General features: G+C 72.2%; 199 protein-coding genes, 1 other RNA gene, 10 pseudogenes and 1 riboswitch (1 of these 211 only partly in view). Of the genes and pseudogenes, 115 read left to right on the forward strand and 95 right to left on the reverse strand.

Annotated elements, in window-relative coordinates; translation table 11 throughout:
• Positions 1-110: 110 nt before the first annotated feature.
• Together HYQ63_RS12210 and HYQ63_RS12215 are read left to right on the forward strand one after the other, a co-directional pair.
• Positions 111-1,526 (forward strand): sensor histidine kinase, encoded by a 1,416-nt coding sequence (locus HYQ63_RS12210; protein ID WP_179940001.1) that lies wholly within the window; start codon positions 111-113, stop codon positions 1,524-1,526.
• Positions 1,510-2,238, forward strand: a complete 729-nt coding sequence (locus HYQ63_RS12215; RefSeq protein ID WP_306664821.1) for a response regulator transcription factor — start codon at positions 1,510-1,512, stop codon at positions 2,236-2,238. Before HYQ63_RS12210 ends, HYQ63_RS12215 begins: the two co-directional genes overlap by 17 nt.
• Positions 2,239-2,280: 42 nt before the next feature.
• On the opposite strand, the pseudogene HYQ63_RS12220 reads toward HYQ63_RS12215, so the two are convergent.
• Positions 2,281-2,898 (reverse strand): annotated as a pseudogene (locus HYQ63_RS12220) (phosphatase PAP2 family protein); the annotation flags it as partial.
• A 226-nt stretch (positions 2,899-3,124) separates the two neighbouring features.
• On the opposite strand from HYQ63_RS12220, the gene HYQ63_RS12225 reads away from it, so the two are divergent.
• A complete protein-coding gene (locus HYQ63_RS12225; protein ID WP_179933838.1) occupies positions 3,125-5,035 on the forward strand; it encodes an ABC transporter ATP-binding protein in 1,911 nt (636 codons plus the stop codon).
• 40 nt (positions 5,036-5,075) lie between these two features.
• Here the strand turns inward: HYQ63_RS12225 and HYQ63_RS12230 are convergent, their stop codons facing one another.
• Positions 5,076-5,564, reverse strand: coding sequence for an inorganic diphosphatase (locus HYQ63_RS12230; protein ID WP_123106726.1), 489 nt, complete (start codon positions 5,562-5,564; stop codon positions 5,076-5,078).
• A gap of 187 nt (positions 5,565-5,751) precedes the next feature.
• Here HYQ63_RS12230 and HYQ63_RS12235 point away from each other — a divergent pair, with 187 nt between their 5' ends.
• Together HYQ63_RS12235 and HYQ63_RS12240 are read left to right on the forward strand one after the other, a co-directional pair.
• Positions 5,752-6,786: a medium chain dehydrogenase/reductase family protein gene (locus HYQ63_RS12235; RefSeq protein ID WP_179933839.1), complete on the forward strand. Its 1,035-nt coding sequence runs from the start codon at positions 5,752-5,754 to the stop codon at positions 6,784-6,786.
• Positions 6,787-6,895: 109 nt separating this feature from the next.
• Positions 6,896-7,522 (forward strand): GntR family transcriptional regulator, encoded by a 627-nt coding sequence (locus HYQ63_RS12240; RefSeq protein WP_179940005.1) that lies wholly within the window; start codon positions 6,896-6,898, stop codon positions 7,520-7,522.
• 15 nt (positions 7,523-7,537) lie between these two features.
• Here HYQ63_RS12240 and HYQ63_RS12245 read toward each other — a convergent pair whose 3' ends face one another.
• From HYQ63_RS12245 to HYQ63_RS12255, 3 genes are all read right to left on the reverse strand, one after another.
• Positions 7,538-7,900, reverse strand: a complete 363-nt coding sequence (locus HYQ63_RS12245; protein WP_179933840.1) for a cupin domain-containing protein — start codon at positions 7,898-7,900, stop codon at positions 7,538-7,540.
• Positions 7,897-8,703: a carbon-nitrogen hydrolase family protein gene (locus HYQ63_RS12250; protein WP_179933841.1), complete on the reverse strand. Its 807-nt coding sequence runs from the start codon at positions 8,701-8,703 to the stop codon at positions 7,897-7,899. Before HYQ63_RS12250 ends, HYQ63_RS12245 begins: the two co-directional genes overlap by 4 nt.
• A gap of 90 nt (positions 8,704-8,793) precedes the next feature.
• Complete coding sequence (locus tag HYQ63_RS12255; RefSeq protein WP_179933842.1) at positions 8,794-10,149, reverse strand: MFS transporter; 1,356 nt, start codon at positions 10,147-10,149, stop codon at positions 8,794-8,796.
• Positions 10,150-10,309: 160 nt separating this feature from the next.
• On the opposite strand from HYQ63_RS12255, the gene HYQ63_RS12260 reads away from it, so the two are divergent.
• Positions 10,310-11,032 (forward strand): DUF2848 domain-containing protein, encoded by a 723-nt coding sequence (locus tag HYQ63_RS12260; protein WP_179933843.1) that lies wholly within the window; start codon positions 10,310-10,312, stop codon positions 11,030-11,032.
• A 44-nt stretch (positions 11,033-11,076) separates the two neighbouring features.
• Here the strand turns inward: HYQ63_RS12260 and HYQ63_RS12265 are convergent.
• Both HYQ63_RS12265 and HYQ63_RS12270 read right to left on the reverse strand, forming a co-directional pair.
• A protein-coding gene (locus tag HYQ63_RS12265) for an IS5 family transposase (protein ID WP_373689008.1) occupies positions 11,077-11,951 on the reverse strand; the annotation gives its coding sequence in 2 pieces (ribosomal slippage) (positions 11,077-11,558 and positions 11,558-11,951; 876 coding nt in all).
• 147 nt (positions 11,952-12,098) lie between these two features.
• The gene (locus tag HYQ63_RS12270) at positions 12,099-12,539 is read right to left on the reverse strand and encodes an SPW repeat protein (protein ID WP_179933844.1); all 441 of its coding nucleotides are present in this window, start codon (positions 12,537-12,539) and stop codon (positions 12,099-12,101) included.
• 251 nt (positions 12,540-12,790) lie between these two features.
• Here HYQ63_RS12270 and HYQ63_RS44600 point away from each other — a divergent pair, with 251 nt between their 5' ends.
• Both HYQ63_RS44600 and HYQ63_RS12275 read left to right on the forward strand, forming a co-directional pair.
• Entirely contained in the window at positions 12,791-12,922 is a 132-nt protein-coding gene (locus tag HYQ63_RS44600) for a hypothetical protein (protein ID WP_257231808.1), read from the forward strand.
• A 131-nt stretch (positions 12,923-13,053) separates the two neighbouring features.
• A complete protein-coding gene (locus HYQ63_RS12275) occupies positions 13,054-13,677 on the forward strand; it encodes a winged helix-turn-helix domain-containing protein (RefSeq protein ID WP_179933845.1) in 624 nt (207 codons plus the stop codon).
• 66 nt (positions 13,678-13,743) lie between these two features.
• On the opposite strand, the gene HYQ63_RS12280 is transcribed toward HYQ63_RS12275, so the two are convergent.
• Positions 13,744-15,939 carry an MMPL family transporter gene (locus HYQ63_RS12280; protein ID WP_179933846.1) on the reverse strand — a complete coding sequence of 732 codons (2,196 nt, stop codon included), beginning with the start codon at positions 15,937-15,939 and terminating at the stop codon, positions 13,744-13,746.
• Positions 15,940-16,197: 258 nt separating this feature from the next.
• Between HYQ63_RS12280 and HYQ63_RS12285 the strand changes: the two genes are divergently transcribed.
• The 4 genes from HYQ63_RS12285 (at position 16,198) to HYQ63_RS12300 (ending at position 23,549) form a co-directional block, all read left to right on the forward strand.
• Positions 16,198-17,472, forward strand: coding sequence for a histidine kinase (locus tag HYQ63_RS12285; RefSeq protein ID WP_179933847.1), 1,275 nt, complete (start codon positions 16,198-16,200; stop codon positions 17,470-17,472).
• A gap of 99 nt (positions 17,473-17,571) precedes the next feature.
• Complete coding sequence (locus HYQ63_RS12290) at positions 17,572-18,240, forward strand: response regulator transcription factor (RefSeq protein WP_179933848.1); 669 nt, start codon at positions 17,572-17,574, stop codon at positions 18,238-18,240.
• 102 nt (positions 18,241-18,342) lie between these two features.
• Complete coding sequence (locus tag HYQ63_RS12295) at positions 18,343-21,489, forward strand: alpha-N-acetylglucosaminidase (RefSeq protein ID WP_179933849.1); 3,147 nt, start codon at positions 18,343-18,345, stop codon at positions 21,487-21,489.
• Positions 21,490-21,584: 95 nt separating this feature from the next.
• Positions 21,585-23,549 carry a hypothetical protein gene (locus HYQ63_RS12300; protein ID WP_373689064.1) on the forward strand — a complete coding sequence of 655 codons (1,965 nt, stop codon included), beginning with the start codon at positions 21,585-21,587 and terminating at the stop codon, positions 23,547-23,549.
• Here HYQ63_RS12300 and pulA read toward each other — a convergent pair.
• Genes pulA through HYQ63_RS12325 form a run of 5 tightly spaced genes read right to left on the reverse strand, consistent with a single transcriptional unit; the run spans position 23,546 to position 30,736 of the window.
• Positions 23,546-26,209, reverse strand: coding sequence for a pullulanase-type alpha-1,6-glucosidase (pulA, locus tag HYQ63_RS12305; RefSeq protein ID WP_373689065.1), 2,664 nt, complete (start codon positions 26,207-26,209; stop codon positions 23,546-23,548). The genes HYQ63_RS12300 and pulA overlap by 4 nt on opposite strands.
• Positions 26,206-27,612, reverse strand: coding sequence for an alpha-amylase family protein (locus tag HYQ63_RS12310; RefSeq protein ID WP_179933851.1), 1,407 nt, complete (start codon positions 27,610-27,612; stop codon positions 26,206-26,208). Before HYQ63_RS12310 ends, pulA begins: the two co-directional genes overlap by 4 nt.
• A gap of 42 nt (positions 27,613-27,654) precedes the next feature.
• Entirely contained in the window at positions 27,655-28,485 is an 831-nt protein-coding gene (locus HYQ63_RS12315; RefSeq protein ID WP_179933852.1) for a sugar ABC transporter permease, read from the reverse strand.
• Positions 28,486-28,487: 2 nt separating this feature from the next.
• Positions 28,488-29,447, reverse strand: a complete 960-nt coding sequence (locus tag HYQ63_RS12320; protein WP_179933853.1) for a carbohydrate ABC transporter permease — start codon at positions 29,445-29,447, stop codon at positions 28,488-28,490.
• Positions 29,448-29,458: 11 nt separating this feature from the next.
• The gene (locus tag HYQ63_RS12325; RefSeq protein ID WP_179933854.1) at positions 29,459-30,736 is read right to left on the reverse strand and encodes an extracellular solute-binding protein; all 1,278 of its coding nucleotides are present in this window, start codon (positions 30,734-30,736) and stop codon (positions 29,459-29,461) included.
• A gap of 269 nt (positions 30,737-31,005) precedes the next feature.
• Here HYQ63_RS12325 and HYQ63_RS12330 point away from each other — a divergent pair, with 269 nt between their 5' ends.
• The 6 genes from HYQ63_RS12330 to HYQ63_RS12355 all read left to right on the forward strand — a co-directional run bounded on the left by HYQ63_RS12330 (position 31,006) and on the right by HYQ63_RS12355 (position 37,434).
• Positions 31,006-32,667, forward strand: coding sequence for a glycoside hydrolase family 13 protein (locus HYQ63_RS12330; protein WP_179933855.1), 1,662 nt, complete (start codon positions 31,006-31,008; stop codon positions 32,665-32,667).
• Between the two features lie 25 nt (positions 32,668-32,692).
• Positions 32,693-33,718, forward strand: a complete 1,026-nt coding sequence (locus HYQ63_RS12335) for a LacI family DNA-binding transcriptional regulator (RefSeq protein WP_179933856.1) — start codon at positions 32,693-32,695, stop codon at positions 33,716-33,718.
• A gap of 50 nt (positions 33,719-33,768) precedes the next feature.
• A complete protein-coding gene (locus HYQ63_RS12340; protein ID WP_179933857.1) occupies positions 33,769-34,572 on the forward strand; it encodes a phosphatase PAP2 family protein in 804 nt (267 codons plus the stop codon).
• A 165-nt stretch (positions 34,573-34,737) separates the two neighbouring features.
• A complete protein-coding gene (locus HYQ63_RS12345; RefSeq protein ID WP_179940009.1) occupies positions 34,738-35,538 on the forward strand; it encodes an HAD family hydrolase in 801 nt (266 codons plus the stop codon).
• A 76-nt stretch (positions 35,539-35,614) separates the two neighbouring features.
• On the forward strand, positions 35,615-36,778 hold the full coding sequence (locus HYQ63_RS12350) for a pyridoxal-phosphate dependent enzyme (protein WP_179933858.1): 1,164 nt from the start codon (positions 35,615-35,617) through the stop codon (positions 36,776-36,778).
• Positions 36,775-37,434 (forward strand): transcriptional regulator, encoded by a 660-nt coding sequence (locus HYQ63_RS12355; RefSeq protein WP_179933859.1) that lies wholly within the window; start codon positions 36,775-36,777, stop codon positions 37,432-37,434. Before HYQ63_RS12350 ends, HYQ63_RS12355 begins: the two co-directional genes overlap by 4 nt.
• An 11-nt stretch (positions 37,435-37,445) precedes the next feature.
• On the opposite strand, the gene HYQ63_RS12360 is transcribed toward HYQ63_RS12355, so the two are convergent.
• From HYQ63_RS12360 to HYQ63_RS12370, 3 genes are all read right to left on the reverse strand, one after another.
• The gene (locus HYQ63_RS12360; protein WP_179933860.1) at positions 37,446-39,011 is read right to left on the reverse strand and encodes a hypothetical protein; all 1,566 of its coding nucleotides are present in this window, start codon (positions 39,009-39,011) and stop codon (positions 37,446-37,448) included.
• Positions 39,008-41,170 (reverse strand): hypothetical protein, encoded by a 2,163-nt coding sequence (locus tag HYQ63_RS12365; RefSeq protein ID WP_179933861.1) that lies wholly within the window; start codon positions 41,168-41,170, stop codon positions 39,008-39,010. Before HYQ63_RS12365 ends, HYQ63_RS12360 begins: the two co-directional genes overlap by 4 nt.
• A gap of 64 nt (positions 41,171-41,234) precedes the next feature.
• The gene (locus HYQ63_RS12370; RefSeq protein ID WP_179933862.1) at positions 41,235-41,915 is read right to left on the reverse strand and encodes a response regulator; all 681 of its coding nucleotides are present in this window, start codon (positions 41,913-41,915) and stop codon (positions 41,235-41,237) included.
• Positions 41,916-42,101: 186 nt separating this feature from the next.
• Here HYQ63_RS12370 and HYQ63_RS12375 point away from each other — a divergent pair, with 186 nt between their 5' ends.
• The 5 genes from HYQ63_RS12375 to HYQ63_RS12395 all read left to right on the forward strand — a co-directional run bounded on the left by HYQ63_RS12375 (position 42,102) and on the right by HYQ63_RS12395 (position 49,243).
• Complete coding sequence (locus tag HYQ63_RS12375; RefSeq protein WP_179940011.1) at positions 42,102-43,079, forward strand: tripartite tricarboxylate transporter substrate binding protein; 978 nt, start codon at positions 42,102-42,104, stop codon at positions 43,077-43,079.
• Positions 43,076-43,624 carry a tripartite tricarboxylate transporter TctB family protein gene (locus HYQ63_RS12380; RefSeq protein ID WP_179933863.1) on the forward strand — a complete coding sequence of 183 codons (549 nt, stop codon included), beginning with the start codon at positions 43,076-43,078 and terminating at the stop codon, positions 43,622-43,624. Before HYQ63_RS12375 ends, HYQ63_RS12380 begins: the two co-directional genes overlap by 4 nt.
• 3 nt (positions 43,625-43,627) lie before the next feature.
• Complete coding sequence (locus HYQ63_RS12385) at positions 43,628-45,121, forward strand: tripartite tricarboxylate transporter permease (RefSeq protein WP_179933864.1); 1,494 nt, start codon at positions 43,628-43,630, stop codon at positions 45,119-45,121.
• Positions 45,122-45,191: 70 nt separating this feature from the next.
• Positions 45,192-45,821 carry a maleylpyruvate isomerase family mycothiol-dependent enzyme gene (locus HYQ63_RS12390; RefSeq protein WP_179933865.1) on the forward strand — a complete coding sequence of 210 codons (630 nt, stop codon included), beginning with the start codon at positions 45,192-45,194 and terminating at the stop codon, positions 45,819-45,821.
• 200 nt (positions 45,822-46,021) lie between these two features.
• Positions 46,022-49,243, forward strand: a complete 3,222-nt coding sequence (locus HYQ63_RS12395) for a bifunctional [glutamine synthetase] adenylyltransferase/[glutamine synthetase]-adenylyl-L-tyrosine phosphorylase (RefSeq protein WP_179933866.1) — start codon at positions 46,022-46,024, stop codon at positions 49,241-49,243.
• A gap of 85 nt (positions 49,244-49,328) precedes the next feature.
• Here the strand turns inward: HYQ63_RS12395 and HYQ63_RS12400 are convergent, their stop codons facing one another.
• From HYQ63_RS12400 to HYQ63_RS12410, 3 genes are all read right to left on the reverse strand, one after another.
• Positions 49,329-49,700: a universal stress protein gene (locus HYQ63_RS12400; RefSeq protein ID WP_179933867.1), complete on the reverse strand. Its 372-nt coding sequence runs from the start codon at positions 49,698-49,700 to the stop codon at positions 49,329-49,331.
• A gap of 33 nt (positions 49,701-49,733) precedes the next feature.
• Entirely contained in the window at positions 49,734-51,152 is a 1,419-nt protein-coding gene (locus HYQ63_RS12405) for a sugar porter family MFS transporter (RefSeq protein ID WP_179933868.1), read from the reverse strand.
• 81 nt (positions 51,153-51,233) lie between these two features.
• On the reverse strand, positions 51,234-52,184 hold the full coding sequence (locus tag HYQ63_RS12410; RefSeq protein ID WP_179933869.1) for a sugar phosphate isomerase/epimerase: 951 nt from the start codon (positions 52,182-52,184) through the stop codon (positions 51,234-51,236).
• A gap of 408 nt (positions 52,185-52,592) precedes the next feature.
• Here HYQ63_RS12410 and HYQ63_RS12415 point away from each other — a divergent pair, with 408 nt between their 5' ends.
• On the forward strand, positions 52,593-53,576 hold the full coding sequence (locus tag HYQ63_RS12415; RefSeq protein ID WP_179933870.1) for a LacI family DNA-binding transcriptional regulator: 984 nt from the start codon (positions 52,593-52,595) through the stop codon (positions 53,574-53,576).
• A gap of 46 nt (positions 53,577-53,622) precedes the next feature.
• Here the strand turns inward: HYQ63_RS12415 and glnA are convergent, their stop codons facing one another.
• Positions 53,623-54,984: a type I glutamate--ammonia ligase gene (gene glnA / locus HYQ63_RS12420; protein ID WP_179933871.1), complete on the reverse strand. Its 1,362-nt coding sequence runs from the start codon at positions 54,982-54,984 to the stop codon at positions 53,623-53,625.
• 426 nt (positions 54,985-55,410) lie between these two features.
• Between glnA and HYQ63_RS12425 the strand changes: the two genes are divergently transcribed.
• The 4 genes from HYQ63_RS12425 (at position 55,411) to HYQ63_RS12440 (ending at position 60,519) form a co-directional block, all read left to right on the forward strand.
• Positions 55,411-57,012 (forward strand): multicopper oxidase family protein, encoded by a 1,602-nt coding sequence (locus HYQ63_RS12425; RefSeq protein WP_179933872.1) that lies wholly within the window; start codon positions 55,411-55,413, stop codon positions 57,010-57,012.
• Positions 57,013-57,090: 78 nt separating this feature from the next.
• Complete coding sequence (locus HYQ63_RS12430) at positions 57,091-58,860, forward strand: NAD+ synthase (RefSeq protein WP_179940013.1); 1,770 nt, start codon at positions 57,091-57,093, stop codon at positions 58,858-58,860.
• A gap of 98 nt (positions 58,861-58,958) precedes the next feature.
• A complete protein-coding gene (locus tag HYQ63_RS12435) occupies positions 58,959-59,381 on the forward strand; it encodes a YciI family protein (RefSeq protein ID WP_179933873.1) in 423 nt (140 codons plus the stop codon).
• The gene (locus HYQ63_RS12440) at positions 59,374-60,519 is read left to right on the forward strand and encodes an RNA polymerase sigma factor (RefSeq protein WP_179933874.1); all 1,146 of its coding nucleotides are present in this window, start codon (positions 59,374-59,376) and stop codon (positions 60,517-60,519) included. The genes HYQ63_RS12435 and HYQ63_RS12440 overlap by 8 nt, the downstream gene beginning before the upstream one ends.
• A 5-nt stretch (positions 60,520-60,524) precedes the next feature.
• Here HYQ63_RS12440 and HYQ63_RS12445 read toward each other — a convergent pair whose 3' ends face one another.
• Both HYQ63_RS12445 and HYQ63_RS12450 read right to left on the reverse strand, forming a co-directional pair.
• Complete coding sequence (locus HYQ63_RS12445; RefSeq protein WP_179933875.1) at positions 60,525-61,307, reverse strand: alpha/beta fold hydrolase; 783 nt, start codon at positions 61,305-61,307, stop codon at positions 60,525-60,527.
• A gap of 10 nt (positions 61,308-61,317) precedes the next feature.
• Complete coding sequence (locus tag HYQ63_RS12450; RefSeq protein ID WP_179933876.1) at positions 61,318-61,947, reverse strand: TetR/AcrR family transcriptional regulator; 630 nt, start codon at positions 61,945-61,947, stop codon at positions 61,318-61,320.
• A gap of 81 nt (positions 61,948-62,028) precedes the next feature.
• On the opposite strand from HYQ63_RS12450, the gene HYQ63_RS12455 reads away from it, so the two are divergent.
• Positions 62,029-62,955 carry an NADP-dependent oxidoreductase gene (locus tag HYQ63_RS12455; RefSeq protein WP_179933877.1) on the forward strand — a complete coding sequence of 309 codons (927 nt, stop codon included), beginning with the start codon at positions 62,029-62,031 and terminating at the stop codon, positions 62,953-62,955.
• Positions 62,956-63,019: 64 nt separating this feature from the next.
• Here the strand turns inward: HYQ63_RS12455 and HYQ63_RS12460 are convergent, their stop codons facing one another.
• The 4 genes from HYQ63_RS12460 to HYQ63_RS12475 all read right to left on the reverse strand — a co-directional run bounded on the left by HYQ63_RS12460 (position 63,020) and on the right by HYQ63_RS12475 (position 67,838).
• Positions 63,020-64,225 carry an MFS transporter gene (locus HYQ63_RS12460; RefSeq protein WP_179933878.1) on the reverse strand — a complete coding sequence of 402 codons (1,206 nt, stop codon included), beginning with the start codon at positions 64,223-64,225 and terminating at the stop codon, positions 63,020-63,022.
• Between the two features lie 141 nt (positions 64,226-64,366).
• Positions 64,367-65,392, reverse strand: a complete 1,026-nt coding sequence (locus tag HYQ63_RS12465; RefSeq protein ID WP_179933879.1) for an endonuclease/exonuclease/phosphatase family protein — start codon at positions 65,390-65,392, stop codon at positions 64,367-64,369.
• 215 nt (positions 65,393-65,607) lie between these two features.
• Entirely contained in the window at positions 65,608-66,246 is a 639-nt protein-coding gene (locus HYQ63_RS12470; RefSeq protein WP_179933880.1) for a TetR/AcrR family transcriptional regulator, read from the reverse strand.
• Positions 66,243-67,838: an MFS transporter gene (locus HYQ63_RS12475; RefSeq protein ID WP_179933881.1), complete on the reverse strand. Its 1,596-nt coding sequence runs from the start codon at positions 67,836-67,838 to the stop codon at positions 66,243-66,245. Before HYQ63_RS12475 ends, HYQ63_RS12470 begins: the two co-directional genes overlap by 4 nt.
• 266 nt (positions 67,839-68,104) lie before the next feature.
• On the opposite strand from HYQ63_RS12475, the gene panB reads away from it, so the two are divergent.
• The 3 genes from panB (at position 68,105) to HYQ63_RS12490 (ending at position 71,068) form a co-directional block, all read left to right on the forward strand.
• Positions 68,105-68,983: a 3-methyl-2-oxobutanoate hydroxymethyltransferase gene (gene panB, locus HYQ63_RS12480; protein ID WP_179933882.1), complete on the forward strand. Its 879-nt coding sequence runs from the start codon at positions 68,105-68,107 to the stop codon at positions 68,981-68,983.
• A gap of 122 nt (positions 68,984-69,105) precedes the next feature.
• Positions 69,106-70,128, forward strand: coding sequence for an ATP-binding cassette domain-containing protein (locus HYQ63_RS12485; RefSeq protein ID WP_179933883.1), 1,023 nt, complete (start codon positions 69,106-69,108; stop codon positions 70,126-70,128).
• Positions 70,129-70,243: 115 nt separating this feature from the next.
• Positions 70,244-71,068 carry an ABC transporter permease gene (locus tag HYQ63_RS12490; protein ID WP_179933884.1) on the forward strand — a complete coding sequence of 275 codons (825 nt, stop codon included), beginning with the start codon at positions 70,244-70,246 and terminating at the stop codon, positions 71,066-71,068.
• Between the two features lie 9 nt (positions 71,069-71,077).
• On the opposite strand, the gene HYQ63_RS12495 is transcribed toward HYQ63_RS12490, so the two are convergent.
• Positions 71,078-74,437, reverse strand: coding sequence for a BTAD domain-containing putative transcriptional regulator (locus tag HYQ63_RS12495; RefSeq protein WP_179933885.1), 3,360 nt, complete (start codon positions 74,435-74,437; stop codon positions 71,078-71,080).
• Between the two features lie 179 nt (positions 74,438-74,616).
• On the opposite strand from HYQ63_RS12495, the gene HYQ63_RS12500 reads away from it, so the two are divergent.
• Complete coding sequence (locus HYQ63_RS12500; RefSeq protein ID WP_179933886.1) at positions 74,617-75,414, forward strand: site-2 protease family protein; 798 nt, start codon at positions 74,617-74,619, stop codon at positions 75,412-75,414.
• Here the strand turns inward: HYQ63_RS12500 and HYQ63_RS12505 are convergent.
• The 6 genes from HYQ63_RS12505 to HYQ63_RS12530 all read right to left on the reverse strand — a co-directional run bounded on the left by HYQ63_RS12505 (position 75,404) and on the right by HYQ63_RS12530 (position 80,782).
• Positions 75,404-75,604, reverse strand: a complete 201-nt coding sequence (locus tag HYQ63_RS12505) for a hypothetical protein (RefSeq protein ID WP_179933887.1) — start codon at positions 75,602-75,604, stop codon at positions 75,404-75,406. The genes HYQ63_RS12500 and HYQ63_RS12505 overlap by 11 nt on opposite strands.
• Before the next feature lie 123 nt (positions 75,605-75,727).
• On the reverse strand, positions 75,728-76,465 hold the full coding sequence (gene npdG, locus HYQ63_RS12510; protein ID WP_179933888.1) for an NADPH-dependent F420 reductase: 738 nt from the start codon (positions 76,463-76,465) through the stop codon (positions 75,728-75,730).
• Between the two features lie 24 nt (positions 76,466-76,489).
• Entirely contained in the window at positions 76,490-77,359 is an 870-nt protein-coding gene (locus HYQ63_RS12515) for a carbohydrate ABC transporter permease (RefSeq protein WP_179933889.1), read from the reverse strand.
• A complete protein-coding gene (locus tag HYQ63_RS12520) occupies positions 77,356-78,324 on the reverse strand; it encodes a carbohydrate ABC transporter permease (RefSeq protein WP_373689068.1) in 969 nt (322 codons plus the stop codon). The genes HYQ63_RS12515 and HYQ63_RS12520 overlap by 4 nt, the downstream gene beginning before the upstream one ends.
• Complete coding sequence (locus HYQ63_RS12525) at positions 78,321-79,676, reverse strand: ABC transporter substrate-binding protein (RefSeq protein WP_257231809.1); 1,356 nt, start codon at positions 79,674-79,676, stop codon at positions 78,321-78,323. The genes HYQ63_RS12520 and HYQ63_RS12525 overlap by 4 nt, the downstream gene beginning before the upstream one ends.
• Positions 79,673-80,782 (reverse strand): exo-alpha-sialidase, encoded by a 1,110-nt coding sequence (locus HYQ63_RS12530; protein ID WP_179933890.1) that lies wholly within the window; start codon positions 80,780-80,782, stop codon positions 79,673-79,675. Before HYQ63_RS12530 ends, HYQ63_RS12525 begins: the two co-directional genes overlap by 4 nt.
• Positions 80,783-81,006: 224 nt before the next feature.
• On the opposite strand from HYQ63_RS12530, the gene HYQ63_RS12535 reads away from it, so the two are divergent.
• From HYQ63_RS12535 to HYQ63_RS12545, 3 genes are all read left to right on the forward strand, one after another.
• Positions 81,007-81,615 carry a hypothetical protein gene (locus HYQ63_RS12535; protein WP_179933891.1) on the forward strand — a complete coding sequence of 203 codons (609 nt, stop codon included), beginning with the start codon at positions 81,007-81,009 and terminating at the stop codon, positions 81,613-81,615.
• 144 nt (positions 81,616-81,759) lie between these two features.
• The gene (locus HYQ63_RS12540; RefSeq protein WP_179933892.1) at positions 81,760-83,067 is read left to right on the forward strand and encodes an MFS transporter; all 1,308 of its coding nucleotides are present in this window, start codon (positions 81,760-81,762) and stop codon (positions 83,065-83,067) included.
• A 10-nt stretch (positions 83,068-83,077) separates the two neighbouring features.
• Entirely contained in the window at positions 83,078-83,602 is a 525-nt protein-coding gene (locus HYQ63_RS12545) for a GNAT family N-acetyltransferase (RefSeq protein WP_179933893.1), read from the forward strand.
• 28 nt (positions 83,603-83,630) lie between these two features.
• On the opposite strand, the gene HYQ63_RS12550 is transcribed toward HYQ63_RS12545, so the two are convergent.
• Positions 83,631-83,873, reverse strand: a complete 243-nt coding sequence (locus HYQ63_RS12550) for a hypothetical protein (protein WP_179933894.1) — start codon at positions 83,871-83,873, stop codon at positions 83,631-83,633.
• Positions 83,874-83,954: 81 nt separating this feature from the next.
• On the opposite strand from HYQ63_RS12550, the gene map reads away from it, so the two are divergent.
• On the forward strand, positions 83,955-84,812 hold the full coding sequence (gene map, locus HYQ63_RS12555; protein WP_179933895.1) for a type I methionyl aminopeptidase: 858 nt from the start codon (positions 83,955-83,957) through the stop codon (positions 84,810-84,812).
• A 72-nt stretch (positions 84,813-84,884) separates the two neighbouring features.
• Positions 84,885-85,544, forward strand: coding sequence for a heme oxygenase (biliverdin-producing) (locus HYQ63_RS12560; RefSeq protein ID WP_179933896.1), 660 nt, complete (start codon positions 84,885-84,887; stop codon positions 85,542-85,544).
• A 56-nt stretch (positions 85,545-85,600) separates the two neighbouring features.
• On the opposite strand, the gene HYQ63_RS45590 is transcribed toward HYQ63_RS12560, so the two are convergent.
• From HYQ63_RS45590 to HYQ63_RS44605, 3 genes and pseudogenes are all read right to left on the reverse strand, one after another.
• Entirely contained in the window at positions 85,601-86,314 is a 714-nt protein-coding gene (locus HYQ63_RS45590; protein WP_306664879.1) for an HtaA domain-containing protein, read from the reverse strand.
• 245 nt (positions 86,315-86,559) lie between these two features.
• A pseudogene (locus HYQ63_RS45595) lies at positions 86,560-87,123 on the reverse strand (HtaA domain-containing protein); the annotation flags it as partial.
• 72 nt (positions 87,124-87,195) lie between these two features.
• Entirely contained in the window at positions 87,196-87,630 is a 435-nt protein-coding gene (locus HYQ63_RS44605) for an HtaA domain-containing protein (RefSeq protein ID WP_257232597.1), read from the reverse strand.
• Here HYQ63_RS44605 and HYQ63_RS12570 point away from each other — a divergent pair.
• From HYQ63_RS12570 to HYQ63_RS12590, 5 genes are all read left to right on the forward strand, one after another.
• Positions 87,547-88,257, forward strand: coding sequence for a heme ABC transporter ATP-binding protein (locus tag HYQ63_RS12570; RefSeq protein ID WP_257232598.1), 711 nt, complete (start codon positions 87,547-87,549; stop codon positions 88,255-88,257). The genes HYQ63_RS44605 and HYQ63_RS12570 overlap by 84 nt on opposite strands.
• A 177-nt stretch (positions 88,258-88,434) precedes the next feature.
• Positions 88,435-89,568, forward strand: coding sequence for an iron uptake system protein EfeO (gene efeO, locus HYQ63_RS12575; RefSeq protein ID WP_179933898.1), 1,134 nt, complete (start codon positions 88,435-88,437; stop codon positions 89,566-89,568).
• Between the two features lie 10 nt (positions 89,569-89,578).
• The gene (gene efeB, locus HYQ63_RS12580) at positions 89,579-90,838 is read left to right on the forward strand and encodes an iron uptake transporter deferrochelatase/peroxidase subunit (protein ID WP_179933899.1); all 1,260 of its coding nucleotides are present in this window, start codon (positions 89,579-89,581) and stop codon (positions 90,836-90,838) included.
• 31 nt (positions 90,839-90,869) lie between these two features.
• Entirely contained in the window at positions 90,870-91,841 is a 972-nt protein-coding gene (gene efeU / locus HYQ63_RS12585; RefSeq protein ID WP_179933900.1) for an iron uptake transporter permease EfeU, read from the forward strand.
• Positions 91,792-92,700, forward strand: a complete 909-nt coding sequence (locus HYQ63_RS12590) for a hypothetical protein (protein ID WP_179940021.1) — start codon at positions 91,792-91,794, stop codon at positions 92,698-92,700. The genes efeU and HYQ63_RS12590 overlap by 50 nt, the downstream gene beginning before the upstream one ends.
• 96 nt (positions 92,701-92,796) lie before the next feature.
• On the opposite strand, the gene HYQ63_RS12595 is transcribed toward HYQ63_RS12590, so the two are convergent.
• Complete coding sequence (locus HYQ63_RS12595; protein ID WP_179933901.1) at positions 92,797-93,537, reverse strand: bifunctional DNA primase/polymerase; 741 nt, start codon at positions 93,535-93,537, stop codon at positions 92,797-92,799.
• A 169-nt stretch (positions 93,538-93,706) separates the two neighbouring features.
• On the opposite strand from HYQ63_RS12595, the gene HYQ63_RS12600 reads away from it, so the two are divergent.
• A complete protein-coding gene (locus HYQ63_RS12600) occupies positions 93,707-94,612 on the forward strand; it encodes a glycerophosphodiester phosphodiesterase (protein ID WP_179933902.1) in 906 nt (301 codons plus the stop codon).
• 6 nt (positions 94,613-94,618) lie between these two features.
• On the opposite strand, the gene HYQ63_RS12605 is transcribed toward HYQ63_RS12600, so the two are convergent.
• Positions 94,619-95,245 carry a TetR/AcrR family transcriptional regulator gene (locus tag HYQ63_RS12605; protein WP_179933903.1) on the reverse strand — a complete coding sequence of 209 codons (627 nt, stop codon included), beginning with the start codon at positions 95,243-95,245 and terminating at the stop codon, positions 94,619-94,621.
• A gap of 238 nt (positions 95,246-95,483) precedes the next feature.
• Between HYQ63_RS12605 and HYQ63_RS12610 the strand changes: the two genes are divergently transcribed.
• Complete coding sequence (locus HYQ63_RS12610) at positions 95,484-96,512, forward strand: small ribosomal subunit Rsm22 family protein (RefSeq protein WP_179933904.1); 1,029 nt, start codon at positions 95,484-95,486, stop codon at positions 96,510-96,512.
• A gap of 1 nt (position 96,513) precedes the next feature.
• On the opposite strand, the gene HYQ63_RS12615 is transcribed toward HYQ63_RS12610, so the two are convergent.
• Positions 96,514-97,599 carry a serine hydrolase domain-containing protein gene (locus HYQ63_RS12615; RefSeq protein ID WP_373689069.1) on the reverse strand — a complete coding sequence of 362 codons (1,086 nt, stop codon included), beginning with the start codon at positions 97,597-97,599 and terminating at the stop codon, positions 96,514-96,516.
• On the reverse strand, positions 97,560-98,894 hold the full coding sequence (locus HYQ63_RS12620) for a multidrug effflux MFS transporter (protein ID WP_179933905.1): 1,335 nt from the start codon (positions 98,892-98,894) through the stop codon (positions 97,560-97,562). The genes HYQ63_RS12615 and HYQ63_RS12620 overlap by 40 nt, the downstream gene beginning before the upstream one ends.
• Before the next feature lie 84 nt (positions 98,895-98,978).
• On the opposite strand from HYQ63_RS12620, the gene HYQ63_RS12625 reads away from it, so the two are divergent.
• A complete protein-coding gene (locus tag HYQ63_RS12625; RefSeq protein ID WP_179933906.1) occupies positions 98,979-99,977 on the forward strand; it encodes a Gfo/Idh/MocA family protein in 999 nt (332 codons plus the stop codon).
• A gap of 44 nt (positions 99,978-100,021) precedes the next feature.
• On the opposite strand, the gene HYQ63_RS12630 is transcribed toward HYQ63_RS12625, so the two are convergent.
• The gene (locus HYQ63_RS12630; RefSeq protein WP_179933907.1) at positions 100,022-101,644 is read right to left on the reverse strand and encodes an alkaline phosphatase; all 1,623 of its coding nucleotides are present in this window, start codon (positions 101,642-101,644) and stop codon (positions 100,022-100,024) included.
• Between the two features lie 173 nt (positions 101,645-101,817).
• Between HYQ63_RS12630 and HYQ63_RS12635 the strand changes: the two genes are divergently transcribed.
• The 3 genes from HYQ63_RS12635 (at position 101,818) to HYQ63_RS12645 (ending at position 104,421) form a co-directional block, all read left to right on the forward strand.
• On the forward strand, positions 101,818-102,594 hold the full coding sequence (locus HYQ63_RS12635; RefSeq protein WP_179933908.1) for an SDR family oxidoreductase: 777 nt from the start codon (positions 101,818-101,820) through the stop codon (positions 102,592-102,594).
• Between the two features lie 193 nt (positions 102,595-102,787).
• Positions 102,788-103,444 (forward strand): hypothetical protein, encoded by a 657-nt coding sequence (locus tag HYQ63_RS12640; RefSeq protein ID WP_179933909.1) that lies wholly within the window; start codon positions 102,788-102,790, stop codon positions 103,442-103,444.
• A gap of 101 nt (positions 103,445-103,545) precedes the next feature.
• Positions 103,546-104,421, forward strand: a complete 876-nt coding sequence (locus HYQ63_RS12645) for a glycosyltransferase family 2 protein (RefSeq protein WP_179933910.1) — start codon at positions 103,546-103,548, stop codon at positions 104,419-104,421.
• Positions 104,422-104,438: 17 nt separating this feature from the next.
• On the opposite strand, the gene bla is transcribed toward HYQ63_RS12645, so the two are convergent.
• Positions 104,439-105,359: a class A beta-lactamase gene (bla, locus tag HYQ63_RS12650; RefSeq protein ID WP_179933911.1), complete on the reverse strand. Its 921-nt coding sequence runs from the start codon at positions 105,357-105,359 to the stop codon at positions 104,439-104,441.
• A gap of 163 nt (positions 105,360-105,522) precedes the next feature.
• Between bla and HYQ63_RS12655 the strand changes: the two genes are divergently transcribed.
• Together HYQ63_RS12655 and HYQ63_RS12660 are read left to right on the forward strand one after the other, a co-directional pair.
• The gene (locus HYQ63_RS12655) at positions 105,523-106,428 is read left to right on the forward strand and encodes a LysR family transcriptional regulator (protein WP_257231810.1); all 906 of its coding nucleotides are present in this window, start codon (positions 105,523-105,525) and stop codon (positions 106,426-106,428) included.
• Positions 106,425-107,342, forward strand: a complete 918-nt coding sequence (locus HYQ63_RS12660; protein WP_179933913.1) for a serine hydrolase — start codon at positions 106,425-106,427, stop codon at positions 107,340-107,342. Before HYQ63_RS12655 ends, HYQ63_RS12660 begins: the two co-directional genes overlap by 4 nt.
• Here HYQ63_RS12660 and HYQ63_RS12665 read toward each other — a convergent pair.
• Positions 107,339-109,021 carry an ATP-binding cassette domain-containing protein gene (locus HYQ63_RS12665; protein ID WP_179933914.1) on the reverse strand — a complete coding sequence of 561 codons (1,683 nt, stop codon included), beginning with the start codon at positions 109,019-109,021 and terminating at the stop codon, positions 107,339-107,341. The two genes, HYQ63_RS12660 and HYQ63_RS12665, sit on opposite strands and share 4 nt — an antisense overlap.
• Before the next feature lie 345 nt (positions 109,022-109,366).
• Positions 109,367-110,326 (reverse strand): YafY family protein, encoded by a 960-nt coding sequence (locus HYQ63_RS12670; RefSeq protein WP_179933915.1) that lies wholly within the window; start codon positions 110,324-110,326, stop codon positions 109,367-109,369.
• A 61-nt stretch (positions 110,327-110,387) separates the two neighbouring features.
• Here HYQ63_RS12670 and HYQ63_RS12675 point away from each other — a divergent pair, with 61 nt between their 5' ends.
• The gene (locus tag HYQ63_RS12675) at positions 110,388-110,969 is read left to right on the forward strand and encodes a DinB family protein (protein ID WP_179933916.1); all 582 of its coding nucleotides are present in this window, start codon (positions 110,388-110,390) and stop codon (positions 110,967-110,969) included.
• A gap of 1 nt (position 110,970) precedes the next feature.
• Complete coding sequence (locus HYQ63_RS12680; protein WP_179933917.1) at positions 110,971-111,408, forward strand: VOC family protein; 438 nt, start codon at positions 110,971-110,973, stop codon at positions 111,406-111,408.
• 65 nt (positions 111,409-111,473) lie between these two features.
• Here HYQ63_RS12680 and HYQ63_RS12685 read toward each other — a convergent pair.
• A pseudogene (locus HYQ63_RS12685) lies at positions 111,474-111,952 on the reverse strand (peptidoglycan-binding protein); the annotation flags it as partial.
• A gap of 124 nt (positions 111,953-112,076) precedes the next feature.
• Positions 112,077-112,982 (reverse strand): LysR family transcriptional regulator, encoded by a 906-nt coding sequence (locus HYQ63_RS12690; RefSeq protein ID WP_179933918.1) that lies wholly within the window; start codon positions 112,980-112,982, stop codon positions 112,077-112,079.
• Positions 112,983-113,055: 73 nt separating this feature from the next.
• Between HYQ63_RS12690 and HYQ63_RS12695 the strand changes: the two genes are divergently transcribed.
• Positions 113,056-114,384, forward strand: coding sequence for an MFS transporter (locus tag HYQ63_RS12695; RefSeq protein ID WP_257231811.1), 1,329 nt, complete (start codon positions 113,056-113,058; stop codon positions 114,382-114,384).
• Positions 114,371-115,750 (forward strand): ankyrin repeat domain-containing protein, encoded by a 1,380-nt coding sequence (locus HYQ63_RS12700; RefSeq protein ID WP_179933919.1) that lies wholly within the window; start codon positions 114,371-114,373, stop codon positions 115,748-115,750. The genes HYQ63_RS12695 and HYQ63_RS12700 overlap by 14 nt, the downstream gene beginning before the upstream one ends.
• A 131-nt stretch (positions 115,751-115,881) precedes the next feature.
• On the opposite strand, the gene HYQ63_RS12705 is transcribed toward HYQ63_RS12700, so the two are convergent.
• Positions 115,882-116,700, reverse strand: a complete 819-nt coding sequence (locus tag HYQ63_RS12705; protein ID WP_257231812.1) for a site-specific integrase — start codon at positions 116,698-116,700, stop codon at positions 115,882-115,884.
• A gap of 469 nt (positions 116,701-117,169) precedes the next feature.
• Complete coding sequence (locus tag HYQ63_RS12710) at positions 117,170-117,448, reverse strand: helix-turn-helix domain-containing protein (RefSeq protein ID WP_179933920.1); 279 nt, start codon at positions 117,446-117,448, stop codon at positions 117,170-117,172.
• A gap of 574 nt (positions 117,449-118,022) precedes the next feature.
• Between HYQ63_RS12710 and HYQ63_RS44610 the strand changes: the two are divergent.
• Positions 118,023-118,118: pseudogene (locus HYQ63_RS44610) on the forward strand (transcriptional regulator); the annotation flags it as partial.
• 53 nt (positions 118,119-118,171) lie between these two features.
• On the opposite strand, the pseudogene HYQ63_RS45985 reads toward HYQ63_RS44610, so the two are convergent.
• Positions 118,172-118,432: pseudogene (locus tag HYQ63_RS45985) on the reverse strand (hypothetical protein); the annotation flags it as partial.
• Between the two features lie 239 nt (positions 118,433-118,671).
• Between HYQ63_RS45985 and HYQ63_RS12715 the strand changes: the two are divergent.
• From HYQ63_RS12715 to HYQ63_RS12740, 6 genes are all read left to right on the forward strand, one after another.
• Positions 118,672-119,673 carry a helix-turn-helix domain-containing protein gene (locus HYQ63_RS12715; RefSeq protein ID WP_179933921.1) on the forward strand — a complete coding sequence of 334 codons (1,002 nt, stop codon included), beginning with the start codon at positions 118,672-118,674 and terminating at the stop codon, positions 119,671-119,673.
• 73 nt (positions 119,674-119,746) lie between these two features.
• Positions 119,747-120,118, forward strand: coding sequence for a hypothetical protein (locus tag HYQ63_RS12720; protein WP_179933922.1), 372 nt, complete (start codon positions 119,747-119,749; stop codon positions 120,116-120,118).
• A 461-nt stretch (positions 120,119-120,579) separates the two neighbouring features.
• Positions 120,580-120,789, forward strand: coding sequence for a hypothetical protein (locus tag HYQ63_RS45990; RefSeq protein ID WP_218929561.1), 210 nt, complete (start codon positions 120,580-120,582; stop codon positions 120,787-120,789).
• Positions 120,790-123,208: 2,419 nt separating this feature from the next.
• Complete coding sequence (locus HYQ63_RS12730; RefSeq protein ID WP_179933923.1) at positions 123,209-124,000, forward strand: IPT/TIG domain-containing protein; 792 nt, start codon at positions 123,209-123,211, stop codon at positions 123,998-124,000.
• A gap of 154 nt (positions 124,001-124,154) precedes the next feature.
• Entirely contained in the window at positions 124,155-125,417 is a 1,263-nt protein-coding gene (locus tag HYQ63_RS12735) for an IPT/TIG domain-containing protein (protein WP_179933924.1), read from the forward strand.
• A 428-nt stretch (positions 125,418-125,845) separates the two neighbouring features.
• Positions 125,846-126,688 (forward strand): right-handed parallel beta-helix repeat-containing protein, encoded by an 843-nt coding sequence (locus HYQ63_RS12740; protein ID WP_257231813.1) that lies wholly within the window; start codon positions 125,846-125,848, stop codon positions 126,686-126,688.
• A 12-nt stretch (positions 126,689-126,700) separates the two neighbouring features.
• On the opposite strand, the pseudogene HYQ63_RS12745 reads toward HYQ63_RS12740, so the two are convergent.
• Positions 126,701-127,551 (reverse strand): annotated as a pseudogene (locus tag HYQ63_RS12745) (IS701 family transposase); the annotation flags it as partial.
• 281 nt (positions 127,552-127,832) lie between these two features.
• On the opposite strand from HYQ63_RS12745, the pseudogene HYQ63_RS12750 reads away from it, so the two are divergent.
• A pseudogene (locus tag HYQ63_RS12750) lies at positions 127,833-128,024 on the forward strand (phosphotyrosine protein phosphatase); the annotation flags it as partial.
• Positions 128,025-128,995: 971 nt separating this feature from the next.
• Here HYQ63_RS12750 and HYQ63_RS12755 read toward each other — a convergent pair.
• The 3 genes from HYQ63_RS12755 to HYQ63_RS12765 all read right to left on the reverse strand — a co-directional run bounded on the left by HYQ63_RS12755 (position 128,996) and on the right by HYQ63_RS12765 (position 130,849).
• Positions 128,996-129,205: a hypothetical protein gene (locus HYQ63_RS12755; RefSeq protein WP_179933926.1), complete on the reverse strand. Its 210-nt coding sequence runs from the start codon at positions 129,203-129,205 to the stop codon at positions 128,996-128,998.
• A 1,191-nt stretch (positions 129,206-130,396) separates the two neighbouring features.
• Entirely contained in the window at positions 130,397-130,609 is a 213-nt protein-coding gene (locus HYQ63_RS12760; RefSeq protein WP_179933927.1) for a hypothetical protein, read from the reverse strand.
• Positions 130,610-130,702: 93 nt separating this feature from the next.
• A complete protein-coding gene (locus HYQ63_RS12765) occupies positions 130,703-130,849 on the reverse strand; it encodes a hypothetical protein (RefSeq protein ID WP_179933928.1) in 147 nt (48 codons plus the stop codon).
• A gap of 78 nt (positions 130,850-130,927) precedes the next feature.
• On the opposite strand from HYQ63_RS12765, the gene HYQ63_RS12770 reads away from it, so the two are divergent.
• From HYQ63_RS12770 to HYQ63_RS12780, 3 genes are all read left to right on the forward strand, one after another.
• Entirely contained in the window at positions 130,928-132,469 is a 1,542-nt protein-coding gene (locus HYQ63_RS12770) for an Ig-like domain-containing protein (RefSeq protein ID WP_179933929.1), read from the forward strand.
• 97 nt (positions 132,470-132,566) lie between these two features.
• Complete coding sequence (locus HYQ63_RS12775; RefSeq protein WP_257231814.1) at positions 132,567-132,872, forward strand: DUF1360 domain-containing protein; 306 nt, start codon at positions 132,567-132,569, stop codon at positions 132,870-132,872.
• 39 nt (positions 132,873-132,911) lie between these two features.
• The gene (locus HYQ63_RS12780; protein WP_179933930.1) at positions 132,912-133,070 is read left to right on the forward strand and encodes a hypothetical protein; all 159 of its coding nucleotides are present in this window, start codon (positions 132,912-132,914) and stop codon (positions 133,068-133,070) included.
• Between the two features lie 644 nt (positions 133,071-133,714).
• Here the strand turns inward: HYQ63_RS12780 and HYQ63_RS12790 are convergent.
• On the reverse strand, positions 133,715-134,668 hold the full coding sequence (locus HYQ63_RS12790; protein WP_179933931.1) for an IS481 family transposase: 954 nt from the start codon (positions 134,666-134,668) through the stop codon (positions 133,715-133,717).
• Between the two features lie 1,050 nt (positions 134,669-135,718).
• On the opposite strand from HYQ63_RS12790, the pseudogene HYQ63_RS45995 reads away from it, so the two are divergent.
• Positions 135,719-136,057, forward strand: a pseudogene (locus HYQ63_RS45995) (hexameric tyrosine-coordinated heme protein); the annotation flags it as partial.
• 80 nt (positions 136,058-136,137) lie between these two features.
• Here HYQ63_RS45995 and rnpB read toward each other — a convergent pair.
• Both rnpB and HYQ63_RS12805 read right to left on the reverse strand, forming a co-directional pair.
• Positions 136,138-136,542: RNase P RNA component class A (gene rnpB / locus HYQ63_RS12800), an RNA gene on the reverse strand.
• A 40-nt stretch (positions 136,543-136,582) separates the two neighbouring features.
• Positions 136,583-137,158 carry a Uma2 family endonuclease gene (locus HYQ63_RS12805; RefSeq protein ID WP_179940029.1) on the reverse strand — a complete coding sequence of 192 codons (576 nt, stop codon included), beginning with the start codon at positions 137,156-137,158 and terminating at the stop codon, positions 136,583-136,585.
• A 213-nt stretch (positions 137,159-137,371) separates the two neighbouring features.
• Here HYQ63_RS12805 and HYQ63_RS12810 point away from each other — a divergent pair, with 213 nt between their 5' ends.
• From HYQ63_RS12810 to eda, 3 genes are all read left to right on the forward strand, one after another.
• Positions 137,372-139,045, forward strand: a complete 1,674-nt coding sequence (locus HYQ63_RS12810) for a glycoside hydrolase family 13 protein (RefSeq protein ID WP_179933933.1) — start codon at positions 137,372-137,374, stop codon at positions 139,043-139,045.
• 76 nt (positions 139,046-139,121) lie between these two features.
• The gene (gene yaaA / locus HYQ63_RS12815; RefSeq protein ID WP_179933934.1) at positions 139,122-139,919 is read left to right on the forward strand and encodes a peroxide stress protein YaaA; all 798 of its coding nucleotides are present in this window, start codon (positions 139,122-139,124) and stop codon (positions 139,917-139,919) included.
• Between the two features lie 227 nt (positions 139,920-140,146).
• Entirely contained in the window at positions 140,147-140,779 is a 633-nt protein-coding gene (gene eda, locus HYQ63_RS12820) for a bifunctional 4-hydroxy-2-oxoglutarate aldolase/2-dehydro-3-deoxy-phosphogluconate aldolase (RefSeq protein WP_179933935.1), read from the forward strand.
• A 16-nt stretch (positions 140,780-140,795) separates the two neighbouring features.
• Here the strand turns inward: eda and HYQ63_RS12825 are convergent, their stop codons facing one another.
• The 4 genes from HYQ63_RS12825 to HYQ63_RS12840 all read right to left on the reverse strand — a co-directional run bounded on the left by HYQ63_RS12825 (position 140,796) and on the right by HYQ63_RS12840 (position 144,779).
• On the reverse strand, positions 140,796-141,986 hold the full coding sequence (locus HYQ63_RS12825; RefSeq protein WP_179933936.1) for a bifunctional RNase H/acid phosphatase: 1,191 nt from the start codon (positions 141,984-141,986) through the stop codon (positions 140,796-140,798).
• Between the two features lie 5 nt (positions 141,987-141,991).
• Positions 141,992-142,735 (reverse strand): zinc ribbon domain-containing protein, encoded by a 744-nt coding sequence (locus HYQ63_RS12830; RefSeq protein ID WP_179940030.1) that lies wholly within the window; start codon positions 142,733-142,735, stop codon positions 141,992-141,994.
• Positions 142,736-142,779: 44 nt separating this feature from the next.
• On the reverse strand, positions 142,780-143,655 hold the full coding sequence (locus HYQ63_RS12835; protein WP_179933937.1) for a Nif3-like dinuclear metal center hexameric protein: 876 nt from the start codon (positions 143,653-143,655) through the stop codon (positions 142,780-142,782).
• Between the two features lie 89 nt (positions 143,656-143,744).
• Entirely contained in the window at positions 143,745-144,779 is a 1,035-nt protein-coding gene (locus tag HYQ63_RS12840) for an ABC transporter substrate-binding protein (protein ID WP_179933938.1), read from the reverse strand.
• Between the two features lie 236 nt (positions 144,780-145,015).
• On the opposite strand from HYQ63_RS12840, the gene HYQ63_RS46000 reads away from it, so the two are divergent.
• Positions 145,016-147,064, forward strand: a complete 2,049-nt coding sequence (locus tag HYQ63_RS46000) for a hypothetical protein (protein ID WP_373689070.1) — start codon at positions 145,016-145,018, stop codon at positions 147,062-147,064.
• A 102-nt stretch (positions 147,065-147,166) separates the two neighbouring features.
• Complete coding sequence (locus HYQ63_RS12850; protein ID WP_179933939.1) at positions 147,167-147,337, forward strand: hypothetical protein; 171 nt, start codon at positions 147,167-147,169, stop codon at positions 147,335-147,337.
• Positions 147,338-147,457: 120 nt separating this feature from the next.
• On the opposite strand, the gene HYQ63_RS12855 is transcribed toward HYQ63_RS12850, so the two are convergent.
• From HYQ63_RS12855 to HYQ63_RS12870, 4 genes are all read right to left on the reverse strand, one after another.
• A complete protein-coding gene (locus HYQ63_RS12855) occupies positions 147,458-148,408 on the reverse strand; it encodes a 3-oxoacyl-ACP reductase (RefSeq protein WP_179933940.1) in 951 nt (316 codons plus the stop codon).
• Positions 148,393-149,478, reverse strand: a complete 1,086-nt coding sequence (locus HYQ63_RS12860; protein ID WP_179933941.1) for a Zn-dependent alcohol dehydrogenase — start codon at positions 149,476-149,478, stop codon at positions 148,393-148,395. Before HYQ63_RS12860 ends, HYQ63_RS12855 begins: the two co-directional genes overlap by 16 nt.
• Positions 149,479-149,565: 87 nt before the next feature.
• The gene (locus HYQ63_RS12865) at positions 149,566-150,420 is read right to left on the reverse strand and encodes a MaoC/PaaZ C-terminal domain-containing protein (protein WP_179933942.1); all 855 of its coding nucleotides are present in this window, start codon (positions 150,418-150,420) and stop codon (positions 149,566-149,568) included.
• 225 nt (positions 150,421-150,645) lie between these two features.
• Positions 150,646-151,158 carry a CGNR zinc finger domain-containing protein gene (locus HYQ63_RS12870; protein ID WP_179933943.1) on the reverse strand — a complete coding sequence of 171 codons (513 nt, stop codon included), beginning with the start codon at positions 151,156-151,158 and terminating at the stop codon, positions 150,646-150,648.
• Between the two features lie 108 nt (positions 151,159-151,266).
• On the opposite strand from HYQ63_RS12870, the gene HYQ63_RS12875 reads away from it, so the two are divergent.
• Complete coding sequence (locus HYQ63_RS12875) at positions 151,267-152,142, forward strand: alpha/beta fold hydrolase (RefSeq protein WP_179933944.1); 876 nt, start codon at positions 151,267-151,269, stop codon at positions 152,140-152,142.
• A 16-nt stretch (positions 152,143-152,158) separates the two neighbouring features.
• Here HYQ63_RS12875 and HYQ63_RS12880 read toward each other — a convergent pair whose 3' ends face one another.
• Together HYQ63_RS12880 and HYQ63_RS12885 are read right to left on the reverse strand one after the other, a co-directional pair.
• A complete protein-coding gene (locus tag HYQ63_RS12880; RefSeq protein ID WP_179933945.1) occupies positions 152,159-153,622 on the reverse strand; it encodes an MFS transporter in 1,464 nt (487 codons plus the stop codon).
• Between the two features lie 91 nt (positions 153,623-153,713).
• Positions 153,714-155,879, reverse strand: a complete 2,166-nt coding sequence (locus HYQ63_RS12885; protein WP_179933946.1) for an acyl-CoA dehydrogenase — start codon at positions 155,877-155,879, stop codon at positions 153,714-153,716.
• Positions 155,880-156,359: 480 nt separating this feature from the next.
• On the opposite strand from HYQ63_RS12885, the gene HYQ63_RS12890 reads away from it, so the two are divergent.
• From HYQ63_RS12890 to HYQ63_RS12910, 5 genes are all read left to right on the forward strand, one after another.
• A complete protein-coding gene (locus HYQ63_RS12890) occupies positions 156,360-156,956 on the forward strand; it encodes a class I SAM-dependent methyltransferase (protein WP_257232599.1) in 597 nt (198 codons plus the stop codon).
• A 59-nt stretch (positions 156,957-157,015) separates the two neighbouring features.
• Positions 157,016-157,945, forward strand: a complete 930-nt coding sequence (locus tag HYQ63_RS12895) for an N-acetylmuramoyl-L-alanine amidase (protein WP_179933947.1) — start codon at positions 157,016-157,018, stop codon at positions 157,943-157,945.
• Between the two features lie 162 nt (positions 157,946-158,107).
• Positions 158,108-158,962 carry a DUF5336 domain-containing protein gene (locus HYQ63_RS12900; protein WP_179933948.1) on the forward strand — a complete coding sequence of 285 codons (855 nt, stop codon included), beginning with the start codon at positions 158,108-158,110 and terminating at the stop codon, positions 158,960-158,962.
• Positions 158,963-159,098: 136 nt separating this feature from the next.
• Entirely contained in the window at positions 159,099-160,109 is a 1,011-nt protein-coding gene (locus tag HYQ63_RS12905; RefSeq protein WP_179933949.1) for an LLM class F420-dependent oxidoreductase, read from the forward strand.
• Between the two features lie 37 nt (positions 160,110-160,146).
• Entirely contained in the window at positions 160,147-160,440 is a 294-nt protein-coding gene (locus HYQ63_RS12910; protein WP_063735096.1) for a hypothetical protein, read from the forward strand.
• Positions 160,441-160,496: 56 nt separating this feature from the next.
• On the opposite strand, the gene HYQ63_RS12915 is transcribed toward HYQ63_RS12910, so the two are convergent.
• Genes HYQ63_RS12915 through HYQ63_RS12925 form a run of 3 tightly spaced genes read right to left on the reverse strand, consistent with a single transcriptional unit; the run spans position 160,497 to position 163,756 of the window.
• Positions 160,497-161,597 (reverse strand): prenyltransferase, encoded by a 1,101-nt coding sequence (locus HYQ63_RS12915; protein WP_179933950.1) that lies wholly within the window; start codon positions 161,595-161,597, stop codon positions 160,497-160,499.
• Positions 161,594-162,328 carry a class I SAM-dependent methyltransferase gene (locus tag HYQ63_RS12920; RefSeq protein ID WP_179933951.1) on the reverse strand — a complete coding sequence of 245 codons (735 nt, stop codon included), beginning with the start codon at positions 162,326-162,328 and terminating at the stop codon, positions 161,594-161,596. Before HYQ63_RS12920 ends, HYQ63_RS12915 begins: the two co-directional genes overlap by 4 nt.
• Positions 162,329-162,385: 57 nt before the next feature.
• Positions 162,386-163,756: a glycosyltransferase family 4 protein gene (locus HYQ63_RS12925; RefSeq protein ID WP_179933952.1), complete on the reverse strand. Its 1,371-nt coding sequence runs from the start codon at positions 163,754-163,756 to the stop codon at positions 162,386-162,388.
• A gap of 417 nt (positions 163,757-164,173) precedes the next feature.
• On the opposite strand from HYQ63_RS12925, the gene HYQ63_RS12930 reads away from it, so the two are divergent.
• Together HYQ63_RS12930 and HYQ63_RS12935 are read left to right on the forward strand one after the other, a co-directional pair.
• Positions 164,174-164,788 (forward strand): TetR family transcriptional regulator, encoded by a 615-nt coding sequence (locus HYQ63_RS12930; RefSeq protein ID WP_179933953.1) that lies wholly within the window; start codon positions 164,174-164,176, stop codon positions 164,786-164,788.
• Positions 164,789-165,065: 277 nt separating this feature from the next.
• Entirely contained in the window at positions 165,066-165,692 is a 627-nt protein-coding gene (locus HYQ63_RS12935) for a response regulator transcription factor (protein ID WP_179933954.1), read from the forward strand.
• A gap of 212 nt (positions 165,693-165,904) precedes the next feature.
• On the opposite strand, the gene HYQ63_RS12940 is transcribed toward HYQ63_RS12935, so the two are convergent.
• Entirely contained in the window at positions 165,905-166,138 is a 234-nt protein-coding gene (locus HYQ63_RS12940) for a ferredoxin (RefSeq protein WP_179933955.1), read from the reverse strand.
• Complete coding sequence (locus HYQ63_RS12945; protein ID WP_179933956.1) at positions 166,138-167,604, reverse strand: aldehyde dehydrogenase; 1,467 nt, start codon at positions 167,602-167,604, stop codon at positions 166,138-166,140. Before HYQ63_RS12945 ends, HYQ63_RS12940 begins: the two co-directional genes overlap by 1 nt.
• A 103-nt stretch (positions 167,605-167,707) precedes the next feature.
• On the opposite strand from HYQ63_RS12945, the gene HYQ63_RS12950 reads away from it, so the two are divergent.
• Entirely contained in the window at positions 167,708-168,796 is a 1,089-nt protein-coding gene (locus tag HYQ63_RS12950) for an MBL fold metallo-hydrolase (protein WP_373689071.1), read from the forward strand.
• Positions 168,797-168,803: 7 nt separating this feature from the next.
• On the opposite strand, the pseudogene aac(3) reads toward HYQ63_RS12950, so the two are convergent.
• Positions 168,804-169,651, reverse strand: a pseudogene (aac(3), locus tag HYQ63_RS12955) (aminoglycoside 3-N-acetyltransferase).
• Positions 169,652-169,785: 134 nt separating this feature from the next.
• Here aac(3) and HYQ63_RS12960 point away from each other — a divergent pair.
• Positions 169,786-170,181, forward strand: a complete 396-nt coding sequence (locus HYQ63_RS12960) for a nitroreductase/quinone reductase family protein (RefSeq protein WP_179933958.1) — start codon at positions 169,786-169,788, stop codon at positions 170,179-170,181.
• A gap of 33 nt (positions 170,182-170,214) precedes the next feature.
• On the opposite strand, the gene HYQ63_RS12965 is transcribed toward HYQ63_RS12960, so the two are convergent.
• Both HYQ63_RS12965 and HYQ63_RS12970 read right to left on the reverse strand, forming a co-directional pair.
• Positions 170,215-171,324 carry a hypothetical protein gene (locus HYQ63_RS12965; protein WP_179933959.1) on the reverse strand — a complete coding sequence of 370 codons (1,110 nt, stop codon included), beginning with the start codon at positions 171,322-171,324 and terminating at the stop codon, positions 170,215-170,217.
• A 2-nt stretch (positions 171,325-171,326) separates the two neighbouring features.
• Positions 171,327-172,388 carry a hypothetical protein gene (locus tag HYQ63_RS12970; RefSeq protein WP_179933960.1) on the reverse strand — a complete coding sequence of 354 codons (1,062 nt, stop codon included), beginning with the start codon at positions 172,386-172,388 and terminating at the stop codon, positions 171,327-171,329.
• 130 nt (positions 172,389-172,518) lie between these two features.
• A riboswitch (cobalamin riboswitch) is annotated at positions 172,519-172,597 on the forward strand.
• A 165-nt stretch (positions 172,598-172,762) separates the two neighbouring features.
• Here HYQ63_RS12970 and HYQ63_RS12975 point away from each other — a divergent pair.
• The 5 genes from HYQ63_RS12975 to HYQ63_RS12995 all read left to right on the forward strand — a co-directional run bounded on the left by HYQ63_RS12975 (position 172,763) and on the right by HYQ63_RS12995 (position 178,293).
• Positions 172,763-174,004 (forward strand): prenyltransferase/squalene oxidase repeat-containing protein, encoded by a 1,242-nt coding sequence (locus tag HYQ63_RS12975; protein WP_179933961.1) that lies wholly within the window; start codon positions 172,763-172,765, stop codon positions 174,002-174,004.
• Complete coding sequence (locus HYQ63_RS12980) at positions 174,004-174,648, forward strand: SCO2322 family protein (protein WP_179933962.1); 645 nt, start codon at positions 174,004-174,006, stop codon at positions 174,646-174,648. The genes HYQ63_RS12975 and HYQ63_RS12980 overlap by 1 nt, the downstream gene beginning before the upstream one ends.
• 122 nt (positions 174,649-174,770) lie before the next feature.
• A complete protein-coding gene (locus HYQ63_RS12985; protein ID WP_179940034.1) occupies positions 174,771-175,847 on the forward strand; it encodes an energy-coupling factor transporter transmembrane component T in 1,077 nt (358 codons plus the stop codon).
• Complete coding sequence (locus tag HYQ63_RS12990; RefSeq protein WP_179933963.1) at positions 175,844-177,466, forward strand: ABC transporter ATP-binding protein; 1,623 nt, start codon at positions 175,844-175,846, stop codon at positions 177,464-177,466. Before HYQ63_RS12985 ends, HYQ63_RS12990 begins: the two co-directional genes overlap by 4 nt.
• A complete protein-coding gene (locus tag HYQ63_RS12995; RefSeq protein WP_179933964.1) occupies positions 177,463-178,293 on the forward strand; it encodes an ECF transporter S component in 831 nt (276 codons plus the stop codon). Before HYQ63_RS12990 ends, HYQ63_RS12995 begins: the two co-directional genes overlap by 4 nt.
• 61 nt (positions 178,294-178,354) lie before the next feature.
• Here the strand turns inward: HYQ63_RS12995 and HYQ63_RS13000 are convergent, their stop codons facing one another.
• Both HYQ63_RS13000 and HYQ63_RS13005 read right to left on the reverse strand, forming a co-directional pair.
• Positions 178,355-178,897, reverse strand: a complete 543-nt coding sequence (locus tag HYQ63_RS13000) for a hypothetical protein (RefSeq protein WP_179933965.1) — start codon at positions 178,895-178,897, stop codon at positions 178,355-178,357.
• 139 nt (positions 178,898-179,036) lie between these two features.
• The gene (locus tag HYQ63_RS13005; protein WP_179933966.1) at positions 179,037-179,774 is read right to left on the reverse strand and encodes a helix-turn-helix domain-containing protein; all 738 of its coding nucleotides are present in this window, start codon (positions 179,772-179,774) and stop codon (positions 179,037-179,039) included.
• Positions 179,775-179,996: 222 nt separating this feature from the next.
• On the opposite strand from HYQ63_RS13005, the gene HYQ63_RS13010 reads away from it, so the two are divergent.
• The 3 genes from HYQ63_RS13010 to HYQ63_RS13020 are packed head-to-tail and all read left to right on the forward strand — an operon-like array spanning position 179,997 to position 182,447.
• Positions 179,997-180,665 carry a DUF4097 family beta strand repeat-containing protein gene (locus HYQ63_RS13010; RefSeq protein WP_179933967.1) on the forward strand — a complete coding sequence of 223 codons (669 nt, stop codon included), beginning with the start codon at positions 179,997-179,999 and terminating at the stop codon, positions 180,663-180,665.
• A 12-nt stretch (positions 180,666-180,677) separates the two neighbouring features.
• A complete protein-coding gene (locus HYQ63_RS13015) occupies positions 180,678-181,634 on the forward strand; it encodes an ATP-binding cassette domain-containing protein (RefSeq protein ID WP_179933968.1) in 957 nt (318 codons plus the stop codon).
• 60 nt (positions 181,635-181,694) lie between these two features.
• Entirely contained in the window at positions 181,695-182,447 is a 753-nt protein-coding gene (locus tag HYQ63_RS13020; RefSeq protein WP_179933969.1) for an ABC transporter permease, read from the forward strand.
• A 65-nt stretch (positions 182,448-182,512) separates the two neighbouring features.
• Here HYQ63_RS13020 and HYQ63_RS13025 read toward each other — a convergent pair whose 3' ends face one another.
• Entirely contained in the window at positions 182,513-183,682 is a 1,170-nt protein-coding gene (locus HYQ63_RS13025; RefSeq protein ID WP_179933970.1) for a steroid 3-ketoacyl-CoA thiolase, read from the reverse strand.
• Between the two features lie 236 nt (positions 183,683-183,918).
• Between HYQ63_RS13025 and HYQ63_RS13030 the strand changes: the two genes are divergently transcribed.
• The gene (locus HYQ63_RS13030; protein WP_179933971.1) at positions 183,919-185,151 is read left to right on the forward strand and encodes a cytochrome P450; all 1,233 of its coding nucleotides are present in this window, start codon (positions 183,919-183,921) and stop codon (positions 185,149-185,151) included.
• Between the two features lie 9 nt (positions 185,152-185,160).
• Here the strand turns inward: HYQ63_RS13030 and HYQ63_RS13035 are convergent, their stop codons facing one another.
• From HYQ63_RS13035 to HYQ63_RS13045, 3 genes are all read right to left on the reverse strand, one after another.
• Positions 185,161-185,841, reverse strand: a complete 681-nt coding sequence (locus tag HYQ63_RS13035) for a superoxide dismutase family protein (protein ID WP_257231816.1) — start codon at positions 185,839-185,841, stop codon at positions 185,161-185,163.
• Between the two features lie 86 nt (positions 185,842-185,927).
• Positions 185,928-187,991: a bifunctional glycosyltransferase 87/phosphatase PAP2 family protein gene (locus HYQ63_RS13040; RefSeq protein ID WP_179940038.1), complete on the reverse strand. Its 2,064-nt coding sequence runs from the start codon at positions 187,989-187,991 to the stop codon at positions 185,928-185,930.
• 304 nt (positions 187,992-188,295) lie between these two features.
• Complete coding sequence (locus HYQ63_RS13045) at positions 188,296-189,192, reverse strand: AraC family transcriptional regulator (RefSeq protein ID WP_179933972.1); 897 nt, start codon at positions 189,190-189,192, stop codon at positions 188,296-188,298.
• A 67-nt stretch (positions 189,193-189,259) separates the two neighbouring features.
• Between HYQ63_RS13045 and HYQ63_RS13050 the strand changes: the two genes are divergently transcribed.
• The 4 genes from HYQ63_RS13050 to HYQ63_RS13065 all read left to right on the forward strand — a co-directional run bounded on the left by HYQ63_RS13050 (position 189,260) and on the right by HYQ63_RS13065 (position 192,620).
• Positions 189,260-189,670, forward strand: coding sequence for a DUF2000 domain-containing protein (locus HYQ63_RS13050; RefSeq protein ID WP_179933973.1), 411 nt, complete (start codon positions 189,260-189,262; stop codon positions 189,668-189,670).
• Between the two features lie 352 nt (positions 189,671-190,022).
• Positions 190,023-190,736 carry a polyprenyl diphosphate synthase gene (gene uppS, locus HYQ63_RS13055; protein ID WP_257231817.1) on the forward strand — a complete coding sequence of 238 codons (714 nt, stop codon included), beginning with the start codon at positions 190,023-190,025 and terminating at the stop codon, positions 190,734-190,736.
• A gap of 98 nt (positions 190,737-190,834) precedes the next feature.
• Positions 190,835-192,244, forward strand: a complete 1,410-nt coding sequence (locus HYQ63_RS13060) for an oxygenase MpaB family protein (RefSeq protein WP_257232601.1) — start codon at positions 190,835-190,837, stop codon at positions 192,242-192,244.
• A 49-nt stretch (positions 192,245-192,293) separates the two neighbouring features.
• Positions 192,294-192,620: an antibiotic biosynthesis monooxygenase gene (locus HYQ63_RS13065; RefSeq protein ID WP_179933976.1), complete on the forward strand. Its 327-nt coding sequence runs from the start codon at positions 192,294-192,296 to the stop codon at positions 192,618-192,620.
• A gap of 32 nt (positions 192,621-192,652) precedes the next feature.
• Here the strand turns inward: HYQ63_RS13065 and HYQ63_RS13070 are convergent, their stop codons facing one another.
• Positions 192,653-193,549 (reverse strand): arginase family protein, encoded by an 897-nt coding sequence (locus tag HYQ63_RS13070; protein ID WP_179933977.1) that lies wholly within the window; start codon positions 193,547-193,549, stop codon positions 192,653-192,655.
• Positions 193,550-193,679: 130 nt separating this feature from the next.
• Here HYQ63_RS13070 and HYQ63_RS13075 point away from each other — a divergent pair, with 130 nt between their 5' ends.
• From HYQ63_RS13075 to HYQ63_RS13095, 5 genes are all read left to right on the forward strand, one after another.
• On the forward strand, positions 193,680-194,414 hold the full coding sequence (locus HYQ63_RS13075) for a response regulator transcription factor (protein ID WP_179933978.1): 735 nt from the start codon (positions 193,680-193,682) through the stop codon (positions 194,412-194,414).
• Positions 194,411-195,142, forward strand: coding sequence for a sensor histidine kinase KdpD (locus HYQ63_RS13080; protein WP_179933979.1), 732 nt, complete (start codon positions 194,411-194,413; stop codon positions 195,140-195,142). The genes HYQ63_RS13075 and HYQ63_RS13080 overlap by 4 nt, the downstream gene beginning before the upstream one ends.
• A gap of 101 nt (positions 195,143-195,243) precedes the next feature.
• Entirely contained in the window at positions 195,244-196,488 is a 1,245-nt protein-coding gene (locus HYQ63_RS13085) for a cytochrome P450 (RefSeq protein WP_179933980.1), read from the forward strand.
• A 23-nt stretch (positions 196,489-196,511) separates the two neighbouring features.
• Entirely contained in the window at positions 196,512-196,712 is a 201-nt protein-coding gene (locus HYQ63_RS13090; protein ID WP_179933981.1) for a ferredoxin, read from the forward strand.
• Positions 196,709-197,899 carry an NAD(P)/FAD-dependent oxidoreductase gene (locus tag HYQ63_RS13095; protein WP_179933982.1) on the forward strand — a complete coding sequence of 397 codons (1,191 nt, stop codon included), beginning with the start codon at positions 196,709-196,711 and terminating at the stop codon, positions 197,897-197,899. Before HYQ63_RS13090 ends, HYQ63_RS13095 begins: the two co-directional genes overlap by 4 nt.
• A 34-nt stretch (positions 197,900-197,933) precedes the next feature.
• Here HYQ63_RS13095 and HYQ63_RS13100 read toward each other — a convergent pair whose 3' ends face one another.
• The 3 genes from HYQ63_RS13100 to HYQ63_RS13110 form a co-directional block, all read right to left on the reverse strand.
• Entirely contained in the window at positions 197,934-198,272 is a 339-nt protein-coding gene (locus tag HYQ63_RS13100; RefSeq protein WP_009718330.1) for a P-II family nitrogen regulator, read from the reverse strand.
• Positions 198,269-199,576, reverse strand: coding sequence for an ammonium transporter (locus HYQ63_RS13105; RefSeq protein ID WP_179933983.1), 1,308 nt, complete (start codon positions 199,574-199,576; stop codon positions 198,269-198,271). Before HYQ63_RS13105 ends, HYQ63_RS13100 begins: the two co-directional genes overlap by 4 nt.
• A gap of 185 nt (positions 199,577-199,761) precedes the next feature.
• Entirely contained in the window at positions 199,762-201,210 is a 1,449-nt protein-coding gene (locus tag HYQ63_RS13110; protein WP_179933984.1) for a PepSY domain-containing protein, read from the reverse strand.
• Between the two features lie 168 nt (positions 201,211-201,378).
• On the opposite strand from HYQ63_RS13110, the gene HYQ63_RS13115 reads away from it, so the two are divergent.
• From HYQ63_RS13115 to HYQ63_RS13125, 3 genes are all read left to right on the forward strand, one after another.
• The gene (locus tag HYQ63_RS13115; protein ID WP_179933985.1) at positions 201,379-202,050 is read left to right on the forward strand and encodes a hypothetical protein; all 672 of its coding nucleotides are present in this window, start codon (positions 201,379-201,381) and stop codon (positions 202,048-202,050) included.
• A 59-nt stretch (positions 202,051-202,109) separates the two neighbouring features.
• Positions 202,110-202,718, forward strand: a complete 609-nt coding sequence (locus HYQ63_RS13120) for a sigma-70 family RNA polymerase sigma factor (protein WP_179933986.1) — start codon at positions 202,110-202,112, stop codon at positions 202,716-202,718.
• Between the two features lie 118 nt (positions 202,719-202,836).
• The gene (locus HYQ63_RS13125) at positions 202,837-203,556 is read left to right on the forward strand and encodes a DUF1775 domain-containing protein (RefSeq protein ID WP_179933987.1); all 720 of its coding nucleotides are present in this window, start codon (positions 202,837-202,839) and stop codon (positions 203,554-203,556) included.
• 4 nt (positions 203,557-203,560) lie between these two features.
• Here HYQ63_RS13125 and HYQ63_RS13130 read toward each other — a convergent pair whose 3' ends face one another.
• From HYQ63_RS13130 to HYQ63_RS13140, 3 genes are all read right to left on the reverse strand, one after another.
• Positions 203,561-204,100, reverse strand: coding sequence for a GNAT family N-acetyltransferase (locus HYQ63_RS13130; protein ID WP_179933988.1), 540 nt, complete (start codon positions 204,098-204,100; stop codon positions 203,561-203,563).
• Positions 204,101-204,255: 155 nt separating this feature from the next.
• Positions 204,256-204,702, reverse strand: coding sequence for a hypothetical protein (locus tag HYQ63_RS13135; RefSeq protein ID WP_179933989.1), 447 nt, complete (start codon positions 204,700-204,702; stop codon positions 204,256-204,258).
• The gene (locus HYQ63_RS13140; RefSeq protein WP_179933990.1) at positions 204,699-205,352 is read right to left on the reverse strand and encodes a hypothetical protein; all 654 of its coding nucleotides are present in this window, start codon (positions 205,350-205,352) and stop codon (positions 204,699-204,701) included. The genes HYQ63_RS13135 and HYQ63_RS13140 overlap by 4 nt, the downstream gene beginning before the upstream one ends.
• Before the next feature lie 132 nt (positions 205,353-205,484).
• Here HYQ63_RS13140 and HYQ63_RS13145 point away from each other — a divergent pair, with 132 nt between their 5' ends.
• Complete coding sequence (locus tag HYQ63_RS13145) at positions 205,485-206,060, forward strand: GNAT family N-acetyltransferase (RefSeq protein WP_179933991.1); 576 nt, start codon at positions 205,485-205,487, stop codon at positions 206,058-206,060.
• A gap of 35 nt (positions 206,061-206,095) precedes the next feature.
• On the opposite strand, the gene HYQ63_RS13150 is transcribed toward HYQ63_RS13145, so the two are convergent.
• On the reverse strand, positions 206,096-208,147 hold the full coding sequence (locus HYQ63_RS13150) for an MFS transporter (protein ID WP_179933992.1): 2,052 nt from the start codon (positions 208,145-208,147) through the stop codon (positions 206,096-206,098).
• A gap of 294 nt (positions 208,148-208,441) precedes the next feature.
• Between HYQ63_RS13150 and HYQ63_RS13155 the strand changes: the two genes are divergently transcribed.
• Both HYQ63_RS13155 and HYQ63_RS13160 read left to right on the forward strand, forming a co-directional pair.
• Positions 208,442-209,626 carry a peptidoglycan-binding protein gene (locus tag HYQ63_RS13155; protein ID WP_179933993.1) on the forward strand — a complete coding sequence of 395 codons (1,185 nt, stop codon included), beginning with the start codon at positions 208,442-208,444 and terminating at the stop codon, positions 209,624-209,626.
• A gap of 174 nt (positions 209,627-209,800) precedes the next feature.
• Positions 209,801-210,454: an HAD-IA family hydrolase gene (locus HYQ63_RS13160; RefSeq protein ID WP_179933994.1), complete on the forward strand. Its 654-nt coding sequence runs from the start codon at positions 209,801-209,803 to the stop codon at positions 210,452-210,454.
• 40 nt (positions 210,455-210,494) lie between these two features.
• On the opposite strand, the gene HYQ63_RS13165 is transcribed toward HYQ63_RS13160, so the two are convergent.
• A complete protein-coding gene (locus tag HYQ63_RS13165; RefSeq protein WP_179933995.1) occupies positions 210,495-211,076 on the reverse strand; it encodes a TMEM165/GDT1 family protein in 582 nt (193 codons plus the stop codon).
• 482 nt (positions 211,077-211,558) lie between these two features.
• Here HYQ63_RS13165 and HYQ63_RS13170 point away from each other — a divergent pair, with 482 nt between their 5' ends.
• Together HYQ63_RS13170 and HYQ63_RS13175 are read left to right on the forward strand one after the other, a co-directional pair.
• A complete protein-coding gene (locus HYQ63_RS13170; RefSeq protein WP_179933996.1) occupies positions 211,559-212,218 on the forward strand; it encodes an HNH endonuclease family protein in 660 nt (219 codons plus the stop codon).
• A 96-nt stretch (positions 212,219-212,314) separates the two neighbouring features.
• Positions 212,315-214,003, forward strand: a complete 1,689-nt coding sequence (locus HYQ63_RS13175; protein WP_179933997.1) for an alkaline phosphatase D family protein — start codon at positions 212,315-212,317, stop codon at positions 214,001-214,003.
• On the opposite strand, the gene HYQ63_RS13180 is transcribed toward HYQ63_RS13175, so the two are convergent.
• Entirely contained in the window at positions 214,000-214,461 is a 462-nt protein-coding gene (locus HYQ63_RS13180; protein ID WP_257231818.1) for a septal ring lytic transglycosylase RlpA family protein, read from the reverse strand. The two genes, HYQ63_RS13175 and HYQ63_RS13180, sit on opposite strands and share 4 nt — an antisense overlap.
• A gap of 165 nt (positions 214,462-214,626) precedes the next feature.
• On the opposite strand from HYQ63_RS13180, the gene HYQ63_RS13185 reads away from it, so the two are divergent.
• From HYQ63_RS13185 to HYQ63_RS13200, 4 genes are all read left to right on the forward strand, one after another.
• Complete coding sequence (locus HYQ63_RS13185) at positions 214,627-216,600, forward strand: FAD/NAD(P)-binding protein (protein WP_373689073.1); 1,974 nt, start codon at positions 214,627-214,629, stop codon at positions 216,598-216,600.
• A gap of 141 nt (positions 216,601-216,741) precedes the next feature.
• Positions 216,742-217,221 carry a DoxX family protein gene (locus HYQ63_RS13190; protein ID WP_179933998.1) on the forward strand — a complete coding sequence of 160 codons (480 nt, stop codon included), beginning with the start codon at positions 216,742-216,744 and terminating at the stop codon, positions 217,219-217,221.
• A gap of 212 nt (positions 217,222-217,433) precedes the next feature.
• On the forward strand, positions 217,434-218,105 hold the full coding sequence (locus tag HYQ63_RS13195; RefSeq protein WP_179933999.1) for a DedA family protein: 672 nt from the start codon (positions 217,434-217,436) through the stop codon (positions 218,103-218,105).
• A gap of 122 nt (positions 218,106-218,227) precedes the next feature.
• Positions 218,228-218,905: a lytic transglycosylase domain-containing protein gene (locus tag HYQ63_RS13200; RefSeq protein ID WP_179934000.1), complete on the forward strand. Its 678-nt coding sequence runs from the start codon at positions 218,228-218,230 to the stop codon at positions 218,903-218,905.
• On the opposite strand, the gene HYQ63_RS13205 is transcribed toward HYQ63_RS13200, so the two are convergent.
• Entirely contained in the window at positions 218,886-219,668 is a 783-nt protein-coding gene (locus HYQ63_RS13205; protein ID WP_179934001.1) for an alpha/beta fold hydrolase, read from the reverse strand. The two genes, HYQ63_RS13200 and HYQ63_RS13205, sit on opposite strands and share 20 nt — an antisense overlap.
• A gap of 320 nt (positions 219,669-219,988) precedes the next feature.
• Here HYQ63_RS13205 and HYQ63_RS13210 point away from each other — a divergent pair, with 320 nt between their 5' ends.
• Both HYQ63_RS13210 and HYQ63_RS13215 read left to right on the forward strand, forming a co-directional pair.
• Complete coding sequence (locus HYQ63_RS13210) at positions 219,989-220,903, forward strand: MASE1 domain-containing protein (RefSeq protein WP_257232602.1); 915 nt, start codon at positions 219,989-219,991, stop codon at positions 220,901-220,903.
• 55 nt (positions 220,904-220,958) lie between these two features.
• Positions 220,959-221,706 (forward strand): annotated as a pseudogene (locus HYQ63_RS13215) (histidine phosphatase family protein).
• On the opposite strand, the gene HYQ63_RS13225 reads toward HYQ63_RS13215, so the two are convergent.
• Positions 221,673-222,017: a hypothetical protein gene (locus tag HYQ63_RS13225; RefSeq protein ID WP_218929562.1), complete on the reverse strand. Its 345-nt coding sequence runs from the start codon at positions 222,015-222,017 to the stop codon at positions 221,673-221,675. The pseudogene HYQ63_RS13215 and the gene HYQ63_RS13225 overlap by 34 nt on opposite strands.
• A 38-nt stretch (positions 222,018-222,055) precedes the next feature.
• On the reverse strand, positions 222,056-222,568 hold the full coding sequence (locus HYQ63_RS13230) for a DinB family protein (protein WP_179934003.1): 513 nt from the start codon (positions 222,566-222,568) through the stop codon (positions 222,056-222,058).
• Positions 222,569-222,864: 296 nt separating this feature from the next.
• Between HYQ63_RS13230 and HYQ63_RS13235 the strand changes: the two genes are divergently transcribed.
• Positions 222,865-223,212, forward strand: coding sequence for a hypothetical protein (locus tag HYQ63_RS13235; RefSeq protein WP_179934004.1), 348 nt, complete (start codon positions 222,865-222,867; stop codon positions 223,210-223,212).
• Here the strand turns inward: HYQ63_RS13235 and HYQ63_RS13240 are convergent.
• A protein-coding gene (locus HYQ63_RS13240) for a phosphotransferase family protein (RefSeq protein WP_257231820.1) crosses the window boundary here: on the reverse strand, positions 223,198-223,905 show its 3' portion. 219 nt of this gene lie beyond the right edge of the window; the window shows 708 of its 927 coding nt (coding positions 220-927); its start codon lies off the right edge, out of view; the stop codon is at positions 223,198-223,200. The genes HYQ63_RS13235 and HYQ63_RS13240 overlap by 15 nt on opposite strands.

A 223,905-nucleotide genomic window follows, 5' to 3' on the forward strand; every position in this document is an offset into this window, starting at 1 on the left:
GAGCGCGGGTTTCCTGATCGGTGCGCACCGCGCGGATGCTGTTCACCCGGCCCAAGGTGGACTTTCGGCAGTGTCCGGCAGGCCCGGGGTTCCGTAGCGTCTGGCCGGTGATGACGATTGCGCGGGGCGTGGGGCGGGGCCGACTGCCGGTGGCGGGGGCGGCCGTGGGGGCCGGGTTGAGCGTGCTGAGCCTGTGGTGGGTGGTGCCGACCGCGGTGGCCGCGTACGGGGTGGGCCGGGGGCGCGGGCGGACGGGCGCCGCGGTGGTGGTGTTCGTGGGGGTGGTCTCGGCGGGGGTCGTCTCGGCGGCGGTGGTGCCGTCACTGCTCGGGCTGGGGAGCCGGTTCGTGGGGGTGGTGGTGTGCGGCGTGATGGTGCCGTGGTTCGCGGGACGTTTCCGGCGGCAGTACGCGGAGCTGGTACGGGCGGGCTGGGAGCGGGCCGAACAGGCGGAGCGCGAGCGGTGGTTGATCGCCGAGCGGGCCAGGCTGCGGGAGCGGGCCCGGATCGCGCAGGACATGCACGACGTCCTCGGGCACGACCTCAGCCTGATCGCGCTGTCGGCGGGGGCGCTGAAGCTGGCGCCCGGGCTGGAGGACCGTCATCGGCGGACCGCGCAGGAGATCAGGGCGCGGGCGGCGGTCGCGGTGGACCGGCTCGGCGAGGTGATCGGGGTGCTGCGCGAGGAGGAGTCCCCTGGTGGCATCGCGCGGCTCGTGGACGAGGCGGCCGCCGCCGGGCTGGACGTCGAACTCCGCGCCGAGGGGGCGGATACGGGGCAGCCGCCGCAGGTGGAGCGGGCCGCGTACCGCGTCGTCCAGGAGGCGCTGACCAACGCCGCCAAGCACGCGCCCGGCGCGGCGGTGACCGTGCGGGTGGCGTACGGGGAGGAGGAGACGGTCGTCCGGGTGGAGAACCCGGCGACCGGTGCGACGGGGCCCCGTACGCAGGGCGGCGGGCGTGGGCTCAGCGGGCTCGAGGAGCGCGTACGGCGGGCCGGGGGCTCGTTTACGCACGGCCCCCAGGTCTCCCAGGACCTTCGGGACTCCCAGGACTCCCGGGGCTCCCAGGGCTCCCAGGGCTCCCGGGGCGGCGGCTTCGCCGTCGAGGCCCGGCTTCCGCACACGCCTCCGGAGCCGACCGCTCCGCCGGTCCGCCAGGAGCACCGGCGGGCGCGGCACCGGGTGCGGCGGGTGCTGGTCGCGGCGGTCATGGTGCCGCTGGTGACCGGTGCGGGCCTGAGCGCCGCGCTGATGGGGTGGGACCGGGTGACGGCGTCGCGCGCGGTGCTGGACCCGGGTGACTTCGCCCGGCTGCGGGTGGGGCAGGATCGCTCCGAGGTGGAGCGGGTGCTGCCGGACCGTCAGCTGGCGCATCACCCCTCGGCCGCCGAACCGGAGGGACGGGGCATCAGATGCGAGTACTACGCGATGACGGCGGATCGTTTCGACGACCGTTCCGGCGACGCGTACCGGCTGTGCTTCCGCGGGGACGTTCTGGTGGCGCGCGATGCCCTCACGCCGTGAGCGGCCCGAGCCCGCTGGGGTGCCGGTGATCCGGGTGCTGGTCGCCGACGACGAGGCGATGATCCGCGCGGGCGTACGCGCCGTCCTGACCACCGATCCGGCCATCGACGTCGTGGCGGAGGCGGCCGACGGCCGGGACGCCGTGGAGCTGGTGCGGCGGCACCGCCCGCAGGTCGCCGTGCTCGACATCCGGATGCCGGTGATGGGCGGTATCGAGGCGGCGGAGGAGATCCGCAGGACGGTGCCGGAGACCGGGGTGATCATGCTGACGACGTTCGGGGAGGACGACTACATCCTGCGGGCGCTCGGCGGTGGCGCCGCCGGTTTCCTGATCAAGTCGGGTGAGCCCGAGGAGCTGATCGCGGGGGTCCGCGCGGTGGCCGACGGTGCCGCCTATCTGTCACCGAAGGTCGCCGCCCGGGTGGTCGCGCATCTCGCGGCGGGCGGCGCCGGTGCCCTGGCCGGGCGGCGCGGCGCGGCCCGGGAGCGGGTCGCGGCGCTCACCGCCCGGGAGCGCGAAGTGCTGGCCTTCCTCGGCGGCGGGCTGTCGAACGGGCAGATCGCGCGTCGGCTCCATGTGGTGGAGGGGACGGTCAAGGCGCACGTCAGCTCCATCCTGGCCCGGCTGGGGGTGGACAACCGGGCCGCGGCCGCCGTCGTGGCGCACGAGGCCGGTGTCGTACCGCCGCCGCCACCGCCCGAGCACCACTGACGTCAGGCGTACGGCGAGCGGCTCCAGCGCGAGCAGCGCGGCCGCGACGACGCAACCGCCCAGGATCGCCCCGGCGAGCACGTCGTGCGGATAGTGCACCCCGACCAGGACGCGCAGCAGCGCAGCCGCCGCTGCCGTCGGGAGGGTCAGGGCGGCCCAGCGCGGCCGCAGGACGGACAGGCCGATCGCGAGGGCGGCGGCCAGGGTGGCGTGGTTGCTGGGGAACGACCAGTCCCCCGCCGCGGGGCAGTGGGCGATCGCCGCGGCTCCGCGCACCGCGCGGCAGGGCCGTTCCTCGTCCACCACCAGCTTCAGGGCCTCGCTGAGCGCGTACGCGGCCACGGTGCCCAGGCCGACCACGGCGGTCCCGGCGATGCCGCGCGCGTCCCCGCGGCGCAGCGCCGTCCACCCCAGGACGGCCAGCAGCAGCCCGAGGACGGCCACGGTGCCCTCGCTCGCCGCTTCCAGCAGCGCCATGGGGGCACCGGCCACCGCTCCGGTGAGCGCGCGGTACGCGGACGCGGAGGCTCCGTGTCCGACCTCGACGGGGCCGGGGTCCCCCAGCCCGCCCGGGGAGAGCAGGACGACCGCCGCGGCGCCCGCGGCGAGCAGCGCCGCGGCCCCCAGGAGCCGGGCGGTGTGGTGAGTGTGCGTTGGCATGGCCCCGAACGTAGGAGCGGCCGACGCCGGGGACCCGGGCCGAACGGCAGGGCGCGACCTTGACGATGGTCAGGGTTGACGGAGGGGGCGACGGGGACGGAGGGGGGCGATGCGTGACGCGGCCCTTCCACGATCGTGTGGACCTCCGCCGTACGCCTGCGGCCCCACCCGCTTTGCGGCAAGGTGACCGGCACCGCCGTGCTGGACCGCATCGTCAGGGGGATCCGTGGCAGCGTCGCAGGCCGCCGGGCAACCGGCAGGACAACCGGCCGGGGCCGGTGAGGAGTTGCGGTTCCGGCCGCCCACGCCGGTGGCCCTGGAGACGATCACCACCCGGGCCATGGCCCGCCGACTGCCGCAACTGGTGCGCCGCTCCCTGGGGTTGGCGTGGCGGGTGGACCGCAGGGCGGTCGTGACGCTGCTGCTGTGCCAGGCGCTCGCGGGGTTCTTCGAGGCGTTCGGGCTGCTGGCGACCACCGGCACCATCACGGCGCTCATCTCGTCCGGGAACATCGGCGAGCGGCTGCGCGAGGCGCTGCCGTCGATCGCGGTGCTGGCCGGGGCGGCGGGGCTGCGGGCGCTGCTGGGGATCGCGGTGTCGAACATCTCCAGCAGGCTGTCGCCGCGGATCTCGCGGGAGGCCGAGACGCAGATGCTGGACGCGGCGATCAACGCGGAGCTGGCCGCGTACGACAACCCCGGGTTCAACGACAAGTGGGACGCGGCGGACCGGGGTGCCGAGGTCGCGCAGGATCTGATCGTCGAGTCGCAGCAGTTGATGGCGTGTCTGGCCTCGCTGGTCGCGGCGGCCGGGGTGGTGACCGTGCTGCATCCGGCGCTGTTGCCGCTGTTGCTGCTGGCCGCGCTGCCGCAGGGGATCGCGGGGATGAAGGGCGCGCGGGTGCAGTACGAGACAAGCCGGGCGATGAGCGCGGACCGGCGCACGCTCGGTCTGCTGCGCTGGTACATGGTGGACAAGGACATCGCCGACCAACTGCGCTCGGGCACCATGGCGTCGTTCCTCCTGGAGCGGTACCGGGCGATCGGCGCGCGGGTGGACGCCGCGACGGACAAGGCGGTGCACCGGGGCGCGCGGTACGCGGTGGCGGGGGCGTTGGCCGGGGGTTTCGCGTCGGGTCTTGTGTGGGCGTCGCTGGCGCTGCTGCTGGGGTCCGGGCAGATGTCGGTGGCCTCGGCGGGGACCGCGGTGTTCGCGCTGCGGACGGTGGGCTCGTCGCTCCAGGGGATGGTCGGGTACGGGACGCGGCTGTTCCGTACGGGGCTGTACCTGGACGACTGGGCGGAGTTCATCGAGGAGGCGGGCGGGCACCGGATGCGGCGCGGCAGCCGGGTGCCGGACGTACCGCAAGTGATCCGGGCGGAGGGGCTGACGTACGCCTACCCGGAGTCGGAGGCTCCGGCGCTCGCCGGGGTGAGCCTGGAGGTGCGGCGCGGCGAAGTGCTGGCGCTGGTCGGGGAGAACGGCTCCGGCAAGACCACCCTGAGCAAGCTGCTGACGGGGCTGTACCTGCCCACCGGGGGCGCGGTGACCTGGGACGGTGCGAGCACCGCTGAGCTGGACCCGCAGGCGATGTGGCGGCACACCGCCGTCGTGCCGCAGGACTACGCCCACTGGCCGCTGTCCGCGCGCGACAACATCACCCTCGGGCAGCCGCACGGCGGGGACGAGGCGGTGCGGGCGGCGGCGGTCGGCTCCGGGGCGCACGAGGTGGTCGACGGGCTGCGCAGCGGGCTGGACACGCTGCTGGCCCGGCAGTGGTGGGGCGGGGTGGAGCTGTCCGGCGGGCAGTGGCAACGGATCGCGCTGGCCCGCGCGTTCCACCGGCCCGCCGGGCTGCTGGTGATGGACGAGCCGACCAGCGCCCTCGACGCGCGCGCCGAGCACCGGATCTTCGCCGGGCTGCGGCGGATGGCGCGGGACCGCGCGGTCGTCCTGGTCACGCACCGGCTGGCGAACGTCGCGGTGGCCGACCGCATCGTGGTGCTGGACCGCGGCCGGGTGATCCAGCAGGGCACGTTCGAGGAGCTGACCCGATCGCCGGGCCTGTTCCGGGAGTTGTGGGAGCTCCAGAACGACCGCGGGGTGCCCGCTCCGCGCCGCGGCGGGACCGCGTAGATCTCACCGCGGCGGGACCGCGTAGATCTCAGCCCAGGTCTCAGCCCGCGCGGGCGCGGGAGGCGGCGATCTCGGCGTACGCCTGGTCGCGGCCCTCCCAGTGGGATCCCTCGACGGACTTGCCGGGTTCGAGGTCCTTGTAGACGTCGAAGAAGTGCGTGATCTCCATGCGGTCGAACTCCGGCACGTCGTCGATGTCCTGGACGTCCACGTAGCGCGGATCGTGGGCGGGCACGCACAGGATCTTCTCGTCCGGGCCCTTCTCGTCGCGCATGCAGTACATGCCGATGGCCCGGCACAGGATCACACAGCCCGGGAAGGTGGGCTCGCCGACGGTGACCAGGGCGTCGAGCGGGTCGCCGTCGCGGCCGAGGGTGTGGTCGATGTAGCCGTAATCGGCCGGGTATTTGGTGGCGGTGAACAGCATCCGGTCCAGCCGGATGCGCCCGGCCTCGTGGTCCATCTCGTACTTGTTGCGGGACCCCTCGGGGATCTCCACGACGACGTCGAATTCGGCGGCGGACTCCATCGCGACCTCCGGTCACCGGTGGGCGTGCTTCCAGTGTGCGCCGTGCGAGCCGCTCACGCCCTGCTGTGGCCATCGGCGCGCGCCCCGGGCTTGACACATCGAGCCCAATAGCCTCATTCTTTCGTTAGAAGCTCTCGCTGTCGCTAGAAGACCTCACTAGCATCCCACGAGAAGACGGAGTCCCGCCATGTCGCTCATCTCGCTCACCGAAGTCGTCCTGCCCGGCCGGGTGGACCCGGAGGGGCTCCAGCTCCGCACCCGCCCGGTGCCCGAGCCCGGCCCCGGTCAGGTCCTGGTGGCCGTCGAGGCGTCCGGGGTCTCGTTCGCCGAGCAGCAGATGCGCCGCGGCAAGTACTACGACCAGCCGCCGTTCCCCTTCGTGCCCGGGTACGACCTGGTGGGCACGGTCGCCGAGACGGGCGCGGGGGTGGATCCGGGGCTGCGCGGCCGCCGGTTCGCCGTGCTGACCAAGGTCGGCGGATGGGCCAGCCACGTACTGGCCGACGCGGGCGACCTGGTCGCCGTGCCGGACGGGGTGGGCGCCGCCGAGGCCGAGACGGTGGTGGTCAACGGGATCACGGCCTGGCAGATGCTGCACCGGGTGGCCGGGGCCCGCGCCGGGATGACCGTGCTGGTCCACGGGGCCAACGGCGGGGTGGGCTCCACCCTGGTCCAGCTCGCCCGCCGCGCCGGAATCGCGGTCATCGGCACCGCGTCGCCCCGCCACCACGACGCGGTGCGGGCACTGGGCGCCACCCCCGTCGACTACCGCGACCCGGATCTGGCCGCGCGGGTGCGCGAGCTGGCGCCCGGCGGGGTGGACGCGGTGTTCGACCACGTCGGCGGCGAGGGCATCGTGGACTCGTTCCGGCTGCTGGCCCGCGGCGGCACGCTCGTCTCGTACGGCACGGCGGCCACCCGGGACGTGCCCGGCTCGTCCCGGGTGCCGGTCCTCAAGCTGCTCGCCCGGCTCACGCTGTGGAACCTGCTGCCCAACGGCCGGAAGGCGCACTTCTACAACCTGTGGGCGGGCAGACGGCGCCGCGCCGCCTACCAGGCGCGGGTGCGCGAGGATCTGGGCCAGGTCCTCGCGCTGCTCGCGAGCGGTGAGTTCACCGCCCAGGTGGCCGCCCGGATCCCGCTGGCCGAGGCCGCGCGGGCGATGCGGCTGGCGGAGTCCGGCACGGTCACCGGCAAGGTCGTCCTCGTCAGCGGCTCCTGACCGCGGGAGCGGCTCCTGACCGCGGGAGCGGCTCCTGAACCGCGGGCTCCGGGACCTTCCGCCGTGATAATTTTCGTATACGAGTGGTATGCGAGGAGGCATGGGCCCAGTGCAGTCCGGACGAGAAAAGGCGTACGCGTTCCTCAAGGAGACCGTGCTGACCGATCCCGACATGCAGGGCCGGTTCCTCACCGAACAGGAGATCGCCGACCGGATCGGCATCTCCCGGACCCCCATCCGCGAGGCGCTGCTGCTGCTCGCGGCCGAGGACCTGGTGCAGTTGGTGCCCAAGCGGGGTGCGCACATCGCGCCGCTGTCCGGCCGGGAGATCACCGAACTGATGGAGCTGCGCGGGATCGTCGAGCGCTACGCCGCCGAACAGGCCATCGAGCAGCGGAAGGTGCCGGTCGAGGAGCTGACGGAGCTGCTGGAGCGGCAGCGCGGGCTCAGCGGGCCCGAGCACGCCAAGGAGTTCATCGCCGTGGACCACCTCTTCCACGCGACCATGGTCGCGTCGGTGGGCAACGAACTCCTGGGCCGGCACTACGACGGGCTGCGCAGCCGCCAGATCCGGGCCGGGGTGGTGGCGCTGTACAACCGGACCGGCCGCCAGGAGGCGGTGCTCGCCGAACACCAGGCGATCCTGGACGCGGTGGCCTCCGGCGACCCGGAGGCGGCACGCGCCGCGATCAGCGGCCATCTGGAGTCGACGCTCAAGGTGCTCCTGGCGGGCTGAGCCCGCCGGGCCCACTCAGCCCCCGTCGGCCGCCGGGTAGGTGATCACCAGCATCGTCACCCCGTCGTCGGAGATCCACGGGCCGTGGGGCATGCCCGGCGGGCGGCATGCGTAGTACCCCCGCGAGAAGGTCCGCCCCAGCGTCAGGTCGCGCATGTCGCCCTCGAGCAGGTAGACCTCCTCCCAGAAGTCATGGCGGACGACTCCGGACCGCGAGGTGTCCGTGCCCGGCTCCCACCGGACGAGCGCCGTGCGGTGCGCACCGCTCCCGTCCGCGGCGAGGGTCTGCTCCCGGACGCCCGGGGCCGCCCCCTCGGGCACCTGCCAGGCGCCCGAGGGACGGTGGAATTCCAGCTCAGGCTTGGCCCGCCGGCTCATGCGCGGGTGCCAAGCCTGCGGTTGGCCAGGACGGACACCGTGCGCCGCACCGCGGCGACCTCCTCGGTGGCGACGTCCGCCACCAGCAGCCCCGGCGCCGCCTCCAGCCGCTCGCGTACGGTCCCGTCGGGGCCGACGAGGGCGCTGTACCCGATGCCGGTGGGGGCGCTCGTCGACGGAACCTCGGCGCCGCTCGCCGCCGGGTCGGCCTGTCCCACGGCGGCCAGCCATACGGTGGCGTCCAGCGCCCGCGCCCGCGTCAGCAGCTCCCACTGCTCGCGCTTGCCGGGGCCCGCGCCCCAGGAAGCGGGCAGCAGCGACAGCACCGCGCCCGCGTCGGCGTGCGCCCGGAACAGCTCGGGGAACCGTACGTCGTAGCAGGTGGCGAGGCCGATCCGGACCCCGTCCAGCTCGAAGGTCACCACCTCCGAGCCGGGGGCCACGGTCTTGGACTCGGCGAAGCCGAAGGCGTCGTACAGGTGGATCTTGTCGTACGCGGCCTCGACTCCGGGGCCGGTGGCCAGCAGGGTGTTGGTGACCCGCCCGTCGGGGGCCGGGGTGAACATGCCCGCCACGACCACGAGCCCGGCGTCCCGCGCGATCCGCCGGACCTCGGTGGCCCACGGGCCGTCCAGCGGTTCGGCGAGCGGTCCCAGCTTGGTGCCGAAGCACGCCATGGCGGCCTCCGGGAAGACGACGATCCGGGCGCCGTCCGCCGCCGCGCGCAGGGCCTGCTCGCGCAGGGTGGCGAGGTTCTCCTTCGGGTCCGGGCCGGTGGTGATCTGGCTCAGTGCGATGCGCATGGGGTGTGTTGCCCTCCCTGGTCGGCGCGGTGGGTGACGTGGCGATGATGCCCCGGTCGGGGCACGGCTGCCCGTACCGGGGGTGGTGCGTCAGCCGGTCGCGGCGGACGACTGCCGCGGGGCGGCCACTGCGTCCGGCTCCTCGTCCTGGGCGGGCGCGGCGTCCCGGCCCAGCCACAGCCCGGCGACCGTGGCCACCGCCGTGAGCGCGATGTAGAGCGCCAGCGGCTGCCAGGCGTGGTACGTCCCGAGCAGCGTCGTGAACAGCAGCGGCGCGACCGCCCCGCCGACGACTCCGGCCAGGGTGTACGCGAGGGAGGAGCCCGTGTAGCGCAGCCGCGGGGAGAACTGCTCGGCGATGAAGGCCGCCTGCGGCCCGTACATCAGCGAGTGGATCACCAGCGCGCCGACGACACCGAGGGTGAGCAGCGCCCAGCTGCCGCCCGCGACCAGCGGGAAGAAGAGGAAGGGCCAGACGCCCGCGGCCACGGCGGAGACCCCGTACAGCCACCGCCGGTTGACGCGGTCGGAGAGCGCTCCGGCCAGCGGGATCAGGAAGATCTGGAGGGAGGAGCCGATGAGGACGGCGGTCAGCGCGGAGCCGCGCGACATGCCCAGTTCCCCGGTGGCGTAGGTGAGCACGAAGACGGTGAACATCGCGTACAGCACGTCGGGGGCGATCCGGCAGAGGATCGCCGCGGTCAGCGCCCGGGGCTGGGCGGTGAACACCTCGCGCACCGGCGCCTCGGAGCGCTCCTGCGCGGCCTCCATGGCCTTGAAGACCGGGGTCTCCTCCAGCTTGGCGCGGATCCACAGCCCGAACACCACCAGCACACCGGAGAGCAGGAACGCCACCCGCCAGCCCCAGGACAGGAACTGGTCCTCCGTCAGCGCGGCGCCCAGCCCCGCAAGCACGCCGTTGGCGAGGAGATTGCCCGCGGGCGGCCCGACCTGCGCGGCCGAGGCGAAGAAGCCGCGCCGCCGGGGATCGCCGTACTCGCTGGACAGCAGCACCGCACCGCCCCACTCGCCGCCCACGCCGACGCCCTGGGCGAAGCGCAGCAGCACCAGGGCGGCGGGGGCCGCGACGCCGACGGTGGCGTAGGTGGGCAGCAGCCCGATCAGCAGGGTCGCGACGCCGATGAGGACCAGGGTCGCGATGAGCACCTTCTTCCGGCCGATGACGTCTCCGAGCCGCCCGAAGACGAAGCCGCCCAGCGGGCGGGAGACATAGCCGACGGCGTAGGTGGAGAACGCCAGGAGGGTGCCGGTGAACGGGTCCTCGGAGGGGAAGAAGAGGTCGCCGAAGACCAGCGCCGCGGCGGCGGAGTAGACGGCGAAGTCGTACCACTCCAGGGCGGTGCCGGTGAGGCTGGCGACGAAGGCGCGGCGGACCGCCGGTCCGTCGGCCCGGGGCTCTGGTGCGGCCTTGGAGGTGCGCTGCATGGTCCGTCCTCGGGGTGATGTGCGTATTCAGAGGGTGTGTGAGGGGTGGGTGCGTGAGGGGTGGTTGCGTGATGCACGGCTTCCGGCATACTTGTTGTATACCGAGCGTATGCGCAACCCCCTTGAGGGAAGTTCCTCGCGATATGGAGTGCACACCCCCATGACGACGCAGCCGACGCAGCCCCCGCAGTCCCCCACGCCCGCCCTGACCTTCGAACTCCCCGACGGCTCCACCCGGCAGGTGGAGGTCGTCCAGGTGCTCAACGCGGGCTACGCCGGACGCAGCCAGGAGGACGTGGCCGCCCATGTCGCCGAACTGGCCGAGCTGGGCGTCCCCGCGCCCAGCGTGACGCCCGCCCTCTACCCCATCTCCCCCTACCTCGCCCAGCAGACCGGCCGGGTCAGCGTCCAGCACGGCCGCACCTCGGGCGAGGCGGAGTGGGCGCTGATCGTGGCCGAGGGCGGGGAGCTGCTGCTGACCGCCGCCTGCGACCACACCGACCGGGAGCTGGAGGTGCACGGCGTGGCCTGGAGCAAGAACGCGGGCCCCGATGTGCTCGCCGCCCGCGCCTGGCGCCTCGCGGATGTGGACGCGCGGCTGGATGATCTGACGCTGCGGGCCTGGGTCACCCATGACGGCACGGAGACCGAGGTGCAGAGCGGCACCCTGGCCGAGCTGCTGCCGCCCGCGTACTGGGTCGAGGTGCTGCGCGAGCGCGGCGACCTGGTGCCGGGCACGGTGCTGATCTCCGGGACGATCCCAATGACGGAGGGTGTCGACCAGTTCGCCGACCGCTGGCGGGTGGAGCTGGGCGATCCGGCCACCGGCGACCTCATCGAGTGCTCCTACGATGTGGTCCCGATGCCGGAGCCGATCGGCTGACCCGACGCGACTTTGCGGACTAGGGCCTGTTGTGAAAGTGCTGGTCACAGCCACTCGTTGATGGCTGCGACCAGCACTGTCGCTTCGTAGCGGACGGCGAGTTTGTCGTACCGAGTGGCAACGGCCCGGTGCCGCTTGAGCCGGTTGATCCCGCACTCGACCGCGTGCCGTTGCTTGTAGTCGTCCTTGTCGAACTTCGGCGGCCGCCCGCCACGCGATCCACGCTTGAGGCGGTTGCGGACTCGGTCCGCCGGAACCGCAATGGTGGCTTTGATCCCGCGTCTGCGCAGGTAGGAGCGATTGCCGCGGGAATCGTACGCCTTGTCGGCCCGCACCCGGTCCGGGCGCTTGCGCGGCCTGCCGAGCCCCAGCCTCGGAACCCGGATGGCTTCCAGGACCGCTTCGAACTGCGGGGAGTCGCCCCGCTGCCCGGCCGTGATCACGAGGGACAAGGGCTTCTGCCCCTGCTCGACTGCAAGGTGGATTTTGCTGGTCAGTCCGCCGCGGGAGCGTCCGAGGCCGTGGTCGGCCGGCTCGACGAAGATCCCGCCGGGCGGTTCCTTCTGGAGGTCCCCTTTTTCGCCGCTCCCGCGGCGTGCTGATGAGCCCGGCAGACGGTGGAGTCGACGTTGACCTCCCAGGTGATCAGGCCCTTCGCGTCCGCCTCGGCCTGGAGCTGGGTGAGGATCCTTGCCCAGGTGCCGTCCCGCTGCCAGCGCCGGAACAGGTCATAGACCCGGTCCCACGGCCCATAACGTTCGGGCACGTCCCGCCAGGGAGCACCGGTCCGGGTCCGCCACCGTATGCCGTCTATCAGCTGCCTCCGCGTCCACACCTGCGGCCGCCCCGGCTTGATGCCCGTCGGCAGCAGAGGCTCAAGCCGGGCCCACTGGCCGTTCGTCAGATCCCCACGTCCCACAGGAAGTGATCATCAACGAACAAGATCCACTTTCGCAACAGACCCTAGCGCACCACCGGCCGCACACCCCTCGGGGGCGTGCGGCCGGTGGCCTTGTCCGTTGTGCTTGTGTGCCTCGTAGCTGGTTGCGTGTCGTTCAGGTCTCGGTCAGGTCTCCCGTCCCTTCCGCATCACCACGCCGGCGGCGATCAGGCCGAACAGGCAGGTGAGGGCGCCGATGAGCACGTTGTTCCAGATCATTCCGGCATCCGGCCCCCTGGCGACGATCCAGGGAGAAATGATCATCCATACACCGATCGCGGACATGGCCCAGCACAGGCTGTACATCCTCCTCGGCGCCGATGTGAGGCCGATGCCCAGCAGGGCGATGGCCAGGCCGAGGATGACGTTGTTGACCATGAGGTCGGGGCTGGTGCTCGAGAAGTGCACCACCCAGGGGGAGATGGCGAAGTACAGACCGGCCAACAGCACCGGTCCGTCGAGGAAGACAACGTCCCGCGCGTCCATCATGCGAGCGAAGCGCTCACGCATCTCGGACACGTCGGGGTGGCCCTTGAGATCACCTCGGGTACGTGAGACGTCGGCCATACGACTCGCCTCCTTCGTTCCATGCAAGTCTGACCGCGCAGTGCGGTAACACCACCGCACCACCATTGTGCGCCTCGCCTTGCTTTATAGGTAGATGTCTGTTTGAGGCCGCTGTCTTCCGGTCCGCCCCGAATCCGCGGGGGGCGGGCGGCATGGGCGGGGCCTCATCGGGAGTGCGAGGTGAGTGGGCAGCGTCGCACCCTGCCCGGGGCCCGAGCGCCCCGGGCCGTTCTTCTGCTTCAATAGGGGGCATGGTCAGCCTCATCAACGCCGCGACGGGTCGTCTCGACCTGGAGCCGTTCTGGCCGTCCCGGCAGGCGCACCACTTCGACCGCGAGTGTTGCCGCGCATCCGTTGCGCGGGCCCGCTCGCTCGGCTGCTGACGCCGCCCCACCCGGCCGCTCGGCATCCCCGCCCGGTTCAGGGGCGCCATTTCCCCGTTCCGAGCCCCCTCGGCCCAGCCCGCGCGCATTGACGTCCACCGACGCCCCTCAGCGCGAAAGAGCTGACTCCCATGACGAACGTCCGTACCCTCTCCGCCTCCGCGTCCACCTCCCCCGCCGCCACGGCGCCCGGGCGGCCTCCGCTCGCCGGCCGACAGCGGCTACGAGCCGTCGCCCGGGACGAGGTGCCCCCCGTCGACGACTTGCTGCACCCCGGCGCCACCTGGCTGCCCGCTCCCCCGCACACCGTCCCCGCCCTCCCCGGACAGCCGCCGATGATCGGCTACCTGGTGCTGGTCCCGGCCGACCAGCAGGAGCGCCAGGGGACCGCACCCGCCACGCCCCCGGCGCCCGCCACGCCCGCGGCGTCCGTCGCATCGCCCGCCGCCGCGCCGCTCCCCACCGACGAGGGCCCGGTGCGGATCGACCCGGAGCAGCGGACCGTGCGGGTCGCGGGGCGTCCGCTCGACCTCACGTACCTGGAGTTCGAGCTGCTGGCCCATCTCGTCGCCCATCCGCACCGGGTGCACACCCGCGATCAGCTGGTGACGACGGTGTGGGGGTACGGACACGTCGGCGACGGCCGGACCGTGGACGTCCATGTCGCCCGGCTGCGCCGCAAGTTGGGCGCGGAGCACCGCGGGTCGATCGTGACGGTGCGGCGCGTGGGCTACAAGTACGTGCCGAGCGCGTAGCGCGGCAAGGAGCGCCGTACGGGCCGCGACTCGGCCCGTACGGCGCTCCTCGGCGGGCGCCGCTCCTCAGCGATCGGCGCCCACCAGCGGGCGGGACTCCGCGGGGGTCGGAGCCTCGCCATGGCTGACGTTCGGCAGCCACCGCAGCGCGCGCGGCAGGTACCAGGTGCGCTCGCCCAGCAGCGCCATCGCCGAGGGCAGCAGCAGCATCCGTACGAGGGTGGCGTCCACCAGCACCGCGACCGCGAGCCCGACGCCCATCTGCTGCATGTCCTGCATCCGCAGCAGCGCCAGCACCGAGAACACCGCGACCATGATGGTGGCCGCCCCGGTGACGGAGCCCGCCGTCGTGCGGATGCCCTCGCGGATCGCCTCGCGCGTCGTCAGGCCCCGGTCGTGGGCCTCACGGATCCGCGAGACCACGAAGACGTGGTAGTCCATCGACAGCCCGAAGAGGATGACGAGGACGAACAGCGGCATCCACGACTCGATCGCCCCGGCCGGCTCCATGCCCAGCAGTTCCGCGCCCCAGCCGTGCTGGAAGACGGCGGTCATGGTGCCGTACGCGGCGCCCACCGACAGCAGGTTGAGCAGGATCGACACGATCGCGATCGGCAGCGAGCGGAAGCACACCAGCATCAGCAGGAAGGTCACCGCGGCGATGAAGACGAAGACCGGTGCGATGTCGGTCTTCAGCTGGTCGGTGAAGTCGCGGTTCTCGGCGAGTTCGCCGCCCACGTACGCCGTGTCGGAGACCGGGCCGAGGATGTCCGGCACCAGGTCGTCGCGCAGGGTGTCCAGCGCGCGCTGTGACGTCGCGTTCTCGCCGTTCCCCGCGAGCGGCACCTCGATGCGGGCCACCCCCTGCTCGGCGTGCAGCTCGACCTCGACGGCCTTGCCGAACCGGCCGGAGTCGGCCAGCTGCCGCTTGAAGTCGGTGACGGCCGCGCCGAAGCGGGGCGAGGAGATGTCGTCGGCCCGCACCACCACCTCGGCCGGGGCCGGGCCGCCCGGGAACGCTCCGGTGATCTCCTTGTACGCCACCGTCAGCGGGGCGTCCGAGCCGAACTGGTCCTCCATGCCGAGGTTTTCGGTCTTCATCCCGAGCGCGGGGGCGCACATCACCAGCAGCAGGGCGCCCGACACGGCGGCGAACAGCTTGGGCCTGGCCAGGACGGGCTTCATGAGCGTGCCGGAGATCCCGCCGCTCGCATGGGCGCCCTTCTCGCGGCGGCGGTTCAGCAGCGGCACCCGTCCCTTGTCGACCCGGTCGCCGAGCCAGGACAGCGTGGCGGGCAGGACCGTCACCGATCCCAGCATGGCCATCAGGACGACCAGCAGGGTGGCGACCGCGAAGCCCTGGAAGAGCATCAGCCCGGACAGGAACATGCCCGACATCGCCAGCATGACCGTGATCCCCGAGACCAGCACCGCCCGGCCGCTGGTCTCCGCCGCGATGCGCAGCGCGGTCTCCGGGTCCCGGCCCGCGGCCCGCTCGTCCCGCTCGCGCCGCAGGTAGAACAGGCAGTAGTCGACGCCGACGGCGAGCCCGACCAGGAACATCACCGAGTTGGTGGAGTCGTACAGCGGCAGCTTGTGGCTGACCAGGGCCAGCAGCCCGAAGGTGCCGATGCAGGCGGTCACCCCGAGCAGCACCGGCAGCAGGGCCGCGACCAGCGCCCCGAAGACCACCAGCAGGATGCCCAGCGCCAGGGGTACGGCCGTGAACTCGGCCTTCTTGAAGTCGTCCTTCAGCATCCCGTCCAGCTCGTGCTGCGCGGTCGCGTCGCCGAACTCATGGGCGGTGATCCCGCGGTGTGCGGACTCGGTCGCCGCGACCGCGTCGAGGACGGGCTTCACCCGCTCCCCCGCGGTGTCGGGATCGCCCTTCAGCTGGAAGGCGACCAGCCCCTCGCGGCCGCTGGCCGAGCGCACCGGCGGCTGGATCCGCGCGGTCTCCCCGGTCTTCTCCAGCCGGGCGGTCAGGTCGCGGGCCGCGGCCCGCCAGCCGTCCGGGTCCGTGCTGCGCAGCATCACCATCTCGCCGGCCGGGGTGGTGAGCCCGGCGTCCTCGAGAACCTTCTGGGCGCGTGCGGAGTCGCCCGCGCCGTTCTCGGAATTGGTCATCTGCCGGGAGCCGGACATGCCACCGACGACGGCGACGACCACCACGAACAGCAGCCATCCGATGATCGCGGACTTGCGGTGGCGGGTGCTCCACCCGCCGAGCCGCACGGCCAGGCCTCGCCTCGTTGTGCTCATGGCGTCTCTCCCACTGGGGATGTGTACGGGATACGGACCGGATCGGTCATGTCCTCGACGCTAGAAAAAGGCGCGTTCCCGCCCCAGCCGGGCAGCCCCCGAACCCCCGAGCCATAGGGCGAGGGCGGGGGGTGGTGTTAGGTGTACCCCCGGGCGGGGCGCGGCCCCCGTGACCGATCATGCGGCGTCCAGCAGACTGAGGACATCGGAGGGGCAGGAAGCCGCACCGCACAGCTGAAGAACCCTGGAGGGCGTGGGATGAAGGTCCGCAAGCGACTGTCGGCCTGTGTACGGGGGCTCGGGGTATCCGTTCTCGCGCTCGTGTCGATCGTCGTCTCCGTACTCACCATCCTGTCCATCGCCTTCATCCCGCTGGGCCTGGGGGTCTTCACCACCCCGGCGATGGTGGGCGTGCTGCGTCGCCACGCCAATCAGCGCCGGTTACTGGCGGCGAAGTGGTCCGGCGTCCAGATCCGCATGCCGTACCGTCCGCTCCCCCACGACCGGCGCTCCGGGGTCACCGGTCAGGTGGAGCTGTGCACCTTCCTGCTGAAGGACCCGGCGACCTGGCGCGACCTGCTCTGGCTCCAGGTCGACATGACGGCCGGGTACGTGATCGCGCTGCTGGCGTTCGTCTTCCCGCCGTACGGGGTCGAGGGCTCGGTCCTGGCCGCCGGGGTCTGGGAGCCGATCGTCGACGCGGGCGGCACCTACTGGTACGCGTTCGTCCCCGTGACCTCGCAGGGCACCGCGAACCTCGCCGCCCTGACCGGCCTCGGCCTCATCGCCCTGGGCCTGTTCGTCTCGCCCCTGCTGCTGCGCACCCACTTCCTGCTGGCCCGCGCCTTCCTCTCCCCAACCCCGCAGATGACCCTCGCCGCGCGCGTCGAGCGGCTCACCGAGACCCGGACCGACGCGGTGGACACCTCCGCCGCCGAGCTGCGCCGCATCGAGCGCGATCTGCACGACGGCGCACAGGCCCGGCTCGTCGCCATGGGCATGAGCCTGGGCACCATCGAGGCGCTCATCGAGAAGGACCCGGCCAAGGCCAAGGAACTCCTCGCCGCGGCCCGCACCAACTCCGCCGAGGCCCTGGCCGAACTGCGCGATCTGGTCCGCGGCATCCACCCGCCGGTGCTGGCCGAACGCGGCCTGGGCGACGCGGTGCGCGCCCTCGCCCTGCGGATGACGGTCCCGGTGGAGGTGGAGGTGGAGGTTCCGGGCCGGTTCGCGGAACCGGTCGAGGCGGCCGCGTACTTCGCCATCAGCGAGGTCCTCACCAACGCGGCCAAGCACTCCGGCGCCGCGCGCATGTGGCTCGACATCCACCACGAGGCCGGGATGCTGCGCATCGCGGTCACCGACAACGGCAACGGCGGCGCCCGCATCGCGCAGGGCGGCGGCCTCAGCGGCATCGAACGGCGGCTGGGCACCTTCGACGGCGTCCTCGCCGTCAGCAGCCCGCCCGGCGGCCCCACCATGGTGACGATGGAGATCCCCTGCGCCCCGGTCGCCCCGCGACCGACGGTCTAAAGCCCGGCGACCGAGCCCCGGCGGGGGCGGGACGACGGTACATTCGACGCATTCGGCCCGGCAGTCCGTTCCGGGCCCGATGACGTCATGGAGCCTGCCGTGCGCGTAGTCGTTGCCGAGGATCTGTTCCTGCTCAGGGACGGGTTGGTACGGATGCTGGAGGCCTACGATTTCGAGATCGCGGCCGCCGTCGAGAGCGGGCCGGAGCTGACGCGGGCGCTGGCGGAGCTGAAGCCGGACGTGGCCGTGGTGGACGTACGGCTGCCCCCGTCGTTCAGCGACGAGGGCCTCCAGTGCGCGCTGGCGGCGCGGCGGGAGCGGCCGGGGCTGCCGGTGCTGGTGCTGTCGCAGCACGTGGAGCAGTTGTACGCGCGCGAGCTGCTGGCCGACGGGAGCGGCGGCATCGGCTATCTGCTCAAGGACCGGGTCTTCGACGCGGACCAGTTCATCGACGCGGTGCGACGGGTCGCCGAGGGCGGTACGGCGATGGACCCGCAGGTCATCTCGCAGCTGCTGACCCGGCGCTCGCAGGACCGGCCGATGGGGCATCTGACGCCGCGGGAGCGCGAGGTGATGGAGCTGATGGCGCAGGGCCGGTCGAACGCGGCGATCGCCGCGCAGCTGGTGGTGACCGAGCGGGCCGTCGCCAAGCACACCTCCAACATCTTCGGGAAGCTCGGCCTGCCGCAGTCCGACGACGACAACCGGCGGGTGCTGGCCGTGCTGGCGTACCTGGACCGGGGACGGGCGGAGACGAACGGGCGATAACGGGGCCTTCCCCCGGCGCGCGCGCCCCATTGCTCCCGCCCCGCATCGCTGGTTAAGTGCCCTGCGCACCACAACCGTTGGCCGTTGTCCGTTGGGGGGCGCATGAGCGACCTGAGCAGACGCACGCTGATCGGAACCGCCGGAGCACTCGGGGCCGGGGCCGCGTTAGGGGCCCACTCCCCCGCGCTGGCCCACACGCCACGGCCACCACAGGACGACACCGCACAGGACACCGCCGTGACCGCCTTCTCCACCGCCCCCGCGCGCGCCGCGCTGCGGCGGCTGCTCCCCGACCACGCCGAGCAGTTCCGGCTGGTGGCGCTCCCCGGGGGCGAGGGGAAGAAGGAGCGGTTCGAGGTCACGGGGTCGACGGGACGCGTCACCGTGGCCGGGACGAGCCCCGCGGTGCTGCTCACCGGCGTCCACTGGTACCTCAAGTACACCTGCCACGCCCAGATCACCTGGGCGGGCGATCAGCTGGAGCTGCCGAAGAAGCTGCCCGCGCCGCACGGCACCGTGGAGCGGTCGACGGCGCTGCCGCACCGCTTCGCGTTCAACGACACCCACGACGGCTACACCGCCCCGTTCGCCGGCTGGGACCGCTGGGAGCACCTGATCGACGTCGCGGCCCTGCACGGCAGCAACGAGCTGCTGGTCACCGCGGGCCAGGAGGTCGTCTACCACCGGCTGCTCCAGGACTTCGGCTATACGGACGCGGAGCTGCGCGCCTGGCTGCCCACCCCGGCCCACCAGCCGTGGTTCCTGATGCAGAACATGAGCGAGTACGGCGGCCCGGTGTCCACGGCGCTGCTGGAGAAGCGGACCGACCTGGGGCGGCGCATCGCCGACCGGCTGCGGGAGCTGGGCATGCGGCCCGTCTTCCCCGGCTACTTCGGCACCGTCCCCGACGGCTTCGCCGACCGCAACCCGGGGGCGCGCACCGTGCCGCAGGGCGACTGGAACGGGCTCCGGCGGCCCGACTGGCTCGACCCGCGCACCGACGCGTTCCACGAGGTGGCCGCGGCCTTCTACCGCCACCAGCACGAACTGTTCGGCGAGGCCGACCTGTTCAAGATGGACCTGCTGCACGAGGGCGGCAACGCCGGTGACGTCCCGGTGCCGGACGCCGCGCGCGCCGTCGAGACCGCGCTCCAGAGGGCCCGCCCCGGCGCCATCTGGGTGATCCTGGGCTGGCAGGCCAACCCCCGGCGCGACCTGCTGGACGCGGTCGACCACGACCACATGCTGGTCGTGGACGGCCTGTCGGACCTGGACACGATCACCGACCGGGAGAAGGACTGGGGTTCGGTGCCGTACGCGTTCGGCACGATCCCCAACTTCGGCGGCCGTACGACCATCGGTGCCAAGACCCACATGTGGACCGAGCGGTTCACCGTCTGGCGGGACAAGCCGGGCAGCAAGCTGATCGGCACGGCGTACATGCCGGAGGCGGTCGAGCGCGATCCGGCGGCGTACGAGCTGTTCAGCGAGTTGGCGTGGCGGGACGAGGCGGTGGACCGGGACGCGTGGTTCCGTGGCTACGCCGACGTCCGCTACGGCGCGCGGGACGCGAAGGCGCGGGAGGCGTTCGCGGCGCTGCGCGACACCGCGTACCAGATCAGCAGCAAGGACGGCCGCCCGCACGACTCCGTCTTCGCCTCCCGGCCCTCCCTCACCGCCCGCTCCGGCACCTACTACGCCACCCACACCCCCGCCTTCGACCCCGCCCGCTTCGACGCGGCCCTGGCGGCGCTGCTGGGGGTGCGGGCCGGGCTGCGCGACAGCGACGCGTACCGCTACGACCTCGCCGACACGGCGCGGCAGGCGCTCGCCAACCGCTCCTGGCAGCTGATTCCGCAGCTTGCGGACGCGTACGCCCGCAAGGACCTGGACACCTTCCGGGCGCTGTCCCGGCTGTGGCTCAAGCTGATGCGGCTGAGCGACGACGTCACCGGCACCCACCGGCTCCTGCTCCTCGGCCCCTGGCTGGAGGACGCCAAGCGGATGGCCTCGGGCGAGGGGGAGTCCGCCCAGCTGGAGTTCGCCGCGCGCGCCCTGATCACCACCTGGGCGGACCGGGGCGCCGCGGACCCCGGCAAGCTCGCCAACTACGCCAACCGCGACTGGAACGGCCTCATCGGCGACTTCCACCTGCCCCAGTGGCAGACCTACCTGGACGAGCTGGAGGACGCGCTCGCTGAAGGCCGCGCGCCGCGCACGTTCGACTGGTACACGGTCGAGGAGCCGTGGACGCGGGAGCGGAAGAGCTATCCGGTGCGGCCGGTGGCGGACGCGTGGCGCACGGCGAGCCGGGTGCACGAGGCGCTGGCCAAGGCCCCGTACCAGGGGACGTTGACCGTCGCCACGGAGCCGGGGACGCTGCCGCCGGGCGGCGCCGGGGTCATCACCGCGACCCTGCGCAACGTCAACGGGCTGCGGGCCACCGGTCGCGTCGACTTCGACCTGTCCGTGACCGGCCTCGACCCCGCGCCGCAGGGCCCCACCTCGCTGCCGTCGGTGCCCGCGGCGGGCAGCGGCGAGGTCCGCTGGCGGGCCACCGCGCCCGACGAGCCTCTGGACGATCCGCTCAAGCCCTTCCCGTACGAACTCGCCGTGCGGTACGGGCCGCGCGGCGAGGACCGGGTGCGGGCGGTGCACACGGGCACCCTGTGGGTGGCGGGCCCCCTGGCCGACGGCTGGAAGACCGTCACCAACAACGGTGCGGCCTTCGGGCAGCTGGGCGGGCGGTTCGCGATCGACGGGGCGGGCCAGGACCTGTGGAAGGCCACCGCGGAGTTCGGCGCGGCGTACCGGGCGGGCGCGCTGCGGTCCGGCGGGGCGGTGACGGTGAGGGTGGACGCGCAGGCCACCACCGGGCCCTGGGCGCGCGCCGGGATCGTCGTCCGCAACGCGCTGGGCACGGCGGGCTCGCCCGGGTTCCTGAACCTGTCGGTCACGCCCGCCAACGGGGTCGTGCTGTCGTACGACTCGAACGGCGACGGCACGCTCGACACCTACCAGCGGATCACGGGCGTGAAGGCGCCGGTGCTGCTGCGGCTGACGCGCGCCTCCGCCACCTCGTACACCGGCGAGCTGTCGACCGACGACGGCGCGAACTGGCGCAAGGTGGCGACGGTGACCGTGCCGGGCGCCGCGTCCGCGCAGGACGCCGGGCTGTTCATGAGCGCGGCGAACGGCGGCAGCGGGGCACGCGGCACGGTCGAGTTCAGCGGCTGGCGCGTGAGCTGACCTTTTCGGAACCATCGGCTCCGCCCCGGGCCCCGCTTCCGGGGGCGGAGCCGCCCGCTTTGTGACCTCCGCCCGCCGCCGCTCGTTTACGCCACGTGGAGCAGCAGCAGGCGACAGCCACCCCCGACGATGACCCTGCCGACACCGATGCCGACACCGCGGGCCCGATCGACGTCGAGCAGGCCGAGGCCGCCATCGTCGAGCACTATCCGCGGCTGGTGCGGCTCGCGTACCTCATCCTGCCGCCCGGAATGGGCCGCACCCGGCGCGTCCTGGCCGCGCACGCGCTGGCGCAGCGCGCCCTGCCGCGCAACCAGGCCAGGCCCGACACCCAGGAGGTCGAGCTGCCGTGGCAGCGCGGCACCAAGGGGACGGCGGGCGACGCGGGGTACGCCTATGTGCGGCTGCGCGTGCTGCGCTCCGCGCTGCGGGCCGCGCGGCCGCGGCGCCCGTGGATGCTGTCGGCGCCGCTGCCCCTGGTGTGGGGGCTGCGACTGTTCCCCCGGTCCGGCGGGGCCGATGAACTCGCCCTGGACAAGGCGCTGTCCGAGCTGTCGGGCCCCGGCCGGGCCGCGTACGTGCTGCGCGAGCTGGAGCGCCTCGACGACCGCGAGGTACGGGCGCTGCTGAACGCCGCGGGCGTGGCGGACGCGCGGGACGCGCTCGACGAGGCGGACGAGGTGCCGGAGCCCGCGGGCAGCCGGGACGACGGTTCGCTGCTGGAGTCGGCCGAGTTCGACCCGTGTTCGCTCCAGGCGCGCCCCACCGATCTGATGCGCCGCCGCCAGCATCTGCGGGCGCTGCTGGTGGCCGTGGTGGCGCTGGTGGTGTGCGGGTCGCTGCTGGGGATGCCGGGCGAGGGCTGGGGGCGCGGCGGTGCGGCGGCGCCGTCGTACGCCCGTAACCCGTCCTCCGAACGGGCCCTGGACCCCGAGCGGTTGACGCGTGCCGAGCCCTACGCGTGGCGCACCGCGACCCGCGCCGACTTCTCGTCCTGGCCCGCCCGCGGCGACCGGCTCGGCGACACCGCGCTGCTGCGCCGCGCGCTGGCGGTCTGGGCGCGGCCGGGGCGTTCGGTGCGGGTGTCGGCGACGGCGGGTACGCAGTCGGGGCCGCCGTCCGGGCCGCCGCAGCTGCTGTACGCGGGCGTGGTGGACCAGGCGGCGGTGGTACTGCTGTACGACGGGCTGCGGATCGCCCGGTACGCGGAGGGCAGTGAGGGCGGCACGGTGGCGCTGGACCTCGCCCGCCTCGACGCGGCGGACGCGGCCGCCTCGACCGCGCTGGTGCTGGGCCGCACCGACGGCAACGTCCGCTATCTGACCGCCCCCTGGGTGCGCCGGGCCTCCGTACGGGACCTCCTGCGGCCCGCCGGGCGGCCGCGCCCGGTGCGGCTGACCACCGACGGGGTGACCGACCCGGTGCGCACCGTGCCGCGGCTGCGCCCGTGCCGGGGCTGGCCCGCGGTGCAGTTCGGCTCGCGGCTGGTGGCGGACCTGGGCGAACTGGCCCCGGCCCGGCTGACGTACGGCGGCCCCGGGGCCACGTCGCGCGGCGGACCGCGCGATGTGGCGGGCCGGGATGCCCTGCTGAGCTGGGAGCGGACGGCCTGCCGGCTGCCGCTGATGACGGGGCGCGGGGTGCGGTCGGTGAACATCTGGCGGTTCGGGGTCCAGCGGCTGCCCGAGCGGGGCGGCCGGGCGGCGTGGCTGTGCACCCGGGCCGAGACCTGGCGGGGCAGGGGCAGCCGGGTGCTGGCCCAGTTCCAGCCGTGGACCACGCGCCGGGGCGCGGCGGGCGCGGTCGCCGCCACGGCGGACGGCTCCCCCGTGTGCGGGCCGCGCGCACCGCGCGTCCTGGCGGGCGTGCTGTGGAAGGCGCGGTCCGGCCGCTGGTTCCTGCTGGCCGCGGGCAGCCGCCAGGTCACCGGGATCGTGGCGAGCGGCGGCGTCCGGGGCCGCTCCCACGGCCGCGCCCTGACCCTCCGCGCCAAGCCCGGCGCCCACGCCACCCTCAAGGGCCGCCTGACGAACGGTACCCGGCTGGACGCCCTGCGTTAGCGTCCGGCTGCCGCGGCTTCGGCCGCGTAGACGGCGACCGTGCGGCCGGGCACGGTGAAGGTGCCGGTCGCGCGGTCGTACGTGGACGTCTTCACCGTTGCGTCGGAACCGTGCGCCTGGATCGGGTGGAGGACGTACGGGGCCCCGGTCAGGGCGGGGACGGCTTGCGACTGCCGGGACGGGGTGGCGTTGAAGACCACGACGAGCCGATCGAGCCGCATGGTGATGACACCCGGTGTCTCCCCGGTCCCGGACAGCGGGAAGGACAGCGCGTCCTGCACCCCTTCCGCCGTGGCCTGGCTGAACGCCTTCTCGGTCGTGCGGATCCGCAGCAGATCCCGGTAGGCCCCCGAGGCGCCCGTGATCTCGGGGCAGCCGGGGCGCGCCGCGGGGTTGGTCAACAGGGGTGTGGCATAGGGCCACGTGGACTGGTTGTCCGCCGCCGGGGGCAGCCCCCGCCCGAAGCCGTTGCCGGACGCGCAATCCCAATGGACGGCGTTGAACCAGTCGCCGCTGTCGTAGGAGTTGCGGTCCAGCGACTTGGAGCGCAGCAGCTCGGTGCCGGCCTGGCTGAGTGCCGGGCCCTGGGAGAGGGTGGCGGTGGCCAGGGCCAGGACCTGCGCCCGGGCCCGGTCGGCGGCCGGGGTGGTGGCGGGCAGCTTGTAGGCGAGCGCGTCGTAGAGGGTCTCGTTGTCGTGGGCGTCGGCGTAGGCGAGCGCGTCGCCGGGGGCGGCGGCGTAGCCGGCCGGGGAGCCGTTGTAGTCGACCTCGGAGCCCTTGACCCGGCGTCCGCCGGTGTCGGTGAAGGTGTAGTCGGCGAGGTTGCCGGAGAGCCCGACCTTGATCAGGTCCTGGGCGTGCAGCAGCCGGGCCCGCTGCTCGTCCCGACCGCCGTTGGCCGGCGAGTCGTTGGGGTCGGTGAACAGGCCCGAGGCAAAGCCCTGGACGCGGGGGTCCTCGTCGAACGGCCCGCCGCCGCGCACCGCGTCCCGCGCCCGGTCGCTGAAGGTGGAGATGCCGGTGCCGGCCATGTGGCGCTGGGTGGCCTGGACGAAGCGGGCGTCGTCGGCCGCCTCGCCGAAGTTCCAGCCCTCGCCGTAGAGGATGATCGACGTGCCGTCCACCCCGTCCTTGGCGGGGGTCAGCGCGTCGAGGGCCTTGCGTACGGCCAGGATGTTGGCCTTGGGGTGGTGGCCCATGAGGTCGAAGCGGAAACCGTCGACCTTGTACTGCTTGGCCCAGGTGACGATGGAGTCCACCACGAGCTTGCCCATCATCGCGTGCTCGGGCGCGGTGCCGGGGCAGCAGGTGGAGGTGGCCACGCTGCCGTCGTCCAGCAGCCGCTGATAGTAGCCGGGCACGATCCGGTCGAGGACCGACTTGCCATCCTGACCGGCGGCCACGGTGTGGTTGTAGACCACGTCCATCACGGTGCGCAGCCCGGCCCGTGCCAGGCCCTGCACCATGTGCCGGAACTCGCGGATGCGCGCAGGGCCGTCCGGCTCGCTCGCGTAAGACCCCTCCGGCACGGTGTGGTGCAGCGGGTCGTAGCCCCAGTTGTAGCCGTCCCTGTCGGCCGTCTCGGCCACGCACTTCTGCTGCTGGTCGGAGTCGGCGGGCAGGGCGGCCAGATCGCAGCCGGGCCGGGCCTGGTCGGACCGCCGCTCCGGGACGGTGCCGAAGTCGAAGGCGGGCAGGAGATGGACGTACGAGGTGCCCGACCGGGCCAGCCGCCGCAGGTGCCGCATCCCGTCCGAGTCCTGGTCGGTGAAGGCGAGGTACTGGCCGGGGTGGGCGCTGGTGCGGTCCGCGATGGAGAAGTCGCGGATGTGCAGCTCCTGGATGCGGGCGTCGCGCGGCGGGACGGCCTCGGGCTTCTTCAGCGCCGCCCAGCCGGCAGGTGCGAGCCGGGGATCGGCCAGGTCGGTGACCAGGCTGCGGGCGGAGTCGGCGGTCAGGGCCGTCGCGTAGGGGTCGGTGACCTCGTTGGTGACGGTTCTCCCGACGCTCGGCGCCCAGACCCGGACCCGGTAGCGATAGGGCTTGTCCCGCCAGTCGGAGGCGCCGGTCACGCTCCACACCCCGCTGCGGGCGTCCCGCCGCATGGCGACGGTGCGCCCGTCCAGGTCGAGCGAGACGCTCCGGGCGGTCGGCGCCCACACGGACAGGGTGGGACGGCCCCCGTGGAAGACCGGGCCGAGCCGGGCCCGGCGCGCCCGGTCGGCGTAGAGGTCGTCCAGGACGCCGGGGATCTGCACCCCGGTGCGGTGCAGTACGTGGCCGTCGGCGGCGCGCTGCACGGCGGCGAGGGGCCCGCGCAGCGCCGTGGCGACCTTGCCGCGGTCGCGCGGGTCGAGGGAAAAGGCCGGGCGGTCGGCCAGGTGGGGGTAGGCCGCCTTCTGGGCGTCGGTCAGGGAGGCCGGGGTCAGCCGCAGGGTGCCGCCGTCCGAGGAGCTCAGCTCCTCGGCGGTCGCGGCGGTGTGCTCGACCTTCCAGACGACGGTGGCGCGGTCGATCCACTGCGCCTCGGCGGTGGCGGGGGCCCGCGCCTCGGCGGCGGGCACCGCGGCCCGGGCGGTCCCCGACACGGAGGGCAGGGCCGCCGCGCCCAACGCCAGGGTGGCGAGCGCGGCGGCCACGCGAAGAAGGGTCACCCTCACGACTCCTTGGCCGATCCACAGTCACGCGCGCCCACGTGCAGCGCCACCGCCGTGTTCGCGCCCAGCGTGGCGGTGAACCGGCCCGAGGAGTCGACCGTGACGGACGTGCCGCTCTGTACGTCGCAGTAGCCGCCCGCCGGGAGCGAGGTCTGGAAGGTCCGGGTCAGGGAGCCGCTTTCGTGGTTGATGGCCACGTACGCCTTGTCGCCGCGTCCGAAGGCGATGGCGTTGTTGCCGTTGTCCCACCAGTTGGTCACCGACGTGCCCCGGGCCGTGGTGCGGAGGGCGACCATGCTCATGATCTCGGGCCACTTGTGCTGGCACTTCCAGCCGTCCTGGTAGCAGGCGCCGACCGTGCCGCCACCTGGCGGACCGGCGTCGTTGTCACTGAACTCGTAGCCGGAGTGGACGTCCGGGGAGCCATAGGGCCAGGCCAGCATGAAGACGTTGGCCAGGGTGTAGGAGGCACCGTCTCGGTAGCTGAGGGTGGAGCCGTTGCGCTCGGTGTCCCAGTTGTCGACGAAGACACCGGACTGGCCGCTCGCCATATAGCCCCAGCCCTCGCCGAAGTTCTTCAGATACGCCAGCTTCTCGTTCTGGAAGACCCGCTTGAGGTCACGGCCGTAGCGGAACTCCTGCACATCGCCGTTGCGCAGGTACTCCGTCGGGGAGACCGCCTCGCCCTCGCCGTAGATGACCTCCTGTTTCCAGTAGACGCCGGGGTCGCTCAACTGGCCCTTGATGGCGGCCAGGTCGTCCGCCGGGATGTGCTTGGCAGCGTCGATGCGGAAGCCGTCCACTCCGAGCGAGAGCAGGTCGTTGAGGTACTGCGCGAGCCGGGTGCGGACGTACGGCTCACCGGTGTCCAGGTCCGCGAGACCCACCAGCTCGCAGTGCTGCACGTTCCAGCGGTCCTGGTAGTTGCTGATCTGCGAGGTGCAGTCGTCCATGTCCTGGGACTGGTAGATCCCGGGGTAGGTGTACTTGGTGTACGAGGAGCCGCCGGTACCGGATCCGGATCCGGCGGACATGTGGTTGATGACGGCGTCGGCGACGACCTTGACGCCCGCGGCGTGACAGGTGTCGATCATGTTCTTGAAGGCGGTGCGGTCACCGAGCCGCCCGGCGATCTTGTAGCTGACGGGCTGGTAGGACGTCCACCACTGGCCGCCCTGGATGTGCTCGGTGGCCGGGGACACCTCCACATAGCCGTATCCGGCGGGGCCCAGGGTGCTGGTGCACTCCTTGGCGACGGAGGCGTACGTCCACTCGAAGAGTTCGGCGGTGACGTCCTTGGTTCCGGGCGGTGTCGCCTGTGCGGTCCGCGGGGACGCGGCGACGAGCGCCGTCGCGCCCGCCGCGAGGGCGAGCACGGTGGCGAGAGACGTACGGGTGCCGGTCATCGTTCCTCCGTGGGGGGAGTCTCGTACCGTGGTGGGGTCTCGTTATGACTTGGTCGCTCCGGCCGTCAGCCCCGTCACCAGATGGCGCTGCACCCAGGCGAACACCAGCGCCGCCGGGGTGGCGATCATGACTGCGGCGGCGGTCATCGCGCCCCAGTCGGAGGTGTACTGGTTGACGAAGGTCTGGAGGCCCGCGGCGAGCGTCAGGTTCTCCTCGCCCGTCATGAAGGCGGACGCGTAGGCGACTTCGGCCCATGCGGTGATGAAGGTGTAGAAGGCGGTGACCGCGATGCCCGGCTTGGCGAGCGGGACGACCAGCCGCCAGAAGGCGCCGAAGGGGGTCAGCCCGTCGACCCGCCCCGACTCGTCGATCTCGGCCGGGATGGTGTCGAAGTAGCCCTTCATCATCCAGGCGCAGAACGGCACGGCCACCGTCAGATAGGTGACGATGAGCGAGATCGGCTGGTTGAGCCAGCCGAGCGTCGACATGATGGTGTAGAGCGGCACGATGAGGACGGCCACCGGAAACATCTGGGTGATCAGCAGCAGCCACATCAGCGGCCGCATGCCGGGGAAGCGGAAGCGGCTGACGGCGTAGCCGGTGGTGGCCGCGACGAACACGCCCAGCACGGTGGTGACGCCGACGATCAGCAGCGAGTTGCCGAACCAGGTCAGGAACTCCGTGTCGCCCAGGACATGGGTGTAGTTCCGCAGCGTCGGGTCCTTGATCACCTCGGTGCTGAACGCCTCACCCTTGGGCTTGAACGAGGTCACCAGCAGCCACAGCGGCGGGAAGACCGCGATGGCCGAGGCGAGGATCAGGGTCGTGTGCAGCCCGATCGAGGCGAGCGGGCCGCGTCGCCGGTCGCGCATGGTCACCACACCTCTCCCTGTTTGCGCAGCGCCCGGCGGTAGACCACCGCGAAGAGCAGGAGGATGAGCAGGATGAGGACGCCCCAGGCGGAGGCGCCCGCGTAGTCGCGCGGGCTGTTGACGAACGAGAGCCGGTACGCGTACGTCACCAGGATCTCCGTGGCGTCACCGGGCCCGCCCCGGGTGAGCAGGTAGATCACCGGGAACATGTTGAAGGTCCAGATGGTGGAGAGCAGGACCACGGTGGCGGAGACCGGCCGCAGCCCGGGCAGGGTGATGTGGCGGAACCGCTGCCACGGGTTCGCGCCGTCCATCTCGGCGGCCTCGTACCGCTCGCCGGGGATGGACTGGAGCCCGCCGAGCAGGGCGACCAGCATGAACGGCACCCCGAGCCAGACGTTGACCGCGATCACCGAGATCTTGGCGAGGGTGGGGTCGTTCAGCCAGGGCACGGCGTCGATGCCGCCGCCGTCGAGCAGCTTGTTGAGGATGCCGTTCTTCTCGTTGTAGAGCAGCCGCCAGGCGAAGACGGAGACGAAGGCGGGCACCGCCCAGGGCAGGATCAGCAGCGAGCGGTAGACGGCGCGCCCGGCGAAGCGGCGGTTCAGCAGCACGGCGAGGCCGAGGCCGAGCGCGAAGGTGACGGTGACGCAGGCGACGGTCCAGGTCACGGTCCACAGGAGCCGGTCCAGGAAGACCTGGTCCTTCAGGATCGCGGTGAGGTTGTCGAGTCCGGTGAAGCGGTAGGTGGCGGGGATGTGGTTGATCCCGATGGTGCGCTCGACGTTGCTCTCGTCGGCGTCGGTGAGGGAGAGGTAGACGCCGCGGCCCAGCGGATAGCCGATGATCAGTGCGATCACGATCACGACGGGCGCGACCATGGCCCAGGCGTACCAGTGGCGGGCCAGCGCGGTGCGGATGCGGCCGGGCGGTTTCGCCGTGCGGCCGATGTCGACAGCCATCGTCACCGGCCCTACTTCCAGTCGCCCTTGAGGAGCTTCCGGTATTCGTCCCCGACCGCCCCGGCGGCCTCCTTCGGCGACGCCTTGCCGGTGAGCACCTTCGGGTACTGGACCAGGATCGCCTGGAAGAGGCTGTTGCCCTCGGGGATCCACGGGCGCTCGACGGCCTTGTCGACGGCGGCCTTGAAGAACTTCACGTTGGGGTTGGCCGCGACCGTCTCGTTCCGGTAGACGGAGGTGCGGGTGGGCAGCAGGCTCAGCTTCTCGGTGGTCTTCGCCTGCACCTCGGCCGAGCTCATGTAGCGGGCGAAGGCGTAGGAGGCGTCGAGGTTCTTCGAGCCCGCGTAGACGGTGAGGTTGTGGCCGCCCTGCGGGGCGCCCTGGCCGCCGCTGCCCGCCGGGACGGGGACCACGCCGAGGTTGGACGGGTCCTTGAACGCCTTTCCGGCGAGGGTGTCCTCGATCGCCCACGGCCCGTTGACGGTCATCGCCACGTCGCCGTTCTTGATGGCGTGCTGCATGGTGTCCCAGCCGTCGGTGGCGTCGGTCTCCGCCGCGCCGGAGACGACCAGGTCGCGGGCGGCGGCGAACGCCTTGACGCCGGGCGCGTCGTCGACGGTGACCTTCTTCGCGCCGGTGTCGAGCAGATCGCCGCCCTCGCCGTAGAGGAAGGGCAGGTACCAGTAGGCGTCGTCGCCGCGCAGATAGAGCCCGGTCTTGCCGGTCTTCTGCTTGATCTTCTTCGCGGCGGCCTTCAGCCCGGCCCAGCTGGTGGGCGGCGCCACCCCGGCCTCCTTCAGCATCTTCTTGTTGTAGAAGAGGCCGAGGGTGTCGATGACCTGCGGTACGCCGTACGTCGCGCCCTTGAACTTCGTCCCGGCGGCCGCCTTGGGCAGATAGTCGGACTGGCCGGCGAGGGCCTTGGTGCCGTCCAGCTTGGCGAGGTAGCCGATGTTGGCGAGGTCCTGGGTCCAGGCCACCTCGGCGCGCAGCACGTCGGGCGCGCCGGAGCCGCCGGAACCGGCGGCGTTCTTGAACTTGGCCAGCGCCTCGCCGAACGGGACGTTGACGTAGTTCACCTTCACGTCCGGGTACTTCTTCTGAAAGCCGCGGGCGAGCTGCTCGTACGTGCCCTTCTCGGCCTCGTTCGAGGTGTCCCAGTAGGTCACGGTGCCGGAGATCCTGCCGTCGGATCCCTTTCCGCCGCCGTCGCCGTCGCCACCGCCGCATGCGGTCCCCGTGAGCGCGATGACCGCGACGAGCGCGGTGGCCGCAATGCCATGTCGCATCTGAACCCCTCCCCGAGCCGACCGGCGGCGCCATGGCGGCCGCCGGATTGCGCAGGAACGTAACAGCGCCACGGAGCCCCGGAAAGACCCCCGGAAAAAACTTGCGGTAGCTTTCTGCAAGCGGACCGGATCGTTACTCCCGCGTGTCCCTGCGGTAGCCGCCCAGGCGCTTGACAGGGCGCCATACGGCCCCGTAGTGCGCCTTTTGGGCGCCACCCACCCCTGCAAGCTCTTCCGCAAGACATTGCAGAGCTGTTACGTTCACCGGCATGACCCAGGAGCTCACGACCTCCCTCCAGGCCGAGCCGGCCCGATCCCCCGAGGGGACCGCCTGGTGGCGGGACGCCGTCATCTACCAGGTGTACGTCCGGTCCTTCGCCGACAGCGACGGCGACGGCATCGGGGATCTGCGCGGCGCGCGCGAGCGGCTGCCGCACCTGGCCCGGCTCGGGGTGGACGCCGTCTGGCTGACGCCGTTCTACGCCTCGCCGCAGGCCGACGGGGGCTACGACGTGGCGGACTACCGCGCCGTCGATCCGCTCTTCGGCACCCTCCAGGACGCCGACGACCTGGTGCGCACCGCCCATGAGCTGGGGCTGCGGGTGATCGTCGACGTCGTCCCGAACCACACCTCGGACCGCCATCCGTGGTTTCTCGACGCGCTCGCGGACCGGCCTCGGGGGGCGGCCCGCGAGCGGTACCACTTCCGTCCCGGCCGGGGCGCGGACGGCGAACTGCCGCCGAACGACTGGGAGTCCGTCTTCGGCGGCCCGGCCTGGACCCGTACCACCGGCCCGGACGGCACCCCGGGCGAGTGGTATCTCCACCTGTTCGCGCCCGAGCAGCCCGACCTCAACTGGGACTGTCCGGAGGTCCGCGAGGAGTTCGACTCCGTACTGCGCTTCTGGCTGGACCTGGGCGTGGACGGCTTCCGTATCGACGTCGCACACGGCATGGTCAAGGCCCCCGGGCTGCCCGACATCGGCCGCACCGAACAGGCCAAGCTGATCGGCTCGCAGGTGCTGCCGTTCTTCGACCAGGACGGGGTGCACGAGATCCACCGCGGCTGGCGGCGGCTGCTGGACTCCTACCCGGGGATGCGGATCGGCGTCGCCGAGGCCTGGGCGCCCAGCGCCGAGCGGCTCGCCCTGTACGTACGCCCGGACGAGCTGCACCAGGCGTTCAACTTCCAGTTCCTCAAGTGCCCGTGGGACGCGGCCGCGATGCGCGAGGTGATCGACGAGTCGCTGGCCGCCACCGCCTCGGTCGGCGCCCCCACCACCTGGGTGCTCTCCAACCACGACGTCGTCCGGCACACCACCCGGTACGCCGACGACGGGCCCGGGCAGGGTCTGCGGCGGGCCCGGGCCGCGGCCCTGCTCACCCTGGCGCTGCCGGGTTCGGCGTATCTGTACCAGGGCGAGGAGCTGGGCCTTCCCGAGGTCGTCGACCTGCCGGACGAGGCCCGCCAGGACCCGGCGTTCTTCCGTACCTCCGCCGACGGGCAGGACGGCCAGGACGGTCAGGAGGGCCGGCGCGACGGCTGCCGGGTGCCGCTCCCCTGGTCGCGTTCGGGCCCGTCGTACGGCTTCGGGCCGGGCGGCAGCTGGCTGCCCCAGCCCGACGGCTGGGCGGACGCCTCCGTGGAGGCGCAGACCGGCGACCCGGAATCCACCCTGGAGCTGTACCGCGCCGCGCTCGCGCTGCGCCGGGAGCTGCCGGGCCTGGGCGACGGGCCGATGAGCTGGCTGGGGGCCCCGGCGGGGGTGCTCGCGCTGTCGCGCCCGGGCCTCGTCTGCACGCTCAACACCCTCGGGGAGGAGGTCCGGCTGCCGCGGCCGGGGCGTGCGCTGCTGTCCTCCGCGCCGCTGGCGTACGACGCCGGTACGGTGCGCATTCCCGCCGAATCCTGCGTGTGGTGGGCAATCTGACATGCGACCGGTAAGGTCCCACTCCATGACCGCACGGCTTGCCGACATCGCAGCCCAGGCGGGGGTCAGCGAAGCCACCGTCAGCCGCGTCCTCAACGGCAGGCCGGGGGTGGCGTCGGCCACCCGCGAGTCCGTCCTCGCCGCCCTGGACGTCCTCGGCTACGAGCGGCCGGTGCGGCTGCGGCAGCGCAGCGCGGGGCTGGTGGGACTGATCACGCCCGAGCTGGAGAACCCAATATTTCCCGCGCTCGCCCAGGTGATCGGGCAAGCGCTGACCCGGCAGGGCTACACCCCGGTGCTGGCCACCCAGACCCCCGGCGGCTCGACCGAGGACGAGCTGACCGAGATGCTGGTGGACCGCGGCGTGGCCGGGATCATCTTCGTCTCCGGGCTGCACGCGGACACCTCGGCCGATATGCAGCGCTATGACCAGCTGCGCGGCCAGGGCGTGCCGTTCGTGCTGGTGGACGGCTTCTCGCCGAAGGTGCGGGCGCCGTTCATCTCCCCCGACGACCGGGCGGCGATGCTGCTGGCCGTCACGCATCTGGTCTCCCTCGGACACACCCGGATCGGGCTCGCGCTCGGGCCCAAGCGGTTCGTGCCCGTGCTGCGGAAGATCGAGGGCTTCCAGCACGCGATGCGGGACCGGCTGGGGGTGGCGCCCGAGGAGTCCGAGGAACTGATCCAGCATTCGCTGTACACCCTGGAGGGTGGTCAGGCCGCGGCGGGCGCGCTGATCGACCGGGGCTGTACGGCGGTGGTGTGCGCGAGCGACATGATGGCGCTGGGCGCCATACGCGCGGCCCGGCGGCGGGAGCTGCGGGTCCCTCAGGACGTCTCGGTGGTCGGCTTCGACGACTCCCCGCTGATCGCCTTCACCGACCCGCCGCTGACCACCATCCGCAAACCGGTTCAGTCGATGGGGCAGGCGGCGGTGCGGGCGCTGCTGGAGGAGATCGGCGGCACCCCGGCGCCGCCCAGCGAGTTCGTCTTCCTGCCCGAACTGGTGGTCCGCGGGTCCACCGCCTCGGCGCACGGCGCCCGTCCGTAACGGGACATAAGCCCACCCCGTATCGGACATCTCTGGCAGACTGTTGCCCTATGGGTGAAGCGACTTCTCGGACCGCGATGGACCGGCTGCGGACGCCGCGGCGGCCCCGGCTCTGGTTCGAGATCGTCCTGATCGCGGTCAGCTACTGGACGTACTCCTTAATCCGCAACGCCGTTCCGGAGCAGCGCGCCGAGGCGCTGCGCAACGCGGGCTGGATCTGGGACTGGGAGCACCGGCTCGGGATGGCCTTCGAACGGGGCGTCAACCATGCGATCGACTCGATCAACTGGCTCATCGTCGGCATGAACTACTACTACGCCACGCTGCACTTCATCGTGACGCTCAGCGTGCTGGTGTGGCTCTACCACTGGCACCCGGGCCGCTACGCCGCCATCCGGCTGGCCCTCTTCGCGACCACCGGCGTGGCCCTGCTCGGCTACTACCTCTTCCCGCTGGCCCCGCCCCGGCTCATGCACGGCGGGCACTTCATCGACACGGTCGTGGTGCACCACACCTGGGGCTCGATGGCCTCGGGGAACCTGGCCAACATGTCCAACCAGTACGCGGCGATGCCCTCGATGCACATCGGCTGGTCGCTGTGGTGCGGCCTCACCATCGCCACCCTGGCCCGCCCGGTGTGGGTGCGGGTACTGGGCCTGCTGTACCCGACGGCGACGCTGCTGGTGATCGTCGCGACGGCGAACCACTTCTGGATGGACGCGGTCGGCGGCATCATCTGCCTGTCCTTCGGCTTCGGGCTGTCGTACGCCTGGTACGGGGCGCTGCCGTACCGGCTGCCGAAGCAGGTGACCGGGCTGCGGCGGGCGCCCGAGGGCGAGCTGCGCCCGGCCTGACGCCTTTCGGTGCCTGCCTGCACGGTTTGATCGGCCCCGGCCGACCCGCCATTCTGATGCACCGTGTACATCCCCGAAGCCACATCTGCCACTCCCGCCACTTCGGCCACTCCTGCCCCCGGAGCCTTACTCCCCCGCCCCCGGGCCGCCGGTCCGCCCTTCCGGCTGGTGGCCACCGACCTCGACGGCACCCTGCTGCGCGGCGATCTGACGGTCTCGCCGCGCACCCGTGCCGCGCTGGCCGCAGCGGGCCGCGCCGGGGCGCGGCATCTGGTCGTCACCGGCCGCCCGGCCGCGTCCTGCCGGGAGTTCCTGGTGGCGATCGGCTACCGGGGGCTCGCGGTGTGCGGGCAGGGCGCGCAGCTGTACGACGCGACCGCGGACCGGCTGCTGGTCTCGGCCGCGCTCGACCGCGACCTGGCCCGGTCGGTGGTGGCGCGCACCGAGGAGGCGCTGGCCGCGGGCCCGCTGGAGCTGGCCGTGGTGACCGCCGCGCCGGAGAACCGCTTCGTGGTCACGGCCGGGTTCGCCGACGGGCGGCGGCCGGGCTGGGACGCGATGGTGGACCGGGAGGCGCTGTGGGCGCAGCCGATCGAGAAGGTGCTGATGCGCCACCGGGCGGTGGCCGACGACCGGGTCGCGGCGGCCGCGGCACGGGCGGGTGCGGGCGAGGTGTCGGTGACGCACTCGGAGAAGGGCATGATCGAGGTGCTGCCCGCGGGGATCACCAAGGCGGTGGGGCTGGAGCTGGCCGCGGAGCGGATGGGGTTCACCCCCGCGGACACGATCGCCTTCGGCGACATGCCGAACGACATCCCGCTACTGGGCTGGGCGGGGTACGGGGTCGCGATGGGCAACGCGCATCCGGACCTGATCGCGCTGGCCGACGAGGTGGCGCCGCGCAACGACGAGGACGGGGTGGCGGTGGTGGTGGAACGGCTGTTCGCGCACGTCGCGCCCGCTTGAGCGCGCCTTGAGCCCGGCTTGTTCCCGACGTGAGTCGCCTACCGGGACCTTGACGGTGGTTATACAACTACACAGAATGTCCAAGGTGCGAGCTGAACCACATTACGTCGACGAGCGCTCCGGCGCCTCGTATCCGATCGACGAGCCGCGCTGGTGCGGCGACGACGGCGCGCCGCTCACCGTCTCCGCACTGCCCGGCATCACCCCCGCGCAGGTGGACACCGGGGCCCGGTCGCTGTGGCGCTACCGAGCGGCCCTCCCGGTGCGCATCGACGCCCCGGTGTCCTTGGGTGAAGGATGCACGCCGCTGGTCGAGAAGGACTGGGGCGAGGGTCGGGTGCGCTTCAAGCTGGAGTGGTTCAGCCCGACCGGCAGCTTCAAGGACCGCGGCACCAGCGTGATGATCTCCCTGCTGGCGCAGCGCGGCGTCCGCGAGGTCATCGAGGACAGCTCCGGCAACGGTGGCGCCTCCGTCGCCGCGTACTGCGCCGCCGCCGGGATCCGGGCCCGGATCCTCGCCCCGGAGTCGACGTCCCCGGCCAAGGTCCTCCAGAGCCGGGCGTACGGCGCCGACGTCCGGCTGGTGCCCGGCGACCGGGACGCCACCGCCGCCGAGGCGCTGCGCCAGTCGGCCACCACGTACTACGCGAGCCACAACTGGCACCCCTTCTTCCTCCAGGGGACCAAGACCCTCGCGTACGAGCTGTGGGAGGACCTCGGCTTCACCGCCCCCGACGCCGTGGTGACGGTGGCCGGTGCCGGGTCCACCGTGCTCGGCTGCGACCTCGGCTTCGGCGAGCTGCTCGCCGCGGGCCAGATCGCCCGGCGGCCACGGCTGCTGGTCGCCCAGCCCGCCAACTGCGCCCCCATCCACGCCGCGTTCCACGGCGAGACGGCCGCCCCCGCCTTCTCCCCCACCGTCGCCGAGGGCACGGCCATCCGCGAACCCGTCCGGCTGCCGGAGGTGGTGAGCGCGATCCGCCGCTCGGACGGCGACATGGCCGCCGTCCCCGAGGACGCCATCGTCGCCGCGGTCCGCAGGCTGGCCGCGATGGGGCTGTACGCCGAGCCGACCAGCGCGACCGCGGCCGCGGCGATCGACGTCTTCCGGGCCCGCGGCGCGATCCGCCCCGGGGAGACCACCGTCGTCCTGCTGACCGGCTCGGGGCTGAAGGCGGCGACGGCGATGGGCGCCCTGTTCGGCCCGGAGTCCACCCCGGAGGGCGGTGAGCCGCGATGACGGAAACGGCCGACGAGGAGCCCCGCGGCAGCGCCGAGGACGAACTGCTGCTGCGCGAGGCCGAGAAGATCGTCACCGCCATCGGCCGGATGTTCCCCGGCCTGTGCGAGGTGGTGCTGCACGATCTGCGCCGCCCCGACCAGGCCATCCGGGCCATCGAATCCAATCTCTCCGGCCGGTCGGTCGGCGACCCGGCCACCGAACTCGGCCTCGCCCGCATCGAGGACCCCGGCTTCCCCGGCATCGTCCAGAACTACGCCAACCGCTTCCCCGACGGCCGCCCGGCGAAGAGCACCTCCATCGGCATCAAGAACAGCGCGGGCACCTACGTCGCCGCCATCTGCCTCAACCTGGACGTCTCCCTCTTCGCCAGCGTCGCCCGCAGCCTCAACAACCTGGTCCGCACCGACGATCAGGAACAGCCCCTCATCGAGAGTCTGAGGGCCCGTACCGTCACCGAGCTGCGCACCGTCGTCGAGGAGTTCGCCGCGGCCCGCGGCCACACCCCGCGCGGCCTGGGCTCCGCCGCCAAGAAGGAACTCGTCCGCTCCCTCCAGACCCGTGGCTTCCTCCAGGTCAAGCACTCGGTGCAGGTCGTCACCGAACTCCTCGGCGTCTCCCGCGCCACGGTCTACAACTATCTGCGCGCGCCGTAAAGCCCCTCGGCTCAGTCCGGTGCGGCCGTGCACTGTTCGGCGGGCGGGTCGCCGTCCGGCCAGGCGAGCTTCCCGAACTCGATGTGCCGGCCCTTCCTGGGCGACAGCCGCACGATGGCCACCGCCTTGTCGTACGGCGTGCCATAGCCGTTGAGGCAGATCCAGCCGCTCGCCCCGCGCACCATCTGGTCCCCGTGCAGCCGCGGCCACGCCGCCGCGATGGAGTCCAGGTCCGGCACCTGCCCCTTGGTGGTGGTGCGGTTGCGGATGCCCGCGATGGCCGTCGTCGCGGAGTCGTAGGTGGTGATCGTCCGGCCGTCGGCGAGCCCGGTCGGGCCGATGTCGCCGACCGCGGACGCCTTGTCCCCACCGCCGACGAGCTTGCTGAGGGCCCGGAAGTCGGCGGCCGAACCGCCCGTCGCGGGCGGGTTGCCGGTGGTCCAGGCGCTCTCGTGGGTGATGGTCGCGTACTCGACGGTCAGCCCGTCGCCGTAGGAGAAGGCGTCCCAGTCCATCGTGGGGTCGTACGCCAGCGTCGACGCGCCCGAGACCGTGACCACGCGGTAGTGCTGGTCCGCGCACCCGCGTTTGCCCAGGGCCCTGATCAACTGGGCGAGCGCGGGCGGGCGGCCGGAGAAGTAGACCGTGGTGGCCCGGGAGTCACAGAGGTTGTTGACCATCTGGACGAAGTCGTTCGGGATGGCCTTCGACGAGTCGTACTGCTCGGAATAGGGAGTTCCCCGCGTCTCCGCACGGAAGGCGGCGCGCAGCGACCTCGCGTAGAGGTCGTCCGCGTGGGTGTCCTCCACCAGGAAGGTGTCCCGCGGCTTCACCTTCAGATGGTGGGTGAGCGCCCGCGCCTGGTCGCGGTTGGACGGCACGACCTTCGCCAGGCCCGGGTATCTCCGGGGATTCTCACGGTCGTTGCCCAGATCGTCCGCGGTGATCGGCCCGCCGACCACCGCGATGCCCTTCTCCCTGGTCAGATAGGCGATGGTCTGCTCGGTGCGGGTGACGCTGAGGTTGAACCCGAAGACCGCGCGCAGCCGGTCCTTCCCCGACTGCGCCATCCCGGCGAGCTGGTCCGACACCTCCTTCCAACGGGTCATGTCACGGCCGGGGTTGGCGAGTACCAGCCGGATCGCCGGTTCGTCGCCGCTCTCGTGGTTCGCCCGGTACTGGGCCAGATAGGCGCCCTGGACCTCCCGTACCACCTGGGCCCGCTCCGCCACGTCGTCCTCTCTGAACGTCATGGGGATCATCAGCGCGATGGTGGCGTACGCCTTGCCGCTCTTGGTGACCTTCGTGTTCTCGGCCTTGATCCGGTCCGACACCGGGCCCAGTTCGGCCATGAAGGAGTAGCCGCCGTCGGTGACGCCCGTGCACTCGTCGTCGTCCGCGCGCTTGTCGACCCCGGCGCCGCACGAGCGGTCGGGCGTCAGCGTGACGACGCCCACCGCCACGAGACCGCCCACGACCAGCCCCACCAGGGCCCAGTTCAGGACCCGGCGGATCGGCGGAAGGGCGGAGTGCCAGTTCCGGATGGCTCTGAGGGGACGGGTCAGGGCATGAGTCATCGGCTACTTCCCTTGACTGGAAGATCAGGGGCCTGCACCCCGCTGACCAGGGCGTCGATCCAGCCGCCGTCCGCGATGGCGTCGACGTACGCGTTGTACGCCCGCTCGCGGCGCGGGCTGTTGCCGTACTCGGTGCACAGCGCCTCCAGCGCGGTCCGCACCTGCACCAAGTCGGTGTCCCGGTGGCCCGACGGCACCGCCGACAGCGGCGCGGACAGCCGCCATACGAGGGCCAGCAGCCGCCGGATCGCGGCGTGGACGCGCCGATCGGCACCGGACTCGCAGGACGCGCAGACGGGCACGTCATCCGTGGGCGTCGTCTCGTCCGGCGGATCCTCGGGGGCGAAACCGGCCCATGCCGGGGGCGCGGCCGCGATGAGGTTGAGATCGCTCAGCCACTCGGCGGGGGCGCGGTGCAGATACCGGTGGTGCATCGCCCGCACCACCAGGGTGTCGATGCGGCCCTGGGCGAGCGCGTGGTGCAGATAGCGCGGATCGTGCCGGTCCGAGTCGCGGGACCGCACGTCGCCGTCGTTGTAGCGGGCGGCCGCCACGGCGTGCAGGCTGGTCCAGGACGCCTCGTCGGCCCCGGTTCTCAAGCCGTGCAGCAGGAGCGCGCGCAGCGCCCGGTCGGTGATCAGCGGCGGCTTCCCGGGGTGCGGCACCGGCCAGGGCCGGTGGTCCCAGTGCGGCCGCTCCAGGGTGGCGTCCCGCAGCCGTCTGACGCGCAGATCGGGGCTGAGGCCGGGCAGCGCCGCCCGGTCGGCCCGCAGCAGCCGCGCCGCGGCCTCCGCGTCCAGCGCGGGCGCGATCCGCAGCACCTCCTCCCGTACGCCCCCGTCGGGCAGCAGCCGCGCCACCAGCCGGGCGCCCACGGGTTCGGCCGTGCCGGGCGACGGGAGCGACAGCAGCTGATCGAGGGCGAAGGGGCCGGACTCGCGCAGCCGTGCCGTCGCCGCCCCGGCGAGCGCCAGGGCGTCGCCCGTGCGCCCGCCGCTCAGCCGGGCGATCACAGTGGGCAGCGACGGCGGGTACGTGACGGCGTCGTCGAGCATCGTACGGATCTCCGCCTCGCCGACCCGGGGGATGCCGAGCCGCAGCAGCCACGCCTCCGGCGGGCACCGGTCCGGTTTCGTCCACGGGGGCGCGTCGGTGGTGAGGGCGTGGGCGGCGGAGCCGTCCCCGAGCGAGGTGGCGAAGACGACGGGGAGCATGATGCGCCCGCGCCCGCGCCACTCCCGGCTGTCCCGCGCGTAGCGCGCGACGAACGGATCGAGGAAGCGCTCGCGCAGCGCCTCGTCCACGTTGTCCAGCAGGATCAGCGACGGATGCTGGGTCCGGCGCTTCAAGAAGCCGTACGCGCCGTCGATGTCCGCCAGCAGGGCGGCGATCAGATCGGCCTCCACCTCGGCCCGGTCCGCTCCCCCTCTGCGGAACTTCCGGACCAGCGCGAACAACCGCTGCGTGGTGTCACCGTCGATACGGTCCAGATGGGAGTGCCACCACGACGAGCCGTGCCGGCCGTCGTCGCCCCGGGCGAGGAGGGTGTCGGTGGCCGCGCTCAGCACCTCCTGGAGCCCCGGCACCCCGGGCAGCAGCCCCGCCACGACCCCGCCCAGCGCGTTCAGCCACCGCCCGATGACCACCTTGCGCGCCTGCGCGTCGGGGTTCCGCTGGGCGAGGAGCTCCCCCAACTCCTCCTCTGCCGCCACCAGATCGGGCGGCTGCACCTCGTCGCGGTCCCGGGCCTCGGGACGCCAGGCGCTGATCACCAGCAGCGCGGGCGAGAGCCGTGGGAAGGTCAGCGTGTGCCTGGTGCCGTCGCGCTCGTAGCCGAGCTGGTGGGAGACGGTGAAGAGCAGATTGGTCACCGGCGACGCGTGCGCGGTGTCCAGCCGGTCGCGGTCGCCCTGGTCGTCGGCCGAGTACGGGGCGTCCGCCAGATCCACCCGGGCCGTGGGCACGGCTGCGTGGTAACCGTCGTACAGGGCGTCCAGCAGCGCCGTCTTGCCGGTGGCCCGGCCGCCGACGACCTCCACCACGGGCTCGCCCGCCGGGAACCGCCGCTTCTCCCACGGTCCGCCGCCCGGCGGCATCCCGAGCAGCGCCGGAGCCAGCGTGTCCATGACGCGATCGAGGTTGTACAGGCCGCTCCCCATCGTGCCCCCCGTGGCTCGCCCTTCCCCCGCTATACCCGGCGAACGCGCCCCCCATGTACGGACATCAGGCGATCCAGCGGTAGCGGTGCTCGGGGCGGCCCGTGCCGCCGTAGCGCAGGGTGACCTCGGCCTGGCCCGTATCGGCGAAGTACTCCAGGTAGCGGCGCGCGCTCACCCGCGAAAAGGCGCCCGCCTCGGCGCATTCCGCGGCGGACAACCCGTCGGCGTGGGCCCGCAGGGTCCGCTCGACGAGGTCGGCGGTGTGCGGGGCCAGCCCCTTCGGCAGCTCGCGGGAGGCGCGCGGGCGCCCGCCGAAGATCTGGTCCACGTCCTCCTGGCGCGCCTCGCCGAGCGCGTCGAGGCGGGCGCGCAGGGCCGCCGCGTGCCGCAACTGGTCCTGAAGCGCGGCCCGGTCGAACGGCTTGATGAGGTAGTGCAGCGCCCCCGCGCGCAGCGCCTCGCGCACCACGTGCGCGTCCTTGGCGGCGGTCACGAACAGGGCGTCCACATGATGGCCGCCGTCCTCCGCCTTCGCGCGCAACTCGCGCAGCACGCTGATGCCGTCCATGTCCGGCAGATAGATGTCGAGGAGCACCAGGTCGGGACGGAGGTCCTCGGCGGCGCGCAGCGCCTCGGCCCCGGTGTGCGCGACCCCGGCGACCGTGAAGCCCTCCGTGGCGGCCACGAAGCGGCTGTGCAGCTTGGCCACCATGAAGTCGTCCTCGACGACCAGCACTGTCGTCACCCGCCGGCCCCTTTCCCGCGAACAGGCCCGCGATCACGCCGCGAACTCAACGACCACAACGTCCTTTACTACCGGAAGCGAGACAGCCCGGTAACCCATAGGCAACATGTGGCCCACCTCACAGGCAAGCCCGAAAGGTGGTGTCACCAGGTGCGACAGCGTCCGAGCCTGCCGCTGCGTCCTGCCCTGCGTACCCCGCTCGCCGTGCTCTCGGCGGCCCTGCTCGTCCTCCTCGCGCCGCCACTGCTCAGCTCCGGGGACGGCTCCGCGGGCGGCACCCACATTCCGGGCCTGCGCTTCATGGTGCCCAACACTCCCGGCGGCGGCTACGACATCACCGCCCGTACGGCCGCCAAGAGCGCCGAGGACGCCGACCTCGCCAACAACATCGAGGTCTTCAACCTCCCCGGCGCCGGCGGCACGGTCGGGCTGAGCCAGCTGGTGGCCGAGCGCGGCAACGGCAAGCTCGCGATGTCGATGGGGCTGGGTGTCGTCGGCGCCGTCCACACCAACCACGCGCCCTCCTCACTCGCCGACACCACCCCCATAGCCCGGCTCACCGAGGAGCCGGACATCGTGGTCGTCGCCAAGAACTCCAAGTACCGGACCTTCGACCAACTCCTCGCGGACTGGCGCAAGAAGCCGCACGCCCTCCCGGTGGGCGGCGGCTCCTCGCCCGGCGGACCGGACCACATGGCCCCCATGCTCATGGCCAAGGCCGCCGGGATCGCCCCGAAGACCGTCAACTACATCGCGTACGACGGGGGCGGCGAGCTGCTGGCCTCCGTCCTCGGCGGCAAGGTCGCCTTCGGCGTCTCCGGCATCGGCGAATACCTCGACCAGATCAAGTCCGGCGATCTGCGGGTGCTCGCCGTCACCAGCGCCGAGCGGCCGAAGGGGCTCGACGCGCCGACGCTCAAGGAGTCCGGGCTGGACGTGACGTTCACCAACTGGCGCGGCATCGTCGCCCCGCCCGGCCTGAGCGACAGCGAACGCGACAAGCTCACCGGCCTGATCGCCAAGCTGCACGCCTCCCAGGAGTGGAAGGACGCCGTCAAGCGCAACCAGTGGACCGACGCCTACCTGACGGGCAAGGACTTCGGGCGCTTCCTGGACGCGCAGGACAAGCGCGTGGACACCGTGCTGAAGGAGCTGGGCCTGTGACTCCCGCCCCCGACCCCACGTCCGCCGCCGCGCCCACGCCGCCCTCCGGCCTCGCGGAACGCCTGCGCGGCCGCTCCGAACTCGGCGTCTGCGCGCTGCTGCTGGTCCTCGGCGTCCTCGTCCTCACCGACGCCCTCACCATGGACGCGAGCTTCGCGCAGCGCGGTCCGGTCGGTCCCAAGACCGTGCCCGTCGTCGTCGGCGCCGGGCTCCTCCTGGTCGCCGTCCTCCTCGCCGTCGACGTCCTGCGCGGCGGCCGCGGCGAGGCCGAGGGCGGCGAGGACATCGACCTGAGCGCGCCCGGCGACTGGCGCACCGTGCTCCTCCTCGCCGGGGTCTTCCTCGGCAACGCCGTCCTCATCCAGCCCCTCGGCTTCCCGATCTCCGGCGCGCTGCTCTTCTGGGGCTCCGCGTACGCGCTCGGCAGCCGCTCCTTCTCGCGTGACCCGATCGTCGCGGCCGTCCTGTCCGTGGTCACGTTCTTCGTCTTCGACCGGCTGCTCTCGGTTCCGCTGCCCGGCGGGCCGCTCATGGGGGTGCTCTGACCGATGGATTCCCTGAACTCCCTCCTCGACGGCTTCGGCACCGCCCTCTCCCCCATCAACCTGCTGTGGGCGGCCGTCGGCGTGCTGCTCGGCACCGCGATCGGCGTCCTGCCCGGCATCGGCCCGGCCATGGCGGTCGCGCTGCTGCTGCCCGTCACGTACGGGCTGGACCCCACGGCCGCGTTCATCATGTTCGCCGGCATCTACTACGGCGGCATGTTCGGCGGCTCCACCACGTCCATCCTGCTCAACACCCCGGGCGAGACGGCGGCCGTGGTCGCCGCCATGGAAGGCCACCCCATGGCCAAGTCCGGGCGCGGCGCGCAGGCCCTCGCCGCGGCCGCCATCGGGCACTTCGCGGGCGGCATGATCGGCACGGTCCTGCTGGTCTTCCTCGCCCCGACCGTCGCCGACCTCGCCGTCGACATCGGCGCCCCCGACTACTTCGCCATCATGGTGCTGGCGTTCGTCGCCGTGACCTCCGTCCTCGGCAGCTCCCGCATCCGCGGCTTCGCCTCCCTCCTCATCGGCCTCACCCTCGGCCTCGTCGGCCTGGACCGGCTCACCGGACAGCAGCGGCTCACCTTCGGTTCGCTCCAGCTCGCCGACGGCATCGATGTCGTGATCGTCGCCGTCGGGCTCTTCGCCATCGGCGAGGCGCTGTGGGTGGCGCTGCACCTGCGTACCCGCCCCGACCAGCCCATCCCCGTCGGCCGCCCCTGGCTCGGCAAGGCCGAACTGCGCCGCACCTGGCGCCCCTGGCTGCGCGGCCCCGCGATCGGTTTCCCCTTCGGCGCCATCCCCGCGGGCGGCGCCGAGATCCCCACCTTCCTCTCCTACGTGACGGAGAAGCGGCTCTCCAAGCACCGCGACGAGTTCGGCAAGGGCGCCATCGAGGGCGTCGCGGGCCCCGAGTCGGCGGCCTCCGCGTCCGCCGCGGGCACGCTCGTCTCCATGCTCACGCTCGGCCTGCCCACCACCGCCGTCGCCGCGGTGATGCTCGCCGCGTTCCAGCAGTACGGCATCCAGCCCGGCCCGCTGCTCTTCGAGCGCGAACCGGACCTCGTCTGGGGGCTGATCGCCTCGCTCTTCATCGCCATGGGCCTGCTGATCGTCCTCAACCTGCCGCTGGCCCCGGTCTGGGCCAAACTGCTGAAGATTCCCCGCCCCTACCTGTACGCGGGCATCCTCTTCTTCGCGGCGGTCGGCGCGTACGCGGTCGGCGGCGAGCCGCTGGACCTGGTCATCCTGCTCATCATCGGCCTGCTGGGCCTGCTCATGCGCCGCTACGGCCTCCCCGTGCTGCCCGCCGTCATCGGCGTCATCCTCGGCCCCGGCGCGGAACTCCAGCTGCGGCGCGCGCTCCAGATCAGCGACGGCAGCCTCACGGGCCTGGTCAACACGCCCTTCGCCGTGACCGTGTACGCGGTGATCCTGCTGATCGTGGCCTGGCCGTGGGTCCGGAAACTGCTCCCGCGCGCGAAGACCCAGCCATAACCACCCCTTCTGACATCCAGAACAACCAGCTGTTGGACCTATGACCGCACACCCCGGCACCCTGGAACACATGGAGACAACGGGGAACATCAAGGACGCGATCGCGGCCGAACGCCGCGAGCTGGCCGACCTGTTGGACGACCTGACCCCCGCACAGTGGGACACCCCCTCGCTGTGCGCGGGGTGGCGGGTGCGGGAGGTCGCGGCCCATATGTCACAGGGGTTCCGCTACCCGCTGCCCCGGACCCTGCTCGAACTCCTCAAGGCACGCGGCGGCCTGCACCGCATGACCGACCGCCTCGCCCGCAAGGACGCGGCCACCGCCTCCACGGCCCAACTCGCCGCGTACCTCCGCGAGAACGCCCACCACCCCTGGAAGCCCCCGGTCGGCGGCCTCACGGCGGCGCTGGGCCACGACGTGATCCACGGCCTGGACATCACGGTCGCGCTGGGCCTGGACCGCCGGGTCCCCGAGGACCGCGTACGCGCCCTCCTGGCCACGGTCGACGCCCGGACCCTGAAGTTCTTCGGCGCCGACCTCACCGGCGTCCAGCTCCGCGCCGACGACCTCGACTGGTCCTACGGCACCGGCACCCCCCTGACCGGCACCGCCCAGGACCTGCTCCTGGTCGCCTACGGCCGCAGGCTCCCCCCGGGCCGCCTGCACGGCGAACCGGGCGCGCGGTTCGTCACCGCCTGACGGGCACCTCGACGAGGCGCTGCGCCGAGCCTGGCGATCTGCACGCGGCCGGTGTCCTCACCTCCGCCGGGTTCGAGCAGGGACCGAGGCGCCCCACTCCCCCGGGACCTGCCGCTTCGCGGTCCCCGTCGCTTAGGCTCGGCAGCGGGCCTTGATCACGGCAGGGCGTGGGACGGAGACACGGGACGGAGGCGGCGCGCATGGCCGTACCGCAGGGACGCAGGAGCAGCACCTTCACCCGGCTGCTCCGGCACGGCTTCACCGACCCCTCCGCCGCTCAGCGGCTGCTGGACTCGCCCGAGGTGGCGGGCGTGCGGGCCGACTCCGTGCTGCTGGACGCGCTCGGCGGGACCGCCGATCCGGATCTGGCGCTGCTCGGGCTCGTGCGGCTGGTGGAGGCGCTGCCCGAGGAGGCCGGGGACGGGGACGAGGCGGGGTCGCGGCAGGCGCTGCTGGACACGCTGGTCACCGCGAAGCCGCTGCGGGACCGGCTGCTGGGGGTGCTCGGGGCGTCCGAGGCGCTGGGTGATCATCTGGCCCGGCATCCGCAGGCCTGGCATGCGCTGGTGACGTACGAGCCCGCGGATCTGCATCCGACGACGCCCGAGTTCGAGCAGGCGCTGGCCGAGGGGATCTGGGGCGGGCCGGGGGCGGGGATGCCGCGGCCGGACGCGCTGCGCGTGGCGTACCGCCGGGCGCTGCTGGCGATCGCGGCCCGTGATGTGTGCGGGACCACCGATGTCACGCAGGCGGCGGCCGAGCTGGCGGATCTGGCGACGGCGACGCTGCGGGCGGCGCTGGAGATCGCGGCCGAGGAGCAACCCGAGGACGCCGCGGCGTGCCGGCTGGCGGTGATCGGGATGGGGAAGTGCGGCGGGCGCGAGCTGAACTACGTCTCGGACGTCGACGTGATCTTCGTGGCGGAGTCCGTGGACGGGGTGGAGGAGGGCAAGGCCGTGCAGGCGGCCACCCGGCTGGCCGCGCGGCTGATGCGGATCTGCTCGGACGTGACCATCGAGGGCACGATCTGGCCGGTGGACGCCAATCTCCGGCCGGAGGGGCGCAACGGCCCGCTGGTGCGGACGCTCTCCAGCCATCTGGCCTACTACCAGCGGTGGGCCAAGACGTGGGAGTTCCAGGCGCTGCTGAAGGCCCGGCCGGTGGCGGGCGACGGTGCGCTCGGGCAGGCGTACGTGGACGCGGTGGCGCCGCTGGTCTGGCAGGCGGCCGAGCGCGAGAACTTCGTTCCCGATGTGCAGCAGATGCGCCGCCGGGTCGTCGAGAACATCCCGGTCGCCGAGATCGACCGGGAGCTGAAGCTGGGTCCTGGCGGCCTCAGGGACGTCGAATTCGCCGTGCAGATGCTCCAGTTGGTGCACGGGCGGACCGATGAGTCGCTGCGCAGCGGCACCACCCTGGATGCGCTCGCCGCGCTGGCCGCGGGCGGCTACGTGGGGCGCTCGGACGCGGCCGCGCTGGACGAGGCGTACCGCTTCCTGCGCTCCATGGAGCACCGGATCCAGCTGTACCGGCTGCGCCGCACCCATCTGGTGCCGGAGGACGAGGCGGATCTGCGGCGGCTGGGCCGGTCGCTGGGCTTCCGTACGGAGCCGGTGGCCGAGCTGGGGACGGCGTGGCGGCGGCACGCGCGCGAGGTGCGGCGGCTGCACGAGAAGCTGTTCTACCGGCCGCTGCTGGACGCGGTCGCCCAGCTGGAACCGGGCGAGGCCCGGCTCAGTCCCAAGGCGGCGGGGCAGCGGCTCGAGGCACTGGGCTACGCAGATCCGTCCAGCGCCCTACGTCATTTGGAGGCTTTGGCGTCCGGTGTGTCCCGGAAAGCAGCCATTCAGCGTACGCTGCTGCCCGTGCTGCTGGGCTGGTTCGCCGATTCCGCAGACCCGGACGCCGGGCTGCTGGGCTTCCGCAAGGTCTCCGACGCGCTGGGCAAGACGCCCTGGTATCTGCGGCTGCTGCGGGACGAGGGCGCGGCCGCGGAGAATCTGGCGCGGGTGCTCTCGGCCGGGCGCCTCGCCCCCGATCTGCTGCTGCGCGCCCCGGAGGCGGTCGCCCTGCTCGGCGACCCGGGCGGGCTGCGACCGCGCGGGCGGGAGCATCTGGAGCAGGAGGTGCTGGCCGCGGTGGGCCGCGCGGACGGCGCCGAGCAGGCGGTGGCCGCGGCGCGCGGGGTGCGGCGTCGCGAGCTGTTCCGTACGGCGGCGGCGGATGTGATCGAGAGCGCGCGGCTGGCCAACGGGTCGGTACGGCCCACCGTGAGCTGGCCGCCGCCGGGCGGCGAGGAGACGCGCACCGGCGCCACCAAGGCCACGCCGCCCGCCGTACCGTCGAAGGCGCCCGAGGTGCCCCGTGCGCTGCGCGACTCGGAGCCCCACGTTCCGGCCCGTCCCGCCGCCCATGCGGCACCGGCCGAGGAGGAGCCGACGGACCCGGCCACGCTGGCCGACTTGGTCGGCGACGCCGTCTCCGACCTCAACGCGGCGACCATCGCGGGCGCGCTGCGCGCCGCGGTCCGCGACACCTGGGGCGACGAGCTGCCCACCCGCTTCGCCGTGATCGGCCTGGGCAGGTTCGGCGGCCATGAGCTGAGCTACGGCTCGGACGCGGACGTGCTGTTCGTCCACGAGCCGCGCGACGGCGCCGACGAACAGGAGGCCTCGCGCGCCGCGTTCGCCGTGGCCAACGAGATGCGGCGGCTGCTCCAACTGCCCACCGCCGATCCGCCGCTGCTCATCGACGCCGATCTGCGCCCGGAGGGCAAGTCCGGCCCGCTGGTGCGCACCCTCGCCTCGTACGCCGCGTACTACCGGCGCTGGTCGCTGGTCTGGGAGAGCCAGGCCCTGCTGCGCGCCGAACCGGTCGCGGGCGACCCGGACCTCGGGGCGCGCTTCATCGAGCTGATCGACCCGCTGCGGTATCCGGCCGAGGGGCTGGGCGAGGACGCCATCCGCGAGATCCGCCGTCTCAAGGCCCGGATGGAGTCCGAGCGCCTGCCCCGCGGCGCCGACCCGACCACCCACGCCAAGCTGGGCCGCGGCGGTCTCAGCGATGTGGAGTGGACGGTTCAGCTGCTCCAGATGCGCCACGGCTGGGCGGAGCCGGGGCTGCGCACCACCCGCACCCGCCGGGCCCTGGCCGCGGCGCACGCGGCCGACCTGATCAGCACCGAGGACGCCCAGACCCTGGACGAGGCCTGGGTGCTGGCCACCCGGGTCCGCAACGGCGTGATGCTGGTCCGCGGCCGCCCGGGCGACACCTTCCCCAGCGACTCGCGCGAACTGGCCGCGGTGGGCCGCTACTTGGGCTACGGCCCGGGACACGTCGGCGAGATGCTCGACGACTACCGCCGCACGACGCGCCGTGCGCGGGCCGTGGTGGAGCGGCTGTTCTACGACTACGAGGACTGACGCCCCGCCGCCGAAGGGCGCGTCGCGCGGGGTGCCGCTGGGGGACGGCAGTTCGGCAACCGAACCGCCCGCCGCCCCCCCTGGTTCACGGGGACTGGGCGGCCGGGGGCTTGACGGCGATGACGGGGACGGGGCTCTGCAACAGCAGCCGCTGGCTGACGCTGCCCAGCAGGGCCTTGCCCACCGGGGAGCGGCGGCGGATGCCGATGACGAGCCGGTCGATGCCGGGGCGGGCCTCGATCTCGTCGAGGACGGCGTCGACGGGGTCCCGGTCGCCGGGGCCGCTGCGTTCGACGAGCGTGATCGTGACGTCTTCCGGCAGACCGGAGTGGTCCAGCGCCGACAGGCGCAGGTTGACGACCACCAGATCGGTGACCAGCAGCCGGGCTTCGGTGATGCCCGCGGCCAGCGCCTGGTCTCCTTCGCGGCCCTCGGCGACGGCAGTCATGACGGTCATGATGGGTGAACCCTTCTCTCACAAGGGGGCGGATCAGGAGTAGCGCGCGCGGAAGTCGTCCTCCAGCTCCTCCAGCGAGCGGTCCTTGGTCTCGGGGACGCACTTCCCGATGAACGCGAGGGCCAGCACGCCGAAGGCGGCGAAGGCGAGGAAGGTGTTCGAGATGCCCATGGCCTTCACCACGGGCGGGAAGCCGAGGGCGACCAGGGCGTTCGCCATCCACAGGACGAAGATGCTGATGCCGATGGCCATGCTGCGGATCTTCAGCGGGAACATCTCGGAGAGGATGAGCCAGACCAGCGGGCCGATGGTGGCCTGCATGGAGAAGACGAAGAGCACGACGAACACGAGGATGAACCAGGCCTTCGCGCTGCCGTCGGGCATCAGCATCGCGGAGAGGCCGACCAGCAGGTGGAACGTCGTGGTCAGGGCGAAGCCGCCGAGCAGCATGGTGCGCCGCTTGATCTTGTTGATGACCGACAGGCCCACGGTGATGCCGATGACGCTGAAGGCGCCGTTCAGGGTGTTCGCGATGATGGCCGAGTCGCCCGAGAACCCGGCGTCGCCGAGGAGCTGGGTGCCGTAGTACATGACGGAGTTGATGCCGGTGAACTGCTGACAGATGCCCAGCCCGGCCCCGATCAGGATGAGCAGACGGACCCAGCGCACCCCGAGGTCCACCGCACCGGCGGTCTTGGCGGCCCGCTCCTCCTCGGCGAGCCGGTGGACCTCGGCCATCTCGGCTTGGGCGCGCTCGGCGGTACGGACCTGGGACAGGACCGCGAGGGCCTCGTCGTCCCGGCCCTGGGCGACCAGCCAGCGCGGGCTCTCGGGCAGCCGCAGCATGCCGATGAACAGCCCGATCGCGGGCAGGACGGCGACCAGGAGCATGATCCGCCAGACGCCGTCGCTCTCGCCCCAGATGTTGAAGATGAGCGCGTTGATGACGAACGCGGCGAACTGGCCGCTCACGATCATCACCTCGTTGCGGGTGACGATGCTGCCGCGGCGTTCGACCGGGGCGATCTCGGCCAGGTAGACCGGCACGGTCGCCGAGGCGCCGCCCACGGCGAGCCCGAGGATGAACCGGAACAGGGCGAGGATCTGCCAGTTCGGCGACAGGACGCAGCCCAGGGTGCCGAGCACGAACACCAGGGCCAGCATGAGGATGTTGTGGCGGCGGCCGTACCGGTCGGACAGGGCTCCGCCGATCATGGCGCCGAAGGCGGCACCGAAGACCAGGATGCTGACGACCACTCCCTCGGTGAACGCGGTCAGACCGAGATCGGCGGTGAGCGGTTCGAGAGCACCGTTGATCACGCCGGTGTCGTAACCGAACAGCAGGCCGCCGAAGGTCACGATGACGGAGACCAGGCCCAGGCGGCGCGAGTGGGGTCCCGGTGCGTCCGGAGGCAGTCCGTGGGAGGCGGGGCTTGGGCTGGTCCTGGTCATGCCTGTGGCTCCTCTTCGAGCATTCGTGAGGGGGACGTGAGGACGTAAGGAGGGGGACGTAAGGGGTCCGGCTCCGCCGGGCTACCGCGCCGCCGCGGCCGGCCCGCCGGTGAGCGCGGCGCGCAGCAGGTCGACCGACCGGCGGACTCCGTCGGTGGGGGTGCGGGCGAGGTCTTCGTGCTCGATGCTCAGCGTTCCCGCGTAACCGGCCGCGCGGAGTGCGGTGATGAACGCGGACCAGAAGTCGGTGCCGCCGGGGTGGCCGTCGCCGAGGGTGACGTAGTTCCAGGACCGGTCGTCGACGCGGTGGAACGGCAGGGTCTCCAGCCGGGACGTCAGCCCCTGCCGCTCGGCTTCGAGCCGGGTGTCCTTGGCGTGCACGTGGTAGATGGCGTCGCCGAGCGCCTGGACGCTGCGGATCGGATCGGCGCCCATCCACATCAGATGGCTGGGGTCCATGTTGGCGCCGACGACGGGGCCGACCGCCTCGCGCAGGCGCAGCAGGGTCGGGGCGTTGTAGACGAGCTGGTGGGCGTGCATTTCCAGGGCCAGCCGCACACCGTGGTCCCGCGCGAAGCCGACGAGCTGCCGCCAGTACGGAACGGCGGCCTCCCACTGGCGTTCCAGCATTTCGGTGTTCTCCGGCGGCCAGCAGGTGGTGATCCAGTTGGGGGTGCTGTCGCCCGGTGCGGCCGGGAGCCCGGACATGCAGACGACCGTGTCCACGCCGAGCAGACCGGCGAGGCGGATCGTGCCGTGGACGACGCGGTCCTGCTCGGCGCCGGTGACCGGGTGGAGCGGATTGCCGTTGGCGTTGAGCGCCGAGATACGCAGCCCCCGCCCGCTCACCGCCGCGCTCAGTTCGGCACGGGCGGCCTCGTCGGAGAGCAGGCGGTCGAGGTCGACATGCGGCGCGGCGGACCAGTTGCCGGTGGCGAATTCGACGGTGTCGAGCCCCAGGTCGGCGGCGAGGTCCAGCGTTTCTTTCGTGGTCAGCGCCGAGACGCTGTCGGTCATCAGTCCAATGTCCATGCTCGTGTCTCCTCAGTGAGGGCGCGGGGGGACCGGGTTCAGGGCGGGGGCCGAATGGCGGGCGGGCCGTGTTGACGGCGGGCCGTGTTGGGGTGGGGACCGTGCGTTCCACGGGTCGTCCGGCCGTGGGGCAACAGCGGTGGCGGGGTGGCCTCGACGGGTGCGGTTGTCCCCGTGCCGGGTGGGTGCGGGCATGGTTCAGCCGCTGCCGACAGCGCCCGCCCGTCGTGTGTGACGAACTGCTGGGCGCTTGTTCGTACTACTAATACGTACTAGTTCCCCGGTACTATGAGCCGCGGTGTGAGGCATGTCAATACCTGAACGCGGGAGGCGCGCATGCGAGACCCAGGGGGCACCGGCGGACCGGGCGAGCCCGCAGCGGCACCCGTTCGCCCCAAACGCCCCACGATGTCCGACGTCGCGGCACGCGTCGGAGTCTCACAGGCCCTCGTGTCCCTGGTGTTCCGCAACCAGCCCGGCGCGAGTTCCCTGACCCGCCAGCGCGTGTTCCAGGCGGCCGAGGAGCTGGGGTACCGCCCCGACACCGCCGCCCAGCTGCTGCGCCGCACGCGCAGCCGCCAGCTGGGCGTGCTCTTCACCATGCGCCACCCGTACGACGTGGGCATCGTCGAGGCCCTCTACCCCGCCGCAGAGAAGCACGGCTACCACCTCGCGCTCAGCGCCATGGTCGCCACCCGCGACGAGCGTCAGGCCGTGGAGCAGCTGCTCGGCCTGCGCAGCGAGGCGATCATCATCATCGGCGCCGAGTCCAGCCCGCAGAACCTGGTCACGGTCGCGGGCCACACGCCCCTCATCGAGATCAACCCGTGCACGAGGGCGGCCGGTGTGGACGTCGTCCGGACCGCCAACAGCAAGGGGATACGCCAGGCCGTCGACCACCTCACCGGGCTCGGCCACCGCGCCATCGCCCACATCGACGGCGGCGCGATGCCCGCCGCCGACGAGCGGCGGCGCGGATACCGCACCGCGATGCGGCGCCACGGGCTCGCCGAGCACATCCGGATCCTCCCCGGCGACTACACCGAGGAGTCCGGCGCCCGGGCGGCCCGGGAACTCCTCCAGCAGGGCGAGCTTCCCACCGCGATCATCGCGGGCAACGACCGCTGCGCCCACGGCGTGCTCAACACGTTCCTGCGCGCCGGTCTCACCGTGCCGACGGACGTGTCCATCGTCGGCTACGACGACAGCCAGCTCGCCCAGCTGTCCTTCATCGACCTCACGTCCGTGCGCCAGGACGCCGCCGAGGTGGCCCGGCTCGCCGTCCAGGCAGCCGTCGAGCGACTCGACGAGGGGCGCACCGTCGACCGGGACATCATCCTCGACCCCGCCCTCGTCATCCGCGGAAGCACCGGCCCGCCCCGCGCCCGCTGAGCGGGCCGGAGCGGGGCCGGGACGGGGTAAGGGCCGGGGCAGGGGCTCACAGCACCGGCAGGCTCTTGCGCAGCTCGAAGGGGGTCACCTCGGAGCGGTACTCCTCCCACTCCTGCTTCTTGTTCCGCAGGAAGAAGTCGAAGACGTGCTCGCCGAGCGTCTCGGCGACCAGTTCGCTGCGCTCCATGAGCGTGATGGCCTCGCCGAGGTTCTGCGGCAGCGGCTCGATGCCGAGCGAGCGGCGCTCGGCGTCGGACAGCGCCCAGACGTCGTCGTCGGCACCGGCCGGGAGTTCGTAGCCGCCCTCGATGCCCTTGAGGCCGGCGGCCAGCAGGACGGCGTAGGCGAGGTAGGGGTTGGCGCCGGAGTCCAGGGAGCGGACCTCGACGCGGGTGGAGCCGGTCTTGCCGGGCTTGTAGAGGGGGACCCGGACGAGGGCGGAGCGGTTGTTGTGGCCCCAGCAGATGTACGAGGGGGCCTCGCCGCCCGCGCCCGCGGTGCGCTGGGAGCCGCCCCAGATGCGCTTGTACGAGTTGACCCACTGGTTGGTCACGGCGGAGATCTCCCCGGCGTGACGGAGCAGCCCGGCGATGAAGGAGCGGCCGACCTTGGAGAGCTGGAACTCGGCGCCCGACTCGTAGAACGCGTTGCGGTCGCCCTCGAAGAGGGAGAGGTGGGTGTGCATGCCCGAGCCGGGGTATTCGGAGAACGGCTTCGGCATGAAGGTGGCCTGCACGCCCTGCTCCAGCGCGACCTGCTTCATGACCAGGCGGAAGGTCATGATGTTGTCGGCGGTGGAGAGCGCGTCGGCGTAGCGCAGGTCGATCTCCTGCTGGCCGGGGGCGCCCTCGTGGTGCGAGAACTCGACCGAGATGCCCATCGATTCGAGCATGGTGATGGCCTGGCGGCGGAAGTCCATGCCGATGTTCTGCGGGGTGTGGTCGAAGTAGCCGGAGGAGTCGGCGGGCACCGGGCGGGTGCCGTCCATCGGCTTCTGCTTGAGCAGGAAGAACTCGATCTCGGGGTGGGTGTAGAAGGTGAAGCCGAGGTCGGAGGTCTTGGCGAGGATGCGCTTGAGCACGTAGCGCGGATCGGCGAAGGAGGGGGAGCCGTCCGGCATCAGGATGTCGCAGAACATCCGGGCGGTCCCGGGGGCCTCGGCGCGCCAGGGCAGGATCTGGAAGGTGCCGGGGTCCGGCTTGGCGATCATGTCGGACTCGTAGACCCGGGCGAAGCCCTCGATCGCGGAGCCATCGAAGCCGATGCCCTCGTCGAAGGCGCCCTCCAGCTCCGCGGGTGCGACGGCCACGGACTTGAGGAAGCCGAGGACGTCGGTGAACCACAGCCGCACGAACCGGATGTCGCGCTCTTCCAGGGTACGGAGCACGAACTCCTGCTGCTTATCCATGGTCCCCTATCCTTGCAGGTCAAACGGCTCTTTCAGCGGGCGCGGGGCACCTCGACGGCCCCAGTATCACGCGGCGGGGTTTCGGCGAGGTTTCGGACCCGCCCGGACCCGCTCCTCGCGCTCCGACACGATGTGTGCATCGTACTTTCATGCGGCCCGCTTCCGGACCCGTGCGTTCGGCGACTCAAGGCCGCCTCCGGTTCCGAGATACCCCTTTTGATACCCCTTGGGGGTAAGCTGTCATATAGTCATGATCATCAGAGAATGAGACCGGGGAGACGGCGGTGCGCGAACACCACCGGCTGCTGGTGCAGCGCATAGAGCGGCGCGTCCGCCGCGTCCCGCCCCGATAAGGGGAGCGAGGGACGCGGCGGACGCGCCGGCCGCTCATGCGCACATCTCCCACCAGCATTGGGGTGCTCACTCATGCACGAACCCTCTCGCCGCGCCGTGCTCGGCGCGGGAATCGCCGTCGCGGGCGGCGGTCTGCTCGGCGCCTGTAGTCCCTCGGGCGGCGAATACGGAATGGACAACTCGGGGCTGGACGGGCACGCGGGACCGGCCGCGGCGCCCCCGTCGGAGTACATCTCCCCGCACGGCCCGGAGGTCCGGGACCGGGAACACCGGCGGGGGCCCGGACCGGTCCGGCGGGTCCGGCTCACCGCCACCGCCACCACGCTGGACCTCGGCGCCCGCAAGGTGAAGTCCTGGGCGTACGAGGACCAGGTGCCCGGCCAGGCGCTCCGGGTCACCGCGGGCGAGACCCTCGCCCTCACCCTGGTCAACCAGCTGCCGCAGCCCACCACGCTGCACTGGCACGGCATCCGGCTGCGCAACGACATGGACGGCGTCCCGGGCATCACCCAGCCGCCGATCAAGACCGGCGCGGCCTTCGACTACCGCTTCACGGCGGTCAACCCCGGCACGTACTGGGTCCACCCCCACACCGGCGTCCAGCTCGACCGGGGGCTGTACGCGCCGCTGATCGTCGAGGACCCGAAGGAGCCGCTGACGTACGACAAGGAGTGGATCGTCGTCCTCGACGACTGGCTCGACGGGGTGGGTGGCCGCACCCCGGACAAGGTGCTGCGGCAGCTGAACGGCGGCCGGACCATGGCCCACGGCATGGAGACGGGCGCGAGCGGCATGCCGCTGATGTCCCGGCACGGCGGCGCACCGCCCCCCTCCCCCGCCCCCTTGGCCCTGTCCCGCCCACTGGCCGTTGCCACGAGCGAGCTGCTGGGCGGCGAGGCGGGCCACGTCACGTACCCGTACTACCTCATCAACGGGCGCACCCCCGACTCCCCGCAGGTCTTCCGGGCCAAGCGCGGCGACCGCATCCGGATCCGGATCATCAACGCGGGTGGCGACACCGCCTTCCGGGTGGCGCTCGGCGGCCACAAGATGACCGTGACCCACACCGACGGCTACCCCGTGCAGCACACCACCACCGACGCGCTGCTGCTGGGCATGGGCGAGCGGTACGACGTGCTGGTGACCGCGAAGAGCGGGGTGTTCCCGCTCGCCGCCCTCGCCGAGGGCAAGAAGCGGTCCACGCTGGCCGTGCTCCACACGAGCGGCAAGAAGTCCAGGAAGTTCAAGCGCCCCAAGGAGCTGGACGGCAAGCTGATCCGGGCGGCCCAGCTGAAGGCCGCGGAATCGGTACGGCTGGAGCCGCGCCCGCCGGACCGCACGCTCAGGCTGCGGCTCACGGGCTCGATGCGGAAGTTCGACTGGGCGATCAACGGCAGACCGTACGACCCGACGCAGCGCTATCCGGTGCGCGCGGGCGAGCGGGTGCGGCTGACCTTCATCAACGGCACCCCGATGTGGCACCCGGTGCATGTGCACGGCCACACCTACCAGCTGCCGGACGGCGGACCGCGCAAGGACACCACGATCCTGCTGCCGCACCGGAAGGTGAGCGTCGACTTCGACGCGGACAATCCGGGGCTGTGGATGGTCCACTGCCACAACGTCTACCACTCGGAATCGGGGATGATGACCATCCTTGGTTACCAAAAGTAACCGCGACCGGGGCCGGGTCCGGCCCGGGCGAGGAGACCTCGGACACGCACCGGCTATCGCGTCAGACAGACGATTACACTGGGCGCCGTGCCTCAACTTCGCCTCGCTCTGAACCAGATCGACTCGACCGTCGGCGACCTCGCCGGAAACGCCGAGTCGATAGTCCACTGGACCCGGCACTCCGCCGAGCAGGGCGCCCATCTGGTGGCGTTCCCCGAGATGGCGCTGACCGGGTACCCCGTCGAGGACCTCGCGCTGCGCTCCTCCTTCGTCGAGGCGTCGCGCACCGCGCTGCGCGCGCTGGCCGAGCGGCTGGACGCCGAGGGCCTCGGCGAGCTGCCGGTGATCGTCGGCTATCTCGACCGCAGCGAGCGGGCCCGGCGGTACGGCCAGCCGGCCGGCTCCCCGCAGAACGCCGCCGCCGTGCTGCACCGCGGCTCGATCGTGCTCACCTTCGCCAAGCACCATCTGCCGAACTACGGCGTCTTCGACGAGTTCCGCTACTTCGTGCCCGGCGACACCATGCCCGTCGTCCGCGTCCACGGCATCGACGTCGCGCTCGCCATCTGCGAGGACCTGTGGCAGGACGGCGGCCGGGTGCCCGCCGCCCACTCCGCCGGGGCCGGGCTGCTGGTGTCGATCAACGCCTCGCCGTACGAGCGCGAGAAGGACGACACCCGGCTGGACCTGGTCCGCAAGCGCGCCCAGGAGGCGGGCTGCACCACCGCGTACCTGGCGATGATCGGCGGCCAGGACGAGCTGGTCTTCGACGGCGACTCGATCATCGTCGACCGCGACGGCGAAGTGATCGCCCGCGCCCCGCAGTTCGCCGAGGGGTGCGTCGTGGTCGACCTCGACCTGCCCGCCGCCGACCCGGACGCGGTCCCGGAGGGCGTCGTGGACGACGGGCTGCGCATCGACCACCGCACCCTCTCCGCCGCCCCCCTCCCGGCCTACGACCCGGAGCCGGGCCTCGCGGGCGGCGAGGCGGAGCGGCTCGGCGACGACGAGGAGATCTACACCGCGCTGGTGGTGGGGCTGCGGGCGTATGTCGCGAAGAACGGATTCCGCAGTGTGCTGATCGGGCTCTCCGGCGGCATCGACTCCGCCCTCGTCGCGGCGATCGCGTGCGACGCGGTGGGCGCGCAGAACGTCTACGGCGTGGCCATGCCGTCCCGCTACTCCTCCGAGCACTCGATCGGCGACGCGACGGAGCTGGCGCGGCGCACCGGGCTCAACTTCCGCACCGTACCGATCGCCCCGATGTTCGACGCCTACATGGGGTCGCTGCACCTCACCGGGCTCGCCGAGGAGAACCTCCAGTCGCGGCTGCGGGGCACGATGCTGATGGCGATCTCCAACCAGGAGGGCCACATCGTCCTCGCCCCGGGCAACAAGTCCGAGCTGGCGTGCGGGTACTCGACGCTGTACGGGGACTCCGTGGGCGCGTACGGCCCCATCAAGGACGTCTACAAGACCTCCATCTTCCGGCTGGCGAAGTGGCGCAACCGCGCCGCGGAGGAGCGGGGCCAGACCCCGCCCATCCCCGAGAACTCCATCACCAAGCCGCCGAGCGCCGAGCTGCGCCCGGGCCAGGTCGACACGGACTCCCTCCCGGACTACGACGTGCTCGACCGGATCCTGGAGCTGTACGTGGACCGCGACCAGGGCCGTCAGGAGATCGTCGCGGCGGGCTACGACGATGAGCTGGTGACGCGGATCCTGCGGCTGGTCGACACCGCGGAGTACAAGCGGCGCCAGTACCCGCCGGGGACGAAGATCTCCGCCAAGGGCTTCGGCAAGGACCGCCGCCTGCCGATCACCAACCGCTGGCGCGAACGCGGCTGAAAATTAATTCCGGCGGCCATGTCGAGAACCCGTGACCGGCTCCGTCCTCGGGGTGAAGGCGACCACAATGGGTCGCACCAGCACCGAGGAGAACCATCATGGCCAAGTACTTGCTGCTCAAGCACTACCGCGGCGCCCCGGCGGCGGTCAACGACGTACCCATGGCCCAGTGGGCGCCGGAGGAGGTCTCGGCGCACATCGCGTACATGAACGACTTCGCGGCCCGGCTGGAGAAGACGGGCGAGTTCGTCGACGGTCAGGCGCTCGCCCCCGAGGGGACGTGGGTCCGGTACGACGGTGAGGGGCGCCCGCCGGTCACCGACGGCCCGTTCGCCGAGACCAAGGACCTGATCGCCGGGTGGATGGTGATCGACGTCGACAGCTACGAGCGGGCCGTCGAACTCGCCGGGGAACTGTCGGCCGCCCCGGGCGCGGGCGGGAAGCCGATCCACGAGTGGCTGGAGGTGCGGCCGTTCCTGACCGCGCCGCCCACCATTCCGGAGTGCCACGTCCATGGATGAGGCACTGCTCCGCAGCCTCACCCCGAGCGTTCTCACGATCCTCGTCCGCCGCGGAGCCGACTTCGCGGCGGCCGAGGACGCCGTACAGGACGCGCTGGTCGAGGCGGTCCGTACGTGGCCGGACGACCAGCCGCGGGACCCGAAGGGCTGGCTGGTCACCGTGGCCTGGCGCAAGTTCCTCGACGCCACCCGCGCGGACACCGCCCGCCGTCGGCGGGAGGACCGCGTCGACGAGGAACCGGCGCCCGGGCCCGCGCCCGCGGTGGACGACACGCTCCAGCTCTACTTCCTGTGCGCCCACCCGTCGCTGACGCCGTCCTCCGCGGTCGCGCTCACGCTGCGCGCCGTCGGCGGGCTGACCACCCGCCAGATCGCCCGGGCCTATCTGGTGCCCGAGGCGACCATGGCGCAGCGCATCAGCCGTGCCAAGCGCACGGTCTCCGGCGTGCGGTTCGACCAGCCCGGCGATGTCGCCACCGTGCTGCGCGTCCTCTACCTGGTCTTCAACGAGGGCTACTCCGGCGATGTCGACCTCGCCGCCGAGGCCATCCGGCTCACCCGGCAGCTCGCGGCCCGGGTCGACCACCCCGAGGTGGCGGGGCTGCTCGCGCTCATGCTGCTCCACCACGCCCGGCGCGCCACCCGGACCGCGCCCGACGGCAGCCTGGTGCCGCTCGCCGAGCAGGACCGCGGCCGGTGGGATACCCGCTCGATCGCCGAGGGCGTGGAGATCCTCCAAGCGGCGCTCGCCCGCGACCGGCTGGGCGAGTTCCAGGCCCAGGCCGCCATCGCGGCACTCCACGCCGACGCGCCCACGGCCGAGGAGACCGACTGGGTGCAGATCGTGGAGTGGTACGACGAGCTGGTGCGGCTGACCGACAGCCCGGTCGTCCGGCTGAACCGCGCGGTGGCCGTCGGGGAGGCCGACGGACCGCGCGCCGGGCTGGCGGCGCTCGCCGCGCTGGACGACGACTCGTTGCCCCGCCGTGCCGCGGTGGCGGCGTACCTCCATGAGCGCGACGGCGACCTGGCGACGGCGGCGCGGCTGTACGCCGAGGCGGCCCACACCGCGCCCAACCTCGCCGAGCGCGACTACCTGACGCGGCAGGCCGCCCGCCTCAACACCCGGGGTCGCTGACGGGGCTACGCGGTGGCGGCCAGGAAGTCGCGTATCAGGGTCAGCCACTGCGACGGGGCCTCCACGAAGGGGAGGTGGCCGGTGGGGAGTTCGGCCAGCTTCGCGTCGGGGATGCCCGAGGCGACCTCGTGGTGGTGGTGCGGGGTGACCATCGCGTCGTGGGTCGTGGAGATCACCAGGGTGGGGACCGCCACGTGGGGCAGGTCCGCGCGGACGTCGGCCCGGGTGCCCAGGAGTACCTGGTCGACCGCGCCCGGCGGGATGGAGTCGCGGGACGCGGCGATCGTGGCGGCCAGTTCGTCGGAGGGCATCCGGTCCAGGTAGGGCGCTCCGGCGCCGAGCAGCGCCGCCCAGCGGGCCACCGCCTCGTGGCCGTCGTCGGCGCGCAGCAGCCGCAGCCAGTCGTCCAGCAGGAGCCGCATCCGCGCGCTCGGGTGCGCGAAGGCGGCGGTGAGGACGAGGGCGGTGACCCGGGAGGGGTGGCGGGTGGCCGCGCGGACGGCGAGCGGGGTGCCCAGGGAGTAACCGGCGATGGCGAAGGTGTCCAGGCCCTCGTCGACGGCGGTGGCGACGAGCGCGTCGGCGAGCCCGTCCAGGTCCAGGGGGCCGGTCGCGCGCGGGGTGCGGCCCGAGCCGGGGTAGTCGGGGCCGACGACGCGGTGGTGGGCGGCCAGGCCGTCCAGCAGGGGGCCGTAGTTGCCGTCGATGGAGCCGGTGGCGCCGTGGGCGAGGAGGAGCCCGGGGCCGGAGCCCCGGACGGTGCGTCCCAGGGGGGATGTGGTGATCATGCCCGGGACGCTAAAGCCTCACATCAATGGGAAAGTCAAGCGGCGCGGGCGGCGGCAGGGGCGCGGGCGGGTCGGCCGGGTGGGCGCGGAGGGACTGGAGCAGCAGGGCCACCAGGCGGCGGGAGGCGGCGCGCGCGGCGGCCGGGGGCTCCGCGTCGAGGCCCCCGTTGGCCAGGATCAGCAGCTTGAGGTCGCCCGGTACGAAGTCGGGGCGCAGCTGTCCGCTCCGCTGGGCGCGCCGCGTCAGCTCGGCGAAGCGGCGCGCGTTGTGGTCGCGGACGCGCGCGTAGTCGGTGGTCATCGAGTCGAGGAGGGTGGCGGTGAAGCCGCGGTCCACGGCCTGCGTGTCGCAGACCTTCTCGATGACGGCGCAGAAGCCGCGCCAGGGGTCGGGATCGTCGAGGGCGGCGTCGAGGGTCGCGACGCACCGACCCATCTGGACGGCGAAGGTTTCGGCGATGAGCGCCTCTTTGGTGGGGAAGTGGCGGTAGAGCGTCGCGGGTCCCACTCCGGCGCGGCGGGCGATGGCGCGCATCGGCACATCGAGCCCGTGGGCGGCGAAGGCGGCGCGGGCGGCCTCGGTGATGAGCTGGCGGTTGCGCCGGGCGTCGGCGCGCTTCCGAGACGGTTCGTCGGTCATGCTCTCTCACTTTAGGCGCAAACGGACGCCCTGTTCCGATTCGCTGTTAGCGTCGGCCGCAGTCGAGCGAGAGGTACCGGAATGTTCGCTTTGCAGTATTCCGAGCAGGGCCCGCCGGAGGTGCTCACCGTCGGGGAGGCCGAGGAGCCGCACGCAGGGCCCGGCGAGATCCGTATCGCGGTACGGGCCGTCGGGGTCACCCCGGCGGACTGGAAGCTGCGTTCGGGGGCGCTGCCGATCGAGGTGCGGCTCGACTGGCCGCACATCCCCGGGATCGACGCCTCGGGGGTCGTGGACGAGGTCGGGGAGGGCGTCGACGGCGTCGCGGTCGGGGACGCGGTGTTCGGGGTGGTCGACTTCGAGAACTTCGGGGGCGCGGCGGCCGAGTTCGCCGTGCTGGTCGCCTGGGCGGCCAAGCCGGACGCGCTGAGCTGGGAGGAGGCGGCCGGGGCGGGCGGCAATGTGGAGACCGCGACCCGCGCCCTGCGGCTGCTGGACGTCGGCGAGGGGAAGACGCTGCTGGTCGAGGGCGCGGCCGGGGGCGTCGGCACGGTGGCGGTCCAGCTGGCGGCCGCCCGGGGGGCCACCGTGATCGGTACGGCCCGGGAGGCGAACCACGCGTTCCTCGCCGGGCTCGGGGCGACGCCCACCACCTACGGCCCCGGCCTCGGGGAACGGGTCGCGGCGCTGGCGCCCGGCGGTGTCGACGCGGTGCTGGACGCGGCGGGCTCGGGCTCGCTGCCGGATCTCGTCGCCCTCGCGGGGGACGCGAAGCGGGTGGTGTCGGTGGCCGATATCGGCGCGCATGAGCACGGCGTCCATCTGACCTGGGCCCGCAGCGGGGACGCGCCCGGCTACGAGGGGCTCGCGGTGGCGGCGCGACTGGCCGCCGAGGGCCGGTTCCGGGTGCCGCTGCACGAGGTGTTCCCGCTGGCGGACGCGGCGAAGGCGCATGAGGTGAGCGCCGCGGGCCATGTCCGGGGGAAGATCGTGCTGACGGTGCCGTAAAGCCGTCGACACGAACGCGCCCCCGCCACAACGGCGGGGGCGCGTCTGCGTACGTACGGAGCGGTCAGCGCACCTCGGACAGCGTGGGCACCGAGTCGCTGCCCGCGACGACCCGGGACTTCTCCGAGGACCCGCGGTCCAGCAGGCCCGCCGTCGCCGCTATCGCCAGGCCGACCACCGCGAGCACCGCGCCGACCAGGGTCGGGGAGGTCCAGCCCCAGCCGGCGGAGATGGCGACGCCGCCGACCCAGGCCCCGCCGGCGTTGGCGAGGTTGAAGGCGGAGTGGTTGGAGGCGGAGGCGAGGGTCGGGGCGTGCTTCGCCTTGTTCATGACGAGCATCTGGAGCGGGGTGGTGGTCATGAAGCCCACCGCGCCGAGCAGGACGACCGAGACCAGCGCCGCCCACTTGATGTGCACGGTGAAGTTGAACACCACCAGCATCACGGCCAGCGCCGTCAGCGACCCGTACAGCGTGGGCCGCAGCGCGCGGTCGGTGAGCGGCCCCGCGACCAGCGCGCCCAGGGTCATGCCGATGCCGAAGAGGGCGAGCACGATCGTGACGGAGGACTCGGCGAAGCCGGTGACCTCGGTCACCATCGAGGCCAGGTAGCTGTAGACGGCGAAGACGCCGGCGAAGCCGAAGACCGCGGTGAGCAGCCCGAGCAGCACCTGCCGGTTGCCGAGGGCGCGCAGCTCGTGGGCGAGGCCGCCGTGCTGGTCCTGCGGCACCTGCGGGACGAGCCGGGCGAGCGAGGCCATGGCCAGGACGCCGATGCCGGTGACGACCAGGAAGGTGGCGCGCCAGCCCAGACCCTGGCCGAGCGCGGTGCCCACCGGGACGCCGACGATGTTGGCGATCGTCAGGCCCAGGAACATGGTGGCGACCGCGCGGGCCTGCCTCTCCTCGCTCACCAGCCGGGAGGCGACCACCGCGCCGACACCGAAGAACGCGCCGTGCGGCAGCCCGGCGAGCACCCGCCCGGCGAGCAGCAGCCCGAACGAGGGGGCGAGCGCGGAGGCGAGGTTGCCGACCGTGAAGAGCGCCATCAGCAGGACGAGCATGCGTTTGCGCGGGATGCGCGCACCGAGGGCGGTGAGCAGCGGGGCGCCGATGACGACGCCGATGGCGTAGGCGGAGACGAGGTAGCCAGCGGTCGGCACCGAGGTGCCCAGATCGTCGGCGACGTTGGGCAGCAGGCCCATCATCACGAATTCTGTGGTGCCGATACCGAAGGCAGAGATCGCGAGAGCGAGCAGTGCCAGGGGCATGAGAGACCTTTCACAAGCGGTAAGGAAGGAGCATCGTGCGATCGTGCGTATGTTCTCTACCGGAACAAAGTCTCTCACGCGCTTTATTTCCTGAGCACCATCCTCAAGGTGAACAGCTTGTTAGATCTTCGATTGGCAGGCTCAGAGAGTGACCGACGCCGCTACCGGAAGGTGGTCGCTGCCGGTCTGCTGAAGAGTCCAGGCCGAGACCGGGTTCACCCCGCGCACCATGATCTGGTCGATGCGGGCCATCGGGAACGAGGCGGGCCAGCTGAAGCCGAAGCCGTCGCCCGCGGCGCCCTGCGCGGAGCGCATCTGCGAGGTGACGGAGGCCAGCGAACGGTCGTTCATCGTGCCGTTCAGGTCGCCGAGCAGGACCACCTTGTCCAGCGGCTCGTCGCGGATGGCCTCGCCCAGCGCGTCGGCGCTCGCGTCGCGCTGCCCGGCGGTGAAGCCCGCGTTGAACTTCACGCGCACGGACGGGAGATGGGCGACGTAGACGGCGACCTCACCGCCCGGCGCGGTGACGGTGGTGCGCAGCGCCCGGGTCCAGCCCATCTTGATGTCGACCGGCTTGGTCCCGGACAGCGGGTACTTGCTCCACACCCCGACCGTGCCCTGCACGGCGTGGTAGCGGTAGGTGCTCTTCAGCGCCTTCGCGTACGTCGGCACGGCCTTGGTGGTCAGCTCCTCCAGCGCCACCACCTGCGCGCCCGAGGCGGCCACGTCCTTCGCGGTGGTCACCGGGTCGGAGTTGTCGGCGTTGACGTTGTGGGTGACGACGGTCAGGTCGCCGTCGCCGCCGGACTTGTCGGAGAACATCAGCCCGCCGAACAGGTTCAGCCAGACGGTGACCGGCAGCACCAGCGCCAGCAGGGCGATCGCCGACCGCCGCACCAGGCCGAGCACCAGCAGCAGCGGGAGGAACACCCCCAGCCAGGGCAGGAAGGTCTCCAGCAGGCTGCCGAGGTTGCCGACGCGGTTGGGGATGTCGGCGTGGAAGACCATGATCAGCGTGAGCAGGACCGCGAACACCGCGAGCACCAGACCGCGCCGCCAGATTCCGCGGCTGCGCCGGAGCCGGTCGCGCAGGCGACCGAACCGGGAGTCGGTCCACTGGGGTGCGTCCCCGGACTGTCCCGTCTCCTGCGTGTACGCCTGCACCATGCGTTGTCCGTCCCTCACTTGCCGCTGCCCGCCTATCGCTCACGACCCTAGGCGATGACCAGGGCATTCCCGACGCCCCCACCGGGCGTCCCTGCCCGGTGGACGCCCGGGCGGTACGCAGGGGTTCCGGTTCCCGCGACAACGGGGGCGGTTGTGACGCAACAGGCACAAAGGCATCGGGACGTGCCGTCCGTCATACGCTCGCACACGCCGTCTCAGCCGTGTGCCGAGACCCCCTCCAGAACGGTGTCCACGATCCGTTCGGCCAGCCCCTCCGGCAACTCCCGCCACTCGTGCAGGATCGCGCGCGACAGCATCGGCCCGGTGAACAGGTCGGCCAGCAGCTCGGGATCGATGTCCGCCCGGATCTCACCGCTCGCGACGCCCCGGCGCAGCACCGACCGCAGCAGTTCCCTGCGGACCTCGATGACGTTCTCGTCGTACGCCCGCCACAGCTCCCGGTGGGCGTGCATCTGGGCCAGGATGCTGCGCATCAGGGCGGAGTTGCGCTTGGCCAGCCCGCGCCGCCGCATGAACTCCAGGATGGTGACGAGGTCGTCGCGGACCGAGACCCCGGCCGGTCGGGGGCCCGGCTCCTCCAGCGACCGCAGGACGTCCAGCATCAGCGCGTCCTTGCCCGGCCAGCGGCGGTAGACGGTGGCCTTGCCCACCCCCGCCGCGCGCGCGATCCCCTCGATGGACAGCGCGCCGACGGATGAGCCCTCCTCCAGCAGCCGCAGCGCGGCCTCGATGATCGCGGCGTCGGTGGCGGCGCTGCGCGGCCGCCCGCGCGCCGAGGGCCCAGCCGGGCCGGATGCCGCGTCGGCCCGGGCTTCGGTGTGCGGCGCGGTCATCGGTCGGCCCCCGCCCCGGCCTTCTCCCGCTGCTGCCCGCTGCCGGGGGCGCCACCGTCCGCGTCCTTGCCGGGCAGGAAGGCCGCCACGACCAGCGCGCCGAAGAGGGCGACCCCGGACGAGCCGAGCGCGGTGAGGTGCATCGCGTGGATGAAGGAGTCGTGCGCGGGGCCCAGCAGCGCCTGCCCCGAGGGCCCCATGCGCTCGGCGAGGGCGACGGTGGCCTCGATGGACTCGCCCGCCGAGTGCCGTACGGAGGCGGGCAGCCCGGGGACGGCGGCGAGGGTGTCCTGGATGCCCTCGCGGTACGTGGCGGAGAGCACCGAGCCGAGGACGGCGACCCCGAGCGCGCCGCCCACCTGCCGGAAGGTGTTGTTCAGGGCCGAACCGGAACCGGCCTTCTCGCGCGGCAGCGCCTGCATGATCGCGGTGGTGACCGGGGGCATGATGTGCGCCATCCCCGCGCCCTGGAAGAAGAAGAGCACCTCCAGCACCCACAGCGGCGAGTCGGTCTCCAGCAGCAGGAACCCGGCCATGGTGGCGGCCACCAGCAGCATGCCGACCGTGCACACCGCGCGGGCACCGAACCGCTCCACGACCAGCCGGGCGCGCGGCGCGAACAGCAGCTGCGCAACGGCCAGCGGCAGGAGCAGCAGCCCGGAGTCCAGGGCGCTGAAGCCGCGCACGCTCTGGATGTAGAAGACCATGAAGAAGGTCACGCCCATGAGCGCGAAGAAGACCAGCGCGACGGCGGCGATGGCGGCCGAGAAGGCGGGGTTCCGGAAGTAGTTGATGTCGATGGCCGGATGGTCGCTGCGCTTCTCGTGCCAGACGAACAGGCCCAGGACGACGAGCCCGGCGCCGACCGTGCCCAGCACCTGGGGGTCGGTGAAGTCGGCGAGCTGGCCGCCCTTGATGATGCCGTACACCAGCAGCACCAGCCCGACCACGGACAGCAGCACGCCCAGCGGGTCCAGCCGTCCGGGCGCCGGGTCCCGGGAGTCGGGGACGAGCAGCACCATCGCGACGATCCCGGCGGCGACGACCGGGACGTTGACGAAGAAGACCGAGCCCCACCAGAAGTGCTCCAGCAGCAGACCGCCGGTGATCGGCCCGATGGCGATGGCGAGGCCGACCGCGGCGACCCAGATGCCGATGGCCTTCGCCTGCTCCTCGCGCTCGAAGACGTTGACCAGGATGGCCAGAGTGGCGGGCATCACGAAGGCCGCGCCCAGGCCCATCAGCGCCCGGAAGCCGATCAGCTCCCCGGGCGAGCCGGAGAAGGCGGCGAGCACCGAGCCGATGCCGAACACGGCCATGCCGCCGAGCAGCACCTTCTTGCGGCCGAGCCGGTCGCCGAGGAGCCCGGCGGTGAACAGCAGCCCCGCGAAGACCAGCGTGTAGGCGTTGATGGCCCACTCCAGCTGGCTCTGGGTGGCGCCGAGACCGGTGGGCTCCGGGGTGGCGATGGTCTTCATCGCCACGTTGAGTATCGAGTTGTCCAGGACGACGACCAGGACGCTGATCATGAGGACGACCAGGATCGCCCACCGTCTGCGGTGGATCGCCTCGCCGGAGGGTGCTGCTGCCATGCGGCCCAGGCTAAGACCGTTTCGATACGGTCCCGTCTCGTATGGGAAAGACTTTGCGAGCCTTTGTCCATCGAATGTCCATCCGTGCGCGATTGTCCTCGGCTCGCCGCGTGCGCACCGGGTGCTCGCCGCGTGCTCACCGAAGGCTCACCGCGTGCCCATCGTGGCCAGCGCCCCACTTTCGCCCCGTCGGGAGGCGTGCCAGCATGGGGGTGGTCCGGGGACGCCGTCAGGGCGCCTCGAGATGACGAACAGGAGCCGTCGTAATGACGCACGTCAGCCCTGCGCGCAAGCCACAAAATCCGGAAGGGCAACCGTCGAAGGCGCTGTACGGGGGGACGACATCCCGCCGCATCACCGTCCGTGACATCGCCGCCGCCAAGGAGCGCGGCGAGAAGTGGCCCATGCTCACCGCGTATGACGCGATGACCGCCTCCGTCTTCGACGAGGCGGGCATCCCCGTCATCCTGGTCGGCGACTCGATGGGCAACTGTCATCTGGGCTACGAGTCCACCGTGCCCGTCACGATGGACGAGGTCGCCCTGCTGTCCGCCGCCGTCGTACGCGGCACCAAGCGCGCCCTCGTCGTCGGCGACCTGCCCTTCGGGTCGTACCAGGAGGGCGCGGTCCAGGCACTGCGCAACGCCACCCGGCTGATCAAGGAGGCCGGGGTGGGCGCGGTCAAGCTGGAGGGCGGCGAGCGCTCCGCCCACCAGATCGACCTGCTCGTCCGGTCCGGCATCCCGGTCATGGCGCACGTCGGCCTCACCCCGCAGTCCGTCAACGCGTACGGCGGCTACCGGGTGCAGGGGCGCGGCGAGGAGGCCGCCCAGCAACTGCTGCGCGACGCCAAGGCCGTCCAGGACGCGGGCGCCTTCGCCGTCGTCCTGGAGCTGGTCCCGGCCGAGCTGGCCGCCGAGGTCACCCGCTCGCTGCACATCCCGACCATCGGCATCGGCGCGGGCGTCGAGTGCGACGCCCAGGTGCTGGTGTGGACGGACATGGCGGGCCTGACCGGCGGCCGGGTGCCGCGCTTCGTCAAGCAGTACGCACAGCTGCGGGAGGTGCTGGGCGGCGCGGCCCGCGCCTTCGCCGAGGACGTCGTCGGCGGGGCGTACCCGGCCGAGGAGCACTCCTTCCACTGAGCACCCGTTCCACTGGGACACAGAGCCATCGCGGTACATCGACAGCCCGCCGACCGTCCCCCGTCGGCGGGCTGTCTGCTGCTTGTCGGTGATCTGTCGGCGGCGGGTGTCACGCTTACTCCATGACGCGACAGGAACACAAGATCAGGGACGGCAACGCCGTCGAAGTACGGGGGCTGGTCAAGCACTTCGGCGACACCAAGGCGGTCGACGGGGTGGATCTGGACGTGCCGGAAGGCACCGTCCTCGGTGTGCTCGGCCCCAACGGTGCCGGGAAGACCACCCTCGTCCGCTGTCTGTCCACCCTGCTGGTGCCGGACGCCGGCACCGCCGTCGTGGCGGGGTACGACGTGGTGCGGCAGCCGAGGCAGTTGCGCCGCACGATCGGTCTGACCGGGCAGTACGCCTCGGTCGACGAGAAGCTCTCCGGCTGGGAGAACCTGTACATGATCGGGCGGCTGCTCGATCTGTCCCGCAAGGAAGCCCGCTCGCGCGCGGACGCCATGCTGGAGCGGTTCTCGCTGACGGACGCCGCGAAGCGGGCCGCGGCCACCTACTCCGGCGGTATGCGCCGCCGGCTGGACCTGGCGGCCTCCATGATCGGCCGCCCCGCGGTGCTCTATCTGGACGAGCCGACGACCGGGCTGGACCCGCGCACCCGCAACGAGGTGTGGGACGAGGTCAAGCGCATGGTCGCCGACGGCTCCACGGTGCTGCTGACCACCCAGTACATGGAGGAGGCCGAGCAGCTGGCGCACGACCTCACGGTCATCGACCGCGGCAAGATCATCGCCGAGGGCCGGGTGAACGAGCTGAAGGCCAAGGTCGGCGGGCGCACCCTCCAGATTCGCCCCTCCGACCCCGGTGAGCTGAACCGCATGGTCGGCGCCATCGCGCAGGCCGGGCTCGACGGCGTCGGCGGCGCGACCGCGGACGTGGAGGAGGGCCTGGTCAACGTGCCGATCGTCAGCGACGAGCAACTGACCGCGGTGATCGGGCTGCTCGGCGAGCGCAACTTCGCGATCGCCGGGATCGACACCCATCTCCCCAGCCTGGACGAGGTGTTCCTGGCCATCACCGGCCAGAAGACCTCGACCCCCGAGGACACCACGAACGACAAGGCCCTTGAGGAGGTTGCGGCGTGAGCGACGCACGCGAGGCCGCCGGACCGCACTCGAAGACGATAGCCGCGCCTCTGCGCCGAGCGGGCGGCAGTGACATCAGCCGCTTCCGCGGCGGGGCGAACGAAAGGGACACAGCATGAGTGCGGCAACGATGACCGCGTCCGCCAAAGACCTGCCCGACGAGGGGCGGATCGGGCTGCGGGCCAATCTCCGGCACATCGGCGCGCTGGTGCGCCGCAACGCCCTCCAGATCAAGCAGGACCCGGAGTCGATGTTCGACGCCCTGCTGATGCCGATCGTCTTCTCGCTGCTGTTCACCTACGTGTTCGGCGGCGCGGTGTCGGGCGGCGACCGCGGCGCGTACGTCAACTACTTCATCCCCGGGATGATGGCGATGGGCGGGCTCAACATCGCCATGTCGGTCGGCACCGGCGTCAACGACGACTTCCGGAAGGGGGTGATGGACCGCTTCCGTACGATGCCGATCGCCCGCTCCTCGGTGCTGATCGCCAAGCTGATCGTGGAGACCGGGCGGATGCTGGTGTCCACCGTCATCCTGCTGATCATGGGCTTCATCATGGGCTTCGAGCTGAAGACCGGCCCGGCCGAGCTGGCGGTCGCGGTGGTCCTGGCCCTGGCCTTCGGCTCCTCGCTGACCTGGATCTTCATGCTGCTGGGGCTGTCGCTGAAGACACCGCAGGCGGTGCAGGGCATCGGCTTCCTGGCGATCATGCCGCTCCAGTTCGGCTCGTCGATCTTCGCGCCGACCAACACCATGCCGGACTGGCTCCAGTCCTTCACCAAGTACAACCCGCTCTCCCAGCTCGCCGACGCCGCACGGTCGCTGACCAGCGGCCACGGCCCGCTCGCCCATCCGGTGACCGTCGCCCTGGTGTGGGCGGTGGCCATCACGGTGATCACGGCGCCGCTGGCGGTGCGGAAGTTCCGCACCAAGACCTGAGCGAAGGGTTCAGGCAGTGGTTTCGACGAGGGCGGCGGCCTCCTGCACGGTGAGGCCACCGCCCTCCGCGTACGCCCGCTCGTAACTCCCGTCGTCCAGCCAGGCCCGCACCGCCGCCTCGCCCGCCTTCCGGTCCTCCCGCTCGGGGACGGGAATCCGCTGGATGCCTGGCCGCAGCACGTCGTACGTGCCGAACAGCCGTGCCGCGAGCGCGGCCCGCTCCGCGCCGCCGAGGGCGGCCAGCGCCCGCGCGGCGGTCATCAGCTGGACCACCGGCACCTGCGGGGCGACCACCTGGGACATGAAGTCACCGGTCTTCGACAGCGCCCCCCTGATCCGGGCGAGCGCCTCCCCGGGCTGCCCCTCGATCAGGTCCAGCCAGGCCATCATCCCCTCGACCAGGCCCTGGAACAGATCGAGCGCCCGGCTGGCGAACTCCTCGTGCAGCACCGTCAGATGCTCCCGGGCCTCGGGAACCCGGCCCGTGAGGCCGCACCGGTGGGCCAGGTGCATCCGGACGTACGACGCGGCCTCGGCACCCGCCTGCGCCGGCTCCGCCAGCACCTCGCGCAGGACCCGCTCGCCCTCCACCGCCTCCGTCTCGTCCCCGAGCTCGACGTACAGCCCCGCCAGCCGGGCCCTGAGCAGCGAGACCTGGGCATGCGCGTCCAGCTCCTCGGCGTAGCGGATCGCCGCCCGGTAGTCGTCGGCCGCGGCCCGGCCGTCGCCGATCAGCTCCAGGGTCTCGCCGCGCCCGGACAGCGCCTCGGCCACGCCCCAGGCGTCACCGAGCTGGATGAACAGCTCCAGGCTCTCGTCGGCGTCCCGGCGCGCCTGCTCCCCGGGATCGCCGCCGCGCTGGGTCATCACCTTGGCCCGCATCTGGAGGGTGAAGGCCAGCTCCCAGGTGTAGCCCAGCTTCCGGCTGGTGCGCACCGACTCGTCCACGACCTCCCGCATCAGGGCGAGGTCGCCCGTCAGCAGCACCGCGAAGAACCACATGACGCCGGGGACCCGGCAGTTCTGCGGCAGCCCCGGGCGGTAGGCCTCGACGATGCCCCGCATCTCCTGCCGGAACTCGTCGTCGTCCATGGCCCTCATGTTGCCTTCGAGGTTGGCCAGCGCGAACAGCCGCACCCCGCGCCGGGCCTCCTCCAGCACCTCGGGCTCCATCGGCGGCGGGGCGGCCGTGCAGCTCGTGTACAGCGGGGGCGCGGGGGCGACGGGCGGCTCGAACGGGTTGGGGCCCAGCCGCGCCGCGGCCGTCGACCAGTGGCGTCCGTCGCCGCGGTGGCCGCGCAGGTTCCAGAACCAGCCGAGCGACAGCACCAGGCACAGCGCCTCCTGCTCGTCGCCCGCCGCGACGGCACGGCGCAGCGCGGTGCGCAGGTTCTCGTGCTCGGTCTCCAGCCGGGGCAGCCAGACGCGCTGTTCGCGGCCGCGCAAGTGCGGGTCGGCGGTACGGGCCAGCTCCCGGTACGCGACCAGGTGCCGCCGTTCGACCACCGCCCGCTCCCCCGTCTCGTCCAGCCGCTCCGCCGCGTACTCGGCGACGGTCTCCAGCAGCCGGTACCGCATCTCGCCGTCCGCGCCTGTCGCTCCCGGCGCGGCGACCACCAGCGACTTGTCGACCAGGGACCCGAGCAGCGCGGCGACGTCCCGGGGGTCGACCGGACCGCGGCCGTCCGGATCGCCGCAGACCTCTTCGGCCGCCGGGAGGCCGCAGCCGCCCGCGAAGACCGAGAGGCGGGCGAGGACGGTGCGCTCCCGCGCGTCGAGGAGGTCCCAGGACCAGTCGACCACGGCCCGCAGCGTCTGCTGGCGGGGCAGCACGGTGCGGCTGCCGCTGGTCAGCAGGCGGAAGCGGTCGTCCAGGCGGTCGGCGATCTGCCGCGGGGTGAGCAGCCGCAGCCGGGCGGCGGCCAGTTCGACGGCCAGCGGCAGGCCGTCCAGGCGGCGGCAGATCTCGGCGCACGCCGCCGGATCGTCGTCGGTGCGGAAGCCGGGTCGGGCCGCCGCGCCCCGCTCCTGGAACAGCCGGAGCGCCACCGGGTCCGGCAGCGGCTCCACCGGGCGCACCAGCTCACCGGGGACGGCGAGCGGTTCGCGGCTGGTGGCCAGGACGGTGACACCGGGGCAGCGGGCCAGCAGCGAATCGGCGAGACGGGCCGCGGCATCGACCAGGTGCTCGCAGTTGTCGAGCACGATCAGCATCCGGCGCGGCTCGCAGTGCTCCACGAGCCGCGCGAGCGGATCGTGGGCGGTCGGGTCGGCCGCGGCACGCAGCCCCTCGGCGGCGCTGCCGCGGATGACGGTCTCGCGCGCGCCGAGCGCGGTCAGCACCGTCTCGGGCACGGTCTCCGGGTCGTCCACGGGGGCCAGCTCGGCCAGCCACACCCCGTCCGGCCAGGCGTCGGCGACCGACTCGGCGGCCTCCTGCGACAGCCGGGTCTTCCCGGCGCCGCCGGGCCCGAGGAGGGTGACCAGCCGGTGCGCGGACAGATCGGTGCGCAGCGCCGCCAGATCGGTCTCCCGGCCGACGAAGCTGGTGAGCCGGGCGCGCAGATTGCCGCCGCGGCGCTCCGGGCGCTCGGGGCGCTCGGGGCGCTGGGGCAGCGGCGCCCCGGGCGGCTCGGGGGGATTCGGGCGCTCCGGCGCCAGCAGCTCCGCGTGCAGGGCGCGCAGCTCGGGGCCCGGGTCCGCGCCCAGCCGGTCGGCGATCTCCACCCGGATCGCCTCGTACGCGGCCAGCGCCTCCGCGGGGCGGCCGGTGTCCCGCAGGGCGCGGATGCGCAGCGCGTGCAGCGGCTCGTCCAGCGGGTGCGCGTCGCACAGCTCGGCGAGCGCGGGGAGGGTCTGGGCGGCGTTGCCGAGGGCGAGCGCGGCGGCGATGCGGCCGCGCCGCGCGTCCATCCGCTGGGCCTCGGCGCGGGCGGCCGCGGCCATCCCGTCGGGGAGGTCGGTGAGCGCCGGGCCGCGCCACAGGGCGAGGGCGTCGTCGTAGCGGGCGGCGGCCTTGGCCGGGTCGCCGTCGGCGAGGGCGCGGGCGCCCTCCTCCGCGAGCCGCTCGAAGCGGTGCAGATCGACGTCGTCGGGCTCGGCGCACAGCCGGTAGCCGCCGGGCCCCGACGCGATCGCCGCCTTGCCGACGGCCCGCCGCAGCCGCCCGACGAGGGCCTGGAGCGCGCCGTTCTCGTCGACGGGCGGATCGGTGTCCCAGACCTCGGCGATGAGCGCGCCGTTCGTCCGCAGCCGCCCCGGGGTCAGGGCGAGCGCGGTCAGCAGGGCGCGCAGCCGTGCGCCGCCGAGGTCGACGGGGGTGCCGTCGTCGCGGTGGGCCTGGGTGGTGCCGAGGATGGCGTAGCGCACGGCCCCATTGTTGTCGACGGCCACGCCTCACCGTTCACCCACTCCCGGAGCGCGCCCGTCCACTTACCGGCCGGTTGCGGTGCCTGGAACTCCCGGCCCCCCATCCGACGTTTTCCGGGAGTCGAGCGGGGCACCGTACGACGCACCACGATCAGGTACCGGACGGAGAAACCTCGCGCATGACCACCGCCATCAGCCGCCGTGAGCGGCGGATCAGCCCCGTCTTTCTCGGCCTGGTCGCGATCATGGTCGTGTCCGCGTGGGCGGTGTGGACGGACTACTCGGCCAGCCCCGGCTTCGCCGTCTTCCTCTTCGTGGTCTCCGGCTGGGTCGTCTCGCTGTGTCTGCACGAGTACGCGCACGCCCGCACCGCACTGCACGGCGGTGATCTGTCGATCGGCGCGAAGGGCTACCTCACCCTCAACCCGCTGAAGTACACGCATGTGGCGCTGAGCATCGTGCTGCCCGTGATCTTCGTGATCATGGGCGGGATCGGGCTGCCGGGCGGGGCGGTCTTCATCGAGCGGCACCGGATCCAGGGCCGCTGGCGGCACAGCCTGATATCCGCCGCAGGACCGCTGACGAACGTGCTGTTCGCCGCCGCGCTCACCGCCCCGTTCTGGCTCGGCAACGCGGACCAGGTGCCGGTGGTCTTCCGCTTCGCGCTCGCGTTCCTGGCGCTGCTCCAGGTCACCGCCGCGATCCTGAACTCCCTGCCGGTGCCGGGGCTGGACGGCTACGGCGTGATCGAGCCGTGGCTGTCCCACGGCATCCGGCGGCAGGTCGAGCCGTACGCGCCGTTCGGGCTGCTCGCGGTCTTCGGCATCCTGTGGATCCCCGAGGTCAACCAGGTCTTCTTCGACGCGGTCGACGCGATCATGCGCGGGCTGGGGGTGTCGCAGTTCGACACCTACTTCGGCCAGGAGTTCTTCCGCTTCTGGCAGGGCGAGCCGCAGTTCCCCGGGCTCAGCTCGTAGCGCCCGTCGCCTCGCGCTCGGCGTCCCGCTCGGCCTTGGCCCTGCGGACGTAGAACCAGGCCATGTTGGACGAGATCCCGGCGAGCAGGACCCAGACGACGCCGAGCCAGCTGCCCCGCGCGAAGGAGACGACGGCCGCGGCGACGGTGAGGGCGCAGACGAGGAGGGCGTAGAGGGCGAGGCGGGGCATGGGGGTGGCTCCTGGTGGGGGTCCTGTCGGGGGTGAGGCTTCCGACATTGTCGCCCATGCCCCGCCGGGGCGTACGGGTCGCCCTCGGGCGTCCGGCTCGGACGTCCGTATCGGGCGTCCGGCTCAGACGTCCGTGACGCGCAGGCCCGCGTGGGCCTTGTAGCGGCGGTTGACCGAGATCAGGTTGGCCACCAGGGACTCGACCTGGTGGGCGTTGCGCAGGCGGCCCGCGAAGACGCCCCGCATGCCGGGGATGCGGGCGGCCAGGGCCTGCACCAGATCGGTGTCCGCGCGGGACTCGCCCAGCACCATCACGTCCGTGTCGATCTCCGCGATCTCCGGGTCCTGGAGCAGCACGGCCGACAGATGGTGGAAGGCGGCGGTGACCCGGGAGTCCGGGAGCAGGGCCGCGGCCTGTTCGGCGGCGCTGCCCTCCTCCGGCTTCAGCGCGAACGCGCCCTTCTTGTCGAAGCCCAGCGGGTTGACGCAGTCGATGACGAGCTTGCCGCTCAGCTCCTCCCGCAGCGACTCCAGCGTCTTGCCGTGGCCCTCCCACGGGACCGCGACGATCACGATGTCGCTGCGCCGCGAGCACTCGGCGTTGTCCGCGCCCTCGATGCCCAGCTCCGCGCCGCCCAGTTCCTCGGCCGCGGTCTGTGCGCGCTCGGCAGCGCGCGAGCCGATGATCACCTTCTGCCCGGCCCGGGCCAGCCGGTAGGCGAGGCCGCGGCCCTGGTCGCCGGTGCCGCCGAGCACGCCGACGACCAGGCCGGAGACGTCCGGGAGGTCCCATGGGTCCTTGGCGGGGGCCTTCTTGGCGGGGGCTTCGTTCGTGGCGGGCGTGCCGTCAGGAGTAGTCATGACAGCGATACTGTCACGCCCACGTCATGCCTTCACGCTCCCCTCCGTCAGCCCCGTGCGCCAGTACCGCTGGAGGACGCCCATCAGCACCATCAGCGGCAGTACGGACAGGAAGGCGCCGCCGACCGTGTACTGGTACAGCTCCGGCTGCCGGTCCGCGTACCCCGTCCAGGAGGTCAGGCCGAGCTGGATCGGATAGAGGTCGGAGTCGGAGAGCATGACCAGCGGCAGAAAGAAGTTGTTCCAGATGTGCACGAACTGGAACAGGAAGACGGTGACCAGGGCCGGGGTCATCAGCCGCAGCCCCACCGTGAAGAAGGTCCGCGCCTCGCCCGCCCCGTCGATCCGCGCCGCCTCCATCAGCGAGTCGGGGACGGCGGCGGCCGCGTAGATCCGGCAGAGGTAGACGCCGAAGGGGCTGACGACGCTGGGGATCAGGACGGCCCAGTAGGTGTTGGCCAGGCCGATGCGGCTGAAGAGGAGATAGAGGGGCAGGGCGAGCGCGGTCCCGGGGATGAGGACCCCGGCCAGGATGACGTTGAAGATCCCCTCCCGCCCGGGGAAGCGGAACTTGGCGAGGGCGTACCCGGCGGCGGCCGACAGCAGGGTGGCGGCGAGGGCGCCGACACCGGCGTACATCAGGCTGTTGGCGAACCACCGTGCGTAGATGCCGTCGTCGTACGTCAGCACCTGGTGCAGACGGCCGAGGGGATCCGGGGCGTGGAACCAGAAGCCGAAGGTGCCGAAGAGGTCGCTGCTGGACTTGGTCGAGGAGACGACGAGCCAGTAGACGGGGGTGAGGAAGTAGACGGCGGCGACGGTGAGCAGCGAGACGGTGATGATGCGGTACCGCAGCGGAGTCCGGGCGGCGCCCGGGCGGCTCTCCTCACTCACCGGTCCTCCCCGCCCCTCCCGCGCCCGCCCACCAGCCGCAGGAAGCCGAAGGACAGCACGCACGCGACGAGCGCGAGCAGCACCGCCTCGGCCGCGGCGATGTGCTGGTTGTTGCTGGTGAACGCCTCGTTGTAGGCGGCCAGGTTGGGGGTGTAGCCGGAGTCGATCGAGTTGGTGAGCGGTTTGAGCACCTTGGGCTCGGCGAAGAGCTGGAGGGTGCCGATGAGGCTGAAGACCGTGGTGAGGACGAGCGCGGGCCTGATCAGGGGGAGCTTGATGTGCAGGGCGATCTGCCAGGCACTCGCGCCGTCGATCTTCGCCGCCTCGTACAGCTCCCCCGGCACGGCCTTGAGCTGGGCGATCAGCACCAGCATGTTGTAGCCGGTGAACTGCCAGGTGACGATGTTGGCGATGGACCACAGCACGGTGGAGCGGCCCAGGAAGTCGACGTCCCAGCCCGCCGAGTGCGCCATCTCCACCAGCGGGCTGATCCCCGGTACGTAGAGGAAGCCCCACAGGATCGAGGCGATCACCCCGGGCACCCCGTACGGCAGGAAGAAGGCGGTGCGGAAGAAGCCGACCCAGCGCGCGGACGCCGCCTCCAGCAGCAGCGCGAGCGCGGTCGCGAAGGCGATCATCACCGGGATCTGGACCGCGCCGAAGAGCAGCACCCGCCCGAATCCGGCGGTGAAGTGCTCGTCCTGGAGGGCGTGGGCGTAGTTGGACAGGCCCGCCCAGACGTCCTTCGTCTCCCCGCCGAGGCCGAGCGGCCCGGTGCGCTCGACCTTCAGCAGGCTCTCGTAGAGCGCGAAGCCGATGGGGGCGATGAAGCAGAGGAGGAACAGCGCGAGGAACGGCAGCAGGAAACCGGCCGCCGCCCGCGCGCCGCGCGCCTCGGCGCGGGTCATGCGCCGCATCCGGCCCGGCGCCCGCCCCGTCGTCCCGGCCGGCGTACGGCCCGTCATCCGGCCTCCGCCTTGAGGCCCTTTTCCTTGAGGTCGCTGATCGTGTCCCGCTGCACCTTCTTCAGCACGGACCGGAACGACGACCCGTCGCCGATGGCCGCCGTGAAGGCGTCGCCGAGCCGCTGGTAGAGGGTGTCGGTGGCCGGGCCCCACTTCCAGCTGGTGTCCACGCCCTTGCTCGCGTCGTCGAACACCTTGCTGTACGCCTGGCCGCCGAAGAAGTCCTTGTGGACGTCGAGGTCGGAGGTGGCGTACCCCCGCTTGGCGCCGGGGGTGCCGTAGCCGTTCTCGATCAGCAGCTTGATCGACTCGGGGTCGGTGTTGAGCCAGATCGCGAAGTCCAGCGCGTCCTTCGGGTACTTGGTCTTGGCGAAGACGGCGGTCGTGGAGCCGCCCCAGTTGGCGTACGCCGCCTCGCCCCGCTTCCACTGCGGCATGGGGACGACCCGCCACTTCCCGGCGGTCCTGGGGGCGTTGCCGACGAGCAGCGCGTCGCCCCAGCTGGCGCCGAGCCAGGAGGCCATCGCGCCGGTCTGGACGTCCTTGTACCAGGCGTTCTGCCGGTCCGGGATGGTCTTGATCAGCTTCTGCTTGACCAGCGCGTCCCAGTAGTCGGCGACCTTACGGGTCGGCTCGTCGTCGATCGAGACGGTCCAGGTGTCGCCCTCGGCGCCGAACCAGCGCGCCCCGGCCTGCCAGGCGAGGCCCGCGAAGCGGTTGCCGTTGGTCGCCGAGAACGTCTCGATCCAGGCGCCCTTCTTCCGTATCGCCCTGGCCGCCGCCTCGTACGCGTCCCAGGTCGCGGGCGGCTCGACGCCCCACTTCTCGAACAGGTCCTGACGGAGGAACAGGCCCATCGGCCCGGACGCCTGCGGTACGGCGTAGACGCCCTTGCCGAACACCGACTGCTGCCACTGCCAGCCGACGAACTTGTCCTTGTACCGGTCGATCCCGTGCCGGGTGAGGTCGAGCAGCCCGTTGTCGATCAGGAAGCTGGGCACCACCGGGTACTCGATCTGGCCGAGGTCCGGCGGGTTGCCCGCCTTGATCGCGGCGTGCATCTTCGCGTACTGGGCGCCCTCGACCGCCGACACCTTCTCGACCTTGACCCGGACCTCGGGGTTCTTGCTGTTCCACAGGTTCACGGGCTTGTCGATGCCCGGCACCCAGGACCAGAAGGTCAGGGTGATCTTCTCGCCCTTCTTACGGCCCTTGGGCTCGTCGCCCCCGCCGTCGTCCCCGCCGCATCCGGCGAGGGTTAATCCGGCCGCCGCGGCGGCCGCACCGCCGAGGACGGCACGCCGTCGCGGGCCCTGGATCCCCTGCATCCCCTGCATCTCTGGCTTGCTCATACCAGCTCCTCCACCGGAACGCGCCGGAATGTGATGGTCGAGTAGGCGCTGAAGTCGCCGGTCTCGTAGAGCAGTCCGACCGTGTCCTGATCGATCCTGACCAGGTCGGAGTAGGCGGCGGGCAGCCCGTCGACGGTGTGCACCGGCTGCCAGGTGACCCCGCCGTCGCGGCTCGCCCGCACCGTCATCAGGGCCCGGAAACCGGGCGCGGCGGGCCCGGAGTACAGCAGGAGATCCGGCTCACCGAGGTGCAGAACGCACCCCTCGACGACGGGCGTCACCAGCCCGGCCTGCGGCCGGAAGGGGGTGGCCAGGGTCGCGCCGCCGTCGTACGAGTAGGCGTCGGCGCGGGTGCCGGGCGCGGTCGCGTCGTTGCGGGTGTTGAAGTAGACCCGGCCGTCGGGCAGTTCGGCGGCGGTCGTCTCGTTGACGTTGATGTAGCCGTCCGGGTTGTCGTCCACGTACCCGATCCGCCAGGTCTCGCCGTCGTCGTCGCTCAGCAGGTCGTGCCCGCCGTTGTACCGGCCCTCGGTGCCGACGTCGCCGGGGACCGTCGGCGGGAGGGAGTGGTTGGCCGGTACGACGATCCGGCCCGCGTGGTCGCCGAGGCGTAGCCGCAGCGCATGCCCCGGGGTGGTGGCGTACCAGCGCCACTCGGGGCGCTTCGTCTGCACGGTGATCTCGCGGGCCGCGCTCCAGCTCACGCCGTCGTCGTCGCTGTACGTCAGCCACACCCGCCGCCCGTCCTCCGCGGACACCTCACCGCGGCGGATCCGGTCCTCGGTCGCGGCGGCGGCGCTGCGGACGTGCACCAGCACGACCCGGCCCGCGTGCGCGCCGTCCTCCAGCACGACGGGCGCGGGATTCCCCGCCGTTCCGTTGCCGTTCCGGGCGACGACCTGGAGCGCGCCCCAGGTCCGGCCCCCGTCGGCGGACCGCTTCAGCACCAGGTCGATGTCCCCGTGATCGGCGGACGACCCCACCCGCCCCTCGGCGAAGGCCAGCAGCGTCCCGGCGCGCGTCACCACCACCGCCGGAATCCGGTAGCTCGCGTATCCCCCGGCCCCGGCCCGGAACGGGACCGAAACCTCGTACGGGCGTGCCATGCAGACCCTCCCGATGCGCCGTTGCAATCGATCGAGTGCTCAGCCAGAAAAATGGGACGTAGGACGTCCCTTGTGTCCGGCGACCATAGGGTTTGCCTCACAGAGCGTCAAGAGACGGCACAATGAACAGTTGTCGCCGCGACGCGCCGCGAATGCCCTCAAAGGGGTGAGTGCCCCCCATTTCCCCAACGGCCGGTCCCCGGCCCCGGCAGGATCCGGGTGCCATGGACGCCGTACGGGTCGCGCTGCTGCGCGAAGTGCTCGCCGGAACCGAGTGGTTGCAGTCCACCCGCCGCTTCGCGGGCTCCCTGCGGGCCTCGATCGGCTCGCGCGAGGGCGGGCTGCTGCTCGTGGGCAGCGCCGAGTACGAACCCTGGCATCTGGCCGCCCACCTCGACGACGAGGCCGCCTGGTCCGGACTGCCCGAACTGTCCCCCACCCTGGTCCGCCACCGGGTCCCGCCGGGCCGCGCGGTCCCGGCCCACCTGGCGGTCGGCCTGGGCCGCCTGGAGGCGGCGGGACGCGGCGAGACCCTCCTCGTCGTCACCCCCGGCGACCCGGGCGCCGGGCTGCTGGAACGCGTCAACGACGCCCGCCGCGGCGGCGCCACCGTCCTCGCCCTCGACGGCGGCGACCCCGAACTGCACGCCCTGGCCCACGACGCGCTGTCCGCCCCCGAGGGCGCCGACCTCGACCTCGACACGGTCCAACACCTGGTCAGCGCGGCCGCCGGGGAGAACACCCTCCCGCCCCGCCCCGGCCGCCGCCGCATCCGCGACCGCCTGGCCCGGCTGGCCGACCAACTGACGTCCCCACCCCCACCGGGCTGGTGAGCGCGGCCAGGGGCTCCGCCGTGCCCCTGCGACAGCCCCAAGCCCGGACGACCACCGCACCGTGGCAAGGGCAAGGCCCCGTCAGCGGGGCGTAATTCGGTTGCCGTGGGCGTCGGCGCGGCCGGAGCATGTGCACTCGTGACCGTGACCGCCGAAGACGGCCGAACCCCGCCAGAACCCCCGCGGAGGCGTACCCGCGCGTTGCTGCCGGACCTCGCGCCCTGGCGCTCCTCCCGGGACTTCCGCCTCATGTGGACGGCGGGCCTGGTGACCGCCTTCGGCAGCTTCCTGACGATGGTGGCGCTGCCGCTCCAGATCAAGGAGCTGACCGGCTCCGCGGTGGCGGTGGGGGCGATCGGGGCGGTGGAGCTGGTTCCGCTGATCGTCTTCGGCCTGTACGGCGGGGCGCTCGCCGACGCGGTCGAACGCCGGAAGCTGATCCTCGCCACGGAGGCCGGGCTCGGGCTGCTCTCCGTCCTGCTGCTGGTCAACAGCCTGCTGCCGGACCCCATGCTGTGGCCGCTGTACGTCGTCGCCGCGCTGACCAGCGCGTTGATGGGGCTCCAGCGCCCGGCCATCGACGCGGTCGTGGCCCGTATCGTCCCGCACGACCAGCTCACCGCCGCGGCCGCGCTGAACTCGATGCGCTGGCAGCTGTCGGCCATCGCGGGCCCCTCGCTCGCCGGTGTGGTCGTCGCGTACGCGGGCCTGCCGCTGGCCTACGGCCTCGACCTGCTGACCTTCATCGCCTCCCTCCTCCTCTCGCTCGGCCTCACCCCGGCCCCGCCCGCCCACGACGCCGATCCGCCGTCGCTGCGGGCGATCGGCGAGGGCGCGCGGTACGCCTGGCGGCGCAAGGAGCTGCTGGGGACGTACGCGGTGGACATGGCCGCGATGTTCTTCGCCTTCCCGAACGCGATCTTCCCCTTCCTCGCCGACGACCTGGACGCCCCCTGGGCGCTCGGCCTGATGTACGCGGCGGGCTCGGTCGGCTCGGTGGCGGTCAGCGCGACCAGCGGCTGGACGTCCCGCATCCACCGCCACGGCCGGATGGTGGTCCTGGGTGCGGCGGTCTGGGGGCTGGCGATGGCCGCCGCGGGGTGGCTGTCGAACGTCTGGCTGGTGCTGCTGTGCCTGGCGGTGGCGGGCGGCGGCGACATGGTGAGCGGACTGTTCCGCGCCACGATCTGGAACCAGACGATCCCCGACAAGCTCCGGGGCCGCCTGGCGGGCATCGAACTGCTCTCGTACGCCACCGGCCCCCAACTTGGCCAGGTCCGCGCGGGCACCACGGCCGGTCTCACGGGCGCCCGGGCCGCGGTCTGGTCGGGCGGGCTGGCCTGCGTGGCGTCGGTCGCCCTCCTGGCCGTGGCACTCCCCCGCCTGATGGCGTACGACGCACGCACGGACGACCACGCGAGGGCCGTCCGCGCGGCCGCGCCCCACCAGTAGTCTGACGATCATGGCGGACTGGGGGATTCGACCGGCGTCGATGGCGGACGTCGAGGCGGTGGCCGAGCTGCGGGCCGTGGTGCTGCGGGCGGATCTGGAGCGGCTCGGGCGCTACGACGAGCAGCGCGTGCGGCAGCGCCTGCGGAACGGGTTCGCTCCCGCGCACACCTGGGTGATCGAGGTGAGCGGCGCGTTCGCCGGCTGCGTGTCACTGCGCCCGGCCGAGGACGCCCACTGGCTGGAGCACTTCTACCTGGCCCCGCACCTCCAGGGAAGCGGCATCGGCACGGCCGTGCTGCGCGGACTCCTGGAGCAGTGCGACCGCGACGGCACCCTGGTCCGGCTGAACGTGCTCCAGGGCAGTCCGGCCCGGCGGCTGTACGAACGGCAGGGCTTCGTCCTGGAGACCGAGGATCCGGTGGACGTGTTCATGGTGCGCGAGCCGGTCACCGACCCGGCCATCAGCTCCCTGCCGAGATCGGCACCGTCGACCAGTTCGTCGACAGCACCGACGTCCTCAGCCACCCGAAACTGACCCGCGCCGCCACCCAGGCAACGGTCTGCTAGGTCGTGCCGCCCCGGGAGGCGCCGTCGTCTGGGGCGTCGTCCTGCCAGCGGGGGTCGTTCTGCCACTGGGCGTTCCGCTCCTGCGCCGTTTCGAGGGCGCGGGCGGCCTCTTCCGGGGTGCCGTAGGGGCCCAGGCGGTCGGCCGCCCGGCATTCCGGGCCCTCTTCGACCTTGTGGTGCTTGACGCAGTAGTACCACTCGCCCGGCTTTCCGACGGGACCCTTCCTGAACAGCGCCATCCCGGCCTCCGTCTCGATACCTCACGCCGTGGTCTTCCTCGCGGCCATGGTGCCCGATCCGGCGCCGATACACTCGCTGATATGTCTGGCCAGTCACTCCTTGTTCCGGGGGCCATCTCCCCCACCCGCCCCGTCCCCGCCTCGATCCCGCGGCCCGAGTACGTCGGGAAGGAGGGCCCCGCACCGTATGAGGGGCCCGAGGTGCAGGACGCCGAAACGATCGAGCGGATGCGGATCGCGGGGCGGATCGCCGCGCGGGCGATGGAGGAGGCCGCGAAGCTGATCGCGCCGGGGGTGACGACGGACGAGCTGGACCGGGTCGCGCACGAGTACATGTGCGACCACGGCGCGTATCCGTCGACCCTCGGCTACCGGGGCTTCCCGAAGTCGCTGTGCTCCTCGGTCAACGAGGTCATCTGCCACGGCATCCCGGACACCACCGTCCTGCGCGACGGCGACATCGTGAACCTCGACGTCACGGCCTTCATCCACGGCGTGCACGGCGACAACAACGCCACCTACCTGTGCGGCGACGTGGACGAGGAGTCGCGGCTGCTGGTGGAGCGGACGCGGGAGTCGCTCAACCGCGCGATCAAGGCCGTCAAGCCGGGCCGGAAGATCAACATCATCGGCCGGGTCATCGAGTCGTACGCCAAGCGCTTCGGCTACGGCGTGGTCCGTGACTTCACCGGCCACGGCGTCAATACGTCGTTCCACTCCGGCCTGATCGTGCCGCACTACGACAGCCCGCACCACACGACGGAGATCAAGCCGGGCATGACGTTCACGATCGAGCCGATGCTGACGCTCGGCACGTACGAGTACGACATGTGGGAGGACGGCTGGACGGTCGTCACCAAGGACCGCAAGCGGACGGCTCAGTTCGAGCACACGCTGGTGGTGACGGACACCGGGGCGGAGATCCTGACGCTTCCCTGAACCGGAGGTTTTGCCGACAGGCCGTCGGGAAAGGGTGAAGTTAGGTCGCCCTAACCTACCCCGGAGGCCGTCTTGGACGCCACGCCCACGCCCTTCTCCGCGCTCCTCCGCGCCGCCTCGCACGAGCAGCACACCCAGGTCGCCGGGTCGGCCTTCATGGGGGACCTGCTCGGCGGGCGGCTGGGCGTGGACGCGTACCGGCAGTACACGGAGCAGCTCTGGTTCGTCTACCGGGCCCTGGAGTCGACCCCCGGCCACCTCGCCGAGGACCCGGTGGCGGGCCCGTTCGTACGGCTCGACCTGGCCCGTACGGAGGAGCTGGAGCGCGACCTGGCCCACCTCGGCGGCCCGCGCTGGCGCTCCGGCCTGGAGCCGCTGCCCGCCACGGCGGAGTACGCGGCCCGGATCGAGAGTTGCGTACGGGACTGGCCCGCCGGGCTGGTCGCCCACCACTACACCCGCTACATGGGCGACCTCTCCGGCGGCCAGATCGTCCGCGGGATGGCCGAGAAGACGTGGGGCTTCGACCGCAAGGGCGACGGGGTGCGGTTCTACGTCTTCGAGTCGATCCCCAACCCGGCCGCCTTCAAGCGCGACTACCGCGCCCTCCTGGACGCCCTGCCGGTGGACGACCTGGAGAAGCAGCGCGTGGTCGACGAGTGCAAGCACGCGTACAACCTCAACACCGCGATCCTCGGCGACCTGGGCCGCCGCTTCCCGCTCAGCGCCTGAGCGGTGCCGCTTCGGCCCCGCGCCCGGTGCCGCGCGGGGCCGAAGGAGCGGGCGGGTCAGTTTTCGCCGCGGCGGCGGGTGGCGGCGAGGACGGTCGCCGCGCCCACGGCGCCCAGCGCGGCGGCGCCGCCCAGCATCTCCCGGGCGGGGATGTCCGCGCCGGTGGTGGCGAGGGAGCCCGTACCGCCGGTCGTGCCGCCGCCCGTCGTGCTGCCGCCGGTCGTGCCGCCGCTCGTCGTGCCGCCGCCGGTCGTGCCGCCGGAGGGCGAGCCGTCGGGGAGGGTGGCGTCCTCGTCCAGGGAGACGGCGACGGTGACCGGGTCGAGGGCGTCGCCCGCCGCGTAGAAGCCGCCGAAGGCCTTGGCGCCGTCGGCCCTCGGGGCGGCCGGGGCGTCGGTGAGGGTGATGACGTCGCCCTTGGGGTCGAGGGCGCCCGTGGTGAGGTCGGCCACCCGGACGTCGTCGCTCTCGGTGACCTTGCCCGTGTCCCGGTCCTTGGCCGATACGTCGGCCATCAGCGCGCCCTTGGCGCCGTCGACCTCGATGCCCAGGTCGCTGAACTTCAGGTCCAGCGAGCCCCCGTGGCCGGTGAAGCGGATCGCGCCGTCGAACGACGCGTCGAGGGAGCCGCCTTCGGCGTCGTACGTGCCCTGGGCGTTGGGGAAGCGATAGCCGGTGGTGCCCTGCTCGGCCGCGCCGCCGGAGAGGGTGATCTCGCCCTTCGCGATCGGCCGGTGACGTAGTCGCGGAAGGACTTCTTCACGCCCCAGTCGAGGTTGCCGTCCACGATCCCGGGAGCGGGAGCGGAGGTGGGCGTTGCGGCCGGGGCGGAGGACGTGCGGCTGGGCGGGGTGGCCGAGGGCGGTTCGGGCGTCGCGGTCGGGGTGTTCGAGGCGGTCGGGGTGGCGGGCGGGGTCGGCGGCGTCGGCTGGGGCGCGCCGCCCGGTGTCACGGCGAGCGTGGCGGGGTCCAGCGGCTGCCTCTCCTGGTACATGTCGTTGAACGCCTTGGCGCCGTCGGCGGTCAGCTTCGTCGGGATGTTCGCGAAGGTCATCCGGCCGCCGTCGCCGCTCCCCGGGGTCACCTTGGACAGATCGAGGGTGGCGAGGGCGACATCGTCGCTGGTCCTGCCGGACGCGGTGACATCGGCGGTGATCTCACCCGAGGTGCCCTCGGTACGCACCTTGAGGTCGCCGAGGGTGAGGTCGAGCGCGCCGCCGTGGCCGGTGAAGCGGACGCTGCCCTTGAAGGTGGTGGCGACGGCATGGGTCGAGGTGTCGTACGTGCCCGTGCCGTCGGTGAAGGTGAACGGGCCGTTGTCGGGGGCCTGTCGGGCGCCGTCCGCGACCTCGATCGTGCCGTGGGCTATCGGGCCCGTCACATATTTACGGAACCCCTCCTTCACACCCCACTCCAGGGTTCCGTCCTTCAGTTCCAGCCCGGGTGCGTCGGCCGTCGCGGCCTGCGCGGGGAGGGCCGCGAAGGTGGCGCCGAGCGCCACACCGGCGGCGACGGCTGTGGCGAGCGCGAGCAGGGCGCGCGGGGCGCGTCTGCGGGGTGCGGGCGGGGTGACGGTCATGGTCCGGGTGCCTCCTTGGCGGTGGCGCCGCCCACGGATGTCGGGGCGGCGGTCAGCGGCATGCAGTGGCGTTCAGTCGCGTTCAGTGGCTTCAGTGACTTCAGTGGCGTTCGTGCGGCGGCGGCGCGGCAGGACGAAGGCGGCCACGGGGACGGCGAGCGAGACCGGGTCCATGGCCGTGCCCGCCCGGTAGAGACCGCCGAACGCCCGGGCGCCGCGCGCGGTGAGCGTGGCCGGGGCGTCGGCCAGGGTGAGCAGCCCGTTCGTGGGGCGCAGCCGGGCGGCGGGGAAGGTGGCCAGCGGGACGGTCCGGTGCGTCGAGCCCCGGTCGGCCACATCGGCCGCCAGGGTCCCGCGCCCGTCCGCAATCCGTACGGTCACTCCGCTGAGCGCGAGGTCGAGGTCCTTGCCCCGGAAGCGGAGTTGGCCGTCGAAGGCGGCGCGCTGGCGCTCGTGGGGCCCAATGGGGCGGGCAAATCCACGCTGCTCGCCGCGCTCGCGGCCGATCTGCCCGCCGCCTCCGGCGCGGTCCGCGTCGACGGCCGCCCGGTGGGCGCCTGGGCGCCGGGCGAGCTGGCGCTGCGCCGTGCCGTGCTTCCCCAGGACCCCGCCCTCGCCTTTCCCTTCACGGTCCGGGAGGTCGTGACGATGGGCCGGGCGCCCTGGGCGGGCACCGCAGCGGAGGACGAGGACGAGGAGGCGGTGGCGGCGGCGATGGCCCGGGTGGAGGTGGCGGGGTTCGCCGCGCGGCCGTTCCTCGCGCTCTCCGGCGGCGAGCGGGCCCGGGTCGCGCTCGCCCGGGTCCTGGCCCAGCACACCCGGCTGCTGCTGCTCGACGAGCCGACCGCCGCCCTGGATCTGCGCCACCAGGAGCTGGTCCTGAGGGTCTGCCGGGACCGCGCCGCCGCGGGGGACGCGGTCGTGGTGGTGCTGCACGACCTGTCGCTGGCGGCCGCGCACGCGGACCGGGCCGCCGTCCTGCACGAGGGCCGGATCGGGGCGGACGGGGCGCCGGAGGAGGTGTTCGACGCCGCCCTGCTGTCCCGGGTCTACCGGCAGCCGGTGGAGGTGGTCCCCCATCCCCGCACCGGGGAGCTGATCGTGTTGCCTCGCCGGGACGTCACGTCCCTATAACGTCCTCATAACGCAGACCGGCCAGTTGGCCGAATATTTGCCATGTGCAAAGAGATTCTTGGAATTACCCGGGCGCCACGCAGGCAAGGCTCAGTTAAGTTAGGTTCGCCTTATCGGAGCAATGACCAATCTTGCCCCGATAGGCCCGCTATGTCCCGAGCCGTGTCTGGAGCCCGTATGAGAGCCGCCCGCACCTCCCTCGTCGCCGCGATATCGGCGCTGGCGACGGTCACCGCCGTCGCAGGCTGCGCCAAGAAGTCCGACGCCAAGGACTCCGACGCCGTGCAGGTCACCGCGTCGGACAGTGCGTGCAAGGTCTCCAAGAAGTCGTTCCCGGCCGGACACGTGAAGCTCGCGGTGGAGAACAAGGGCGCCAAGGTCACCGAGGTCTACGTCTACGCCCCCGGCGACCGGATCGTCACCGAGCGGGAGAACATCGGGCCCGGCACCAAGGCCGTGATCAACGCCGAGGTGAAGACCGGTTCGTACGAGATCGCCTGCAAGCCCGGGATGAAGGGCCACGGCATCCGCCAGAAGGTGTCCGCGACCGGTAAGGGCGCGGCGGCCGAGCGGGATCCGCGGCTGGACAAGGCGGTGGCCGCGTACCGCGCGTACGCGCAGAAGCAGGCCGACGAGACGCTGCCGAAGGCCCAGGCGTTCGCCGACGCGGTCAAGAAGGACGATCTGGAGGCCGCCAAGAAGGCGTACGCGCCCTCCCGCATCGGCTGGGAGCGCACCGAGCCGGTCGCCGAGTCCTTCGGCGACATCGACCCGAAGGTCGATGTGCGCGAGGACGGGCTGGAGAAGGGCCAGAAGTGGACCGGCTGGCACCGGCTGGAGAAGTCGCTGTGGCAGACGAAGAAGATCACCAAGGCCGACCATGATCTCGCCGACCGGCTGATCAAGGACCTGAAGGACTGGCAGAAGCGGGTCGGCACGGCCGAGATCACCCCCACCGGCATGGCGAACGGCGCCAAGGAGCTGCTGGACGAGGTGCAGACCGGCAAGGTCACCGGCGAGGAGGAGCGCTACAGCCACACCGACCTGGTGGACTTCGAGGCCAACGTCGAGGGCGCCGAGACCTCGTACCAGCTGCTCAAGCCCGTGGCCGGGAAGCGCGACCCGGCCCTCGCCAAGGACCTGGACAAGCAGTTCGCCGCGGTGAAGAAGCTGCTGGACGAGTACCGCGAGGGCGACGGCTTCGTCTCGTACGACACCGTCTCGGAGAGCGAGCGCAAGGAGCTGTCGGACGCGGTCAACGCGCTGGCCGAGCCGCTGTCCAAGCTCGCCGCCGCCGTCGTCTCGAAGTGAGGGACGGGTCATGACCGACGAGGCCACGACCTCCCCCTCGCGCCGCGCCCTGATCGGCTGGGGCGGTGCCGGGCTCGCGCTCGGCGCCGCGGCCGCCGGGGGCACGGCCGCCGCGCTCACCGGCACCGGCGACGACGCCCGGCCGGTGGGCGACAGCGGCGGCGCCGTCCCCTTCCACGGGGCGCACCAGGCGGGCATCGCCACCGCCGTCCAGGACCGGCTGCACTTCGCGGCCTTCGACGTCACCACCGACGACCGCGCCGAGCTGATCGACCTGCTCAAGGAGTGGACGAAGGCGGCGGCCCGGATGACGCAGGGGCACGCGGTCGGCGACGGCGCGGTCAGCGACCTCGTCGAGGCGCCGCCGGACGACACCGGGGAGGCGCTGGGACTCAAGCCGTCCCGGCTCACCCTCACCTTCGGGGTCGGCCCCACCCTCTTCAAGGACAAGAAGGGCAAGGACCGGTTCGGGATCGCGGGGCGGCGGCCCGAGGCGCTGATCGACCTGCCCGTCTTCCCCGGCGACGACCTCGACGCGGCCCGCAGCGACGGCGACCTGTGCGTGCAGGCGTGTGCCGACGACCCGCAGGTGGCCGTGCACGCGATCCGCAACCTGGCCCGCATCGGCATGGGCAAGGTCGCCGTCCGCTGGTCGCAGCTGGGCTTCGGCAAGACGTCCTCCACGACCCCGGACGCGCAGACGCCGCGCAACATGATGGGCTTCAAGGACGGCACCCGGAACATCTCCGGCACCGACGCCGCCGCCCTGGCCAAGCACGTGTGGGTGAGCGAGAAGGCGGGCCCGGCCTGGCTGGCGGGCGGCTCGTACCTGGTGGCGCGCCGCATCCGCATGCACATCGAGACCTGGGACCGCACCTCGCTCAAGGAGCAGGAGGACGTGTTCGGGCGGGACAAGGGCGAGGGCGCGCCGTACGGCAAGCAGCACGAGCGCGATGCGCCCAACCTCAAGGCGATGCTGCCCGACGCGCACGTCCGCCTCGCCCACCCGGACTCCAACGGCGGCGTCCGCATCCTGCGCCGCGGCTACTCCTTCACCGACGGCACGGACGGTCTGGGGCGGCTGGACGCGGGGCTGTTCTTCCTCGCGTACCAGCACGACGTGCGCGAGGGCTTCGTACCGCTCCAGCGGCGCCTGGCGCGCACCGACGCGCTCAACGAGTACATCCAGCACGTGGGTTCGGCGCTGTTCGCCATCCCGCCGGGCGTCCGGGACGCGGACGACTGGTGGGGCCGGGCGCTGTTCACCTGACCGGACCGAGAACGAGAGGAAGGCGAACCCCGTGTTCGGCAACTACCTGATCGGGCTGCGCGAAGGGCTCGAAGCCAGCCTGATCGTGTGCATCCTGGTCGCCTACCTGGTCAAGACCGACCGCCGGGACGCGCTGCGCCCGGTGTGGCTGGGCATCGGCGCGGCGGTCGTGCTGGCCCTGTCCTTCGGCGCGGCACTGACATTCGGCTCGCAGGAGCTGACGTTCGAGGCGCAGGAGGCGCTGGGCGGCTCGCTGTCCATCATCGCGGTCGGCCTGGTGACCTGGATGGTGTTCTGGATGCGGCGCACCGCCCGCCACCTCAAGCACGAGCTGCACGGCCGTCTGGACGCGGCGCTCGCCATGGGCACCGGCGCGCTGGTGGCCACGGCGTTCCTGGCGGTGGGCCGGGAGGGCCTGGAGACCGCGCTGTTCGTGTGGGCCGCGGTGCGGGCGAGCAACGACGGCTCGGCGGACCCGCTGATCGGGGTGGCCCTGGGCCTGGTCACCGCGGTGGCGCTGGGCTGGCTGTTCTACCGCGGCGCGGTACGGATCAACCTGGCGAAGTTCTTCACCTGGACGGGCGGCATGCTGGTCGTGGTGGCGGCGGGCGTCCTCGCGTACGGCTTCCACGACCTCCAGGAGGCGAACTGGCTTCCGGGGCTGCACTCCCAGGCGTTCGACATCAGCGCCACGATCGCGCCGGACACCTGGTACGGCACCCTGCTCAAGGGCGTCTTCAACTTCCAGCCGAACCCCACGTGGCTCCAGGTCACAGTGTGGCTGCTGTATCTGGTCCCCACGCTGACCTTCTTCTTCGCCCCGGGTAGGGTGGCGCCGTCCAACGCAGCCCCGAAGGAGCCGCAGCCCCATGACACGCAGGTCACCCCGCCGGCCGTCCGTCCTTCCGAGCGCAGCGGCGGTGCTGGCGCTGGGGATGACGCTGACGGGGTGCATGACGGTGCACGGCGAGCGGGAGAACATCCCGTCGGTGGACAAGGCTGAGGCCGCCGAAGCGCTCAAGGACTTCACCGCCACGTACAACAAGGCGTACCGCGAGCTGGATCCGTCCGTGGCGAGCGAGGTGGAGACCGGCCCGCTGGAGGCCATCAGCAGGGCCGACCTGAAGGCCCAGCACGCCAACTCCCCGCAGGGCAACCCGAACTACCCGCCGCTGAAGCTGTCCGACGCGACCTTCCACATCCCCCGGCAGATCGGGTGGCCGAAGTTCTTCGTGGCGGACACCGACAGCAACCGGGACTCCAACCGGTGGCTGGTCGTCTTCACCCGGCAGGGCGCCGATGACCCGTGGAAGGCCGCGTATCTGTCGATCCTCAGCCAGGACGAGGTACCGGCCTTCGCGACCGACAAGGACGGCTGGGCCAAGCCGGTCAAGGCCGCGGGTCCGGCGCCCCGGCTCGCCGTCCGGCCGGACAAGCTGAGCAGCGACTACGCCGACTACCTGATGACGGGCAAGGGCGACACGTTCGCGGACGGTTCGGCGACGTCGGGGATCCGGGACTCGCGGGACAAGTTCAAGAAGACGCCGAAGTTCTGGACGCAGTACATCGACACCCCGGCGGCCGGGGGCGGCGCCGAGGCCCCGGTGGGCCTGCGGACGGAGGACGGCGGCGCGGTGGTCTTCTTCACCTCGCACCACCGCCAGAAGCAGACCATGGCGAAGGGCTTCCGGCCCAACCCGGACCCGCAGGTCAAGGCGCTGATGACGGGCGAGGCGAAGCGGGCGGTGACGCTGACCCGGGTCGCCGAGTCGGCCGTCCGCGTCCCGGCGAAGGACGCGGCCGACCCGAAGGTGGTCTTCCTGAACCGCCTGGAGGGCGTAACGGGAGCCAAGGGCGAATAGGAGGGTTGTGGGCAATCGTTCCGCGGGGAGGAACGGGTGGGCACAACCCCACCACCGACCCGCACCCGGCAACGAAACCGCAACCCCAGAAAGCCGCTACCGCCCTATAGGCCAAGCCGCAGCCTCATGCTCCTCGTCCTCCTCCGCGGCAGCGAAGCGGCACGCATCGGTCAACGCCTCCAGCAGCGTCAGCGGATCCGGCAGCGGCCGCTCCGGCCCGAGGAGCCACGCCACCCGCCCATCCCCCGGCAACCGGGCAGGCGGCACGAGCACATAGCTGCCACGGCAGTGCCACCGCAGCCCCGGGTGCTCGTCCATCGTCTCGGGGTGGCAGTCCAGCTCGCACGGCCACCACTCGTCCTCGTCCTCCGGCGTACCGCGCGTCGCCGTGAAGAACAGCATCCGCCCCTGCCGAAGATCGGCGCCGCTCGTCGCGACCGGTCCGACCTCGACGTCCGAGGCCCCCAGCCGCTCCAGGGCCTGCCGCCCCGCCTCGACGGGGACGTCGAGCACATCGTGGACGAGGCCGGTGGCGGTGATGAAGTTGGCCTGCGGATCGGCGCGCAGCCACCGGGTGACCTTCTCCGGGTCGGCCGACGCCTGGGTCGCCCAGGCGAAGGAGACGGGGTGCCGGGCGGGGGTCGGACAGCCGATGCGGTCGCAGGAACAGCCGTAGCCGGAGGGGTACGCGGCGGGCGCGAGCGGGAATCCGGCGGCGGCCGCGGCCATGAGCAGGTCCTCGCGGGCGCCCGCGGCGCCCGCCCCCGAGCCGGTATCGCCGCCCGTCGCGCTTCTCGACCGGCGCAGCCACTGGGTGAACCTGCTCTTGCGTTCCATCTATCGCCTCGCTTCACCGCCGCGACCGGCGGTACCGCCGGTACCCGATCAATGCTGCCACCATCCTGCTCCCGAGGTGACCGGTGTCCGCATCCGGGGTGACGCGGGGACCCACGTCCGGGTGCCGATATCAGGACATAACCGAACGAGCACCCCTAGCGTTCGCTTTATGATCACCAGGTATTTTCTGACCGGTGTGGCGGTCCTCACCCTTTCCATACCGGCGGCCGTCCTGGCGTATCCCACCGCCCGTCCGGCCACCTCCCGCACCGCACACCCGGCCGCACACCTGCCGGAACGGCTCCTCGGCGATCAGCCCGCCGCCGTCCCCGCACCCCCGCGGATCATCTACACGGCCCACCGCGGCGGCGCCCTCGAAGTGCCCGAGAACAGCATGACCGGGCTGACCACCGCCCTGACCCGCAAGGACGCGCAGGTCCTCGACTTCGACATCCGCTCCCTGCGCGACGGCACGCTCGTCGTCATGCACGACGCGACGCTGGACCGTACGACGTCCCAGGCCGGGCCCGTGAACGCCCTGACCGCCGCCCAGTGGCGCACCGTACGCCTCCGCCCCGCCCCCGCCCTGCGCGGTGCCTGGAAGCCCGAGCGGCCGCCCACGGTGGCCGAGGCGCTGGACCGGCTCGGCGGCCGCACCACGCTCATGGTCGAGACGAAGGACCCGGCCGGGCTGCCCGAGCTGGCCCGCATGATCCGCGACCGGGGCCTGACCCGCTCGGTCTACGTGAACTCCAACCACCCGGACGTCGCCCGCGAGGCCCACCGGATGGGGCTGCTGGCCCAGCTGTGGCGGTCCGCCCGGCAGATGCGCCACGACCGCCCGGGCGAGTGGCGCGGGGTCGTGGACCTGCTGGACGTCGACTACCGGGCCCGGGACGCGGACATACGGCGGGCCGTCGCCTCCGGCGTGCCCCATGTGTGGGCGCACACCGTCAACACCCCCGGGCAGCGCGACCGGATGGTGCGGCTGGGGTGCGACGGGATCATCACCGACGCGCCGAGCCTGATGATCACCACCCCGGTGCGGGCCCTCGGCCGGGTCGGCGGGGGCTGAGGCCGCTCAGCGGGGGCTGAGGCCGCGCAGTGCCATCTCGACCACGGCGTCCGCGTACGCATGCGTGAGCGGCAGCGTCCGCAGCAGCCAGCGGGCGGTGATCGGGCCCGTCACCAGCTCCAGGGCGACCCGCGGATCGAGGTCCGCCGCGACCTGTCCGGCCCGCTGGGCGGCGCGCAGCCGCTCGACGTAGAGCTGGACCGACGGCTCCATGACCCGGCTCACGAACTCCGCGGCGATCTCCGGGTTCACGATGCCCTCGGCGGCCAGCGCCCGGTAGGGCAGGTCGTATGTGGGCGACAGCAGCTCGTCCACCGTCGCGCGCAGCACGAACTTGAGGTCGGCCTCCAGGTCGCCGGTGTCCGGGAACGCGTACGGCTCCCCGCTCTCCGGCCCCTCCGCCTCCTGCGCGGCCCGCTCGCCGAGGGCGACGAAGGCGTCCAGCAGGACGGCCGCCTTGGAGGGCCACCATCGGTAGATCGTCTGCTTGCCGACCCCGGCGCGGGCGGCGATGGCCTCGATCGTGAGTTTGGGATAGCCCACTTCGGCGACGAGTTCGAGTGCGGCGTCGAGGATCGCGCGGTGCGAACGCTCACTGCGGCGGGTCGCGTTGGGAACTGCTTTTCCGGCCATGCCGGTCAATGTAGCGCCCCCCTTTTGAGGCTCGTTCGCCTCCGGGGCGCCTCAGCCGGTGTCGACGGTCGACCGTGCTCGACTCCTCGTTCCTCGGAGTCTCCGCGCGCTCTCCCTTTCGACACCGTCGCGCCCCTTCGGCTCTCTCGCCGACAGCACCAAGCACCCGAGCGCCGGAGGTGCCCCAGCGGGTCAGACCTAGCACCCGGGAACCCGCCCACCCCGTAGAATTCACGGAATGCACGCCCCGCACGCCGCCCCCACCGCCGAGACGCTGCGCACCGCACTCTCCGGGCTCCTCGACGGACTGCCGCCCCGCCAGGCGGCCCAGGCGGTCGACCGGCTGATCGCCAACTACCGGGGCCGCACCCCGACCGACGCGCCCGTGCTGCGCGACCGCTCCGATGTCGCCGCGTACGCCGCGTACCGGATGCCCGCGACGTTCGAGGCCGTACGCGCCGCCCTCGACGCCCTCCGCGAGCGCGCCCCCGAGTGGGCGCCCGCCACGCACCTCGACATCGGCGGCGGCACGGGCGCGGCGAGCTGGGCCGTGGCCGCCGCGTGGCCGGACGGGGCCCACAGCACCACCGTCCTGGACTGGGCCGAACCCGCCCTCGCCCTCGGCCGCGAGCTGACCCGGCAGTCCCCCGCCGCCCCGCTGCGCGACGCCCACTGGCAGCGCCGGGCCCTCACCGCGGACCTCGCCCTCCCCGACACGACGGATCTCGTCACCGTCTCCTACGTCCTCGGCGAACTCACCCCGTCCGACCGCCGCGCGGTCGTCGGCGAGGCGGCCCGGACGGCCCAGGCGGTGGTCCTCGTCGAACCCGGCACCCCCGACGGCTATCTGCGCGTCCGCGAGGCCCGCGACCAGCTCGTGGCGGCGGGCCTCCACGTCCTGGCCCCCTGCCCGCACAGCGCCGCCTGCCCCATCGAACCGGGCGCCGACTGGTGTCACTTCGCGGCCCGGGTGAGCCGCTCGTCGCTGCACCGCCAGGTGAAGGGGGGCTCGCTGGGGCACGAGGACGAGAAGTTCGCGTACGTCGCGGCGACCCGCTTCCCCGCCCCGGCCCCGTCCGCGGATGAGGCGCCCGCGTCCCGCGTCACCCGCCACCCCCAGACCCGCAAGGGCCAGGTCCTCCTGGACCTGTGCACCCCCGACGAGGGCCTCACCCGCCGCACCCTCACCAAGCGCCACGGCCCCCTCTACCGCGCCGCCCGCGACACCGCCTGGGGCGACACCTGGCCGCCGCCCGGGGAAGGGTGATTCAGCCCAGGGCGCGGGCCAGGGCGGTGGCCGCCGCCGCGCGGGGTGCGCTGTCTCCCGGGCGGCGGCGGGGGTGGACCGTGGTGGCCAGCAGGATCAGGTAGCAGTCCCGGGAGCGGTCCAGCACCAGGCTGGTGCCCGTGAAGCCGGTGTGCCCGGCCGCGCCGCGGCCCGCCAACTCGCCCATGAACCACGGCTGGTCGACCTCGAAGCCCAGCCCGGGCGCGGCCAGCATCAGGTCCACGGAGGCGGGCGAGAGCACCGGCCCACCGCCCGCCAGCAGCGCGCGGCACAGCGTCGCCAGGTCGGCCGCGGTCGAGAAGAGCCCGGCGTGGCCCGCGACGCCGCCGAGCGCGTACGCGTTCTCGTCGTGCACCACGCCCCGCAGCATGCCCCGGTCGAGCTTGCCCCAGGGGCGCCGCTGGTCCTCGGTCGCGGCGATGCGCGGCAGCCAGGCGTGGGGCGGGCGGAAGCGGGTGGACGCCATGGCCAGCGGGCCGGTGACGCGGTCGTGGACGAGGTCGGCCAGCGAGCCGCCGGTCGCCCGCTCCAGCACCCGCTGCATCAGCAGCAGGTTGAGGTCGGAGTAGCGGCGGGCGGTGCCGGGTGGGGTGGCGGGCGGTTCGGCGTACAGCCGCGCCCAGCGCGCCTCGTCCCCTTGGTACTCGTAAAGGGGCAGCTCGGGGATCAGGCCGGACCGGTGGGTGAGCAGTTGCCGCACCGTGATGCCGTGGTCGGCGGCGGCCGTGCACTCGGGGGCGTACGAGGCGACCGGGGCGTCCAGCTCGATCTCACCGCGCTCCAGCGCGCCCACCGCCACGATCGCGGTGAACAGCTTCGTCAGCGAGGCGAGGTCGAAGACCGTATCGGCGTGCGTCGGGACCCACCGCGCGCGCGGCAGCTCGCGGTCGTACGCGGCGTACCGCACCGCCCAGCCGAAGGCGCCCTCCGCCAGGGGCCCGGCGCCCGTCCCGGCGGTCACCACCGCGCCCGCGCACCAGGGGCGCTCCCGCTCGGGGAGCGCCTCCACGGTGCGCAGAAGGCGGGTCAGGCCACCGTCACGCTCTGCTTGGTGCGTCGCTGCCACGGGCGGCAGAGTCCCACGAAGCAGCCCATGGCGGCCAGCGCGCACACCAGCTGGACGACGGCCATCGGCACGGCCGTGGTCTCGCCCGCGATCCCCACCAGCGGCGAGGCGACGGCCCCGAGCAGGAAGGTGGAGGTGCCGAGCAGCGCGGACGCGGAACCGGCGGCGTGCGGGGTGCGCATCAGCGCCTGGGCGTTGGTGTTCGGCATGGCCAGGCCCATCGACGACATCAGCACGAACAGGCAGGCCGCGACCGGCACCAGACCGACGTCGCCGAAGACCCCGGCGGACAGGGCCAGCAGCGCGGTCGCCGCGAGGGCGATCGTCGTCAGCCCCACGCCGAGCACCTTGTCCATGCTGACGCGGCCGACGAGGATCCGGCCGTTGACCTGGCCCATGCCGATGAGGCCGATCGAGTTGAGCCCGAACAGCAGGCTGAAGGTCTGCGGCGAGGCGCCGTAGATCTCCTGGACGACGAAGGACGAACCGGAGACATAGGCGAAGAGGGCCGCGAAGGCGAAGCTGCCCGCGAGCATGTAGCCGGTGAAGACGCGGTCGGCGAGCAGCCCGCGCACGGTCCGCAGCGTCTCACCGAGCCCGCCGTCGTGGCGGCGCTCCGGGGGCAGGGTCTCGCGCAGGAAGCGCCAGACGACGAGGGTGAGCAGGGCGCCGATCACCGTCAGGACGACGAAGACGCCGCGCCAGTCGGTGAAGCGCAGGATCTGGCCGCCGATCACGGGCGCGGCGATGGGCGCGACACCGGAGATCAGCATCAGGGTGGAGAAGAAGCGGGCCATCGCGATGCCGTCGTACAGATCGCGGACGACGGCACGGGCGATCACGATCCCGGCCGACCCGGCGAGCCCCTGGAGCAGCCGGAAGCCGATGAGCGTCCCGGCGGTGGGCGCGAAGGCGCAGATGGCGGTGGCGATGACGTAGATCACCATGCCGATGAGGAGGGGACGGCGGCGGCCCCACTTGTCGCTCATCGGGCCGACGACGAGCTGGCCGAGCGCCATGCCCATCAGACAGGCGGTGAGGGTGAGCTGGGCGCTGGCGGCGGAGCTGTGGAGCGCGTCGGTGACCTCCGGCAGGGCCGGGAGGTACATGTCCATCGAGAGGGCGGGGAGAGCGGTGAGCCCGCCGAGGACGAAGGTGACCAGGAGGCTCGCGCGGCGCTGTGCGGTCAGGGACGCGGTGGCCTGGGGCGCGGCGGAGGAGGAGGGGGATGGAGAAGAAGTGTCGGGTCTGTGGGCCCGGTCGGGAGCGGCGGCCGTGAGGCCGGGCTGCTGCATGCTTGCCTTCCATGAGTCGTTGAATCGTTGTCTATGCTCTCAGCTGAATTGGAGTGCTCACGACCGAATAAGCCAGGGGTGAGGATGTCCGGACCGAAGCGCGAGCCCGTGCGGTGGGGGATCCTGGCGACCGGCGGGATCGCCGCGTCGTTCACGGCAGATCTGCTGGAGCTGGAAGACGCGCAGGTCATGGCGGTGGGATCGCGCAGCCGGGAGGCGGCGAAGCGGTTCGCGGAACGGTTCGGGATACCCCGCTCCTACGGCAGCTGGGCCGAGCTGGCCGCCGACGACGAACTCGACGTGATATACGTCGCTACCCCGCACGCGGCCCACCGCGCCGCCGCCGGCCTCTGCCTGGAGGCGGGCCGCGCGGTGCTGTGCGAGAAGGCGTTCACCCTGAACGCACGCGAGGCGGACGAGCTGGTCGGCCTCGCCCGGACCCACGACCGCTTCCTGATGGAGGCGATGTGGACGTACTGCGATCCGGTCGTCCGGCGCATGACCGCCCTCGTCCGGGACGGCGCGATCGGCGAGGTCCGCGCGGTCCACGCCGACTTCGGCCTCCCCGGCCCCATCGACCCCGCCCACCGCCTGCGCGACCCGGCCCAGGGCGGCGGCGCCCTGCTCGACCTCGGCGTGTACCCGGTGTCCTTCGCCCACCTCCTGCTGGGCGAGCCGTCGGACGTCCAGGCCCGCGCCGAGCTGTCCCCGGAGGGCGTGGACGTGAACACGGGTCTGCTGCTGGGCTGGGACAGCGGCGCGGTGGCCCTCCTCAGCTGTTCCCTCACCGCCGATACGCCCAGGTCGGCGGCGGTGACGGGCTCCGCGGGCCGCATCGAGTTCCCGCGCGGCTTCTTCCACCCCGACCACTTCGTCCTGCACCGCCCGGGCCACGCCCCGGAGGAGTTCACGGCACCGGACGGCCTGCGCGCGTACCAGCGCGAGGCGGCCGAGGTGATGCGCTGCCTGCGCACGGGCGAGCGCGAATCCCCCCTCGTCCCCCTGTCGGGCACCCTGGCGGTGATGCGCACCCTGGACACGGCCCGATCGAAGATCGGCGTCCGCTATCCGGGCGAGGGCTAGGCTGAGCCCGCGGCGCCGGTTGGGGCGCCGCGGGCTCTCACCGGTCAGACCTGCTGAAGCCCGGGGTTTCCGGCTTCGCTGACGAACGACGCCGCCGTGGTGAGCGGTGCGCCCGGGGTCGTGACCGCGGAGACCGTCTTGTAGTCGGCCCGCGCCTGATCGCCGTCCAGCGTGACCGTCACATAGCCGCGGCGGCCGTTGTAGAACTTCATGTGCGGGTTGGCGGCCATGTAGGTGGACCAGTTGGCCGGTTTGTCGGCGCCGTCCTTTCCGCTGGTGACCGACGTGCCGACGAACTCGACGCCCAGGGTCTGGGACGACGGGTTGTTGTAGTCCTTCTTGATGTCGAACGCGTAGTGGACGTGGACGTCGCCGGTCAGGACGATGAGGTTGTCGATGCCCGCCTGCTGCACGCCGTCCAGGACACGGGAGCGGGAGGCGGGGTAGCCGTCCCAGGAGTCCATGGAGAGCTTGGAGCGGTCGGCGGTGGTGTTCTTCCGCTGCGAGAAGGTGACCTGCTGCGGGAGGACGTTCCAGGTGGCGGTGGAGCGCCGGAAGCCGTCCAGGAGCCAGCGCTCCTGGGTGGCGCCGGTGAGGGTGCGGGAGGGGTCCTCGGACTCGGGTCCGGGGTACTGCCAGCCGTCGCCGTACGCCTGGTTGGAGCGGTACTGGCGGGTGTCGAGGATGTCGAACTGGGCGAGCCGGCCGTAGTGGAAGCGCCGGTAGAGCCGCATGTCGGGGCCGTCGGGCTGCTGCGGCATGCGCAGCGGCATGTTCTCCCAGTACGCCCGGTAGGCGGCGGCCCGGCGGATGAGGAACTCCTCGGGCGGGTTGCCGTTCTCGTCGACGTCGTCCGCGTAGTTGTTCTCGGTCTCGTGGTCGTCCCAGGTGACGAACCAGGGGAAGGCGGCGTGGGCGGCCTGGAGGTCCGGGTCGGACTTGTAGAGGGCGTAGCGCAGCCGGTAGTCCCCGAGCGTCATGGTCTCGGTGTTGAAGTGCGCGGGGAGGGTGCGGTCGGTGTAGTTGCGGGCGCCGCCGACCGCGCTGACGGCGTACTCGTACTGGTAGTCGCCGACGTGGAAGACGGCGTCCAGGTCCTCGGCCGCGAGGTGCTTCAGGGCCGTGTAGTAGCCGTCGTGGTACGCCTGGCAGGACGCCAGGCCGAAGCGCATGTCACGGACCCGGGCGCCGTACGACGGGGTGGTGCGGGTGCGGCCGACGGGGCTGGTCCACTTGCCGGCCCGGAAGCGGTACCAGTAGACGCGGTCGGGTTCGAGCCCCTTGGCGTCCACGTGCACGGTGTAGTTGAACTCGGCGTGTGCGGTGGCGGTTCCGCGCCCGACCACCCGGTGGAAGTGCTCGTCGCGGGCGATCTGCCACTCGACCCGGACGGCGCCCTCCTCGGGCAGTCCGTTGCCCGGCTCGTAGGCGCGGGGCGCGAGTCTGGTCCACAGCACGACGGCGTCGGGCAGTGGATCGCCGGATGCCACGCCGAGCGTGAAGGGGTTTTCGGTGAGCGCGTCCGTACGTACCTGCGCGGCCTGGGCGCTGGGCAGGTTGGTGGAGAAGGCCAGTGCGGCGGCTGCTCCGGTGACGGTGAGGAAGCGGCGGCGGCCCAGATGTGCTGCCGCGGCTCGTATCGCCTGCTGATGTGCGGCGTGTGCCATGTGCTCTCCCCTGGCTCGTGGCGTCAGAGGAATTGGAGTGTCAGGGGGAGGCCGCACGCTTGCCTATACACGACGCACACATGTCGGCTCGGTGAGGTCCGTTTCCGGATGGGACGTTTGCCGCCATACACCCTTCGGGAGCAGGGATGTGACGTGGCGTACGCTGCCGCCCCATGAACGGAAGCGATGGTGTGCCGGTGGTGTCGAAGGTCGCCGTGGTGACGGGCGCGGGCTCCGGGATCGGCCGGGCGGTGGCGCTCGAACTCTACGAGTCGGGCTGGTCGGTGGTGCTCGCGGGGCGCCGCGAGGAGACCCTGGCGGAGACGGCGCGGCGCGCGGGCGACGGCCCCTCGGTCCTCGCCGTGCCGACGGATGTGAGCAGGCCCGAGCAGGTGGACGCGCTCTTCGCGACCGTACGGGACCGCTTCGGACGCCTCGATCTGCTGTTCAACAACGCGGGCAGCTTCGGCCCGCGCGGGGTGCCGGTGGAGGACCTGTGCCACGAGGACTGGCAGGCGGTCGTGGACGTCAATCTGACGGGTGCCTTCCTGTGCGCACAGGGTGCCTTCCGGCTGATGCGTGATCAGGATCCGCAGGGCGGACGGATCATCAATAATGGCTCGATTTCCGCCCATGCCCCGCGCCCGCACAGCATCGCCTACACGGCGACCAAGCATGCGCTGACGGGGCTCACCAAGTCGCTGTCGCTGGACGGGCGGGCGTACTCCATCGCCTGCGGACAGCTCGACATCGGCAACGCGGAGACGGAGATGACCGGGCAGATGCGGGCCGGTGTACTCCAGGCGAACGGGGAGGTGGTGGCCGAGCCGGTGATGGACGTGGCGGATGTGGCACGTACCGTGCGGCATATGGCTTCGCTGCCCCTGGAGGCGAATGTGCAGTTCGCGACGGTACTGGCGACGGCGATGCCGTACATCGGTCGCGGCTGACGGGCAATGGGTCGTCACCGATCGTAGATAACCCCCCGCTTGATCGAATAATGTGACCGAGCGGAAATTCACCCCAAGAGATCAGCCCCGCCCATAGATCCGACCCAGATCGACACAGTTCGACCGCAGATCGACCCCAGATCGGCACAAGCTCGACCGCAGATCCGACCGCCCACGATCGAAGAAGACCGCATTGCGTTCTCTCCCGCTCACCCTGGTCGCCCGCATACTGCCCGTCGCCGTCCTCGCCGTCGCAGGCGTGGCCATGACCACCTCCGGCTCCGGCGACTCGGACGACACGCGCCCCCAGGCGGCCGACGCCTCCCCGACCCCGTCCGCCGCCGAACCGACGGGGGGCGGGTCCGGGGTCACCCCGGACGGGGGCGGAGGCGGCGCGAGCACGGCGGGGCGCTACTCCAGGCCGCCGGCCGAAGCCTGCACCGCGCTCCCGGCCGCCACGGTCAAGAAGCTGGTGCCGGGCGCGAAGACCGGCGGAAACGAGCTGAAGTCCAGCGACCTCACCCGCCGTTCCGGCTGCTCCTGGCACGCCCTGGACGGCTTCGACTACCGCTGGCTGGACATAAGCTTCGACATCACCGGCCGGGCGCCCGCGGGCTCCGGCGACCCGGTGTCAGGGCTCGGCGACAAGGCGACCGTCAACGACAAGCTCACCAGCGACGACGACCAGCAGGTGCGCGAGGCGGTGGTGACCGTCCGCAAGGACAACGCGACCATCGTGGCCACCTACAACGGCGGCGACTTCGAGAGCCACAAGGCCCCCTCGTCCAAGGTGGTCCGCGACGGAGCGATCAGCGCTGCGAAGAATGCGCTCTCCGCACTCGACGAATGACCGCTTTTGCGTATGTCGATGAACATGCGCTGTGTTTCGACAGGCCGCTTCGTCGTCTGGTTACGATCACCTCACCGTAACCAACCCTCTGGAGTTCCGCCGTGTCCGAACCACGTCTGGGCGTCGCCATCCTGACCATGGGCAACCGGCCCAGAGAGGTGGCCGCCCTGCTGGAGTCGGTCGCGAAACAGGACGTACCGCCCACCCGCATCGTCGTCGTCGGCAACGGCTCCCCGCTGCCCGAGATGCCGGACGAGGTGACCGCGGTCGAGCTGGACGAGAACCTCGGCGTGTCCGGCGGCCGCAACGTCGCCTGGCAGCGGCTGCGCGCCTTCGGCGACGTCGACGTCGTCATCGACCTCGACGACGACGGGCTGCTCGTGGACGCCGATGTGTTCCGTACCGTGCGCGACCTGTACGCGGACGACCCACGGCTGGGCATCGTCAGCTTCCGCATCGCCGACGAGACCGGCGAGACCCAGCGCCGCCACGTCCCCCGGCTCCGGGCGGGCGACCCGATGCGCGGCGGCGAGGTGACCACCTTCCTCGGCGGCGGACACGCCCTGTCCGTGCCGATGCTGGAGCGGATCGGCGGCTGGCCGGACGAGTTCTTCTTCACCCACGAGGAGACCGACCTCGCCTGGCGGGCGCTCGACGCCGGATGGAAGGTGCTGTACGCCCCCGAACTGCTGCTCCAGCACCCCCGCACCTCCCCCGCCCGGCACGCCGTCTACCACCGGATGACCGCGCGCAACCGCGTCTGGCTCGCCCGCCGCCACCTTCCGCTGCCCCTGGTCCCCGTCTACCTCGGTACGTGGACCCTCCTCACCCTCGCCCGCACCCGCGCCCTCGACGGGCTGCGGGCCTGGGCGGGCGGCTTCCTGGAGGGCGTCCGCACCCCGTGCGGCACCCGGCGGCCCATGCGGTGGCGCACGGTGTGGCGGATGACGAGGCTGGGCCGCCCGCCGGTGATCTGACGCGCCGTCACGCAGGCTCAGACGAGCGCGTCAGCCACCAGGGCGGCGGCCCTGGCCACCAGCGGGTTGTCCGTCGGGCCCTCGGGGTCGTACTTGGTGGAGAGCACCGACAGCACCAGCGGGGTGCGCTCCGGCGGCCAGACGACGCCCACGTCATTGGCGACCCCGTACTGGGTGCCGCCGCCCGTCTTGTCCGCCAGGACCCAGTCGGCGGGCAGGCCCTTGCGGAACCGTTCGGTGTTGGTGTTGTTCGCCACCAGCCACCCGGTCAGCCGCTTGCGGTCCTCGGGGGTGAGCGCACGGCCGAGGACGAGGCGGGCGAACGTCTTCCCGATGGCGGCGGGGCTGGTGGTGTCCGTGTCCCGCCAGGGCTCGGCCGTGTTCAGCTCCGGCTCCCAGCGGTCGAGCCGGGTCGTCCCGTCGCCGAGGGAACGGCAGAAGCGGGTGATGGCCGTCGGCCCGCCCAGGTCTTGGAGCAGCAGGTTCCCGGCGGCGTTGTCGCTTTCGCTCACGGCGGCGGCGCACAGCTGCTCGACGGTCAGCCCGCCCGCGATGTTCTCCGGCTTGCCCGTGACCGGGGCGAAGCCCGCCTTGCGGACGAACTCCTCGGTGTAGTGGACGCGCTTGGCGAGGAATTCGCCATCGCGGTCGAGGTCGCGCAGGACCGCCGCGGCGGCGAGCGCCTTGAACACGGAGCAGATCGGGAAGCGCTCCCCGGCGCGGTACGCCACCGTCGCCGCCGTGGCCGGGTCGAACGCGAACACGCCCAGCCTGGCCGCGTACTCCTCCTCGAGTGCCCGCAGTTGCCGGGTGATGTCCGCGGCGGACGCGGCGGACGCGGTGCCCGGTACGGCCACCAGGGCGGCCAGCGCCGTACCGGCGCCCAGGGCCAGCACTCGGCGGCGGGACGGGGCAGGGGGTGTGGTGATGTGCTGCACGGGCGGTCCTCGTTTCTCGTGGTGTGACGGGAGTCGTGCCGGAGTCGCACGCCGTCAGTGAAGACCGCGGCCGTTCGCCATGTCGAATACACTCTCGACTTCCGCGTGATTCCATTTGGATATCCGGGCATGTCAGGGGGGCTCGTTGCTGACCGAACGGCACGTGGAAATCTTTGTCGCGCTGGCGGAGGAGCAGCACTTCGGCGCCGCCGCGCAGCGCGTGGGCATCACCCAGCCACCGCTGTCGCAGGGGCTTCGCCGGCTGGAAGCGCTGCTGGGCGTACGCCTCTTCGACCGCACCCGGGGCGTCGCCCTCACCGACGAGGGCGCCCTGCTGCTGCCGCACGCCCGCCGCGCGCTGGCCGCGCTGGCGGAGCTGCGGGAGGCCGGGGCCCGCGAACGGGCCGACGGGCGGCGGCTGCGGCTCGGGCTGGCCCCCGAGGTGCCCCCGCGGGTCGCGGCGGCGGTGGCCTCCGCGCCGGTCCGGGCCGGGGAGCGCGGCCGTCTCGCGGTGGTGACGGCGCCGACCGCCACGCTGCTGTCCGAGACCGCGGCGGGGCGGCTCGACATCGCGGTGGTGCAGCACCCGGCGGTGCTGCACGGGCTGGCGGCCGGGCGGGTGGTGCTCTTCCCCACCTGGCTGCTCTCGCCCACCGACGACCCCGACGGCCCCGCAGGGCGTGGCGGCCCCGCAGGGCGTGGCGGCCGTCGGCTGCCCGTGGCCGTGCGCCCGCGGGAGGAGGCTCCGGCGGCGTACGACCTGTTCGTCGACACCCTGGCCAGCCGCGGGCGGCGCGTGGAGACCGTCACGGTCTCCGACGAACGCGCCGGGCTCGCCCTCGTGGCGGCGGGTCAGGCGGTGCTGGTCACGGCCGACCCCACGCTGACCGCCGACGGCATCGAGCGCACCCGGGCCGTCGACCCGCCGCTGCCCCTGCGGCTGCGGGTGGTGTGGGACTCCCGGCAGCCGGACGGCGAGGAGACCGAGCGGACGGCACGGTTGCTGGTGGAGGCCCTGTCGTTGCAGGCGGCGTCCCTCGACGTGGCATCGGCACGGGCGGCGCGATGAGCGGGCCCCAAGGGTGGGAGGCCCGGGCGCAGCGCACGATCCGCGGCCTGTTCGCCGACGCCGGTGTCCGCGGCTGGCTGCACGTGGCCGATCTGCGCCGCCCCGAGGCGTGCGTGGCGATCGACCCCGACGAACCGGTCCCGGTGGGCTCCGTCTACAAGGTGCCGCTGATGGTCGCGTTCTGGCGGCTCGTGGACGCCGGGACGCTCGATCCGTCCGAGCGGATGACGCTCGGCCCGTCGGACCGGATACCCGGCCCCACCGGCATCTCCATCCTGCGCGACGACATCACCGTCTCCCTGCGCGACCTGGTCACCCTCATGATGAGCGTGTCCGACAACACCGCCGCCGACGTGCTGCTGCGCCGGGTCGGCACCGCGGCCGTCGACGAGGTGTGCCGGGACCTCGACATGCCGGACACCCGCATCCACGGCGGTGTCGCCACCACGTTCGCGCAGCTGATGGCGGAGACCGGGGCCGAGTCGCTGAGCGCGGCGATGCGGCGCCTCGCGGACAACGACACGACCGTTCCCCTCGCCGTCTACGGCCCCCTCCTCAAGTCCTCCGCCACGCCCGCGGACATGGCCCGGCTGCTGCGGGCCATCTGGACCGGCCGGGCGGCCTCCGCCGACGCCTGCGCGTTCATGCGCGACGTCATGGGCAGGCAGCCGTGGACGCACCGGCTCGCCTCCGGGTTTCCGTACGACGACGTGACGGTGTCGGGGAAGACCGGGACGTTCGGGTCGATGCGCCACGAGGCCGGGGTGGTCGAACTCGCCGACGGCAGCGCGTACACCGCCGTGGTGTTCACCCAGGCGGCGCGCGCCGACAGCCGACTGCCGCGCGCGGACGCGGTCATCGGCGCCGCCGCCCGCACCGCGGTGGAGGAGCTGCGCGGCAACGAGGGTACCTAGGGGATGTCTTGCGGCCCTTCGTCCGGCTCCGACTCCTCCAGCAGCGCATGCACCTCCTCGGCGGACGTCTCCCGCAGCTCCTCGCCGACGAGCAGCCAGCGGGTGATGCCGACCGACGCGAGGAACGGCAGGTCGTGACCGGCGATCAGCAGCGCGCCCCGGTACGACGCGAGCGCGCCGGTCAGCTGGCGCACACTGGCCAGGTCGAGGTTGTTGGTGGGCTCGTCCAGCATCAGCAGCTGCGGGGCCGGGGCGGCGAGCATGGTGGCCGCGAGGGCGGCCCGGAAGCGCTCACCGCCGGAGAGGGTGCCCGCGGGCTGTTCGGCGCGCGCCCCCTTGAACAGGAACCGGGCGAGCTGGGAGCGGATGTGGTTGTCGCTGACGCCGGGCGCCCTGCGGGACACGTTCGCCGCGACGCTCAGCCCGTCGTCCAGCACGTCCAGGCGCTGCGGCAGGAACCGCAGCGGTACGAACGCCCTGGCCTCCCCGGACAGCGGGGCCAGCTCCCCGGCGAGGGTGCGCAGGAGCGTCGTCTTCCCTGCCCCGTTACGGCCGACCAGCGCGATGCGTTCGGGGCCGTGCACCCGGAGGTCGCCGCCGCGCAGCCGCCCGTGGCGGGGCCGCAGCGCGCTCAGGCTCAGCACGGTGCGGCCCGCGGGGACGGCGGTGTGGGGCAGGTCCACCCGGATCTCGGCGTCCTCGCGGACCGCCTCCGCGGCCTCCTCGCGCCGCTCGCGCGCCTCCCGCAGCCGGTCCTCGTGCACCCCGCGGAGCCCGGCAGCCGACTCCTGGGCGGCGCGTTTGCGGTTGCCCGCGACGATGCGCGGGACACGCCGCTCGGCCTCCATCTTCTTGCCGCGCCGCTCCCGGCGGGCCAGCTTGATCTGGTTCTCCTCCATTTCGCGCTTCTGTTTGCGGACGTCCGCCTCGGCGGCCCGCAGCGCCCTCCCGGCCGCCTCCTGCTGGACGGCCAGGGCCTCCTGGTACGCGGACCAGCCGCCCCCGTACCAGCTCACCTCCCCGGACCGCAGCTCGGCGATGCGGTCGACCCGCTCCAGCAGGTCGCGGTCGTGGCTGACGACGATCAGCACTCCGGAGCGCCAGGAGTCGACGGCCTCGTAGAGCCTGCGCCGCGCGAACAGGTCGAGGTTGTTGGTCGGCTCGTCGAGCAGCAGCACGTCGGGGCGCTCCAGCAGCAGCGCGGCCAGCCGCAGCAGTACGGTCTCCCCGCCGGACATCTCGCCCACGGTGCGGTCGAGTTCGAGACCGCCGAGCCCGAGCGAGCCGAGTGTCGCCAGCGCCCGTTCCTCGACGTCCCAGTCGTCGCCGACCGTCTCGAAGTGTTCCGGGCGGACGTCCCCGGCCTCGATGGCCCCCAGCGCGGCGCGCCGCTCGGCGATGCCCAGCGCCCGGTCGACGCGGAGCGCGGTGTCGAGGGTGATGTTCTGCGGCAGATAGGCGAGGCTGCCGCCGATGGTCACCGACCCGCTGGCGGGGCGCAGTTGACCGGCCAGCAGCCGCAACAGGGTGGACTTTCCGGTGCCGTTGGTGCCGACGAGCCCGGTACGGCCCCGGCCGACACTGAGGGACAGCCCGTCGAAGAGCGGGGTGCCGTCGGGCCACTGGAAGGAGAGATTGGAGCAGGTCACGGCGGCGCCGGGCGTGGTGGTTTCGGCCATGGTGATTCTCGCAGTCGTCAGCGCTGGGACAAGGGCGTCGTATGCGAGCACCACGCGGCGGCCGGGCCGGGAGGGGCGGCGGGGGTGCGGGGCCTGTCGGGGTGAGGGACGGCTCATGCACCGAGGTCGCATCCACGCGTACGGCAACGCCGTACCGCGCGATGATCGCGAACCTCAGATGCGCAACGTCCACCTCTATCGGAGACAACAGGACGCCGCCACGATAGCGCAGCCACCTCGCGGCGGCAGCGCATTTTTGGCCCCCCGGGCCGCGGCTCCCAGGCCGGGGGGGGCGGGCCGGACGCGGTCCGGCAGGAGGGCGGCCCGGCCGTGGGGGTCGGGGCGTCAGCTGGGCGCGGCCATCGACGCTATGCGGTGGGCCAGGCGGGCGGCGGCTTCTCGCAGTTCCGGGGGGTCCAGGATCTCCGCCTCGATGCCCAGGCGGGCCACGTGGACGGCGAGCCAGTCCAGGTTGTCGCCGCCCGCGACGAGCACGCACCAGCCGTCGCGGTCGTCCTCGACGCGGCCCACCTGGGGCGGTACCAGCTCGCGCACGCGGGCGGGCGCGGCGTGCAGCCGGACCCGGGCGACGTACCGGTACGGCGCCCCGGTCACCGACTGCTGCACATAGGCCACCGGGTCGGGGTGCTCCCTCGGCCGGAAGCGCCAGGTCGTGGCCGTCACCTCGCGCATCCGGTCCAGGCGGAAGGTGCGCCAGTCGTCGCGGTCGGTGTCCCAGGCCATCAGGTACCAGCGGCGGCCGGTGGTGACCATCCGTACCGGCTCGACCGTGCGCTCGCGCTCCTCGCCGCCGCGGGCGGCGTAGCGGAACCGCACCCGCACCGCGTCGCGGCAGGCCCGGGCGAGGGTCACCAGCAGTTCCGCGTCGATCTCGACGCCGGGGCCGACCAGGGTCTCGGTGGCGCCGTGCACCGCGCGTACCTCGGCCCGCAGTCGGGGCGGCATCACCTGGTCGAGCTTGGCGAGCGCCCGCAGCGCGGCCTCGCCCGCCCCGGCGACCGTGCCGCCGGACGCCAGCCGCAGGGACACCGCGGTCGCGATCGCCTCCTCGTCGTCGAGGAGCAGCGGCGGCAGCCGGGTGCCCGCGCCGAGCTGGTAGCCGCCGCCGACGCCCGCCGTCGCGTGGACGGGGTAGCCGAGCGCGCGCAGCCGCTCCACGTCGCGGCGCACCGAGCGGTCGGTGACGCCCAGCTCGGCGGAGAGTTCGCTGGCGGTCCACGACGCCCGGCGCTGGAGCAGCGCCAGCAGGCGCAGCACCCGTTCGGTCGTCCCCTCTACGGTCATGTCCTCATCGTTCCACCGATCACGGAAGGAAGCTGTCCGCTATCTGCGCCACGCTGCACTCATGACCGACCAGACGTGGAACACCCTGCTGCGAGACCAGATCGGCTGGCACTGGACGTACCAGCTGCGCGACCGTCTCGACGGACTCACCGACGACGAGTACTTCTGGGAGCCGGTGCCCGGCTGCTGGAACGTGCGCCCGCGCGGCACCGGCAGCGCCCCGGTGCAGGCCGGGTCCGGCGCGATGACCATCGACTTCGCCATGCCGGAGCCCGACCCGCCGCCGTTCTCGACGATCGCCTGGCGCCTCGGGCACGTGATCGTCGGCGTCCTGGCGATGCGTAACGCCGCGCACTTCGGCCGTACGCCCACCGACTACCAGTCGTTTGCGTACGCCGCGACCGCGGCCGAGGCGCTGGCCCAGCTCGACGCGGAGTACGCCACCTGGCAGGCGGGGGTGGAGTCCCTCGGCGAATCCGGCCTCGCCCGCCCGTGCGGGACGGCGGAGGGTCCGTACGCCGACCATCCGATGGCGGCGCTCGTGCTGCACATCAACCGCGAGATGATCCACCATCTGTCCGAGGTGTGTCTGCTGCGCGATCTCCATCTGCACACCCACCGGACCCGACGGGAGGCGAGCTGAGATGGCCCGCGACGTTCAGATCACCTTCGACTGTGCCGACCCGGCCGGGCTGGCCGCGTTCTGGGCCGAGGCCCTGGCCTACCGGGTGCAGGACGCGCCCGAGGGCTTCGACTCGTGGGACCAGGCCCTGGAGGCGATGGGCGTGCCGCCCGAGAGACGCAACGACGCCTCGGCCCTGGTCGACCCGGAGGGCGCCGGGCCGCGGCTGTTCTTCCAGCGGGTGCCGGAGGGCAAGCGGGCCAAGAACCGCGTGCACCTCGACGTACGGGCCGCCCCCGGCCTCGAAGGGGACGCGCGGATGGCGGCCCTGGAGGCGGAGGCCGAACGGCTGGTCTCCCGCGGCGCCACCCGGCTGGAGCGCCACGAGCCCGCTCCCCCGCTGTTCACCGGGCACCTCGTGATGGCCGACCCCGAGGGCAACGAGTTCTGCCTCGACTGATCGGCCGGGGGCACGGGAAGGGCCTCGCGCCGTGGCGCGAGGCCCAAGGGGGTGTCACCGGATGGCTAGTCCTGTGGTACGCGCAGCTCGTCCCAGCTCTTCTTGCCCGGGATGCCGTCGGCGTCATCGCCGGAGAAGCCCAGCTTCCGCTGCCACGCCGCGTACGACTTCTTGTCGGCGCCCGTCCACTCCGGGCCGGGGCCCTCCTCGTAGTGGTCGCAGCCCTCGGCCACGAGACGCTCCCCCATGGCCGTGGTGATCTTGCTCTCCCGGCCGTTACGGAAGAAGTCGGCGCCTTCTGTGCCTCCGGCCACGGGTCCTCGCCGTCGCCGAGGTTGACGCATTCGAAGCCGTAGAAGCGGGCGTTGCCGTCCTTGTCGGCCTCGTTGTCGGACGGCGGCTCGGTCTCGTTGATGACCGCGTTCAGGACGTCGTTGTCGCCGGGGCCCGTGTGGTTGGCACGGCCGTTGCCGACGAGGTGGATCTCGCCCTTCTTGTCGATGACACCGTGGCACAGCGGCCCGGGGAGGTCCGAGTGGCCGTCGTTTAGTGCACCTGGCTCCCGTCGGGCGCCCGCAGCAGCGGATTGCGGGCCGCGTTGACCGGCCACTCCACGGCACCGGTGGCCATACGGGCCGGAACCGGCCAGTGGTCGCCTGGGTGGCGGCTTACAGGGCTCGCGTGGCGGCCTCGGTGATCGTCTCGACGGCGTGGGTGAGGACGGGTATCTCCCTGGCCCCGAGGCGGGTGACGGCCATGATGCGGCGGGCCGGGGCCGGTTCACCGTGCAGCGGGATGCGCGCCACCAGCGACTCCTCGCTCAGCTGCGCCAGGCGCGGCACGAGGATGACGCCGAAGCCATGGGCGACCAGGGCGGTTCCGGTGCCCCACTCGTCCGCGTGGTGGGCGATGTGGGGCGTGAAGCCCGCGCTCATGCAGGCGGCGAGCACCAACTGGTGGTACGTCGTGCCCGGGTTGCCCACGATCCACGGTTCGCGCGCGGCGTCGGCCAGCGTGACGCGCTGCCGCCGGGTCAGCGGGTGGTCCCGGGGGACGACCAGGTCCAGCGGGTCGTCCAGCAGCGGCCGCTGGTCGAAGCGCTGGTCGGTCATGGGCGGGGAGTCGGCGGTGACGACGAGCAGCGCGAGGTCGGCCTCTTCCGACAGCAACAGGTCGAAGCAGCGGTCGGGTTCGGCCTCGATGATCCGCACCGTGAGGTGGGGGTGGGCGTCGCGCAGCTCGGCTGCGGCGGGCGGCAGCAGTCGGCTGGCCGCGGTGGAGAACCCGCACAGGGTGACCTGCCCGGTGGGCTCGGTCCCGGCGGCGGCCAGCTCGGCCCGTGCTCGCTCCCACTGTTCCTGGAGCCGCTCCGCGTGGCGCAGCAGGATGCGGGCCGCGTTCGTCAGACGGATGCCGCGGCCTTGCTGCACCACCAGGTCCGTTCCCACCTCGGCGGCGAGCTGGCGCAGTTGGTAGGAGACGGCGGACGGCGTGTAGTGCAGCGCCTGCGCCGCGGCGGTCACCGTGCCGTGCTCGGCGACCATCTGGAGGATCCGGAGCCGAGAGTCAATCATGCAAATAGTTTGCACGGTAAGGCCCAGAACCGTTTGATTTTCTTCGCGCCCGCTCGGCTCCACACTGGCGGACGTGGCTGATCAGCGGGCGAACAGAGTTGAGTCGGAACGGGCGGAACGGGCGGTACGGACCACCGTACTCCTGGTGGTGGTGCTGACGGCGGGCGCCTATCTCCCCAGCCCGCTCTATCCCGACTACCAGCGGCTCTTCGGCTACGACGACCTGGTGATGACCCTGCTCTTTGCGACGTTCGCGCTGGTCAGCGGACCGGCGCTGCTGCTGTGCGGACCCGCGGCGGACCTCGTCGGCGACCGGCCGGTGCTGCGGTTGAGCGTGCTGCTCGCCGCCGCGGGCTCGTGCTGCTTCCTCCTCGCCGACAGCCCGGTCTGGCTCTTCACCGGGCGGGTCGGCCACGCGCTGGCCCTGGGCGCCGCGACCGGAGCGGCGCAGGCGCTCATCGCCCGGCACCGCAGCCCCACGGCCCGCGTCGCCGGACCACTGCTCGCGGGTCTCGCCTTCGCGGCGGGCACCGCCCTGGGGCCGGTGGCCTCGGGCGTGCTCGCCGAGTACGTCCCGGGCACGCTGACCACTCCGTACGTGCTGCATCTGACCCTGCTGGCATGGGTGTGGCACCGGCTGCGCCGGACCGTGCCCGGACCGATGACCACCGGCGGGGCAGGGGCGCGGGCGCGGCGCCGGTGGCGCCCCACCCGCCCGCACATCCCACCGGCCCTCCGGGCGCTCTTCCTCATCGCCGGGCTGACCGGGTTCCTCGCCTGGGCCGTCGTCGGCATCTACCTCGCCCTCCTGCCCGCGCTGCTCGAACAGACCCCGCACGGCGACCATCCGGCCCTGGCCGGCGGGGTGTTGGGAAGCGTCCTCGTGTGGTCGCTGCTGGCCCAGCTCGCCGGTGCACGCCGTACCGCGTACGCCGCCCAGCGGTACGGACTCGCCGCGCTCGCCGGGAGCCTGGTGCTGCTCGCGTCCACCGGGGCCGCCTCGCTGCCCGCCACGCTCGGCTCCGCGGTCCTCGCCGGTATCGGGCACGGACTCGCCTACAGCGGCGCCGCGCGAGCGGTCGACGCGCGGACCCCGGCCGGGCAGCGCGCCGGGATCGGGGCCGCCCTGTATCTGCTGTTCTACTGGGGCTCCGGGGCACCCGCGGTCGCCGTCGGGCTGCTGACCGCCTGGATGCCGCTCACCGCGGCGGTGACCTGGCTCAGCTGGGCCGGAGTGACACTGACCGCGCTCGCCCTGACGGCCACGTTCCGGGTCGGCGCGCGGAGAGGGTCGTCTGCCGCGCCACTTCCCGCGGCGCCCCGGACCTGGTACCGCCGCGACCTCACAGGGGCTGTCGCTGTCACACCCCCCTGTGAGAATCCCGGTCATGGATCTGGATGAGCTGTTGCGGTGCCTGGTGGAGGCCGAGTCGGGGGAGCTGCGGGAGCAGTTGACCGGTGGGCGCTACGCGGTGGTGCAGTACGACTACGACGAGATGAGCTTCGACGACGCGGACCTCGCGAAATTCTTCGGCGCCCCGGCCCCCGCCGATGCCGGGGAGACGGACGAGGAGGACGAGGACGAGGACGGCGCTTCCTTCGCCCTCATCGGTGTCGCGCCCTCCGTCTACGAGGCGCTGGATCTCCTCGGCGAAGAACTCCCCGACGAGGAGTCGCTGACGGAACTCGACCAGGAGGAATGGGCGGAGGAGGCGGCCGACTTCGGCGCGGATGTGGTGGCCGAGGGCAAGGACGAGTGGGTCGCCCGACTCCAGGGCATACGCGACCCGCGGCGCCGCTCCGTGGCCCAGTTGCTCTGCGGCGTCCTCGGCCCGATGGACTTCCTGACCGAGGAGTTCGAGAAGGACCCCTACCTGGGGCATGTGACGGCACGGCTCCCCGGGGCGCGGTTCGTGATGCTGGCCAGCGCCGCCCCGCCGCACCAGGAGGTGGCGTTCGCGATCCTCGAACTCCCGCCCCGCGGCACGCCGGACCCGGCCGCCCGCGCCCTGCTGCGGGCCGCCGCCGGAGACCTGGCCGCGCTGCGTACCGCGATCGGCGAGGGCGCCGACGTCAACACCCTCGACGAGTACGGCACGGCACCGCTGCACCATGCCGTGGCGGCGCGCACGCCCGCGGCCGTCGGCGCGCTGCTGGCGGCGGGCGCCGATCCGCGCGCCCAGGCGTCCTTCGGTAACGCTCCCCAGTTCGCCGCCGCCGACCGCCCGGGCCGCCCCCACCCCACCGCCCGCCGGGTCGACGGCGAGGAACACTGGAGCATCCTGTGGTCCCTGCTCGACGCGGGCGCCGACATCAACGCCGTCAACACCGCCGGTCAGACGCTGCTCGACCTGGCCATCCGCTCGGACCCGTACCCGGAGCGGCAGGTGCGCCTGCTGCTGGACCGGGGAGCCGTCAGCCGCGAACTCGCGCACACGCGCGTGGACTCACTCGTCTCCAAGCTGCCCTACGGCTACGAGGATTCGTTGCGCATCCTGCGAAACCAGGTCCGCTTCCTGCTCACCACGGGCGCCCCGTACGACCACCCGCTGGACGCCATGCTCGGCTCCACCGGCTACTACGAGCGCGAACTCTCCGGTGACCATCTCGTCGACCTCGTCGACCTCATGCTGGCCCACGGCGTGCGCGACCGGCCGGGCACCTACGGCAGGACGGCCCGCGAAAGCGCCCAACAATGGGTCGACCACGGCCTGACCCACTACCAGGGGGTGGTGGACCGGCTCGCCACCGCAGAGGTGGCACCCTGACGTCGCAGACGGCGGCGGACGAGTCGGCCTGTACGCCGGGTTCTGTCCCGCTCCAGGGTCGATCAAGCTCTGACCCGCTATTTTTCCGCCTCCTGGCACTGAGACGCGCCGCCTGGGACATCTCAGGGACTTTACGCCGCGTCCGTCAACCAGGACTCGATGGCGGCGAGGCCGCGCGCTCCGGCCTGCGGCATGAAGTGAGTGTAGGTGCGGAGCGTGAAGGCGGTATCGGAGTGCCCCAGCCACTTCGCGAGCGACACGATCGACTCGCCTGCTTCGAGCATGACCGACGCGTACGTATGACGGAGCACGTGGAAGCCGTGCTCTCGGCTCGGCGCCCACACGCGGGTGGCCTTCTCGCCCTCGCCCTGCTGCGGGAGCGGCGGTATGACTCCGGCCGCCGCAAGCGCGGGCTTCCACGTCTTGGTGTTCCAGGTTGACCGGTTGATCGGCCCATGCCGGGTCGAGTAGACCAGCAACGACACCGTTACCTTTCGGCGCTGCTCCCGCAGCAGGTCCGGCTCCTCTGGGTCCAGCCACGGCAGAGTGACCTCGATGGGAACGAATCGTTCCTGGTGATCGCATATCCTTGCCGCCAGGGCCGGGGCCAGCGGTACGTCGCGCTCCTCGCCACCCTTCGGCGGCCCGAAGTAGAGCTGCGATTTGTACCGGAGGATCTGCCGCTCGACGTGTACGAAGTCGCCCCGGATATCGTCGGGGCTGAAGGCGAACGCCTCACCCTGCCGGAGCCCACAGCCCACGCCGAGGTCGAGCCCGATCCGATACCGATCCGGCAGCTCCTTACGAACCGCGTCCACACGATCCTGCTGCCAGGCGCGCGCCTTACGCTCCGGCCTCTTCGGTGGCTTGATCGAACTGCTGCCCTTGCACGGATTGCGCAACAGACGCTTGTCCTCAACCGCAGCCTGCATGATCGCTTTGAGGTACACCCAGGCGACGTACGCTGTCCCCGACCCGACTTCACGCTGACGTCGGCCGACCACTTTCGTAGCTCTGCGACACCAATCTCCTTGAGAGCCAATTTCCCAAGGTGCGGCAGCACTTGCCCCCATACTCGGTATTCCATGCTCTCCAGCGTCTGAGCCGGGTGCACCTGGGACGGCCACCAATTCTTCTCGACGTACTCGCTTAGAGTGATAGCCCCATCGCGCGAGTCGAAAAAGTCACCCCGACGCGCGTCCGTCTGCGTTTCCGCCAGCCATGCTTTGGCGTCCGCGACGGTGGCTTGTTCGGCCGCTTCTTGAGCCATCGGTCCTCGATGTAGCCCGCCATAGGTGACTCCTTCCTTGCCTGGTGGGAGCTCTCTCATCGCGACGTGCGTCGGGATCAGACACACAGACGACCCCCATGCGCAAGAAATTCCAGGTGCTGCCAACTTCCCGAAAATCCAATTGCGTGTCAGGCCGCGCGGCGGCGCCCACGCTGCTGCGGCCTCTTGTTCAGCGGATTGAGAGCCGCGTTGGACCGCGAATCCGCCTCCTGCTGTTCGGCGAGCCACGCATCCAGCAGATCCCGTCGGTACATGAGCCGACCACCAGGCCCCATGCGGAAGCTCGGCGGCCCCTGCCTCCGATGGCGCCAGACGTAGAGGGTGTTCACAGAGATGCCCATGTACTTTGCCGCGTTCTGGACATTCAAGAAGGCAGCCTCGATCACGGGCTGCAGTTCATTGCGCATCGATGTGCCTCCAGGGTGAACGCCGCCAAGAAGGCGGGCATGCCTTCCGCCCGCCATTCGCGCGGAGAAGCCGCGACGGACTGTTGCTGACAAGCAGGATCAGCATCCAGAGAATCGAGGATTTGGCGCGGCCGTCATGCTGTGATAGCTGAGAGCGTCAGTGCACTCGACCGCACGTGCGCCAGCTCCGAGGGCAGTAGCGGCGGCCCTGGTGGCGGCGGCGTGGTTCGCACCGTTCTGGCGGGGTGCGGCAGCGTGGTCCAACCTGCGGCAGCCCCCTGGTCGCGGCGGCCTGGGGGATCAGCTGGGCGGTGCAGCGTGGTGAGGACACCACCGGCCCCAGTAGCAATGACGACGGCGAATCGTTTCCGGCTCGACCTGCGGAACGGCGTCCTGCCAAGCTTCGCGCGCACTGAGGATGGCGACCTGCTCACCGCGGTCCAGCTTCCTGGCCTCGGCCCTCGGAAGCAGGGTTGCTTCCCAACAGGCAAATCAGCCTACGACTGCCACGTCGATCGAACCAGAACCAAAGAGCCCGCATCTGGTGACGCCGCCTTCAAGCCCTCCGGAACCGATCTACACTCTGGCCGACGGCCACCTGCGCCGCGTCGTGAACGAAGCACTCAGTCTCGCCGACCATCACCTGTCCAACCAGCCCGCGCACGACTGAGCCCAGCCCCGACGGCTGGGTCCGGGGAAGCCTTGACCCTCCAGGGCGGCAGGTCATGCGACTCCATGTCCGCCTACCTTCGGGTGCTGCCCCCTTCCTCTGGGCGGGCGGGAACGTAGTTCCCGGCAGTGGTGGAGGACAGCCCGAACCCTCTCGTGATCTGCACGGGATCGGCGTTCTCGTGGGCTTCGGCCAGGACGCGGGCGGGAGCGGGCGGCGGTCAGGCCCTCGCGGGTTCCCTGGACGGTGAGTTCGCGGATGAACGCGGCCAGGGCGGCGAAGACGTGGAAGATCAGGCGTCCGCCGGGGGGTGTCCCGCCCGGGAACAGCTCCGCAGGGCCCTGCACGGGTGGGCGGGCAGGCACGGTTCGGGCGGTCCGGCGACGCTCTTCTGCCTCTTCTGCGTGCCGCGCCCGTCGGCCTTCTCGGTGAGCTTTCGGACATCATCACGCGGAGAGGTGTATGGCTGATCATGCGACTCAGGTATAAGAAGACGGTGTGGGTGTACCCATGCCACTTCGAGCCGTGGAACCGTTCTGCCGGGGGGCTGTGAATGCTGGTGACGGAGTTCAGCACAGAGGTCGTCGCGGCACCGGAGCGGTTCGAGTTCTTCGCCGACGTCACCGACCAGTCACACATGGCCAACCGGCTGCGCAGCAAGGCTGAGGACGACTTCCTGGCCAGGATGCGAGGCCTGCAGCTGGGGGAGGTTACCGTCTCCACGATGTCCTTCCCGCATCTGGAGATCACCCGGACCGCCCAGATGATCCGGCGGTCCGATCCCGAGGCGTACCAGGTCAACTACTTCCTGCAGCAGCAGGGAGCGCTCTCCCTGGCCGGTCGCGATACAGCGCTATGCAGCGGTGACCTGGTGGTTATGGACAGCAGCCGCCCCTACCACGGAGACGTTCACGCGGTTCGGGGCGGCTGGTCGCATGTGACGGTGCAGTTCCCCCGGAGGCTGATGCCACTGCCGGACAAGACAGTGCAGCACCTGCTCGGCACCCGGGTCGACGGACGCCGCGGCATGGGCGGCATCTTCGCCCGCTGGCTGACCGACCTGAACAGACGCGCCGGCGAGATCGCTGCGGCTGACGTCCCCACGCTCACCTCGGTCACGCTGGATCTCCTGGCATCCGTACTCGCCCGCTGCCTCGACGCCGAGGAGTCGCTCAGCCCGGACACCCGCCGCAGCGCCCTGCGAGTCGAGATCCTCGCGTTCGTCGAGGAGCATCTCGCCGACCCGGCCCTGACGCCCCGGGCGGTCGCGGACGCCCACCACGTCTCCTTGCGCCGCCTGCAGCAGATGTTCGCCGAGGACGGCACCTCGCCAGCGGCCTGGATACGCCACCGCCGCCTGGAACGCTGCCGCCTGGACCTGGCCGACCCCCGTCTCGGCACACGCCCCATCCAGGCCGTCGCCGCACGCTGGGGCTTCACCGACCCGGCAAACTTCAGCCGCCTCTTCCGGACTGCCTACGGCATGCCGCCGCGGGACTACCGGGACCTCCTGTCCGAACGTTGCGCGAATCGCCAAGAACCCTGCGCGGAATGACAGGCCGAGGCTCTCTCTCCCTCCCTACCGTTCTTCACATCCGCCGTCTGGTTTATGGACACAGGGAGACGCTGTGCACCTACGTCGCGCCTTAACGGCCGCCGCCCTTACCTCCGCCGCAGTTCTCGCCAACCTCACCGGCACCGCCACCGCGGCAACGCCGCCCAGCACGGAAGTGGCAGCGGCAGCGGCTCGCTGCAACTGGGATCCCGACGAGTACGGGTGGGGCAACGCCCACGCGCGGGTCATCACTCCGGGCTGGATCCGCAGCGGCCCCTACGCAGAGTGCTCGGGCGTCAAATACCCGGGCCTGTACGTCTTCACGTGCTACGCCGACAACGATTTCGGAAACCGGTGGTACTACTCCCGCGAGCTGCAAGGCTGGGTGTACACCGCCAGCGTGAAGTTCGACCTGGGCAGCCCTCCGCCCACCCAGCGGTGCTAATCACAAGCCCAGAAGCCTCACAGCCGCCCAGCGGCACAGGCGGAGGGGCCGGAGGTCACGTCTCCGGCCCCTCCCCGAAATGACCTGGCCGAACCCGTCCTCTTCGGGCCTCGCCGTACGCAGCCGCGTCAGACGCTGACCGAGCGGCACGCCCAGGCGCCTTGGATGGCGGGTTTTGCGGCGCGGCTGCCCCACCTTGAAATTCGAACTCCCTATCGCATTGCTGTGTCCAGCTTCGATTTCCCCCAGGGCCTCATCGAACTGCAGTGTGCTCGGACCCGTGTCTACGAGGAGTTGGCCAGCCGTCCGGTCGACGCAACAGCTGCGCGCCGTCGGCTGTTGTCGCTGTCGGCCCGGTTGTTCTGGCATCCGCTCTTCGACGCCTCAGCCGGGGGGACTCCTGCCGCCCGAGTAGAGCTGCGCAGGCAGGTACGGGAGGCCGCTGACTCCGGAGGGAGGCCGTGAGGTCTGAGCAGCAGGAACGGATCCTCCGCGCGGCGCGCGAGTTCATGATCGAGCGGGGTGATCCACCGACGATGCGGGAGCTGGCGGACGTGGGTCTGTCGAGCACGTCGACGGTCACATATCACCTGAAACGGATCCGGGAGCGTGGCCTGCCGGTGGAGACCAGGAGCAGAGCAACAGGCCGGTGCCCGCTCTGCGGCCGGTAAACGCCTCACGCCGGGCCGACTATGCAAAGGCCATCTCAGAGGGCGGTATGTGAGGTCAGCCGATTCGACGCCTGCGGGCAGGAGGCTGTCCGGGCTGGAAACACACCCGGACAGCCCTCCCTGCGGCCTGCCGCGCGGGCCGCGCAACGCACCTCACGCGAACCGCCCCCGGGGCGACGGCGGCGACGACCGCAGATCCAGATTCCCGGGCGGCTACCTACCGGAACGAGGAGTCCAAGCCCGAACGGGAGACAGACATACGCCCACCCCGGCCCGGAAAGAGCCAAGTCATCCACATCGGGGAGCTTTCGGCAGGAGTCAGCCGGTAACTCTTCCGCACCGGGATGGGCAGCCATGCCCTATACACAGCCCCCCATACAAGCGGCGGGCCAACAAGACCACGCCACAACAAATCACCCGTACGGAGTAACCTCCGCACTAAGTGCACAAACGGGCTCGCGCCTGTAAGGCTGAGCGTTGAACTGCGCCCGGGCGAATGAAGTCTCCGCGAACTCCTCTGCTTCTATGGCTTTTTGCGTTGCGTCAGATCGTCTGTGTTTTCCACGGAATGAGCTTATCGGAGGAATCAAATGAACATCGGGAAGAAGGCAGCTCTCCTGGCCGAGGCCGCCAGCACGATGGTGATCATTGGGGCCGGCGGCGCGTCCCCCCACTGGTGTTGGAAGTTTCCGGGACAACAACTGTGACGCCGTCACCGGCATCAACCTTTCGCCGCTATCGCGCCCACCGGTGATGTCAATGTCGGGGTCCGAGTGCCTCAACGTGTACGAGACCGGTGCGGCTTTCCAGCGCAACGACTGTGACGCTGCCACCACACCCAACCCACTCATCGGCGGACTCGCTCCGCCCGAGCGGGGTTCGGGCGGCATGAGCGTCAGCCGGTGCTGGGAACGCCGGTGCCCGGGCTCGGCTCCCGCGCGGCGAGTGGGGATTCTCCGTTACACGGTGGCCAGGGCGGTGACCATGCTCTGCATCCAGGACAGGCGGTCCTGCTCCGGCCCTTGTAGTCGCATGCAGGGTAGCCGCAGACGCCGTCCTGGCTCTGCTGGCCGAGGACGAAGGCTCAGGTGGAACTTCTTCCAGGTCCGTGCAGATGTGCGGTGGCGGATTCCGGCGGGGGCTCTTTGTGCCGGGCGCGGCCGCGGCGACGAGAGATCGGCGGCCCGCCGGGGCGGGAATCAGCCCGAGGCCGGACAGCCGGTGAATGCCCGGCACGGCCTGCGGGGCACGGTGTCGGGCACTCAGGGCGGCCGTCGTAGCGGCGAGGAACCGGTCGGGTGAGGTGCAGGAGATGGTGAGCGCGCGCAGAGCGGCGGCGAACGCTCCGACGACTTCCATTCCTCCCAGCTGTCAGGCGTCAGCCCTCGCGTCCGCGGGCAACTCGGCGAAGTAGCGGAGCGCCGGGCGGGCAGGCCGGGTTCGCCTACCGCGCGGGCTCCGTATGCCCGCGGCTACCGCGGCGGCAGTCCCGGTTCGGGACCGTGGAGGATAACTGCACAGCCCGGGCGACACCGCCGCGCGGCGGTGTCGCCCGGCCAGGCGTGGAGTGGTCCGCCACGACCGGGCCGCAGACCGCGGAAGCCGCGGACTGTGAGGCGCCTGCTGTGGCGGGCTGCGGTCCAGAAGAGCGGCCAGCGTGGCGACGATGGTGGTGTGGTAGCTGGTGGTCCAGGCCCGGTACTCCTCGCCGATGTCCGTGAGTTCGGTGTGCACGATGCCCGGAGGGCCCTCCACCCTGCCTCCTGCGCAGAGGTAGGGAACCCTAGGCGCGACGCATTTCCCGGCCTTCGGTCACTCTTAAACACCGCAGACAGCAGAGCAGTTCGCCCACCAGATCGCGTTCCGGCGCCCCTTGTCGGCCACTAGGAGCGCTTCCAGGAGGTCTATGGCTTTCCCTCCGGTTGAAGCCGCGTGGCCAGCGCGGCACCACGATGTCACGTAACCTGTCCGCCTGCGTGGGCAGACAGGCGGACAGGCTGTTTCATCTGCCGCTTCCAGGAAGGACGGGCTGCCCACCGGAACCGGCGTCACCAGTTACACACCGGCCGGAGACGGGACTCAACAGTCTTGACCCGCCATCACCCGAATAGACGGCGCGCGACGGACGTAAGAGATGCTTAACCGTATCTGCATATAACTTCCTCATGCTTCCTGTTCCACCTTCCGCTCCTTTCGTTCGGTCGCTTAAATCAAGCTGAGTGCGATTGACGGTGCCCATGTGATGGCGCCGAGTCGCTTTCCACTGGACGACCCGCCTCCAGGTGCCAGTACCGGGGCATCGGGTCTTCACGCGAGCCCTTCCCGCCTCACCGGAATGTCCCTTGCGGCTGTGGGGCGCGTTCATCCATCCAATGGCTCTCCGCACCGCCCAGAGCGATGCGACCGAAGGAGAATGATCATGGCAGCCATCACCTCGCTGGTGGACACGACGACCAACACCAACCAAGGCAAACCCGGGGACACCGTCCAGATCAACGGCACCGCTCTGTCCACCACCACCAGGGTGAACTTCGGGGCGACGTCGGTCACCCCGACCGGCGTCACCGCCACCCAGGTCACCTTTGTCGTGCCCAGCACGGCACCGTGCTCCGGCCAGGTCTCCGTGAGCGTGAGCAGCAATACCGGCGCCACCAGCAACTCACGGCCCTTCTTCGTCATCGCCGCGCCGACGACCACGGCCCTGAGCGTCACCTGTCTGCCGGCCGCCACGGGTGGCGCGGCGACGCTGTTCGGTACCAACTTCCTGACCGGGACACAGGTCGGGGTGGGCGCCGTCGGCAGCGTCGCGGTCACTCCCACGCAGACCAACCAGGTGACCTTCACTGCCCCGCCCAACCCGGGGCAGGTCGCCGACGTGTCGACAGAGCCGGTCACGATCACCACGGCCGGCGGCACGAGCGCGTCGGGCACCACCCTGGTCGACTACTACCTCACGCCCGCCATCACCACGGTGGCTCCCGCGACGGGCACGGCCGGGGACGACGTCACCATCACCGGAACCTCCTTCATCGGCGTCGACACCGTCACCTTCACCGACAGCGCCGCCGCCACCGCCACCGCGGTCTTCACACCCATCAGCGACACCCAGCTCGTCGCCACCGTGCCCGGCGGACTCGCCGCCGGCGCCGGGACCATCACGGTCACCACCTGCGGCGGCACCTCCAACGCCGTGGCCTTCACCATCACCTGACCTCCGGGATCAACGGGGCGCCGACGGCACGACCATCAAGTCGCTGCCTGCGTCGGCGTGTACGGGCGGCGACGTCCCACCGCGCCCTGGCCGACCGGCTGGCCAGGGCGCGGCCCGTCCAAGAGGAACGAGAAGGAAGAAAAGAGCGAGCATCATGGCCCCCGTAGTGACCAGTGTCAGCCCCACTCAAGGTGGACCAGCGGGGGGCACCCTCGTGACCATCACCGGCTCCGGCTTCACCGGCGCCACCGTGGCCAGGTTCGGCCCCAACCTGGCCACCAATGTGGTCATCGTGAGCGATACGCAGATCACGGCCAGGACACCCGCGGGAACCGGCACGGTCAAGGTCACCGTCACGGGACCGACGGGGACCAGCACCCAGAATGTCCTCTTCACTTACACCACGGTTGCGGCTCCTGTGCTTACGTCGCTCACTCCGGCTTCGGGCTCCACCTCTGGTGGGAATACCGTGACGATCAACGGCAGCAATCTTTCCGGAGCTACGCAGGTGCTCTTTGGGCCCAACCCGGCGACAGTCCTCACCAATACGGCTACGCAGATCACCGTCAGCGCGCCTGCGGGCAGTGGCACGGTGGGCGTCACCGTCACCACTCCCAGCGGTACCAGCAACGCCCTCAGCTACACCTACGTCGCCACCCCGGCCCCCACGATCAGCAGCCTGAGCCCGACAGCGGGGCCGACTTCCGGCGGCAATACAGTCACCATCAACGGCACCAACCTCTCCGGGGCGACCTCGGTCAAGTTCGGGATCAACTCGGCGACCATCCTCACCAACACCTCCACGCAGATCACCGTCAGCGCGCCCGCCGGGCCCCCGCCCTCGGCCAACGTCACGGTCACCACGCCCGGCGGCACCAGTAACCCGCTGCCGTACTTCTACATCGCCGCACCGACCGTCATGGATCTGTCCCCGGACCTCGGCCCGGACACCGGCGGCAACACCGTCACCATCTTCGGCAGCAATCTGACGCTCACCAGCGCCGTCCAATTCGGCGGCAATCCGGCCACCGGAATCAACGTGATCTCCGACAACCAACTGACCGTCACCGCCCCGGCGGGATCAGGAACGGTCGTCGTCACCGTCACCACGCCGGGCGGTACCAGCACCACGGAGCCCGGAAACCCCTACTACACCTACCTCGGGGCACCGGTCCTGACCAGCCTCACCCCCTCCAACGGCCCGGACACCGGGGGCGACGCGGTCGTGCTGGGCGGCAGCAACCTGACCTACACCGACGCGGTCACCTTCGGTGGCGTCCCGGCCTCGTTCTCGGCGATCTCCGACACGCAGGTCGTCGCCACCTCACCCGCCGGGACGCCCGGCACGGTGAACGTCGTCGCGCACACCCCGGCAGGGAACAGCAACACCCTCCCCTACACCTACAACCCGTCGTGATCCGGCCGCCGGGCGCTGACCGCGGTTTCGTCGTTCAACAGGGGCTGCTCCGCCCCATCCGCCGAGGTCCTGAGCGCCCTGTCGTTGCGTGAACGGATGCCGAACGCCGCCTGTCCGCACAGTCCGAACCTGCTGCTCTTCCTCTCCCCAGGAACACCCAGGAACGCCCAGGAACATGTAAGGAGACCCTCGTGCGACTCGTGACTACGATCCGCGGATCCATCCCCGTCATGGTGCTGGCGCTCTTGGCGTGGGGCGCTTCCGCGCCGGCGTCGGCCGAGGAAGGGCGGACCAGGGCGGGCGATGACGGCTCGCCCCGGGCCACCGTGCCCTGCGGGGACGCGGCGGCGCTGGTCACCGCGGTGGGCCAGGCGGCCTCCGGCGGGGCCGTCACTCTGGCCGCCGGGTGCGTGTACACCCTCACCTCGGTGGCGGCGACGGGCACAGGCGGCGCCGACGGGCTGCCGGTCATCACGGGGAACGTGACCATCGCCGGCGCCGGATCGACCATCAGACGCAGCGCCTCAGCGCCGAACTTCCGCATCGCGGAGATCGCGCCCGGCGGACGTCTCACCGTCAGCGGGGTGACCTTCTCGGGCGGCCAGGCGGTGGACGGGGCCGGAATCCTCGATCTGGGCGCCCTCGTCCTGTACCAGAGCGCGGTCACCACGAACGTCGCGACCGGCATCGGCGGCGGCATCGAGGCCGGCCCGGGCGCCACGGCCACCCTCCTTTCGAGCCACGTCTCGGGCAACACCGCCGGGGACGGCGGTGGCATGCACGTCGGTACGGGGGCCTCGCTGACCGTCAACAACAGCACGTTCTCCGACAACACTGCCGACAGCACCGGCGGCGCCATCGCGAACTTCGGGAACTCCGTCCTGAACGCCGTGACGATTGAGGCCAACCGCGCCAAAAATTTTGAGGGCGGCGGTATCTGGACGTCTCTCGGCAATTTTTCCTTCAACCGCGGACGCATCATCGGAAATAGGGCGGGAAATAACGGCGCCGGTATCGCGAACTTCGGCAGCGCGCTGCAATTGCAGTCCACCACGGTGTCCGGAAACGTCGCCACCCTGAATGGCGCCGGACTCTTCAATCACGCGGGAACCGCACAAATTGTCGGCAGCAACATCACCGGCAATACGGCCAACGGCGGCCAGGCCGGCGGCATCTTCACCGACGGCGGTTCGGTGTCGCTGATCGCGGCGAACGTGACCGGAAACAATCCGAACAACTGCGTCCCGGCCCTCGCGGGCTGCTCCGCCTGACACCCGACGCGGCAGGCCCAGGCCGTGCTTGAGTTCCCGGTAGTCGTACTCGATGCGCCAGCGGATCTTTGCCAGGCGGACCAGTTCGGCGATGGGGGTGTCGTTGGGCAGGTCGGACAGCCCGCCACCGCTACCGGCGGCTGCCGGCAGCGGGGCTGGGGCGAGCGGCCATTGCCCGACCAGGCCGGGGTGGTGGGAGCCGCCTCATGCGGCTGGACACTCAGGTCGCCACGGGCGCCGACCACCCAGGGAATGTGCCGTTCGGCCACCGCGTGGCGGAAGTCGGAGTCCTGCCCGTAGCCGGCGTCGGCCACCACCACCGGCGGCACCAGCCCCCACCCGGCCAGCTCGTCCAGGACCTCAGGCGCCAGCCGCCACTTCTCCCGGTGCCCGATCTGGTCCGGCACCCCTGTAATACGGCGCCGTGCGGGGTCCTGGGCCCACTCCTTCGGCAGGAACAGCCGCCACTGCAGCGGGCACGACGCGGCGTCGGTGACCGCATGCACGCTCACCGCGACCTGGCAGTTGGCCTGTTTGCCCAGCGCCCCGCAGTACTGATGCCCGAGTCCGACCGACATCCGGCCGTCCTTGGGGAACGACACATCGTCGACCGCCCACGCGTCCGGGCCGATCAGCGGCACCATCCTCTCCGCGATCCGCCGCCGGACCGGCACCGGATCCCATGGCGACTGGTTCACGAACTGCTGCAGGTTCTGCTCGTTGCCGTCCGGCAGCCGCTCCGCCATCGGCTGGGTCGACTTCCGCCGACCGTCCAGCATCAGTCCCCGCAGGTAACAGTCTCCCTTCGCCCGCTGGTCCCGCCGCGGCACCGATGCGAACACATCGGCCACGAACGCCGCCAACTCCCGCCCGAAGACCCTCCACTTGCCGCATGTCCATCCATCCACCGTGCCTCGGACGAACACAACCGGCAAACACACCTAACGGAGCCCTACTAGCGCCCGTTGTCCAGCGCCACGACTCAGCTGCGATCCAGGGCCGGTTTCACGCCGAACAGCTCGGCGATCTCCTCAGCCGACCGCCAGGTGCGTTGCAGATCCGAGGCTCACCGTCACGGGCCAAAAACCTCAGCCCTGGACCCGGCATATTTCGAGCTCAGTCCCGAGACCGCCCGCGTATACCGGAGGCGTCCGACTACGTCATCACCATGGGCTGCGACGATGCCTGCCCGATCTTCCCGGGCAAGAAGTACCTCGACTGGGCTCTGGAAGACCCCGCGGGCAAGGGCGTGGAGTCCGTCCGCCCCATCCGCGACGAGATCAAGGCCCGTATCGATGAGCTGGTCGCCGAGATCGATGCCCAGCAGGAGAAGTAACCGCCGGACCGACACCCCTGTGCGCGAGGTCATCGCCATAGGCTCCGGCCCCGCCGGATACACCGCCGCCCCCTACACCGCCCGCGCCTCATCAGGCGACGATAGACCAACCAAAGGATCACGAACCGCCCTCTCGGAAGAGAAGCAAACGGGAACCGCAAGATCGCGCCTCGGTGTGCGGATGTGGGGGCTGGGAGGAGTAACTGACCTGGCTCCAGAGAGCAGTGATACGCCCAACCCGGACCGGAAAGAGCTGGGCTTCCACAGCGGGGCTTTCCGGTCCGGGATGGGCTGCCATGCCTAACCACCGTGCCCACGCCAGCGCCTGGCCAACAAGAGCGCACCACAACAACTACCCGTACGGAGCACACTTCCCGGCGCTGAGTCCCGTCCTGCGATCCGCAGAGCGGCGCCCCGCCTGGGCTCTACCCCGGCGGGGTGCTGTCCGTCCAAGCAGCCGTGCAGCACGACGGCTTCCGCCTGACCGAGGCAGGAACATCGGTTGCGGAGTCGGGTTGGTGCAACGGCAACATCCCTCTCCTCGATGTAGTCGCCGCGAACGCGCCCGCGCCCGCACCGGTAGCGAGAAGCGCCTTTGCTGGGTAGGCAGCCCCATCACCGAGGCGGCATTACGAGGCAACCGCTGTACCTTCCCGGCCAGAGCGCTAGGCCAAAGGAGTGATTTCCTGTACTCGGTGTGGTGCATCATCCCGGCGGTAGCTGTACTGGTCCTATCGACTGTGGGGTGCCCATCTCCCTGTCGGGGTCAGGACGGAGATCGTTTTTGCGTTCCTGTTCCGTTCTCTTGGGCACCCCGGCAGCGAGTGGCAGCCCCGCGCCACACTGACTCGAAGGGGCTGCATCATGCCAGTCGCCATCACTCCCCCCACGCCCCAGGCGTGTACCACATTCACGGCCCAAGTCACCTCTGCCCCTGCCGGGGTCAGCGCCGGAGACACCGCCACCTTCACCTACAACGCCCAGACCCAGTCCGCGACCGTCGCCGCTGACGGGACCACACCTCCGGTCACCTTCACAGCCGTGGGATCCGGCTCCCAGATTCTCACCGTGGTGTACAGCAGCGGCGCCACCATCACCGGCGTCGAGGTCGTACCGGTCACCGTCACCCCCGCACCCCCCGGGACGATCTCCACCACCCTGACCACCGTGGGCTCGACCACGCAGGCCAGCACAACCCTGACGTGCGGCGGTGACCCTGCCTCGCTCGACGGCACGATCGAGTACACGCTGCCCGGCGGAGCGACGGTGTCGACGCCCGTAGTCGACGGCGTCGTGACCCCGGTCGACCTCGGGGTGCCGCTGACCTCGGGTCAGTCGGTGACGGCCACCTTCGTAGCGGCTGCCGGGACTTGCCCCGCGTGCACCTTCGTCCCGGTCACCACAAGCCTGTGCACGGTGGTGCTCCTGCCTCCGGCCGGCCCGGTCACTGAGGGACAGCCCACCACTCTTCAGGCGCTGGTGTTGTGTAACGGTGTGCCGGTCAGTGGTGCCACGGTCAGTTTCGCCAGCCCGAGTGGCACCCTGGGCACTGGTACGACCGATGCTTCCGGTTTGGCCTCGGCGACGGTCACCTTCCCCACTGCCGGGGCCACTACGGCTACCGCCACGGTCACCGCCACTCCGGCCGGCACCGACTGCGAGTGCACCGGATCAGCGTCCGTTCCGCTCCCTGTCGTGGTGCTGCCGCCGGGAGTCTGCACGGTGCAGCTCCTCCCGCCGACGGGCCCGGTCACTGAGGGGCAGCCGACCACTCTCCAGGCCGTGGTGTTGTGCAACGGTGTGCCGGTCAGTGGCGCTACGGTCAGTTTCGCCACTCCGAGTGGCACGCTCGGCACTGGTACGACCGATGCCTCCGGTCTGGCCTCGGCGACGGTCACCTTCCCCACTGCCGGGGCCACCACAGCCACGGCCACGGTCACCGCAATGCCCGCGGGGTCAGCCTGCGACTGCACCGGAGCAGAGTCCGTTCCCCTCCCTGTCGTGGTGCTGCCGCCGGGGGTCTGCACGGTGCAGCTCCTCCCGCCGACGGGCCCGGTCACTGCGGGTCAGCCCACCACTCTCCAGGCCGTGGTGTTGTGCAACGGTGTGCCGGTCAGTGGCGCTACGGTCAGTTTCGCCACTCCGAGTGGCACGCTCGGCACTGGTACGACCGATGCCTCCGGTCTGGCCTCGGCGACGGTCACCTTCCCCACTGCCGGGGCCACCACAGCCACGGCCACGGTCACCGCAATGCCCGCGGGGTCAGCCTGCGACTGCACCGGAGCAGAGTCCGTTCCGCTCCCTGTCGTGGTGCTGCCTCCGGGAGTCTGCACGGTGCTGCTCTTCCCGCCGACCGGTACGGTCACCGCGGGTCAGCCCACCACTCTCCAGGCCGTGGTGTTGTGCAACGGTGTGCCCGTCAGTGGCGCCACGGTCAGCTTCTCCAGCCCGAGTGGCACGCTCGGGACCGCCACCACCAACGCTTCCGGCCTGGCCTCGGCCACGGTCACCTTCCCCACCGCCGGAGCCACCACAGCCACCGCCACGGTCACCGCAATGCCCGCGGGGTCAGCCTGCGACTGCACCGGAGCAGAGTCCCTTCCGCTCCCTGTCGTGGTGCTGCCGCCGGGAGTCTGCACGGTGCAGCTCCTCCCGCCGACCGGTACGGTCACCGCGGGTCAGCCCACCACTCTCCAGGCCGTGGTGTTGTGCAACGGCGTGCCCGTCAGTGGCGCCACGGTCAGCTTCTCCACTCCGAGTGGCACGCTCGGGACCGCCACCACCAACGCTTCCGGCCTGGCCTCGGCCACGGTCACCTTCCCCACCGCCGGACGGTCACCGCCACTCCGGCCGGCACCGCCTGCGACTGCACCGGAGCAGCGTCCCTTCCGCTCCCTGTGGTCGTGTTGCCTGCGGGAGTCTGCACGGTGCTGCTCTTCCCGCCGACGGGCCCGGTCACGGCGGGTCAGTCCACCACTCTCCAGGCGCTGGTGCTGTGCAACGGCGTGCCGGTCAGTGGCGCCACGGTCAGCTTCTCCACTCCGAGTGGCACGCTCGGGACCGCCACCACCAACGCTTCCGGCCTGGCCTCGGCCACGGTCACCTTCCCCACCGCCGGAGCCACCACAGCCACCGCCACGGTCACCGCCACTCCGGCCGGCACCGCCTGCGACTGCACCGGAGCAGCGTCCCTGCCCCTCCCCGTCGTGGTGCTGCCGCCGGGGGTCTGCACGGTGCTGCTCTTCCCGCCGACGGGCCCGGTCACGGCGGGTCAGTCCACCACTCTCCAGGCGCTGGTGCTGTGCAACGGCGTGCCGGTCAGTGGCGCCACGGTCAGCTTCACCAGCCCGAGTGGCACGCTCGGGACCGCCACCACCAACGCTTCCGGCCTGGCCTCGGCAACGGTCACCTTCCCCACCGCCGGAGCCACCACAGCCACCGCCACGGTCACCGCAATGCCCGCGGGGTCAGCCTGCAACTGCACCGGAGCAGCGTCCCTGCCCCTCCCCGTCGTGGTGCTGCCTGCGGGAGTCTGCACGGTGCTGCTCTTCCCGCCGACGGGCCCGGTCACGGCGGGTCGGCCCACCACTCTCCAGGCGCTGGTGCTGTGCAACGGCGTGCCGGTCAGTGGCGCCACGGTCAGCTTCACCAGCCCGAGTGGCACGCTCGGGACCGCCACCACCAACGCTTCCGGCCTGGCCTCGGCAACGGTCACCTTCCCCACCGCCGGAGCCACCACAGCCACCGCCACGGTCACCGCCATGCCCGCGGGGTCAGCCTGCAACTGCACCGGAGCAGCGTCCCTGCCCCTCCCCGTCGTGGTGCTGCCGCCGGGGGTCTGCACGGTGCTGCTCTTCCCGCCGACCGGTACGGTCACCGCGGGTCGGCCCACCACTCTCCAGGCGCTGGTGCTGTGCAACGGCGTGCCGGTCAGTGGCGCCACGGTCAGCTTCACCAGCCCGAGTGGCACGCTCGGGACCGCCACCACCAACGCTTCCGGCCTGGCCTCGGCAACGGTCACCTTCCCCACCGCCGGAGCCACCACAGCCACCGCCACGGTCACCGCAATGCCCGCGGGGTCAGCCTGCAACTGCACCGGAGCAGCGTCCCTGCCCCTCCCCGTCGTCGTGCTGCCCGGGACGACACCTCCGGGGGCGCTCCAGGCCCTCCCCGCCTGCTGGCGGATCAACCTGTCCAACCCGACCCTCTTCCCGACCACCCTGAAGGCCACGGTGACGCCTGCGACCGCAGGCATCCCTGTGCAATTCCTCGTGGGCGGCGTGCCCGTGGGGACGGCGACGACCGACGCGACCGGCACCGCCACCCTCACGGTGAACCTCACTCCACTGCAGATCATCAACACCACCTACCAGGCGACTGCCGTCGTCGGCGGCACCACGCTCACCTCGACAGCCTCCCTGCGGATGTGCAACCCGCCGCTGTGACCGTGGCCCTCGGATGAACGCGTGCAGAAAAGGGCTGTCCCCCGTAGTGCAAGTACGGGGGACAGCCCGGCATTCGGCACCCCAGCGTAAGGCACCTGTGACCGTAGGAGGTTTTCATGAGCCTTGCGGACTCCTGCTCGCTCTCGGCGCCACCTGCCGCATCACCAGGTTCATCACCAAGGACACGCTCGCCGCGGGCTTCCGGATCTGGATCGCCGACCGTTTCGGTGACGACTCCAGACCGTCGTACCTCGTCACCTGCGGCTGGTGCACCAGCATCTGGGTCGCCGCCGCCGCGACCGGCAGCACCCTGGCCCTGGGGGACTCACTATGGCTCCGCGCCCCGGCCACCGCCCTGACGCTCTCCTACCTCGCCGGCATCGCCTCACGGTGGCTCGACTGACACAAGAAACAAAAATCACCTACGGGAAGGAACCCGGACATGGCCTGCAACTGCGGTGGAGGAACTCCTCAAACCGTCGTCATCTACCAACTGACCCTGCCGGACGGCACCGTCCGCCAGTACATCACCTACCAGGAAGCCGAAGCAGCCAACCAGCGAGCAGGCGGCATCGGCACCATCAGCACCGTCGTCCAATGAGCAGCGCCCCCGGACAACATTCGTGACGGCGACGAGGAAGCAGCAACCGACCAAGGCCCCGCGACCAGAAACCTTGCCCCAGCTTCACTCGGAAACGGACACCAACTCACGGACCACCCTCTCAGTCCGGCCGCGCGCCGGGGAATAAACGGGAAGCCGTGTCGATTCTCGCCCAGCAGTGATCGCGCTGGAGCGGGGAGGAGTGCATGGGCGACCTGAAGGTCTTCCGGGTCAGAGATGGCCGGGCGACGGAGATTCCGGGTGCGTCGGTGGCGGTGGAGCGTGAGCTGCAGTCGCTGATCGAGACCAACATGGAGGCGATGCTCGGCATCCGGTTCCTGGCTACGGAGTACCGGACCGGTCGGCACCGAGGCCGGGTGGATTCGCTGGGGCTCGATGAGAACGGCACCCCGGTGGTCATCGAGTACAAGCGTTCGATGGATCAGAACGTCATCAGCCAGGCGCTGTCCTACCTGGTGTGGCTGCGGGATCATCACCACGAGTTCGAGCGGCTGGTCGCGGACCGGCTCGGTCCGGAGGCGGCCGGGGCCGTGGACTGGAGCAATCCGCGGGTGGTGTGCGTGGCGGGGGAGTTCACGTACCACGACACAGTGGCCGTGGAGGAGATCGGCCGCCGGATCGATCTAGTTGTGCTGTCCGGAGAGGTTGGTGACGCGGCTGGCTGGGGTGTGGCCGCTGATTCCGGTGTGGGGTCGGTGGAAGTTGTACCAGTCCAGCCAGCCGGGAAACGCTGCCTGACGCTCGCTTTCTGAGGTGTAGGGCCGCTGGTAGGCCCACTCCTCCAGCAGGGTGCGGTGGAAGCGCTCGACCTTCCTATTGGTCTGCGGTCGCCAGGGGCGGGTCCAGCGAGGGCTGATGCCCAGGTCACGGCAGGTCTGCCGCCAGGTGTTCTTGCTGTAGGCCCAGGCGTTGTCGGTCAGCACCCGCTCGACGGTCACGCCGCGTGCGGCGAACCAGGCGGCAGCTCGTCGTAGGAAGGCCGCGCAGGTGGCCGCCTTCTCGTCGGACAGGTTCTCGGTGTAGGCCAGGCGGGAGTGGTCATCCAGCGCGGTGTGCAGGAAGGCATAACCGGTCCCGCTCTTGTTCTTGCGGCCGGCCACGCGGCCCAGGACTTTGTGACCGCCGCCGTCGGGGATGCGGCCGAGCTTCTTGACGTCGATGTGGACCAGTTCGCCCGGTCGGGAGCGTTCGTAGCGGCGGAGGGGTTCGCCGGTGGCCCGGTCGCACACGGTCAGCGGTGGCAGGCCGTGGCGTTGGAGGATGCGGTGGGTGGTGGAGGCGGCGACGCCAGAACGGGCGGCCAGCCGCAGTGGGCCGATCTGGTGTTCGCGGCGCATCCGCAGCACCCGCTCCTCCACACCGGCGGGTGTCCGGCGGGGTGAGTGGTGGGGGCGGCTGGAGCGGTCGTGCAGGCCCGCTGCCCCGTGGTGGCGATAGCGTCCGGCCCAGCGGGCTGCGGTGGTGTGGCTGACCTGGAACCGTTCGGCCGCCCGTCGCAGCGGCCAGCCGTCCTCGACGACACACCGGGCCAGACGCAGCCTGCCGGTCGGAGTCAGCGGGGCGTTACGGTGGATCAACGAGGGCCTCCTGCGTGCCGGTACAGATGTCGCAATCCACACCGAAACCAGAGGCCCTCGCCTCGTTCAAGCACCACTCACGGCGCGTCGCCCGTCACCAACGTCCCCGGACAGCACACCTAGACCGGCTCGACAGCTCGTTGGTGATCGAAGCACCTCTAGGCGTCGGCAAGACTCATGCAAGTCTGGCGGTCGCAGAACTGTTTAGCCAACGGGGCCGGTGCAACCGCTTCCTAGTCGTAGCGCCTATCCGTGGCACAGCAAGTGCCATGTTCAGGCGGTTGACGGCTCTTCACGATGCGCAGAAGCAGGTCCGCGGGTTCCAGGAGAAGTTGGCCGGACTAGGCAACGCTGTCGACCTACTGTCGACTTCGGAAAAGGACAACTCGCTCCCCGCAATCACCTCGTCGCTGATCTTGGGTGATAGCAACCTCGGCGCCATCCAGCGGAGACTGGGCTTGGGTGCATCGGATCTTGTCGAGGTTCTTGGGCGCCTGCTCCAGGCAATTGAGCGTCCGGTTCTGCGACTGCTGCGAGCTCTTGACCTTCTCCTCGGAGTTCGAAACTTCGATACTGCTGCTCCGCCACCCCGCCACGCCATGTCACCGTGTGGCGTGATTCGATTCGCCGCTCCCCTGGTTCCCCGCGCACCGGGACCTCTCATCGCGCCTCGGACCACATCAGCTTTCGGTGTTCTTACTGCCAGAGTCGACGAGGGCAGGTGAACGCCCTCTCAACCAGGCAGGAGCCATGTTTTCCCACACGGAAGTCATGCGATTTGTCGTAGCCTTGATCCTCTTGGTCTTGGTCGTTCCGGCTATCTGGTGGTGGACCAGAGTTTTACGCATCTCCCGTACAAAGCTCGGGACGCTTATCCGACAATTTCGGCGCCGCGTTCGTGCCCGAATTAGGCATAGCGCCCTCCGGCTGCTGACTGACGACAGCACACTCCCCTCGACAGAGAGCCGCCGCACAGAATAGGTAGGGCGTGTCCGGGGTCGGCGGTCAGGTCACTGCCAGTGCGTCGCCACGCCCTAAGAGGGCCGGGAGCTCGCCCTCAAGATGGCCCGGCTTGTCATCAAGGCGACCCAGCCCGATGACGCGGCCCGCACCCGGCTGCGTCCCCAGTACGCGGAGAACCCCGACTCGCTCGTCGCCGTCGCCCACGTGGTCGCCGTCGAGTTCGCCACCATAGCGGCCGCCTCGAATTCGCCGGCGCCCTGGTGCAGGCGCGGCCTGGGCGTTCGTGCAGTTCGTCCGGTACGGAGCCGATCGGCTGCGCAGCCGGAACGCCCTGCCCAGAGGCCTGGCGCGCCCCTCCGCTCCAGGGACTTTTCTGGGACTTTCAGTGCTGTCCGAGGGACTTCCCAGGGACTTTCCGCCGCGTAAGACGGCAAGCCCGTGAAAGACCGGAAAGGGCCTCCGTCGCAGATCAGAGGCCCTTTCCAAGGCAAAGCCGCAGGTGGCGGCGGACGAGTCGGCCTGTACGCCGGGTTCTGTCTCCCGTGGGCCTTGCGGCCCGCGGGGAGGCGGCCATCCATCTAGGGCCGACGTTGCCGTCGGCCTCGTGCGGTCTACCCGCGGACTCGGGCGGGCAGCCCTCGATCATCCGCGCAGAGCCGCCTTGCGGTGGCTCCTCTTGACCTTGCTCCGGGTGGGGTTTACCTAGCTGCCCAGGTCACCCTGGGCACTGGTGGTCTCTTACACCACCGTTTCACCCTTACCGGGCGCCTTGCGGCCCCGGCGGTCTGTTTTCTGTGGCACTGTCCCGCGGGTCACCCCGGGTGGGCGTTACCCACCACCCTGCCGTGTGGAGCCCGGACGTTCCTCGGCGGGACCCCGAAGGACCCCGACGCGACCGCCCGGCCGGCTCGTCCGCCGTAGTGACCATGGTACCGGCCCGGACGGGGCGGCTCAGACGAAGCGGGTCGTCTCCAATGAGAAGGAGAACGGAGCGGGCAGGTCGAGCTGCTTGCCGAAGGGGACCGTGACGTGCTGGCGGTAGTCGCCGTTCTCCGGGTCGCTGAAGAGCGTCACGTCGCTGTTGTCCCGGTCGACGAGGAGGTAGAGGGGGATGCCGCCGCGGGCGTAGCAGTGGCGCTTGGCCTTGCGGTCCCGGTCCGGTTTGGTCGAGGTGACCTCGATGACCATGGACACGCCGTCGCACGGCATCCAGGACTCGGCCCCACGGAAGAGGTCCAGCTCGGTGGGGGCGAATGTGCCGTCCGGAATCATATGGTTCCGTACGCACAAGCCGCCACGGGGGACGGTGAGGCCCTTGTTCCCGGAGTAGTCCATGTCCGTTGCGGACTGCCTGATCACCTGCTTCAGGATCAGGTTGATGTAGCTCTCGTGGTCCCCGTCCGGCGGCGGGGTCACGACGATTTCCCCCTCGATCAGCTCGGCCCGGAAGCCTTCCGGCGTATCCAGGGCCAAGAAACCCTCCAGCAGGACGTGGTCGTGGTCCTGCGTGAGCGGTTCGTGTGCCATGGCGCTCATGCCACCCTCTTCCCTGTCTCGCCGCCAGCGTAGGTACCGAGGGGGTCGATACCCGGCGTAAAGGGCCTTCCTCACTCGATCGTGTCACAGAAGCGCGCACGCCGGGGCGGCTCCGGTGGGCGATCTTGCCCCCTCGACAGACCGCGCCGCGCCCGGGGACACTGCCTGGACGGCTGGACCCCCTCCTTCCACGGCGAGGACACCGTGAGCGACGACCGCGTGAACAGCGACTGGTGGCGGCAGGCCGTCATCTATCAGATCTATCCCCGCAGCTTCGCCGACTCCGACGCCGACGGCATCGGCGATCTGCCCGGCATCACCGGTCGGTTGCCGTACCTCGCCGGCCTCGGCGTGGACGCCGTCTGGCTGAGCCCCTTCTATCCGTCCGCGCTCGCCGACGGCGGCTACGACGTGGCCGACTACCGCGACGTCGATCCGCGGCTCGGCACCCTCGACGACTTCGACCGGCTGGTCGCGGAGGCGGACCGGCTCGGGCTCAAGGTGATGGTGGACATCGTCCCCAACCACACCTCGAACGACCACGCCTGGTTCCAGGAGGCCCTGCGCGCGGGCCCCGGCGCCCCGGCCCGCGAGCGGTACGTGTTCCGCGAGGGGCGGGGGCCGGGCGGCGGGCTGCCGCCCACCGACTGGGTCTCGTGCTTCGGCGGCCCCGCGTGGACCCGGCTGCCCGACGGGCAGTGGTACCTGCACCTCTTCGCCCCCGAACAGCCCGACCTCAACTGGGACCACCCGGAGGTCCGCGCCGACTTCCTCACCACGCTGCGCTTCTGGTCCGACCGGGGCGTGGCCGGATTCCGGGTGGACGTCGCGCACGGGCTGGCCAAGGACCTGGCCGAGCCGCTGCGCGACATAGGCGACGTGCCCGGCTACGAGCCGGAGGACCTGCCGGAGGACGGCAGCCATCCGCTGTGGGACCGGGACGAGGTGCACGGGATCTTCCGCGAGTGGCGCACGGTGTTCGACGAGTACGACCCGCCGCGGATCGGGGTCGCCGAGGCGTGGGTGCGCAACTCCCGCCGGATGTCGTACGCCCGCGCCGAAGAGCTGGGCCAGGCGTTCAACTTCGACTTCCTCAACGCCCCGCTCAACGCCCCCGCCCTGCACTCCGTCATCGACGGCGCGCTGTCCGCCGCCCGGGAGGCGGGCGCCTCGGCCACCTGGGTCCTCTCCAACCACGATGTGATCCGGCACCGCAGCCGACTCGCCCTGCCGGACGATCTCACGGGCGCGGGCCGGGACGCCTGGCTGCTGGCCGACGGCCGGGAACCGGAGACTGACCTCGCGCTGGGGCTGCGGCGAGCCCGTGCCGCGACGCTGCTGATGCTGGCCCTGCCCGGTTCGTCGTACCTCTACCAGGGCGAGGAACTGGGACTTCCGGAGGTCGCCGACCTGCCCGTGGACGTGCTCCAGGACCCGACCTGGGAGCGCAGCGGCCACCGGGTCAAGGGCCGCGACGGCTGCCGGGTGCCGCTGCCGTGGGCACGTACCGGCCCCTCGTACGGCTTCGGCGCGGGCGGCGCGTGGCTGCCGCAGCCGGAGGGGTTCGGGGAGCTGTCGGTCGAGGCGCAGGAGGGGCGGGCCGGTTCGACGCTGGAGCTGTACCGGGAGGCGCTGCGGCTGCGGCGGGAGCTGCGGCGCGCGGGGACGGACGAGGCGGTGGAGTGGCAGGGCTCGGTCGCGGAACTGAGCGCCGGGGTGCTGCACTTCCGCCGCCCCGGCGGCTGGCACAGCGTCACCAACCTGTCGTCGGCCGCCGTCCCGCTGCCCGCGGTGGGCGAGGTGGCCCTGAGCAGCGAGCCGTTGTCGGATGAGCTGCCGCCGGACACCACGGTGTGGCTGCGGGAGGCGGGTGCGTAGGCCGTAGGCTGCGGGGCTGGGGTGGCACGACCGGTGCCGCCCCGCGCCGTACCGCCGAAGCTTTCGAGGAGAGACCGTGCTCGTCCTGCTGCCGCCGTCCGAGGGAAAGGCCACGGGAGGCTCCCGATCCCCGCTGGACCTGGGATCGCTGTCGCTCCCGGGCCTCGGCGAGGCACGGGCCCGGGTCCTGGACGAGCTGGTCACGCTGTGCTCGGGCGACGAGACGAAGGCGGCCGAGGTGCTGGGGCTCAGCGCGGGGCTGCGCGGCGAGGTCGCCAAGAACGCGGCGCTCCGGTCGGCCGGGACACGGCCCGCCGGGGAGATCTACACCGGTGTGCTGTACGACGCGCTCGGCCTCGCCTCCCTCCCGGCCCCCGCCCGAGCGCGCGCCGAACGCTCGCTGCTGGTCTTCTCGGGCCTGTGGGGCGCGGTACGGATCGATGACCACATCCCGTCGTACCGCTGCTCGATGGGCGTCAAGCTGCCGGGCCTCGGCGCGCTCGGCGCCTTCTGGCGTACGCCGATGGCCACCGTCCTCCCGGAGGCCGCCGGGAACGGCCTGGTCCTCGACCTGCGGTCGGCGGCGTACACGACGGCGTGGAAGCCGAAGGGAGAGGTCGCGGAGCGCACGGCGACGGTGCGGGTGCTCCAGTCGAAGATCGTGGACGGGGTGGAGAAGCGGTCCGTGGTGAGCCACTTCAACAAGGCGACCAAGGGCCGCATGGTGCGCGACCTGCTGACGTCCGGGGCCGAGCCGGAGGGCCCCGGGGAGCTGGTGGAGGCGCTGCGAGGGTTCGGGTACGTGGTGGAGGCGACGGCTCCGGAGCGGGCGGGGCGGCCGTGGGCGCTGGATGTCGTGGTGACGGAGCTTTAGCCCGGGCCCGGCCGGAGCTGGGGAACCGGTGGCGCGTGCGGGCGAACGCCGCCCGCGCCCCGGCCGCCGGGCATGCGGCAGGGTCCGCCGACGCGTGCGGACGCGTCGGGCCGGGCCGTGGGGGCGGGCGGCGCCGTGCGGAGGTCGGCCTACCGCCCGCACCCTGCGTCATTGCATTCTCCGCAACGCGCGTTGCGGGTCATGCCACCCGCCCGCAGAATGGTCCCGTGACTGACACCGCGCCCTCCCCCTCCCTACTCGATCTCGCCCCCGTCATCCCCGTCGTCGTCATCGACGACGCGGCCGACGCGGTCCCGATGGCCCGTGCCCTGGTCGCGGGCGGGCTTCCCGCGATCGAGGTCACCTTCCGTACCCCGGCCGCCGCCGACGCCATCCGGGCGATCGCGGCGGAGGTGCCGGAGGCGATCGTCGGCGCGGGTACGGTGCTGACGCCCGGCCACGTGGACACCGCCGTCGCGGCCGGGTCCCGCTTCCTGGTCAGCCCGGGCTGGACGGACCGGCTGCTGGGCGCCATGCGGGATTCGGGGCTTCCGTCGCTGCCGGGCGTCTCGACCACGTCCGAGGTCGTGGCGCTGCTGGAGCGCGGGGTGACCGAGATGAAGTTCTTCCCGGCCGAGCCGTCCGGCGGTACGGCCTACCTCAAGGCCCTCGCCTCCCCGCTCCCGGACGCCCGCTTCTGCCCCACCGGCGGCGTCAACGCCCACCGCGCCCCCGACTACCTCGCGCTCCCCAACGTGGGGTGCGTGGGCGGCACATGGATGCTGCCGCCGGACGCCGTGGCGGCGGGCGACTGGGCGCGCGTGGAGTCCCTGGCGCGGGAGGCGGCCGCCCTGCGGTAAAGCGCGGGACGGACGCCTACCGCAGGTGGGACGTGTCGTTCAGGAGGCGCAGCGAGGCGTTGCCGTCGCCGTAGTACGCCACCGCCGACAGGGACGCCGCCGAGAGTTCCATGCGGAACAGGGACTCCGGCGGGGCGCCGAGGGCCAGCCGGGTCAGGGTCTTGATCGGCGTGACGTGGGTGACGAGGAGCACCGTGCGGCCCGCGTAGCGGGCGATCAGCTTGTCGCGGGAGAGGGCGACGCGGCGGGCGACCGTGGCGAAGGACTCGCCGCCGCCCGTGGGGGCGGTTTTGGAGGAGGCGAGCCAGGCGTCGAGGTCGTCCGGGTGGCGGTCGCGCACCTCGGCGAAGGTCAGGCCCTCCCAGGCGCCGAAGTCCGTTTCGCGCAGCCCCTCGTCGACGCGGACGTCGAGGCCGAGGCGCGCGGCCACCGTCTCGGCGGTCTCGCGGCAGCGCTTCAGGGGCGAGGTGACGATGGCCTGGATGGTGCCGCGCGCGGCGAGGGAGGCCGCGACCAGCTCGGCCTGGCGGTGGCCGATGTCGGAGAGGCCGGGGTCGGTGCCGCCGCTGCCGGAGAAGCGCTTCTCCGGGGTGAGCGGCGTCTCGCCGTGCCGGAGGAGGACGAACGTGGTGGGCGCGCCCAGGTCGGCGGAGCCCCAGCCCATGACGGGGGCCACCGCGGCCGACGGGGCGTCGGGGGCGGCGGGCTCGGCGAGGGCGTCGTCGGCGGGGGCCTCGGGGGCGGCCGCCGCGAGGGTGCCGCCCGGCGGCACCTTGGGCTGCCACTGCTCACCCCGCTTGCCCGCGTCCATGGCCTCGTTGGCGAGCCGGTCCGCGTGCTTGTTCTTCTCGCGCGGGATCCAGCCGTACGTCACCTGGCCGGGCGGCAGGAGTCCCTTGGCCTCGGCGGCGAGCGGCCGCATGTCCGGGTGCTTGATCTTCCAGCGGCCGGACATCTGCTCGATGACCAGCTTGGAGTCCATCCGGACCTGGACCTCCGCCTCCGGGTCGAGGGCGTGGGCGGCCCGCAGACCGGCGATCAGGCCCTTGTACTCGGCGACGTTGTTGGTCGCGGTGCCGATGTACTCGGCGACCTCGGCGAGCGGTTCGCCGGTCACCGCGTCCAGGACGACCGCGCCGTACCCGGCGGGCCCCGGGTTGCCCCGGGAGCCGCCGTCGGCCTCGACGATGAAGCGACGCCGTGCCATCGGCCTTACAGCCCCGACTCGGGCGTACGGACCAGGATCCGGCGGCAGTTCTCGCACCGCACCACGGCGTCGGCGGGGGCCGAGCGGACCTCGTTCAGCTCGGTGATGGCCAGCTCCTGGCGGCAGCCGTCGCAGCGCCGCTGGTAGAGCCGGGCGGCGCCGACGCCGCCCTGCTGCTCGCGCAGCTTGTCGTAGAGCTTCAGCAGATCGGCGGGGATGGTCCCGGCGATGACCTCGCGCTCCTTGGTGACGGTCGCGATCTCGGTGTCGATCTCCTCGGCCGCCGCGTCGCGCCGCGCCGTGGCGTCGCTGATCTTGGCCTGGAGGGACTCCACCCGGCCGGCCAGCTCGGTGGCCCGCTCCTGGGCGGCCTCGCGGCGCTCCATGACCTCCAGGACGACGTCCTCAAGGTCGCTCTGGCGCCGGGCGAGGGAGGCGATCTCGTGCTGGAGGTTCTCCAGGTCCTTGGGCGAGGTGACGGCCCCGGAGTCCAGGCGCTTCTGGTCGCGGGCGGCGCGCTGGCGCACCTGGTCCACGTCCTGCTCCGCCTTCGTCTGCTCGCGGGCGGTGTCGCTCTCCTCGGTCTGGGAGGCGACGAGGAGGTCACGCAGCTGGGTGTGGTCGGCGGTCAGGGTGTCGAGTTCGGCGTGCTCGGGCAGCGTCCGGCGCTTGTGCGCCAGCTGCGAGAGCCGTACGTCGAGGCCCTGGACGTCGAGCAGGCGGATCTGGTCTGCGGGCGCGGCGTTCAGCGGGGGGCTCCAGAGGTGGTCGTAGGGGACGGAAGAGGCGGGCCTCAAGCCGGTGAGGCCGAGGCGGGGTCGGGCGCGAAGGCCCGGAACGGGGCGGCGGCCGCGGCGTGGGCCGTCCAGGGGTCGGTGACCTTGCGGGACACATGGGTGCGCAGGTCCCAGCCGTGCCGGTCGGAGACCTCGTCGAGCTGTGCCGCGGCCAGCTCGGTCCACGGCCATTCGGTGGCCCAGTGGGCGGCGTCCACCAGCGCGAGGTCGCTGTGCTCGCGCGCTTCGGAGGCCGGGTGGTGGCGCAGATCGGCAGTGAGGTACGCGTCGACTCCTGCGGCGCGCGCCTCGGCGAACAGGCCGTCCCCGGAGCCACCGCAGACGGCGACGGTACGGATCGTACGGTCCGGGTCGCCCGAGGCGCGGATGCCCTGCGCGGTGGCGGGCAGCCGGGCGGCGGCGCGCTCGGTGAACTCGCCCAGCGTCTCGGGGCGGTCGAGTTCGCAGATCCGGCCGAGCCCCTGGCGTCCGGTGGGGTCGGCCGGGTCCGGCACCAGCGGGCGGACGGGCCGCAGGTCGAGCGCCCCGGCGAGGGCGTCGGAGACGCCCGGGTCGGCGCGGTCGGCGTTGGTGTGCGCGACGTGCAGCGCGATGTCGTTCTTGATCAGGGTGTGCACCACCCGCCCCTTGAAGGTGGAGGCGGCGACCGTGGTCGTGCCCCGCAGATAGAGCGGGTGGTGGGTGATCAGCAGATCGGCGCCGAGCGCCACCGCCTCGTCGGCGACCTCCTGGACGGGGTCGACGGCGAACAGGACGCGGCTGACCTGGGCATCGGGGTCCCCGCAGACCGTCCCGACGGCGTCCCACTGCTCCGCCCGCTCGGGCGGCCAGAGGGCGTCGAGGGCGGCGAGGACATCGGTGAGAGCGGGCACGGGGCAAGGCTACCTCCCAGATCACCGGGAAGCCTTGCCCCTGCCTTCACTCAGCGCGACCGCTGCTTCATGGCAGACCTGAAGGGGGATCAGCGGACCAGGTAGCCGCGGAGGTCGTCCAGCACCCGGTCGGCGGCGGTGACGCCGAGGCCCAGGTACCAAGTCTCGTCCTTGACGTTCTTGGCGTGGCCCGCCTTGACCGCCTCGAGCTTCTTCCACAGCGGGTTGGACTCCGCCTGGTCGCGCTTGGTGGCCTTGGGGTCGCCGTAGACCCCGGTGAAGATCCAGTCGGCGTCGGCCTCGTTGATCCGCTCCGGGCCGATCTCCGTGGCCAGGTCGTCGACCTGCTGGTTCTTGGGCCGGGGCAGGCCGACGTCCTGGAGGATCGTGCCGATGAAGGACGCCTTGGCGTAGAGCCGGGTGAACTCCGGCATGAAGCGCAGCATGGTGACGGTCGGCTTCTTCGGGCCGATGTCCTCGCCCAGCTCCTTCGCCTTCGTCTCGTACGCGTCGAGCTTGCGCTTGGCCTCGGCGGTGCGGTCAAGGGCCGCCGCGTTGAGGAGGTAGTTCTCCTTCCAGGTGAAGCCGGGGCGGATGGAGAAGACGGTCGGGGCGATCTGCTTCAGCTCGTCGTACAGCGGCTCGGCGCGCAGCTTGCTGCCGAGGATCAGATCGGGGCGGAGGGCGTTGATGGCCTCCAGGTTGAGGTTGTTGATGGTGCCGACGTTCTTCGGGTTCCCGGCTTCCTTCTTGAGGTAGCCGGGGATGGCCTGGTCGCCCTCGGAGGGCGCGTAGCCGACCGGCTTGACGCCGAGCGAGACGACGTTGTCCAGCTCGCCGACGTCGAGCACCACGACCCGCTTCGGCTTGCTCTTGATCTCCGTCTTGCCCATGGCCTGGGTGATGGTGCGCGGGAACTGGCCGGGCTTCGCGTCGGTGCCCATCTTGGCGGTCTGCTCGGCGGCCTTGCCGAAGTCCTTGCCGCCCTGCGCGACGGACTTGCCCCCGCCGCCGTTCCCCTTGGCGCCGTCCTTGCCACTGTCGGACGCGCCGCAGGCGGCGAGGGAGAGGGCCCCGGCGAGGGCCATGGCGAGGGCGGCGCTGCCGCGGCGGCGTACGGACATCTGGTGCTCCAAGGGCGTGCGGAAGGGATGTGGCACTGAGGCGTGCGGCACTGAGGCGTGCGGCACTTAGGCGCGCCTTACTTTAATCGCACTGCGGAGCGGCCACTTACAGCACATTCATCCCCGACCTCTCAGGCGAATCGGTCAACAGCCACACGTAAGGGTGGAGCCGACCTCTTATCGGCCACCGGGAGGGGGTACGAAACCTACGTTCAGTGGCCGGAGGTGACTGAACGATGACCGCCTGTGCCTTCGACGCCGCCCTCACCACGGGAGTCAGCGCCCGGCCACGAGAAAGGTCCACGGATTTCACCATCACCCCGGACCGTTCGTACGGTGCGCGGCTCACGCTCGGCGGCGACACCGGCTGCTGGTTCCCCGAGCGCTGGACGCTGGACGGGCCCGAGCCGTACGCCGTGCCGCTGCCGGGCGCCCAGCCCGAGGAGCCGGACAGCGAAGTGCTGCCGCTCTCCGACGGGCAGGTGCTGATCCACCGCCGGGTGGCCGGGCACCACGCCTTCTCGCTGCTCTACCCCACCGGCCCGGGGACGGGCGAGCGGGTGCTCGGCGGCATCGACCGCGCCGACGTCTCGCTGCTGCCGCCCGCACCCGGCGGCACCTGTGCGTACGCGCTGGGGCGCGGCCCGCGGTCCACCTCCGTGTGGCTGATCCACGGCGGCGCCCGCGGGCTCCAGCACCTGGCCGAGGTGCCCGGCCGCTGCACGGGCGGCGCCTGGCTGGACCGCATGGGGCGGCTGCTCGCGCTCGACCGCGAGCTGGACGGCCGTACGAAGACCATCGTCGTCGACCTCGGGCGCGGCGGCGAGACCAGCCCGCTGCTCCAGATCACCGAGCGCAGCAACGACCGGCTGCTGCTCGCCGACCCCGACAGCGGTCTGCTGCTCGTACGGTCCGACGCGCCCGGCGACGAGCGGCTCGGGTGGTGCGTCCTGGGCAGCACCCTCCCGGTCCGCTTCCCGGACTGTCTGCGCCCGCCCGCCCAGGCGACGGCCACCCCCTTCGCGATCCAGCCGGGGCAGATGCTGACGCCGGAGGCGTGCGCGGTGGCCATCCGCATCGACGCCGCGGCGGGCGGGCGGCCGTGGGTGGGCGTATGGCGGCCGTCCGAGCGGCGGTTGCGCCAGTTCTCGGCGCCGGAGGGCTGGCTGGCCGGGTCCGGCCTGTGGAGCCGGGACGGCGAGCTGTGGCTGCCGTACGCGACGCGGCAGGTGCCGTGCGGGCTGGCGCGGGTGTGGCTGCCGGAGGCCACGGCGCCGCGGGCGTCCGCCGGATCACCCGCGACCCCTCGGGTGATCCGGCGGGTCCCCCGCCCCGCCGCCACCCCTGCCCGCGGGGCGGAGGTGTCCGGGATCACGCCGTGGCGGAAGGTGAGCGGCGAGGGCACCGGGGCTGATGCGGTCACCCATGCGAGCGCGGGCCACGGCGTACGTGCGGGCGCGAGCCTTGGCGCGGGAGCGGGCACGGATCCGCGTGCGGACTGGGGCGCGGGCGCGAGCTTCAGTGCGGGCGCGAGCCTGGGCGCGGGCGTACGCAGGAGCCTGGGCGCGGGGGCGGACACAAGCCCGGGCGGGGGGACGGACCCAGGCGGGGGCCTGGACACGGGTGCGCGCTTCGGCGCGGGCGCGAGCTTCGGTACGGGTGCGCGCGTGGGCGCGGACACGGACCTGGGTGCGGACGCGAGCGCGGGTGCGCGCGTGCGCGAAGGCACGGCCCCGGACGCAGGCGCGGGCCCTGACACGGGTGCAGGCCCGCGCGCGGAGAGTGCGGGCGCGGATGCGAGCGCGGGCCTGGGCACGGGTGCGCGCTTCGGTGCAGGCGCGAGCCTGGACACGGACCCGGGTGCGAGCGCGGGCGCGGGCCTGACCCCGGGGGCGCGCTTCGGTGCGAGCGCGAGCCTGGGCACCGATCCGCGTGCGGGCTGGGGCGCGGGCGCGAGATTCGGTACGGGCGCGCGCGTGCGCGGGAGTGCGGACCCGGACGCGGGCGCGAGCCTGAGCGCGGGGGCGGGTGCGCGCTTCTGTGACACGGGCGCGAGCGCGGGCCTGGAAGCCGCTTTCGGTGCGGGCACGGGCGGGGGGCGGGGGGAGTCCGGGGTGGAGCCGTGGGTGGGGACGGGGTGCTGGCCCGGGGTCGAGCAGGAGACCGGCCAGGAGTCCGAGCTGACCGTGGTCGCCCCGCGGCCCGTACCGCTCCAGCAGGCACCTCTCGCCAGGTCACGGGAGCCCCGGCCACCCCGCTGGGTCCGCGATCACCGCCCTGGTTAGACTCGGTCGCTGGGGCTGCGCAGCCAGGTTCGGCAGGCGCATATCGACGTTGTGGCGGGCCCCTCGCACAGTACGGAGCGATCTACCGGGGTGACTTCCCACATGTCCGAAGCCCGAACCGACATGACCCAGGCGCGCCCGCAAGAGGTGGCCACCGCCGAGGCCGATGCCGCCGCAGGCCAGGGCAAGCACCGGGGGCAGCAGGCCGCGTCCGAGGAGCCGCAGGCTCCGGCGCACGGCCGCCACCGCCGTCCGAGCGAGAACGCCTCGTAAGCTCGTAGGACGGTCGGGAGCACATCCCCCACCCCTCCCTTTCCCGCAGCACACGCTCACGGCTACGGGGTAGGGAGGGGTGGGCCGTTTCACGCCCGCTGCGTCACGCCCGCCGCCGCGTCACCCCCGCTTCAGGCTCAGCACCTCCAGCGCCGCGAACCCCTCCCCGCGCCGCTCGTCGAAGTACGGCGTGAGCAGGCCGTCCAGCTCGCCGAAGCCGAAGACGTCGCCCGCCGCGTCCAGCTTCGCGGCCACCCGCGGCCGTTCCACGATCGCCACCATGCCCCCGTGGACCACGAACACCTGGCCGTTCACCGCCGTCGCCTGCGGGGAGGCGAGGTAGCCGACCAGGGGGGCCACATGCACGGGGGACAGCGGGTCGGGGCGGTCCTCCGCGAGGTCGATGTCCGGGAAGACGTCCTCGGTCATGCGGGTGCGCGCCCGCGGGCAGATGACGTTCGCCGTCACGCCGTACTTGGCGAGTGCGCCCGCCGTGGAGAGGGTCAGGCCGACGATGCCGCCCTTCGCGGCCGCGTAGTTGGGCTGGCCGGGAGATCCGGCGAGGAACGCCTCGGACGAGGTGTTCACGATGCGGCCGTGCACCGGCCCGCCCCCGGCGGCCTTGGAGCGTTCGCGCCAGTGCGCGGCGGCGAAGCGGGTGGTGTTGAAGTGGCCCTTGAGGTGGACGCGGATGACCGAGTCCCATTCGTCCTCGGTCATCGAGAAGACCATCCGGTCGCGGAGGATGCCCGCGTTGTTGACCAGGATGTCCAGCGCGCCGTACGCGTCGACCGCGAGCCGCACCAGTCCGCGCGCGGTGTCGAAGTCGGCCACGTCGCCCACGTGGGCCGTGGCCCGGCCGCCCGCCGCGCGGATCTCCTCGGCCACCTCCTCGGCGGGGCCGGCGGACGCCTCGCCGGAGCCGTCGCGCGTGCCCTGTCCGTAGTCGTTGACGACGACGGCGGCGCCCAGTCGCCCCAGCTCCAGCGCCTCGGCGCGGCCGAGGCCGCGCCCGGCGCCGGTGACGATCGCGGTCTTCCCCACCAGGGGACGTTTCAGATCTCGATGCATGTGCGCAGCGCCTCCCCCGTCCGCATCTGGCCGAGCGCGTCGTTGATCTCGCCGAGCCGCACCCGGTGGGTGATGAGCCCGGCGAGGTCGATGCGGCCCGCGCGCCACAGCGCGATGGTCCGTTCGTACGAGCGCAGCACATCGCCCCCGCCGTACAGGGACGGCAGGATCCGCTTCTCGTCGAAGAACAGCTCGAACATGCTGAGTTGGAGGAAGTCGTCCACCGCGCCCGCCCCGACGACGCACAGCGTGCCGCCGCGCCGCGTCGTCTCGTACGCGCGGCGGGCGGTGGCGGACTTGCCGACGACCTCGAAGACGTAGTCGAAGCCCTCGCCCGCCGTGACGCTGTTCTTGGCGTCGTCGAGCCCCTCCGGGGCGACCGCCTCGGTGGCGCCGAAGCGCAGCGCCGCCTCGCGCCGCGAGGCGACGGGGTCGACGGCGACGATGTGGGCCGCGCCCGCCGCCCGGGCGCCCTGCACCACGCTGATGCCCACCCCGCCGCAGCCGATGACGGCGACCGACGAACCGGCCTCCACCCGCGCCGTGTTGAGGGCCGCGCCGAGCCCGGTGGTCACCCCGCAGCCGATGAGCGCGGCGATGTCGTACGGGACGTCGTCGGGGATCGGCACGGCGCAGGGCGCCGGGAGGACGACCTCCTCGGCGAAGGTCCCGGTCCCGGCCATGCCGAAGACCTGGTCGGCACCGTCGCCCGCGTGTTTGAAGTTGGGCGTTCCGGCGTTCATGAATCCGGACAGACACAGCTGGCTCTGGCCCCGTTTGCAGGACGGGCAGTCGCCGCACGCGGGCAGCCAGCACACCAGCACCCGGTCACCGGGGCTCAGCCCGGTCACCCCGTCGCCGACCTCCACCACCTCGCCCGCGCCCTCGTGGCCGGGAACGAAGGGCACGGGCTGCGGCAGGACGCCGCTCATCGCGGAGAGGTCGGAGTGGCACAGCCCGGTGGCCCTGATGCGCAGCCGGACCTTGCCGGGGCCGAAGCCCACCGCCTCGATGTCGTCGAGGACTTCGAGCTTGTCCTGTCCCGTCTCGTGCAGTACGGCTGCGCGCACAGCGGCTCCTCTTCGATCAAGGGATCAAGGGGTCAAGGGCTCTTGGGATCGCGCGATCAAGAGATGCGGATGTGTCGGATCGCAACGTCAGGCGTGGGTGACGACCGTGTCGCCGAGGACGGGCGCGTCGTCCCGCTCGACGGCGCTCGCCGTCACCTGGACGCGCCCCTCGTCCCGCCACATCCGGATGCGCAGGGTCTCGCCCGGGTACACCACCCCGGCGAAGCGCGTGGTGTACGAGCCCACCCGGGCGACGTCGCCGCCCAGCTCGGTGTCCACGACCGCCTTGAGGACCATGCCGTACGAGCACAGCCCGTGCAGGATCGGCTTCTCGAACCCCGCGACCTTGGCGAACCCGGGGTCGGCGTGCAACGGGTTCCAGTCCCCGGAGAGCCGGTAGAGCAGCGCCTGGTCCTCCCGGATGGCCCGCTCCACCGTGCGGTCGGGCTCGCGGGCGGGGGCCTCCAGCCGCTCGGAGGGGCCGCGCTCGCCGCCGAAGCCGCCCTCGCCGCGGACGAAGATGCGGCTGTCGCAGGTCCACAGCGGGCCGTCCGCGTCGGCCGCCTCGGTGCGCAGCACGATGACCGCGGCCTTGCCCTTGTCGTACACCGCCGCGACCCGGGACGTCTGGGTGGCGTCCCCGGTCACCGGGATCGGCCGGTGCACCTCGACGGTCTGGCCGCCGTGCAAAACGGACGCGAGGTCGACGTCGATCCCCGGGCCGTTCAGCCCCCCGGCGAGCGCCATGCGGCCACCCGCGACGGTGGCGAAGCTGGGCAGGACGTGCAGCTCGCTCTCCAGGGTGTAGCGCAGCTCATCGGGGTCGGTGGCCGGGATTCCGGCGCCGATGCCCAGGTGGTAGAGCTGGATGTCCTTGTGTCCCCAGGCGAGGGCGGTGGTCCGGGGCTCGGCCGAGACGGCCTCGGTGGCGTCGATGGGCATAGGGCGACAGCGCTCCTTGGCGGGAGGGGCGGGAAGACCCCGGCCCGCCCGTCCGCACCGTCGGCCGCGCCGGGGTCGTCACTGGTCGGCAGGGCCGCGCCGCGTTTAGAACGCGTTCTAGCCGATGGCACCCATGTATAGCCCAATCCCCCTGACGGGGGAAGACTGCTGACAGTTCGTCAGCTCCACGGAAGGCGCCCACGCCAGAACGGCCGGCTGTAACGGCTACTCGGGGCGCGAGGCCTCCCGTGCCCGAGCCTGGTGCCGGCGGGCCTTGAGCCGGTTCCCGCAGGTCTTCATCGAGCACCACCGCGCGGTGTTGGCACGGCTGCGGTCCAAGAGGAACAGGCGGCATTCGGTGTTCTCGCACGGCCGCAGACGGCCGGGCATGCGCTCCTTGACGTCCGCCCACGCGAGTACGAGTTCCACCGCGAGCCTGCGTTCCGGTGGCATCTCCACCTGCCACTCGATGCCCGACGCGCTGGGCTGCGGGACTTTGCGAACGCCCGCGAGGACGCGGCGCAGCCGGGGCTCCGCCGACGCCGACGGATCCGACTCCACCGCCTGGAGCGCGTCCCGGGCGGTGCGCAGCCACCGGCGCTCCTCGTCACCGCCGAGCCCCCCGTGCTCCCGCGCCCACCTGTCCACCTCATGGTCGTCACGCCACAGGTCCTGACGTCGGCCATCCACCACAGGGGTGCTGTTCAGCGCCTGCATGAGGGCCTGGTCGTCCAGCACGGGCCGATCACCTTCCCAGCTAACTCCATCAAGGCGTTTGACAGGTTACTCCAAGGGCGGTCTACTGAACGCGAGCGTAACCACCATAAGACCTCGAAGGGGTTAGTCATGGTTGAGATCCACCACCACTACGCGACCGTGCGGGGGCATCGCGTCTTCTACCGCGAGGCAGGACCCCGCGAGGCGCCCACACTCGTGCTCCTGCACGGATTCCCGTCCAGTTCACGCATGTTCCGCCGCCTCATCCCGGCGCTGGCCGACCGGTTCCACGTCATCGCCCCCGACCACCTCGGCTTCGGCAACTCCGACGCCCCGCCCGTGGACGCGTTCACCTACACCTTCGACGCCCTGACCGACGTCACCGAAGCCCTGCTGGCCCAGCTCGGCGTCACCCGCTACGCCGTGTACGTCCAGGACTACGGCGCCCCCATCGGCTGGCGGCTGGCCCTGCGCACCCCGGACGCGATCACCGCGGTGATCACGCAGAACGGCAACGCCTACGAGGACGGCTTCGTACCGGATTTCTGGAAGCCCGTATGGGCGTACTGCGAGAACCCGGGCCCCCAGACCGAACCCGCCGTCCGTGCCGCCCTCTCGCTCGACGCCATCCGCTGGCAGTACCTGCACGGAGTGGACCGACCCGAGCTGGTCGACCCCGACACCTGGGCCGCCGACCACCGCGAGGTCAACCGGCCGGGCAACGACCTCGTGCAGCTCGCCCTGTTCCGCGACTACGCCACCAATCCACCGCTCTACCCGCAGGTGCACGCCTACTTCCGGGAACGCCAAGTTCCGCTCCTCGCGGTCTGGGGCGCGGGCGACGAGATCTTCGGCCCGGACGGAGCACGCGCCTTCGCGAGGGACCTGCCGGACGCGGAGATCCACCTGGTTCCCGGAGGCGGACACTTCCTGCTCGAAAGCCATCTGGACACCGTGGCCGGGTACATGCGCGGGTTCCTGACCGCCACCGCATCACCGGCGTGAAGCCGGCGCAGAGTACCTAGTCCGCGCGGGCCGTGGCCGGGGTGCGCGGCAGGGCCACGGCCATCAGCACCACGGCTGCCGCGATGATCCCCGTGGCCACGACGAACGCATGCCCGTAACCCGCGGCCAGCGCCTCCGGCCCAACCCCGCCGCGGGCCGTGATCCGCTCGGCCGCGACCGTCGCCAGCACGGTCAGGCCGAGCGCACCGCCGATCTGCCGCGAGGTGTTGACCAGCCCGGACACCAACCCGGCCTCGGACGGGGCCGCACCGGAGGTGGCGGAGGCGGCGAGCGGGGTCATCATCAGCCCGGCCCCGAACGACATGACGATCGCGGGGCCCAGCACCGTACCGACGTAGGTGCCGTCCGCGTCCATCCGGCTCTGCCACGCGTAGCCGACGACGGCCAGCGAACCGCCCGCAAGCGCCAGCAGCTTTCCGTCCAGCCGGGCCATCAGCCGGGGTGCGAGCTTCGAGCCGAGGACGATCGACAAGCTGTGCGGGAGGAAGGCGAGACCGGCCTTGACCGGGCTGTAGTGCAACACGTTCTGCAAGTAGAGCGTCATGAAGTACCACATGGCGAACATGCCGCCGCCGCACACCACCATCACCGCGTTCGCCGCCGACACCGCCCGGATGCGGAACAGCCGCAGCGGCATCAGCGGTTCCTCCGTACGCGCCTCGACCGCCACGAACACCGCGAGCAGCGCCAGCCCGGCGAGCAGCGGCCCGAGCGAGGCGGCGGCGCCCCAGCCGTGCGGCTCGGTCTGCACGATGCCGTACGCGAGCGCGGTGACGCCCGCCGTGACCAGCACCGCTCCGGGGACGTCGAGCCGTCGTGCCGCCCCGGAGCGGCCCTCGGTCAGCCACACCACCGCGGCCACCAGCACCACCACGCCCACCGGCACGTTGACCAGCAGCACCCAGCGCCAGGACAGGTACTCGGTGAGCACCCCGCCGACCAGCCCGCCCGCCGCTCCCCCGCCCGCGCCGACCGCCGTCCAGGTGCCGATGGCGCGGGTGCGGGCCGCGCCGTGCGGGAAGGCGGTGGTGAGGATGGTGAGCGTGGCCGGTGAGAGCACGGCCGCGCCGAGGCCCTGGAGGGCGCGCGCCGCGACCAGTTGCCAGGGCTGCTGGGCGACGCCGCCGGCCAGGCTGGCGGCCGTGAACAGCCCGAGCCCGGTGAGGAAGACCCGCTTGCGTCCGAAGAGGTCGGCCGCGCGGCCGCCGAGCAGCAGGAACCCGGCGAAGGTCAGCGCGTAGGCGTTGACCACCCATTGCAGCGCGGTCTCGCCGAGCCCCAGGTCCGTGCGGATGGACGGCAGGGCGACGTTGACCACCGATATGTCGAGGACCACGACGAACTGACCGGCGCAGGCGGCCAGCAGCACCGCCCACGCCGGGGGCGACGCGCGCGGCGGACGGGGGGCGGAGGCGGTGGCGGAGGGAAGGGCAGGCGGAGGGGGAGTTGGGGTGGACATGGCGGTGATGCTCGCATTGTGCACGGACCCAACGCATCGGCATTTCTGCGCATTTGCGGACGGCGGCGGGTCCTAGGACCCGTGACCGGTGTCAGTCGCGGGGCAGGCCGAGCAGCCGTTCCGCGACGACGTTCAGCTGCACCTGGGTCGTACCGCCCGCGATGGTCAGACAGCGCGACATCAGGAAGCCGTGCAGCGCCCGCTCCCCCGCGCCCTCGCGCACCGCGCCACCGGGACCCAGCAGCTCCAGGGCGAGTTCGGCGACCTTCTGCTGATGGGCGGTCTGGACGAGCTTGCGGACGCTCGCGCCCGCGCCCGGCTCCACCCCGGACACCTGGCGCAGGGTGGTGCGCAGCCCGATGCAGGCGAGCGCGTGGGCCTCGGCCATGAGCCCGCCGATGCGCTCGCGCTCCGGTCCGGTGTCCGGGACATGTGCGATCAGCGCCTCCAGACCGGTGTCGAAGGTCAGCTGGTCGGCCATGTGGACGCGTTCGTTGCCGAGGGTGTTGCGGGCGACCGCCCAGCCCGCGTCCACCTCGCCCACCACCGCGTCCGGCGGGAGCAGCGCGTCGTCCAAGTACACCTCGTTGAAGAGCGATTCTCCGGTGATCTCCCGCAGCGGGCGGATGGTGATCCCGGCCGTCCGCTTCATGTCGACCAGGAAGTAGCCGAGCCCCTTGTGCTTGGGTGCCGTGGGGTTCGTACGGGCCAGCAGGATGCCGTAGTCCGCCGTACGCGCCCCCGACGTCCACACCTTCTGCCCGCTGACCCGCCACCAGCCCTCCGCCGTCCGCTCGGCCCGGGTGCGCAGCGCGGCCAGGTCGGACCCGGCGTCGGGCTCGGAGAACAGCTGGCACCAGCGGAGTTCGCCGCGGAGCGTCGGCAGCAGGAAGCGCTCGCGCTGGGCATCCGTGCCGTACGCGATGAGCGAGGGCACCACCCAGGTGGCGACGCCCAGATCGCTGAGGGCCACGCCCGCGTCGCGCAGCTCGCGCTCGATGGCGAGCTGGTGCACCGGGCTCGCGCCGAGGCCGTACGGGGGCGGCAGATGCGGCGCCGCATACCCGGTGGGCGCGAGGGCGCGCCGCGCGGCGCCCGGGTCCAGCCCGCGCACCGCCGCGATGATGGCGCGGGCCTCGCGGCGGTGGGGCTCCGCCTCGGGCGGCAGGTCGAGCCGCAGTTCGCGGCGGGCGCCGGAGGCTGCGAGGCGGGCGGCGCGCAGCCGGTGCTGTGCGCCGGTGCCGAGCAGCGCGCGGGCCGCGGTCGCGCGGCGGAGGTGGAGGTGGGCATCGTGTTCCCAGGTGAAGCCGAGGCCGCCGAGGATCTGGATGCAGTCCTTGGCGCAGCCGTACGCGGCGTCGAGCGCGGTGGCGGCGGCGAGCGAGGCGGTGAGGCCGCGTACGGCGGGGGGCTCGTCCTGCGTCCTGGCCGCGTCCCAGGTGAGGGCGCGGGCCTGCTCGACGCGGACGAGCATGTCGGCGCACAGGTGCTTCACGGCCTGGAACTGCCCGATCGGCCGCCCGAACTGCTCCCGCACCCGGGCGTGCCCGACCGCCGTCTCCAGCGCCCAGCCCGCGGTGCCGCACGCCTCGGCGGCGAGCAGGACGGACGCCAGGTCGGTGACGAGCGCGGAGTCGACGTCCAGCACCCGGCCGCCGGGGACGGCCACGCCGGAGGCGCGTACCTCGGCGGTCGGGCGAGTGGGGTCGGCGCCGTCGTGGACGCGGAGGGCGAGGGCCGCGCTGTCGACGGCCAGCCACACGGTCTCCGCGCCGCGCGCCGCGGCGAGCACGATCACATCGGCGTCCCCGGCGCCCAGGACCGGCGGCGCGCATCCGTCGAGGACCAGCCCGCCGTCCGGGCCGGGCGCGGCGGTGAGCGACCCGGCGCCGAACGCGACGGCACCGGCGCGGCTGCCGTCGGCGAGGCCCGCGACCAGTTCGTCCCGCCCGGCCCGGTGCAGTACGGCGGAGGCCAGCACGGTGGGCAGATACGGCCCGGGCAGCGCGGCGCGCCCGGTCTCCTCCAGGACGACGGCGAGGTCCGCCAGCCCTCCGCCGCCTCCGCCCCACTCCTCCGGCAGATGCGGTCCGAGCAGCCCCTGCGCGGCCAGCCCGGGCCAGTACGCGGCCCTGCCGCCGCCACCGGGTGCGGCGTCGAGCACCTTCCGCACCGCCTCCGGCGGCACCGTCCGCCCCAGCCACCCCCGCACCGCGCGCACCAGTTCCTCTTGGTCTTCCGTGACGGCGATGCCCATGCGGGCTCCAATCTGACGGGTAGTCAGGTGTGGTGCGCGCCGAGGTTCTTCCCCACCCCGCCCCTTCCCGAAACTGGAGCTCCGCCCCAGACCCCAAACCCACCGGTTTGTGGGCACCGGATGCGCCACGTCGCGAGCGCCGAATGCGCCGGTTCCCGCACACCGAACCCCACCGGTTCGCAGCACCGGAACCGCCGGCTTTGCGGTTACCGGACCCACCGGTTTGTGGGCAATCGTTCCGCGGGGCGGAACGGGTGGGCACAAACCGGCCACCGGCCCGCACGCGGCAACGAGACCCCGACCAGGGACGGCCTGGGCCGCACCACCCACCGGCTCGCACCCGGCAACGAAACCCCGGCACCCCACGCCCAGAACCACACCGCACCCGGCGGCGAAACCCCGGCACCCGTGCGGCAGGATGAGACCGTGACCCAGCCTGCCACCGCAGTCCTCGACGCCTTCGAGCGCGCCAAGGGCTTCATGCCCACCGACGAGGGGCTCGCCCTCTACGCGGCCGCCACCGACGCCACCACCCGGCTCGGTCTGCCGCTGCTCGAAGTGGGTACGTACTGCGGCCGCTCCACCATCCTGCTGGCCGCCGCCGCCCGCGAGGCCGGCACCGTCGCCATCACCGTGGATCACCACCGCGGCTCGGAGGAGCAGCAACCCGGCTGGGAGTACCACGATCCGGACGTCGTCGACCCCGAGGTCGGCCGGATGGACACGCTGCCCACCTTCCGGCGCACCCTGCACGCCGCGGGCCTCGAAGACCACGTCATCGCCGCCGTCGGGCGGTCCCCGCAGGTCGCCGCGGTCTGGGGAAAGCCACTGGGGCTGGTGTTCATCGACGGCGGGCACACCGATGAGCACGCGGCCGCCGACTACGAGGGCTGGGCACCCCACGTCGCCCCCGACGGGCTCCTCGTCATCCACGACGTGTTCCCCGACCCGGCCGACGGCGGGCAGGCCCCGTACCGGATCTACCGCCGCGCCCTCGCCTCCGGCGCGTTCACCGAGGTGTCCGCGACCCGCTCGCTGCGCGTGCTGTGCCGCACCGGGACGACCCCGCCCGTTTAGGGGGTGTCCTGCCGATCACGCCGGGCTCCCCCTGACCCCCAGCCGCTACCATCGCCGACGTGTCCAACGGCAGCTTCTTCTCCGCCTCCGGCCGCCGACGCGGCGGCACCCTCGCCCTCGTGCTGGCCACCCTGGCACCCCTCGGCCTCGGCGGCTGGCTGTTGTGGGACAACCTGGGACAGCAGGACGACAACGGCGGCGGCGCACCGGCATCCTCGGCATCCTCCCTGCCGACCGTCTCGTCCACCTCCTCGCCGCTGCCCGCGCAGCCTCCGCAGTCATCGTCGCCCTCGCCCAAAAACAAAAGCGACGACAAACCACTCACCGGCAAGGTCGTCGTGCTCGACCCCGGCCACAACCCGAACAACCGCGATCACACCGCCGAGATCGCCCGCCACGTCGACATCGGCACCGACGAGAAGGAGTGCGACACCACCGGCACGGCCACCGACGCGGGCTATTCCGAGGCGTCCTTCACGCTCGACGTCGCCCGCCGCGCCCGCACCCTCCTCGAAGCGCGCGGCGCGACGGTGAAGTTCACGCAGGACGGCGACCGCGCGTTCGGGCCGTGCGTGGACGAGCGCGCGCGGATCGGGAACAGCGCACGTGCCGACGCCGTGGTATCCGTCCACGCGGACGGCGCCCCCGCCGGGGATCGCGGATTCCACGTCATCCTGCCCAAGTCCGTGCGCGGCGGCGACGCCGACACCTCGAAGATCGCCGCACCCTCCCGGCGGCTCGGCGAACGGGTACGCGGCGAATTCATGGATGCCACCGGCAGTGAGCCCGCCGACTACATCGGCGACGGCAGCGGGTTGAATGTTCGCGGCGATCTCGGCGGTCTCAATCTCTCCACGGTTCCGAAAGTGTTCATCGAGTGCGGCAATATGCGCGACTCGAAAGACGCCGCGGAACTGACCGATCCGAAGTGGCGTGAGCGCGCGGCCCTCGGGATCGCGCAGGGCATTACGGACTTCTTGAACGGTTAAGTCTCCAACAACCGAACGCGAGGTCACGACCGGGATACCGATGCCCCACCCCCGGTCTCATCAGCTTGATTCCCCCGTACGATGGGTCCACCCCCGACGCCTTCGCGCCAACCGCGCCTGGCGGCAGCGTTCCGTATACGAGAAAACGACTAAGGACTCACGTTGAACATCCGCGCGCTCACTCGAGGCGACGGCGTGGTGATCGGAGCAGCGGTGTTGCTCTTCATCGCCTCCTTCCTCGACTTCTACTCGGCCGATTGTGACGGCGGCCCGTACTGCGACGACATCGACATGCCGAATGGCTGGGACACGGAGACGCTCTTCGTCGTCCTTCCATCGGTGTTCCTGATCGGGCTGATCGGCGCGGGGCTGGTCATCGCAGGGCGGTTCCAGCCTGAGAGCCGTAAGGTCAGCGGGCTCACCCTCGACCAGTGGGGCTCCGGCTTCGTCGTGGTCGCCGCGTGGGACTCGCTGTGGTCGCTCATGGTCACGCCGGACAAGGGCAGCCCGGGTGTCGGCGCCATCCTCGCGCTGGTGGCCACCCTCGCCAGCGCCGCGGCGGTCATCGCGACCCCGCGCGTCCCGGCCCTCAAGGCGCCGCTGATGCCCGCGGCCGCCCCGGCGGCCCCGTCCCCGTACGGCGCCCAGTCGCCGTACGGTGCGCAGGCCCCGCAGCCGGGCTACGGCTACCCGGGCCCGGGCGGCGCCCAGCCGGGTCAGCCCGGTCAGCCGCAGGGCGGCCAGCCGGGTCAGCCCTCCTTCGGCGGTCAGCCGGGCCCGGCCGGCCAGCCCGCCCAGGCCCAGGCGGCGGGCGGCTCCGACTTCGCGCCGTTCTGGTTCGCGGTGCCGGTGGCCCGGCCGCTGTACGCCGAGGACGGTTCGTCGAGCACGATCGCCGAACTGGCGCCCGGCACCTGGTACCTGGCGGTCGAGCAGCGCGGTCAGGCGCTCGTGGCGCAGACCCAGGACGGGCGCCGCGGCGTCCTCCAGGACACCACGGGCATCCAGCGCGGCTGACGGCAGCACGGCTCACGCAGCACAGCTGACACGGCCTCTCGCCCCTCCACGGGGGCGAGGGGCCGTTGCCATGTGCGCACCCGGGCCGTACAGTCCAGGCGCACACGTCCTGACGTGGCGTCAGAGAGGGGTTGTCATGCGGCTCGGCCTGGCGCTCGGCTACTGGGGCCGCGGCCCCGACCCCCGCCATCTGGAACTCGCCCGGCAGGCCGAGCAGCTGGGCTACGACTCCGTCTGGACCGCCGAGTCCTGGGGCTCGGACGCCTTCACCCCGCTCACCTGGATCGCCGCCCACACCTCCCGCATCAGGCTCGGCACGGCGATCGCGCAGATGGCCGCGCGCACCCCCACCGCCACCGCGATGCAGGCGCTCACCCTCGACCACCTGTCCGGCGGGCGCATGATGCTCGGGCTCGGCCTGTCGGGGCCGCAGGTCGTGGAGGGCTGGTACGGACGGCCGTTCCCCACGAGCCCGCTCACCGCCACCCGGGAGTACGTCGACGTCATCCGGCAGGTGCTGCGCCGCGAGGCGCCCGTACGGCTCGACGGGCGCTATCACGCGCATCCGTACGCCGGGCCGGACGCCACCGGCCTCGGCAAACCGCTCAAGCCCATCGTCCACCCGCTCCGCCCCCACCTCCCGGTGCTGCTCGGCGCCGAGGGGCCCAAGAACATCGCCCAGACCGTGCGCATCGCCGACGGCTGGCTGCCGCTGTACTGGTCGCCGCAGCGGACCCCGCTGTACGAGGCGGCCCTCGCCGAGGCGCCCGACGGCTTCATGGTGGCGCCGATGGCCCAGGCGCGGGTGTGCGACGACATCGCGGAGGAGCTGCTGCCGGTGAAGGCGATGCTCGGCTTCTACATCGGCGGCATGGGCCACGCGGCCCGCAACTTCCACGCCGATCTGATGGCCCGCATGGGCTACGAGGACGAGGCGCGCCGGGTCCAGGAACTCTTCCTCGCGGGCCGCCGTGACGAGGCGATCGCGGCGGTGCCGGACGCGTTCGCCGACGAGGTGTCCCTGATCGGCCCGCGCGGGCGCATCGCGGAACGGCTGGAGCTGTGGCGCAAGGGCCCGGTGACGGACCTGCTGGTGATCGCGCCGGACCCGGAGACGCTGCGGGTGCTGGCGGAATTGAACACGTGAGTGGTTTGGGGCCGCATACCCGGGCAACCCGTTCGGCATGTCCCGAAGTTATCGCTACGGAAACAACCAGGCGGCGACCGTCGTGATGGTCGTCGCGGACATCACCGCCGTGATCCTCGGCCTGTGGATCCTCTTCGCCCTCCTGGACGCCAACCCCGCCAACGACCTCGTGACCGTGGTCCGCGACGCGGCGGGCTGGCTCGCGGGCTGGTCCCACGACCTGTTCACGATGGACACGGACTGGCTGCGGACGGTCCTCAACTACGGTCTGCCCGCGGTGGTCTACCTGTTCATCGGCCACGCCGTGGCGGGCCGCATCCGCCGCGGCTGAGGCCCGGCACAGCCCCGTACGCCCCCGTACAGCGCCGTACAGCGCCGTACAGCCGCCTAGCCGCAGCAGTCCGAGTCCAGCCCCCGCGGCAGGTGCTCACCGCCGAAGACGGCCGTGGTCGCCTCGTCCCCGCCCAGCGCGGCCACGGCCAGCAGCAGGGAGCCCGCGGTCCAGGTGGTGCGCTCCTCGGGCCAGATGGCGTCGTCCTCGTAGACGTACCCCGTCCAGTACATCCCGTCGTCCGCGCGCAGCCGCCGCTGGATCCAGCGCAGGATCTCCACCGCGCGGTCGGACTCGCCCATCACCCACAGCGCCAGGGCGAGTTCGCAGCTCTCGCCACCGGTGACCCAGGGATTGGGCGAGACGCAGCGGATGCCCAGGCCCGGGACGACGAAGCGGTCCCAGCCCGCCTCGATGCGGGCGGTGGCGGCGGGGCCGGTGAGGGCACCGGCGAGGACCGGGTAGTACCAGTCCATCGAGTACCGGTTCTTGTCCAGGAAGCGCTCGGGGTGGTGGCGTATCGCGTGCCCGAGCAGCCCCGCCGACAGCTCCCAGTCCGGCTGCGGGTCCTCGCGGTGTTCGGCGATGGCGAGCGCGCAGCGCAGGGCCTGGTAGATGGAGGAGGAGCCGGTGAGCAGGGCGTCCGGGTCGACGGTGCCGTCGGCCTTGCGCCGCCAGCCGATCTGGCCGCCGCTCTGCTGGAGCCCCAGGACGAATTCGACGGCGGCGACGACGGTCGGCCACATCCGGTCGAGGAACGTGTCGTCGCCGGTGGCCAGGTAGTGGTGCCAGACGCCGACGGCCACGTACGCGCAGAAGTTGGTCTCGCGGCCGCGGTCGGTGGGGGCGTCGGCGGCCACCCCGGCCGGGGTGTCGGGGTAGGCGGCGTACCAGGAGCCGTCGGGGTTCTGGTGGGCGGCGAGCCAGCGGTACGCGGCCTCGGCGCGCTCGTGCTCGCCCGCGGCGTCCAGCGCCATGGCCGCCTCGACGTGGTCCCACGGGTCGAGGTGGTGGCCGCGGAACCACGGGATGGCGCCGTCCGCGCGCTGGACGGCGGCGATGCCCCCGACGGTGCGCAGCGCCTCGTCGGCGGTGAGGACGCCGGGCAGCGTCAGCCGTTCGGTACGGGGGCCGGGGCGCGGGCCGCGCGCCGTCACGCCTGGTCCTCGCTCGGCGCGTGGGGCTTGGTCGCGTACGCCACGAAGCTCTTGCCGATCAGCGGGTTCAGCGCCTGTTCGGCGAGCCGCGTGGCCAGCGGCTTCTTCATGATGTCCCAGACCAGCAGCTTGTGGTACGCGCGCACCGGCAGCGCCTTGTCGTTGTCCACTCCGAAGGCGCACTTCAGCCACCAGTACGGGCTGTGCAGTCCGTGCGCGTGGTGGGTGCCGTACGGCCGCAGTCCGGCCTCGCGCATCCGCTCCAGGAGTTCGTCGCCGCGGTAGATGCGGATGTGGCCGCCCTCCACCTCGTGGTACGCGTCGGACAGCGCCCAGCACACCTTCTCGGGCCCGTAGCGCGGCACGGTGACGGCGATCCGGCCGCCGGGGCGCAGCACCCGCACCATCTCGGCGAGCACGCCCTTGTCGTCGGGTATGTGCTCCATCACCTCGGAGATGATGACGACGTCGAAGCTGTCGTCCGGGAACGGCAGGGCCAGCGCGTCGCCCTCCATGGCGGTGGCGGTGGCCCCGGCCGGCGCCTCACCGGCCTCCTTCATGGCGGCGAACCACTTCGCGACCTCGCGTATCTCATCGCCGTTGCGGTCGAGCGCGACGACCCGCGCACCGCGCCGGTAGCACTCGAAGGCATGGCGTCCGGCGCCACAGCCCAGATCGAGGACGCGATCGCCTGCGGCGAGCGGGAAGCGGGAGAAATCGACGGTCAGCACGGGGATCTGCTTTCGTCCGGCGGGGTCGTGGGTCGGGTCGAAGCCAGGTGGGGGCGCTCAGCGCACGGCGCGGGTCCGGGCGGCGCGGGCCTGTGCGCCGATCGCCGCGCGGTAGTGCTCGACGGTGCCGCGGGCGGCCTGCTCCCAGGTGAAGCGGCGCAGCACCCGCTCCCGTCCGGCGGCGCCGAGGCGCCTGCGCAAGGCGGCGTCGGCGAGCAGCCGGTTCAGGGCGCTGGCGAGCGCGCCCGCGTCACCGGGCGGCACGGCGAGGCAGGTCTCGCCGTCCGTGCCCGCCACCTCGGGTATCGCGCCGCCGGTGGTGGCGACCAGCGGGGTGCCGGTGGCCATGGCCTCGGCGGCGGGCAGCGAGAACCCCTCGTACAGCGAGGGCACGCAGGCGATCTGGGCGCCGCGGATGAGGTCGACCAGCTCGGGGTCGCTGATGCCCTTGACGAACTCGACGGCGCCCTGGAGCCCGTAGCGGGCCATGGCGGCGGCCACCGGCCCCTCCTCGGGGCGCTTGCCGACGACCACGAGGTGGGCGGCCGGGTTGTCGGCACGGACCTTTGCGAGCGCCTCGACCAGGTGGACCAGCCCCTTGAGCGGTACGTCGGCGCTGGAGGTGGTCACGATCCGCCCGGGGATCACCGGCACGGCGGGGTCGGGCGCGAACAGTTCGGTGTCCGCGCCGATGTGGACGACGTGCACGCGCCCCGGCCGGACGCCGAGGTGCTGGACGATCTCCCGGCGCGAGGAGCCGGAGACGGTGAGCACCGAGGGCAGCCGCCGGGCCACCCGCTTCTGCATGCGCGTGAAGCCGTACCAGCGCTGCACGGAGAGGCGGCGCTTCCAGCCGTCGGCGGCGTCCAGCTCCAACTGGCGGTCCACGGTGATCGGGTGGTGGATGGTGGTCACCAGCGGGAAGCCGGTGCGCTCCATGCCCAGCAGCCCGTAGCCGAGGGTCTGGTTGTCGTGGACGACGTCGAACGCACCGCGCCGGGCGGCCAGATGGCGGCGGGCGCGCAGGCTGAAGGTGAGCGGTTCGGGGAAGCCGCCGGTCCACATGGTGGCGACCTCCAGCGCGTCGACCCAGTCCCGGTACTCCTCGATCCTGGGCGTGCGGAACGGATCGGGCTGGCGGTAGAGGTCGAGGCTGGGCAGCCGGGTGAGGGTGACGCCGTCCTCGGCGTCGAGGACCGGGTACGGCTGGGCGCCGATCACCTCGACGGTGTGGCCGAGCCGGGCGAGTTCGCGGGAGAGATGGCGTACGTAGACGCCCTGGCCTCCGCAGAACGGGTTCCCCTTGTAGCTCAGCAGCGCGATGCGCAACGGCCGGTCGCCGCCCTGGGCCCGGTCCTCCGCGGCGGCGGTGGGGGGCGCCGTCCGAAGCGGGTCGACTCCGGTCTCCTGCGCGGCCTCTGCGGTCACTCGCGCCCCCTCCTTGATGCACTTCAGCGGGAGCGTAGCCGCTCACGATTATCTAGAACAAGTTTCACTAACGGATCCCCCGCGAAGTCTCGAAGATACCTGGCGAACCCGTCGCCCCCGGCGCCGGGACGGGTGATTCCTACCACTCGGTAGCCCCTTGCGCGCGACAGCCCCGGCCGAGGTGCGGCCATATCCACGCGAGCCCGGCAAACGCCCATTCACCGACCGGCGATCGGCGCGTGACGCACCACCGGGTGACCACCTGCCTCAACTGCACAGACGGCGGACGGCGGGCTCAAGCGACACGCGACCCTAGAACGAGTTTCACTGACTCGCGCCCCTAGGCCGACCCTGCCATCATGCACGGTGTCCGTTTGTCAACCGCAGCGCAGACACTATGCACCCGAAGTGAGACAAATGACCGCAGAAGTCAAGCCGGCCTCCTTGCAGCTGACCGAGCGGCAGGAGGCGCGCCGTCGGCGCATCCTGCACGCCAGCGCCCGGCTGGCCAGCCGCGGCGGCTTCGACGCGGTCCAGATGCGCGAGGTGGCCGAGCACTCCAGCGTGGCGCTCGGCACCCTCTACCGCTACTTTCCGTCCAAGGTCCACCTGCTGGTCGCCACCATGCAGGACCAGTTGCAGCACATGCACGAGACACTGCGCAAGCGCCCGCCGACCGAGGAGGACCCGGCCACCCGGGTCGCCCAGACCCTGATGCGCGCCTTCCGCGCGCTCCAGCGCGAACCCCACCTGGCGGACGCGATGGTACGGGCCCTCACCTTCGCCGACCGCTCAGTGAGCCCCGAGGTGGACATGGTCTCCCGGCTCACCACCGCGATCATCCTCGACGCGATGGGCCTGGAGGGCCCGCCGACGGCCGAGCAGCTGTCCGCCGTGCGGGTCATCGAGCACACCTGGCACTCGGCGTTGATCACCTGGCTGTCGGGGCGGGCCTCGATCGCCCAGGTCAAAATCGACATCGAGACGGTCTGCCGACTGATCGATCTGACGGCACCGACCGAGCACATCTGACCGCCCCTCACCATCCCTCCCGCCTGCGCCCGCTGCCCGCACTCACCGGGGCAGCCACTGGGCGCACGCGCCCGGCGCACGATGGGCGCAATGGGGGCGCACACAGCGCACGATGTATCTCAAGGGCGCGCGGAGGCAGCAAGATGTGCGCCTGCGCGCCCCCCTTTGGCTTAAATTTCGCGTTCACGCCCTGGGCAATCCCGGTATTCATGAACGGCGCGCGACAGAGCGACGACGGCGTGCTACGGAACAACGTCTACAGGGGGTGAAGAACTCCGTGATTCGGGTTCTTCTGGTACATGATTCATACCTGCTGCGGTCCGCGTTGGCCGCACTGATACAAGCCGAACCTGAGTTCGAGGTGGCTTGCGCCGCATGGCGTGACGCGCGTAGCAGAGCCCGCTCCTTACAGCCACACGTCTGCGTGGTCGACACGGACTGCCCCGGCTCCGACAAGGCCGCCCGCAAGGGCGAGTTGGGCAAGCTCATGGCCGAGGCCCCGGCGGCGGAGAACGGCCCCGAGTCCGGCCTGCTCGTGCTCGCCAACGCCGGGCGCCCCGGACAGCTGCGCCGCGCGCACAAGGCCCGGGCCCTCGGGTACATCGACAAGAACGCCCCGCCCCAGCGGCTGCTGGACGGCATCCGGCATGTGGCGAAGCAGGAGCGGTTCATCGACGACTCGCTGGGCTACGGGTTCCTCAAGGCGGCCGAGATCCCGCTGACCGAGCGCGAGTTGGGCGTCCTGTCGCTGGCGGCCGACGGCGCCTCCATCGCGGAGATCGCCCGGACCCTGCACCTGTCCAACGGGACGATACGCAACTACCTGGCCGCGATCACCCGTAAGACCGGGGCGCGCAACCGGGTGGACGCCATCCGCATCTCCCGGTGTGAGGGCTGGGTCTGATCGTCGTCGCGCGGATGGTGGAGGTCTGCGCGGACGATGGCCGGGGAAGTCCTACGCCGTGTGAGGGATCGCCGTCTACCGATGGAGCGGAGCCCGCACTCGGCGAGACGGCCTGCCCCCACTCCCTCACCCCCACCGTAGGCGCCCCCACTTGAGCCTCGCTCGAACGCCCGCAGCCCCCTCGCTCCCCCTCCCCGGAGGGGGAGCGACACCTACTCGTCGGGCGGAAAGACCTGTTCACCGCTTTCGAGCAGCCGGATCGCGATGGCCTCCACCGGACATCCCTCGGCCGCCACGAGCACCGCCTCGGACACGTCCGCTTCCGGCTCCACCGGATGCGACTGACGCGCCGTGTCCAGCCGGAATCCGCCGGGGGCGCTGCTCACGCAGAATCCCGAGCCGACGCAGACGCCGCGGTCGACCTCGATCCGCCAGCGGTCCCCCATCAGCCCTGCTCCCCGTCCCACCCCTGCGGCAGGTGGATCATCTTGTGCTCCAGGTAGGCCGACAGCCCCTCCGGGCCGAACTCCCGCCCCAGGCCGGAGTTCTTGTAGCCGCCGAACGGACCGAGCATGTCCAGGCTGAAGGTGTTCACGGAGTACGTGCCGGTGCGGATGCGCCGCGCGAAGTCGATGCCGTGTGCCACGTCCGCCGTCCAGACGCTGCCGGACAGCCCGTAGTCGGAGTCGTCGGCGATCCGGGCCGCCTCCTCCTCGTCCCCGTACGGCAGCAGGCAGATGACCGGGCCGAAGATCTCCTCCCGGGCGATGCGCATCGTATTGGCCACGTCCCCGAACAGCGTCGGCTCCACGTACCACCCCGTGTCCTGGGCCGCGGGGCGGCCGCCGCCCGTCAGCACCTTGGCGCCCTCGCGCTGCCCGAGCGCGATGTAGTCCAGCGAGCGCCGCTGCTGCCGCTGCGCCACCAGCGGGCCGACCTGGGTCGCCGGGTCCAGCGGATCGCCGACCACCAGGGCCGAGGCGGCGGCCGCGAAGCGTTCGGCCAGCTCGTCGTAGTGGCTGCGCGGGGCGAGGATGCGGGTCTGGGCGACGCACGCCTGGCCGTTGTTCATCCACGCGTTGGGCACGATGCCCGCGACCGCCGCCTCCAGGTCCGCGTCCGGCAGGATCACCGCGGCCGACTTGCCGCCCAACTCCAGGGTCACCCGGGTCAGTTGGCGGGAGGCCACCTCCATCACGCGCTTGCCCGCCGGTACCGAGCCGGTGAACGACACCTTGTCGACCCCCGGGTGCCCGACCAGGTACTCGCTGACCTCCCGGTCCGCCGGAAGGATCGACAGCACGCCCTCCGGCAGCCCCGCCTCGGTCGCGATCTCCGCCAGCAGATACGCGTCCAGCGGTGTCTCAGGCGACGGCTTGAGGATCACCGAACACCCCGCCAGCAGCGCCGGGGCCAGCTTGGCGCCCGCCACGAACTGCGGCACGTTCCACGGCACGACGGCCGCCACCACCCCGACCGGCTCCCGCCGCACCAGCAGCGGCCCGAGCACCCCGGCCCGCCGCTCCTCGTACGTGAAGCCGCGCGCCACCGTGATCGCCGCGTCCCACACCATCATCGCGCCGAGCGCCTGGGCGAGGACGCTCCAGGAGTACGGCGAGCCGTTCTGCGCGCTGATGACCTTCGCGATCTCCTCGTGCCGTACGGCGATCGCGTCCTTGATCCGCGTGACGACGGCGATCCGTTCCTCCAGCGGCGTACGCGGCCACTCCCCCTCGTCGAACGCCCGCCGCGCCGCCGCCACCGCCCGGTCCACATCGGCCCGTGAGGCGTGCGGCACCCGCCCGATGACCTGTTCCGTATGCGGCGAGACGACCTCGATGGTCTCCGCCCCGGCCGGATCGACCAGCGCCCCGCCGATGAAGAGCTGCCCGTGCTCGATGAGGTCGCCCATCGCTGATGCCTCCTGCCGAAGACCGTCCGCGCACTCAGGAATCTGACCGCGAATCTGACGCTGCATCAGAACTGATACCAGTTCTAGTTATAGTGGGCAATGCATGCGCTGCCGCGGCCCGGCCGCACTCGCGAGAAGGGGGAACCCCGTGCCAGAGGCGACGGACATCACCGACCACGGCGGCGGGGTGTGGAGCATCCCCGTCCCCATCCCGGACAACCCGCTCGGCCACACCCTCGTCCACCTCCTCGACACCGACCGCGGACCGGTCCTCATCGACACCGGCTGGGACGACCCGACCGCATGGGACACCCTCACCGCCGGGCTCACCGCCTGCGGCACCGACGTCTCCGAGATCCACGGCGTCCTCGTCACCCACCACCACCCCGACCACCACGGGCTCTCCGGCCAGGTGCGGGAGGCCTCGGGCGCGTGGATCGCGATGCACGGCGCCGACGCCCACGTCGTACGCCGCACCCGCGAGGCCGAACCCACGCTCTGGCTCGACTACCTCGCCGAAAAGCTGGCCGCGGCCGGTGCCCCGGAGGAGCATCTCGCCCCGCTGCGCGCCGCCCGCGCCGCGGGGCGCCCGAGCCTCCCGGGCCAACGCGCCGCCCTCCCCGACCGCGAGATCGCCCCCGGCGAACTCCTCGACCTCCCCGGCCGTCGGCTCCGCGCCATCTGGACACCCGGCCACACCCCCGGCCACGTCTGCCTCCACCTCGAAGAGGCCCACCCCGCGGCCCTCCGCGGCCACGGCCGGCTCTTCTCCGGCGACCACCTCCTCCCCGAGATCAGCCCGCACATCGGCCTGTACGAGGACCCGGCCGACGCCACCCGCACCGACCCGCTCGGCGACTACCTCGACTCCCTGACGCGCGTCGCCGCCCTCGACCCGGCCGAAGTCCTCCCCGCCCACCAGTACGCCTTCACCGACGCCCCCGTCCGCGTCCGCGCCCTCCTCGACCACCACGAGACCCGCCTCGCGAACCTCCGCGCCCTGCTCACCACCCCGCTCACCCCCTGGCAGCTCGCCGAGCGCATGGAGTGGAACCGCCCCTGGCCCGACATCCCCTACGGCTCCCGCAACATCGCCGTGTCGGAGGCCGAAGCCCACCTCCGCCGCCTGGTCGACCTGGGCCGGGCCGAACCCGTCCCCGGCACCGACCCCGTCGCCTACCGGGCCCGCTGACCCCGGCTCACCGCCCCAGCTCCCGCTCGATCCACCCCACCCCGAAGCGCACCAGCTCCGCCGCCCCGAACAGATGACACTCGGCGGCCCCGACCCGGCCCCGGGTGCCGATGCCCGCGGCCAGCGCGTCCCGCGCGATCACCGTGAACGGCCAGGTGCCCTCGGGGACGACGGAGGAGTAGTCGTACGCCTCGTCCTCCGTGTCGATGTCACGGAAGCGCCGCCACACCCGCCGCCCGTCCACCAGCACCGGCTGCTCGTACGTGACGAACCGCTTGCCGGGCGCGTCCGCCACCGCCTCGGCGTGGTGCAGGATCGTCAGCGCGTCCAGCGGCGCCCCCAGCAGCAGCACCCTGCCGCCCGCCTCGACCAGCCGGGCCAGCGGGCTGCCGGGCCCGTGCGGGTGGTCCCACGGATGATCGGCCACCAGCCACTCGGCCCTCGCCCCGACCGCGGCGAAGCTCACGTCCGGATGGCTGCTGCGCACCGCCCCCGGCCAGTGCCGCAACGCCTCCGGCAACCGGCCGTTGGCGTGATCCGCCTCGCCGAGCGCCGGATCGTACGCGGGGTGCTCCGCGCGCACGGCCTCCTGCCACTCCGCGGGCCACGTGGCGAAGTGGTACGGCAGGGCGTCGTTCCACCCGCAGTAGGCCATGAGCGTGCCGCGCTCCCCCACGACGTCCAGCAGCGCCCCGATCACGGTCTGCGGGCCGCCGGCCACATACCCGAGGGCGGACAACTCGGTGTGGAACATGACGGCATCCCCTCCCCCACCCCCAGCGCCCGCAGATCCCCCGCCAGCCGCCCCCGCGTCACCGGCCCACCGGAACGTTCCAGAAGTCCCCATTCGTCCATGCCGCCACCCAAGCAAAACCCCCGGCCCCCGGCACCCCCTTTTCCCCCGCCGTCCCCCGACCGGCGCGTGCCCTTGGGCCTGTCGGCCACTCCCGTGCACCATGGCCCCACCACCGAAAGGGAGCGCACACGGCATGTCCCGCCACCACGAACTCAAGCACCGCGTCGTCACGTCCTTCCAACGACGCATCGGCAACCCGATCCTGTCCCGGCTCCCGTTCCAGACCCTCCTGGAAACCACCGGCCGGACCTCCGGGCTGCCCCGGCGCACCCCCGTCGGCGGACGCCGCGTCGGCAACGCGTTCTGGTTCGTCTCGGAGTTCGGCGACCGGTCGCAGTACGTACGGAACATCCGGGCCGACCCCAGGGTCCGGGTCCGCATCAACGGCACCTGGCACACCGGCACCGCCCACCCCCTCCCCGAGGGCGACGCCCGCACCCGCCTCAAGGCCCTCCCCCGCTACAACAGCACCGCGGTCCGCGCCCTCGGCACCGACCTGCTGACCGTGCGCGTGGACCTCACCGACTGATCGCAGGGGCCGCACCGAGCCCCGTTCGTCGTCTCAGCCGAACCGCAGGACACGCGGGGCGAAGGTGCCCTCGGGACCGTCGGCGCGGCCGACCGACCACACCGTCGCCGTGCCCGGCACCGGCGCCAGCCCCAGCGTCCGGGAGTCGCCCTCCCCGGCCACCGCCGGTTCGCTGTACTCGGTGAACGACTGTCCGTTCCAGGCAAGGAAATCCGGCCCGGGGACGAGCGGTGGAGAGCTGCCCGGCGGGCCCCACTTCTGCGAGCGGGCCACCGAGACCCAGGCCAGCCCGCCGGACGCGTTGGGCGCCAGTGAGGTGATCCCGCCGAAGTCGGCGGGCACGGTCACCCGATTCCACGCCTGCCCGTCCCAGCGGACCAGCAGGGGCGGGATCGGCTTGCCCGCCGGGCCGCCGACGAACCCTGACGTGCCACCCGCCCACACCTCCGTCGGCGAGACCGCCAGCACACTCCCCACGGCCGCCCGCGGGAACCCGTGCACGATCGTCTGCTGCCACGCCTGCCCGTTCCAGTGCGACACGGCCGCACCCGAGTTGGTGGCGCCCGCGGCCCAGACGTCGTCGGCCGCCAGGATGTGCAGGCCGTACACGATTCCCGGCGGCACCGGCACGTCCCGCCAGCCGCTCCCGTCCCAGCGCAGCAATACCTGCGCGCCGTCCCGCGAACCGATCAGCCAGGTCTCACCACCACCGGCGACGACCTTGGTCAGCACGACACCGCTCGGCGGCCGACTCTCGTTCCAGGCGCTGCCGTCGAAGCGGAGCAGGCGGGCGCCGCCCGCCGCGTCGCGGCCGACCGCCCAGACCGCGGTCGGTGAGGTCGCGGCGATGGACAGCAGCTCTCCCTGCCAGCCGATCCCGGGCAGACTCTGGCGCTGCCACGCGGTTCCGTCCCAGCGCAGCACCAGCGGGAAGCCCGGCGCCTCGCGGCCGACCGCGTCGGCGCCCACCGCCCACGCCCGGTCCGGCCCGAGCGCCACGGCCTCGTTCAGCCCGGCCTGTGGGCGCGCCTGTGCCGGGACCGGAACGTGTTGCCAGGACAGGGTGTCCGCCGCGGCCGAGCTCATGAGGGTCACGAGGGTCAGGGCGACGGCGAGAGCCGCGACGACAAGTCGGCGTGCCATGGTCAGCCTCCCAGCCGTTCGCTCATCAGGTTCGGTTTCGAGCCGTAGATCTCGACGGTCCCGAAGGACAGCAGTGAGAATCCGGCCTTCGCGAGTGCACGTGGTTTGACGTCGATCGCGTTGGTGCGCTCCGGGCCGTAGGAGAAGGTGGTACGGGAGCCGTCCACCCGTGCGTACTTCGACTGGAACGCGCGGTCGCTGCGCATCGGCAGCCACAGCGCGCCGTCCGGGCCGCGCACCATGGCCTCGGTGGAGGCGTCGCCCAGCGGTGGGTAGGTGGTGCGCCAGGCGTGTCCGTTCCAGGCCATCAGGTAGGTGCGGGCCACGCCGTCGGTGTACTGGCCGCCGCCGATCGTGACCCGGCCGGACGGTTCGAGCATGATCGTGTGCACGTTGCTGTTCGGCGGCAGCGACACCTTCGCGTCCCGCCACACCGTGCCGTCCCAGCGCAGGACGGTGGTCCCGGTGCTGGTGTCCGCCCAGGCCCAGACGTCGTCGGCGGTACGCGCGGTGATCCCCATCAGGTACAGCACACCGTCCGGGGTGGGCTGTGCGGTCCAGCCGGAACCGTCGTAGTGCAACACCTTCAGCCCGGTGTCGTCCTCACCGACCACCCACGCGGCACCCGGTACGGCGGTGAAGTCCTGGTAGGACCGCAGGGTCTGCGGCAGCGGGACGGCACTCCACCCTCCCGCCGACCGGCGCAGGATCTCCCCCGCGCCCGCGCGGTGGTGGAAGATCCACACCTCCTTGCCGACGAACCGCACCTTGCCGAGCGAGCCCGGCTCACCGGCGCCGGGGAAGGTGGTGTCGCGGCTCCACGCCGTGCCGTCCCACCGGAACAACATCGGCCGCGGTCCATCGGCGGCGTGCTCGTACCCGGTCGCCCACGCCTCGCCCGGCCCGCGGGCGGCGAGATCGGACACGGTCACCGGCGGGGCCGCCGTCGACACCGGTAGCGCCGACCAGCTCGGCGTCACGGCCGCGGCCGGCGACACCAATGGCGACACCAACGTGGCACACGCGATCACAAGGCAGACAAGGACCGTACGGAGACCGTTCATGAGCCCCCCAGCACGCGAAGGTCGCACAGCGTATTGGCGTTCACTCCCCCATGAACAGAGGGCATCCGGCCACGCAGGGGGTTGATGCGTCCGGTTAAAGTGGGCGGGAGAACTTCATCCGCGTTCGATCAGGGGAAGTCGGTGGAAGTCCGGCGCTGACCCGCAACCGTGAGCACGCGCCCCGCCGGGCCGTGTGAGCCGGAGCACCTGGGCGGGCGCGACGCAGGAGGCTCCCGCCGTCCGGGTGTCCGGCGGCGGCACCGTCGTGGGATGCGGAGCTGAGCCCGGTGCCATCGGCGCGACGGAGTGGTCCGCGCGCGGGTGGGCGGCCGTGCGCGGCTGCGTTACGCCCCTGATCGAGAGGCACCCCAGCCATGAACGTACGCCGCAGCGTCGCGGCTCTGGCCATCTCCGCCGCCATGTGCGCGACCGCAGCTCCCGCCGCGTCCGCCGATGACGGCAAGCGTCCGGAGGGGCTGTACGGCACGAAGGACCCCAAGTTCGACGGGGTGTGGCGGCAGTCGCTCGCGCTGCTCGCCCAGGACGCGGTGGGGGTGAAACCGGCCGCGTCGGCCGTCGACTGGCTCGCCGGGCAGCAGTGCGCGGACGGCGGCTTCGCCGCGTACCGGGCGGACACCGGGAAGGCGTGCGACCCGAAGAAGGGCGAGTTCACGGACGCGACCGGGGCCGCCATACAGGCGCTGGCCGCGGTGGGCGGCCGCTCGTCGGCGGTGGAGAAGGGCATCGGCTGGCTCAAGCGGAGCCAGAACGAGGACGGCGGCTGGGGCATGAACCCCGGCGGCACCAGCGACGCCAACTCCACGTCGGTCGCGGTCGGCGCCTTCGCCGCGGCCGGAATGGATCCGGTGGAGGTCGCGTCCGCGGCGAGCGGCAAGACGCCGTACGACGCGCTGCTCGGGCTCCAGCTGGACTGTTCGGCGAAGGCGGGGCAGCGGGGGGCGTTCGCGTACACCTCCGGGAAGGGCAAGCCCGCCGCCAACGATCTGGCCACCGTGAGCGCGGCGCTGGCCACCCGGGGCTCGGGCTTCGCCTTCGACCCGGTGGGGAAGGACGACGGCAAGAAGCCCGAGCCGCTGGCGTGCGAGGGGAAGGGCGGCGGCGCGGACCGTGCGCCGGAGGACGCCTCCGAGGCCGCGCTCGCCTACCTCTCCACCACCATGTCCGACAACGGCATGCACCTGAAGTCCACGACGCCCGGCGCCGCCAAGGCCCAGCCCGACTTCGGCGCCACCGCCGACGCGATCATGGCGCTGGCCGCGGGTGAGCACAGCGCGGCCGCGGCCAGGCCGTTGCAGTGGCTCCAGGGCAAGGACAGCGGCGCGGCGGCCTGGGCGAAGGGCGACCCGGGCGCGCTCGCCAAGCTGGTGCTCGCGGCGCACGCGGCCGGTGGGGACCCGCGGCACTTCGGCGACGTCGACCTCGTACAGCAGCTCAACGCCACCGGGCCGAAGCCCGTGGAGTCGCAGGCCTCGAAGAAGAGCGCGAAGGACGACGACGGCGGGTCGGGCAGCGTCTGGTGGATCGTCGGCAGCTGCGCGGTCGCGGGCATGGGCATCGGTTTCCTGCTCAGCGGCCGTAAGAGGCAGCAGCTTTGATGATCGGCCGTTCGGTGATCCGGCTGTCGCTCGCCCTCGTGCTGCCGCTCGTGGCCCTGCTCGCCGGTGCCGCGCCCGCGCAGGCCGACGGGTACCGCTACTGGTCGTTCTGGCAGCGGGGCGGCGACGGCGGCGGCTGGACGTACGCGGCGCAGGGCCCCTCCGCGGCCCGGCCCGACGACGGCGACATGATCGGCTTCCGCTTCGCCGTCAGCGAGGACTCCCGGGACGCCGCCGAGCCGCGCGGCGCGGCCCGCTTCGACGCGGTCTGCGACGCGGACGGTACGCCCGCCAAGGGCGGCACGAAGCGGATCGCGGTCGTCCTCGACTTCGGCACCGCGCAGGACGCGCCGGACGGCCGTACGCCGCCCACGTCCCGTACCGCGTGCGCGCGGGTGGGCGAGGACGCGACGGCCGGGGAGGCGCTGGCGGCGGTCGCGAAGCCGCTGCGCTACAACTCCTCCGCGCTGCTCTGCGCCATCGCGGGCTACCCCAAGTCGGGATGTGGTGAGGCGGTCACCGCGCGGAAGGACGGCGATGACGCGAGCGACGGCGGCCCGTCGGCCGGGCTGATCGGCGGCGTGGCCGTGGTGGTCGCCCTCGGCGCCGCGGCGGCGTGGCAGACACGCCGCCGCCGGACGTGAACGCGGCGGGGGCGGCGGGAGCCACCCGCGCGATCGGTCGCGCCGTCGGTCGGGGACGCGGCACCGCCGCCCCCAACCGGCCGCGCCCGCGCCGTACTCCCGCCCCGCGCCGTGGGGACGCGCTGCACGCCGGGGCGTGGTGGCTGTGGGCGCTGGGGCTGGGCACGGCCGCGTCCCGCACCACCAATCCCCTCCTGCTCGGGCTGATCGTCGCGGTCGCGGGCTATGTCGTGGCCGTGCGCCGCACGGACGCGCCGTGGGCGCGCTCGTACGCCGCGTTCCTGAAGCTCGGGCTGGTCGTGCTGGTGATCCGGCTGCTCTTCGCGCTGTTCTTCGGCTCGCCGATCCCCAGCACCCGGGTGCTGTTCACGCTGCCCGAAGTGCCGCTGCCCGACTGGGCGCAGGGGGTGCGGATCGGGGGGCGGGTCACGGCCGAGGGGCTGGTGTTCGCGCTGTACGAGGGGCTGAAGCTGGCCACGCTACTGGTCTGCGTCGGCGCGGCGAACGCGCTGGCCAGCCCGGCGCGGCTGCTCAAGTCGCTGCCGGGCGCGCTGTACGAGGCGGGCGTGGCGGTGGTCGTGGCGATGACCTTCGCACCGCATCTGGTGGCGGACGTCCAGCGGCTGCGCGCGGCGCGCAGGCTCCGCGGCCGCCCCGACCGCGGGGTGAAGGCGCTGCTCCAGGTGGGGCTTCCGGTGCTGGAGGGCGCGTTGGAACGGTCGGTGGCGCTCGCGGCGGCGATGGACGCGCGCGGTTACGGCCGCACCGCGCAGGTCCCGCCCGCCGTGCGCCGTACGACGGCCGCGCTGACCCTGGGCGGGCTGCTCGGCGTCGCTTGCGGTACGTACGGTCTGCTCGCGGCGCAGGGCGCGGCGTACGCGCTGCCGCTGCTGCTGGCCGGGCTCGCCGCCGCGCTGGGCGGGCTGTGGCTGGGCGGGCGCCGGTCGGTCCGCAGCCGCTACCGGCCGGACCGCTGGGGCGTGCGGGCCTGGCTGGTGTCGGGGTCGGGGGTGGCGGTCGCGGCGCTGATGATCTGGGCCGCCTCGTACGCACCGGAGTCCCTGAACCCGCCCGCCGTTCCGCTCACCGCACCGGACTTGCCGCTGTGGCCGGCGGCGGGCGTCCTGCTGGGCCTGCTCCCGGCGTTCGCCGCCCCGGCCCCGGCACGAGACCGCAACCCCGAGGAGGTCACGCAGTGATCCGCTTCGAGCAGGTGTCCGTCACTTACGACGGCGCCGCCCGGCCCGCCCTCCACGGGGTGGAACTCACCGTTCCGGAGGGCGAGCTGGCGCTGCTCGTCGGCCCCTCCGGAGTCGGCAAGTCGACACTTCTGGGCGCCGTCTCCGGGCTGGTGCCGCACTTCAGCGGGGGCACCCTGCGCGGCCGGGTCACGGTCGCGGGGCGGGACACCCGTACCCACAAGCCCCGCGAACTGGCCGATGTCGTCGGCACCGTGGGCCAGGACCCCCTCGCCCATTTCGTCACCGACACCGTCGAGGACGAACTCGCCTACGGGATGGAGTCGCTGGGCCTGCCGCCCGACACGATGCGCCGCCGCGTCGAGGAGACCCTCGACCTCCTCGGCCTCGCCGAGCTGCGCGACCGGCCCATCGCGACGCTCTCCGGCGGGCAGCGGCAGCGGGTCGCGATCGGGTCGGTGCTCACCACCCACCCCCGGGTGCTGGTCCTGGACGAGCCCACCTCGGCGCTCGACCCCGCCGCCGCGGAAGAGGTGCTGGCCGTGTTGCAGCGGCTGGTGCACGACCTGGGCACGACCGTGCTGATGGCCGAACACCGGCTGGAGCGGGTGGTGCAGTACGCGGACCAGGTGATCCTGCTGCCCGCCCAGGGCGCGGCGCCCGTCGTCGGCGAACCGGCCGAGATCATGCCGGTCTCGCCCGTGCAGCCGCCGGTCGTGGCGCTGGGCGGCCTCGCGGGGTGGACGGCCCCCGTCCCCCTGTCCGTACGGGACGCACGCCGCAAGGCGGGTTCGCTGCGGGAGCGGCTGGCTCCACTCGCACCACCCGCACCGCACGAAGCGCCCGACGGCTCACCCGCCGGGCAGGTCGAGCGGCTGTCCGTACGGCACGGGCGCGTCGAGGCGCTGCGCGGCGTCAGCCTGTCGGTGCGGCCCGGTGAGACGGTGGCGCTGATGGGCCGCAACGGGGCCGGGAAGTCGACCCTCCTCGCCGCCCTCGTCGGGATGCACGAACCGGCCGCCGGGACGGTCGGTATCGGTCCGGGCGGGAGCGCGCCGCACCGCACCCGCCCCGCCGAACTCCTGCGCCACGTGGGCCTCGTACCGCAGGAGCCGCGCGATCTGCTGTACGCGGACACGGTGGCGGCCGAGTGCGCGGCCGCCGACGAGGACGCGGGGGCGGCACCCGGCACCTGCCGGAGGCTGGTCACGGACCTGCTGCCCGAGGTGGCGGACGACACCCATCCGCGCGATCTGTCCGAGGGGCAGCGGCTCGCCCTCGCGCTGTCCGTCATCCTCACCGCCCGCCCGCCGCTCCTGCTGCTGGACGAGCCGACGCGCGGGCTGGACTACGCGGCGAAGGCACGGCTGACGACGGTGCTGCGCGGGCTGGCGGCGGACGGCCATGCCATCGTGCTGGCCACCCACGACGTGGAGCTGGCGGCCGAACTCGCCCACCGGGTCGTCATCCTGGCCGACGGCGAGGTGGTCGCGGACGGGCCGACGGCGGAGGTCGTGATGTCCTCCCCCGCCTTCGCCCCGCAGGTCGCGAAGATCCTCGCGCCGCTGCCGTGGCTGACCGTGCCGCAGGTGCGCGAGGCGCTGGAGCGGGCGCGATGACCGGGAACCGCGGGTCCTCGTCCCGGATACGGGCCGTCCGGCTCGGGCCGCGCTCGGTCGTCGCCCTCGCCCTCGTCTCCGCGATCGGCGTCGCTGCGTTCACCTGGCCGCTCCTCGCACCCGCCCACTCCGGAGTCGCCGCCCACGCCGCCGACGCGCCCTGGCTGTTCGCCGCGCTGCTGCCGCTGCTGCTGGCGGTGGTCGTGGCGACGATCGCCGACACCGGTCTGGACGCGAAGGCCATCGCGATGATCGGGGTGCTGGCGGCGGCGGGCGCGGCGCTGCGGCCGCTGGGCGCGGGCACGGCGGGCATCGAGCCGATGTTCTTCCTGATGGTGCTCTCGGGGCGGGTGCTCGGCCCCGGTTTCGGCTTCGTGCTGGGCGCGGTGACGATGTTCGCCTCCGCGCTGCTCACGGGCGGCGTCGGGCCCTGGATGCCGTACCAGATGCTGGCGATGGGGTGGGTCGCGCTGGGCGCGGGGCTGCTGCCCGGCGCCGGGCGGCTGCGCGGCCGCCGCGAGGTGGCGCTGCTCGCGGGGTACGGGGCGGTCGCGTCCGTGGCGTACGGGACGGCGATGAACCTCCAGGGCTGGACGCTGATGCAGGGGATGTCCTCGGGGATCAGCTATGTGCCGGGCGATCCGGTCGGCGCCAACCTGGCCCGCTTCGTCGCGTACTGCCTGGCGACCTCGCTCGGCTGGGACCTGCCGCGCGCGGTGGTGACGGTGGTGCTGACCCTCACCCTCGGCGGGCCGATCCTGAGGGCGCTGCGGCGTGCCACGCGCCGGGCGGCGTTCGAGGCGCCGGTGGCGTTCGAGCGCACCTGACCACAGACGACGAAGCGGGCCCGGTGCGCGGTACGCACCGGGCCCGCTCGTCACTGCCCGCTTACTGGTGGAAGATCCTGGCACCCCACTGGGCGGCCCACCTGCCGTCGCCGAACTGGAGGTTGGCGGTGCACAGCCCGGTGTCGCCGTCACAGTTCAGGGCCGTCACCGGTACGGGCGCGGCCTCGCCCCGTGGCGCCTTCACGGCTTTCTCCGCCTTGACCGCCTTGGCGGACGTCGCCGCCTGGTGGAAGATCCTCGCGTCCCACTGCGCGACCCACCTGCCATCGCCGAACCGCAGCCCGGCCGTGCACTTGTAGGTGTCACCGTCACAGTTGAGGGTCGTCACCGGGACCGGCGCCTTCACCGACGGGGCGGACGCCTTCCGGACCGCGCTCTGGTGGAACACGTTCACACCCCAGTCCGCGGACCACCTCCCGTCACCGAACCGCAGCCCGGCCGTGCACTTATAGGTATCACCATCGCAGTTGAGGGTGGTCACGGGGACGGGCGCGGCACCGGCCGCCGGGGCGACCGCGGTCGAAACCATGAGCAGGGCTCCCAGCCCCAGGAACGTACCGGTGAGCATTCGGCGAGCTGACATGTCGTCGCTTCCCTTCGACTCCAGCCACATGACAGGTGATGACGCATAAATCACCTCAAGCGGCCAATCCGATGACATCCCAGAGGTTAGCTTTTCTTAACGGCTTTTCATGTGCCAAACCTCGCATACCAGTTGAGTATCACTTGAAGCGTCGCCGATCGGTCGTGTCGGCTTCCGCGTAGAGGACGTCGCGGGCCTGCTGCGCGGCGCGGGTGATGCTCTCGCCGACGAAGTCGAGGAAGCGGGCGACGTTCTCCAGACGGGCGGCGGCCGGGCTGTCGCGACCGAGGACGCCGATGCCCTGCCGTGCGGTCTCGGCGAGCTGGGCGTTGGCCCGGGCGCTGGACAGCATCGACTGGTACCAGAGGTCGTCGTCGACGAAGTACCGCTCGCGGCGGCGTTCGTCGCGCTCCCGGCGGACGAGGGTCTGACCCTCCAGGAACGCGATCGTCTTGGAGATGGTCGCCGGGCTGACCTGGAGGCGCTGGACGAGTTCGGACGCGGTGAGGCTGCCCGTGTCGGCGGTGTAGAGGCAGACCATCACCCGGGCCATCATCTTGGGCAGGCCCGATTGCATGAGGGCGGTGGTGAACAACTCCTCGTACTCGCGCACGGCCTCGGCGTCGCGCCCGTCGGTCTGCGGGGGCACCTGCGCCCCCCGGGGCGCGGCCTGCCTGCGCCGCTGGGCGCGGCGCTCGGTGGCACGGTGGGCCAGGTCGGCGCGGTAGGCGGTGGGGCCCCCGTTCCGCATCACCTCACGCGTGATGGTCGAGGTGGGGCGGTCGAGACGTCTGGCGATCTCCGCGTAGGCGAGGCCGTCGGCCAGCCCCAGCGCGATCTGCTGACGTTCCTGCTGGGTGAGCCTGCCTCCCGGCATCGCGATCTCCTCTCGTGCTCCCCGAGGCCGCCAGCATAGCGTTCACCCTCAAAACATTGCAACGAACAGATGATCGTTGTTGCATTAGCCTTCATCGTCATTGCACCGATTCTCTAGCTTTAACCTGCATGAATGCCTACGCGACGCAACAAGACTGTTGATGAATTAGTAAACGCAACGTAGCGTTTCCGGCATCAGAAACAACGAGCAGAGGAGAGCACGATGCACACCTTCGACACCCCCACCGCCATCTCGACCGTCCTCGACATCCCCGCCGGACACGTCCGGTTCATCGCCGCCGACCGGACCGACACCACGGTCGAGGTCCTGCCCGCGGACAGCTCGAAGGGCCGCGACGTGAAGATGGCGGAGCAGACCACCGTCGAATACGGCGACGGCGTCCTGCGGATCGAAGCCTCGGCGAAGAACCAGTACTTCGGCCCCTCCGGTTCCATCGAGGTGACCGTCCAACTGCCCGCCGGTTCCCGGGTCGACGCGAAGGCGGCCAGCGCCGAACTCCGCGGCGTCGGACGCCTCGGCGACGTCGCCTTCGAGGGCTCGCACGGCTCCGTCAAGCTCGACGAGGCCGCGAGCGTCCGCCTCACCACCTCCGCCGGTGACGTCTCCATCGGCCGCCTGGGCGGCCCCGCGGAGATCAGCACCGCGAAGGGCGACATCCAGATCGCCGAGGCCGTGCACGGCACGGTCGTGCTGCGCACCCAGTCCGGCGACGTGTCGGTCGGCGCCGCCCCCGGAGTGTCCGCCTCCCTGGACGCCGGCACCACCTACGGCCGGATTCGCAACGCGCTCAAGAACACCGAAGGCGCCGACGCCGGACTGAACATCCACGCGAGTACCTCCTACGGCGACATCGTCGCCCGCAGCCTCTGAGGAGCACCGGACATGACCCACCTGGCCATCGCGGCGAACGAGCTGCGCAAGTCCTACGGCGACAAGGTCGTCCTCGACGGCGTCGACCTGGCCGTCCCGGAAGGGACGATCTTCTCCCTGCTCGGCCCGAACGGCGCCGGGAAGACCACCGCCGTCAAGATCCTCTCCACCCTCATCACCGCCGACGGCGGCCAGGCCCGGGTCGCGGGCCACGACATCGCCTCCGACCCGCAGGCGGTCCGTGCCGCGATCGGTGTCACCGGACAGTTCTCCGCCGTCGACGGGCTGATCACCGGCGAGGAGAACATGCTCCTCATGGCGGACCTGCACCACCTGCCCAAGCGCGAGGGGCGACGCACCGCCGCCGAACTGCTGGAGCGCTTCGACCTGGTCGAGGCCGCGAAGAAACCGGCCGCCACCTACTCCGGCGGCATGAAGCGCCGCCTCGACATCGCCATGACCCTGGTCGGCAACCCGCGGATCATCTTCCTCGACGAACCCACCACCGGCCTCGACCCCCGCAGCCGCCACAACATGTGGCAGATCATCCGCGCGCTCGTCTCCGACGGCGTCACCGTCTTCCTCACCACGCAGTACCTGGACGAGGCCGACGAGTTGGCCGACCGCATCGCCGTGCTCAACGACGGCAAGATCGCCGCCGAAGGGAGCGCCGCGGAGCTGAAGCGGCTCATCCCCGGCGGACACGTCCAGCTGCGCTTCGAGGACCCCGCGGCGTACGAGCGGGCCGCGGGCGCGCTGCACGAGGCCGTGCACGACGACCAGACGCTCACCCTCCAGATCCCCAGCGACGGCAGCCAGCGCGAACTGCGCTCCATCCTCGACTGGCTGGACGCCGCCGACGTGCACGCCGACGCCCTCACCGTGCACACCCCCGACCTCGACGACGTGTTCTTCGCCCTCACCGGCGGGGCCGACGTCCCCAACCAGCCCAAGGAGGCCGTCAGATGAGCACCCCTGGCTCCCACCCGCCCGACCCGGATCTCCCTCGCCGTACGCGACTCGTCCACGATGCTGCGCCGCAACCTCCTGCACGCCCGGCGCTATCCGTCCCTCACCCTGAACCTGCTGCTCACCCCGATCATGCTGCTGCTGCTCTTCGTCTACGTCTTCGGCGACACGATGAGCGCGGGCATCGGCGGCGGCGGTCCGGACCGCACCGAGTACATCGCGTACATCGTTCCGGGCCTGCTGCTGATGACCATCGGCAGCACCGTGATCGGGACCGCGGTCTCCGTCTCCACCGACATGACCGAGGGCATCATCGCCCGCTTCCGCACGATGGCGATCCACCGCGGTTCGGTGCTCGTCGGGCACGTCGTCGGCAGCGTGTTGCAGTCGGTCATGAGCGTGGTCCTCGTGGGCGCCGTCGCCGTGGCCATCGGCTTCCGGTCCACGGACGCCGGGGTCCTGGAGTGGCTCGCGGCGTTCGGGCTGCTCGTGCTCTTCGCCCTGGCGCTCACCTGGATCGCGGTCGGCATGGGCCTGGTCAGCCCGAACGCCGAGGCCGCCAGCAACAACGCGATGCCGCTGATCCTGCTGCCGCTGATCTCCAGCGCCTTCGTCCCGGTCGACGCCCTGCCCGGCTGGCTCCGGCCGATCGCCGAGTACCAGCCGTTCACGCCCGCCATCGAGACCCTGCGCGGTCTGCTGCTCGGCAGCGAGATCGGCCGCAACGGGTGGCTCGCGGTCGCCTGGTGCCTGGGGCTCGCGGTGCTCGGCTACTTCTGGTCGACCTCGACGTTCAACCGCGACCCGAAGTGACCGGGTCACCCGCCCGGACGCACGACCGCGGGAGCGCCCCCGGCCCTCGGGCCGGGGGCGGCGCGTCAGAGCCGCTGGATGATCGTCCCGGTCGCCAGCGCCCCGCCCGCGCACATCGTGATCAGGGCGAACTCCTTGTCCGCCCGCTCCAGTTCATGCAGCGCCGTGGTGATCAGCCGCGCTCCCGTCGCCCCCACGGGGTGACCGAGGGCGATGGCGCCGCCGTTGACGTTCACCTTCTCCAGGTCCTGTTCGAAGACCTGGGCCCAGGACAGCACGACCGACGCGAACGCCTCGTTGATCTCGATCACGTCGATGTCCTTGAGCGTCATCCCGGCCTTCCCCAGCACCGCCCGGGTCGCGTCGACCGGGCCGTCCAGGTGGTAGTGCGGATCGGTGCCGACCAGGGCCTGGGCCACGATCCGGGCGCGGGGGCGCAGCTTCAGCGCGCGGGCCATCCGCTTGGACGCCCACAGCACCGCACAGGCGCCGTCCGAGATCTGGGAGGAGTTGCCCGCCGTGTGCACGGCGGTCGGCATGATGGGCTTGAGCCCGCCGAGCGCCTCCATGCTGGTGTCGCGCAGCCCCTCGTCCCGGTCGACGGCCCGCCACATGCCCTCCCCGGCCGCCTGCTCGTCCTCGGTGGTGGGCACCTGCACCGCGAAGGTCTCGCGCTTGAAGCGCTCCTCGGCCCAGGCCCGGGCGGCGCGCTCCTGGGAGAGGAGGCCGAGGGAGTCGACGTTTTGGCGGGTGAGCCCGCGCCGCCGGGCGATCCGCTCGGCGGCCTCGAACTGATTGGGGAGGTCGACGTTCCACTCGTCGGGGAACGGCTTGCCCGGCCCGTGCTTGGAGCCGCTGCCGAGCGGTACCCGCGACATGGCCTCGACGCCGCAGCCGATGCCGATGTCGATGACGCCGGTGGCGACCATGGTGGCCACCATGTGGTTGGCCTGCTGGGACGATCCGCACTGGCAGTCCACGGTGGTCGCCGCCGTTTCGTACGGAAGGCCCATGGCCAGCCAGGCGGTGCGCGCGGGGTTCATGGACTGCTCTCCCGCGTGGGTTACGGTGCCGCCGACGATCTGCTCGACACAGTCGGGCTGGATGCCGGTGCGGGCGAGGAGTTCGCGGTAGGTTTCCCCCAGGAGATAGGCGGGGTGGAGATTGGCCAGCGCGCCTCCACGCTTTCCGATGGGGGTGCGTACGGCTTCGACGATGACGGGTTCCGCGGCCATGACTCGTCCTCTTCTCCATCGCGTCCGCGGGGGCTCCCGGCAGCGCCCGCGCCAGAACTAGTACGCGTTCTAGTTCCTCGCTCAGTCTGCTGAGGCCCGACCTGACGGCGCAAGGGTTGTGCACAGGGCGACTTGGAGCGTCCACCCCAAGAAGGCCCGCCATGGCCCTTGCTAGTTATAGAACCCGTTACTACCTTCTGGACACTTTCTGATAGGCCGTCAGATATGGAGGGCCGATGTCCTGCCCAGCGCTCCCCGAAGGCTTTGACTTCACCGACCCCGACCTCCATCAGCACCGGGTGCCACTCCCCGAGTTCGCCCAGTTGCGGCAGACGGCCCCCGTGTCATGGATCCCCCAGCGGCACGGCATCGCCGGGTTCGAGGACGACGGCTACTGGGCCGTCACCCGGCACGCCGACGTCAAGGAGGTCTCGACCCGGCCCGAGATCTTCTCCTCGCACCGCAACACCGCGATCATCCGCTTCAACGAGCAGATCCAGCGCGACCAGATCGAGGTCCAGAAGCTGATCATGCTCAACATGGACCCGCCCGAACACACCCGGGTCCGCCAGATCGTCCAGCGCGGCTTCACCCCGCGCGCGATCCGCTCCCTGGAGGACGCCCTCCACGACCGCGCGACACGCATCGTGGCCGGCGCCAAGGAGAGCGGCACCGGTGACTTCGTCACCGACATCGCCTGCGAACTCCCCCTCCAGGCCATCGCCGAGCTGATCGGCATCCCCCAGCAGGACCGGTCCAAGATCTTCGACTGGTCCAACAAGATGGTCGCGTACGACGACCCGGAACTGGCCATCACCGAGGAGATCGGCGCCGAGTCGGCCATGGAGCTGATCTCGTACGCCATGAACCTGGCCTCCGACCGCAAGCAGTGCCCCGCGAAGGACATCGTCAGCGCCCTGGTCGCCGCCGAGGACCAGGGCAACCTGGGCTCCGACGAGTTCGGCTTCTTCGTCCTGCTGCTGGCCGTCGCGGGCAACGAGACCACCCGCAACGCCATCAGCCACGGCATGCACGCCTTCCTCACCCACCCCGAGCAGTGGGAGCTGTTCAAGCGCGAACGCCCCGCCACCGCCCCCGACGAGATCGTCCGGTGGGCCACCCCCGTGATGTCCTTCCAGCGCACCGCCACCCAGGACACCACGCTCGGCGGCCAGCCCATCCGGGCGGGCCAACGCGTCGGCGTGTTCTACTCCTCCGCCAACAACGACCCCGAGGTCTTCGACCGCCCCGAGGTCTTCGACATCACCCGCGACCCCAACCCCCACCTCGGCTTCGGCGGCGGCGGACCGCACTTCTGCCTCGGCAAGAGCCTCGCCGAACTGGAGATCCGGCTGATCTTCAACGCGATCGCGGACACCCTCCCCGGCATCCGCCTCACCGGCGCGCCGCGGCGGCTGCGGTCGGCCTGGCTGAACGGCATCAAGGAGCTGCGGGTGAGCTACGCGTAGCCACCGTCGCTATCTGAACGGCACGTTGATGCAGGCCACCCGGTCCCCGGCCATGCCCGCCCGCCCCATGTGCGTGGCGGTGCCATGCTCGTGGATTACCACCGAGCGCGCCTCACCGGCCCTGAAGTGCCACTTCACCAGGGACTTGGCGCGGGCGTCGCCACGGCTGTCGGTGGTGAGGTCGAGCCACATCTCATTGCGCGCGTTGGCGTACTTGGGGTTGGTGGACGGCTGCTTCGGGTCCTTCACGTTCTGGTAGTGCGGGCCGGACGAGTCGGGCTGGGCGCCGCACGGCCTGGTGTGGACGTGTATCCCGAAGTGGTGGTCCGGTTCGACCCCGCGCAGGGCCAGGAAGACGAACGTGCCGCGCGGCGGCGTGCCGTGCTTCCCCCGTTCACCGTGCTCCCGCATCTCCTGGTCACGCATGTCGCGGTCGCGCATCTCGCCGTGCCACTTCCCCGGGAGCCGCAGCTCCGCGACGAGCGCCACGGCGGTCGTGGGCACGAGCGCCCTGTCGTACGTCACCGCACCCCGCTCGCCCTGGGCCGCCGAGGCGGACCGGAACCGCTCCAGGACGAACGCCGTGGGATTCGGCGAAGGATCGGTCGTGGCGCTCGGCGCGGCGGCCGCGGGTGAGATGACGGTCATCGATGCGGCCAGCGCCGCGGCGGCCGCCGTTACCAGGGACATCCTCAGATCCCTCCTTGGTCGGGACCCCCGAGACTTCCTGGCGTTTATACCGCTTTTCCCCACGCTAGACCGGTGCACCGGACCCTTCAACGCGAGGCATCGGCCGGTTCCGCGGCCTCCTTCGGATGGGGGACCTCCGCCACCTGGGACGTCTCCCCCGGCTCCCCGGCGCGCGGCCCCCGCACCAGCGCCCGGGCGCGCTCCCGTACGCCCCGGGCACCCGCCGACAGCATCGCGGTGACCGAGCCGTTCGCCTCCTCGGCGGGCTTCCTGCCGACCCCGAGCAGCACGTACTGAAGGCCGAATCCGGCCGCGACGACGGCCGCGCCGCCGACCGCGTCCAACACGTAGTGGTTCGCCGTGCCGACGATCACCGCGACCGTGAGCAGCGGGTACAGCATGCCGAGGATCTTCATCCAGAGGTACGGCGCCACCAGCGCGATGACCACCCCGCACCACAGCGACCAGCCCACGTGCAGCGACGGCATGGCCGCGTACTGGTTGGACAGCTTGGTGAGCGCGCCGAAGTCCGGGTTGTCCAGGTCCTGCGGGCCGTGCGCCGTGTCGACGTACCCGAGGCCCATCAGCCGCGGCGGGGCCAGCGGGTAGAGCCAGAAGCCGACCAGTGCGAGCAGCGTCGCGAACGCGAGCGGGGTGCGGGCCCAGCGGTAGGTCGCCGGGCGGCGCAGGTAGAGCCAGCCCAGCAGGGACAGCGGGATGAGGAAGTGGAAGGTGCTGTAGTACCAGTTCATGCCGTCCCTCAGCCACGGGGTGTCCGCGACCAGCAGGTTGAACCAGTGCTCGATGTCGATGTGCAGGAAGCTCTCGATGGACAGCACCTGATGGCCGTGGCCCTCGGCGACGCTGCGCTCGTCGGGCGCGTGCGCGCGGATCCACGAGTACGCGAAGTAGCCGACGCGGATGAACATCAGCTCCAGCAGCAGGTTCGGGCGCGACAGCGGCCGCCGTACGAAGCGCAGCAGCGGCACCCAGGCGAACCGTCCGCGGTGCGGCTCCTGGACCGGCGTCGGCTCCGGGCTGTCCCACTGCGGGGAGGTCCGGGAGACGAACGGCACCAGGCAGGCGGCGGCGAGCGCGGCCAGCAGCGGCGCGTTGTAGCCGATGTGTCCGGCGATCTTGAGGTCGGGCAGCAGCGCCGTACGGCTCAGCGTCATCACCAGCACCACCAGCACCGGCCACACCAGCCGGTCCGCGGCCCGGCGGCCCACCCGGCCGACGACCGCGAGCAGGATCCACAGCTGCTGGTACTGCCAGGAGGTGGGCGAAACCGCCAGCGCCACACAGCCGGTGATCGCCGCGGCCAGCAGCAGCTGCCCGTCCCGCGCGTACCGCACCGCGCGCCGCAGGCCGACCACCGCGACCGCCACCGCCAGGACCGCGAGCAGCGCCAGCTCGACCGGCCCCTCCAGACCGATGCGCAGCAGCAGCCCGTGCAACGACTGGTTGGCCAGGCTGTCGGCGCGCTCGCCGAGCCCGGCGCCGCCGAGGTGGTGGACCCAGTACGAGGCGGAGTCGCGCGGCATGGCGACCCAGGCCAGCGCGGTGCACGCGGCGAACGTCGCGCCCGCCAGCGCGGCCGAACGCCGCCGCCCCAGGAGCCACAGGACGACGCCGAACAGCAGCAGCGCGGGCTGGAGGGCGGCGGCCACGCCGATGAGGACGCCGGCCTGCCGGCCGGAGGTGCGGGGCAGCACGGTGAGCACGACCAACAGCACCGGGATGATGCTGGTCTGACCGAGCGAGAAGGTGTTGCGGACCGGAAGGGACAGCGTCAGCAGGCAGATCGCCAGCGGCGCGGCCACCAGCGCGGTGCGGCGGGAGACCGGCCCCGGCAGGGCGCGCGCGGCGACCAGCCCGAGGACGACGACGAGCAGCAGGGTGCCGAACGTCCAGGCGACGCCCAGGCTCTGTTCGGCGGCCCGGGTCAGCGGCTTGAGCACCAGTCCGGAGAACGGGGTGCCGGTGAACGCGTCCCCGTCGTACAGCGAACCCCCCACATGGAGGACGCCCTGCTCGCCGATCCAGGTCTCCAGGTCGGTCAGCCGCTCGTCCGGGGGCAGCCGCAGCACCGCCGCCGCCTGCCGGGCCGCGAGCAGACCGGCCAGCAGCCAGAGGGCGCCGAGCACCATCATCGTCCGTGACGTCCGTGCCCCGATGGCGCCGGAGCCCGGCCCCGCCCCCGGCCCCGGCCCCGGCCCCGGGGTACTCCGCAGTCCGCTTCGCTCCACGTTCGCCACGCCCTGCCGCTCCCCCACTCGCCCTCTTTACCTGTTCGGAATGTTTGCGACCCTACTGAGCCCACTACTCAGACGCGCCACACGCCCCCTTCACCTGACAGTCGCCCACGGTTGGCCGAAACCTGTCAGGCTTTGGCGGAAGTGCGTCTGTACGCCCTGAGACAGACGGAGTCCGTACGGTTCGCGGCCAATTTCATCAGGGCGGCGGCGTACGGAGCGAATCGGGACCCGCGGCGTGCTGAAACGCTCCTGGGGTGATCCCGAAGCACCGAACGAACCAGCGGTGGAAGTGACTTTGGTCGGCGAACCCCGCCGCGGCCGCCGCCTCCGCCGCCGTACGGCCCGCCACCAGCAGCCCGCGCGCCTGACGCAGCCGCAGCTGCCGCTGGAAGTCGCTCGGCGCCATCCCGTACTCCGCCCGGAACGCCCGGTACAGGGCGAACCGGCTGCACCCCGCCGCCTCCGCCAGCCGCTCCGCCGAGATCTCCGTCGCGTACTCCTCCTCCAGCAGCGCCCGCGCCCGCCGCGCGGCCCACGCCTGCCCGCCGCCCCCGGGCGGCAGCGCCCTGGCCCGCACCGGGCGGGTGGCGCTGCGCCGCACCATCGCGCCGACGGCCGCGGTCAGCCGCTCGTCGCGGACCAGCGGACCGGCGCCGTCGACCAGGGCGGTGTGCAGCCGCAACAGGGCGCGCCCCAGGACCGGGTCGTCCAGCACGGGCTGGTCGAACAGCGGCAGCGGCACCGGCCCGTCCCCGCCGCCTCCCGCGTCGGCCAGGACGTCGCGCATCACATCCGGGCCGATGTGCATGATGCGGTACTTGTAGCCGAGTTCGGCGGCCGCCTCCCCGTCATGCGGGTCGTCCGGGTTGAACACCATCACCATCCCCGCCCCGCTGGTGCGCAGCGCGCCCCGGCAGCGGAAGCGCTGGGCGCCGATCTCGGTGACGGCGAAGGAGTAGGTGTCGTGGCTGTGCGGATGGAAACGATGGCTGAAGAAGTGCGCGTGCATGGCCTCGACGGACCGTTCCGGGTCACGCCAGTACCGCGCCCAGTCCCCCGAACCCCCGCCGCCCTCCGCTCCTCCTCCGCCCATCACCCCATTCTGCCGTCTCGCACCAGCGTTCAATACGGGGCCTCACGGCCGGGGCGAAGGTGACCGCATGCGATTCGACACCAAGATCGCCGTCATCGTCCGGGACGACCTCGCCGACTGGCAGAAGCTGAACGTGACGGCCTTCCTCTCCAGCGGGCTCTCCCACGCCACCGACGACATCGTCGGCAAGCCGTACGAGGACGCCTCGGGCAACACGTACCTCCCGATGTTCCGCGAACCGGTCCTCGTCTACGCCGCCGACGCCCCCGGCCTCTTCCGCGCCCACAGCCGCGCCCTCACCCGCGGCCTCCCGACGGCCCTCTACACGGAGGAGCTGTTCGGCACGGACAACGAGGACGACAACCGCGCCACGGTCCGCACCGTCGAGGCCCCCGACCTCAACCTGGTCGGCCTCGCCCTCTACGGCCCGCGCAGCCAGGTGGACAAGGTGACGCGCGGCCTGCGGCTGCACCGCTGAACGGCGCCTGCCCCGACCGGCGCGGACCGCCCCCGCCCCGAGTCGGGGCGGGGGCGCGCCGTTTCACCGGGACATCGCCGTTGTGCACGACCTCGTCGCAGCACCGCTGGGCGCTCGCAGGCCGTGGGGCGGTCACCGAACGACGCCGATGGGTTCGGGCAACAGTTCCAAGGGTGAATGTGTGGTTCTGGCGCGGCATTCGGGCTCGGGGGCTGGCACTCTGCTTCGGGTGCGATCGCCGTGTTGAGTCGGAAGCCGGGGGGCTGGCGTGGTAATTGGGCACACCGCGGGCGATGCGTTCGCCGATCCCACTCCCGCGTCGCGGTTCGCTGACGGTGACCGGTCGCTCAGGGTGCCACGTCACGTGGCATGTGTGATGGACGGCAACGGTCGGTGGGCGGCCCAGCGGTCGCTGCCGCGTACGTCAGGTCATCGGGCGGCGGAGACGACCGTGATCGACGTCATCGAGGCTGCCCGGGCCGCGGGCGTGGAATGGCTGAGCCTGTACGCCTTCTCCACCGAGAACTGGAGCCGTCCGAGTTCCGAGGTCGACTATTTGATGCGGTTGGTGCGCGGGGTGGTGCGCAAGCACGCGCCGCTGCTGCATGCGCGGGGGATCCGCTGCCGCTTCCTCGGGGTGAGCGACCCGAGGATCCCTCGGGCGCTGGCACGCGACTTCGCCGACGTGATGACACTGACCGGCGACAACCGAGGTATGACCTTGACCGTCGCGTTCGATCACGGCGGGCGCGGGGACATCGTCGCGGCCGCGCGGTCACTGATCCGCGCGGGTGTGTCGGCCGAGGCGGTGAACGAGCGGAGTTTCGCCGCCCATCTGCCCTTCCCTGACACACCCGATGTGGACCTGGTCATCCGAACCTCGGGGGAACAGCGCATCTCCAACTTCATGCTCTGGCAGGTCGCCTACGCGGAATGGGTCTTCCCGACAGTGCTGTGGCCTGACTTCCGCGCGCCGCACTTCCTCCAATGCCTGCACACCTACCGGGAACGCGATCGCCGCTTCGGTGGCGTGCCGCCCGAGCAGAACGGAGACTCCCGAGCGTGACCATCGCAGACGGCGGACACCCCGACAGCGCCCAGGACGGTGCGCCCGAGTTCGACGGCGGTACCTCACGGCCGAGCGCGGCGGACGGACAGGAGCCGTTGTTCGGCGCGGGCTCGCAGTTCCAGGAATTCGTGGGCGATCCGCGCTGGGCGCTGGCCATGGTCCGGGCGACTGTGCTGGAGGCCGCGCACCCGCAGATCGGCGCCGCGCTGATCGACAGCTCCACTTTCGTCGCCCACCCGTGGCGACGGCTGCGCAACACCTTCCGCAGCTTGCAGCGCATGGTAGGTGACGACGAACAGGTACGGCTCCGGGAGGCGGCACGGCTGAACCGCCTCCACGCACGGCTCAACGGAATCGACCCGCGGGGCCGGCCCTACAGCGCGATGGACCCCGCTGCAAGAGCCTGGGTGGTGGCGACCATGTTCGAGAGCACCGTGACCATGTGCCGAGTGAGCGGACAGCCTCTTGAGCAGCACGTCATGGAGAGGCTGTACGCCGAGTTCCAGGCGTACCTGGCCGCCATGGGAGACGAGTCCGGTCACCTGCCGCCCACCCTCTCCGAGTTCTGGCCCTACTACGACCAGGTGGTGGCACAGGAGCTGGAGAACACCGAGGCGATGCGGATCATCCTCTACAAGCTGTTCGACCATCTGCCCGCTCCGGCCCTGCTGGGCGGGCTGCCCACGCTGTGGGCCACCGGCCGGTCCGTCGTCGGCCCGCTCATCGGGGCGATCACCGTTGCCTCGCTCCCGGAGCCCTTCCGCCGACGTGCCGGGCTGCCCGAGATGCCCGGTGCCCAGACCCTGATGCAGGGGGCTTATCTGGTCGTCGGTCTGACCCGGTTCCTGCCGAACGGCTGGTTCCGGGCTGACGCCATCGCCGACCTGCTGGCTTTCTCGCCCGACAGTGACGACCCGCGGGCTCGGGCGGTCACCGCCCTGCACGACAAAATGAGGCGGGCCGGTGCCCTGATCCGGCTCATCACGCCTCTCCCCACGCAACCGGAACCCGTCTCCCGTGTCGGCACCGAACGCAATGCGGAGGAGTTCTTCTGCGAGGTACTCGACCAGACCGGCGACGGGTACCTGGACTGGCCGGACCTCGCCGCCATGGCCCGCGAACTGTCCACCCGCCTCGATCTGGACGAGCCCGAGGAAACAAGGCTCTACAACGCCTACGCCGACTGGTGGCGTGAACTCCAGACGGCACTGGACACCGACGGTGACGGCCGCGTCAGCGCCCGCGAGTACGCCACCGCCGTTCCCTCCCTGGCCGGACCCGCACTGATCAAGGTCGCCGAGGTCCTCTTCGACGCCACGGACAAGGACGGCGACCAGCACATCGACGCAGATGAATACCGGACGCTGTTCCGGACGGCGTTCCACCGCGACACCGTCGGCACCGACCGTACCTACACGCGCGGCGCCTTCATCGGGGACTTCCTGTCCTTCATGTCCGGCCGCCGACGATCGACGGCCTACGACCCTCTGCTCGCCCAGCCGTGAGCCGCTCAGGAGACACCGCCCTCGGTCGGGGATGAGGCAGGATGGGCCCATGAGCATCGTCAAGATCAATGTGCTGACCGTTCCCGAGGAGCAGCGCGAGGTGCTGGAGAAGCGCTTCGCCTCCCGCGCCGGGACCGTGGAGAACTCCGACGGCTTCGAGTGGTTCGAGCTGCTGCGCCCGGTCGAGGGCACCGACCAGTACCTCGTCTACACGCGCTGGCGCAGCGAGGAGGACTTCCAGGCGTGGATGGAGGGCCCGATGAAGGCGGCCCACCAGCGCGGCGGCGAGGACGCCCCGCAGCAGAAGCCCGCCGCGTCCGGCTCCACGCTGTGGTCCTTCGAGGTCGTCCAGCAGGCCGCGCCGAAGCAGGGCTGAAGCGGCCGCCCCGCCCACGGCTGATCGCGAGGTCAGCCGTGGGTGAGGGCCGTCTCCAGCAGATCGGCGAGGAGGGCCGCGCAGGAGCCGTCGGGGTCGAGGTCGGGGTCGTAGATGGTGAGGTTGAGGCCCACGCAGCGCTCCGACCGCACCAGGGTCCGCAGCAGGGGGGCCAGTTCCTCGGGCAGGAGCCCGCCGGGGTCGGGGCTGTCGACGGCGGGCATGACGGACGGGTCCAGCACGTCCGCGTCGAGATGCACCCAGAAGCCTTCGGTCGCGGGCGCTTCGAGGCTCCGCAGGACCGTGTCCGCCGCCTCCTCGGCGCCCCGCTTCCGGATCTCCTCGACCGTCATGTTCGCGATCTTCAACGCGGCCAGCTCGGCCCGCTCCGTGTCACACTCCCGGATCCCCAGGAGCTGGACGTCCTCGTCCCTGAGGTAGGGGCGGAGCCCCTCGATGTCCGTCAGGTCCGCCTGGCCCCGGCCGGTCGCGAGGGCCAGCTCTTCGCCGCCCGCGGCACCGATCCGGTCGGAGTTCCCGGGGTGCCGGAAGTCCGAGGAGCCGTCGATGACGGCGAGCCCGTACCGCCCGATGCGGCGGAGCGCCACCGAGGCGCCGAGCTGGATGGAACAGTCCCCGCCCAGCACGACCGGGAAGTCCCCCGCCCGGACGTGGTGTTCGACCCGGTCGGCGAGCTTGCGGGTGTACGCCGCGATGGCCCCCGCGTTGAACACGCCGTCGCCCTCGCGCCAGTCACCGCGGTCATAGCGGGGTGGCACGACGACACCGCCCTCGACCGCCCCGAGCCGCTCCACCACCCGCTGCTCCCGCAGCGCCCCCGCCAGCTTGTAACACCCGGGCACGGTCCCGTCGCGCGGCGGCCGGAGGCCGAGGTTGGACGGGGCGTCGAGGACGACAATGCGGCGCATCCCGCCATTCTGACCGCCCGGTCCGACAAGGGGCCACCGGACGGGGGATGACTGCGGCCCTGTCCTGAAGTCATCGGTGGGGGTCCGGGCACCGGTGCCGTGGAGTGGGGGGTTCAACTAGGGTCTTCTCGTGTACGGGAGTGTCAGCGAGAAGCCGGTGCCCGCCCGCGGGGACGGGCAGCGCATTCTGGTCGTGGACGACGAATCCAGGATCGCCGAACTGCTCTCGACCACCCTGGAGCTGGCCGGTTATCAGGTCGGCACCGCGGCCACCGGGGGTGAGGCGCTGGACCGGGTGGGGCGGGAGCGGCCGGATCTGGTGATCCTGGATGTGATGCTGCCCGATCTGGACGGGTTCACCGTGTGCCGGCGGCTGGTGGCGGCCGACGAGGACCATCCGCCCGTTCTCTTCCTCACCGCACGCGACTCGCTGGATTCGCTGGTCACGGGGCTGGGCATCGGCGCGAACGACTACGTCACCAAGCCGTTCCGGATCGCCGAGGTGCTGGCCCGGGTGCAGGTGCTGCTGCGCGGGCGGCGGCGCGGGGTGCGGGAGGAGGAGCCGCGGTACGCGGATCTGGTGCTGGACGATACGACCCGGCAGGCCCGGCGGGGCCGCCGCGCGCTGGACCTCACCCCGGCCGAGTACCGGCTGTTGCGTTATCTGCTGGTCAACGCCGGGCGGGTGGTGTCCAAGGAGCAGATCGGCGAGCACCTGTGGTTCAAGGACCACCGGAGCTACGGGGACAACGCCATAGAGAAGCTGATCTCCCGGCTGCGGCACAAGGTCGACGAGGCGGAACCGGCGCTGATCCACACCCGCCGTGGCTTCGGCTACTGGCTCGGCCGGCTCACCGCCGTATGAACGACAATCTGCGTGGGGACGAGCGGCAGCAGCGGGTGGAGGTGCTGCTGCACGAGCTGCGCACCTCCCTGACGACGATCCGCGGCTGGGCCGAACTCCCGCTCCAGGGGCTCAGCGACGACCCCGAGCTGATGGTGCGCGCCCTGCGGCGGATCCAGGACGAGGCCGACCACATGTACGAGGGGATCCAGCGGGTGTTCCCCCGTGCGCACGCCACCTGGGAACGGCCGCCGCACCTGGAGCCGGTGGATCTGCGGGACGTGGCCGACGAGACGGTCGCGGACCTGGGGCTGCTCGATCCCGAACGCCCCATCGCCCGGGAGGACTCCGGCCCGGCGACGCTCGTCGCCGATGCCCGGCTGCTGCGGCACGCACTCCGCAATCTGCTGGGCAACGCGCTCCAGCACACCCCCGCCGGTTCCCCGGTGACGGTGGCCGTGCGCGGCCCGGTGAGCGGGCCCGGCGGGGAGCCGCGGGTCGAACTGTCGGTCAGCGACCGGGGGCCGGGCATGGACCCGCGGGCGATCGCCCGGCTGACCACGCCGTACCAGGAGGACGGCAACGGCGAACCGAGCGGCGGAGGCAGCGGTGGCGGCGGCCTCGGGCTGACCATCGTGCGGCGGGTGGTCGACCTGCACGGCGGCGAGGTGGCCGTGAGCAGCGCGCCCGACCGCGGTACGACGGTCACTGTGGCCTTGCCCACAGTCAGCGTTTCGTCAGGCAACTGACCGGGCGGTGTCAGGTCGGCGGGGTTCGCTGGTCATCACGTCCCCGGTGCACACAGGTTCACGCTCCGCTCCCGTCGGAATCCCCCACCCGAGGAGAGATCATGACCGAGACGCTGGCAGAGACCACGCCCCACTCCGACGAGCCGATCCCGGCGTACCCGATGCCGCGGGCGGCCGGATGCCCCTTCGACCCGCCCCCGGCCGCGCAGGCGCTGCACGCCGAACGGCCGGTCGCGAAGGTGCGGCTGTGGGACGGCAGCACCCCGTGGCTGGTGACGCGGTACGCCGACGGGCGCGCCCTGCTCGCCGACCCGCGCGTCAGCTCCCAGTCCACGCTGCCCGGCTTTCCGCACCCGAACGCGGGCTTCCGCGAGAACGCCGAACGGCGCCGTTCCTTCATCGCCATGGACGACCCCGAGCACGCGCGGATCCGCCGCATGGTCACCGCCCCGTTCGCCATCAAGCGGGTCGAGGCGCTGCGGCCCTCCATCCAGAAGATCACCGATGAGCTGATCGACGCGATGCTGGCCGGGCCCGCCCCGGCCGATCTGGTGAGCGCGCTCGCCCTGCCGCTGCCGTCCCTGGTGATCTGCACGCTCCTCGGGGTGCCGTACGAGGACCACGCGTTCTTCCAGGAGAAGAGCTCGCTCATGATCAACCGCCACTCGTCGGCCGAGGACATGATCGGTGCCAGCGACGCGCTGACGGACTATCTGGACGAGCTGATCGGGGTCAAACTCGCCGAGCCCGCCGACGACATGCTCTCCGAGCTGGCCACCCGGGTCAGGAGCGGTGAGCTGAACCGGCGCGAGGCCGCCAGCATGGGCGTCCTGCTGCTGATCGCCGGTCATGAGACCACCGCCAACATGATCGCCCTCGGCACGGTCGCCCTGCTGGAGAACCCCGACCAGCTCGCCGTCCTGCGGGGGACCGACGACCCGAAGGTGGTCGCCAAGGCCGTGGAGGAGCTGCTGCGTTACCTGACCATCGTGCACAACGGGCGGGGCCGGGTCGCGCTGGAAGATATCGAGGTCGGCGGCGCAACCATCCGTGCCGGGGACGGCATCATCATCTACACCGGCACCGGCAATCGGGACCCGGAGCTGTTCCCCGAGCCCGACCGGCTGGACATCGGCCGCGACGCCCGCCGCCACATGGCGTTCGGCTTCGGCGTCCACCAGTGCCTGGGCCAGCCGCTCGCCCGGGTGGAGCTCCAGGTCGTGTACGGCACGCTCTACCGCCGCATCCCCACCCTGCGGCTGGCCACCGGCGCCGACCAACTGCCGTACAAGCACGACGGCCTGGTGTACGGCGTCTATGAGCTGCCCGTCACCTGGGACGCGTGAGCGAAGGAGTCAAGGGAGTCACCATGCGAGTGGAAGTCGATGTTCCCAAGTGTGTCGCGTCCGGACAGTGCGTGATGATCGCACCCGATGTGTTCGACCAGCGGGACGAGGACGGGATGGTCGTGCTGCTGGACGAGAAGCCCGGCGCCGAACTCCACGCCGACGTGAGGGAGTCCGCGATGATCTGCCCGGCGGCGGCGATCCGGGTGGTGGAGGAAGGGTGAGACGCGTCGTCGTGGTCGGCGCCTCCGCCGCCGGGCTCGCGGCGGTGGAGACGCTGCGCCGGGAGGGGTACGACGGCACCGTCACCCTCGTCGGCGACGAACCGCACCCCCCGTACGACCGGCCGCCGCTGTCCAAGCAGATCCTCGACGGGCGGTGGGACGCCGGACGGCTGCCGCTGCGCGGCCGGGACCAGTTGGACGCGCTCGGGCTCGACCTGCGGCTCGGCGTCGCCGCGACCGGGATCGACCCGGCCGGGCGTACGGTCGCGCTCGCCGATGGGGCCGAGGTGCCGTACGACGGGCTGGTCGTCGCCACCGGCGTACGGCCGCGGCGGCTGCCCGGCGATCAGCGGGGCTGCCATGTGCTGCGCACCCTGGACGACGCGCTGGCGCTGCGCGACCGGCTGGCGGTGGGGACGCGGCTGGTGGTGGTCGGTGCCGGGTTCCTCGGCGCCGAGGCCGCCGCCGTCGCGCGCGGGCTGGGCGCGGAGGTCACGCTGCTGGAACCGGCGCCGGTGCCGTTGGCGCCCGCTGTCGGCGAGGACGTCGGCCGGGTGCTGTCGCGGGCGCACCTCGACCACGGCGTGGACCTGCGCACCGGGGTCACGGTGGCCGAGGTGACCGGCGGCGGGGTGCGGCTGGCGGACGGCGGCCTGGTCGCGGCGGACGAGGTGCTGGTCGCGGTCGGTTCCGCGCCCAACACCGAGTGGCTGGAGGGCAGCGGCCTCGCCCTGGGCAACGGGCTGGAGTGCGACGAGTTCAGCGCCGCCGCGCCCGGTGTGTATGGCGCGGGGGACGTCGCGTGCTGGCACAACCCGCTGTTCGGCACGGCGATGCGGATCGAGCACCGTACGAACGCCACCGAGCAGGGCACGGCAGCGGCCCGCAATCTGCTCGCCCCGGCGCCGGAGGCGCGGCGTCCGTTCGCGCCGGTGCCGTACTTCTGGTCGGACCAGTACGGGCTGCGGATCCAGGCGTACGGCCATCTGCACGGCCATGAGGAGGTGGCCGTGGTCGAAGGCTCCCTGGACGGGGGGCCGTTCCTGGCCGCGTACCGCCGCGGGGACCGGCTGACCGGGGTGCTGGCCGTGGGCATGCCGCCCAAGGTGCTGCGCGGCTGGCGGCAGTCGATCGCCGCCGGGGCGCGGTGGGCGGACACGGTGCCCCGTCCCACGACGGCGGTGTGACGCCCCGCGCGGGCGGGGCGGGGACGGGCGCGGGTCAGACCGCGTCCGGTCCCCGCTCCCCCGTGCGGACGCGCACGAAGTCGTCCACCGGGACGGCCCACACCTTGCCGTCGCCGATCCGCCCGGTGCGGGCGGCGTTCACGATGGCGTCCATGACGGCGTCGGCCTCGGCGTCCTCCACGACCACCTCGATGCGCGCCTTGGGCACGAAGTCGATGCGGTACTCGGCGCCGCGGTAGACCTCGGTGTGGCCGCGCTGCCGACCGAAGCCGCTGGCCTCGGTGACGGTGAGGCCCTGCACACCGATCTCCAGCAGCGCCGTCTTCACGTCGTCCAGCTTGAACGGCTTGACGATCGCCGTGATCAGCTTCATGGGGTGGGGGTCCTGTCCGGGTGATGCGGCGGGCGGTGGACGGCGTTCTGCGGCACGCCGTGGCCCAGAACCCCGTGATCATAGGCGCTCTCGGCGTGGACGGCGAGGTCGAGTCCGGACCGCTCGTCCTCCTCCGACGCCCGGAAGCCCATGGTCCGGTCGATGAGCTTCCCGATGCCGTACGTCATGACGAACGCGTACGCGCCCACCGCCAGCACCGCCACGATCTGCTTGCCCAGCTGTCCCACGCCGCCGCCGGACAGCAGCCCGGCGGGGCCGCCGGTCATCGCGGAGGTGGCGAACACGCCGATCAGCACGGTGCCGACGATCCCGGCCACCAGGTGGACGCCGACGACGTCGAGCGAATCGTCGTAGCCGAAGCGGAACTTCCAGCCCACCGCGTACGAGCAGAGCACCCCGGCCGCGAGCCCGATCAGCAGGGCCCCGGCGACGCCCACGGAACCGCACGACGGGGTGATCGCGACCAGCCCGGCGACCGCGCCGGACGCGGCGCCGAGGGTGGTGGCGTGGCCGTCGCGGACCTTCTCGACCACGAGCCAGCCCAGCAGCCCGGTGCAGCCCGCCGCCTGGGTGTTGACGAACGCGGCGGCCGCCAGGCCGTTCGCCCCCATCGCCGACCCGGCGTTGAACCCGAACCAGCCGAACCACAGCAGCCCGGCGCCGAGCAGCACCAGCGGCAGGTTGTGCGGCCGCATGGCCTCCTTCTTGAAGCCGATCCGCGGCCCGAGCAGCAGCGCCAGCGCCAGCCCGGAGGCCCCGCAGTTGACCTCCACGACGGTGCCGCCCGCGAAGTCCAGCGCCTGGAGCTTCTCCAGGATCCAGCCGCCCGGCCCGAACACCCAGTGCGCCACCGGAACGTATACGAACAGCGTCCACACCGCGACGAACGCCACCCACGCCCCGAACCGGGCCCGGTCCGCGATCGCCCCGCTGATCAGTGCGGCCGTGATGATCGCGAAGGTCAGCTGGAAGGCGGCGTGGAGCAGCGTCGGCACGCTCCCGGTCAGGTCCGTCGGCCCGATCCCGCGCATCCCCGCGTACTCGAGGCCGCCGAGCAGCCCGGCGCCGCCGAGGTCCTTGCCGAACGCGAGGCTGTAGCCGACGAGCAGCCAGATCACGGTGACGACGGCGATGGAGACGAAGCTCATCATCAGCATGTTCAGCGCGCTCTTGGCCCGCACCATGCCGCCGTAGAACAGGGCGAGCCCTGGCGTCATGAGCAGCACGAGCGCGGTGCTCGCCAGCAGCCAGGCGGTGTCGCCGGCGTCGAATCCGGTCGGCATGTCGATATGTCACCTTCCCAGTCGGCATGGCGCATCGACGGGTGCTCGATGGCCATCAGGGAAGGTTCACGTCCGGTCGTTTCCACTTGCGCACGGACGTGTTTCCTCGATGTTTCGTGTTGCGTCGGCGTTTCCCTTCGCTCACCGCGGTCCGCATGGCGAACGGGGAGCAGGCGCTATGCCCGCTAGGCGCGCTGGGCCGCTCGCCAGGCGGCGATCCGGCCCGCCGCGATGTCCACGGCCAGGAACGCGGCCAGCGGAATGCCCAGCAGCGGCAGGTAGTAGCCCACCACGGCGGCCCCGACGGCCAGCGGGGCCAGGACGTATCCCGGCACCTGCCGCCAGGCGCCGCGCGGGAGGGGGCGGCCGAAGGCGCCGGTGCGGCCGCGCTGCCACCACATGCGGTAGCCCCACACGATGAGCAGGATCAGAGAGAGGGCGAGGGCCGCGAGGGCGAGTTGGTTGACGATGCCGAAGAGGATTCCGGTGTGCAGGTCGATGCCCCACCGGCTGAGCTTGGCCAGCAGCGGATAGTCGGCGAACCGCACGGTGTCGGTGACCTCGCCGGTGGCGGGGGCGACGGCGACCGCGTCCTGCTTCTCCGGCCAGCTGCGCTGGATCTGGCTGACCGTGTACGCGGCGCTCGGGCCGGACGGCGGCACGATCTCCACCGGGTCGCCCAGGCCCTTCGCCCGGGCGGCCCGCAGCACGGTGTCGTAGCCGACGTCGGTGGTCTGGTGCCCGCCGCCCGAACCGCCCATGTCCATCCCCGGCATGGCGCCGTGACCGGCGTGTTCGCCGGTGAGCCCGGAGGCCACGGCCGGGGTGGACTGGTTGACCGCGGCGCGCAGGTCGGTGACGTTCGCCCCGGCGTACGTGGACCAGGTGAGCCCGGTGGCGGACAGGAAGAACAGCCCCGCGGCCACCCAGACACCGAGGCCGCCGTGCAGGGCCAGGGTGCGGCGGCGACCGCCGGTGGGGGCGGCGGAGTCGGCGGTGGCGCGGCGGTTACGGCGACGGCGGGCGAACCACAGCAGCAGCCCGCCACCGGTGATCACCCACAGCCAGCTGGCGGCGAGTTCGCTGTAGAGGCGGCCGCTCTGACCGAGGTGCAGATCGCGGTGGAACTCGTCGATCCAGGTGCGCAGCGGCAGCGCGCCGGTGCTGCCGTACTGCTCCAGCGCGCCGCGCACCTTCGCGGTGTACGGGTCGACGAAGACGGCGCGGGTGTGGCCCTCGGCGACCCCGTTCACGCCGGAGAGCATGACCCGGGTGGTGGCGGTGTCGTCAGGCGACGGGCGCACCGCGCTGATCGTGCCCTCCGGATGGGCCTTGCGGGCGGCGTCGATCTGCCGGGAGAGGGGCAGCTTGGTGTCACCGGCCGGGACGCGCAGCTCATGGCCGTACAGGAGCTTCTCGGCCTGGTAGGAGCCCGCGTACAGCAGTCCCGTGGTGGCCGCGATCAGCAGGAACGGGGCGACGAGGACACCGGCGTAGAAGTGCAGCCGCAGCACCAGGGGGCGCAGCACGGACCAGGCCGAGCGGGCGGGGGCGTCCCGGTCGGCCACGTCGTCGACGGCGGCGCCGGCGTCAGCGGCGTCGTCGGCCGGGGCGACGTGTTCGTCGGTGGACATGGACGGCCCTCCTGGCTCGGGGGTGGTGCGGGGCGTGCTCCTCCAGTAGTCGGGGCGAAGGAGGGTTGAGTTCCGAGGGATTCTGTGGCCTGCGTCACATGCGTGCGCGTTTTATCAACTTGGGACGAGTTCACACCGTCGACCGAGGCGGGTGACACGATGACCGGCATGACACCCGGCCCAGCTCTCCGCACCATGCGTGCCGCGATCTTCGCGGTGGTGTGCGTGGTGATGGCGGCGGTGGGCCATGCGGTGATGTCCGGCGGGTCCGTGCCGGGGTGGATGCTGGGCGCGGCGTTCCTCGCCACCGCCTCCGCGGCATGGTGGCTGACGGGGCGCCAGCGCGGGGGCGCGTCCGTGACCGGGGCGACGGTGGGGGCGCAGCTCGCGCTGCACCTGCTGTTCCACTTCTCGCAGTCCGCGCCGATGACACAGACACCCATGCGACACGGCGCGCACGGCGGCGGGGGCATGAGCGGCGGCCCCGGCATGGACGGCATGCACGGCATGAAGGGCATGGCCGGGATGGCCGACGCGCACATGACGTCGGCGGCGGACGGCATCACCCCCGGCATGCTGCTGGCCCACGCGCTGGCCGCGCTGGTGTGCGGGCTGTGGCTGTGGTGCGGCGAGGCCGCCGCGTTCCGGCTGGGCCGTACGCTCGCGGCCGCCGTCTTCGTACCGCTGCGCCTGGCCCTGCGGCTGCTGGGCGCGGACGCCCTGCCGCTGCCGGTCCGCCGTCTTCCGGCGCGGCCGGGGGCGGGGCGGGCGCTGCGCGCGGCACTGCTGCACTACGTGGTCGCCCGGAGAGGTCCCCCAGAGGGTCTCGTGCGCATCTGACCCGCCTGTCGCGACCGGTGACGGGCGGAAGCCCGTGACTTCCCGGAGGACATCAGGCGATGACCCCTGCCCTCGTACAGGATCGCGATCAGCAGATCACCGCATGGGCGCTGGCCGCCCGCGACGGCGACGCGGACGCGGTCGAGCACTTCATCCGCGCCACCCATCTCGACGTCTGGCGCTTCGTCGTCCATCTGAGCGGCGATGTGCACGGCGCCGACGACCTGGCCCAGGAGACGTATCTGCGGGCACTGGCCGGGCTGCCCCGGTTCGCCGGGCGCTCCTGCGCCCGCACCTGGCTGATGTCGATCGCCCGCCGTACGGTCGCCGACCGCTACCGCGCCGCGGCGGCCCGCCCGCGTATCGCGGATACGACCGACTGGCGCGCGGTCGCCGAACGGGCGCAGCCCGCCGGGCTGCCCGGCTTCGAGGAGGGCGTGGCGCTGCTCGAACTGCTGGCGACGCTGGACGCCCCGCGCCGCGAGGCGTTCGTCCTCACCCAGCTCCTCGGGCTCCCGTACGCCGACGCCGCCTCGGCCACGGGCTGCCCCGTGGGGACCGTGCGGTCCCGGGTGTCCCGCGCCCGCGAGCACATGACCGCGCTGTTGCGGGCGGCCGAGGAGCCCACGGCGGCGGGGCGGGGCGTTCCCGTGCCGTCCTGCGGCTGACGACTGACGGCTGACAGCTGACGGCGAGCCGCTGACAGCCGTCCAGTGACAGCTATCCGCCGACAGCTGTCCGCTGACACATTTCACTATCTGTCATCTGTTTTGAGGAGTCTGTCCAATGTCAACTGTGCGTACGATGCGCCGTCTCGGTGCCGTGAGCGCCGCCGCGATCGCCGCGACGATCGCCTTCGCGGGGCCCGCGTCCGCCCATGCGGAGGTCACGGCCTCCAACGCCCAGGCGCTGGCCAAGGACGTCGTCCTCACGTTCACGGGCGAGGCCGAGTCGGAGTCCGGCGGCTTCACGGAGGTGCGCGTGGTGCTGCCCGAGGGCATCGCGCCGGGGGACGTCACGCTGGACGAGGCGCCCAAGGGCTGGAAGATGAAGTCCACAAAGGACGGCTACGCCCTCAGCGGGCCGAAGCTGGCCGTGGGGACGAACGCCGTCCACAAGGTCAAGGTGCGGCAGCTGCCCGACGCGAAGTCGCTGGCGTTCAAGACCATCGAGACCTACAGCGACGGCAAGGTCTCGCGCTGGATCGAACTGCCCGGCGACGGCCCGGAGCCGGAGGAGCCCGCGCCGGTCCTCGAACTGAAGGCCGCGGCCGCCGGGGCCAAGCCGGCGAAGTCCCCCTCCCCGTCCCCGTCCCGGGACGCCGCGGACAAGACGTCCGACAAGGCGTCCGGCAAGAGCGGCAAGAGCGGCAAGACCGAGAAGAAGGCGGACGAGGAGGAGAGCAGCAACGCGGGCGCCGCCACCGCGATCGGCATCAGCATCGGCGTCCTGATCGTCGCGGGTGCGGGCCTGTGGGTGTTCAAGCAGCGCCGCTCGGCCGAATGACCCGTCAGCCGCTCGCCTCCGTCAGCTGCTTGTAGAAGAAGCTGCAATCCTCCAGGGAGCCGCCCGGGTCGGCGGCGTAGTCGGGGACGATGCCGTAGCGCGTCCAGCCGTCGGCCAGGTAGACGCGCTCGGCCTGGCTGCCGGTCGCGGTGTCCAGCATCAGCAGCGTGACACCCGCCGCGCGGGCGGCCGCCTCCGCGGTGGCCAGCAGCGCCCGGGCCAGGCCCCGGCCGCGGGCGGCACGGTGCACGGCCAGCTTGATGACCTCGGCACGGTGCCGTCCGTTGGGCTTGCGGGCCAGGGCCAGGCTGACGGTGCCGACGATGCCGCCCGCGCTCTCCGGGTCGCGGCACACCCAGACGAGCAGGCTGCCGTCGGCCACCGCCGGGGCCTGGGCCTGCCACCACGCGGCGGCGGCCTCGTGGTCGAAGGGGGCGAGGAATCCCATGGACGCGCCGTCGCCGACGGCGTCGGCCAGGACCTCGGCGAGGCCCTTGACGCTGTCGGGGAACGTCTCGGCGGACAGGAGGTCTATCGGGGGCATGGCGGGCTTCCTCTCCCGGGGGCCGGAACCGGCGGTGCGTCCGGCGCGACGTCGTGGCTGACCGCCGCATCATCGCAGGCCAGCCGCCCGCGCATACGAAAAGGCCGCCACCCGGAACGAGGTCCGGGCGGCGGCCCTGGGGGGAGACGGAGGGCTCAGACGCTGAGCAGCCGCTCCAGGACGTTGCGGTAGCCGCGCATGGCCAGGCGCAGCTCCTCCGTCTCCTCGGTGCCCGCGGCGCCTTCGTGCCAGGCGGCGCGGAGGGTGTGGCGGCGTTCGGCGAGGAGGTCGACCAGCCGGGCGGAGACCTCTTCGAGGAGGGCGTCCGCCTCTTTCACCGAGCCGCGCGGGGCGTCCACGAAGCTGCTGACCGCGTACCGCAGACGCTGGTTCAGCTTGTCGTGCTCGCTCGTCGGCAGGACGGGGAAGCTGGGCCCGTCCGGGGTGGCCGTCTGCTCCACACCGCCGCCGCCCATCGGTCCGCCCGGAGGCGGCACCTCGTGCTTCTCCAGGCCGTGCCGACGGTCGCCGTTGGTGTGCTCGGGGCCGGGGCTGTAGTCCGTCCCCAGGCCGAGGTTCCGCTCGGGGCCGTGGTCCGTCATCGTGCACCGGCCTTCCCGATGTGCCAGGCGTGGGTCTTCCTGCCCGCCCTACCGGTGTGCCTGTGGTGCCTGTGGTGCCCCTGGGGCCCGTCGGGCGCGTGGTGGGGCGGTTTCACCAGTTCCTCGAAGAAGGGCCGGGCGTGCACCACGGCCTCGCGCAGCTCCTCGGTGTCGGCCCGGCCCTCACGGGCGCGGGCGGCCGCGACGTGGATCTGCCGGTAGCCCTGGACACAGTCCGCGTGGTGCACGGACAGGGCCGCGACCTGCTCCTCGTAGCGGTCGGACGGATAGCCGCGGTCCCGCGCGAGGCGGGCGAGCAGCTGGTCCGCCCCGGCCACCGCGCGCTCCGGGGACTCGATGAACTGCTCCTGGGTGCCCACCCATTCGGCCAGATAGCGCTCGCGCAGCTCTCCTGAGAGGGGTTCGGTCTTGAGGTCCCGATACCGCCGCAGCCGTTCGCCGAGTTCGCGCTCCGCCGCCTTGGTGTCGCCCGCGTGCTCGGCGACGTTCAGGTCGTACTCGGGTCCGAAGTGGCGTCGCAGAGCACTCTTCCCGCCGCCCCCACGCACACGTACGACGATGCCCGCGGCGAGCACGGCCGCGACGACGACCGCAGCGACAACCACGATGATGCTCGCGCCAGTTGACATGGTCTGCATCTGCCTTCCCGCAGGTGCCCCCCTGTTCGGGGGCTCTACGACGCCGGGTAGCCCGCTCCCCCGTACTCAAACTGCGCCAAATTCCGGTGCGGTGGTTGACCGGAGGCTGCCAGGATGCCGCCCATGCCCCGTACCCCCGAGGCGCCGTACGCCGCCGGTCCGTCACCCTGGGCCGTCGCCGCGCGGCCCGTCACCGACCCGGTCGCGGTCACGCTGCTGCGCGAGTACATGACCGACGTGGCCGACCGCTACTACCGGCTGCGCGATGGGCGCGACGCGACGCCCGAGGAGATCGAGCGAGCGCTGCGAGAGATGCCCAGCGACGACCTGGCCCCGCCGGACGGGGTGCTGCTGGTGGCCCATCACGACGGCGCCCCGGCCGGGTGCGCGGGGCTGCGGCGGCGGGACGGCCACACCGGGCACGGCCGAACCGGAGAGGGCCGCACCGAGGACGGCCGCACCGCGGAGCTGAAGCGGGTGTTCCTGCGCCCCGGCAAGCGCGGGCTCGGCGGGGGCGCCGCGCTGCTCGCCGCCATCGAAACGGCCGCGCGCGAGCTGGGCGTCGTACGGATCGTGCTGGACACCCGGCGCGATCTGGTCGAGGCGCGGGCGCTGTACGCACGCCACGGCTACCGGGACGTACCGGCGTTCAGCGAGGGGCCGTACGCCGAGGTGTGGATGGCCAAGGACCTCGTGTGACGGACGCCGTACGGCTCACGGGAACGCCGTACGGCTCACGGGGGCGGCTCCCGGCGCCAGGGGCGCTCCGCGTCCGAGCCGCACATCTCCCGCGTCAGCTCGTCCACCAGCTCGACCAGATCCGTCGGCCGGTCCGGTGACCACCAGTCGCCCAGCAGCTCGGCCAGCGACGCCTCGCGCGCCCGGAAGAGGCGGTCCGCGACCTCCCGGCCCTTGGGGGTCAGGGCCAGGTCGAGCCCGTACCGCACGCCGAGCCCGCGTTCCTCGATCTGGCGCGCCGCGCCGAGGATGGCCCGCAGCGGTACGGGCGAGCGCTCGGCCAGGACGGCGGGCTCGACGGAGCCGTAGTGGCGGATGCGCAACAGCATCCAGCTGGCGGCCGGGAGCAGGTCGAGCCCGGCGCGCCCGGTGATGTCGACGTAGATCTTCCGGCGGCCCTCGCGGCAGCCCAGCAGCGACAGGGCCCGCGCGCATTCGTCGTACGAGGAGCGTTCGACGGGGTTGCTGGCCAGGATCTCGCCGCCCTCCGGCGCGGTGACGCTGGCGCGCAGCGGCTCCTCCCGCAGGAACCAGGCGAGGACGAAGGCGAGCAGCACGACCGGGACCGCGTAGAGGAACACGTCGGTGATGGAGAGGGCGTACGCGTGCACCACCCCGGCCCGGTCGCCCGGTGGCAGCCGCCCGAGGGCGCGGGGGTCGGCGGCGAGCCCGCCGGGGGTGACGCCCGGCGGCAGCGGCCGCCCGGCGAGCGCGTCGGCGATCTTGGGGGTGAGGTTGCCCGCGAAGATCGAGCCGAAGACGGAGACGCCGAAGGAGGCGCCGATGGAGCGGAAGAAGGTCGCGCCGGAGGTGGCGACGCCGAGGTCCTGGTAGCTCACCGAGTTCTGCACGATCAGCACCAGCACCTGGATGACCAGTCCGAGCCCGCAGCCGAAGACGAAGAAGTAGAGGCTGGTCTCGACGACCCCGCTGGTCTCGCGCAGCTGGTGCAGGAGCAGCAGCCCGATGCCGGTCACGGCGGTGCCCAGGATCGGGAAGACCTTGTAGCGGCCGGTGCGGCTGACCAGTTCGCCGGAGACGGTGGAGCACAGCAGCATGCCGAGGACCATCGGCAGCATGTGGACGCCGGAGAGGGTCGGCGAGACGCCCTGGACGACCTGGAGGAAGGTCGGCAGGTAGATCAGGCTGCCGAACATCGCGAAGCCGACGACGAAGCCGATGACGGCGCAGAGCGTGAAGGTGCGGCTGTGGAAGAGCTTCAGCGGCAGCACCGGTTCGGCGGCCCGCCGCTCCACGTGGACGAAGGCGACCAGCAGGACGGCACCGAGCGCGCCGAGCCCGAGGATCTGCCAGGACCCCCAGCCGAAGCTGACGCCGCCGAGCGAGGCCATCAGCACCAGGGCGGCGGCCACCCCGGCGATGAGGCCGGTGCCGAGGTAGTCGATGGTGTGGCGGGTGCGGCCGACCGGGATGTGCAGCACGGAGGCGATGACGAGGAGCGCGACGACGCCGACGGGCAGGTTGATGTAGAACACCCAGCGCCAGCTGAGATGGTCGACGAAGAGCCCGCCGAGCAGCGGCCCCAGCACGCTGGTGCAGCTGAAGACGGCGCCGAAGAGCCCCTGGTAGCGGCCGCGTTCACGGGGCGGGACGATATCGCCGACGATGGCCATCGACAGCACGATCAGCCCGCCGCCGCCCAGCCCCTGCACCCCGCGGAAGGCGATCAGCTGCCCCATGCTCTGGGCGAGCCCGCACAGCGCCGAGCCGGCCAGGAAGATGACGATCGCGGCCTGGAAGAGCTTCTTGCGCCCGTACTGGTCGCCGAGCTTGCCCCACAGCGGGGTGGCGGCGGTGGAGGCGAGCAGATACGCGGTCACCACCCAGGACAGGTGGTCGAGACCGCCGAAGTCGCTGACGATGGTCGGCAGCGCGGTGGAGACGATGGTCTGGTCGAGCGCCGCGAGCAGCATGCCGAGCAGCAGGGCGCCGATGGCCACCAGGACCGTGCGCTTCGGCCGCCCCTCCTCGGGGCCCGGAACCACGGGGTCCGGGACCGGAGCCGGGCGGCCGGCGTCCTGCGCCATGACGACTCCTCGGACTCCTCGGCTGCTCGCCCTCCCATCCTCTCCCCAACGCGCCCTTTATGCCCTGTTACGGTCGGCCGGGCCGGTTCGTCCGTGACGCACCCGGCACCCCTCCTGACGACGAACGCATGCGCGGAAGCCGATCAGATGCGCATAATCACAGCGAATTACAGGGAGGGAAATTTCGTGACGGCAGATTCCTGCCCGCACTGCTACGCACCGTTCCGAGCGAACGGCCGACCCAGCTGTGCGTGCGCCGCACGCGCCACCACCACGGGCCCGGCGACCGGGCCCGTGACCGGCGACACCAGTGCGCAGACCACCGACGACCAGACGACCGACGCCCGGGCGGCCGCCCCACGGGCCGACGACCAGCCGCGCGCCATCCGTCCGTATCTCAGGCTCTCCGGCGAGCGCGGGAGCGGACCCCGCCCGCGCGACGTCGGGAAGTTCTTCCGTAAGTCGAAGGGCGAAGCGGAACCCGCCGCGGCGGAACCCGTCACCGCGGAATCCGGACCGCAGCACGGCCAGGAGCCCGGGCCGCGGCCCGGCGCGGCGGGGGACGCCGCCGACGAGACCCAGGTGATCGACCGCATCGCGCCCATCACCCCGGTCGACCGCATCACCCCCGGCGGTCCCGTCGACCGCACCCGGGTGATCGACCGCATCACCGCGGCGGGCCGCCGCGACAGCGCCGCCCGGACAGCCGCCGGGGGAGCCACCACGGGACCCGTCACGGGAGCCTTAACGGGTGAAGGGCACGGCGGCGGGACCGGCAGCGAGACCGTCAGCAGCGCCGATGGCGGCGGCGGCCGACGCCGCAAGAACCGCCGCAAGCCCGTCGCCACGGCGGTCGCGGGGGCCGCCGCGGTGGTCGTGGCCGGAACGCTGGCGTTCACCACCGGCCTGCTGGGCGGCAGCAAGGACGGCAACGGCAAGCGCAGCGACAGCGCGCTCGGCGATACGCAGACCAGCGTCCCGGACGAGCCGCCGACCGAGGACGAGGGCGCCACCCCGTCCCGCCGCTCCACGCCGAGCAAGAAGCCCAGCGCCTCGCAGTCCCCCGCGAAGCCGCCGAGCGCGAGCCGGAACCAGGACCGCGCGACGCCCCCGGCGCCCCGGACGCCCACGGCGCCGCCCACGACCCGTCCGACCTCCCCAGCGGAGCCGGACAGGCCCAGCACTCCGGACAAGCCGCGGCAGCCGACCAAGCCGCCGTCCACCGAACCCTCGAAGACCCCCGAGCCCACCGGCCCGCCGGTGCTGCGCGAGGGCGACAGCGGGGCCGAGGTCACCGAGCTACAGAAGCGGCTGACCCAGCTGCTGCTGTTCATCGGCACCGCGGACGGCGAGTACGACGACGCGGTGAAGGACGCCGTCGCGGCGTACCAGGACCGGTACGACATCAAGGGGGACCCGGAGGGGGTCTACGGCGAGAACACCCGCCTCGACCTGGAATCCCGCACCGACGAGCCGTAGAAATCGGGGGCCGTGTCGAAAGACGCCCCCCGCCCCTGGCGTACGGGCGGACCGCTTTGTATCGTGGAGGAACAAAGTGGTTCCGCCCGTTTTCCCTGACCGGCGGGCGGAGCCACTTGTGTCTCTTTGGCCTGCCCGCGCCCTGTCCGCCTCCCGCCGTGCCCTGGAGTCCCCATGCCGCTCACCGCCCGCGCCCTGCTGCTCGACATGGACGGCACGCTGGTGAACTCGGACGCCGTGGTCGAGCGCTACTGGCGGATCTGGGCCACCGACCAGGGACTGGATCCCGACGCCGTGCTCCGGGTGGTCCACGGCCGCCAGGCACACGCCACCATGGCGGCGCTGCTGCCGGACCGGCCCGTGGAACAGAACCTGGCCGACAACCGGTGGATGCTCGAACGGGAGACCACCGACCTGGACGGCGTCGTGCCGATCACCGGCGCGCCCGCCTTCATGGCCGCGCTCGACGGCCTGCCGCACGCCCTCGTCACCTCCGCCGACGACGGCCTGGCCCGGGCCAGGATGGGGGCGGCCGGACTGCCGCTGCCCGCCGTCCTGGTGACGGCGGAGCGGGTCGGGGCGAGCAAGCCGGACCCGGAGGGCTTCCTGAAGGGCGCCGCCGAACTGGGCTTCGCGCCGCACGACTGCGTGGTCTTCGAGGACTCGGAGGTCGGCATCGCGGCGGGCCGGGCGGCCGGGATGCGCGTGGTCGGCGTCGGACCGCGCGCCGCGGCCCACGCACCGGACGCCCACGTACGGGATCTGGCGCAGGTGCGGGTCGAGGCGCTGCCCGGCGAGGACGGCCTGCGGCTGCACCTCGCGGACTGAGCGCCCCGACACCCCGACGCGCCGCAAGGCGCTCAGCGGCTCACGCCGCCACCGCCTCGTACAGGCTGAAGCCGCCCAGCGCCAGCATCACCAGCGCCGCGACCTTCGTGATCAGCCGCAGCGGTACGTGCTTCATCAGGGTGCGGCCGCCCAGGATGCCCAGCCCCGCGACCGCCCACAGGGCCAGCACCGCGCCCACGCCGACCGACAGCGGATCGTCGTAGCGGGCGGCGAGGTTCGCGGTCATGATCTGGGTGAGATCACCGAACTCGGCGACCAGGATCAGCGTGAAGCCCGCCCCGGCGACCTTCCAGAAGGACTGGTCGGCGGGCTTGCTGATCTCCTCCTCGTCCTCGTCCTTCTTCATCAGCAGCATCGCCGCGCCGCCGAGGAAGAGCACGCCGACGACCGTCTGGAGCAGCCGCTGCGGCAGCAGGCCGAGCACACTGCCCGCCGCGATGGCGATCCCGACATGAAGGGCGAAGGCGGCGGCGACGCCCGCGAAGACGTACGAGGCGCGGTAGCGGGTGCCGAGCATCAGCCCGGCCAGGGCGGTCTTGTCGGGCAGCTCGGCGAGGAAGACGACGCCGAAGACCACGGCGGCGACGGTGAAGCTGAACACGGGCTGGATACCTCATAGGGTCGGGCCGCACCGAGGGGCCCGGGGAATGGGGTCGCTTCGGCACGGCAGCGTCGAACACTGCGGCCGAAGGTCTCGCTGGCGTACGCGACCCGCCTGATGCGGCAGTCGCCTCGTACGCTCCGGGCGCCGGCCCGCACCTCGAGGGGCGGGCAGTATGTCGACGGTCCGGCGAGGAGCTACTCCCCTTCTGCTGCCGACCAGCTTACGGGACGCCTCCCGCGCGGCCGCCCGGGGGGCACCACCAGCGGCGATGGGGGTGACGCGGCGGGGCACGCGGCCCCGGCGGGGCGGGCGACGGCGGCTCCGGAGCGCATCCCGGGCCCCGTCTCCTTTCTGAAGCCCCTTGCGTTGACATGACCGCGTCGCCACTCTGTTACCTGGCGCCTGCCCCACGTCCACCCGGCGCCACCACGATGGCCGCGTTGCCGTGGCCAACGACCCCCCACTCCTAGGGAGTTCGCATGTCGCACATGCACGACCGTCGGCGCGTCTACGCGCGTCGCGCCGCCGTCTTCGGCGGGTTCGCCGGGCTGCTGGGCACGCTGATGCTCAGCGGACCGTCCGCCGAGGCGGCCCCGCCCACCCCGCCGAGCGCCGCCACCGCCCGCACCCAGCTGGCCGCGCTGACGGTCAAGGCCGAGGGGTCGTCCGACGGTTACAGCCGGGACAAGTTCCCCCACTGGATCACCCAGAACGGCTCCTGCAACACCCGCGAGGAGGTCCTCAAGCGCGACGGCACCAACGTCCAGACCAACTCCAGCTGCGCGGCCACCAGCGGCACCTGGAAGTCCGCGTACGACGGCGAGAGCTGGACCGCCGCCTCCGACGTGGACATCGACCACGTCATCGCGCTCTCCGAGGCGTGGAAGTCCGGCGCCAGCAGCTGGACCACCGCCCAGCGCCAGGCCCTCGCCAACGACCTTGCCCACTCGCAGCTGATAGCCGTGACGGACAACGTCAACCAGGCCAAGGGCGACAAGGACCCGGCCGAGTGGCTGCCGCCGCTGGAGTCGTACCACTGCATGTACGCGCGCATGTGGGTCTCGGTGAAGCACACCTACAAGCTCAACGTCGACTCGGCGGAGAAGTCCGCGCTGAGCGGCATCCTGAACAGCTGCTGATCAGCTGACCACCCAGCGGAACCGTAACGCCGCCTCCGACGTTCCGTACCGTACGACGCGTACGGTACGGAACGCTGAGCGACGGAGGAGGGCCGGATGGCCGGGCTGCGCCTGGGACCACTGCTGCGGCACGTGGACTGGGAGACGGGGACGGACGCGACCGTCTGGGTGGAGGCCGACCGGCCCTGCGACGCCGAGGTGCGCTGCGCCGACGGCGCGGGCGGCACGGCCCGCACCTGGCAGATCGCCGGACATCACTACGCGCTGATCCCGGTCACCGGGCTGCGGCCGGGCGCCGAGACGGCGTACCGGGTGCTGCTGGACGGGGAGCAGGTGTGGCCGCTGCCGGACTCCCGCTTCCCGGATTCCACGATCCGGACGCCCGACGTGATCCGCAGCACGCCCGACGTGTCCGCCACCGGGTCCGGTGGCCAGGGGCCCGTGCGGGTCGCCTTCGGCTCCTGCCGGTGGGCCGCGCCGCCGTCCGACGCCTCGCACGACCCGGTGGGACCCGACGCCCTGGACACCCTCGCGCACACCCTCGCCACCTCGCCCGAGGCCCCGCGCCCCGATGTGCTCGTCCTGCTGGGCGACCAGGTGTACGCGGACGAGACCTCCGCCGAGACCCGCCGCTGGATCGCCGAACGCCGCGATCTGTCGGAGCCGCCGGGCGACCAGGTCGCGGACTACGAGGAATACACGCGGCTGTACTACGAGTCCTGGCTCGACCCCGAGGTGCGGTGGCTGCTGTCCACCGTGCCCAGCTGCATGATCTTCGACGACCACGACGTCATAGACGACTGGAACACCAGCGAGGCGTGGCTGAACCGGATGCGCACCACGCCGTGGTGGCGCGAGCGCATCCTGAGCGGCCTGATGTCGTACTGGGTGCACCAGCACCTGGGCAACCTCTCCCCCGCCGAACTCGCCGCCGACGGCCTGTACGCGGCGGTGCGGGACAGCGAGGACGGTACGGAGGCGCTGCGGGCCTTCGCCGCCCGGGCCGACGCCGACCCCGCGTACACCCGGTGGAGCTACCGCCGCGACTTCGGCCCGGTGCGGCTGCTGATGGTCGACACGCGCGGCGCCCGGGTGCTGGGCGAGGGCGCGCGGGAGATGGTGGAGCCCAAGGAGCTGGCCTGGGTGCGGCAGCAGGCCCTGGACGGGGCCGGGACGTACGACCACCTCCTCATCGGCACCTCCCTGCCCTGGCTGCTGCCGCACTTCGTGCACGACGTGGAGGCGTGGAACGCCTCGGTGTGCGGCGGCCGGCGCGGGGCGCGCTGGGCGCGGATCGGCGAGGATCTGCGGCAGCGCGGCGACTTGGAGCACTGGGCCGCCTTCCCCGAGTCCTTCGACGCCCTGACCGATCTGATCGCCGAGGTCGGCGAGGGGGCCGACGCGCCCGCCACGATCAGTGTGCTGTCGGGCGACGTCCACCACGCGTACATCGCCGAACCGGACTGGTCCCGCTGGCCGCGCCGCCCGGTCAGCGAGGTCCGCCAGCTGACCTGCTCCCCCGTGCACAACAGCATCCACGCCTCGATCCGCCTCGGCTTCCGCTTCGGCTGGAGCCGGGCGGGCCGTGCGCTGGGCCGCTTCTTCACCCGCCACGGACGCGTCCCGGCGCCCCGGCTGAGCTGGCGCAAGACGGGCGGCCCCTGGTTCGGCAACCAGCTGATGACGCTGACGCTCCGGGGCGGATCCGCGCAGCTGCGCCTCGACCAGGCCGTCCAGGCCCCGGAACCCCACCTGGTCACGCCGCTGCGGACGTCCTGGCCCTAGGGACGCCTCACACCCCGGAGGACCTTTTCCCGGACGGTGATGTGACCGACGTCCGGGTCGAGGACCCCGCCGAGGCGGGCGAAGGCCCGGTCGGTCAGGTCGAGGCACTTGGGCGCCGCCCGCGTCCAGGCGAAGGCGCCGCGGTCGGTGATGCGCACGGTCAGGGACCTGCCGTTCGCGACGTTGGTGACCCTCACCCGGGTCCCGAACGGCACCTGGGGCCTGCGGCTCAGCGAGGTCGCCGCGGTGTTCCTGGAGTTGTCGAAGACCTGGCCGCTCGCCGTGCGGGCACCGGCGCGCATCGGCCCGTAGTGCGTGGCCCAGCACTCCTTGCCCGCGGGCGGGATGTCACGCGCCGGAGCGAACCCCAGCGCGGCGGACAGCGTGGCGGACAGCGCCGCGGTCCCGGCGGCACCAGCCGCCACCCGGACGAGCGGAGCGCGCTTCCCCCTCACCACGACGACACCACCATGACGACGTCCCTTCCCCCGAGGAGGGGCGGATCCCCCACAGGACAGGCGGCACGCACCCGATCGGCCGTGCGCGGGTGCCGTCGGAGTGATACGGAACACAACGGAGGGGGACGTTCCGGCCCGCGGGTGGAAACCCGCCGGGCGAACGGCATGATGGGCGAAATCCTGCGTCACATCTGCCCCGGGAGAAACACCTTGGCCGGAGACCCCCACGCCATAGCCATCGTCGGGGCCGGTCCCCGCGGCACCAGCGTGCTGGAGCGCCTCTGTGCCTCCGCGCCGGAGCTGATACCGGAAACCGGGCTGACCGTGCACATCGTGGACCCGTCCCCGCCGGGCGCCGGGCGGGTGTGGCGGACGGCACAGCCGGGCGAGTTGCTGATGAACACCGTCGCCTCGCAGGTGACCCTGTTCACCGATGACAGCGTCGAATGCGACGGACCGATACGCACCGGGCCGAGCCTGTACGAATGGGCCACCACCGGCGACGGTGCCCCCGCCCCTTCCCTCGGCCCGGACGACTATCCGAGCCGCGCCCTCTACGGCCACTACCTGGAGTGGGTGTTCGCCGAGGTCGTCCGCACCGCGCCCGGCACCGTCACCGTCCGCCCGCACCCGGCCCGCGCCGTCGGGCTGGAGGAGACACCGGACGGCACCCAGACCCTGGCCCTCGACGACGGCACGCGCCTCGGTGGACTGCGCGCCGTCGTTCTGGCCCAGGGCCATCTGCCCCGGACCCCCGACGAGACGGAGGAGCGGCTCGGCGCCCACGCGGCCCGACACGGGCTGCGCTACTACCCGCCCGCCAACCCCGCCGATGTCGACTTGTCGTCCATAGAGCCCGGTGAGCCCGTGCTGCTCCGCGGCCTGGGCCTCAACTTCTTCGACCACATGGCGCTGCTCACCGAGGGCCGCGGCGGTTCGTACGCCGCCGCGACGGACGGCGCCCCGGGCGGACTGGTCTACCGCCCCTCGGGCCGCGAGCCACGGCTGTACGCGGGTTCGCGCCGCGGCATCCCGTACCACGCCCGCGGCGACAACGCGAAGGGCGCGCACGGCCGTCACACCCCGCTGCTGCTGACCCCGGACGTCCTCGAAACCTTCCGCAAGCGGGCGGACTCCGGCGATCCGCCGGACTTCCGCGCGGAGGTGTGGCCGCTGGTGGCCAAGGAGGCCGAAACCGTCTACTACGAAGCCCTGCTGTCCCGCCAAGACCCGGGCGCCCCACCACACTTCCGGCGTCACTTTTTGGCCACTTCCCACGGCTCCCCCGAAGAGGCCGCCGTTCTACTGGCGTTCGGTATTCCGGCAACCGGGCGCTGGTGCTGGGAATCGATCTCCCAGCCCCACCGCGAACAAAACTTCACCACGCGTGACGCCTTCCGGCGGTGGCTGCTGACGTACGCGCGCGCGGACGCGGCCCACGCCCGGCTCGGCAATGTGGCCGGTCCGGTCAAGGCCGCGCTCGACGTCCTGCGCGACCTCCGCAACGAGGTGCGGCTGATCGTCGACCACGGCGGGCTCTCCGGGGTCTCGCGCCGGGCCCATCTCGACCGCTGGTACACCCCGCTGAACGCGTTCCTGTCGATCGGCCCGCCGCGCCGCCGGATCGAGGAGATGGCCGCACTGATCGACGCGGGGGTGCTCGACATCCTGGGTCCAGGTCTGGACGTCACGGCCAAAACACCTGATGGGTCGTCAGGTCAACCGGGCTTCGCCGCCCGCTCGACCCTCGTTCCCGGCCCCCCGGTGATCGCCCGGACGCTGATCGAGGCACGGCTTCCGGAGCCGGATCTGCGCCGCACAGCCGACGCGCTGCTGAGCGGACTGCTGCGCTCCGGGCAGTGCCGGCCACACCGGGTGGAGGGCTACGAGACGGGCGGACTGGACGTCACCCCGGCCCCGTTCCGGATCGTGGACGCGCAGGGGCGGCCGCATCCGCGCCGGTTCGCGGTCGGGGTGCCGACGGAGGGCGTCCACTGGGTGACCGCGGCGGGGGCGCGCCCCGGCGTGAACTCCGTCACCCTGTGCGACACGGACGCGGTGGCGCGGGCGGTGCTGCGCCTCGCGGCGACGCCCGAGCCGCACCGGAAAACCGCGCCGATGTGCGCCGCCGGGCTCTGAGGAGCGACCCCGGGTACAGCCCCGAAGGCCCTTCCCGGGCCCCCACATTGGCAGTTCTTGAACTTGCAACAAAAGGTGAGGGAAACCTAACCTGTCGGTCCCGTTGTTTCTCCGTCCCCAGGAACAAGGAGCAATCCCCTCATGTCTCCCGACACCTCCCCCCGCTCACTCGACGGCCTGCTGGAAACCGGCAGACCGTACGTTCTCTCCCTCTTCCGGATCGTCGTCGGCCTGCTCTTCTTCTGCCACGGCGCCTCGTCGCTGCTCGGCTGGATGGGCGGCGTGATGGGCACCGGCAAGACCGTCGAGGCGGGCACCTGGCCCGGCTGGTACGCCGCGGTCATCCAGCTCGTCGGCGGCGCCCTGGTGATGCTCGGCCTCGGCACCCGCATCGCCGCGTTCATCTGCTCGGGCTCGATGGCCTACGCGTACTTCCACGAGCACCAGCCGGAGAAGCTGTGGCCGCTCCAGAACGGCGGCGAGGCCTCGGCCATGTTCTGCTGGGCGTTCTTCCTCATCGTCTTCACCGGCCCGGGCCCCTGGGCGCTGGACCGGATCTTCGGCTCGTCCCGCGCGTCCGCGACGGCGGCCGAACCGCGGCGCCAGCCGAGCGCGGTCTGACCGGCGAGACACAAAAGTCCGAACCGTGAACGTGCGGTGAATCGCGCCATGCGGGGCCACGTGTCCCGCATGGCGTGATTCGAACAGCATCGTCACCCCTTACCGGTATCCTCAACGGTCACAGGCGTACGCTGTATGGCTGTACAGGCCGCTCCCGCCCGCCCCGCGCGGACGAGACGCGGCGGCGGGGGAACGGGATCGGGAGAAGAACGTTGTTGGAACATTTGGGGTCGCTGACCAACACCCCATGGATCTACGCAGTCATCGCAATTTCGGTCCTACTCGACGTCTTCCTGCCCGTCCTGCCGAGCGGCTTCATCGTCATCACGGCCGCCACCGCCGCCGCGGGCACCACCGTCGACCCGGTCGGCGTGGTGCGCCAGGCCGACGCGGCCGACTTCCCCGCGATGTTCGCGCTGCTGCTGTGCGCCGCGACCGCCTCCGTCCTCGGCGACATGGTCGCCTACCGGCTGGCCTGGCGCGGCAGCGACCGGCTCGACCGGGCCATCGCCCGATCCCGCCGACTCACCTCCGCCCAGGAGAAGTTGGGCACCGCGCTGGTGCGCGGCGGCGGACCGCTCGTCGTCATAGCCCGCTTCGCCCCCGCCGGACGGTCCGTCGTCAGCCTGAGCGCGGGCGCCGCACACCGTCGGGTGACGGAGTTCCTGCCCTGGTCGGTGGTGGCCGGTCTGGCCTGGGCCGCGTACGGCGTGGCGCTCGGCTACGTCGGCGGCCAGTGGCTCGGCGCCAGCTGGCTGGGCACGGCGGTGTCGGTCCTAGCGCTGTTCGCCGCGGGTGCGGGCGCGGCCTATGTGATGAAGCGCCCGGCCGAGGACGAGCCCGGACAGCTCGCGGCCCCCGTGGCCACGGTCCCGGCGCCCTAGGGTCAGCGGCCGATTACGGATCATCCTGCGATTGCGGTTACGGTCCTCCCCATGCGACTCATGCGTCCCATGCGTCACTTCGTCCCCCCGGTCCCGGTCCCGGTCCCGGCACCGGCCCCGGCATGCTGAGCCGTGCGGCCGGGATGTTCGCGGCGTTCGTCGCCGGCCTCGCGCTCGTCGTCGCCGCCGTCCTCGTCGTACGGCAGATCATGGCGCCCTCCGAGCCCGAGCTGCCCGTCGTCCCGGACGCGCGGCGTCCGATCGTGGAGCGGGCGGCGAAGGTCTGCTCGCCGCTGAGCGTGCCGCTGCTGGCCGCACAGATCCACGCGGAGAGCAACTGGCGGCCGGACGCGGACTCCGGACACGCCCAGGGCATCTCGCAGTTCGCCCCGGACACCTGGAAGGAGTGGGGGCGGGACGGCAGCGGCGACGGCAGGGCCGACGTCTGGGAGCCCCGGGACGCGATCCCCTCCCAGGCGCACTACATGTGCCACCTGTACGGCGTGATCGACGAACTCCCCGGCAACCGGACCCGGCTCGCCCTGGCCGCGTACAACGCGGGACCGGGCGCGGTGCTCAGGGCGCGCGGCATCCCGACCATCCACGAGACCCGCGGCTACGTGGACCGCATCGTCAACACCCTGCTGCCCCAGTACCGGAAGAGCGAGACGCGCTACCAGCGGAGCGAGGCGAAGCGCAACCGCGCGCGCTCCGCCTCACCGTCCACCTCCACCTCCGCCTCGTCCTCCCCCAGCCCACCCGCGCCCCTCTCCGCACGGACTACCCGCCAGCGGCTATGAAGTCCTCCACGGCCCGGACGAGTTCCAGCGGCGTCTCGTCGGCGGGGTAGTGCCCCGCCGACGCCAGCTCGACCAGGTCGGCATTGGCGTACCAGCGCAGCCACGTCCGGCGCATCACCTCCGCGGTGAGCGCCGGATCGTGGGCGCCGACCACCACCCGCACCGGCAGCTGGGAGCCCTCCACCTCCTCGTGGAAGTCCTCCAGCGCCCAGGAGTCCAGCCACGCCCGGAACGCCTTGGCATCGCTGTGCTCCAGCGAATGCCGCACCATCAGGTCGAGCCAGGCGTCCGGATGACGGCCGCCCGTGGTGAGGTCGATGATCGCCCGTCGGCACTCGGGCCGGTCGGCGGCCGACGTGAACAGCTCCCACTGCTCGCCCTCCATCGGCACCCCGCTCGCCGGTACGGGAGCCACCCCGACCAGCCGCTGGACGCGGTGCGGGGCCGCCGCCAGCACGCGCTGGACGACGGCGCCGCCCATCGAGTGCCCGAGCAGCGAGAACCGCTCCCACTCCAAATGGTCGGCGAGCGCGAGCAGATCCCGGCCCGCCTCGCTGGTGGTGTACGCGCCGGGGACGTCACGCGCCTCCCCGTAGCCGCGCAGATCGGGCAGTACGTAGGTGAAGGCGCGCCGGTCGATGTGCGGCAGCATCGCGGCGTAGGCGGCGCGGTCCGAGAACCAGCCGTGCACCGCGATGACGTGGTGCGGTCCTTCGCCGACGGTCTCATACGGTGGAACGAGGGGTGGAACAAGCGGTCCCATGGCACCTCCGGTCCCAGTCGAATGCGGGCACGCGGCGCGCGCCCGCTGGTGGACAACGGTGGCGTCTCGCGCGGAAGTGGGCAAGCCCGGTGCGCATATGCGCCGGGCGTCACCCGTACGGGTCACCCATACGGCCCACCCCGGCGGCTCCTCCGTACGGCGGGCCGCCCGCACCGGCCCGCGTGTCCGGCCGTACCCGACGGGCCGTCCGTAGTGTCATGACCGCTGTGGTGCGCGACGGGGACGAGGGCGGGGGCGAGGGCGGGACCCGAAGCCAAGCGCCCACGCCCCTGCGCACCGCCGCCCTGCGCACCGCCGTCATGGCCCTCGCCGTGGCCGCCGTCTACTACGCGGGCGCCCAGCTCGGTCTGCTTCAGGAACTCGTACGCGGCCAGGTGACCCCGCTGTGGCCGCCCACCGGCATCGCGCTGGCCTGCCTGCTCCTGCTGGGCCCGCGCAGCTGGCCCGGGATCACCCTCGGCGCCCTCGCGGTCAACGCCCCCATCGGCCCGGCGCCCCTCGCCGTCCTCGCGATCGTCGCGGGCAACACCCTGGCCCCGCTGTGCGCGTATCTGCTGCTGCGGCGGGCGGGCTTCCGTACGGAGCTGAACCGGCTGCGGGACGCCCTCGCCCTGGTCTTCCTCGGCGCCCTGGCCGGAATGCTGATCAGCTCCACGCTGGGCACCGCCGTCCTCGTCCTCGCGGACGCCCTCCCCGCGAGCGCCTTCTGGCCCACCTGGTCGGTCTGGTGGACCGGGGACGCGATGGGCGTCCTGGTCGTCACGCCCCTGCTGCTGGCCGCCCGCCGGGCCCGGCTCCCGCGCGGCGTCACCCCGTACCGCTGGCTGGAGGCGGCGGCGCTGCTGCTGGGAACGGCGGGCGTCATGCTGGTGGCCACCCGCTCGGCCGCCAGCCTGCTCTTCCTCGTCTTCCCCTTCCTCATCTGGGCGGCTCTCCGCTTCCAGCTCCCCGGCGCCGCGCCCTGCTCGCTCATCGTCACCGTCCTCGCGATCCAGGCCACGGCCGAAGGCGTCGGCCCCTTCGCGGGCCACTCGCTGCTGACGCGGATGGTCACCCTCCAGGCGTTCAACGGCTCCACGACGCTGACCGCCCTCCTCCTCGCGGCGATCATCGCCGAGCGCGACCACACGCGGCGGCAGATCGAGCAGGTGTGCGTCCAACTCGCCGAAACCGTGGTGCGGCTGACCCCGGACGAGCCGGAACCGGGCCGTTAGGAACGGCATCTACCAGTCCGTACGCGCCCACGAAGCCCTGGGGGACGGACCACCCATGACCGCGACGGCAACCCGCCACCTCTATCTGACCCGGCACGGCGAGGCGACCCCGGACGAGCGCGCGCTGACGGACGACGGCCGCCGCCAGGCCGTCCTGCTCGGCAAGCGACTCCGGCACGTACCGCTGACCGCCATCCACCACAGCCCGCTCCCGCGCGCCGCCCAGACGGCACGCCTGATCGCCGCCCAGCTCAACGACGTACCCGCGCACGCCTGCGAACCCGCCGGGGACTACGTCCCGCATACGCCGGAGCGCGACGAACTCCCGCCCGAAGCCGCCGACGTGCTCCTCGACTTCGTCCACCGCGTCCCCGCGGACGAGCGCGCCCACGGCCCACGGCTGGCCCACGAGGCGCGAGGGTGTCGTGTGGACCATGCCGGGTTCCCGACGCCTGGCACGGCATCTCGCGGCCCCGCGCTCGTCGCACGCAGCGCCGCTGCGCTCTCCTCACGCGACTTGCGAGCTACCGCACCAGACGCCGCTCGCTGATCCGGCCTGATCCACACGACACCCCCTGGAACGCTTCACCGGCCCGGTACCCGGCGCCGAGGACCGCCACGAACTGGTCGTCACCCACACCTTCCTCATCGGCTGGCTCGTCCGGGCCGCGCTCGGCGCACCACCCTGGCGCTGGATGGGCCTCAACCACGACAACGCGGCCCTGACCGTCCTCCGCTACCGCCCGGGTTTCCCCGTCTCCCTGGTCTCCTACAACGACACGTCCCACCTGCCCGCCGTGTAACCGGCCGCCCAGGGAACAGGACAGGGCGAGGCGTGCCCGGGATCCGCGCAGACAACCCGGGTCAGCGCCTCCCTCACCTCATTCATCGGCGGACGGTCGGCCCGCACCCCGACCCGGATCTCCCACACCCGCCGCTCCCCCGGGTCGGCACCCGGATACTGGCACCGCCACTGGTGCGGCAGCTCCTCGTACAGCTCACCCAGCTCCCCCTGATCCGCCGCCACCGCCAGCTCGTACGCCTCCGGGCCCTCGTCCAGCAGCCGACGGAACCCGCCGACGACCCGCGCGAGGTCGCCCTCGGTCGCGTACACCCCGATCCGGATGACGAAGTCGTCCTCCGCGCCGCCGCTCAGTAGTACCCCCTCCCACCGTCGATCAGCTCCCGCATCGCGTCCATGTGACCGGCGTGCCGGGCGGTCTCCTCGATCATGTGGAACAGGATCCACCGCACCGAGGCGGCGGCATCGGACAGCGTCGGGTGCCGACCGACGTCGTCCAGCGCATGGTCCGCGATGATCGCGTCCGACACCGCGCACTGCTGCTCGTACTCGGCGAGCAGCCGGTCCAGCGGAACCCCCGCCACCCGCATGTCCGCGTCCTCGACCCCCTCCTCGAACCGCGGCCCCTCCGCCGCGCGCCCCATCAGGACGATCTCGAACCAGAGGTGCTCGACCCACCGCATATGGGACACCACACCGGCCATCGTCATCAGCGGCGAGCCGGGCAGCACCGCCCGATGGGCATCCTCGGGGGACAGCCCCTCACACTTCCAGTGGACGACCGACCGCTGCATGTCCAGCCAGCCGACCAACTGCGTCCGCTCATCGGCCCCGTACGCGGGCCGCACCCGTGCAGGAATCATGCCTGCCGACGCTATCCCACCCCCTGCCCCCGCACCAGAGCTTCCGTGCGGGCCGAATGCATACCGGACGAAGGCCGGACCCGTGCTGTAGGGCCCGGCCTTCCGCATCCGAGTCACGCGCAGCCCAGCAGCGTGAATAAGGACAGGAATCACGGTACGGCCCCCCACCGACAACCGCGGGAGCCTGTGGATAACCCACCCCGACGGGTCACCACCGCGATCAAGCACAGCTCCAGCGCCGCCGGGCACACTCTTCCCACTCGCAAGCACAAGGGTGATCCCGCCCCGATCAAACCGTGGACAGCGGCACCGGCCGCCGCGGCGCCCCCGGCTCACTGCCCCTCGACGCCCTGGCCGACCTGGGCTTCGCCCTCTACGCGGGCGCGCGGCTGCCGGGCGTGGTCATGGCCGATGGGACACAGGACGGTGCGTACCAGATGTGGCTCCACGACCGGGAGGGATCGGCTGCCACCGTCAACGCGCGGGAGACGTGGCGGTACGGCCCCCGCGACCTGTGGCAGGAAGTCACGGCCGTATACGACGACTTCGTTGCCGCCGGAAGCCCGGGCGCCGACGCGTTCGAGCTGACGGTGACCTCCGAGGGCCAGCAGGTGTGGCTGCCCCCTGCCTCACCGGGCCGCTGACAATTCTTCGTGGAGCCCTTCCAGGGCGGTGTGGTCGTCATCGCTGCCGGTGTGAGGAGCGGCGAACCAGCGGGCGTACTCGTCGATCTCGGACAGCCGCCAGTCCAGCGCGAACAGCTCGACCATCGCGGGGTCGGCGTGCAGGCGGTCGCCCGCGCCCGCGGTGAGGAGGTCGGCGTAGTCCCGCTCGCGCGGCGCGAGGGCCAGCGACTCCCAGTCGACCAGCCTCAGCCCGTGGGCGTCCACGACCTGGTTGTCGTGGTGCGGCTCGCCGTGGGCCGGCACCCAGGAGTCCTGGTGCGCGAGGGCGAGGTCCGCGAGTTCGTGGTACCGGCCCGTCCAGCGCGTGATCGCGTCGCCGTGGTCGGCGATCGCGGTGCGGGCCTCCTCCGCCAGCGGGCCGGACGTCCAGGGCCGGGCGGCGGTGCGGGCCCGCAGCTCGTCGGCGAAACCGGGGCCGACGCGCGGGGCCCAGCGCCGCAGACCGTCCGGCGACGCGGCGCCGTGCAGCGCGGCCAGCGCGGCAAGGACTTCCCGCAGGTGTTCGGGCTCGCGCGCCTCCGCCTCCGTCGGGGTCCGCCCCTCCAGCCACGGTGTCACGCTGAGCATTCCGCCCCCGATCTCGACGGTGAACCGCCCGGACCGGGCGGGCAACGGCGCGCACACCACGTCCAGCCCGGTGCCCGCCAGCAC

It is taken from the genome of Streptomyces sp. Rer75 (assembly GCF_013414305.1).
Lineage (GTDB): Bacteria > Actinomycetota > Actinomycetes > Streptomycetales > Streptomycetaceae > Streptomyces > Streptomyces himastatinicus.

What these genes read in the sequence shown, in the direction of transcription:
- HYQ63_RS12390 (WP_179933865.1), top strand. Translation starts at nt 45,192, where the DNA reads ATGGAGACAACGGGGAACATCAAGGACGCGATCGCGGCCGAACGCCGC.
- HYQ63_RS13130 (WP_179933988.1), bottom strand. Translation starts at nt 204,100, where the DNA reads ATGCCCCCGATAGACCTCCTGTCCGCCGAGACGTTCCCCGACAGCGTC.
- HYQ63_RS12735 (WP_179933924.1), top strand. Translation starts at nt 124,155, where the DNA reads ATGGCCCCCGTAGTGACCAGTGTCAGCCCCACTCAAGGTGGACCAGCG.
- HYQ63_RS12945 (WP_179933956.1), bottom strand. Translation starts at nt 167,604, where the DNA reads ATGGGCGACCTCATCGAGCACGGGCAGCTCTTCATCGGCGGGGCGCTG.
- HYQ63_RS12980 (WP_179933962.1), top strand. Translation starts at nt 174,004, where the DNA reads ATGATCGGCCGTTCGGTGATCCGGCTGTCGCTCGCCCTCGTGCTGCCG.
- HYQ63_RS12840 (WP_179933938.1), bottom strand. Translation starts at nt 144,779, where the DNA reads ATGTCCGTACGCCGCCGCGGCAGCGCCGCCCTCGCCATGGCCCTCGCC.
- HYQ63_RS12445 (WP_179933875.1), bottom strand. Translation starts at nt 61,307, where the DNA reads ATGATCACCACATCCCCCCTGGGACGCACCGTCCGGGGCTCCGGCCCC.
- HYQ63_RS13050 (WP_179933973.1), top strand. Translation starts at nt 189,260, where the DNA reads ATGCGATTCGACACCAAGATCGCCGTCATCGTCCGGGACGACCTCGCC.
- HYQ63_RS12395 (WP_179933866.1), top strand. Translation starts at nt 46,022, where the DNA reads ATGGCCGTACCGCAGGGACGCAGGAGCAGCACCTTCACCCGGCTGCTC.
- HYQ63_RS12665 (WP_179933914.1), bottom strand. Translation starts at nt 109,021, where the DNA reads ATGGCCGAAACCACCACGCCCGGCGCCGCCGTGACCTGCTCCAATCTC.
- HYQ63_RS12885 (WP_179933946.1), bottom strand. Translation starts at nt 155,879, where the DNA reads ATGGGCATCGCCGTCACGGAAGACCAAGAGGAACTGGTGCGCGCGGTG.
- HYQ63_RS13045 (WP_179933972.1), bottom strand. Translation starts at nt 189,192, where the DNA reads ATGGGCGGAGGAGGAGCGGAGGGCGGCGGGGGTTCGGGGGACTGGGCG.
- HYQ63_RS12385 (WP_179933864.1), top strand. Translation starts at nt 43,628, where the DNA reads ATGGATTCCCTGAACTCCCTCCTCGACGGCTTCGGCACCGCCCTCTCC.
- HYQ63_RS13210 (WP_257232602.1), top strand. Translation starts at nt 219,989, where the DNA reads ATGGCCCTCGCCGTGGCCGCCGTCTACTACGCGGGCGCCCAGCTCGGT.
- HYQ63_RS12245 (WP_179933840.1), bottom strand. Translation starts at nt 7,900, where the DNA reads ATGAGCCGGCGGGCCAAGCCTGAGCTGGAATTCCACCGTCCCTCGGGC.
- HYQ63_RS13080 (WP_179933979.1), top strand. Translation starts at nt 194,411, where the DNA reads ATGAACGACAATCTGCGTGGGGACGAGCGGCAGCAGCGGGTGGAGGTG.
- HYQ63_RS13035 (WP_257231816.1), bottom strand. Translation starts at nt 185,841, where the DNA reads ATGTCCCTGGTAACGGCGGCCGCCGCGGCGCTGGCCGCATCGATGACC.
- HYQ63_RS13110 (WP_179933984.1), bottom strand. Translation starts at nt 201,210, where the DNA reads ATGTCCACCGACGAACACGTCGCCCCGGCCGACGACGCCGCTGACGCC.
- HYQ63_RS12620 (WP_179933905.1), bottom strand. Translation starts at nt 98,894, where the DNA reads ATGCAGCAGCCCGGCCTCACGGCCGCCGCTCCCGACCGGGCCCACAGA.
- HYQ63_RS12960 (WP_179933958.1), top strand. Translation starts at nt 169,786, where the DNA reads ATGTCCCGCCACCACGAACTCAAGCACCGCGTCGTCACGTCCTTCCAA.
- HYQ63_RS12335 (WP_179933856.1), top strand. Translation starts at nt 32,693, where the DNA reads ATGACCGCACGGCTTGCCGACATCGCAGCCCAGGCGGGGGTCAGCGAA.
- HYQ63_RS13160 (WP_179933994.1), top strand. Translation starts at nt 209,801, where the DNA reads ATGCCGCTCACCGCCCGCGCCCTGCTGCTCGACATGGACGGCACGCTG.
- HYQ63_RS13190 (WP_179933998.1), top strand. Translation starts at nt 216,742, where the DNA reads ATGTCTCCCGACACCTCCCCCCGCTCACTCGACGGCCTGCTGGAAACC.
- HYQ63_RS13040 (WP_179940038.1), bottom strand. Translation starts at nt 187,991, where the DNA reads ATGGTGCTCGGCGCCCTCTGGCTGCTGGCCGGTCTGCTCGCGGCCCGG.
- HYQ63_RS12360 (WP_179933860.1), bottom strand. Translation starts at nt 39,011, where the DNA reads ATGACTCATGCCCTGACCCGTCCCCTCAGAGCCATCCGGAACTGGCAC.
- HYQ63_RS13025 (WP_179933970.1), bottom strand. Translation starts at nt 183,682, where the DNA reads ATGGCCGCGGAACCCGTCATCGTCGAAGCCGTACGCACCCCCATCGGA.
- HYQ63_RS12505 (WP_179933887.1), bottom strand. Translation starts at nt 75,604, where the DNA reads ATGCCCCGCCTCGCCCTCTACGCCCTCCTCGTCTGCGCCCTCACCGTC.
- HYQ63_RS13020 (WP_179933969.1), top strand. Translation starts at nt 181,695, where the DNA reads ATGCTGCGCCGCAACCTCCTGCACGCCCGGCGCTATCCGTCCCTCACC.
- HYQ63_RS12595 (WP_179933901.1), bottom strand. Translation starts at nt 93,537, where the DNA reads ATGGAACGCAAGAGCAGGTTCACCCAGTGGCTGCGCCGGTCGAGAAGC.
- HYQ63_RS12340 (WP_179933857.1), top strand. Translation starts at nt 33,769, where the DNA reads ATGGGTGAAGCGACTTCTCGGACCGCGATGGACCGGCTGCGGACGCCG.
- HYQ63_RS12350 (WP_179933858.1), top strand. Translation starts at nt 35,615, where the DNA reads ATGTCCAAGGTGCGAGCTGAACCACATTACGTCGACGAGCGCTCCGGC.
- HYQ63_RS12970 (WP_179933960.1), bottom strand. Translation starts at nt 172,388, where the DNA reads ATGAACGGTCTCCGTACGGTCCTTGTCTGCCTTGTGATCGCGTGTGCC.
- HYQ63_RS12250 (WP_179933841.1), bottom strand. Translation starts at nt 8,703, where the DNA reads ATGCGCATCGCACTGAGCCAGATCACCACCGGCCCGGACCCGAAGGAG.
- HYQ63_RS13200 (WP_179934000.1), top strand. Translation starts at nt 218,228, where the DNA reads ATGCTGAGCCGTGCGGCCGGGATGTTCGCGGCGTTCGTCGCCGGCCTC.
- HYQ63_RS12460 (WP_179933878.1), bottom strand. Translation starts at nt 64,225, where the DNA reads ATGCCCCTGGCACTGCTCGCTCTCGCGATCTCTGCCTTCGGTATCGGC.
- HYQ63_RS13005 (WP_179933966.1), bottom strand. Translation starts at nt 179,774, where the DNA reads ATGCCGGGAGGCAGGCTCACCCAGCAGGAACGTCAGCAGATCGCGCTG.
- HYQ63_RS13030 (WP_179933971.1), top strand. Translation starts at nt 183,919, where the DNA reads ATGTCCTGCCCAGCGCTCCCCGAAGGCTTTGACTTCACCGACCCCGAC.
- HYQ63_RS12285 (WP_179933847.1), top strand. Translation starts at nt 16,198, where the DNA reads ATGAAGGTCCGCAAGCGACTGTCGGCCTGTGTACGGGGGCTCGGGGTA.
- HYQ63_RS12260 (WP_179933843.1), top strand. Translation starts at nt 10,310, where the DNA reads ATGACGACGCAGCCGACGCAGCCCCCGCAGTCCCCCACGCCCGCCCTG.
- HYQ63_RS12710 (WP_179933920.1), bottom strand. Translation starts at nt 117,448, where the DNA reads ATGCGCAATGAACTGCAGCCCGTGATCGAGGCTGCCTTCTTGAATGTC.
- HYQ63_RS12435 (WP_179933873.1), top strand. Translation starts at nt 58,959, where the DNA reads ATGGCCAAGTACTTGCTGCTCAAGCACTACCGCGGCGCCCCGGCGGCG.
- HYQ63_RS12450 (WP_179933876.1), bottom strand. Translation starts at nt 61,947, where the DNA reads ATGACCGACGAACCGTCTCGGAAGCGCGCCGACGCCCGGCGCAACCGC.
- HYQ63_RS12520 (WP_373689068.1), bottom strand. Translation starts at nt 78,324, where the DNA reads ATGACGGGCCGTACGCCGGCCGGGACGACGGGGCGGGCGCCGGGCCGG.
- HYQ63_RS12600 (WP_179933902.1), top strand. Translation starts at nt 93,707, where the DNA reads ATGATCACCAGGTATTTTCTGACCGGTGTGGCGGTCCTCACCCTTTCC.
- HYQ63_RS12610 (WP_179933904.1), top strand. Translation starts at nt 95,484, where the DNA reads ATGCACGCCCCGCACGCCGCCCCCACCGCCGAGACGCTGCGCACCGCA.
- HYQ63_RS13145 (WP_179933991.1), top strand. Translation starts at nt 205,485, where the DNA reads ATGCCCCGTACCCCCGAGGCGCCGTACGCCGCCGGTCCGTCACCCTGG.
- HYQ63_RS12280 (WP_179933846.1), bottom strand. Translation starts at nt 15,939, where the DNA reads ATGAGCACAACGAGGCGAGGCCTGGCCGTGCGGCTCGGCGGGTGGAGC.
- HYQ63_RS12670 (WP_179933915.1), bottom strand. Translation starts at nt 110,326, where the DNA reads ATGACCGTAGAGGGGACGACCGAACGGGTGCTGCGCCTGCTGGCGCTG.
- HYQ63_RS12315 (WP_179933852.1), bottom strand. Translation starts at nt 28,485, where the DNA reads ATGCGCGACCGGCGACGCGGCCCGCTCGCCTCGATCGGGCTGCACACG.
- HYQ63_RS13015 (WP_179933968.1), top strand. Translation starts at nt 180,678, where the DNA reads ATGACCCACCTGGCCATCGCGGCGAACGAGCTGCGCAAGTCCTACGGC.
- HYQ63_RS12425 (WP_179933872.1), top strand. Translation starts at nt 55,411, where the DNA reads ATGCACGAACCCTCTCGCCGCGCCGTGCTCGGCGCGGGAATCGCCGTC.
- HYQ63_RS12405 (WP_179933868.1), bottom strand. Translation starts at nt 51,152, where the DNA reads ATGACCAGGACCAGCCCAAGCCCCGCCTCCCACGGACTGCCTCCGGAC.
- HYQ63_RS12255 (WP_179933842.1), bottom strand. Translation starts at nt 10,149, where the DNA reads ATGCAGCGCACCTCCAAGGCCGCACCAGAGCCCCGGGCCGACGGACCG.
- HYQ63_RS12475 (WP_179933881.1), bottom strand. Translation starts at nt 67,838, where the DNA reads ATGGCAGCAGCACCCTCCGGCGAGGCGATCCACCGCAGACGGTGGGCG.
- efeB (WP_179933899.1), top strand. Translation starts at nt 89,579, where the DNA reads ATGACCGACGAGGCCACGACCTCCCCCTCGCGCCGCGCCCTGATCGGC.
- HYQ63_RS13115 (WP_179933985.1), top strand. Translation starts at nt 201,379, where the DNA reads ATGACACCCGGCCCAGCTCTCCGCACCATGCGTGCCGCGATCTTCGCG.
- HYQ63_RS13120 (WP_179933986.1), top strand. Translation starts at nt 202,110, where the DNA reads ATGACCCCTGCCCTCGTACAGGATCGCGATCAGCAGATCACCGCATGG.
- HYQ63_RS12490 (WP_179933884.1), top strand. Translation starts at nt 70,244, where the DNA reads ATGAGTGCGGCAACGATGACCGCGTCCGCCAAAGACCTGCCCGACGAG.
- HYQ63_RS12660 (WP_179933913.1), top strand. Translation starts at nt 106,425, where the DNA reads ATGAGCGGGCCCCAAGGGTGGGAGGCCCGGGCGCAGCGCACGATCCGC.
- HYQ63_RS12635 (WP_179933908.1), top strand. Translation starts at nt 101,818, where the DNA reads ATGAACGGAAGCGATGGTGTGCCGGTGGTGTCGAAGGTCGCCGTGGTG.
- HYQ63_RS12975 (WP_179933961.1), top strand. Translation starts at nt 172,763, where the DNA reads ATGAACGTACGCCGCAGCGTCGCGGCTCTGGCCATCTCCGCCGCCATG.
- HYQ63_RS13010 (WP_179933967.1), top strand. Translation starts at nt 179,997, where the DNA reads ATGCACACCTTCGACACCCCCACCGCCATCTCGACCGTCCTCGACATC.
- HYQ63_RS12530 (WP_179933890.1), bottom strand. Translation starts at nt 80,782, where the DNA reads ATGGCACGCCCGTACGAGGTTTCGGTCCCGTTCCGGGCCGGGGCCGGG.
- HYQ63_RS12535 (WP_179933891.1), top strand. Translation starts at nt 81,007, where the DNA reads ATGGACGCCGTACGGGTCGCGCTGCTGCGCGAAGTGCTCGCCGGAACC.
- HYQ63_RS13140 (WP_179933990.1), bottom strand. Translation starts at nt 205,352, where the DNA reads ATGTCAACTGGCGCGAGCATCATCGTGGTTGTCGCTGCGGTCGTCGTC.
- HYQ63_RS12310 (WP_179933851.1), bottom strand. Translation starts at nt 27,612, where the DNA reads ATGACCGGCACCCGTACGTCTCTCGCCACCGTGCTCGCCCTCGCGGCG.
- HYQ63_RS13205 (WP_179934001.1), bottom strand. Translation starts at nt 219,668, where the DNA reads ATGGGACCGCTTGTTCCACCCCTCGTTCCACCGTATGAGACCGTCGGC.
- HYQ63_RS13175 (WP_179933997.1), top strand. Translation starts at nt 212,315, where the DNA reads ATGGCCGGGCTGCGCCTGGGACCACTGCTGCGGCACGTGGACTGGGAG.
- HYQ63_RS12440 (WP_179933874.1), top strand. Translation starts at nt 59,374, where the DNA reads ATGGATGAGGCACTGCTCCGCAGCCTCACCCCGAGCGTTCTCACGATC.
- HYQ63_RS13070 (WP_179933977.1), bottom strand. Translation starts at nt 193,549, where the DNA reads ATGCGCCGCATTGTCGTCCTCGACGCCCCGTCCAACCTCGGCCTCCGG.
- HYQ63_RS12675 (WP_179933916.1), top strand. Translation starts at nt 110,388, where the DNA reads ATGACCGACCAGACGTGGAACACCCTGCTGCGAGACCAGATCGGCTGG.
- HYQ63_RS12235 (WP_179933839.1), top strand. Translation starts at nt 5,752, where the DNA reads ATGTCGCTCATCTCGCTCACCGAAGTCGTCCTGCCCGGCCGGGTGGAC.
- HYQ63_RS12215 (WP_306664821.1), top strand. Translation starts at nt 1,510, where the DNA reads ATGCCCTCACGCCGTGAGCGGCCCGAGCCCGCTGGGGTGCCGGTGATC.
- HYQ63_RS12865 (WP_179933942.1), bottom strand. Translation starts at nt 150,420, where the DNA reads ATGCCCATCGACGCCACCGAGGCCGTCTCGGCCGAGCCCCGGACCACC.
- HYQ63_RS12930 (WP_179933953.1), top strand. Translation starts at nt 164,174, where the DNA reads ATGACCGCAGAAGTCAAGCCGGCCTCCTTGCAGCTGACCGAGCGGCAG.
- efeO (WP_179933898.1), top strand. Translation starts at nt 88,435, where the DNA reads ATGAGAGCCGCCCGCACCTCCCTCGTCGCCGCGATATCGGCGCTGGCG.
- HYQ63_RS12690 (WP_179933918.1), bottom strand. Translation starts at nt 112,982, where the DNA reads ATGATTGACTCTCGGCTCCGGATCCTCCAGATGGTCGCCGAGCACGGC.
- HYQ63_RS12995 (WP_179933964.1), top strand. Translation starts at nt 177,463, where the DNA reads ATGACCGGGAACCGCGGGTCCTCGTCCCGGATACGGGCCGTCCGGCTC.
- HYQ63_RS12880 (WP_179933945.1), bottom strand. Translation starts at nt 153,622, where the DNA reads ATGTCCACCCCAACTCCCCCTCCGCCTGCCCTTCCCTCCGCCACCGCC.
- HYQ63_RS12700 (WP_179933919.1), top strand. Translation starts at nt 114,371, where the DNA reads ATGGATCTGGATGAGCTGTTGCGGTGCCTGGTGGAGGCCGAGTCGGGG.
- glnA (WP_179933871.1), bottom strand. Translation starts at nt 54,984, where the DNA reads ATGGATAAGCAGCAGGAGTTCGTGCTCCGTACCCTGGAAGAGCGCGAC.
- HYQ63_RS12855 (WP_179933940.1), bottom strand. Translation starts at nt 148,408, where the DNA reads ATGCATCGAGATCTGAAACGTCCCCTGGTGGGGAAGACCGCGATCGTC.
- HYQ63_RS12590 (WP_179940021.1), top strand. Translation starts at nt 91,792, where the DNA reads ATGACGGTGCACGGCGAGCGGGAGAACATCCCGTCGGTGGACAAGGCT.
- HYQ63_RS12325 (WP_179933854.1), bottom strand. Translation starts at nt 30,736, where the DNA reads ATGCGACATGGCATTGCGGCCACCGCGCTCGTCGCGGTCATCGCGCTC.
- HYQ63_RS12605 (WP_179933903.1), bottom strand. Translation starts at nt 95,245, where the DNA reads ATGGCCGGAAAAGCAGTTCCCAACGCGACCCGCCGCAGTGAGCGTTCG.
- HYQ63_RS12625 (WP_179933906.1), top strand. Translation starts at nt 98,979, where the DNA reads ATGTCCGGACCGAAGCGCGAGCCCGTGCGGTGGGGGATCCTGGCGACC.
- HYQ63_RS13185 (WP_373689073.1), top strand. Translation starts at nt 214,627, where the DNA reads ATGATGGGCGAAATCCTGCGTCACATCTGCCCCGGGAGAAACACCTTG.
- HYQ63_RS12910 (WP_063735096.1), top strand. Translation starts at nt 160,147, where the DNA reads ATGTCCCGAAGTTATCGCTACGGAAACAACCAGGCGGCGACCGTCGTG.
- HYQ63_RS12525 (WP_257231809.1), bottom strand. Translation starts at nt 79,676, where the DNA reads ATGAGCAAGCCAGAGATGCAGGGGATGCAGGGGATCCAGGGCCCGCGA.
- HYQ63_RS12355 (WP_179933859.1), top strand. Translation starts at nt 36,775, where the DNA reads ATGACGGAAACGGCCGACGAGGAGCCCCGCGGCAGCGCCGAGGACGAA.
- HYQ63_RS44600 (WP_257231808.1), top strand. Translation starts at nt 12,791, where the DNA reads ATGGTCAGCCTCATCAACGCCGCGACGGGTCGTCTCGACCTGGAGCCG.
- HYQ63_RS12410 (WP_179933869.1), bottom strand. Translation starts at nt 52,184, where the DNA reads ATGGACATTGGACTGATGACCGACAGCGTCTCGGCGCTGACCACGAAA.
- HYQ63_RS12500 (WP_179933886.1), top strand. Translation starts at nt 74,617, where the DNA reads ATGACCACCGCCATCAGCCGCCGTGAGCGGCGGATCAGCCCCGTCTTT.
- HYQ63_RS12950 (WP_373689071.1), top strand. Translation starts at nt 167,708, where the DNA reads ATGCGCTGCCGCGGCCCGGCCGCACTCGCGAGAAGGGGGAACCCCGTG.
- HYQ63_RS12905 (WP_179933949.1), top strand. Translation starts at nt 159,099, where the DNA reads ATGCGGCTCGGCCTGGCGCTCGGCTACTGGGGCCGCGGCCCCGACCCC.
- HYQ63_RS12805 (WP_179940029.1), bottom strand. Translation starts at nt 137,158, where the DNA reads ATGGCACACGAACCGCTCACGCAGGACCACGACCACGTCCTGCTGGAG.
- HYQ63_RS13000 (WP_179933965.1), bottom strand. Translation starts at nt 178,897, where the DNA reads ATGTCAGCTCGCCGAATGCTCACCGGTACGTTCCTGGGGCTGGGAGCC.
- HYQ63_RS12295 (WP_179933849.1), top strand. Translation starts at nt 18,343, where the DNA reads ATGAGCGACCTGAGCAGACGCACGCTGATCGGAACCGCCGGAGCACTC.
- HYQ63_RS12270 (WP_179933844.1), bottom strand. Translation starts at nt 12,539, where the DNA reads ATGGCCGACGTCTCACGTACCCGAGGTGATCTCAAGGGCCACCCCGAC.
- HYQ63_RS12545 (WP_179933893.1), top strand. Translation starts at nt 83,078, where the DNA reads ATGGCGGACTGGGGGATTCGACCGGCGTCGATGGCGGACGTCGAGGCG.
- HYQ63_RS12470 (WP_179933880.1), bottom strand. Translation starts at nt 66,246, where the DNA reads ATGACCGCGCCGCACACCGAAGCCCGGGCCGACGCGGCATCCGGCCCG.
- HYQ63_RS46000 (WP_373689070.1), top strand. Translation starts at nt 145,016, where the DNA reads ATGACCGCCTGTGCCTTCGACGCCGCCCTCACCACGGGAGTCAGCGCC.
- HYQ63_RS12320 (WP_179933853.1), bottom strand. Translation starts at nt 29,447, where the DNA reads ATGGCTGTCGACATCGGCCGCACGGCGAAACCGCCCGGCCGCATCCGC.
- HYQ63_RS13150 (WP_179933992.1), bottom strand. Translation starts at nt 208,147, where the DNA reads ATGGCGCAGGACGCCGGCCGCCCGGCTCCGGTCCCGGACCCCGTGGTT.
- HYQ63_RS13125 (WP_179933987.1), top strand. Translation starts at nt 202,837, where the DNA reads ATGTCAACTGTGCGTACGATGCGCCGTCTCGGTGCCGTGAGCGCCGCC.
- npdG (WP_179933888.1), bottom strand. Translation starts at nt 76,465, where the DNA reads ATGACTACTCCTGACGGCACGCCCGCCACGAACGAAGCCCCCGCCAAG.
- HYQ63_RS12730 (WP_179933923.1), top strand. Translation starts at nt 123,209, where the DNA reads ATGGCAGCCATCACCTCGCTGGTGGACACGACGACCAACACCAACCAA.
- HYQ63_RS12715 (WP_179933921.1), top strand. Translation starts at nt 118,672, where the DNA reads ATGCTGGTGACGGAGTTCAGCACAGAGGTCGTCGCGGCACCGGAGCGG.
- panB (WP_179933882.1), top strand. Translation starts at nt 68,105, where the DNA reads ATGACGCACGTCAGCCCTGCGCGCAAGCCACAAAATCCGGAAGGGCAA.
- HYQ63_RS12850 (WP_179933939.1), top strand. Translation starts at nt 147,167, where the DNA reads ATGTCCGAAGCCCGAACCGACATGACCCAGGCGCGCCCGCAAGAGGTG.
- HYQ63_RS12415 (WP_179933870.1), top strand. Translation starts at nt 52,593, where the DNA reads ATGTCCGACGTCGCGGCACGCGTCGGAGTCTCACAGGCCCTCGTGTCC.
- HYQ63_RS12680 (WP_179933917.1), top strand. Translation starts at nt 110,971, where the DNA reads ATGGCCCGCGACGTTCAGATCACCTTCGACTGTGCCGACCCGGCCGGG.
- HYQ63_RS12330 (WP_179933855.1), top strand. Translation starts at nt 31,006, where the DNA reads ATGACCCAGGAGCTCACGACCTCCCTCCAGGCCGAGCCGGCCCGATCC.
- HYQ63_RS12875 (WP_179933944.1), top strand. Translation starts at nt 151,267, where the DNA reads ATGGTTGAGATCCACCACCACTACGCGACCGTGCGGGGGCATCGCGTC.
- HYQ63_RS13065 (WP_179933976.1), top strand. Translation starts at nt 192,294, where the DNA reads ATGAGCATCGTCAAGATCAATGTGCTGACCGTTCCCGAGGAGCAGCGC.
- HYQ63_RS12275 (WP_179933845.1), top strand. Translation starts at nt 13,054, where the DNA reads ATGACGAACGTCCGTACCCTCTCCGCCTCCGCGTCCACCTCCCCCGCC.
- HYQ63_RS13135 (WP_179933989.1), bottom strand. Translation starts at nt 204,702, where the DNA reads ATGACGGACCACGGCCCCGAGCGGAACCTCGGCCTGGGGACGGACTAC.
- HYQ63_RS12965 (WP_179933959.1), bottom strand. Translation starts at nt 171,324, where the DNA reads ATGGCACGCCGACTTGTCGTCGCGGCTCTCGCCGTCGCCCTGACCCTC.
- HYQ63_RS12455 (WP_179933877.1), top strand. Translation starts at nt 62,029, where the DNA reads ATGTTCGCTTTGCAGTATTCCGAGCAGGGCCCGCCGGAGGTGCTCACC.
- HYQ63_RS13230 (WP_179934003.1), bottom strand. Translation starts at nt 222,568, where the DNA reads ATGATTCCTGCACGGGTGCGGCCCGCGTACGGGGCCGATGAGCGGACG.
- HYQ63_RS13090 (WP_179933981.1), top strand. Translation starts at nt 196,512, where the DNA reads ATGCGAGTGGAAGTCGATGTTCCCAAGTGTGTCGCGTCCGGACAGTGC.
- map (WP_179933895.1), top strand. Translation starts at nt 83,955, where the DNA reads ATGTCTGGCCAGTCACTCCTTGTTCCGGGGGCCATCTCCCCCACCCGC.
- HYQ63_RS12825 (WP_179933936.1), bottom strand. Translation starts at nt 141,986, where the DNA reads ATGGCACGGCGTCGCTTCATCGTCGAGGCCGACGGCGGCTCCCGGGGC.
- HYQ63_RS12365 (WP_179933861.1), bottom strand. Translation starts at nt 41,170, where the DNA reads ATGGGGAGCGGCCTGTACAACCTCGATCGCGTCATGGACACGCTGGCT.
- HYQ63_RS12210 (WP_179940001.1), top strand. Translation starts at nt 111, where the DNA reads ATGACGATTGCGCGGGGCGTGGGGCGGGGCCGACTGCCGGTGGCGGGG.
- HYQ63_RS13085 (WP_179933980.1), top strand. Translation starts at nt 195,244, where the DNA reads ATGACCGAGACGCTGGCAGAGACCACGCCCCACTCCGACGAGCCGATC.
- HYQ63_RS13170 (WP_179933996.1), top strand. Translation starts at nt 211,559, where the DNA reads ATGTCGCACATGCACGACCGTCGGCGCGTCTACGCGCGTCGCGCCGCC.
- HYQ63_RS13100 (WP_009718330.1), bottom strand. Translation starts at nt 198,272, where the DNA reads ATGAAGCTGATCACGGCGATCGTCAAGCCGTTCAAGCTGGACGACGTG.
- HYQ63_RS12465 (WP_179933879.1), bottom strand. Translation starts at nt 65,392, where the DNA reads ATGGTGCAGGCGTACACGCAGGAGACGGGACAGTCCGGGGACGCACCC.
- HYQ63_RS12780 (WP_179933930.1), top strand. Translation starts at nt 132,912, where the DNA reads ATGGCCTGCAACTGCGGTGGAGGAACTCCTCAAACCGTCGTCATCTAC.
- HYQ63_RS13105 (WP_179933983.1), bottom strand. Translation starts at nt 199,576, where the DNA reads ATGCCGACCGGATTCGACGCCGGCGACACCGCCTGGCTGCTGGCGAGC.
- HYQ63_RS12890 (WP_257232599.1), top strand. Translation starts at nt 156,360, where the DNA reads ATGCCCACCGACGAGGGGCTCGCCCTCTACGCGGCCGCCACCGACGCC.
- HYQ63_RS12550 (WP_179933894.1), bottom strand. Translation starts at nt 83,873, where the DNA reads ATGGCGCTGTTCAGGAAGGGTCCCGTCGGAAAGCCGGGCGAGTGGTAC.
- HYQ63_RS12940 (WP_179933955.1), bottom strand. Translation starts at nt 166,138, where the DNA reads ATGGGGGACCGCTGGCGGATCGAGGTCGACCGCGGCGTCTGCGTCGGC.
- HYQ63_RS12400 (WP_179933867.1), bottom strand. Translation starts at nt 49,700, where the DNA reads ATGACCGTCATGACTGCCGTCGCCGAGGGCCGCGAAGGAGACCAGGCG.
- HYQ63_RS12230 (WP_123106726.1), bottom strand. Translation starts at nt 5,564, where the DNA reads ATGGAGTCCGCCGCCGAATTCGACGTCGTCGTGGAGATCCCCGAGGGG.
- HYQ63_RS12630 (WP_179933907.1), bottom strand. Translation starts at nt 101,644, where the DNA reads ATGGCACACGCCGCACATCAGCAGGCGATACGAGCCGCGGCAGCACAT.
- HYQ63_RS12485 (WP_179933883.1), top strand. Translation starts at nt 69,106, where the DNA reads ATGACGCGACAGGAACACAAGATCAGGGACGGCAACGCCGTCGAAGTA.